Origin of the sequence: Pseudomonas sp. LS_2, from assembly GCF_042709235.1 — a bacterium.
Lineage (GTDB): Bacteria > Pseudomonadota > Gammaproteobacteria > Pseudomonadales > Pseudomonadaceae > Aquipseudomonas.
In genome coordinates, this window is sequence record NZ_JAVAYC010000004.1 from 113944 (window position 1) to 283112 (window position 169169).

The 169169-nt window shown below is 61.7% G+C and carries 166 protein-coding genes, 5 tRNA genes and 3 pseudogenes (1 of these 174 running past the window's edge); 98 read left to right on the forward strand and 76 right to left on the reverse strand.

Annotated features, from left to right (window positions below; translation table 11 throughout):
* From RAC97_RS05110 to RAC97_RS05140, 7 genes are all read right to left on the reverse strand, one after another.
* Window positions 1–46, reverse strand: the 5' end (the start) of a protein-coding gene (locus RAC97_RS05110) for a type 1 glutamine amidotransferase domain-containing protein (RefSeq protein WP_375097707.1). It extends 851 nt beyond the left edge of the window; the window shows 46 of its 897 coding nt (coding positions 1–46); the start codon lies at window positions 44–46; its stop codon lies beyond the left edge, outside the window.
* A gap of 50 nt (window positions 47–96) precedes the next feature.
* Window positions 97–1212, reverse strand: a complete 1116-nt coding sequence (locus RAC97_RS05115) for an NADH:flavin oxidoreductase/NADH oxidase (protein ID WP_375097708.1) — start codon at window positions 1210–1212, stop codon at window positions 97–99.
* 723 nt (window positions 1213–1935) lie between these two features.
* Window positions 1936–3219: an MFS transporter gene (locus tag RAC97_RS05120; RefSeq protein WP_375097709.1), complete on the reverse strand. Its 1284-nt coding sequence runs from the start codon at window positions 3217–3219 to the stop codon at window positions 1936–1938.
* Between the two features lie 55 nt (window positions 3220–3274).
* Window positions 3275–4513, reverse strand: coding sequence for an NAD(P)-dependent alcohol dehydrogenase (locus tag RAC97_RS05125; RefSeq protein ID WP_375097710.1), 1239 nt, complete (start codon window positions 4511–4513; stop codon window positions 3275–3277).
* 104 nt (window positions 4514–4617) lie between these two features.
* Entirely contained in the window at window positions 4618–5400 is a 783-nt protein-coding gene (locus tag RAC97_RS05130; protein ID WP_375097711.1) for an SDR family oxidoreductase, read from the reverse strand.
* Window positions 5401–5534: 134 nt separating this feature from the next.
* Window positions 5535–6479, reverse strand: a complete 945-nt coding sequence (locus RAC97_RS05135; protein ID WP_375097712.1) for a LysR family transcriptional regulator — start codon at window positions 6477–6479, stop codon at window positions 5535–5537.
* Between the two features lie 31 nt (window positions 6480–6510).
* Complete coding sequence (locus RAC97_RS05140; RefSeq protein ID WP_375097713.1) at window positions 6511–7395, reverse strand: LysR family transcriptional regulator; 885 nt, start codon at window positions 7393–7395, stop codon at window positions 6511–6513.
* Window positions 7396–7498: 103 nt separating this feature from the next.
* Here RAC97_RS05140 and RAC97_RS05145 point away from each other — a divergent pair, with 103 nt between their 5' ends.
* The 5 genes from RAC97_RS05145 to RAC97_RS05165 all read left to right on the forward strand — a co-directional run bounded on the left by RAC97_RS05145 (window position 7499) and on the right by RAC97_RS05165 (window position 17173).
* Window positions 7499–8269: an SDR family NAD(P)-dependent oxidoreductase gene (locus tag RAC97_RS05145; protein ID WP_375097714.1), complete on the forward strand. Its 771-nt coding sequence runs from the start codon at window positions 7499–7501 to the stop codon at window positions 8267–8269.
* Between the two features lie 719 nt (window positions 8270–8988).
* Window positions 8989–9894: a LysR family transcriptional regulator gene (locus tag RAC97_RS05150; RefSeq protein ID WP_375097715.1), complete on the forward strand. Its 906-nt coding sequence runs from the start codon at window positions 8989–8991 to the stop codon at window positions 9892–9894.
* A gap of 797 nt (window positions 9895–10691) precedes the next feature.
* Window positions 10692–11945 (forward strand): efflux RND transporter periplasmic adaptor subunit, encoded by a 1254-nt coding sequence (locus RAC97_RS05155; protein WP_375097716.1) that lies wholly within the window; start codon window positions 10692–10694, stop codon window positions 11943–11945.
* A 27-nt stretch (window positions 11946–11972) separates the two neighbouring features.
* Window positions 11973–15125, forward strand: coding sequence for an efflux RND transporter permease subunit (locus RAC97_RS05160; protein ID WP_375097717.1), 3153 nt, complete (start codon window positions 11973–11975; stop codon window positions 15123–15125).
* A gap of 434 nt (window positions 15126–15559) precedes the next feature.
* Window positions 15560–17173, forward strand: a complete 1614-nt coding sequence (locus RAC97_RS05165) for a PQQ-dependent sugar dehydrogenase (protein WP_375097718.1) — start codon at window positions 15560–15562, stop codon at window positions 17171–17173.
* 156 nt (window positions 17174–17329) lie between these two features.
* Here RAC97_RS05165 and RAC97_RS05170 read toward each other — a convergent pair whose 3' ends face one another.
* Window positions 17330–17749, reverse strand: a complete 420-nt coding sequence (locus RAC97_RS05170; protein WP_202883336.1) for a helix-turn-helix domain-containing protein — start codon at window positions 17747–17749, stop codon at window positions 17330–17332.
* Window positions 17750–17824: 75 nt separating this feature from the next.
* On the opposite strand from RAC97_RS05170, the gene RAC97_RS05175 reads away from it, so the two are divergent.
* The 3 genes and pseudogenes from RAC97_RS05175 (at window position 17825) to RAC97_RS05185 (ending at window position 20360) form a co-directional block, all read left to right on the forward strand.
* Window positions 17825–18427 (forward strand): NADPH-dependent FMN reductase, encoded by a 603-nt coding sequence (locus tag RAC97_RS05175; RefSeq protein ID WP_375097719.1) that lies wholly within the window; start codon window positions 17825–17827, stop codon window positions 18425–18427.
* Window positions 18424–19089, forward strand: a pseudogene (locus tag RAC97_RS05180) (DsbA family protein). Before RAC97_RS05175 ends, RAC97_RS05180 begins: the two are co-directional and overlap by 4 nt.
* Window positions 19090–19433: 344 nt before the next feature.
* Entirely contained in the window at window positions 19434–20360 is a 927-nt protein-coding gene (locus RAC97_RS05185; RefSeq protein WP_375097720.1) for a LysR family transcriptional regulator, read from the forward strand.
* Between the two features lie 390 nt (window positions 20361–20750).
* Here the strand turns inward: RAC97_RS05185 and RAC97_RS05190 are convergent, their stop codons facing one another.
* Entirely contained in the window at window positions 20751–21998 is a 1248-nt protein-coding gene (locus tag RAC97_RS05190; protein ID WP_044047250.1) for an integrase arm-type DNA-binding domain-containing protein, read from the reverse strand.
* 394 nt (window positions 21999–22392) lie between these two features.
* On the opposite strand from RAC97_RS05190, the pseudogene RAC97_RS05195 reads away from it, so the two are divergent.
* A pseudogene (locus RAC97_RS05195) lies at window positions 22393–22530 on the forward strand (quinone oxidoreductase); the annotation flags it as partial.
* 122 nt (window positions 22531–22652) lie between these two features.
* Here RAC97_RS05195 and RAC97_RS05200 read toward each other — a convergent pair.
* A complete protein-coding gene (locus RAC97_RS05200) occupies window positions 22653–23675 on the reverse strand; it encodes an alpha/beta fold hydrolase (protein ID WP_375097721.1) in 1023 nt (340 codons plus the stop codon).
* Between the two features lie 186 nt (window positions 23676–23861).
* Here RAC97_RS05200 and RAC97_RS05205 point away from each other — a divergent pair, with 186 nt between their 5' ends.
* The gene (locus tag RAC97_RS05205) at window positions 23862–24353 is read left to right on the forward strand and encodes a GNAT family N-acetyltransferase (RefSeq protein WP_375097722.1); all 492 of its coding nucleotides are present in this window, start codon (window positions 23862–23864) and stop codon (window positions 24351–24353) included.
* A gap of 494 nt (window positions 24354–24847) precedes the next feature.
* On the opposite strand, the gene RAC97_RS05210 is transcribed toward RAC97_RS05205, so the two are convergent.
* From RAC97_RS05210 to RAC97_RS05220, 3 genes are all read right to left on the reverse strand, one after another.
* Window positions 24848–26269 (reverse strand): diguanylate cyclase, encoded by a 1422-nt coding sequence (locus RAC97_RS05210; protein WP_375097723.1) that lies wholly within the window; start codon window positions 26267–26269, stop codon window positions 24848–24850.
* A gap of 148 nt (window positions 26270–26417) precedes the next feature.
* Window positions 26418–28247, reverse strand: a complete 1830-nt coding sequence (locus RAC97_RS05215; protein ID WP_375097724.1) for an SLC13 family permease — start codon at window positions 28245–28247, stop codon at window positions 26418–26420.
* Between the two features lie 140 nt (window positions 28248–28387).
* Window positions 28388–28771: a glycine zipper domain-containing protein gene (locus RAC97_RS05220; protein ID WP_375097725.1), complete on the reverse strand. Its 384-nt coding sequence runs from the start codon at window positions 28769–28771 to the stop codon at window positions 28388–28390.
* Window positions 28772–29000: 229 nt separating this feature from the next.
* Here RAC97_RS05220 and RAC97_RS05225 point away from each other — a divergent pair, with 229 nt between their 5' ends.
* Window positions 29001–30161, forward strand: coding sequence for a GGDEF domain-containing protein (locus RAC97_RS05225; RefSeq protein WP_375097726.1), 1161 nt, complete (start codon window positions 29001–29003; stop codon window positions 30159–30161).
* A gap of 21 nt (window positions 30162–30182) precedes the next feature.
* Here the strand turns inward: RAC97_RS05225 and RAC97_RS05230 are convergent, their stop codons facing one another.
* Window positions 30183–30473, reverse strand: a complete 291-nt coding sequence (locus RAC97_RS05230) for an RcnB family protein (protein WP_375097727.1) — start codon at window positions 30471–30473, stop codon at window positions 30183–30185.
* Between the two features lie 116 nt (window positions 30474–30589).
* Here RAC97_RS05230 and RAC97_RS05235 point away from each other — a divergent pair, with 116 nt between their 5' ends.
* Window positions 30590–30940: a hypothetical protein gene (locus RAC97_RS05235; RefSeq protein ID WP_375097728.1), complete on the forward strand. Its 351-nt coding sequence runs from the start codon at window positions 30590–30592 to the stop codon at window positions 30938–30940.
* Between the two features lies 1 nt (window position 30941).
* Here the strand turns inward: RAC97_RS05235 and RAC97_RS05240 are convergent, their stop codons facing one another.
* The gene (locus RAC97_RS05240) at window positions 30942–31640 is read right to left on the reverse strand and encodes a YoaK family protein (RefSeq protein WP_375097729.1); all 699 of its coding nucleotides are present in this window, start codon (window positions 31638–31640) and stop codon (window positions 30942–30944) included.
* Between the two features lie 170 nt (window positions 31641–31810).
* On the opposite strand from RAC97_RS05240, the gene RAC97_RS05245 reads away from it, so the two are divergent.
* Window positions 31811–33904: a TonB-dependent siderophore receptor gene (locus RAC97_RS05245; RefSeq protein ID WP_375097730.1), complete on the forward strand. Its 2094-nt coding sequence runs from the start codon at window positions 31811–31813 to the stop codon at window positions 33902–33904.
* A gap of 92 nt (window positions 33905–33996) precedes the next feature.
* On the opposite strand, the gene RAC97_RS05250 is transcribed toward RAC97_RS05245, so the two are convergent.
* From RAC97_RS05250 to RAC97_RS05265, 4 genes are all read right to left on the reverse strand, one after another.
* Window positions 33997–34764 carry an SDR family oxidoreductase gene (locus RAC97_RS05250; RefSeq protein ID WP_375097731.1) on the reverse strand — a complete coding sequence of 256 codons (768 nt, stop codon included), beginning with the start codon at window positions 34762–34764 and terminating at the stop codon, window positions 33997–33999.
* 35 nt (window positions 34765–34799) lie between these two features.
* Window positions 34800–35867, reverse strand: a complete 1068-nt coding sequence (locus RAC97_RS05255) for a phosphotransferase family protein (RefSeq protein ID WP_375097732.1) — start codon at window positions 35865–35867, stop codon at window positions 34800–34802.
* A 204-nt stretch (window positions 35868–36071) separates the two neighbouring features.
* A complete protein-coding gene (locus RAC97_RS05260; protein WP_375097733.1) occupies window positions 36072–36389 on the reverse strand; it encodes an SCP2 sterol-binding domain-containing protein in 318 nt (105 codons plus the stop codon).
* A gap of 51 nt (window positions 36390–36440) precedes the next feature.
* Window positions 36441–37154, reverse strand: a complete 714-nt coding sequence (locus tag RAC97_RS05265; protein ID WP_375097734.1) for a histidine phosphatase family protein — start codon at window positions 37152–37154, stop codon at window positions 36441–36443.
* Between the two features lie 198 nt (window positions 37155–37352).
* Between RAC97_RS05265 and sohB the strand changes: the two genes are divergently transcribed.
* The 4 genes from sohB to RAC97_RS05285 all read left to right on the forward strand — a co-directional run bounded on the left by sohB (window position 37353) and on the right by RAC97_RS05285 (window position 39836).
* Window positions 37353–38384 (forward strand): protease SohB, encoded by a 1032-nt coding sequence (gene sohB / locus RAC97_RS05270; protein WP_375097735.1) that lies wholly within the window; start codon window positions 37353–37355, stop codon window positions 38382–38384.
* A gap of 144 nt (window positions 38385–38528) precedes the next feature.
* Window positions 38529–38602: transfer RNA gene (locus RAC97_RS05275), tRNA-Cys, on the forward strand.
* 182 nt (window positions 38603–38784) lie between these two features.
* Window positions 38785–39141 (forward strand): DUF6713 family protein, encoded by a 357-nt coding sequence (locus RAC97_RS05280; protein ID WP_375097736.1) that lies wholly within the window; start codon window positions 38785–38787, stop codon window positions 39139–39141.
* 233 nt (window positions 39142–39374) lie between these two features.
* Window positions 39375–39836, forward strand: coding sequence for an anti-virulence regulator CigR family protein (locus RAC97_RS05285; protein WP_375097737.1), 462 nt, complete (start codon window positions 39375–39377; stop codon window positions 39834–39836).
* A gap of 241 nt (window positions 39837–40077) precedes the next feature.
* Here the strand turns inward: RAC97_RS05285 and RAC97_RS05290 are convergent, their stop codons facing one another.
* Window positions 40078–40752 (reverse strand): polysaccharide lyase family 7 protein, encoded by a 675-nt coding sequence (locus tag RAC97_RS05290; RefSeq protein WP_375097738.1) that lies wholly within the window; start codon window positions 40750–40752, stop codon window positions 40078–40080.
* Between the two features lie 263 nt (window positions 40753–41015).
* On the opposite strand from RAC97_RS05290, the gene RAC97_RS05295 reads away from it, so the two are divergent.
* On the forward strand, window positions 41016–41204 hold the full coding sequence (locus RAC97_RS05295) for a hypothetical protein (protein ID WP_375097739.1): 189 nt from the start codon (window positions 41016–41018) through the stop codon (window positions 41202–41204).
* Between the two features lie 3 nt (window positions 41205–41207).
* On the opposite strand, the gene RAC97_RS05300 is transcribed toward RAC97_RS05295, so the two are convergent.
* From RAC97_RS05300 to RAC97_RS05310, 3 genes are all read right to left on the reverse strand, one after another.
* Window positions 41208–41621 (reverse strand): DoxX family protein, encoded by a 414-nt coding sequence (locus RAC97_RS05300; protein WP_375097740.1) that lies wholly within the window; start codon window positions 41619–41621, stop codon window positions 41208–41210.
* 101 nt (window positions 41622–41722) lie between these two features.
* A tRNA-Leu gene (locus RAC97_RS05305) sits at window positions 41723–41807 on the reverse strand.
* A gap of 108 nt (window positions 41808–41915) precedes the next feature.
* A complete protein-coding gene (locus tag RAC97_RS05310) occupies window positions 41916–42128 on the reverse strand; it encodes a hypothetical protein (RefSeq protein WP_375097741.1) in 213 nt (70 codons plus the stop codon).
* 191 nt (window positions 42129–42319) lie between these two features.
* Between RAC97_RS05310 and RAC97_RS05315 the strand changes: the two genes are divergently transcribed.
* Genes RAC97_RS05315 through RAC97_RS05325 form a run of 3 tightly spaced genes read left to right on the forward strand, consistent with a single transcriptional unit; the run spans window position 42320 to window position 45299 of the window.
* Window positions 42320–43474, forward strand: coding sequence for a nitrogen regulation protein NR(II) (locus RAC97_RS05315; protein ID WP_375097742.1), 1155 nt, complete (start codon window positions 42320–42322; stop codon window positions 43472–43474).
* Between the two features lie 8 nt (window positions 43475–43482).
* A complete protein-coding gene (locus tag RAC97_RS05320) occupies window positions 43483–44928 on the forward strand; it encodes an ATPase domain-containing protein (protein ID WP_375097743.1) in 1446 nt (481 codons plus the stop codon).
* 11 nt (window positions 44929–44939) lie between these two features.
* A complete protein-coding gene (locus RAC97_RS05325) occupies window positions 44940–45299 on the forward strand; it encodes a response regulator (protein ID WP_375097744.1) in 360 nt (119 codons plus the stop codon).
* 64 nt (window positions 45300–45363) lie between these two features.
* On the opposite strand, the gene csrA is transcribed toward RAC97_RS05325, so the two are convergent.
* The 7 genes from csrA to RAC97_RS05360 all read right to left on the reverse strand — a co-directional run bounded on the left by csrA (window position 45364) and on the right by RAC97_RS05360 (window position 50088).
* Window positions 45364–45561, reverse strand: coding sequence for a carbon storage regulator CsrA (csrA, locus tag RAC97_RS05330; RefSeq protein WP_375097745.1), 198 nt, complete (start codon window positions 45559–45561; stop codon window positions 45364–45366).
* A 265-nt stretch (window positions 45562–45826) separates the two neighbouring features.
* Window positions 45827–46840, reverse strand: coding sequence for a DNA topoisomerase IB (locus RAC97_RS05335; RefSeq protein WP_375097746.1), 1014 nt, complete (start codon window positions 46838–46840; stop codon window positions 45827–45829).
* A gap of 55 nt (window positions 46841–46895) precedes the next feature.
* Window positions 46896–47987, reverse strand: a complete 1092-nt coding sequence (modC, locus tag RAC97_RS05340) for a molybdenum ABC transporter ATP-binding protein (RefSeq protein ID WP_375097747.1) — start codon at window positions 47985–47987, stop codon at window positions 46896–46898.
* Window position 47988: 1 nt separating this feature from the next.
* Complete coding sequence (gene modB / locus RAC97_RS05345) at window positions 47989–48669, reverse strand: molybdate ABC transporter permease subunit (RefSeq protein WP_375097748.1); 681 nt, start codon at window positions 48667–48669, stop codon at window positions 47989–47991.
* The gene (gene modA, locus RAC97_RS05350; protein ID WP_375097749.1) at window positions 48669–49427 is read right to left on the reverse strand and encodes a molybdate ABC transporter substrate-binding protein; all 759 of its coding nucleotides are present in this window, start codon (window positions 49425–49427) and stop codon (window positions 48669–48671) included. The genes modB and modA overlap by 1 nt, the downstream gene beginning before the upstream one ends.
* A 183-nt stretch (window positions 49428–49610) precedes the next feature.
* On the reverse strand, window positions 49611–49781 hold the full coding sequence (locus RAC97_RS05355) for a hypothetical protein (RefSeq protein ID WP_375097750.1): 171 nt from the start codon (window positions 49779–49781) through the stop codon (window positions 49611–49613).
* Window positions 49782–49785: 4 nt separating this feature from the next.
* A complete protein-coding gene (locus RAC97_RS05360) occupies window positions 49786–50088 on the reverse strand; it encodes a DUF1883 domain-containing protein (protein ID WP_375097751.1) in 303 nt (100 codons plus the stop codon).
* A gap of 159 nt (window positions 50089–50247) precedes the next feature.
* Here RAC97_RS05360 and RAC97_RS05365 point away from each other — a divergent pair, with 159 nt between their 5' ends.
* The 9 genes from RAC97_RS05365 to RAC97_RS05405 all read left to right on the forward strand — a co-directional run bounded on the left by RAC97_RS05365 (window position 50248) and on the right by RAC97_RS05405 (window position 58817).
* Window positions 50248–50607 (forward strand): hypothetical protein, encoded by a 360-nt coding sequence (locus tag RAC97_RS05365; protein WP_375097752.1) that lies wholly within the window; start codon window positions 50248–50250, stop codon window positions 50605–50607.
* Window positions 50608–50751: 144 nt separating this feature from the next.
* A complete protein-coding gene (locus tag RAC97_RS05370; RefSeq protein WP_375097753.1) occupies window positions 50752–51402 on the forward strand; it encodes a c-type cytochrome in 651 nt (216 codons plus the stop codon).
* Window positions 51399–52307: a c-type cytochrome gene (locus tag RAC97_RS05375; RefSeq protein WP_375097754.1), complete on the forward strand. Its 909-nt coding sequence runs from the start codon at window positions 51399–51401 to the stop codon at window positions 52305–52307. The genes RAC97_RS05370 and RAC97_RS05375 overlap by 4 nt, the downstream gene beginning before the upstream one ends.
* 80 nt (window positions 52308–52387) lie before the next feature.
* Window positions 52388–53749, forward strand: coding sequence for a UDP-glucose dehydrogenase family protein (locus tag RAC97_RS05380; protein WP_375097755.1), 1362 nt, complete (start codon window positions 52388–52390; stop codon window positions 53747–53749).
* Between the two features lie 48 nt (window positions 53750–53797).
* The gene (gene galU, locus RAC97_RS05385) at window positions 53798–54637 is read left to right on the forward strand and encodes a UTP--glucose-1-phosphate uridylyltransferase GalU (protein ID WP_375097756.1); all 840 of its coding nucleotides are present in this window, start codon (window positions 53798–53800) and stop codon (window positions 54635–54637) included.
* Between the two features lie 79 nt (window positions 54638–54716).
* On the forward strand, window positions 54717–56072 hold the full coding sequence (gene gorA, locus RAC97_RS05390) for a glutathione-disulfide reductase (protein ID WP_375097757.1): 1356 nt from the start codon (window positions 54717–54719) through the stop codon (window positions 56070–56072).
* A 188-nt stretch (window positions 56073–56260) separates the two neighbouring features.
* Window positions 56261–56824, forward strand: a complete 564-nt coding sequence (ahpC, locus tag RAC97_RS05395; RefSeq protein ID WP_375097758.1) for an alkyl hydroperoxide reductase subunit C — start codon at window positions 56261–56263, stop codon at window positions 56822–56824.
* A 124-nt stretch (window positions 56825–56948) separates the two neighbouring features.
* Window positions 56949–58511 (forward strand): alkyl hydroperoxide reductase subunit F, encoded by a 1563-nt coding sequence (gene ahpF, locus RAC97_RS05400; protein ID WP_375097759.1) that lies wholly within the window; start codon window positions 56949–56951, stop codon window positions 58509–58511.
* Window positions 58512–58631: 120 nt separating this feature from the next.
* The gene (locus RAC97_RS05405) at window positions 58632–58817 is read left to right on the forward strand and encodes a hypothetical protein (RefSeq protein WP_375097760.1); all 186 of its coding nucleotides are present in this window, start codon (window positions 58632–58634) and stop codon (window positions 58815–58817) included.
* Between the two features lie 6 nt (window positions 58818–58823).
* Here the strand turns inward: RAC97_RS05405 and RAC97_RS05410 are convergent, their stop codons facing one another.
* From RAC97_RS05410 to nhaR, 3 genes are all read right to left on the reverse strand, one after another.
* The gene (locus RAC97_RS05410) at window positions 58824–59465 is read right to left on the reverse strand and encodes a YceH family protein (protein ID WP_375097761.1); all 642 of its coding nucleotides are present in this window, start codon (window positions 59463–59465) and stop codon (window positions 58824–58826) included.
* Between the two features lie 91 nt (window positions 59466–59556).
* Window positions 59557–60768, reverse strand: coding sequence for a serine/threonine transporter SstT (sstT, locus tag RAC97_RS05415; RefSeq protein ID WP_375097762.1), 1212 nt, complete (start codon window positions 60766–60768; stop codon window positions 59557–59559).
* 170 nt (window positions 60769–60938) lie between these two features.
* Window positions 60939–61832, reverse strand: coding sequence for a transcriptional activator NhaR (gene nhaR, locus RAC97_RS05420; RefSeq protein WP_375097763.1), 894 nt, complete (start codon window positions 61830–61832; stop codon window positions 60939–60941).
* Between the two features lie 133 nt (window positions 61833–61965).
* Between nhaR and RAC97_RS05425 the strand changes: the two genes are divergently transcribed.
* The gene (locus tag RAC97_RS05425; protein ID WP_375097764.1) at window positions 61966–62205 is read left to right on the forward strand and encodes a hypothetical protein; all 240 of its coding nucleotides are present in this window, start codon (window positions 61966–61968) and stop codon (window positions 62203–62205) included.
* Window positions 62206–62220: 15 nt separating this feature from the next.
* Window positions 62221–62973 carry a TerC family protein gene (locus RAC97_RS05430; RefSeq protein WP_375097765.1) on the forward strand — a complete coding sequence of 251 codons (753 nt, stop codon included), beginning with the start codon at window positions 62221–62223 and terminating at the stop codon, window positions 62971–62973.
* 116 nt (window positions 62974–63089) lie between these two features.
* Here RAC97_RS05430 and RAC97_RS05435 read toward each other — a convergent pair whose 3' ends face one another.
* Window positions 63090–63269 (reverse strand): hypothetical protein, encoded by a 180-nt coding sequence (locus tag RAC97_RS05435; protein ID WP_375097766.1) that lies wholly within the window; start codon window positions 63267–63269, stop codon window positions 63090–63092.
* 157 nt (window positions 63270–63426) lie between these two features.
* Between RAC97_RS05435 and RAC97_RS05440 the strand changes: the two genes are divergently transcribed.
* Window positions 63427–64170, forward strand: a complete 744-nt coding sequence (locus RAC97_RS05440) for a peptidase C39 family protein (protein ID WP_375097872.1) — start codon at window positions 63427–63429, stop codon at window positions 64168–64170.
* Between the two features lie 71 nt (window positions 64171–64241).
* Here RAC97_RS05440 and RAC97_RS05445 read toward each other — a convergent pair whose 3' ends face one another.
* A complete protein-coding gene (locus RAC97_RS05445) occupies window positions 64242–65525 on the reverse strand; it encodes an NAD(P)/FAD-dependent oxidoreductase (RefSeq protein WP_375097767.1) in 1284 nt (427 codons plus the stop codon).
* Between the two features lie 202 nt (window positions 65526–65727).
* On the opposite strand from RAC97_RS05445, the gene RAC97_RS05450 reads away from it, so the two are divergent.
* The 4 genes from RAC97_RS05450 (at window position 65728) to RAC97_RS05465 (ending at window position 67257) form a co-directional block, all read left to right on the forward strand.
* A tRNA-Val gene (locus tag RAC97_RS05450) sits at window positions 65728–65804 on the forward strand.
* Window positions 65805–65953: 149 nt separating this feature from the next.
* Window positions 65954–66030: transfer RNA gene (locus tag RAC97_RS05455), tRNA-Val, on the forward strand.
* A 139-nt stretch (window positions 66031–66169) separates the two neighbouring features.
* Entirely contained in the window at window positions 66170–66739 is a 570-nt protein-coding gene (locus RAC97_RS05460; RefSeq protein ID WP_375097768.1) for an SPOR domain-containing protein, read from the forward strand.
* Window positions 66740–66831: 92 nt separating this feature from the next.
* Window positions 66832–67257: a GTP pyrophosphokinase gene (locus RAC97_RS05465; RefSeq protein ID WP_375097769.1), complete on the forward strand. Its 426-nt coding sequence runs from the start codon at window positions 66832–66834 to the stop codon at window positions 67255–67257.
* A gap of 12 nt (window positions 67258–67269) precedes the next feature.
* Here the strand turns inward: RAC97_RS05465 and RAC97_RS05470 are convergent, their stop codons facing one another.
* Window positions 67270–67716 carry a MarR family winged helix-turn-helix transcriptional regulator gene (locus RAC97_RS05470; protein WP_375097770.1) on the reverse strand — a complete coding sequence of 149 codons (447 nt, stop codon included), beginning with the start codon at window positions 67714–67716 and terminating at the stop codon, window positions 67270–67272.
* A 108-nt stretch (window positions 67717–67824) separates the two neighbouring features.
* On the opposite strand from RAC97_RS05470, the gene RAC97_RS05475 reads away from it, so the two are divergent.
* Window positions 67825–68787 carry an aldo/keto reductase gene (locus RAC97_RS05475; RefSeq protein ID WP_375097771.1) on the forward strand — a complete coding sequence of 321 codons (963 nt, stop codon included), beginning with the start codon at window positions 67825–67827 and terminating at the stop codon, window positions 68785–68787.
* 27 nt (window positions 68788–68814) lie between these two features.
* Here the strand turns inward: RAC97_RS05475 and RAC97_RS05480 are convergent, their stop codons facing one another.
* The 4 genes from RAC97_RS05480 to RAC97_RS05495 all read right to left on the reverse strand — a co-directional run bounded on the left by RAC97_RS05480 (window position 68815) and on the right by RAC97_RS05495 (window position 72230).
* Window positions 68815–69786, reverse strand: a complete 972-nt coding sequence (locus tag RAC97_RS05480; RefSeq protein ID WP_375097772.1) for an endonuclease — start codon at window positions 69784–69786, stop codon at window positions 68815–68817.
* Window positions 69787–69830: 44 nt separating this feature from the next.
* On the reverse strand, window positions 69831–70076 hold the full coding sequence (locus RAC97_RS05485; protein WP_375097773.1) for a DUF1654 domain-containing protein: 246 nt from the start codon (window positions 70074–70076) through the stop codon (window positions 69831–69833).
* Window positions 70077–70185: 109 nt separating this feature from the next.
* Entirely contained in the window at window positions 70186–71649 is a 1464-nt protein-coding gene (locus RAC97_RS05490) for an MFS transporter (RefSeq protein WP_375097774.1), read from the reverse strand.
* A gap of 107 nt (window positions 71650–71756) precedes the next feature.
* A complete protein-coding gene (locus RAC97_RS05495) occupies window positions 71757–72230 on the reverse strand; it encodes a nuclear transport factor 2 family protein (RefSeq protein ID WP_375097775.1) in 474 nt (157 codons plus the stop codon).
* Between the two features lie 128 nt (window positions 72231–72358).
* On the opposite strand from RAC97_RS05495, the gene RAC97_RS05500 reads away from it, so the two are divergent.
* The 8 genes from RAC97_RS05500 (at window position 72359) to RAC97_RS05535 (ending at window position 80356) form a co-directional block, all read left to right on the forward strand.
* Complete coding sequence (locus tag RAC97_RS05500; protein ID WP_375097776.1) at window positions 72359–73207, forward strand: LysR family transcriptional regulator; 849 nt, start codon at window positions 72359–72361, stop codon at window positions 73205–73207.
* 192 nt (window positions 73208–73399) lie between these two features.
* A complete protein-coding gene (locus RAC97_RS05505; RefSeq protein WP_375097777.1) occupies window positions 73400–74356 on the forward strand; it encodes a sugar ABC transporter substrate-binding protein in 957 nt (318 codons plus the stop codon).
* A 27-nt stretch (window positions 74357–74383) separates the two neighbouring features.
* A complete protein-coding gene (locus tag RAC97_RS05510) occupies window positions 74384–75937 on the forward strand; it encodes a sugar ABC transporter ATP-binding protein (protein ID WP_375097778.1) in 1554 nt (517 codons plus the stop codon).
* Window positions 75934–76929 carry an ABC transporter permease gene (locus tag RAC97_RS05515; RefSeq protein WP_375097779.1) on the forward strand — a complete coding sequence of 332 codons (996 nt, stop codon included), beginning with the start codon at window positions 75934–75936 and terminating at the stop codon, window positions 76927–76929. Before RAC97_RS05510 ends, RAC97_RS05515 begins: the two co-directional genes overlap by 4 nt.
* 4 nt (window positions 76930–76933) lie before the next feature.
* Window positions 76934–77956 (forward strand): LacI family DNA-binding transcriptional regulator, encoded by a 1023-nt coding sequence (locus RAC97_RS05520; RefSeq protein ID WP_375097780.1) that lies wholly within the window; start codon window positions 76934–76936, stop codon window positions 77954–77956.
* A gap of 9 nt (window positions 77957–77965) precedes the next feature.
* A complete protein-coding gene (rbsK, locus tag RAC97_RS05525; RefSeq protein ID WP_375097781.1) occupies window positions 77966–78874 on the forward strand; it encodes a ribokinase in 909 nt (302 codons plus the stop codon).
* Window positions 78871–79275 (forward strand): D-ribose pyranase, encoded by a 405-nt coding sequence (gene rbsD / locus RAC97_RS05530; protein ID WP_375097782.1) that lies wholly within the window; start codon window positions 78871–78873, stop codon window positions 79273–79275. Before rbsK ends, rbsD begins: the two co-directional genes overlap by 4 nt.
* Before the next feature lie 61 nt (window positions 79276–79336).
* Window positions 79337–80356 carry a nucleoside hydrolase gene (locus RAC97_RS05535; RefSeq protein WP_375097783.1) on the forward strand — a complete coding sequence of 340 codons (1020 nt, stop codon included), beginning with the start codon at window positions 79337–79339 and terminating at the stop codon, window positions 80354–80356.
* Here the strand turns inward: RAC97_RS05535 and RAC97_RS05540 are convergent.
* A complete protein-coding gene (locus tag RAC97_RS05540) occupies window positions 80328–80540 on the reverse strand; it encodes a hypothetical protein (protein ID WP_375097784.1) in 213 nt (70 codons plus the stop codon). The two genes, RAC97_RS05535 and RAC97_RS05540, sit on opposite strands and share 29 nt — an antisense overlap.
* A gap of 287 nt (window positions 80541–80827) precedes the next feature.
* Between RAC97_RS05540 and RAC97_RS05545 the strand changes: the two genes are divergently transcribed.
* Window positions 80828–81151, forward strand: coding sequence for an I78 family peptidase inhibitor (locus RAC97_RS05545; RefSeq protein WP_375097785.1), 324 nt, complete (start codon window positions 80828–80830; stop codon window positions 81149–81151).
* A 74-nt stretch (window positions 81152–81225) separates the two neighbouring features.
* On the opposite strand, the gene RAC97_RS05550 is transcribed toward RAC97_RS05545, so the two are convergent.
* Together RAC97_RS05550 and RAC97_RS05555 are read right to left on the reverse strand one after the other, a co-directional pair.
* A complete protein-coding gene (locus RAC97_RS05550; RefSeq protein ID WP_012313861.1) occupies window positions 81226–81438 on the reverse strand; it encodes a cold-shock protein in 213 nt (70 codons plus the stop codon).
* Window positions 81439–81599: 161 nt separating this feature from the next.
* Window positions 81600–81902, reverse strand: a complete 303-nt coding sequence (locus RAC97_RS05555; RefSeq protein ID WP_375097786.1) for a hypothetical protein — start codon at window positions 81900–81902, stop codon at window positions 81600–81602.
* A gap of 323 nt (window positions 81903–82225) precedes the next feature.
* Here RAC97_RS05555 and thrS point away from each other — a divergent pair, with 323 nt between their 5' ends.
* From thrS to RAC97_RS05605, 10 genes are all read left to right on the forward strand, one after another.
* Window positions 82226–84148 carry a threonine--tRNA ligase gene (thrS, locus tag RAC97_RS05560; RefSeq protein ID WP_375097787.1) on the forward strand — a complete coding sequence of 641 codons (1923 nt, stop codon included), beginning with the start codon at window positions 82226–82228 and terminating at the stop codon, window positions 84146–84148.
* Entirely contained in the window at window positions 84148–84699 is a 552-nt protein-coding gene (gene infC / locus RAC97_RS05565; RefSeq protein ID WP_375097788.1) for a translation initiation factor IF-3, read from the forward strand. The genes thrS and infC overlap by 1 nt, the downstream gene beginning before the upstream one ends.
* Window positions 84700–84760: 61 nt before the next feature.
* Window positions 84761–84955 carry a 50S ribosomal protein L35 gene (gene rpmI, locus RAC97_RS05570; protein ID WP_009394045.1) on the forward strand — a complete coding sequence of 65 codons (195 nt, stop codon included), beginning with the start codon at window positions 84761–84763 and terminating at the stop codon, window positions 84953–84955.
* Window positions 84956–84983: 28 nt separating this feature from the next.
* Window positions 84984–85340 carry a 50S ribosomal protein L20 gene (gene rplT, locus RAC97_RS05575; RefSeq protein WP_003250671.1) on the forward strand — a complete coding sequence of 119 codons (357 nt, stop codon included), beginning with the start codon at window positions 84984–84986 and terminating at the stop codon, window positions 85338–85340.
* Between the two features lie 109 nt (window positions 85341–85449).
* Window positions 85450–86466, forward strand: a complete 1017-nt coding sequence (gene pheS / locus RAC97_RS05580) for a phenylalanine--tRNA ligase subunit alpha (protein WP_375097789.1) — start codon at window positions 85450–85452, stop codon at window positions 86464–86466.
* Window positions 86467–86498: 32 nt separating this feature from the next.
* A complete protein-coding gene (gene pheT / locus RAC97_RS05585) occupies window positions 86499–88880 on the forward strand; it encodes a phenylalanine--tRNA ligase subunit beta (RefSeq protein WP_375097790.1) in 2382 nt (793 codons plus the stop codon).
* Window positions 88881–88884: 4 nt separating this feature from the next.
* A complete protein-coding gene (gene ihfA, locus RAC97_RS05590) occupies window positions 88885–89187 on the forward strand; it encodes an integration host factor subunit alpha (protein WP_009394049.1) in 303 nt (100 codons plus the stop codon).
* The gene (locus tag RAC97_RS05595; RefSeq protein ID WP_043213594.1) at window positions 89168–89524 is read left to right on the forward strand and encodes a MerR family transcriptional regulator; all 357 of its coding nucleotides are present in this window, start codon (window positions 89168–89170) and stop codon (window positions 89522–89524) included. Before ihfA ends, RAC97_RS05595 begins: the two co-directional genes overlap by 20 nt.
* Window positions 89525–89624: 100 nt before the next feature.
* Window positions 89625–89701, forward strand: a tRNA-Pro gene (locus tag RAC97_RS05600).
* 587 nt (window positions 89702–90288) lie between these two features.
* Window positions 90289–93288 carry a type III effector HrpK domain-containing protein gene (locus tag RAC97_RS05605; protein ID WP_375097791.1) on the forward strand — a complete coding sequence of 1000 codons (3000 nt, stop codon included), beginning with the start codon at window positions 90289–90291 and terminating at the stop codon, window positions 93286–93288.
* A gap of 69 nt (window positions 93289–93357) precedes the next feature.
* Here RAC97_RS05605 and RAC97_RS05610 read toward each other — a convergent pair whose 3' ends face one another.
* Entirely contained in the window at window positions 93358–94014 is a 657-nt protein-coding gene (locus tag RAC97_RS05610; RefSeq protein ID WP_375097792.1) for a TetR/AcrR family transcriptional regulator, read from the reverse strand.
* A 330-nt stretch (window positions 94015–94344) separates the two neighbouring features.
* Here RAC97_RS05610 and RAC97_RS05615 point away from each other — a divergent pair.
* Window positions 94345–95028, forward strand: a pseudogene (locus RAC97_RS05615) (cache domain-containing protein); the annotation flags it as partial.
* Between the two features lie 102 nt (window positions 95029–95130).
* Window positions 95131–95886, forward strand: coding sequence for a methyl-accepting chemotaxis protein (locus RAC97_RS05620; protein WP_375097873.1), 756 nt, complete (start codon window positions 95131–95133; stop codon window positions 95884–95886).
* 29 nt (window positions 95887–95915) lie between these two features.
* Here the strand turns inward: RAC97_RS05620 and RAC97_RS05625 are convergent, their stop codons facing one another.
* From RAC97_RS05625 to RAC97_RS05635, 3 genes are read right to left on the reverse strand one after another with little or no spacing between them, the layout of a single operon-like run.
* A complete protein-coding gene (locus RAC97_RS05625) occupies window positions 95916–96632 on the reverse strand; it encodes an HNH endonuclease (RefSeq protein WP_375097793.1) in 717 nt (238 codons plus the stop codon).
* Window positions 96629–98920 carry an AAA family ATPase gene (locus RAC97_RS05630; protein WP_375097794.1) on the reverse strand — a complete coding sequence of 764 codons (2292 nt, stop codon included), beginning with the start codon at window positions 98918–98920 and terminating at the stop codon, window positions 96629–96631. Before RAC97_RS05630 ends, RAC97_RS05625 begins: the two co-directional genes overlap by 4 nt.
* A gap of 52 nt (window positions 98921–98972) precedes the next feature.
* On the reverse strand, window positions 98973–99923 hold the full coding sequence (locus RAC97_RS05635) for a GlxA family transcriptional regulator (RefSeq protein WP_375097795.1): 951 nt from the start codon (window positions 99921–99923) through the stop codon (window positions 98973–98975).
* A 390-nt stretch (window positions 99924–100313) separates the two neighbouring features.
* Between RAC97_RS05635 and RAC97_RS05640 the strand changes: the two genes are divergently transcribed.
* Window positions 100314–100604, forward strand: a complete 291-nt coding sequence (locus RAC97_RS05640) for a DUF3077 domain-containing protein (RefSeq protein ID WP_375097796.1) — start codon at window positions 100314–100316, stop codon at window positions 100602–100604.
* Between the two features lie 104 nt (window positions 100605–100708).
* The gene (codA, locus tag RAC97_RS05645) at window positions 100709–101947 is read left to right on the forward strand and encodes a cytosine deaminase (RefSeq protein ID WP_375097797.1); all 1239 of its coding nucleotides are present in this window, start codon (window positions 100709–100711) and stop codon (window positions 101945–101947) included.
* A gap of 25 nt (window positions 101948–101972) precedes the next feature.
* Here codA and RAC97_RS05650 read toward each other — a convergent pair whose 3' ends face one another.
* Window positions 101973–102455 (reverse strand): Lrp/AsnC family transcriptional regulator, encoded by a 483-nt coding sequence (locus RAC97_RS05650; RefSeq protein ID WP_375097798.1) that lies wholly within the window; start codon window positions 102453–102455, stop codon window positions 101973–101975.
* A 144-nt stretch (window positions 102456–102599) separates the two neighbouring features.
* On the opposite strand from RAC97_RS05650, the gene RAC97_RS05655 reads away from it, so the two are divergent.
* From RAC97_RS05655 to RAC97_RS05665, 3 genes are all read left to right on the forward strand, one after another.
* On the forward strand, window positions 102600–103232 hold the full coding sequence (locus RAC97_RS05655; RefSeq protein ID WP_375097799.1) for a LysE family translocator: 633 nt from the start codon (window positions 102600–102602) through the stop codon (window positions 103230–103232).
* A gap of 49 nt (window positions 103233–103281) precedes the next feature.
* The gene (locus tag RAC97_RS05660) at window positions 103282–104025 is read left to right on the forward strand and encodes a sulfite exporter TauE/SafE family protein (RefSeq protein ID WP_375097800.1); all 744 of its coding nucleotides are present in this window, start codon (window positions 103282–103284) and stop codon (window positions 104023–104025) included.
* Between the two features lie 78 nt (window positions 104026–104103).
* Entirely contained in the window at window positions 104104–104826 is a 723-nt protein-coding gene (locus RAC97_RS05665; RefSeq protein ID WP_375097801.1) for a hypothetical protein, read from the forward strand.
* Between the two features lie 13 nt (window positions 104827–104839).
* Here the strand turns inward: RAC97_RS05665 and RAC97_RS05670 are convergent, their stop codons facing one another.
* The 3 genes from RAC97_RS05670 to RAC97_RS05680 form a co-directional block, all read right to left on the reverse strand.
* Window positions 104840–105775 carry a cyclase family protein gene (locus RAC97_RS05670; RefSeq protein WP_375097802.1) on the reverse strand — a complete coding sequence of 312 codons (936 nt, stop codon included), beginning with the start codon at window positions 105773–105775 and terminating at the stop codon, window positions 104840–104842.
* 270 nt (window positions 105776–106045) lie between these two features.
* The gene (locus RAC97_RS05675; RefSeq protein WP_375097803.1) at window positions 106046–106453 is read right to left on the reverse strand and encodes an SRPBCC family protein; all 408 of its coding nucleotides are present in this window, start codon (window positions 106451–106453) and stop codon (window positions 106046–106048) included.
* 74 nt (window positions 106454–106527) lie between these two features.
* Complete coding sequence (locus RAC97_RS05680) at window positions 106528–107958, reverse strand: PLP-dependent aminotransferase family protein (protein WP_375097804.1); 1431 nt, start codon at window positions 107956–107958, stop codon at window positions 106528–106530.
* A gap of 339 nt (window positions 107959–108297) precedes the next feature.
* On the opposite strand from RAC97_RS05680, the gene RAC97_RS05685 reads away from it, so the two are divergent.
* Window positions 108298–109710, forward strand: a complete 1413-nt coding sequence (locus RAC97_RS05685) for an amino acid permease (RefSeq protein WP_375097805.1) — start codon at window positions 108298–108300, stop codon at window positions 109708–109710.
* Between the two features lie 57 nt (window positions 109711–109767).
* Here the strand turns inward: RAC97_RS05685 and RAC97_RS05690 are convergent, their stop codons facing one another.
* A complete protein-coding gene (locus tag RAC97_RS05690; protein WP_375097806.1) occupies window positions 109768–110151 on the reverse strand; it encodes a tautomerase family protein in 384 nt (127 codons plus the stop codon).
* A 104-nt stretch (window positions 110152–110255) separates the two neighbouring features.
* Between RAC97_RS05690 and RAC97_RS05695 the strand changes: the two genes are divergently transcribed.
* On the forward strand, window positions 110256–110702 hold the full coding sequence (locus tag RAC97_RS05695; RefSeq protein ID WP_375097807.1) for a MaoC family dehydratase: 447 nt from the start codon (window positions 110256–110258) through the stop codon (window positions 110700–110702).
* Window positions 110703–110706: 4 nt separating this feature from the next.
* Entirely contained in the window at window positions 110707–111270 is a 564-nt protein-coding gene (locus RAC97_RS05700) for a TetR/AcrR family transcriptional regulator (protein WP_375097808.1), read from the forward strand.
* Between the two features lie 12 nt (window positions 111271–111282).
* Here the strand turns inward: RAC97_RS05700 and RAC97_RS05705 are convergent, their stop codons facing one another.
* The gene (locus RAC97_RS05705; protein WP_375097874.1) at window positions 111283–111744 is read right to left on the reverse strand and encodes a GNAT family N-acetyltransferase; all 462 of its coding nucleotides are present in this window, start codon (window positions 111742–111744) and stop codon (window positions 111283–111285) included.
* Between the two features lie 80 nt (window positions 111745–111824).
* Window positions 111825–111995 (reverse strand): hypothetical protein, encoded by a 171-nt coding sequence (locus RAC97_RS05710; RefSeq protein WP_375097809.1) that lies wholly within the window; start codon window positions 111993–111995, stop codon window positions 111825–111827.
* A 279-nt stretch (window positions 111996–112274) separates the two neighbouring features.
* On the opposite strand from RAC97_RS05710, the gene RAC97_RS05715 reads away from it, so the two are divergent.
* The gene (locus RAC97_RS05715; RefSeq protein ID WP_375097810.1) at window positions 112275–112490 is read left to right on the forward strand and encodes a 4-oxalocrotonate tautomerase family protein; all 216 of its coding nucleotides are present in this window, start codon (window positions 112275–112277) and stop codon (window positions 112488–112490) included.
* Here the strand turns inward: RAC97_RS05715 and RAC97_RS05720 are convergent.
* The 3 genes from RAC97_RS05720 to RAC97_RS05730 form a co-directional block, all read right to left on the reverse strand.
* Window positions 112485–113156 (reverse strand): phytanoyl-CoA dioxygenase family protein, encoded by a 672-nt coding sequence (locus RAC97_RS05720; protein WP_375097811.1) that lies wholly within the window; start codon window positions 113154–113156, stop codon window positions 112485–112487. The genes RAC97_RS05715 and RAC97_RS05720 overlap by 6 nt on opposite strands.
* 67 nt (window positions 113157–113223) lie before the next feature.
* Window positions 113224–113835 carry a hypothetical protein gene (locus RAC97_RS05725; RefSeq protein ID WP_375097812.1) on the reverse strand — a complete coding sequence of 204 codons (612 nt, stop codon included), beginning with the start codon at window positions 113833–113835 and terminating at the stop codon, window positions 113224–113226.
* A gap of 111 nt (window positions 113836–113946) precedes the next feature.
* A complete protein-coding gene (locus tag RAC97_RS05730) occupies window positions 113947–114954 on the reverse strand; it encodes a GlxA family transcriptional regulator (protein ID WP_375097813.1) in 1008 nt (335 codons plus the stop codon).
* A gap of 257 nt (window positions 114955–115211) precedes the next feature.
* Between RAC97_RS05730 and atzF the strand changes: the two genes are divergently transcribed.
* The 6 genes from atzF (at window position 115212) to RAC97_RS05760 (ending at window position 121857) form a co-directional block, all read left to right on the forward strand.
* Window positions 115212–117014, forward strand: a complete 1803-nt coding sequence (gene atzF / locus RAC97_RS05735) for an allophanate hydrolase (RefSeq protein WP_375097814.1) — start codon at window positions 115212–115214, stop codon at window positions 117012–117014.
* Window positions 117015–117058: 44 nt separating this feature from the next.
* Window positions 117059–117781 carry a GntR family transcriptional regulator gene (locus RAC97_RS05740; protein WP_375097815.1) on the forward strand — a complete coding sequence of 241 codons (723 nt, stop codon included), beginning with the start codon at window positions 117059–117061 and terminating at the stop codon, window positions 117779–117781.
* Window positions 117782–117854: 73 nt separating this feature from the next.
* Complete coding sequence (locus RAC97_RS05745) at window positions 117855–118067, forward strand: PLDc N-terminal domain-containing protein (protein WP_375097816.1); 213 nt, start codon at window positions 117855–117857, stop codon at window positions 118065–118067.
* A gap of 112 nt (window positions 118068–118179) precedes the next feature.
* Window positions 118180–118683: a GNAT family N-acetyltransferase gene (locus tag RAC97_RS05750; protein WP_375097817.1), complete on the forward strand. Its 504-nt coding sequence runs from the start codon at window positions 118180–118182 to the stop codon at window positions 118681–118683.
* A gap of 113 nt (window positions 118684–118796) precedes the next feature.
* Window positions 118797–120896 carry an EAL domain-containing protein gene (locus RAC97_RS05755; RefSeq protein ID WP_375097818.1) on the forward strand — a complete coding sequence of 700 codons (2100 nt, stop codon included), beginning with the start codon at window positions 118797–118799 and terminating at the stop codon, window positions 120894–120896.
* An 82-nt stretch (window positions 120897–120978) separates the two neighbouring features.
* On the forward strand, window positions 120979–121857 hold the full coding sequence (locus RAC97_RS05760) for a DMT family transporter (protein ID WP_375097819.1): 879 nt from the start codon (window positions 120979–120981) through the stop codon (window positions 121855–121857).
* A gap of 7 nt (window positions 121858–121864) precedes the next feature.
* Here RAC97_RS05760 and RAC97_RS05765 read toward each other — a convergent pair whose 3' ends face one another.
* Window positions 121865–122764 carry a LysR substrate-binding domain-containing protein gene (locus tag RAC97_RS05765; protein ID WP_375097820.1) on the reverse strand — a complete coding sequence of 300 codons (900 nt, stop codon included), beginning with the start codon at window positions 122762–122764 and terminating at the stop codon, window positions 121865–121867.
* Between the two features lie 170 nt (window positions 122765–122934).
* Between RAC97_RS05765 and RAC97_RS05770 the strand changes: the two genes are divergently transcribed.
* Window positions 122935–124200 carry a dicarboxylate/amino acid:cation symporter gene (locus RAC97_RS05770; RefSeq protein ID WP_375097821.1) on the forward strand — a complete coding sequence of 422 codons (1266 nt, stop codon included), beginning with the start codon at window positions 122935–122937 and terminating at the stop codon, window positions 124198–124200.
* Entirely contained in the window at window positions 124200–125750 is a 1551-nt protein-coding gene (locus RAC97_RS05775; RefSeq protein ID WP_375097822.1) for an amino acid racemase, read from the forward strand. The genes RAC97_RS05770 and RAC97_RS05775 overlap by 1 nt, the downstream gene beginning before the upstream one ends.
* Here RAC97_RS05775 and RAC97_RS05780 read toward each other — a convergent pair.
* Window positions 125692–125916 (reverse strand): hypothetical protein, encoded by a 225-nt coding sequence (locus RAC97_RS05780; protein WP_375097823.1) that lies wholly within the window; start codon window positions 125914–125916, stop codon window positions 125692–125694. The two genes, RAC97_RS05775 and RAC97_RS05780, sit on opposite strands and share 59 nt — an antisense overlap.
* Entirely contained in the window at window positions 125913–126671 is a 759-nt protein-coding gene (locus RAC97_RS05785; protein ID WP_375097824.1) for a VacJ family lipoprotein, read from the reverse strand. The genes RAC97_RS05780 and RAC97_RS05785 overlap by 4 nt, the downstream gene beginning before the upstream one ends.
* A 168-nt stretch (window positions 126672–126839) precedes the next feature.
* Between RAC97_RS05785 and RAC97_RS05790 the strand changes: the two genes are divergently transcribed.
* Window positions 126840–127550, forward strand: a complete 711-nt coding sequence (locus RAC97_RS05790; RefSeq protein WP_375097825.1) for a response regulator — start codon at window positions 126840–126842, stop codon at window positions 127548–127550.
* Window positions 127547–128902, forward strand: a complete 1356-nt coding sequence (locus tag RAC97_RS05795) for an ATP-binding protein (protein WP_375097826.1) — start codon at window positions 127547–127549, stop codon at window positions 128900–128902. The genes RAC97_RS05790 and RAC97_RS05795 overlap by 4 nt, the downstream gene beginning before the upstream one ends.
* A 33-nt stretch (window positions 128903–128935) precedes the next feature.
* Here the strand turns inward: RAC97_RS05795 and RAC97_RS05800 are convergent, their stop codons facing one another.
* Together RAC97_RS05800 and dkgB are read right to left on the reverse strand one after the other, a co-directional pair.
* Window positions 128936–129400 (reverse strand): DUF1348 family protein, encoded by a 465-nt coding sequence (locus tag RAC97_RS05800; protein WP_375097827.1) that lies wholly within the window; start codon window positions 129398–129400, stop codon window positions 128936–128938.
* 188 nt (window positions 129401–129588) lie between these two features.
* Window positions 129589–130392, reverse strand: coding sequence for a 2,5-didehydrogluconate reductase DkgB (gene dkgB, locus RAC97_RS05805; RefSeq protein WP_375097828.1), 804 nt, complete (start codon window positions 130390–130392; stop codon window positions 129589–129591).
* Window positions 130393–130630: 238 nt separating this feature from the next.
* Here dkgB and RAC97_RS05810 point away from each other — a divergent pair, with 238 nt between their 5' ends.
* From RAC97_RS05810 to RAC97_RS05820, 3 genes are all read left to right on the forward strand, one after another.
* The gene (locus RAC97_RS05810; RefSeq protein ID WP_375097829.1) at window positions 130631–131458 is read left to right on the forward strand and encodes a hypothetical protein; all 828 of its coding nucleotides are present in this window, start codon (window positions 130631–130633) and stop codon (window positions 131456–131458) included.
* A gap of 111 nt (window positions 131459–131569) precedes the next feature.
* Entirely contained in the window at window positions 131570–132535 is a 966-nt protein-coding gene (locus tag RAC97_RS05815) for an ABC transporter substrate-binding protein (RefSeq protein ID WP_375097830.1), read from the forward strand.
* A gap of 15 nt (window positions 132536–132550) precedes the next feature.
* Window positions 132551–133504 (forward strand): aliphatic sulfonate ABC transporter substrate-binding protein, encoded by a 954-nt coding sequence (locus RAC97_RS05820; protein WP_375097831.1) that lies wholly within the window; start codon window positions 132551–132553, stop codon window positions 133502–133504.
* Here RAC97_RS05820 and RAC97_RS05825 read toward each other — a convergent pair.
* Together RAC97_RS05825 and RAC97_RS05830 are read right to left on the reverse strand one after the other, a co-directional pair.
* A complete protein-coding gene (locus tag RAC97_RS05825; protein ID WP_375097832.1) occupies window positions 133501–135078 on the reverse strand; it encodes a hypothetical protein in 1578 nt (525 codons plus the stop codon). The genes RAC97_RS05820 and RAC97_RS05825 overlap by 4 nt on opposite strands.
* A 182-nt stretch (window positions 135079–135260) precedes the next feature.
* On the reverse strand, window positions 135261–135872 hold the full coding sequence (locus RAC97_RS05830) for a TetR/AcrR family transcriptional regulator (RefSeq protein WP_375097833.1): 612 nt from the start codon (window positions 135870–135872) through the stop codon (window positions 135261–135263).
* A 103-nt stretch (window positions 135873–135975) separates the two neighbouring features.
* On the opposite strand from RAC97_RS05830, the gene RAC97_RS05835 reads away from it, so the two are divergent.
* Complete coding sequence (locus tag RAC97_RS05835; RefSeq protein WP_375097834.1) at window positions 135976–136944, forward strand: SDR family oxidoreductase; 969 nt, start codon at window positions 135976–135978, stop codon at window positions 136942–136944.
* 101 nt (window positions 136945–137045) lie between these two features.
* Window positions 137046–137978 carry an alpha/beta hydrolase family protein gene (locus RAC97_RS05840; RefSeq protein WP_375097835.1) on the forward strand — a complete coding sequence of 311 codons (933 nt, stop codon included), beginning with the start codon at window positions 137046–137048 and terminating at the stop codon, window positions 137976–137978.
* A 3-nt stretch (window positions 137979–137981) separates the two neighbouring features.
* Here the strand turns inward: RAC97_RS05840 and RAC97_RS05845 are convergent, their stop codons facing one another.
* Together RAC97_RS05845 and RAC97_RS05850 are read right to left on the reverse strand one after the other, a co-directional pair.
* Window positions 137982–138476: a DUF934 domain-containing protein gene (locus RAC97_RS05845; RefSeq protein WP_375097836.1), complete on the reverse strand. Its 495-nt coding sequence runs from the start codon at window positions 138474–138476 to the stop codon at window positions 137982–137984.
* On the reverse strand, window positions 138460–140112 hold the full coding sequence (locus tag RAC97_RS05850) for a nitrite/sulfite reductase (RefSeq protein WP_375097837.1): 1653 nt from the start codon (window positions 140110–140112) through the stop codon (window positions 138460–138462). The genes RAC97_RS05845 and RAC97_RS05850 overlap by 17 nt, the downstream gene beginning before the upstream one ends.
* Before the next feature lie 217 nt (window positions 140113–140329).
* Between RAC97_RS05850 and RAC97_RS05855 the strand changes: the two genes are divergently transcribed.
* On the forward strand, window positions 140330–141400 hold the full coding sequence (locus RAC97_RS05855; RefSeq protein WP_375097838.1) for an ABC transporter substrate-binding protein: 1071 nt from the start codon (window positions 140330–140332) through the stop codon (window positions 141398–141400).
* Between the two features lie 278 nt (window positions 141401–141678).
* Here RAC97_RS05855 and RAC97_RS05860 read toward each other — a convergent pair whose 3' ends face one another.
* The gene (locus RAC97_RS05860; protein ID WP_375097839.1) at window positions 141679–141897 is read right to left on the reverse strand and encodes a DUF2970 domain-containing protein; all 219 of its coding nucleotides are present in this window, start codon (window positions 141895–141897) and stop codon (window positions 141679–141681) included.
* Between the two features lie 171 nt (window positions 141898–142068).
* Window positions 142069–145776, reverse strand: coding sequence for a methionine synthase (gene metH / locus RAC97_RS05865; protein ID WP_375097840.1), 3708 nt, complete (start codon window positions 145774–145776; stop codon window positions 142069–142071).
* Between the two features lie 163 nt (window positions 145777–145939).
* Between metH and RAC97_RS05870 the strand changes: the two genes are divergently transcribed.
* The 5 genes from RAC97_RS05870 (at window position 145940) to RAC97_RS05890 (ending at window position 151508) form a co-directional block, all read left to right on the forward strand.
* Window positions 145940–148240, forward strand: coding sequence for a fatty acid cis/trans isomerase (locus RAC97_RS05870; RefSeq protein ID WP_375097841.1), 2301 nt, complete (start codon window positions 145940–145942; stop codon window positions 148238–148240).
* Window positions 148241–148435: 195 nt separating this feature from the next.
* Window positions 148436–149470, forward strand: coding sequence for an acyltransferase family protein (locus RAC97_RS05875; protein WP_375097842.1), 1035 nt, complete (start codon window positions 148436–148438; stop codon window positions 149468–149470).
* A gap of 58 nt (window positions 149471–149528) precedes the next feature.
* Window positions 149529–150113 (forward strand): Fe-S biogenesis protein NfuA, encoded by a 585-nt coding sequence (gene nfuA, locus RAC97_RS05880; RefSeq protein ID WP_138217419.1) that lies wholly within the window; start codon window positions 149529–149531, stop codon window positions 150111–150113.
* 289 nt (window positions 150114–150402) lie between these two features.
* Complete coding sequence (locus RAC97_RS05885; RefSeq protein WP_375097843.1) at window positions 150403–151011, forward strand: SCO family protein; 609 nt, start codon at window positions 150403–150405, stop codon at window positions 151009–151011.
* A gap of 5 nt (window positions 151012–151016) precedes the next feature.
* Entirely contained in the window at window positions 151017–151508 is a 492-nt protein-coding gene (locus tag RAC97_RS05890) for a copper chaperone PCu(A)C (protein WP_375097875.1), read from the forward strand.
* Window positions 151509–151549: 41 nt separating this feature from the next.
* On the opposite strand, the gene RAC97_RS05895 is transcribed toward RAC97_RS05890, so the two are convergent.
* Window positions 151550–151777 carry a hypothetical protein gene (locus tag RAC97_RS05895; protein WP_375097844.1) on the reverse strand — a complete coding sequence of 76 codons (228 nt, stop codon included), beginning with the start codon at window positions 151775–151777 and terminating at the stop codon, window positions 151550–151552.
* A gap of 184 nt (window positions 151778–151961) precedes the next feature.
* Here RAC97_RS05895 and dinB point away from each other — a divergent pair, with 184 nt between their 5' ends.
* Window positions 151962–152822: a DNA polymerase IV gene (dinB, locus tag RAC97_RS05900; RefSeq protein WP_375097845.1), complete on the forward strand. Its 861-nt coding sequence runs from the start codon at window positions 151962–151964 to the stop codon at window positions 152820–152822.
* Here the strand turns inward: dinB and RAC97_RS05905 are convergent.
* The 7 genes from RAC97_RS05905 to RAC97_RS05935 all read right to left on the reverse strand — a co-directional run bounded on the left by RAC97_RS05905 (window position 152776) and on the right by RAC97_RS05935 (window position 158146).
* On the reverse strand, window positions 152776–153648 hold the full coding sequence (locus tag RAC97_RS05905) for an AraC family ligand binding domain-containing protein (protein WP_375097846.1): 873 nt from the start codon (window positions 153646–153648) through the stop codon (window positions 152776–152778). The two genes, dinB and RAC97_RS05905, sit on opposite strands and share 47 nt — an antisense overlap.
* Window positions 153645–153959 carry an AzlD domain-containing protein gene (locus RAC97_RS05910; protein WP_375097847.1) on the reverse strand — a complete coding sequence of 105 codons (315 nt, stop codon included), beginning with the start codon at window positions 153957–153959 and terminating at the stop codon, window positions 153645–153647. Before RAC97_RS05910 ends, RAC97_RS05905 begins: the two co-directional genes overlap by 4 nt.
* Entirely contained in the window at window positions 153956–154657 is a 702-nt protein-coding gene (locus RAC97_RS05915) for an AzlC family ABC transporter permease (protein ID WP_375097848.1), read from the reverse strand. Before RAC97_RS05915 ends, RAC97_RS05910 begins: the two co-directional genes overlap by 4 nt.
* Window positions 154658–154758: 101 nt before the next feature.
* Entirely contained in the window at window positions 154759–155454 is a 696-nt protein-coding gene (locus tag RAC97_RS05920) for a sel1 repeat family protein (protein ID WP_375097849.1), read from the reverse strand.
* A gap of 159 nt (window positions 155455–155613) precedes the next feature.
* A complete protein-coding gene (locus RAC97_RS05925) occupies window positions 155614–156705 on the reverse strand; it encodes a hypothetical protein (protein ID WP_375097850.1) in 1092 nt (363 codons plus the stop codon).
* 29 nt (window positions 156706–156734) lie between these two features.
* A complete protein-coding gene (locus RAC97_RS05930; protein WP_375097851.1) occupies window positions 156735–157367 on the reverse strand; it encodes a LysE family translocator in 633 nt (210 codons plus the stop codon).
* A gap of 2 nt (window positions 157368–157369) precedes the next feature.
* On the reverse strand, window positions 157370–158146 hold the full coding sequence (locus tag RAC97_RS05935) for a YqcI/YcgG family protein (RefSeq protein ID WP_375097852.1): 777 nt from the start codon (window positions 158144–158146) through the stop codon (window positions 157370–157372).
* A 160-nt stretch (window positions 158147–158306) separates the two neighbouring features.
* On the opposite strand from RAC97_RS05935, the gene RAC97_RS05940 reads away from it, so the two are divergent.
* From RAC97_RS05940 to RAC97_RS05975, 8 genes are all read left to right on the forward strand, one after another.
* On the forward strand, window positions 158307–159227 hold the full coding sequence (locus RAC97_RS05940) for a LysR substrate-binding domain-containing protein (RefSeq protein WP_375097853.1): 921 nt from the start codon (window positions 158307–158309) through the stop codon (window positions 159225–159227).
* A gap of 48 nt (window positions 159228–159275) precedes the next feature.
* Window positions 159276–161636: a DNA polymerase II gene (locus RAC97_RS05945; protein WP_375097854.1), complete on the forward strand. Its 2361-nt coding sequence runs from the start codon at window positions 159276–159278 to the stop codon at window positions 161634–161636.
* Window positions 161637–161719: 83 nt separating this feature from the next.
* The gene (locus RAC97_RS05950; protein WP_375097855.1) at window positions 161720–162985 is read left to right on the forward strand and encodes a dermonecrotic toxin domain-containing protein; all 1266 of its coding nucleotides are present in this window, start codon (window positions 161720–161722) and stop codon (window positions 162983–162985) included.
* Window positions 162943–166245 (forward strand): NEL-type E3 ubiquitin ligase domain-containing protein, encoded by a 3303-nt coding sequence (locus tag RAC97_RS05955; protein ID WP_375097856.1) that lies wholly within the window; start codon window positions 162943–162945, stop codon window positions 166243–166245. The genes RAC97_RS05950 and RAC97_RS05955 overlap by 43 nt, the downstream gene beginning before the upstream one ends.
* 199 nt (window positions 166246–166444) lie before the next feature.
* Window positions 166445–167002: a DUF4174 domain-containing protein gene (locus RAC97_RS05960; RefSeq protein WP_375097857.1), complete on the forward strand. Its 558-nt coding sequence runs from the start codon at window positions 166445–166447 to the stop codon at window positions 167000–167002.
* 164 nt (window positions 167003–167166) lie between these two features.
* On the forward strand, window positions 167167–167661 hold the full coding sequence (locus RAC97_RS05965) for an EF-hand domain-containing protein (RefSeq protein WP_375097858.1): 495 nt from the start codon (window positions 167167–167169) through the stop codon (window positions 167659–167661).
* A 101-nt stretch (window positions 167662–167762) separates the two neighbouring features.
* Entirely contained in the window at window positions 167763–168596 is an 834-nt protein-coding gene (locus RAC97_RS05970; protein ID WP_375097859.1) for a DUF692 domain-containing protein, read from the forward strand.
* Window positions 168589–169169: DUF2063 domain-containing protein (locus RAC97_RS05975; RefSeq protein ID WP_379671405.1), on the forward strand; the 581-nt coding region annotated here is incomplete at its 3' end. The genes RAC97_RS05970 and RAC97_RS05975, both read left to right, overlap by 8 nt.

Here is a 169169-nt window from a genome sequence, read left to right on the forward strand (position 1 = left end):
GAGCCAGAGCTAATCCAGTTGCCTTGATGACTTTGGTATTAATCACAGTATCATTCCTAAATGGTCTGGAGGTTAGAGGGTTTGCGGTAGATGTAATCAGCGACTATCGGTAGGCGCGCCCTTGAAAATATCCTGGTTATTTAATGGAGAGGAGCGCCAGTATTGTGGTGGTGCGTCAATCTGAGCCCCCAAATGAGCCGCTGCATGCCACGGCCAACGAGGGTTAAATAGTAGGCTGCGTCCGATAGCGACTAGATCGGCATCACCGCTTACTATGATGGATTCTGCTTGTTCAGGTTTAGTGATAAGTCCTACAGCAATTGTTGTTGCACCCGTTTCCATTTTAATCTTCTTCGCAAATGGTACCTGATAACCGGGGCCTAGCTTTACTACCTGCTCTCGAGATAGCCCGCCAGTTGAGACATCGACTGCTGCGCAGCCAAACTTTTGCAACTCTTTGATCAAGGCGATGGTTTGATCGAGACCCCAACCACTTTCTACCCAATCTGTAGCCGAAACTCGAACCCACACTGGTGTGGTGACCGGAACAGCAGCGCGTACTGCTTTAAAAACCTCAATTGGAAACCGCATTCGATTGCTGAGTGTGCCGCCATATTCGTCTTCGCGATGATTGGAAAGCGGGGAGAGAAATTCATGCAAAAGATAGCCGTGGGCCATATGGATCTCTATTCCATCAATACCAAGTCTAACTGCGCGCAGAGCGCTAGCTACGAAAGCATTCTTTATATTCGCCATGCCATTTATATCTAAAGGCATTGGGTTTTCTTCATTTTGGCCGTGTGCGATCGGGGATGGGGCAAGGGTCTGCCACCCACCGGGATCGTTAGTACGTACTTGTCGCCCGCCTTTCCAAGGCGGGTTGCTAGAGGCCTTTCTTCCAGCATGCGCAAGCTGTATGGCGAATTTTGTATTGGTATATTTTCGAACTTCTTTTAGCACGTTTGCTAATGATTCTTCATTTTCATCGCAGTATAGACCAAGATCACTGGACGTGATTCTTCCTTCGGCTGTTACAGCGGTTGCTTCAATAATTACTAAGCCAGCCCCTGATGTTGCCATTTGCCCCAGATGCATTAGGTGCCAAGAATTTGCATTTCCTTCATGGGCAGAGTATTGGCACATCGGAGACACTAAAATCCTATTGGAGATTGTGAGGTCTCCAATACTGAATTCTGAGAATATTTTCGCCATGATTATCCGACCTGGTTGCGCAAAAGGTTAGGGGGCTGTATTTCATATGGCTTGTATAGCCAGTTAAATTTTGGTTTCGCCAAATGTCAGGGTGAAAATTTTGGCAGTAGGCTATTCAGTCTGAGCTTGAAAACGGCGTATAGAATATCTTTTATCGTTCGGCTAAATCCCGGCTGGAGTTTGTCAAGGCAATTTTGACGGGCTTTATCGGTGCGGACCATCCTTTTAAATTCAATGCGGCGTTAAATTAAAGTCATCGATCGAGGTGTGGCAAGAAATTGCTAGTCAGACTACCAGTCTCAGAAAAAAATCCTCTACGCATAGGGATGGTTTCCGTTGTTGCGGTACTCAAATGCTGCTCGAAACAGGCCTTTACTCAACTTCCAAAACACCGCGCTCAACATAGGGGGCAAAAATTTTACCGGTGCCGGAAAGAGCGCTCGATGTTTTATATTTACGTTTTTTGCGAATGATTGAAGGTTCAATAGATTGCAGTCAGCCATTATTTGATAAGGGCTCCATAAGATCCAGCGCGGTCTCTGTGCTGGGAGCTCTGTTGTCGAACTTTACAGTAATCCGTCCGAGTTCGGTGAGCAGTGCGCAATACTTGAGTCTATACAGGTCGAGACGTAGGGCTCTTTTGCACCGGCGGGCTAGAGTTTTGGATAAAATTTCTCTACGCCCGAGGATTTACTTGTGAGCATGCTTACTGAACTACATCATCTAGTTAAGATTTATGGTTTTTGTACTATCATAGTCCGGCTTTTGTGTTGGTTGAGCGGTTGTCTCGAGGCACACTGCCCCAAAAAATATGAACAAGCCGAGCATCGCCAACCCAGCTCCGATATAGCCGGTTGCCTCCCACCCTAGCCCAAGAGCAATGCCCCAACCACCCAGTGTCGCCCCTAAGGCGTTGGAGATGTTGAAAGCGCAGTGATTGAGGGCTGCGGCGAGCGTCTGGGCCTCACCTGCGACATGCATCAGTCGTGCTTGCAAAGCCGGAACAAGGGCAAAACCGCACCCAATAAAGATTAGGGCTGTCAGGGTACCAGCTGGTGACTTGGACAGCATGGAGAAAGCACTCAACGAAAGCGCATTCCATGCCAGAATTCCAATTATGGCGAGGCGCGAGTTTTGATCTACTAGCCAGCCACCAACCAAGTTGCCTGCAATCATCCCCACTCCCATCAACGAAAGGACTAAGGGCACCTGCTGGGGGAGCATTCTTGTCACTTCAGTCAACGTAGGAGTTATGTAGCTATAAACACAAAACATACCGGCAAAACCAACTGACGCGACGGCTACAGTCATCCAGACCTGGCTACGCGTCATGGCCGACAACTCCCTTCGCGGGTTTGTATTGTGCTCTGGGCGTATTGTGGGTGTTAGCATGGCGACAGCGCACAGGGTGAGTAGTCCTCCAGCAGCGATGCTCCCAAAAGCGAATCTCCACCCCAGCGTTTGCCCGGCCCATGTTGCGACTGGGACGCCGATCGCGTTCGCAGCGGCAAGCCCAAGCATGACGTAGCTAGCAGCTTGGGCTTTCCTATTGGGGGCAACCATCGATGCGGCAACCAAAGATGCCAGGCCATAATAGGCACCGTGGGGCAGGCCCGAAACGAAGCGGGCGATGAACAATGTTTTATGGGATGTAGCCAGCGCACTTGCGCCATATCCCATGATAAATATAGCCATTAATATTTTAAGAGCGCGGCGGCGATCCCACTGCGCCAGGAGCACTGCGAGTATAGGTGCACCGACAACTACGCCAAGAGCATACGCGCTGACATATCCGCCTGCGACGGGGAGGCTCACCTCTGTTTCCGCAGCTAGCCAAGGCAACAGACTCATAGATGCGAACTCCCCGGTGCCGATGAAGAGGCCACCAAGTCCCAACGTTAAGAACGCCAGAAATAGTCCGCGGGGGGCGTGCACTACACTATTTGAAAGGAGTAATTGCGCTGAGCTAGTATTACTCATCTGCCCCTCTTTGGAATGCTTGTTCAAAGGTCTACCAAACGGGAAAACCCTCAGTGCATTTCATCTGCACTGGGCTTTCCCATTAGACGGTTGCTTGACTCATGTCGAGAACAGTTCGGTAGCGGACCTGCTTTGACTCGATTCTTTCTCGTGTACTATTCACTGCTTGAGGAGCGATAACTTCGACTTGCGCCCCAATGCCGTGCCTTCCGCAGAAATCGAGCATCTCCTGTGTTTCTTTGATGCCACCGCAATAAGAGCTTGAGATACTCCGATTCATGCTCCCCATCAGGCCGCCGCTGACGCCTTGCGGCATACGGGCCGCACCCACAGCACCTAGCACCCATACATGCCCGTCAAGAGCCGTCAGTTGCATTTGCGCATTGAGGTCGTGCGCTGCCGGAATGGTGTCAAGTAGCGTATCGATACTTCCTTTTGCTTTTTCCATGGCCGCTGCATCGGATGTCAGCACAACGGTGTTGGCACCAAGACGACGTGCATCTTCTTTCTTCCAGGCCGATGAGGTGAAGACGGTAACATCAGCCCCCATTGCTTTGGCAATCTGAGTTCCAACATGACCAAGACCACCAAACCCAGCGATGCCAACTCGATGACCAGGTCCAACCTTGCGTTGCATTAGTGGGGAGTAGGTGGTGATACCAGCGCACAGTAGCGGAGCCGCTGCTTGTAGGCTAATGGTTTCAGGAATCTTGAGGACGTAGTTTTCGTCTACCACCATTGCTGTTGAATAGCCTCCGAATGTCGGGTCACCGTTGGGGGTTATGGAACGGTGCTTGCGTTCTTGGCCGTTGTAGGTCCAGCTTGGATTGTTCTCGCAGTAAATCTCACGCCAGTTTCGGCAGGGACCACAGGTCCTGCAAGAATCCACATAATTTCCTACTCCTACTGTGTCGCCCACCTTGTATTTCGTAACTCGGCCACCGACCGCTACGACCCGACCTGCGATTTCGTGGCCAGGCACCATCGGGAAGCTTCCGCCTTGCCAATCTCCTGTCAGCCAGTGCCAGTCGGTATGGCATACTCCACAGTAGGCGACTTCGATATGTACATCATTCGCGCCGAGGGCACGTCGCCGTACTGGCAGTCTGGTTAACAGACCACCGGCTTTGCTTACGCCGAACGCAAGGGCCGGGATGGTACCGGGACCCGCTGCCCCCAAAACGCTCGGGGATGCGGCAACGGCATAACCCGGAATCGCTGAGAGCACAGCCAAACCAGCGGCAAACTCGGCCGCAGAGCCGATAAATTGTCGCCGCGTGTTACCGACAGGGACTAGCTTATCTTTATCAAAATCTGTCATGGAAGTGAGTCCAGTTTGAAGAGTGAGATCCGGATAGATGCCGCAGCCGCTATACGCAACAGCAGCACCAGCAAACCCGTCGCAGCGCCTGGTGGTGGTGGTGCTCAGATGCCCTGACGGGTTGGCATCACAACGACTTGCTGCAGGTTGACGTGTCGTGGCTGCGCCGCGAGGAAGGCAACGACTTCGGCCACGTCTTGGGGTTGCAGGAATTCGATAGTCTGGCTTGCGGACTCCAGCCAGTCCTTGGCTCCCTGGAAAGTGACATGCCCTTGGAGCTCGGTGGCAACGATGCCCGGTTCAATCATCGAAACACGGATATCTTTGGGGCCTAGTTCTAGGCGAAGATTGCGAGTCAGGTGACTCACATAGGCTTTCGTCGCGGTATAGACTGCAAAGTACGGGTACAGATACTGACCTGCGATTGACGATGTGTTGATGAGGTCGACGGTGTTGCCTGCAGCGACGGCTTGGGTTAACTGGGGAATAAAAGCATGGATAACCCGCATCACTCCGGTCACGTTTAGGTCAATCTGCTTTTCCCATTCAGGCAGATTCCGTTCTTCCACAGGGCCAGGTAGCATGATGCCAGCGTTGTTGAAGACAAGATCGGCCGGACCGAAGTGCGCTTCAACCTCAGTGGCAGCCTTGTCTACCGATATCTGGTTAGTAACATCCACCTCAACAGCGAAGGCCTCGCCTCCTGCTGCGACAATTTCTTCAACCAGTGTATCGAGCTTGTCCTTACGACGCGCCAGAACTGCGACTTTTGCGCCACGGGCTGACAGCACCTTAGCTGCGGCTTGACCGATGCCACTGGAAGCGCCTGTGATGACGGCAACGCGGCCTTCCAGATTGCGAGTGATTAGATTGGATATGTGAGCCATGATCTTTCCTAAATCCGGACACGACGGGCGTCCGCTGTGACAGCAACTTTAGGGCAGAGGCTTTGGCATATCGATCAGCTGCGAAGCGTTTTAGAGACAACCCCCAGTTGTCAATTAGGGCTCAAGAGCGCGTGTCAAATGCAACTAGCAAGATGCTTCAACTCCTGCTGTGGGAGGCAAAATTCCTTGCTTTCCAAGAGCTTCTCAATCGCGAAGTCAATGAAGGTGCGGATGCGCGCTGGCATATCTGCTCTTTGAGCATAATAGATGTACAGGCCCATGCGTTCACTGAGCGTATTCAGCATCACAGGGATTAGTTCGCCCGCTCGCAATGCAGCAGCAGCATTGATACTGTCAATTTGGCCGAGGACCTTACCGGATAGCACCGCATGCATCTCTGTTTCTGAATCGCTGCTAGTCAAAACCGGCGAGACATCAACGAATTTTTCTCCTCCTGCTGTTTTGAACTCCCATGCCATGGCGCGGCCATTTCCGCGTTGGCGATAGCCAGAGCAGCGGTGATTAGATAGGTCGATCAGATTTCTCGGAGCACCGTACGCCCGTAGGTACTCGGAGGTCGCGCAAACAATCAGTTGAATGTCGAAGAGCCTACGCGCAACGACCTGAGCATCTGGCTGGTTGCCGGCGCGGAAGCCTACGTCGATGCGTTCGGCGACAAGGTCGGTAAAGCCGTCGTCCACGATCAGGTCGAAATGCACTAGCGGATGCCGAGCCTGAAACTCCATTATCAAGGGCATAAGTACACGCCGCCCGACTGCGCCTGCTGCGCTCAGCCGAATAAGCCCCTCAACATCGCTCACAGCGTTGCGGGCCTGTGCTAGTGCATTACGTAACCCATCAAGGTTCGGCTTGGCGGATTTCAACAGACGTGCGCCTTCATCGGTCAGTGAGATCTTGCGGGTCGTACGATGGAAAAGACGCACCCCCAGTGTACGCTCAAGTTGTTGTACGGCCTTGCTGACTGCTTGTGGTGTCGATGACTGTGCTTCCGCTGCCGCACGGAAGCTCAGCAGCTCAGCCGCGAGGATAAAAGTGGAGATACTTTTGAACTCGTCCATGTGATTTGACCTAAGGAAAGTACGACATTGGCTAGGCGCGTAGCGCCGCGATGACTGCTTTGAGGCCGGCAGACAGGTGTCGTTGACTCGGATAATAAAGATACAAAGTGTCGTCCACGGAGCACCAGTCTTCGAGCACGCGAACCAGCGCGCCACTTTCGATGTACCGCAGCACTCGAAAATCCCAGACAAATGCCAACCCGCAATTTTGAAGGGCGGCTTTTACCATTAACTCCTGGTCGTCAAGAGTCAGTGAGCCCTGCACTTCAACATGGAGCTTTTCAGCGTTGCGCTGAAATTCCCAATTCAGCATGGCGCCGCTCGGAAAGCGGTATCGTATGCAGTTGTGGGCAGTCAAGTCTTTGGGCGTCATAGGGCGGGGGTGGCCCTTAAGATATTCGGGCGTACCTACAACTGCGAACCGCAGATTTGTCTTTATGCGGACGGCAACCATATCTTGGGAAAGCCTTTCTCCAAACCGGATACCCGCATCAAAGCCCTCCTGAACGATGTCAGTCAGGCGGTCTGTCGCAACGATGTCCAAGTGAAGGCCTGGATTCTCACTCAGGACCTTGCCCAATACCTCATCCAGGACGGCGGGTGCAACCGAGTTGGGTATGTTGAGCCGGACGGTGCCAAACGGGGTATCTCGATAGGAGTTCAGCCCTTCCAGTGCAGTCTTGATCTGACCGAAGGCTGGGCCTAGATCACTTTGAAATCGCTCGCCGGCTTCGGTTAGCGCAACGCTACGTGTCGTTCGATGGAAGAGCCGTACCCCAACACGCTGCTCTAAGCGGCGCACCGCGTAGCTCACTGCAGACGCGGCTACGCCTCGCTGCAAAGCAGCTTTGCTAAAGCTTTTGTGCTGGGCGACAGCGAGGAACATCTCCAGGTCTGCAAGCTCATAACCGTTCATTTGTATGTCCAATTCACAACCGATGTCGATATTTTACTCTTTATCCTATCTATGTGCTTACCCAAAATGTCCCCTCCGAACGTTCACCATCATAGGAACAGAAATGACTAGCAAACCGTTCAAGACCCTCGAGGGTAAAGTTGCATTGGTTACTGGGGCGAGCTCTGGCATCGGGCGAGCTACGGCAATTGAGCTCGCTCGTCGAGGTGCGAAAGTCGTTGCCAGTGCTCGAAGAAGCTCGGAGCTCGTGGCGTTGGTGGATGAGATCAAATTGGAGGGGTTTGAGGCGACCGCCGTTGTAGCGGATATCAACGTAGAGCAGGACGTCATTGACCTTGTAGATACTACGGTTTCGACTTATGGTCGCATTGACATAGCATTCAACAACGCTGGCACTGAAGGTGAGTTTACGCCGTTTATCGATCAAACGACCGAGATCTATGATCAAATTTTTAATGCAAACGTACGTGGCGTTTTTTGGTCGATGAAATATCAAGCAAAAATGATGCTTGCGCAGGGAAGCGGAACGATCATCAACAATGCCTCCATGGGGGGGGTAATAGGTTTTGCCAACGCAGGCTTGTATATTGCAAGCAAGCACGCAGTCTTGGGATTGACCAAGACTGCGTCAATCGAGCTGTTTAAGCAGGGTATTCGCGTAAATGCCGTGAATCCTGGAATTATCGATACCCCGTTCCAGGACCGTATCTGGCCAAGCAGTGAAGCAAAGGACGACTTTGCGGCATCCACAGTGCCGGGGCGTGCGGGTGTAGCGCGTGAAGTTGCGGCAACTGTTGCATTCCTGGCCTCAGACGATTCATCCTTTGTTTCTGGACATGGCCTGCTAATTGACGGGGGGTATTCTATCGCATAATTGAGCCCGGTGATTAATTAGCCGGCATGCCTTATAGCCGGATGGTATATAAGTAATGACTCCGGCTAACTAACCCGAAAAGTATCCGTTCGATTGTGAATCTCTAGTAGGGTTCGATAGTATGGGCACTACGCTATGATTGAAATTGAGAAAAATCTTGATTTTTACGCTCAGCGACCTTAGTGGTCTTATTATGGTTACTTGGAAGTAGCGAAAAGTTTGTGTCAAAGTAGGTGGAAAGATGTAGCAATTTATACTGCGCGAGCCTTTAGTACTGAGGTTTGCGTAACTGTCGAAAAGATGATCTTGACAATGTGCTTGTATTGAGTTAATCCTAGATGCCTGTGCCAAGGCAGTATAATTTTGGCATCGTGTACTGGTGCGTACATGGAAGAAATAGTTTTCGATATGGCTTATGAGTCCATCAGAGGAATATCATCTAGATGCATTGCTTAGCGATAGTGCGCTAAGCGCTGAATAAAATTACCATTTAAGCCGAATAAGGAATTTTTGAAATGATTCTAAACCTGGAGTTTCTTGACCTTAACAGACAGGCATTGCGTCACGATGCAGTCAGGCACAACCGAAGCAGTCCTAAAATCGTAATCACTATCGACTAAAATATAGAATATTGGGCGTGCATGTGATCTGTACGCTTGAGTTGATGAGGTGCGCGCAGGTGCAATAGCGGTAGGGCTCTTTATGTCGGATGGCTCAAAATGAAGTTTAATAGATCTGATTTCGCGGATCTCTCCTATTTTCTGACCGTGGCTCGGCACTTGAACTTTCGGCGTGCGGCCATAGAACTTGGAATTACTGCTTCAGCGGTGAGTCACTCTCTAAAGGGACTGGAAGAGCGGCTCAATCTCAGGTTGCTGAACCGTACCAGTCGTAGCGTCACGTTGACGGCTGCCGGCGAAGAGTTGCGGGATACTTTGAGTCCACACTTTCAAGCCATCTCGCAAGCAGTCGACGGCTTAACTCGTTTAAGTGAAACGCCCTCTGGTCATATTCGTCTAAATGTACCGGCTGGAGCTTCTGAAGCCATAATCGCTCCAGTGCTGCCGATTTTTTTTGACAGATACCCCAATATACTGGTGGATATAAGCGTTACCAATCGAATGATAGATGTCACCGCCCAAGGGTTCGACGCTGGGATTCGATATGGTGGGACTGTTCCAGAAGATATGGTCGCCCAACGGTTGTCACCAGATACTCGCTGGGTTGTTGCTGGAACTCCTGCCTACTTTGATCGATATGGCATACCCATGCGACCGGAAGATTTGATGCAGCATCGGTGTGTACAAATAAGGCTAGGTGACGAGCGCCTCTATCGATGGGAGTTTGAGAAGGCCGATGAGAAAATTGCGATCTCTGTTCCTGGCCCCGTTATAGTGGATGATGGTTCTCTCGCAATGAAGTTTGCGCTGAGTGATGCTGCACTCGTCTACATGAACGAATGGGATGTAAAGGCTCATGTGAAGGATGGATCGCTGAAGTTGGTTTTAGGCGATTGGTCACCCTTGGGTGAGGGATATCATATTTATTATTCGAGTAGACGCCAGGTTCCTATAGGGGTTGTGCTCTTGATTAAATTGATTAAAGAGCTTGGTCCGCTTGGATGATTTTGCGTTCGACTAGGTTTTTACACTTCGATTTCAGTTTTTTGTTTGGTGGGGCAGCGTTTAATTTTCACGGCACGTAAATTAAGCTACAGAGTTAAATCATTTAAGTTTTAAATTCCGCATTTGAGCTTCTCCTCCATAGTCGGCTGAAAAGTGTGGAGGGTCTACCAGTTCGCTAGTATTGTACGAAAGTCCGAAAAGTAGCTTGAGTTGAATCGGCGAGCTGCGACCTACCTAGCGAACCGATTCGGCGCTTGTTGTATGCCTGTATTTATGTTGGCTGCTGATAGTCATTCGAGTAGCGATATAGTCGAGTTTGCAGTCTGCTAGCTTTCAGTAGAGCTTACTCCCTGAATGATGTCATGGCAGTTTGTTTGCTTCTTGGGGTTTTTTAATAACTCTCACTTCAAGTATAGCTTCTTGGGTATTTCACGTCGGTGGGAGGCCCAGATGACACATGAAGGTTGTGCAGCGAGTGATCGATATTCTCGCGATTATCGTGTGCTAGCCTTTTTTCGCGTTTCAATTGAGAGAAATCGGACATATTGATGAGCTAAGCTCATTGCATCATCAAACTGTGCGATTCCTTCTGCTCGTCTCTTTCACTTAGACTAAAACCTCCTAGCTGTGCCGGCCAAATGGCACTTGGTGAGCGCTTGAAGCATTTTCGAGATGGCTCACAGTTTGGCTTTGGCCGGCTTATCGTTTAGATAGGTCGATCAATACAGATCGAAAAGTGGAGGGCGCTCCCTAACGCAGCTCTGCTGATACTGAATTCGATCGACTCCAAATCCTAAATGGCGTTTTTAGCAATTAAACGCCTCTCGATATTTTCATTCAGTATAAGGGCGAATAAATTGTTACGAAATATTCATTCCAGATTTATCATGATGTCGACTTTTCTTGCGTTGATTCTTGCTGGTTGTGGTGAGCAAGAAAAGAATGCACCTCAAGCGAGTATTCCTGAAGTGGGTGTGGTGACGGTGGCTGCAACACCAGTACCTGTCTTCTCATACCTTCCTGGACGGACGAGCCCTATGACAGTGTCTCAGGTCCGAGCGCGCGTCGACGGCATAGTATTGAAGCGAGAGTTCATTGAAGGGCAAAACGTTGAAAAGGGACAGACACTCTTCAAGATTGATCCCGCTCCATACGTAGTAGCTTTGGACAACGCTAAAGCTATTCTCGCAAGGGCACAAGCAAACCTCACTGCCCAGAATGCGGACGTTGCGAGATATCGCAACTTGCTTGAGGGCAACGCAGTGAGCAAACAAACCTACGAAAACGCGGTTGCGGCTCAAGGTCAGGCAGCTGCGGACGTCGCCGCTGGTCGCTCAGCGGTCGCACTGGCTCAAATCAATCTTGATCATACTCAAGTCGTGTCTCCGGTATCCGGGCGCATCGGTGTATCCGAAGTTACGGAGGGTGCTTTTGTGCGCGCAAGCGAAGCCACTCTCCTAGCGACAGTCCAGCAACTTGACCCAATTTATGTCGACCTCGTGCAATCAAGTTCCGAAGGTTTGCGATTTCGTACGGATATTTTAGAGGGGCGACTTGAGGTGGAAAGGGAGGGCTCGCCGAAAGTTGATCTTATGCTCGAAACAGGCAGGGCATACGATGAGAAAGGAGAACTACAATTCTCAGATATCAGCGTTGAACGAGGAACGGGAGCGGTAACATTGAGAGCAGTTTTCCCGAATAAAAATCATCTTCTCTTGCCAGGAATGTTTGTGCGTGCCCGTATTCAAGAGGGTGTGAACCATGCAGCGATGCTGGTCCCCCAGACTGGCATAACCCATGATCAAAGTGGCAGGCCAATAGCACTGGTCGTGGGAAATGACGAAAAAATCGCCCAAGCTGTGCTGACAACGGCAGGAACCCACGGTGCTGATTGGATTGTGACTGGGGGAGTCAAGCCTGGTGATCGAGTAGTCGTTCAGGGCGTTCAAAAAGTCAGACCAGGTGTTCAAGTTACTACTGTTGCAGCAACTGTGCCGCCTGCATTAACTGGTGATGCCTTCACGCTGAAGACTGCATCGCGTGAGCAATGATCACACTAAAAAGCGAATTATCACCGTATGTCTAATTTCTTTATTGATCGACCTATTTTTGCATGGGTATTGGCCATCCTGTTGATGTTGGCGGGTGTGGCGGCAATTTTTTCGCTGCCGGTTGCCCAATATCCAACGATTGCACCGCCGACCATTCAAATTCGCGCCGAGTACCCCGGGGCCTCTGCTAGCACCGCGGAGAACACAGTCACGCAGCTTATTGAGCAGCAAATGAATGGCCTTGATGGCCTTCTATATATGGCATCTGAGAGCGATGACTTTGGCAATACGCAGATAACCCTGACCTTTGCACCAGGAACTGATGCGGATATAGCGCAGGTTCAAGTGCAGAATAAGCTACAGCTGGCCACTCCACGACTGCCACCGACCGTGCAACAAAGTGGCATTAGGGTCACAAAATCAAGTAACAATACATTGCTTGCTATCTCATTTGTATCGCCAGATGGAAGTATGAATAGGGATCAACTATCTAATTACCTCGCTGCGAATGTGCAGGACCAACTTAGCCGAGTTGATGGTGTAGGGACTGTGCAGTTGTATGGTAGGCAATTTGCGATGCGTGTGTGGTTAGACGCGGCCAAGCTGACTAGTCATAGCATTAATGCCACGGATGTCACCGCTGCAATTGCAGCCCAGAATGTTCAGATCGCCGGTGGGACTTTGGGCGGTACGCCTGCTGTCCCAGGACAAATGGTTCAAGCCACTATTACGCAAGCAACATTATTAAGAACTCCCAAAGAGTTTGAGGATGTTCTTCTAAGAGTGGAGCCCGACGGTTCTCAGGTTCGAATTAAAGATGTTGCCCGGGTAGAGCTCGCTGGCGAGGATTACAACTATACCGTGGAGTACAACGGCCAGCCATCATCGGCCATGGGTATTCAATTAGCTCCAGGTGCTAATGCATTGAAGGTGGCCGCGGCGGTTAAAGACCGAATAAGCCAACTAGAGCCATTTTTTCCTCCAGGGATGGAGGTTCGTTATCCTCAAGATTCATCCCCTTTCGTGAAGGCATCGATCCAAGGGGTTGTAGAAACCTTGGTTGAAGGGATTGCGTTAGTCTTCCTTGTTATTTATCTATTCCTGCAAAATATTCGTGCCACTCTAATTCCAACAATTGCGGTTCCGGTTGTGTTGTCCGGAACTTTTGCGATAATGGCAGCCGCTGGATTTTCGATAAATACGCTCACTATGTTCGGCATGGTGCTTGCCATTGGCCTTCTTGTTGATGACGCTATTGTCGTGGTGGAAAACGTTGAGCGAGTAATGACGGAAGAGGGGCTTGGGCCTAAAGAAGCTACTCGCAAAGCCATGGGGCAAATTTCAGGTGCGTTGATAGGGATTGCTATTGTTATATCTGCCGTCTTCGTTCCGGTTGCATTTTCAAGCGGCTCGGTTGGTGCGATTTATCGGCAGTTTTCATTGACTATTGTAGTCGCTATGATTCTATCGGTGTTAACCGCACTGGTTCTTACTCCCGCTCTTTGCGCGACCTTGCTTAAGCCCGCTAAACATACAGTTAGTAATCGGGCAACAGGATTCTTTGCTTGGTTCAACCGCATTTTTGATCGAGGTCAGCAAGGTTATCAGCGTGGAGTTAAAGGTGTTATCCAGAAAAAAAACCGCTGGATGTCGTTGTACCTGATATTGATTGTTGTCGTTGGCTTTCTTTTCATGCGGCTGCCTACATCGTTCCTCCCGGAAGAGGATCAAGGGCAGATGTTTGTGATCATGCAGTTGCCTGCAGGCGCAACCCAACAACGCACGACTCAGGTCGTGGATGAGGTAAGTGCTTACTTGCGAAATGAAGAGTCGGACATAGTTGAATCGACTTGGGAAATCAATGGTTACAGCTTCTCCGGTCGAGGGCAGAACTCTGGTTTAATATTTGTTCAGATGAAAGACTATGCGCAGCGCGGAGAAGATAGTGAAACAGTTCAGGCGCTTGCCGCACGTATAAATGCGCGGTTTGCAGAATATAAAGACGCGATAATTATCGCTGGTACACCGCCATCTATTCCCGAAATGGGGAGCGCCTCGGGATTTGATTTATACCTCGTCGACCAGGGCGGAGTGGGGCATGAAGCGCTACTTGAAGCTCGCGACCAATTGATTGATAAGGCGAATGAGAGTCCAGCACTTAAACAAGTTCGTGCGAACGGTTTGGCCGGCACATCAAAGTTTAGAGTAAACGTCGATCGAGCAAAGGCCGGTGCGCTCGGTCTAACTGCTAGCGATATCGATCAAGCGTTTGCGATCGCGTGGGGCTCATCGTATGTGAATAACTTTTTGGACCTCGATAATCGTATTAAGCGGGTGTTTGTGCAGGGTGACGCTAAGTGGCGGATGACCCCCGAGAACCTCAATGATTGGTCACTGCGAAATCGCGATGGAGAGATGGTGCCCTTCAGTGCATTCACCAGTTTTGCCTGGAGCTTTGGCTCTCCGAAGTTAGAGCGGTATAACGGTCAATCAGCTGTTCAGATTCTCGGAAATCCATCCTTCGGTAGCTCTACAGGTGAGGCGATGGGAGCAATGGAGGCGCTAATGAAAGAGCTTCCGCCTGGTGTAGGCTATGAATGGACCGGTCTTTCATATCAAGAGAGACAATCTGGGGCACAGGCTCCCATTCTCTATGCGCTGTCTGTCCTTGTAGTCTTCCTTTGCTTAGCTGCCCTTTATGAAAGTTGGTCAATCCCTGCCTCAGTTATTATGGTTGTGCCACTGGGGGTTCTAGGTACAGTGCTGGCAGCTACATTAAAAGGTCTTGATAATGATGTATTCTTTCAGGTTGCATTATTGACTACGGTAGGGCTTTCCGCCAAAAACGCTGTGCTCATCGTCGAATTTGCACGTGAGCTCCAGTTGAAAGGTTTTGGTGTAGTTGAGGCTGCAGTTGAGGCCGCACGCATGCGTTTGCGTCCGATTATTATGACGTCTCTCGCGTTTATACTCGGTGTTCTTCCTCTTGTATTCAAAAATGGCGCAGGAGCTGCAAGCCAAAATGCGATCGGCACAGGAGTAATCGGCGGTATGCTGGGAGCGACTATCCTGGCAATCTTTATGACACCGCTATTCTTTGTGTTGGTCAGCAAGCTATCTACTAAAGCGGCCGCTGAGAGAAGCAGCTCTGGCTTTCCCCATGCTTCTGGTGAGCACTGATATGAAAAAAATGAATTAGCTTCAACTTCAATCCTTTTCGTTTAGGCTGCTTGGAGGATGCATCCTGCAACCTCCCTAGCAGTCTACTTCATGAACCTTTGGCCTGGAGACTCTCCTAGAATGTATTCAGATAAGTTCGCCATCCTTTATGGGCTCCACGTGAGAGGGCTATAAAAAGGCTGAGTTTGGTTTCGATGTTTGTGGCTGTAGGCCCTGGCGTGGGAAAGTAGGGTAGTGGTACTTTTAAATAGTAAAGCTGCATGTTATTCCGGCGATTTACTTCGGGCAAAGTATGGGGTTGAGAAGTTTATGGATTGTAATAAAAATAGCGTCTGTCATGCGGATATTGTAAGCAAGTCCAGTTGTTGAAAATCCAGGTCTAGTTGGTTCGTGCCGACGCGCTACTTCGTCGCTAATTACAGGGGCACACGATTATGAACTATTTTCTCCGCTCTGCGCTTGCGATTGGCATCGTCTCCATCCTTGCTGGTTTGCTCGGCAGCGTTGTTCAAACGCAGATTAATCTAAGTACCCTTGGTGGGTTGAATGTGCCCGTACCTGTACCTTTACGCATTCAGGTCTCACTAGAAGATCTTGCTCGATTTAGCCTTGTCATGAGTGCGATTGCCATGGGGGGGCTCACGCCGGCTCTAGTGGCTACACATTTACTGAGCCGTGCTTTCTCTATTAAGTGGTGGTCATGGCTTTATTCGGTCGCCGGTTTTTTTGGATTCTGGGCTTTCTTCTGGGCGATGAGTTTCATAACGCCCATGCCCAACTTAATCGTCGCAACCGAACATACTTCAGGGCGAATAGCCATGTGTCTGGTCGGCTTGTTGGCGGGATTAACGTACAGATACCTAAACTTCGGGGAGTACTGGATTCGTAATTCTCAGCGTCGTCTGATCCTACTGACTTATGCCATGATCGTTGTCGGGATTTTATCAGCGCTCGCATTTTGGTTTTTTGCGCCAAGAGCTAACGAGAAGGTTACAGTAACCAATGCCTCTGGATACATGCTTCAGACGGTAGTCGGTGGACTTCACCATCCCTGGTCACTCGCATTTTTGCCGGATGGCAGCACCTTAGTGACAGAGCGCGCGGGTCGCCTTATTTTAGTTCGACGCAATGGGCTAGTCAGTTATTTGTCCTTGGAGGGTTTGCCCGGTGTGCGCGTAGATCGAAGTCCGGGGCGCTTAATGGATGTGCTCGTCGATCCTGAATTCTCTTCGAACAACTACGTATATTTCACAATGGTTTATGCGGATAATGAATTGATGGGAACTCGACTTGTCAGGGCGAAGCTGGTTCTAGATAGATTGGAAGATTTTCATACACTGTTTAGCGGCAGTCTTAAATCCAATGATGGCAACAACGGAGGTGCACTGGCTTTTTTGCCCGATAGAACAATTTTGCTTACGATAGGAGATGGTGAGCTTAGGAGCGAAGCGCAGAATCAGCTCAGCTCTTTTGGAAAAATTGTTCGGATTAGGGCCGATGTTGATATTTTTACAGGAGATCCTTATCACAATCTATCCGATGGGTTACCTGAAATCTATAGCATGGGGCACCGGAATCCTCAGGGAATAACTGTGGCGCGCTCTGGCAAGGAGGTATTATCCGTTGAGCACGGCCCTCGTGGGGGAGATGAATTAAATATAATTGTGGCTGGAGGGAATTACGGCTGGCCGATAGTTTCTGCCGGTGTTGACTACTCATTCGCCAGGATTTCGCCTTTTTTTAGTTCTGCTGATTATCGAGCCCCCCTATTCGAATGGACGCCGTCTATTGCGCCCTCACGTCTCGTGATCTATGAGGAGCATCTCTTTGAAGAATGGCATAGTAATATTTTTGTTGCGACGCTGAAGGATAAAAGTGTTCGGCGAATTATTCGAAAAAATGGTCTGGTTATGAAAGAGGAACGGCTACTAGCGGAGCTCGGCGAGCGCTTTCGAGACATAAAAGTTGGACAAGATGGTGCGATCTATGTTCTCACAGATGGAGAAAATGCGAAATTGTTGCGTATGGTGCCTGCTACGATAAAATGAATCCGTTCCCGTTCGCTAAATTTATTTGAAAATCGACATTCGTCACAATCTACAGCAGCCGCGACTATTTTCTAGTGCCGCTGATGAAGGAAAGGTAACGACCATCAGTCAATAGCTTATGCATCTACTTGTTGGCAATTTACAAATGATTTCGACTCATCGCTCCACAAGAACCCTGCTCGTATGGGACGATTGGGTCTCAGCAGAAAGACGACGTTCGTGAAACGCGACTTTAGCGGCCTCCATGCGTTCGCTGTTGTCCAGAACCCATGTGGCTAATGCACGCACTGGGGGAACAAAGTCGAGGCCTAGGGCTGTCAGAGCATATTCAACTTGAGGTGGTGTGACTGGTGTGACCGTTCTTGAGACAAAACCGATTTCTTCGAGTCCGCGCAGTGTCGAGGCCAGTACCTTTTGGCTGATTGCACCCACATCCCGGCGAAGCGCATTGAATCGAAGCGGGCCGCTGTCTAATGCATGGATGACGAGTAGTGACCATTTGTCGCTTACTCGCCCAAGCATGCTAACGAAGTGCTCACAGCCTAAGGTTTCTTCTTGGTTACCTTGTGTCGACATGGTGCCTCCTTGTGGGATTTATAGGAACGATTTTAAATCTGGTTTCCCAAGGTAACCATCTTAAGTGAGTTCTTCATGAATCCCAAACCCCGCATTGCCCTCATCATCGGTTCCACTCGCCCCACGCGCTTCGCGGATGTCCCTGCACAGTGGATGCTGCGGCAAGCCCAGGCACGAGAAGATCTGGACGTCGAGGTCCTGGATCTCCGTGACTATCCACTGCCATTCTTCGACGAGGTAGCAACCAACCTGTTTATGCCAAGCCAGAATGCTGAGGTCGTGCGCTGGCAGCAAACCCTGCGAAGATTCGATGGTTTTATCTTCGTTGTGGCGGAATACAACTTCGCCATCCCTGCGGTTTTAAAGAATGCTCTTGATCAGGCCTACATCGAGTGGAATTACAAACCTTTTACCGCTATCGCCTATGGCGGAACTGGAGGCGTGCGAGCGGTCGAAAATTTGCGTACGATTTCAACGGCTCTTCAAATGGTGTCCACGCGACATACGGTCAACATCGGTGGGGCAGACTTCTTCTCCGTTCACCCAGCTTTTGGTGTACATGTATCAATTGAAGAGATCGAGAAAAGCCTTTTGTTGTCCGCAAAAAATTCGTTAGATGAACTCGTGTGGTGGTCCCGAGCAACGATGGCTGCCAGAGTGGATAAGGATAGCAAATGAGAAAGCTGGTAGAGATCGATATATGGTCGGATATCGCTTGCCCCTGGTGCTATATTGGCAAGCAGCGACTAGAACGGGCGCTTGTTAACTATGGCGCAAAAGTTCGGATGGAGTGTCATTCTTTTCAAATGGAAGTAGAAACCACAACGGATTACCACAACGGATTACTTAGGCCCTCAGGCTGAATTCCTTACTGAGTATAAATATTTCCCATTTCAGACGCTAAGGCCATGTTCTCCTATGTGACAAAGGTCGCAGCAGATGGAGGTCTAGTCTTTGATTACGAAGCGTTGCGCCCAGCGAACATGTTGCTCGCGCATCAGGCGCTTCATTTTGCCAAGACGTATGGGAGCCAAGTTGCAATGAGGGAAGCATTGCTTAAGGCCTATTTGGTACGAGGTCTTAACCCTAATGTCGTGGATGTAGTAGCTGATTTAGGTGGTGAGATGGGGCTTGACTCTAGTCAGTTGCTCGCAGCACTGCGAGACTGCATATATATCGGTGATGTACGTGTTGACCATGTCCGAGCCGTTGAGTCTGGTATAACTGGTGTTCCATTCTGCTTGTTCAATAAAAATTTAACTATCTCTGGAGTTCAGTTACCCGAAGTGTTTCAGGGAGCGTTACAATGTGCCGAGGCGCTACGCCTAGGGGCAAGTTGAACAGCCCACTATAAAACTCGCGCATAGTGCAGCCATCCTTGGTTTAAGTGGTGTCTGTACTATGCTAACGAATGTTGGTGGTTTTTCGGTGGGCTAATAATTTTGGCGATTGCCGAACTATGAGGTGCTTTATCTGAATAAATATCGCAGTTTGATTTTTGGGGGCTTAAGTTTTCGAGATGAGTCCGGTAAGGAGATTTAACCTGTTTCCGTGGTTTTTAGCAGCACTATTTAATAAAGGGTCTTCAATCCCATTCTGATTTGGACTTTCCTATCGTATTTGCTTGGGTGGTTTTCTTAGTGCTTTAGTCAGACTTTGGGGCCTTATCAACGAAGGAGGTATGATGGCTCGTCTATCCAAATTTACCTTGAGTCAGAGTCTGGCCAGAGCTGATCTTGCCGATTTGAATCTCTTTGTGACAGTTGAGAAAACACGCAATTTCTCTAAAGCTGCGCGTCAGCACGGGCTATCCCCCTCAGCTGTCAGTCATGCTATCACTAATCTTGAAGCACGACTTGGCATGAGATTGTTTAATCGAACCAGCAGATCCGTTGTACCTACTGAGGTGGGCGCAACTTTTGCTCTGCGTTTGAGAGCAGCGTTCCAAGAAATCACGGAGGCATTGTCAGATATCAACCAGCGCCGTGGACGGCCGATAGGAAAACTCCGATTAAATATATTGAGCGACAGTGCGCGGATAGTAATGGCTAAAGTCTTACCGGATTTTATTCAACGATATCCAGAAATGGCTGTGGAGGTTGAGGTATGTAATCGAGCTTTTGATATCGTTTCAGCCGGATTTGATGCCGGTGTTGGGTATGCTAACACAGCCCCTGAAAACTTTATAACCATCCATATCGGTCGTGGGCTACGCTGGATAGCTGTCGCTGCTCCAGACTATATTTCTGTACGGCCACCCATTGAGGTGCCGTCAGATCTGAGAGTTCACGAGTGCATTAAGATTAATATTGGGGCTGGCTCAACATGTAATTGGGAGTTTTGTAAGGGTGATGAGTCGGTGATCGTTGAGGTATCGGGAAGACTGTGTGTCAATGAAACAGCGCTTGGTGTGGAACTGGCGCTGACTGGTGTCGGTATTTTATATTGTTTGCAATTCCGGGTGGCTGAGTATTTGGCTAGCGGAAGTTTGGTGAATGTGCTTTCTGATTGGGCTTTAGATACGCCGCCGTTCCGGCTCTATTATCCTCGTGGTCGGCAAATGGCACCGGGGCTCGCAGAGTTGATCAGTATGTTAAAAGCTTTTCATTAGGAGCATGAATGAATTCTATCTATGTTTTATTTCACATCGGTGATTCGAAATTGACTCTCGATCTATGAGTTGGCAGTACTCTTCATCCACGATGGCCGCCGCACAGGATCGTGACCAGTGCCATTTTTTCGTGTGACGCAAGCCTTCGCAGGCTACGCTCCTCACTCCGGCATCGATACCAAGCGGTTGAATATGGTCAAGCCACGATCCGCTCTCTTGAGATCCTGCATCGTTTTTATCTACTGCTTGCCAGCGATGTAGGATGAGTCCAGAATTGAGGCTATTCCTGTTCAAGGAATAGCGGAAACTTTTTCTATTTCAATGGCTCGCAAGCCCGATGCGAGTCTCGTTTCCATCCCCTAATTCAATTCGGGCAGCACCTTGCCTTTGTCAGGTTTCTTTGCAACCTGACAGTGCATAGCGAGCCCATTCCTCCATAAGCTGTTTTCGTTTTTCTAGCAGATCGCCTCGTCGATACGCTGCTTCAGTCGCATTACTGATTTTGTGCGCCAAGGCCATTTCAGGAACGATGTTGGCGAAGTTAGTTGTCTCGGCGGCCCAGTCTCTGAAACTTGATCGAAAACCATGCATGGTGATGACTTCGCCAGCTTCGTTGCGCCAGCCTGGTCCGTCGTTGGCTAAGGATTTCTCATCCATACCGCGTATTTTTTGTAGCATTGCCATGTTCGAGAGCGGTCGACCAATGCTCCGACCTGGGAAAAGCAACCCGCTTTTGCTTTCAGCCTTCAGGCATCTGAGCGTATGAAGGGCGGCTTTAGATAACGGTACTCGATGCTGGCGCCCGGCTTTCATTCGGGAAGACGGAATAGTCCAAATTTCTTCGTCCAGGTCAACTTCTTCCCAATACCCACCTATCACTTCGCTTGTGCGTAAAGCGCACAGTACGGTTAACTTCACCGCAGTTGAACTAAGGTCCCTGGAATGCTCTAGTTCTGCCATGAAGGCTGGCAATTGCTCCCAGGGTAGAGCGGGATGATTACCACGGTCTGCCAGCCTTCTTCTAGGTAGAAGCTTGTCCAAGTGACCTCGCCAGCGAGCGGAGTTTTCACCCGTGCGCAGCCGGCGTGCTTTGGCTGCATCGAGAACAAGCTCTAGCCGGTTTCTGACCCTGGCCGCTGTCTCAGGCTTAGCGGTCCATATTGGATTCAGAATCTTCAAGATATCGTCTGTTTCAACTTCGTCGACTGGCTTTTCTCCGATAAAGGGGAATGCATAGGTAGTGAGTGTGTTGACCCACTGTTGCGCGTGTTTTGCGTTTTTCCAGCCAGCTCTATGGGCTTCGATGTAGTCCACTGCACAAGCGCGGAAGGTGTTTTCAAGATTCATCTCCCGAGCAACCCGCGCAGCCTCAGCCTGCTGGAGTGCATCAGCCTTGTGTGTCAGAGGGTCGATACCCTCACGAATCAATGCTCTGTGAGTGTCGGCGCGGGAGCGCGCCTCCTTCAATCCATAGTGAGGGTAAGGGCCCAAGCCGATTTCCTTGCGCTTGCCTGCAAGCTGGTAGCGCAGCACCCACGCTTTTCCAGACTTTCGAATGACAAGGCGCAGGCCATCGCCATCATCGTACTTGCCATAATCCTTGAGGTTTTCTATCAATTTCGCGGTGAGCTTGGGCATGGTGTTGACCTCCGATCTTTGAATCCGGTCCCCCATTTGGTCCCCCACTCGTAGCCTGGAAACAGGCGGAACTGGGCGGAAGCTAGAAGACTGCGGCAACATTTAAGCTACCCCAAATATGCCGTTCTAGAGCGCCCGGGCGTCGGGTTTTGGATGCCGGTGGTCGGGGGTGGAAACACACTTCGAATGACTACGCTTCCGCCATATTCAAAGCCCTGATTATTCAGGGCTTTTTGCGTTTCTGAACGCGCAAGAATAGCGCTCTTTTCTCTCCGCCTTTTCCGCCACTCACCCAAAACACTCCCGCAAGAACGCCACGAACGTCCCACCCGCAGCACGCCGATGCGGATCGCCAGGTCGATGTTCTCCAGCAGCAGGTCTTCGTTGTGGTCGCTCAGGCGCAGGACGTGAGCACCATGGTGAGATCCTGCGTGAAGCTGCCGTCCTGGACGAGGCCAACCAGGCCATGAGCCAGGTCGCCGAAGGCCGGGGCCAGGGCAAGACCGTCCTGCATATTGCTGGCCGCTCGTAGACGCTTCGGGCGAGAGCGGGAGTGGACAAAGCGCTTTCCCGGGCGGTTCCAGCGCGGCCTGTGGTGCCGCGCCAGCTTGGGTCCCGAGCGCTATGGTTGCTCCCATCACGATCGTGATGCCCTCAAAGGCGATCTGCGTCCACCACCGCCTTGACGAACGCCTTCGGCGCCTCATGCGGCGGGTTGTGCCCGATGCCGCCGGTGAACACTCGATGCTCGTACTTGCCGGTGAAGCGCTTGGCATAGGCCTCGGCCGGCGGGTGGGGGGCGCCGTTGGCGTCGCCTTCGATGGTGATGGTCGGCACGCTGATACTGGGGAAGGTGGCCAGCTTGGCTTCCAGCGCGTCGTACTTGGCCTCGCCCTGGGCCAGGCCCAGACGCCAGCGGTAGTTGTTGACGGTGATTGCCACTTGGTCGGGGTTGTCCAGGCCCTTGGCACTGCGCTCGAATGTGGCGTCGTCGAAGGCCCATTTGGGCGAGGCGAGCTGCCAGATCAACTTGGCGAACGCCTGGCGGTTCTGCTCGTAGCCAGCACGGCCACGCTCGGTGGCGAAGTAGTACTGGTACCACCATTGCAGCTCGGCACTCGGCGGCAGCGGCGCCTTGGCGGCCTCCTGGCTGCTGATGAGGTAGCCGCTGACGGCCACCAATGCCTTGACCCGCTCGGGCCACAAGGCGGCGACGATGTCCGCCGAACGCGCGCCCCAGTCGAAGCCTGCCAGCACGGCGCGTTGCACGTGCAGAGCGTCCATGAAGGCGATCACATCGCTGGCCAGTGCGGCGGGCTGGGCATTGCGTGGGGTTTGTTCGGAGAGGAAGCGGGTTTCGCCATAGCCGCGGATGGACGGCACCAGTACCCGGTAACCTTGCGCGGCCAGCAGCGGGGCGACTTCCTCGTAGCTGTGGATGTCGTATGGCCAGCCGTGCAGCAGGATCACCACCGGGCCATCGGCCGGGCCTTGCTCGACATAGGCGACGTTCAATTCACCGGCCTTGATGTGCTTGAGCGGGCCGAAGGTCGAGGCGGCGGCTACCTGAGCGGTTTTTTCCGGCGTGGTGGCCGCGCTGGTAACGCCACTGGCCAACAGGCCCAGCGGTACGAGCATGCAGGCGAGCAAGGCCGAGGGTTTGAAGAAGGGGTTCATCTGACGGTCTCCGGTAGGGCAATGGGGGTGGCGTCAGTAGAGTGGGTGGCTGTATCGCCAATGTGTCGGCTTGGCCGTGATGTGTTTTCCTGCGTGTCGGGCGAAGTTTCATACACACTGCGATACAAAAGCTGGCTGCAAGAAAATCCGCTAGCATGCCGCGTTCACTTTAACCACGGATTAACCATGAGCAGCCCAATCTTCCGCGCCGCCACTCCCCAGGACGCACAGCGTTGCTTCCAGATCGAAACCACGGCCTACGAAGGTGACGAAGCGGCCACCCAGGAAAAGATCGCCCTGCGCATCGCCCAGTACCCCGAGGGGTTCCTGGTGCTGGAGCTGGACGGACAGGTGATCGGCTTCATCAACAGTGGTTGCGCCCATGAGGTGGTGATGTCCGATGAAGCCTTCAAGGAGTTGGTCGGCCATGACGCCCAGGCGCCGAACGTGGTGATCATGTCGGTGGTGCTGGACCCCGCCTTCCAGGGCCAGGGCTACTCGACGCAGTTGATGACGCGCTTCGTGTCGCAGATGCGCGAGCGCGGCAAGGCAAGCATCCACCTGATGTGCAAGGACCGACACGTGGGCCTGTACGAGAAGATGGGCTACCGCTATGTGCGGCCTTCGGCGTCGGACCATGGCGGCATGGCCTGGCATGAGATGGTGATGGCGCTGTGAGGCCCACTGCGAACCCCATCTGATACGGTTTTTTATCGCCAACCTGAATCTGTAACCGTATCAGTGCGAGGCGGACAATGGCCCTGTACCGTCAACACATTGTGGAGGTTCCGATGGGCAAGCTCTCGCTGTTCCTGGGTGGTTTTCTGCTGGTGACATTGCTGGTTGGCCTGCTGGGCACTATCCCGCCGGGTTGATTGCAGCTTCCCTTTCTTACGCTTTACCCCAAGCCCGTCTACCTGCGAGACGGGCTCGAGGCGCTTGTGGCCATCACTGCGCATACCGGGTCAAAGGTTCGTGCGAGTGAGTGGTTGGACTTGGCCAGGTTGGCGGATGCTGCGCTGCGGAGTGTGAGATAAGTCGTTATCCGCACTGGGAAATCTGTCCACAAAAAACGTGGGTAGGTCTGTGGATAAAACGCTACAAGCCAAGTCTGTAGCGGCCTTTGTTAAATTGAGCAGAATTTGTACAGCATCCATGGGCAGCCCGCAGGCTCAAATGACCTGCCGCTGGCCCTTGGCCTGCTCCACGCGATTGCGCCCGTGGGCCTTGGCGCGGTAGAGCGCCTGGTCGGCATCGGCCAGCAGCGTGTCCAGGCTGCGCCTGGCCTGCGCGGCGCAACCGGCGACACCAATACTGACCGTGATGCGCAGCGGCTGTTCCTCGTGCATTACCTGCATGTCCTGCACGGCGCGGCGCAAGCGCTCGGCGGTGAACTCCGATTGCTCAACGGCCAGCCCCGGCAGCACGATGACGAACTCCTCGCCGCCGAGCCGGGCGAACAGCTCGCTTTCGTGCAGGTTCTCCTGCACCGTGCGGGCGAACTGGCGCAGCACCATGTCGCCGACGGCATGGCCATGCTGGTCGTTGATCGCCTTGAAATGGTCGATGTCGAGCATCATCAGGGTCAACGGTACGCTTGGCGCCAGGCGCTCGCGCCGGTCGAGCAGGGCGACGGCCTGTTGGGTGAAGGCACTGCGGGTCATGGCACCGGTGAGATGGTCGATGGTCGCCTGGCGTGCAAGGCGCGCCAGCAGGCTGCGGTTGGCGCTGTTGATGCAGGCCAGCACCAGCGGGCCGAGCACCAGCATGGCGATGCCCAAGCGCGCGGACATCAGCGCACTCACCCCGGCCTCGCTCTGCGGCACGCTGAAATGCATCAGGTTCTGCGCCACGGCGACGATCAGCGTGCTGCCCGCAGTGAGGGTCAGCAGCGACAGCAGGAACGGTGAATAGCTCAGCGCGCACCACAGCAGCGCCGACACCGGAAAGGCGATCGCCCCAGGGCCGCCGAAGAGCAGGCTCACCACCAGGGAGGCCAGCAACACCAGCAACGGGGCCAGGCGGAGGCGCTGACCGGAGCCGCGCATCCAGGCACGTGGCGACGGGGCGGTGAGCAGGATGGGCAGTACCAGCACGCTGGTGGAGAACTGTTCGCTGAACCAGGCCAGCCAGGTGGCCTGCAACGATTGGTCGAACCAGGGTGTGGCCACCACGCAGGCCAGGCTGGCGGCCACCGCGCCCGCCGCGGCGCAGGCTGCGAACAGGCGCAGTACGCCGTGGGGCGTGCGCAGGCGTCGGTGTTGGCGCGGCAGGCGGGCCAGGAGGCGCCAGATGGTGACGACGGCGCCCAGGTTGCAGAGGTTGAACCACAGCGCTGGCAGCCAGTCGCTGCCAGTAGCCAAGTCGGCGCTGACCATGGCCAGGTACATCAGGCCCAGGCCCGGCACGCTGGCCAGGCGCGGTTGACGCAGCAACAGGCCGGCGAGTACCGCATTGACCGGCCAGAACAACGAGAGCGACTCGATAGGCCGCGCAAGGATGCCGCCCAATGCCAGGGCCAACGTCAGGCCGAACAGCAGAAGCGGAGGGAACAGGCGCGATTGGGCTGGAAACACCATGAGCTCGACCGACAAGCGCAGAGGAAAACCAGGACGACAGCGGTAGGCACCTGGACCACAGTGGCGCCAGTGTGTTGCAGTCGGCTAATTGATGTCAATTAGATATTATTTGCGGCCGATCATCGCCAATACGGTGTTTTTGGCGCCATTTTCCTGTGTCGCCCTACAGCCCGAAGAACCAGGGCACCATCACCACGCTGACCACCATCACCAGCAGGGTGAAGGGCACGCCGATTTTCACGAAGTCGGCGAAGCGATACTGGCCTGGCCCCAATACCAGGGTATTGACCGGCGAGGACACTGGCGTCATGAACGCCGCCGATGCCGCCAGGGCCACGATCATGGCGAAGGGGTAGGGCGACATGCCCAGCTGTTGCGCGGTGCTGATCGCAACGGGCGCCATCAGCACTGCCGTGGCGGTATTGGAGATGAACAGGCCGATCAGCGCAGTGAGGGCGAACAGGCAGACCAGGATGGCGCTGGGGCCTGCTCCGCCCAGCAGGCTCACCAGGGCGTTCACTGCCAGGTCGATACCGCCGGTCTTCTGTAGCGCCAGGGCGAAGGGCAGCATGCCAACGATCAGTACCAGGCTTTGCCAGTGAATGGCACGGTAGGCGCTGTTCATGTCGATGCAGCGGCCAGCGCCCATCAGCAGACAGCCGATCAGTGCGGCGATGACATTGGGCACCGCGCCGCTGACCATCAACCCCACCATGACCGCCAGGCTGATCAAGGCATAGGGCGCGCGGGTGCGGGCCGGTGCCACTTGGTCTATTTCCGTCGGCAGGCTCAGCACCAGGAAATCGCGCGGCTGACTTTGCAGCTGGCGCACCGCCTTCCACGGGCCGACCACCAACAGGGTGTCGCCCAGGCGCAGCTTTTCTTCCACCAGTTGCTCCTCGATGGCCGCCTGCTCACGGCGCAGGCCTACCACGTTGAGGCCGTAGCGGCTGCGCAAGGCCAGCTCCAGGATGCTCTTGCCGATCAGTTGCGAGCCCGGTGGCAGGGAAATTTCCGCCATGCCCAATTCCTGGGACTGGTCGATGAAATAGGCGGCCTTGAAATGCAAGGGTTCGAGCTGCATGGTCTGGCACAGGCTGCGCAGGTCGTCGCGGTTGGCGAACAAATCGAGCAGCAGTACGTCGTCTTGCTGCAACACAGTGGCTGAATCAGCGGCGATCACCCGGGTGGTGAACTTGTGCTGGCGCTCGATACCGATCACGTTGGCGCCATGCCGGGTGCGCAACTCCAGCTCGCCCAGAGTATGGCCGATCAATGGCGAATGCGGGCGAATGCGCAGGCGCCGTTCGCGCCCCGCGAGCTTGTAGTCCAGCACCAGGTCGAGCAGGGTGCGGCGGCTTTCCACCCGGCCGTCCTTGCGCACCTCGCCGTTGAGCCAGTGGCGGGTCAACAGCATGTAGCCGATGCCCAGCACCAGCACCACCAGGCCGAACGGGGTGAAACTGAAAAAACCGAAACCTTCCAGACCGTGGCGCACCAACTCGCTGTGCACCACCACGTTGGGCGGCGTCGCCACCAGGCTGAGCATGCCGCTGATCAGGCCGGCGAAACTCAGCGGCATCATCAGCCGGCTGGGCGAAAGTTGCAGGCGCGCGGCAATGCTCAGCACCACCGGGATGAAGATCGCCACCACGCCGGTGGAACTCATCACCGAACCCAGCAGCGCCACCGAGACCATCAGCAGCACCAATAGGCGCGCCTCGCTGTTTCCCGCACGCTCACTCATCCATTCGCCGATGCGGTAGGCGATGCCGGTGCGCACCAGGCCTTCGCCGATCACGAACAGGGCAGCAATCAGCACCACATTGGGGTCGCTGAATCCGGCCAGGGCCTGTTCCACGGTGAGGATGCCCGACAGCGGCAGGAACAGGATCACCAGTAGGGCGACAACGTCCATGCGCGGGCGGTTGATGACGAAAAGGGTGATGACGACGGCCAGCAGGCCGAGGACCAGGAGCAGGTCGTGGGACATCGGGGAGGGTGATCCTTCACAGGGGCGACCGGGATAGTGTGGCAGCTCGAGAGGAAGGCGTCGTTGATGTGTTGCAGGGGTTTTGCAGTCTTTAGCTGGCCTCTTCGCGGGGTCTGGCGGCGAAGAGGCCGGTGCGAGGGTCAGTGACGACGGTGCTTCTTGCGGTCCTTGTCACCCAAGTGGTTGCCCAGCGCGCCACCTGCGGCGCCGCCCAGGCCTGCGCCGACGGTCGAGCCGGTGGAGCCACCGACCTTGCCACCGAGCAGCGAACCGCCCGCCGAGCCCAGGCCACCGCCGATCGCCGCTTCGGCGCGGTTGCCCTTGCGTGCGCCCACGGCACTGCCAGCCGCGCCACCCAGGCCCGCGCCGATGGCCGCGCCAGTGCTGCCGCCGATGACCTGCTTGCCGACGACATTGCCCAGGGCGCCGCCCAGGCCACCACCGATAGCAGCAGTGCCGTCACCGGCGAAGGCGCCTTGGCACAGCAGCAGGCCGAGGGCGAGGGAAGGCAGAGTCAGACGCATGATGTGATGAACCTCGAAAATGGGGACGCAGCGGTTTACGGGACACATGCTGAGACCGGAAAGGGTCGATTTGGTTTCTGAGTCACGCAAAATATTATTACGCCAGGGAAAACCGGCGTGCCTGCTGGCTGCTGTTCTGTCTCGCTCGGTCATGGTCGCGTGCGCGGCGGGAACCTAGACTGTCACCAGGCCGCAATCAAGATGGCTACCTGCCACACGGTGAATCAGCATGATCGCCCATACTCCGACACTGTTCGCTGCGGTTGCGCTGGTCGCGACCATCCTGGCCTTCTGCCTGTTGCTGGTAGGCCAGTTCAACCGCCGCGACAACCTTTTGCTGACCGGCTGTGGCCTGCTCGCGCATGCCCTGGCCTACGTCTGCTTCACCCTTTATGGCCATCTGTCGCTGTGGTTCAGCTACGCCCTGGGCAACAGCCTGTTGTCCCTGGCGCTGGCGTTTTATTCGGCCAGTCTGTTCCGGGTGCGCGAACAGCGGGTGCCGTGGCGGCGGATCTTCGTCATTCCCCTGTTCATGGTGGCGGGTCTGGTGCTGTTGCTCGATACCCTGGAACCGCGCATGTTGCTGGCGACCCTGGTGTTGATGGCGCAGTGTGCGTTGATCCTCTACTGGGCCCAGCGTCACACCGAGCGCCGGGGCCGGGCGCACCTGCTGCTGGTGATTGGCGCGGCTATCAGCCTGGTGGGCCTGGGTATGCGGGTGCTGGCAGTGGCGAGCGGTACTGCGGTGGAACTGCGCTACGACACCAGCAACCTCAAGCAGACCATCTCGGTCAGCATCGGCACGGCTACGGTGATGATGTATTCCATCGGCCTGGTGCTGATGGCCAAGGAGCGCAGCGAGTCACGCCTGCAGCACCTGGCCGGGCACGATGTGCTGACCGGCACCTGCAACCGCCGGGCGATTCTCGAGCGTTTCGCCGTGGAACTGGAGCGTGCCCGGATAGAGCAGACCAGCCTGGCGGTGGCAATGATCGACATCGACCACTTCAAGCGCATCAACGACCTGCACGGGCATTTGGCCGGCGACGAGGTGCTGTGCCATTGCGTGCGCCAGTTGCAGCAACGCCTGCGCCAGGAAGACAGCCTGGGGCGCTATGGGGGCGAGGAATTTCTGCTGGTATTGCCGCACACCGGCCGCGAGGGTGCCATGAAGGCCCTGCACGACCTGCGCGAAGCGATCGCGCGCAACCCCGCGCGGTATGCCGGTGCGGATATCGAACTGCGTTTCAGCGTGGGCCTGTGGTGCGGCGTGCCGGGGCCCGACGACAGCCCCGCCTGCCTGATCGCCCAGGCGGATGCTGCGCTCTATCAGGCCAAGGCCGAGGGGCGCAATGCCGTGCGCATGGCAGGTGAGCTCGGCCTGGCCTAGCGGTGTATCGAGAAGAATTTCTCAGGAGGCCGGCTGAATGGCCAGGATCACCCCATTGGTGATTTGCACCAGCACGTAATGCCTGCCCATTTTCACCCAGTGGCTCTCCTTCTCGGGTGCAGGCAAGCCTTTGGCGCGCCAGTCCCGGATCGCCAGTTCGTCACGCTTGTACTGGTCGGGCGCCTTGTCGCCCACCTGCACCTCGCGGTTGTGGGTTTCCGGCGCCTTGATGCTCTCGACACTCGACTCGGCCGCGTGGGCCGCCAGGGGCAGGGTGAACAGCAGGGCATACAGCATTGGGCGCAGTTTCATGCAGAAGTTTCCTCTTGAAGGGCGTGTAACTCATGCGACAGCGCCGACCGCGGGACAATTCACTCGGCTGGCGGCCAGTGCTAGAGTCGCTTCTTTTTTGCCCTTGAGGATGGAACATGCGAGCGATTCTGCCGATGGCCGCAGCGCTGATGCTGGTGGGTTGTGCGTCATCGAACATGGAGGCCGCCCGCAGCGGCGAGCCCGCCGCGCGCCTGGATTCGCAAAAGCCGGTGGAGCGGGTGGCCCAGTGCATCCAGTTCAGTTGGCAGGAAGAGTCGAGCTTTGGTGTCGATGCCAGCGGCTACCTCGAGTCGCGAAAGCAGGGCGGCTTTACCGTGTATACCCGCGAGGCTGAGTCCTTTGCCGACATCTATCCCCAGGGCGGCGGTACGCGTGTCGACTACTACGCGCAGAAGAACGACAGCATGGCCCTGCGCCGCAAGGCTTCCGCCGCCACCTGCCTGTGATTCAACGCGGCATGTAGCGCAACTGCCAGCGCCGCGGGATCTTCAGCGAAGCCAGTGCCAGCAGCAGCGCCAACAGCGCGCCGGCCAACAGGGCCGGGCGCCCGAGGTGCTGCTCGAGGAGCACCCCGGCCACCGCGCCAATGCACATGCCGCACCAGGGCACCAACTGCACGCGCCAGCCCAGGCGCTGCTGGCCCAGCACCGTGCGCCCAAGGCCACGGCCGAAGCGCGACAATGCACCGGTGACGTAGGTAAGCCCGATGGGCAGGCCGTTCACTTCCTCGACCACCGCATTGATCATGCCCATGGCGATCACCGCCGCCAGCAGCGCCGGCAATTGCCAGCCTTCCGGTAGCAGGCCGGCACAGGCCAGCGAGGCAGCGATCAGGCCGAGCAGCGGCCAGGGGCGGCGTCCGCTGCGGGCGGCGATGATCACGCCCAAGGCATTGCCCAGCACGAAGGCGACGATCACCAGCGTCAGGCGCAGCACCGGCCCCAGCTCGCCACTACCCAGCGACGCGGCCAGGCGAGTGGTGTTGCCACTCATGAACGAAACGAAATCACCGGTCGCCAGAAAACCGATGGCATCGGTCATGCCCGCCAGCACCGACAAGGCGGCGACGAAGTACAGGCCAACCGTGCCACGGCGCTGGATCAGCAGTTGCCGCTTGCCATTGCCCGACAGGCTTCCTGGTAGCATCGACGTCCCCTTGTGTGGATTCAGCACGCTCGGATGAGCGTTTGCGACAGCTGGAGTATATCCGTACGGATGCTGCGGGCTTGATGGTTGCGTAAGGTTTTTTCCTACTGAAGGTTCCGAAAATTACGCTTGATTTGTTATGTTATTACGTAAATTTCAGGAGCTGTTCGATGAATCACAACCCCTCCAGGCTCTGCCTGGGTTTTTCCCTCTCCCTGCTGGGCCTGCCAGGCAGCGCCGCAGAGCCGCTGCTGCTCGAAGCCGTCAACGTCACCGACAGCCGCCTGGAAGAACGTGCCGACGGCCCGGTGCAAGGCTATCGCGCCACACGCTCGAGCACTGCTACACGCACCGACACCGACCTGCGCGACACCCCGCAAAGCATTGCCGTGGTTCCCAGCCAAGTCCTCGAAGACCTCAACAGCACACGCATCGACCGTGCGCTGGACTTCGCTGGCGGGGTCACCCGGCAAAACAATTTCGGCGGCCTGACCTTCCTCAACTACAGCGTGCGCGGCTTCACCACCGGGGAGCTGTACAAGAACGGTTTCGCCATCAACCGCGGCAGCTACAGCGCCCCGGACACCTCCAGCATCGAACGTATCGAAGTGCTCAAGGGCCCGGCCGCGAGCCTCTATGGCCGTGGCGACCCAGGTGGTTTGGTGAACATCGTCAGCAAGCGCCCCCAGGCCGAGGCGTTCACCCGGCTGAAGGCCAGCGCCGGCACCTGGGACCGCTACCGTGGCAGCCTGGACGTCAACACCCCGCTGGACGAAGAAGGGCGGCTGCTGTCACGGGTCAACCTGGCGGTGGAAGATAACGGCAGCTTCCGGGATCACGTGGACAGCCGGCGCCAGATCGTCAGCCCCTCGCTGAGCTGGCAACTCGACCCAGACACGTTGCTGTCGCTCGATGCCGAGTTCTCCCGCACCGAGTCGGTGTTCGACCGGGGCATTCCCGCTGTCAACAACCAGCTTGGCTCGGTCAAGCGCTCGACCTTTCTCGGCGAGCCCAACGACGGCCATATCCGCAACGACAACCAGACCCTGGACCTGGCGCTGGAGCGCTACCTTAACGACAACTGGAAACTGCGCCTGGCCAACCACTACACCCAGGGCCACTTGCGCGGCAACAGCTCCGAGCCTTCGCGTTTGGTGGGCAACGTCATGAGCCGCTTCTACCGCGAGCGCAATTTCGAGTGGAACGACAACATCACCCAGGCCGAACTGCACGGCCAATTCCAGTGGCTGGGCTGGCAGCACCAGAGCCTGATCGGCTTGGAGTACGAGAACTACCGCAACAGCCAGAAATACCCGCAGAGCATCACTTCGACCGGCTACGGGCTGGATATCTACAACCCGGTGTACGGCCAGCCCAAGCCGCCGTTGGTCAACCCCAACGACCTCTTCGAACGCACCGAAAGCCAGGCTCTCAACCTGCAGGACCAGATCACCTTCAGCGAACGCTGGCGCGGGTTGCTGGGCGTGCGTCTGGAGCGAGTCGAGCAGACGGCGCAGAACCGCGCGACCGGGGTGAGCAACAGCCAGGCCAAGGATGTCGCCACGCCGCGTGTCGGCCTGTTGTACCAGTGGACGCCTGAAATCGGAGTGTTCGCCAACGCCTCGACCTCGTTCAGGCCCAACAGCATCGGTACCCAGGGACAGGTGTACAAGCCGGAGAAGGGCATGGGCTACGAGACGGGCCTGAAGCTCGACCTGTTCGACAGTCGCCTGGGCGCCACCATCGCGCTGTTCAGCATCGACAAGGAAAACGTCATCACCACCGATGCCTTCGGTGAAAGCGTCGCCGCCGGCGAGGCCCACAGCCAGGGCCTGGACATCCAGTTCAGCGGCCAGCTCAGCGACGCCGTGCGGGTGATCGGTGCCTATGCCTACATCGATGCCGAGGTCACCAAGGGCGATGCGGCCTTGCCCAAGGGCAGCGATCTGCTGGGCATTCCCCAGCACAGCGGCAGCCTGATGGCGGTGTATGAGTTCCAGGAGGGTTGGCTGCGAGGCTCCGATGTCGGCGCCTCGGCCAATTATGTGGGCGAGCGTTCGGGGCAAGCGGGGGGGCAGTTCCGGCTACCGGCCTACAGTACGCTCGACTTGCTGGCGCACTACAAGGCCAGCGAACAGCTGACCTTTGGTGTGAACCTGAACAACGTGTTCGACCGCAAGTACTACGAGCGCGGCTACAACGCGGCATGGAACATGCCGGGCGAGCCGCGCAACTTGAGCGTGAGCATGAGCTTGTCGTTGTAGGCCGGACCGCTGCGAACCAGGGCAAAGCCCTGGCCGTGCAGCGTGGTGGTTTCTTCGCGGGCAAGCCCACGCCTACAGGTGCCGCGCTGCGTTCAGGAGAGGAACCCCCCGTCGACATTGAGTGCGGTGCCGGTGGTGTAGCTGGAGGCATCGCTGGCCAGGTACAGTACCGCGCCGGCCATCTCGCTGGGGTCGGCCACGCGCTTGAGTGGAATCTGCTGCAACGCAGTCTTGAGGATGGCGTCGTTCTTTACCAGCGCCGAGGCGAATTTGGTGTCGGTCAGGCCCGGCAGCAGGGCGTTGCAGCGAATGCCGAATTGCGCGCATTCCTTGGCGAACACCTTGGTCATGTTGATGACCGCTGCCTTGGTCACCGAATAGATGCCCTGGAACAGCCCTGGCGACACGCCATTGATCGACGCCACGTTGATGATGCTGCCACCGCCGTGCTCGCGCATCAGCTTGCCGGCTTCGACCGACATGAAGAAATAGCCGCGGATATTCACCTCGACGGTCTTCTGGAAGGCGCTCAGGTCGGTGTCCAGCACGTTGCAGAACTGCGGGTTGGTGGCGGCGTTGTTGACCAGGATGTCGAGGCGCCCGAATTGCTCGCGAATGCCGGCGAACACCTGCTGGATCTGCTCCATCTCGCCAATGTGGCAAGCCACCGCCGTGGCCTTGCCACCGGCTGCCTGGATCGCTTCGGCAACCTGCTGGCAACCTTCGAGCTTGCGGCTGGAGACGATCACATGGGCACCTTGCTGGGCCAGCAGGTGGGCGATGGCCTCGCCGATGCCGCGGCTGGCGCCGGAGACGAAGGCGACTTTGCCGTCGAGGTCGAACAGGTGGGTCTTGGACATGCTGGGTTCCTTGTGGTCTGGGGCGGCGCGACGGGTTACAGGGGCGACTTGTCGATCACCTGCAGGGTCATGTGCTCGAGCAGCTTGTTCATGTGGATGAACTGGGCGAAGCGCTTGTCCTGGGTCTGGCCATGGTGGAAGCGGTAGTAGATCTGCTGGACGATACCGGCCAGGCGAAACAGCCCATAGGCATAGTAGAAGTCGTAGTTGTCCAGGCTGATACCCGCGCGCTCGGCGTAGTAGTCGACGAACTGGCGACGGGTGAGCATGCCCGGCGCATTGCTCGGCTGGCGACGCATCAGTTGCACCGGTGCCGGGTCGTCGGCCTCGATCCAGTAGGCCAGGCTGTTGCCCAGGTCCATCAGCGGGTCGCCGATGGTGGCCATCTCCCAGTCCAGCACGCCGATGATGCGCATCGGGTTGTCGGCATCGAGGATGACGTTGTCGAAGCGGTAGTCGTTGTGCACGATGCCTGGGCGCGGATGGTCGGCGGGCATCTTTTCGCGCAGCCAGGCGGTCACCCGCTCCCAGCGCGGGGCATCGGGGGTCAGGGCTTTTTCGTAACGGCTGCTCCAGCCTTCTATCTGGCGCTGCACGTAGCCTTCGGGCTTACCCAGGTCGGCCAGGCCGCAGGCGTTGTAGTCGACCTGGTGCAGCTCTACCAGGCGGTCGATGAAGCTTTTGCACAAGGCCTCGGTGTGCGTGGCGTCCAGGCCCAGGGCAGGGGGAATGTCCGAGCGCAGGATGACGCCTTTGACCCGCTCCATCACATAGAACTCGCCGCCGATCAGCGACTCGTCGGTGCAGTGCACATAGGCCTTGGGGCAGTACGGGAAGCCTTCGTTGAGCTGGTTGAGAATGCGGAACTCGCGGCCCATGTCGTGGGCCGACTTGACCTTGTGACCGAACGGCGGGCGACGCAGTACGAATTCGCGGTTGGGGTAGGCGACCAGGTAGGTCAGGTTCGAGGCACCGCCAGGGAACTGGCTGACGGTCGGGGTGCCCGCGAGGCCTGGAATGTGCGCCTTGAGGTAGGGGTCGATGACGGCTGCATCGAGTTCTTCGCCGGGGCGTACCTGGGTGGACTGGTCGGTGAGCGTCATGCGTATTCCTTATTCTCGGTCGCGAGGACTATTGGCTAATCTAATTTCCATAACACGTTGGGACAAGCGTCCCAGTCGCCATATTGGCGCGGGTGTTGCCGGCCAATCAATGCACCTGATAAGCATCCAAGCCAAGCGTTGCGCAGGCGAAAAAAAACCGAAGCACGCAGGCTTCGGTTTTCTTCACGGCGATGCTCGCAGGCCTCAGGCCGGGAACAGCTCGCTGAGCTTCATCGACAGCATCATGTCGCCTTCGACGCGCAGCTTGCCGCTCATGAAGGCCTGCATGCCATCGGTGTCGCCGCTGACGATGCCCTTGAGGGTTTCACTGTCCAGTACCAGGGTGCAGTTGGCGTCGGCGTTCTCGCCTTCCTGGATCTCGCAGGTGCCATCCTTGACGAGCAGGGCGTAGTGCTTGTTTTCGTCGGTGATGTTGAAGCCGAACACCAGGTCCAGGCCTTGGGCAGCGGCAGGGTTGAACTTGGCTTTCATCGCTTCGACTGCTTTAGCTACGTCGCTCATGGTGTATTCCTTGTTGGTAATGGTTGCGTGCAGAGGGCACAACAGGCCGGTTCATCGATAGGTGATGAGCTCCGGCATCCTCAACAGCTGCACATGGGCCTGGCTGTTGAAGGAGGTCAGGGCCACGTCGCGGCCACGGAACTTCAGGTGGCTGAGCGACGTGTTGATGATCTGCCAGTTCAGCGCGAACGCTTGGGCTGGGGTAACGCCGGTCACCAGGTGGAGCAAAGCGGCGATGGTGCCGCCAGAGGTGAAGATGGCGATATTGTCACGGTTGGAGGCTTGTGCCAGCACCCGCTGCAAGCCAGCAGCGACGCGGCCGGTGAAGGCTGTCCAGGTTTCCAGGCCATCGCTGGGCGGGTGGTCGCCGTCATGCCAGCGCTGCACCATCAAGGCGAACAGGCGCTGGAACTCGCTGCGGTGTTGTGCCGGGTTGCGCAGCACCTGCAGTGCTTCGGGTTCGTGGGGCAGCAGGTCGGGCACCAGCGCGCGGATCACGCCATCGGCGTCGAATTCGTTGAAAGCCGGGTCGGTTTCCAGCGGTGCGATGGCGCTGCCATTGGCGGCGAGGCACTCCAGGGCCAGGCGCGCCGTGTCCTGCTGACGGCGCAGGTCGCCGGCGATGCAGCGGTCCAGATTCAGACCCAGCTGCGCCAGGTGCTCACCCAGGGCCTGGCTCTGGCGCACACCGAGTGCAGACAGGACATCGTAGTCGTCGGCACCGAAGGAGGCTTGGCCATGTCGGATCAGGTAGATGTTGCCCACGGGGAAGTCCGGCCTGGGTTGAGGTTGCTGGGAGGTTAGGATGGCCCAGGGAGGCTGTCAATGAAAAAACATACAAGCGTTTGAAAAGCTTGTTTGAACTGTGTTGCCAGCGTTTTCCCCGGCTGGCAGCAGCCCAGGCGTGTCGGTATGCTTGGCACAATTTCGCGCCGTATGGTGCAGGTCCTACAAGGAGTCGCTGTGGAGTTTCTTGCCGAATACGCAAGCTTTCTCGCCAAAACCGCCACGTTGGTCATTGCCATCCTGGTGGTGCTTTCCGCCATCGCCGGCATGCGTGGCAAGGGGCGGCGCAAGCCGGGCGGGCAGTTGCAGGTCACCCGTCTGAACGAATTCTACAAAGAATTGCGCGAACGCCTGGAATCAGGCCTGTTCGACAAGGCGCAGCTCAAGGCCTTGCGCAAGCAGCAGGCCAAGACCGAGAAGCAGCAGAAAAAAGCCAAGGCCACTGCCAAGGGCGAAGAAAAAAGTCGGGTGTTCGTGCTCGATTTCGATGGCGATATCAAGGCCTCGGCCACCGAGAGCCTGCGCAACGAAATCACCGCGCTGCTGACCCTGGCCACCTCCCGTGATGAAGTAGTGCTGCGCCTGGAAAGCGGTGGCGGCCTTGTACACAGCTATGGCCTGGCAGCCTCGCAACTGGCCCGCATCCGCGAGGCGGGCATCCCGCTGACCGTGTGCATCGACAAGGTCGCCGCCAGCGGCGGCTACATGATGGCCTGCATCGGCGACAAGATCATCAGCGCTCCGTTCGCCGTGCTCGGCTCCATTGGCGTGGTCGCGCAGTTACCGAACGTCAACCGCCTGCTGAAGAAGCACGACATCGATTTCGAGGTGCTGACCGCAGGCGAGTACAAGCGCACCCTGACCGTGTTCGGGGAGAACACCGAGAAGGGCCGGGAGAAGTTCCAAGAAGACCTGGACATCACCCACCAGCTGTTCAAGGACTTCGTGGGCCGCTACCGCCCGCAGTTGCACATCGATGAAGTGGCCACCGGCGAAGTCTGGCTGGGCATTGCCGCGCTGAACCGCAACCTGGTCGATGAACTGCGCACCAGCGACGAGTACCTCAGCACCCGTGCCCGCGAGGCAAGCCTGTTCCACGTTCACTATGCCGAACGCAAATCGCTGCAGGAACGCATCGGCATGGCCGCCAGCGGCACGGTTGAAAACACTCTGGTGGGGCTGTGGAGCAAGCTCGGCCGTCTTCGCTAACACCTTGAACCCCTTGAAGAATTTTTTCTTCGAAGGGGTTGCAAGGGGCACGGAATGCCGACATAATGGCGTCCATCGAAACGCAGCTGGTTTGAAAAAGCCTAGCCGTTTCAAGGAGATAGCGAAAGCTGACTCCGACATTGAGGCCGAGTAGCAAAGTGGTTATGCTCCGGATTGCAAATCCGTCTACGCCGGTTCGATTCCGACCTCGGCCTCCACTATTCGAAAACCCCGCAGATTAACGTCTGCGGGGTTTTTCTTTTGGGAGAAAAAGCCGACCGTTTCCACATCAAGGCCTCACTTGGTAGGGAAGTGATGGGTAAGTTGTAGAGCGTTGCAGCTCATATCATCGTCTGCGCTCCATACACGGATGACTGCCGTTAGCTAAGGAATTGCTTAAATGGAAAGAAGCTACTTTGTGACGATGCTTGCATTGATCCTTCACCAAATTGATGCCGCGTATTGGCAGGAATGGGAAATGTTTTTCCTTCCTGGCGGGGTCCAGGGCTTCCTGCTGTTCAATATCCTGGCAATACCCCTATTACTGAATGGGTATCGGAGTGTTTTGCTCGGCACAGTGAATGCGGTGTTCTTCGCTAAAGTCTGTGCTGGCCTGGGCCTACTGACGTTCCTTATCCATGCCGGCTTTGGCTTGGCTGGCTTTCACCAGTTTCACCTGCCCGCTTCGATCTCCATACTCATTCTGTGCTTGGCCAGTGCTATATGGCTGATGGCAAGCATACGATCCTCATCTTGATAACGGCGTGCGCCGCGCCCTCATTGCATGAAGCTCACGGAGAAGCGCCGGCGCTTGATCCGCGGCTGCTGGAACCCGAGGGTAATGGGGGTTCACCCCTTGCCAACGGTGAGTTGTGCAGCGCCTGTATCGCTGACCGCCTGGCTAACACATTTCGAGGTAGCGCTGAGGAACTTATGCCTTTGGCATCGTCTACATTTGCATAGAGTCCTCCCCCGCAAAAGGAAGCAACCATGGCCAAGCCACGCGTTTTCATTGCAGCGTTCACATCATTGGCACTGGCGTTAGGGCCCTGTGTCTCATTTGCGGATCCTGGCAATGGCAAAGGGCAAGGGAACGGCAAAGGCCAGGCTTCACATTCCCAGGAGCATGGCAAGTCAGGTGGTGGCAAGGGTGGGAACGATCATGGTGGACGATACGGCGGCCCTTCCATAGACCGTGGCGATGTACTTGGGATCCTGGGCGGACATCGCAACTACTGGAGTCCAGCGCCCGCGCTGCCACCTGGCATTCAGAAGAACCTCGCTCGCGGCAAGCCGCTTCCTCCAGGTATCGCCAAGAAACTCGACGGTCGCCTGCTTGGCCAACTACCGCACTACGACGGCTACGAGTGGATGCGGGCCGGCGCAGATCTGATTCTGGTGGCTGTTGCGACCGGACTCATCTATGAGGTTTTGAACGGGGCCTTCGACTGACCCCGTATGCGCTGCGCCGACGACAACCTGCCGAACTTCTGGCTATTCCGGTGGTTTTCGTCCAGGCGACCGCCAGCTTCCCTTGCATGCGGGCGTGCTGCGAGCGCCCGTAGCCTGTAGACGCTACCTTGCGGAAAAAGAAAAACCCGCCATTAAGGCGGGTCCAAGGAACGTATCGAAGCCAGGTCAGTGTGCCTAGGCAAATGTCAGAATTTCGTGAACCTTATGTCCACAAACCATTCTATGCATGGCTCAATTCCAGGCGTGTGATAACGCACACCGAGCGGTCTTGCTCGGTGGTGGAAGCGGTGTAGTCCACCTGGTTGTATACCCCCCCATGAAAATTGAAGGTGCGCACATTCCAGCTCGCAGCCAGCTGCAGCAGCCCGGTGCTGGCACTGCGGCCATTGCAGGTCGCATTGATCTTGGCAGCGCCGCCGGCGGTTACTTCGAGGGTCACTTCGAACACGCTGCCCAACGGCACGTCGCTGAGCAGGGTACTGTTGGCCGGTGTCGGCTGGTCGAAATCCTGGCGGAACCCGAAGGTGATCTTGCCCTTGTTCCAAAACACCTTGATCGTCGGGCTGTCGTCGTCCTTTACGTGCATTTGCGAAATCACAACCTTCTGCGCCGAGTTCACCTGGTCGAGACGCATGGTTTGATGGTTGCGATGCAGGGTAGCGCTGGCCAGGCTCCAGTAGTTCGGCTCCTTCCACTCGCAACGGGTGCGATGGGTGCTCTTGCTGGAGGCGCCGAGAGTGGGGGCGACCATGCGCACCGAGCCGTCTGGCAGGCGGGCAATGATCTCCGGGAGCGTCGCCAGCGCCTGGGCGCCGGTGAGCTCCAGCGCTACAGGATTGGTCGCCGATTTAGGCACGGGAGTGGTAATGATCAGGCGGTCGATATTAACGGACATGGGACTTGCTCCTTGCGTGGTTAGAAACCTTCCTACTTTGTCCGAACCTCGATGACCCGCTCAGTTTCGTGGCCATTGGCCGCATTCCCGTGAATATTTTTTGGCAGGCAAAAAAAGCCCGCCATGTTCGGCGGGCAAGACGTTCTGAAGGGAGCTGTAAAAGACTAACGCGCAAGGGGTTAAGTCAACATTAACCGCCAGGATGATTGACCAGGCCTATCGATAAGCCTATACAGGCGTGCCTGAACGCCGCGGAGCCTGCGATGCACGACGAAGACGACCTGCCCGAACCCGAGCACGACCACCTGCTCGACCCTGAATTTCTCTACGACGACCTCGAACACGAAGCCGACGCGCAAGGTGCGGAAGATGAAATCGAGGAAGACGAGCAATGGGCCGACGACCTCGACGAGCAGGACCACCCCGCCTGGTACGACGACCCCGATGACTGAGGCTCAGCGACGGTCCAGCGAGAAGCGTCCTGCGCCGGTCACCGCCAGCAACAGCAGACCGCCGACGATGCTCATGTTCTTGTAGAAGTGGATCAGATTGGCGCTGCGCTCGGGGTCGACCATGCTCCAGTAAGGGTGGCCGATCAGCGCGGTACCGAACACGAACAGCGCAAGCAGGAACGCCAGTGGCCGGGTATAGAAGCCCAGGATCAGCAGGATGCCGACGAACAATTCCATCAGCACGGCGATGGCCGCCGCCAGGGTCGGCGCAGGGGCGCCCAGCGAGCCCAGGTAACCGACCGTGCCCTCGAAGCCGATCAGCTTGCCCCAGCCGGACATCACGAACAGGACCAGCAACAGGATACGGGCCAGCAGGATGATGACGTCGCGTTGGCCGTCGAACAGGGTGTGGCGCATGGTGGCGTTCCGATAGTGGTGACAAATTCCACTCTAGCAGGTGCGCGGGATATTTCCGGAAGGCATGAAAAAGGCGCCGCGAGGGCGCCTTCAGAAAGAGTTGGTGCGAGTGGCGGGACTCGAACCCGCAAGGCTTGCGCCGACAGATTTTAAGTCTGCTGTGTATACCAATTCCACCACACTCGCACGCTTGAAAGGGTCATGGCTGACCGGCGCGCTTCAGTGCAGAAGGGCCATGCAATCAAGCGCGCTTTATAACCCACCGTTATAGCGGCGTCAACTGTACCTCGTATTTTACGGAGTGAGCGTGCGGGCGATTTCGCGCATGTGCAGCGCTGAACCCTGCAACTCGAGGGCCTTGGCATTGACGTCCGGTACCTCGGCACGGTGTATCGAATGGTGCAGGTAGCGGGCATGGCCGGTGAGGCTCAGGCCAAGCTCGTCGAGTTGCTGCGCGGCGCGCAGCAAGTCGTCCTGGAGGGTCAGCAAACGAACGTTGGTCGGCATGTCGATTCCATGAATGTGCGCAAGGCGCGCTGCACTATAGGTCAATACGGTGATAGGTCAATAAAGCGATAGATCAATACAGCGCTTGCTGCCATCGGTCCATGTAGCGGACACTCACAAGTTGTTGTTCCGCACCGAGCCGTTTTGACTAAGCTCATTTATGTTTCTCCTGCTGTGCCTGTGGAGCTCGCATGGTTTCAGCCAATCGTCCCGACCCTTTCATGCCCGCCTACCGCTATGAACAACTGGTCCAGGCGGTGGTCGACTACGCCATCTACATGCTCGACCCCTCAGGCTACGTGGTGTCCTGGAACGCGGGCGCCGAGAGCATCAAGGGTTACCGCGCAGAAGAAGTGATCGGCCGGCATTTCTCGCTGTTCTTCACGCCCCAGGACTGTCTTGACGGGCGCCCTGAGCGGTTGTTGCGCCAGGCCCTGGACCACGGCGTGGCGCAGGATGAAGGCTGGCGTGTGCGCAAGGACGGCACGCAGTTCTGGGCGCTGGCGGCGTTGGATGTGATTCGCGACCACCACGGCCAGGTCATTGGCCTGGCCAAGATCACCCGCGACATCACCGACCGCCGCGACTCGGCCCTGCAGCTCGATGCCATGCGTGCCCAGCTGTTCCAGGCGCAGAAGCTCGAGGCGCTGGGGCAGTTGACCGGTGGCCTGGCCCATGACTTCAACAACCTGCTTACCATCATCCTCAGCTCTGCGCGCCTGGCCTTGGTCAGCAAGGATGCCGCGCGGGTAAACAACCTGCTCGAACACATCCTCGACGCCGGCCAGCGTGGCGCGCAACTTACCCGGCAGCTGCTGAGCTTCGCGCGCCACCAGCAATTCAATGTCACCCAGGTGAACCCGGTGGAACTGGTCGCATCGACCCGCAGTCTGCTCGAGCATGCGCTGCCCGATGACATCGAACTGCAGGAGCAGCTCGCGCCGGACCTGCCCTTGATCGAGGCCGATGCCGGACAGTTGCAGATGGTGCTGCTCAACCTGCTGTTCAATGCCCGCGATGCCATCGAAGGCGCAGGGCGCATTTGCCTGGAGGCCAGGATGGTGACCCTGGCGGGCGAAGTGGAAGGCTTGCAGGGGCAGTTCGTACGCTTCGATGTGCACGACACCGGCCAAGGCATCGCACCGCACGTGTTGCCGCGCATCTTCGAGCCCTTCTTCACCACCAAGCCCTTCGGTAAGGGCACGGGCCTGGGCCTGAGTCAGGTGTACGGTTTCGCCAAGCAGAGCAATGGCGCCATCTGCGTGGCCAGCAATGAAGGCCAGGGTACTTGCATGAGCCTGTACCTGCCCGCCCAGCAATACGACGACCTCGAACCCAACGGGTAGGAAGCGACATGGTAGAAACACTCACGCGGTTGGCGACGGGAATCGATGGGCTCGATGCCGTGCTCAAGGGCGGCCTGGTGGCCGGTGCTTCCTATATCGTCCAAGGGCCGCCGGGGGCGGGCAAGACCATCCTGGCCAACCAGCTCGCCTGCAACCACGTGCGTGACGGCGGGCGGGTGCTGGTGGCGACGCTGCTCAGCGAGTCCCACGAGCGCCTGTTCCAGTACCTCTCTACCCTGGCGTTCTTCGATCCGACATTGGTGGGTGACCCGATCCAGTTCGTCAGTGCCTTCGATACCCTGGAGCAGGAAGGCCTGGATGCGGTAGTGCGCCTGCTGCGCCAGGAAATTGCCCGTCAGCACGCCAGCCTGCTGATTGTCGATGGCCTGCTCAACGCCAGGGCGCGAGCGGAAACGCCACTGGACACCAAGAAATTCGTCTCTGAACTGCAGGGGCATGCGGCATTTGCCGGCTGCACCGTGCTGCTGTTGACCAGCGCTCGGCTGGAGGAGGGCAGCCCCGAGCACACCATGGTCGACGGCGTGATCGAGCTGGGCGAGCAGACGCTCGGCAGCCGTACCGTGCGGCATATCCAGTTACGCAAGACGCGAGGTAGTGGGGCGTTGGCAGGAAGGCACGAGTGCCTGATCAGCGAGGCTGGGCTTGAGGTCTACCCGCGACTCGAAGCACTCTACAGCCTGCCCAGTTACCTGGGTTCCGAAGTGCTGAAGCGGGTGTCCACCGGTGTCGTGGCACTGGACGAGATGCTCGACGGTGGCCTGGCCGAAGGTTCGGTCAGCCTGTTGATGGGGCCTTCGGGTGTCGGCAAGACATCGCTGGGCCTGGGTTTCCTGGCCGCTTCCAGCCCCGAGGCGCCGGGCTTGCACTTTGGTTTCTACGAGCCTCCCGCGCGCCTGCGCTTGAAGGCGGCGTCGCTGGGGCTCGATTTCGTCGCCCTGGAAAACCAGGGTGCCTTGCACCTGTGCTGGCAGCCCACCACGGAGGGTTTGCTGGATCAGGTGGGCGCTCGCCTGCTGGCGCGCGTAGAAGCGCATGGCATCAAACGTGTGGTCATCGACAGCCTGGGGGCGTTTGGGCGCCTGGCCACCGACCCCGCGCGGCTCAACAGTTTCTTTCGCGCCTTGACGGGTGAGTTGCGCGCACGTGACGTCAGCGTGCTGCTGACCTGGGAGATGCGCGACCTGTTCGGCTCGGAGATCACCGCGCCAGCGCCGGATCTGTCGAGCATCGTCGACAATCTGATGCTCATGCGCTTCGTCGAACTCGAGTCGCAACTGCGGCGCATGCTGTCGATCCTCAAGGCGCGCGACAGCCACCACGACCCAGCCCCGCACGAGCTGCTCATCGGGCCCCATGGCATTACCCTGAACAAGGCTTTCGAGGGCGCCAGAGGGGTGTTATCGGGTACCGCAGTGCCCCAAGGCAGTGGCTGACAGGTGCACCCATGAACACCATCCTGATCGTCGATGACGAATACCTGATCGCCGATATCCTGGGGTTCGCGCTCGAGGACGAGGGCTTCCTGGTGGAAAAAGCCAGCAACGGTCGCAAGGCACTGGATGCGCTGAAGGAAAAACGCGTGGAGTTGGTCATCACCGACTACATGATGCCGGTGCTCAATGGCGAGGAATTGGTGCGGGCGATTCGCCAGGAGCTTGAGCTGGCGGACCTGCCGGTGATTCTCATGAGTGGTGCGCAGGCCAGCGAGGGGCGCGTCAGCCCTGAGCTGTTCGCGGCGGTGTTCGACAAGCCCTTCGACATGGACCGGATGATCGCCAAGGTGCGTGAGTTGCTCGACGCTTGAGGCAGGCTCCCGCGTCGGCGGGCAGTTCGGTCAAGCGCATCCGTGCGGCTTGATGCGGTTGGGCTCAGTGGTGGTCGTCGGCTTTTTCCGGGGCTGGGCTGCCGGCCTGGATGCGTTTGAAAATCTCTTCACGATGAACCTGAACATCTTTCGGCGCGTCAATGCCGATTCTCACTTGCATCCCCTTGACGCCCAGGATGGTGACTTTGATGTCGTCGTTGATGACGATGCTTTCGCAAACCTTACGGGTGAGTATCAGCATGTAGTTCTCCTTAGTGATGAAATAAACCGCGAGGCCAGTTGCCACGGCGGCGGGAGCCTGTCCCTCTTCCTTCTCATTAAAGACGCTTTCGGGGGATATTAATTCCCCCTCAGATAAATTCTCTTGCCTGTCTTCAGTTGCAGGTGCCGATGGAAACCAGGGTAGCGTCGATCAGCGAAGGTGCTCGGTGGCAAGGATAGGGTGCTTCATCGCAGATGGGAAATTTCTCTGCTCTATGTGAGGCATAGTCTTTGGCAGCTGCCAGTTAAATTACCTCTAGAGCTTCCAGAAAGCGCAGCAAAGCCACTTCCTCCAGCTCCAGCCCCTTGCGTGCCCGTACCCGTGGCAAGTCCGCAAGGCGCCCAAGTTCGAAGTGTTCCAGCACCGCAGGGTGGATATAGCAGCGCCGGCACACCGCTGGTGTGTTGCCCAGGCGCGTGGCCACCTGCCTGACCGTGGCCGTCACCTGGCGCCGGGCTTCGCTCTGCGGCTCCCAGGCCAACGGGCGCAGCAGTTCCAGCGCGAGGGCGCTACCGGCCCAGGTGCGGTAGTCCTTGGCGGTGAAATCGGCGCCGGTGAGTTGCTGGAGGAACTGGTTCACCTCGCTGGAGCCCACGCTATGGCGCTCACCGTTTTCATCCAGGTACTGGAACAGCGCCTGCCCCGGCAGTTCCATGCAGCGCTTGACCAGCGCGGCCAGGCGGCGGTCGCGCAGGGTGACGTCATGCTCCACGCCGCGTTTGCCACGGAACTGGAAACGGATGGTGCTGCCGCGTACCTGCACATGGCGATTGCTGAGGGTGGTCAGGCCATAGGACTGGTTGTCGCGCAGGTACTCGCGGTTGCCGATGCGAATCAGCGTGCTGTCGAGCAGGCTGACCACCAGCGCCATTACTTTCTCCCGGTCCAGGCCCGGTCGCGCCAGGTGCAGGTCCAGTTGCTTGCGCAGGTTGGGCAGGGCCTGGGCGAAGGCCAGCATGCGCCCGTACTTGTGCTGGTCGCGCAGCACGCGCCACTCTGCGTGGTAGCGGTACTGCTTGCGCCCTCGGGCATCGCGTCCGGTGGCTTGCAGGTGGCCGTGGGGGTCGAGGCAGATCCACACATCGGTGTAGGCCGGCGGGATCACCAGCGCGGCGATACGCGCCAGGGTTTCGCTGTCGCGTACGCGCTCGCCCGCAGGGTCGAGGTAGATGAAACGGTCGCGCCAGCGGCGCCGGCTCAGTCCCGGTTGGCTGTCGTCGACGTAGTGCAGGGTTCGCGGCAGGCGGATCTCGGACATCGCGCACTCCATTGGCAGTCATCTGAGCAATGGACAACGCCTGTACGACGGTTGCTCAGCCCAACAGCGCTACCGACTTGATCTGTGCCCACAAGGCCTGCCCTGGGTGCAGCTCGAGTTGGTCGGCCGAGAAGCGCGTGATGCGCGCCAGCAGGGCATTGCCAGCGGCATCCAGGCTCACCAGCACATGTGCCGGGTTGTCGGCCGGGCGGCATTGGCGAACGATCACCGGCAGGCGGTTGAGAATGCTCGAGGTGCTGTCCTGGCTCAGGCTGAGGCTGACGTCACGCGCCTGTACCTTCACCCGCAAGCTGCTGCCCGGCGCTTGCGGCGGGTGGGCGATGCGCAGCAACGGGCCGGGTTCGCCGGGCAGGCGCAGGTCCAGCAATTCATAGTGCGGGTCATGCCCGCTGACCCGGCCTTCGAGCACCACGCCTGCGTCCTCGCCCTGGGCCAGCGACAGGTCCAGGCGCGCCAGGGTTTCGCCGATCGGGCCGCTGGCGGTTGCCTGGCCCTGCTCGAGCAGCACCAGGTGGTCGGCCAGGCGTGCCACTTCGTCCTGGGCGTGGCTGACGTACACCACCGGGATCTCCAGCTCGTCGTGAAGGCGTTCCAGGTACGGCAGGATCTCGCGTTTGCGAGGGCCATCCAGGGCTGCCAGCGGCTCGTCCATGAGCAACAAGCGCGGGCTGCTGAGCAGGGCGCGGGCGATACCGACCCGCTGCGCCTCGCCGCCGGACAGCGTGGCGGGCCGCCGCGCCAGCAGGTGACCGATACCCAGCAGTTGGCAGGCTTGCTCGAGGCTGACCTTGCGTTCGCTCGCCGCGATCCGGCGCCAACCGAACGCCAGGTTGCCGCGCACCGACAGATGCGGGAACAGGCTGGCCTCCTGGAACACATAGCCTACCGGGCGCTGATGCGGGGGGATGAACAGGCCACGGGAAGAGTCCTCCCAGACCTCGCCATTGACCTCTACATAGGCGACGCTGGCGCGCTCCAGGCCCGCCAGGCAGCGCAGGCAGGAGGTCTTGCCGGAGCCGGAATGGCCGAACAGCGCACTGATGCCGCGCCCTGGCAGGTGCAGGTCGACATCCAGGGTGAAAGCATCACGCGCAAGGTTCAGGCGTGCGTGTATCGATGCGCTCATTTCAGCTCCAGCCCGTCTTGCCACGGCGGCCAGCATAAAGCATCAGCAACACCAGGAAGGAGAACACCAGCATGGCCCCTGCCAGCCAGTGCGCTTGCGGATAGGCCATGGCCTCGACGTGATCGAAGATCTGCACCGAGACCACGCGGGTCTTGTCGGGAATATTGCCGCCGATCATCAGCACCACGCCGAACTCGCCCACGGTATGGGCAAAACCAAGGATGCTGGCGGTGACGAAGCCTGGGCGGGCCAGAGGCAGTACCACGTGAATGAACGTGTCCCAAGGGCTGGAGCGCAGCGTCGCGGCCACTTCCAGCGGGCGCTCGCCGATGGCGGCAAAGGCGTTCTGCAAGGGCTGCACCACGAACGGCATGGAGTACACCACCGAGCCTATCACCAGCCCCGCGAAGCTGAACACCACGGTGCCCAGCCCCAGGGCCTGGGTCGCCTGGCCGATCCAGCCGTGGGGGCCGAGGGCGATCAGCAGGTAGAAGCCGATCACCGTCGGCGGCAACACCAAGGGCAGCGCCACCACCGCGCCGATCGGGCCGCGCAGCCATGAGCGGGTGCGCGCCAGCCACCAGGCGATTGGCGTACCCACCAGCAACAGGATCACCGTGGTCAGGCTGGCCAGCTTGAAGGTCAGCCAGATCGCGCCGAAGTCACTGGCGTCGAGCGGCATCAGAGTGCATAGCCATAGGATTTGATCACCGCGGCGGCTTTCGGGCCCTTGAGGTATTCGACCAGTGCCTTGGCGGCTGGGTTGTCCTTGCCTTTGTTGAGGATGACCGCGTCCTGGCGGATCGGATCGTGCAGGTTGGCTGGCACGATCCAGGCCGAGCCGCTGCTGACCTTGCCGTCCTTGTAGATCTGCGAAAGCGCCACGAAGCCCAGCTCGGCGTTGCCGGTGGAGACGAACTGGAAGGCCTGGGTGATGTTCTGGCCTTCGACCAGCTTGCCCTTGGTGGCTTCGGTCAGCTTGAGCTTGTCTAGCACCTGGGTGGCAGCCAGGCCGTAGGGCGCGGTTTTCGGGTTGGCGATGGACAGGTGCTTGTACTCGTTTTTCTTCAGTACTTCGCCTTTGGCGTCGACATAGCCTTCCTTGGCCGACCACAGCGCCAGGGTGCCGATGGCGTAGGTGAAGCGTGAGCCTTCGACGATTTGCTTTTCCTGCTCGAGCTTGGCCGGGGTGCTGTCGTCGGCGGAGAAGAACACTTCGAACGGCGCGCCGTTCTTGATCTGGGCATAGAACTGGCCGGTAGCACCGAAGGAGGCGATCAGCTTGTGACCGGTGTCCTTCTCGAAGTCCTTGGCGATCGCCTGGATCGGCGCTGTAAAGTTGGCGGCGACCGCCACCTGGACTTCGTCGGCCCAAGCGCTGTTGACGACGATCAGGCTGGCTAGAGCGCTGGCGGCCAGGTGGGGCAGGCGAATACGCATGGGACGTTCCTTGAGGTGGGTTATCGTTATGGTGCCGACTATATAGCGATAGGCCAGCCATCGGGAAGGGCAGGGGGCTGAAAAAAACAGGGGGGTCAGGCCGCGCCGAGCTGCGTCGGCGCGTTGTCGGCGAAGGGGCGAATCAATGCCCTGGGTTCAGGGCGCAGGCGTGCAGCAGGGCGCTTAGAGCGCCTTGCTGACCTGGATGTCGCTGACCTTGTCGGCATCATCGCCGTGGATCTTGCGCAGCGCCTGCAAGGCTTGTTCGTGAGAGGCGTCGGGCATCAGGGCGAAATCCCAGCGACGTTGGCCATCGAGCTTGTACTTGATCACATACTTGGTGGTCTGGGTCATGGGGTTATCCGAGCTTGGACGAAGAGCGGCGAACGATCTTGATCTTGTGGGTGAAGGCCGGCTTGCGCGTTACCGAGATCGGGCGCGTGGTCACGGTGTCGAGGGTGATGTTCCAGAAGCCGGTGCTGGGCACGGTGATCCTGGCCGGGAAACGGTCGAAGGCGCCACCGTGGTAGGTATGCCGGCCGCCATTCTTGAAGCTGCGGAAGTTGGCGTCGTTCATCAGGCGGATGTTGCAGCGCTGGGAGCACTCGATGACGACGACATCGTCCTCGTTGAGGTGCTCGCGCTGGTGTACGAATTTCATGTGAGGCTCCGCAAGGTAGGGTTCTGCAAACGCGCAAGATACCATGATGTCGTGGTTGCCTGCCGCGTTCGACCATTGCGCAAGGATAAATCTGCCAGAGCAGGGAGCAAACTTGCCCCGCCGTTGTCAGACGCATTTTCAAGGTGGAGGTAGTGGAGCATGAAGTGGTTGATGGCGGCGTTCGCGGTGGCGCTGGGTGGCTGTGCAAGTGTCTCGGAGCTGGAACAGTCGCGTGAAACCATAGACGTGATTTCTGGCAAGACGCCCCGGGAGTACGCCGACTGCGTCAAAGGCAAGCTGGCCGACAGCCGCGACCCGTTGGTGGAAGAGGAGCGCGGCGATGGGCTGCGCCTGCTGGTGCCGCAAAAGCTCAGCGCCGGCGACGCCCCGGCAGCCTTGCTGGACATCGACAAGCGCGGCAGCGGCAGCGCGATCAAGGTGTATGAGCGGCTGAACAACTTCCCGTTGCGCCCCGGTGATGTGCGCACGGCGGCAACCGCGTGCATCTCTGGCTCTTGACCTGGCTCAACGAACCATGAATTAACCGGCCTCCAGCTTGCCCTTGGGCGGCTGAGTCGTTGTTTCGATCAACCTTGCAAGCCTAGTATCCATTTCTTATGTCTTTTAAGACTAAGCTTATAGCCAGAGAAATGGAGCTTCCTGATGAAACCGTTGAGTCGTGCCTTGGTCGGCAGTTTGCTGATCTTGGGCTGGCCGGCGGCGCATGCCGCCGATGGCCAGAAAATCTTCAACCAGGGCGGGCAGAACCCCGCCGCCATGGCTTGCCTGGGGTGCCATGGCGCGGACGGCAAGGGTATCGCCGCTGCGGGTTTTCCCCGGTTGGCCGGGTTGTCCGCTGGCTACCTGGCCAAGCAGCTGAGGGATTTTCGCAGTGGCACGCGCCGGCAGCCGGTAATGGAGCCGCTGGCCAAGGCAATGAGCGAAGATGAAATCCTCGCCGTCAGCCAGTACCTGGCGACGTTGCCCGCCGACCCTGCGCCCGAGCTGCGCCGCCAACAGATCGCCCCCGACCCCATCACCCGCCTGGCCTTGTATGGCGACTGGCAGCGCAACATCCCAGGTTGCGTGCAGTGCCACGGTCCCGGCGGCAGCGGCATCGGCGAGCACTTCCCGCCCTTGGCCGGACAACCCGCAGCCTACCTCGTCGCACAACTCGATGCCTGGCGCGCCGGCAGCCGCAGCAACGATCCTAACCAACTGATGGTTGGCGTGGCCAAGGCCATGACCGCCGATGAGGTCAAGGCCATCGCTGCGTTCTTCGCCCAGCCCGCTCGCCAGGAGGCCAAGCCATGAAAGCCTTGATTCCAGCCGCACTGCTGGTGGCCATTGGCGGCGCTCAGGCCGCGAACATCGCCATGGAAGACCAGTCACAGCTCAAGGTGCCCGCGCAGCAGGCGGCACCATTGTTCAGCCCGCCCGCGGAAAATACCCTGCCGGACAACGCCTTCGGCAAGATGGTGCGTGAGGGCCACGCATTGTTCGTCGACACCCGGCGGCTGATGCCCGAGGCCGTGGGCAATGGCATGAACTGCAGCAACTGCCACCTCGACCAGGGTCGCATGGCGCACTCTGCGCCGCTGTGGGGCGCCTACCCGATGTACCCCGCGTATCGCAAGAAGAACGACAAGGTCAACACCTATGCCGAGCGTATCCAGGGCTGCTTTCAGTTCAGCATGAACGGCACGCCACCCGCCGCCGATAGCCCGCAGATGACTGCCTTGAGCGTGTATTCCTACTGGCTGTCGACTCAGGCACCTACAGGCGTCGAGATCCCTGGACGGGGTTATCCGGAGGTCGCCCAGCCTGCCGATGGCTACGACTTCAAGCGCGGCGAGCAGGTGTACCGCGAGCAGTGTGCTATCTGCCATGGCGACAATGGGGAGGGCCAGAAAGTGGCGGGCGAGTACGTGATGCCGCCGCTGTGGGGCAAGGACGCATACAACTGGGGCGCTGGCATGCACCGGATCAACACGGCGGCCTCGTTCATCAAGCACAACATGCCGCTGGGCAGACCCGGCAGCCTCAGCGACCAGCAGGCGTGGGACGTGGCTGCGTGGATCAACCGCCACGAGCGGCCACAGGACCCTCGGCTGGTGGAGGGCTCGATCGAGAAGACGCGGGTGAAGTTCCATGCCAACGACGGGGTCAACCTGTATGGGCAGAAGGTTGATGGCGTGCTGGTCGGGCAGGGCTTGTAACCTCGGCGTCCCGCGACTGTCACCGCCCTGCAACCACCCTCGGGTAGCAATGGCCGTCATCTTCCTCAAGGAGTGCGGCCATGGAACTCTGTGTGATCGGGGCGGGGTATGTGGGGCTGGTTACAGCGGCGTGTTTCGCGCAAATGGGCAACCGTGTGGTGTGCCTGGAGCGCGACCAGGCGCGCCTCGCACAGCTGCGCCAGGGCCAGTGCCCGATCTACGAGCCCGGCTTGGCACCCCTGGTGCAGGAGGGGCTGCACAGCGGCCAACTGATCTTCACCGAGGGTTGGGAGCAGGCCTTGGCCCGCGCCGAGGTGGTGTTCATCGCCGTGGGCACGCCAAGCCAGGAGGATGGCTCGGCCGATCTGCAACATGTGCTGGCCGTGGCCGACAGCCTGGGCCGTCAACTGCGCCGTGCCTGCCTGGTGGTGAACAAGTCTACCGTGCCGGTCGGTACTGCCGAGCGTGTGGCCCGGCATATCGGCGTTGGCCTGCGCGCGCGTGGCGCGGGCATCCAGGTGGAGGTGGCGAGCAACCCGGAGTTCCTCAAGGAGGGCAGTGCGGTCGAGGACTTCATGCGCCCGGACCGCATCATCATCGGCACCGACAGCGAAGCCGCCAGCCAATGCCTGCAACGCCTCTACGCGCCGTTCGTGCGCAACCGCGAGCGGGTGCTGGTCATGACCCCGCGCGCCGCCGAGTTCAGCAAGTACGCGGCCAATGCCTTTCTGGCGACCAAGGTGTCATTCATCAACGAACTGGCGGGCCTGTGCGCTCACCTGGACGTTGACATCGAACAGGTACGCCGGGGCATCGGCAGTGACCGGCGCATTGGCAGCCACTTCATCTACGCCGGTTGCGGCTATGGTGGCTCGTGCTTTCCCAAGGATGTGCGGGCGCTGATCCACACTGCCGAACAGCAAGGCTACCGGCCGGCGATCCTGCAAGCGGTGCAGGCCCGCAATGCCGAGCAGAAAACCCTGCTGTTCCGCGCCTTGCAGCAGCATTTCGGCGGCTTCCTGCGTGGCCGTACCGTGGCCTTGTGGGGCCTGGCGTTCAAGCCCGGTACCGACGACTTGCGCGAGGCGCCGAGCCTGGTGCTGCTCGATGCCCTGCTGGCTGCCGGGGCCCGCGTGCAGGCCTGCGACCCGGCCGCGTTGGCGGGGGTAGCGGCGGCCTACCCAGAGGCGCTTGCCAGTGGCCAGTTGCGCTTGGGCGAAGACCCTTACACATGCGTGGACGGCGCCGATGCACTGGTGCTGGTGACCGAATGGAAGCAATTCCGCCAGCCGGATTTTCGCCGGGTTCGTGGCCTGATGCGTATGCCGGTGCTGTTCGATGGACGCAATATTTACGATCCGTTTGAACTTACCGCGCTGGGTTATCTCTATCATGGCATTGGTCGGCCACAGGTGGGGCATTGTAAGGTGACCGCCGCCTGATTAGACTGCGCCGAATATCACAGGCCCAGCCCTTGTTTAAGGATGTATATGATCAAGAAATGCTTGTTCCCGGCAGCCGGTTACGGCACCCGCTTCCTGCCCGCTACCAAAGCCATGCCCAAGGAAATGCTGCCGGTGGTGAACAAGCCACTGATCCAGTACGGCGTCGAAGAGGCCCTGGACGCCGGCCTGAGCGAAATCTCCATCGTTACCGGCCGCGGTAAGCGTGCGCTGGAAGACCACTTCGACATCAGCTATGAGCTGGAAAACCAGATCAAGGGCACCGACAAGGAAAAATACCTGGTCGGTATCCGCCGTCTGTTGGACGAGTGCTCGTTCTCCTACACCCGCCAGACCGAAATGAAAGGCCTGGGCCACGCCATCCTCACTGGCCGCCCGCTGATCGGCGACGAGCCGTTCGCCGTGGTACTGGCCGACGACCTGTGCGTAAACCCCGATGGCGACGGCGTACTGACCCAGATGGTCAAGCTGTACAAGCAGTTCCGCTGCTCGATCGTTGCCATCCAGGAAGTCGATCCGCAGGAGACCAACAAGTACGGCGTGATCGCCGGCGACATGATCCGCGACGACATCTTCCGCGTGACCAACATGGTCGAGAAGCCCAAGCCCGAAGACGCCCCGTCGAACCTGGCGATCATCGGCCGCTACATCCTGACCCCGGATATCTTCGACATCATCGAGAGCACCGAGCCGGGCAAGGGTGGCGAGATCCAGATCACCGACGCGCTGCTGCAACAAGCCAAGAACGGTTGCGTGATTGCCTACAAGTTCAAGGGCAAGCGCTTTGATTGCGGCGGTGCCGAGGGCTACATCGACGCCACCAACTTCTGCTTCGAGAACTACTACAAGACCGGCAAGGCCTACTAAGGCGCCGTTCGCGTACGGCGCTTGCAGCCGACCAGAAAAAGAGCCACCCTCGGGTGGCTTTTTTTGTGGAGTCTGGAAAGTGGCCTACGATTTTGATCTGTTCGTGATTGGTGCCGGTTCCGGCGGTGTGCGCGCCGCGCGTTTCGCTGCGGGCTTTGGTGCGAAAGTGGCGGTAGCCGAAAGCCGCTACCTGGGTGGCACTTGTGTCAACGTCGGCTGCGTGCCGAAGAAGCTGCTGGTGTATGGCGCCCATGTCGCCGATGAGCTCGAGCAGGCCGCAGGCTTCGGCTGGACCCTCGAGGAAGGGCATTTCGACTGGGGTACGCTGATCGCCAACAAGAACCGCGAAATCGAGCGCCTCAACGGCATCTACCGCAACCTGCTGGTCAACAGCGGCGTGACCCTGCTGCAGGGGCATGCGCGGATCACCGGCCCCAACCAGGTGGAAGTCGAGGGCCAGCGCTACAGCGCCGCCAATATCCTCATCGCCACCGGCGGCTGGCCGCAGGTACCGGACATTCCCGGTAAGGAACTGGCGATCACCTCCAACGAAGCGTTCTACCTCAAGGAGCTGCCGCGGCGCGTGCTGGTGGTCGGTGGTGGCTACATCGCCGTGGAGTTTGCCGGCATCTTCCAAGGCCTGGGCGCCGACACCCGCTTGCTGTACCGCGGCGACCTGTTCCTGCGCGGCTTCGACGGCTCGGTGCGCACCCACCTGAAGGAAGAGTTGGAAAAGCGCGGCCTGGACTTGCAGTTCAATGCCGATATCCAGCGCATCGACCAACAGGCCGACGGCAGCCTCAAGGCTACCCTCCTGGACGGCCGAGAGCTGGTTGCCGACTGCGTGTTCTATGCCACCGGGCGCCGTCCTATGCTCGACAACCTGGGCCTTGAGAACACCGGCGTAGAGCTCGACGAGCGCGGTTTCATCCGTGTCGACGAGCAGTACCGCACTACCGCACCTTCGGTGTATGCCCTCGGCGATGTGATCGGTCGTGTGCAGCTCACCCCGGTGGCGCTGGCCGAGGGAATGGCCGTGGCACGCCAGCTGTTCAAGCCTGAGCAGTACCGCCCGGTGGATTACCAGAACATCCCGACCGCGGTGTTCAGCCAGCCACCGATCGGCACCGTGGGCCTTACTGAAGAGGACGCGCTCAAAGCCGGGCACAAGGTGCAAATCTTCGAAAGCCGCTTCCGGGCGATGAAGCTGACCCTGACGGACATCCAGGAAAAGACCCTGATGAAGCTGGTGGTGGACGCCGACACCGACAAGGTGCTGGGCTGCCACATGGTCGGGCCGGATGCCGGCGAGATCATCCAGGGCCTGGGGATCGCCCTGAAGGCTGGCGCTACCAAACAGCAGTTCGACGAAACCATTGGCGTGCACCCGACGGCTGCCGAGGAATTCGTGACGATGCGTACAGCCACGCGCTGACCCACCGAGTCGGGGCCGCTTGCGCGGCCCCGCGCAATCCTTTGCTCAGCTCATTCCCTTCTATTAATAAACGCCGGTTATAGCCAAAACCAATCAATTGCATGAGGTTTGCCAATGAGCCTTTCACAGGCTCGTTGGTTAGGATTCTCTCCGTCAACGATTTCAAACCCCCTGAAGGAGAGTCTCCTGTGCCAATCATCAACAGCCAAGTCAAACCGTTCAACGCCACTGCCTACCACAAAGGCGAATTCGTTCAGGTGAGCGAAGCCGACCTGAAAGGCAAATGGTCCGTCGTATTCTTCTACCCAGCAGACTTCACTTTCGTCTGCCCGACCGAACTGGGCGACCTCGCTGACAACTACGCCGAGTTCCAGAAGCTGGGCGTTGAAATCTACGGCGTGTCCACCGACACCCACTTCACCCACAAAGCCTGGCACGACACCTCGGACACCATCGGCAAGATCCAGTACCCGCTGATCGGTGACCCGACCCACATCATCTCGCGTAACTTCGACGTGCTGATCGAAGAAGCTGGCCTGGCTGACCGCGGTACCTTCGTGATCAACCCGGAAGGCCAGATCAAGATCGTCGAACTGAACGACGGTGGTGTTGGCCGTGACGCCAGCGAGCTGCTGCGCAAGGTCAAGGCTGCCCAGTACGTCGCCGCCCACCCAGGCGAAGTCTGCCCGGCCAAGTGGAAAGAAGGCGAAGCCACCCTGGCCCCGTCCCTGGACCTGGTCGGCAAGATCTAAGACCGTGCGCCAGATCCGGGCGGTGAGCAACCGCCACGCTTGAGTTCTTCACCGCCCCGAAAAACGCCCGGGCGACCTCGCCTGGGCGTTTTTATTTACATGCTTGAAATAAGGAATCGCCCGTATGTTGGACGCCACGCTTAAATCGCAACTGAAAACCTACCTCGAGCGGGTCACCCAGCCTATCGAGATCGTCGCCTCCCTCGACGACGGTGCGAAGTCCCGCGAAATGCACGACTTGCTGGTGGAAATCGCCGGCCTGTCGAACCTCATTACCCTGAGCGCGGACGGTAGCGATGCCCGTCGCCCCTCGTTCTCGCTCAACCGCCCAGGGGGCGATATCAGCCTGCGCTTCGCCGGCATCCCCATGGGTCACGAATTCACCTCGCTGGTACTGGCGCTGCTGCAAGTTGGCGGTCACCCGTCCAAGGCCAGCGCGGAAGTGATCGAGCAGATCCAGGCGATCGACGGTGAGTTCCTGTTCGAGACCTACTTCTCGCTGTCCTGTCAAAACTGCCCGGACGTGGTCCAGGCGCTGAACCTGATGGCAGTGCTCAACCCCAACATCCGCCACGTCGCCATCGATGGCGCGCTGTTCCAGGATGAAGTGGAAAGCCGCAAGATCATGGCGGTACCGAGCATCTACCTGAACGGTGAAGTGTTCGGCCAGGGCCGCATGGGCCTGGAAGAGATCCTCGGCAAGATCGACACCAGCGCCGGGACTCGCCAGGCCGAGAAGATCAACGCCAAGGACGCCTTCGATGTGCTGGTGGTTGGCGGTGGCCCCGCTGGCGCCGCTGCTGCGATCTATGCAGCGCGCAAAGGCATTCGTACCGGCGTTGCCGCCGAGCGTTTCGGCGGCCAGGTGCTCGACACCCTGGCCATCGAGAACTTCATCTCGGTGCAGGAGACCGAAGGGCCGAAGCTGGCTACGGCCTTGGAAGAGCACGTCAAGCAGTACGAAGTCGACATCATGAACCTGCAGCGCGGCGAGTCGCTGGTTCCCGCCACCGATGGCGGCCTGCACGAAGTGCGTCTGGCCAGCGGTGCCTCGCTCAAGGCCAAGACCGTGATCCTCGCCACCGGTGCGCGCTGGCGCGAAATGAACGTGCCGGGCGAGCAGGAGTACCGCTCCCGTGGCGTGGCTTACTGTCCGCACTGCGATGGCCCGTTGTTCAAGGGCAAGCGCGTGGCGGTGATCGGTGGCGGCAACTCGGGTGTGGAAGCGGCCATCGACCTGGCGGGTATCGTCGCTCAGGTGACTCTGATCGAGTTCGACAGCCAACTGCGTGCCGACGCCGTGCTGCAACGCAAGCTGCACAGCCTGCCGAACGTCAAGGTGATCACCAGCGCGCTGACCACCGAGGTGCTGGGCAATGGCGAGAAGGTCAACGGCCTGCGCTACAAGGACCGCACGACCGATGAACTGCACACCGTGGAGCTTGAAGGTATCTTCGTGCAGATTGGCCTGTTGCCGAACACCGACTGGCTCAAGGGCACTGTCGAGTTGTCGCCGCGTGGCGAGATCATCGTCGATGCCAAGGGCCAGACCAATATCCCTGGCGTGTTCGCCGCCGGTGACGTGACCACGGTGCCTTACAAGCAGATCGTCATCGCGGTAGGCGAGGGCGCCAAGGCCTCGCTGGCGGCGTTCGACCACCTGATCCGTACCTCCGCACCGGCCTGAAGCTGATAGCGGGACAGAAAAACGCCGCCGTTTCGTGAGAAACGGCGGCGTTTTTTTTCGTGGAAGGTTCAGGCTCATCGGCTGTCTATCATTAAGCCCAGGCCTTTACGGAATACCGCCATGACCCTGATAAGCCGCGAACCCTGGTGGCTGGTGCCGCCCGAACCCGGTCAGCAGGAGCAGGACCTGCACTGGGGCTACCTGGAGATCTACGCCGACGGCCGCACCGTGTTCGTCGACCAACGCCCCAGCGACCGTGAGCTGGCCGAGCGCAAGAGCTGCCGCAATTTTCCCGAGCCGGAATAACCTGGCTCAGCCCTCCAGTTGTGCCAGGCGGGCTTCCAGGGCGGCGACTCGCGCTTCCAGTGCTTCGATCCGTTCATCCGAGGCGCCGCCGCTACGCTCGCCAGCACCTTGCTGGCGTGCCGCAAGAATCGTCTCGATTTCCGCCGGGTCGCCCAAGGCATGGGTGTAGCGGTCTTCTCGCTGTCCGGCCTGGCGTGGCAGGTGCAACGCCAGCTCGCGCGATACCAGGCGTTCGAGCTGATGCTGGAGCTGCTCGGCGTCCTCGAACTCATGCAGACGGTTGCTGCGGGTCAGCAGCTCGTTCACGGTTTGCGGCCCGCGCAGGAACATCAACCCCATCAGCACCAATTGCGCGGGCACCAGTTCCAGCGCCTTGTCCACCCGCTGCTCCCAGCGGTCGGCGCGGCTGCCCATCTGCAGACGGGTCATGCCCTGCGCCTCGAGGGCGCGAAGGGCCTGGCCGACCTGGCCGGGGGAGAGGTTCATCACCGGCTCCCGGCTGGTCTTCTGGTTACAGGCCAATACCAGGGCATTGAGGGTCAGCGGGTAGGTTTCCGGGTTGGTGGCCTGCTTCTCGATCAGCGCGCCAAGCACGCGAACCTCGATGCTGCTGAAGCGGCCTTCGCCTGCGGTTCTGTGTTCTGACATGGCCCTGTCTCATTGCGAGGAAAAAGGCCCCTAGCCTAGGCGTTGCATCGGGCTTAGGCAATCGTGGGGCTGCGTGGCAGCCCCGGTAAGTTCAAGCCGCGCGTCGTTCCATGGCTTGGCATGCGGCGGCGGTGAACAGCACGTCGGTGGAGGAGTTCAGTGCGGTTTCCGCCGAGTCCTGCAAAACACCGATGATGAAGCCGACCGCCACCACCTGCATGGCCACCTCGCTGGGAATGCCGAACAGGCTGCAGGCCAGCGGAATCAGCAGCAGCGAGCCACCGGCCACGCCCGAGGCGCCGCAGGCACACACCGCAGCCACGACGCTGAGCAGCACTGCGGTCGGAAGGTCGACAGCAATGCCCAGGGTGTGCACTGCGGCCAGGGTCAGTACGGTGATGGTGATGGCCGCCCCGGCCATGTTGATGGTCGCGCCCAGTGGGATCGACACCGAATAGGTGTCCTCATGCAGGCCCAGGCGTTGCGACAGCGCCAGGTTGACCGGAATGTTGGCTGCCGAGCTGCGGGTGAAGAAGGCCGTGATGCCGCTTTCGCGCAGGCACATCAGTACCAGCGGGTAGGGGTTGCGGCGGATCTTCCAGAATACGATCAGCGGGTTGACCACCAGGGCGACGAACAGCATGCAGCCTATCAGCACCACCAGCAGATGCAGGTAGCCGAGCAGGGCGTCCAGGCCCGATTGTGCGAGGGTCGCGCTGACCAGGCCGAAGATCCCCAGCGGAGCGAAGCGGATGACCACGCGTACGATCAGGGTCACACCGTTGGACAGGTCCTCGACCACCGTGCGGGTGGTGTCGTTGGCATGGCGCAGTGCAACGCCCAGACCGATGGCCCAGGTCAGGATACCGATGAAGTTGCCGTCCATCAGGGCGGTTATCGGGTTGGCTACGGCGCTGAGCGCAAGGTTCTGCAGCACCTCGCTGATACCACCTGGTGCGCTGAGGTGCGCGTCGCCGCTTTCCAGGACCAGCGTCGAGGGGAAGGCCATGCTGGCGACGACTGCAACCACCGCTGCAGCGAAGGTGCCCAGCAGGTACAGCCAGAGGATCGGGCGGATGTGGGTTTCCTGGCCATGGCGATGGTTGGCGATGGAGGCCATCACCAGGATGAACACCAGCACCGGGGCCACGGCCTTGAGGGCCGAGACGAACACTTTGCCGAGGAAGGCCAGGTCGAGGGCGATGGCAGGGGCAAGCAAGGCCAGTGCGATACCGGCCACCAGGCCGATGACGATCTGGGTCACCAGGCTGGTGCGGTTGAGCAGACGAAGGACGGGGGACATGTGGAACGTAATCTCGGGTTTGAACGAATCGGCGATCTTAACACAGGGATCTGTAGGCATTTTCCGCGTGGTTGCCCGGCAATCAGCGGTGGGTCCTTCGCGGGCAAGCCCACTCCTATATGATCTGTGCCGTACCTGTAGGGGGGGGGCCGCGAAGGGGGCACCACGGCTCACCAGTTGAACAACTCCCGCCGCGCCCCCTCGGTAATCGCCACGATGCCAGGGTGCTTGACCTTGCGTTCCACCGAAATGGCATAGAACGACTCGTGTACCGCCTCGGTCTGGCCGATCAACTGCACCCCGTACTGGCGACACACCTCGTCGGCGATCACGCTCGGGGCCACGAAGATGCCGCTGCCGGACTGGCCGAAGGCCTGCATCAAGGCGCTGTCATCGAACTCGCCGATGATGCGCGGCTGTACCTGCTGTTCGGCCAGCCAGCGCAGCAGTCGGCTGCGTACCACGGTCTCCTGGCCCGGCACCAGCAATGGCGCATCGTCCAGGCAAGCGGGGAAGGGGCGCGAATAGCGTTGGGCCAGGGCAGGGGTTGCGAAGAAACTCAGGCCGCATTCCCCCAGTTTCTGGCTATAGCCCTTGATATCCAGGTGGCTGGGCATGGGGCTGTCGGAGATCACCAGGTCCAGGCGCTGGATCGCCAGGTCGCCTAGCAGGCGCTCGAGTTTGTCTTCGCGGCAGTTGATACGCAAAGCCTCGTCCAATTCCATGGTCGGCGCCAGCAGCCGGTAGACAATGGATTTCGGCACCACGTCGGCAACCCCCACGCGAAACAGGATCTGCTCCTGCGGCCCTGCGCGCAGCAGCGCCTCCAGCTCGCTGCCGATCTGGAACATCTGTTCTGCATAGGCCAGCGTCTGGCGACCGGTTTCGGTCAGCTCCAGCTGGCGGCCTACGCGCTGGAACAATTCCAGGTTGTAGGTCTGTTCGAACAGGCTGATCTGACCGCTGATGGTTTGCGGGGTGAGATTCAGTTGCTCGCTGGCGCGGGTGATACTGCCGGTACGGGCGACCACCCAAAAGTAGTGCAGTTGGCGGTAGTTGAGCATCGTGACGGTTCGATTCGTAAAAACCGAAGTATAACCGCTGAAAATACGAATTTTCCTGAAGTATTGTGTTCTTTAGAATGCCCTCCCATCAGGCGTCCTGTGTGTCGCCGAGATATCGACAAGCGAGGACCCCATGCTACAACTGAAATCCATCGGCACTCCGCTGGTGCTGGCCTTGGCGCTGTTCGCCATGGCGGGCTGCGACCAAGCCGAGAAGTCCGCCCAGAAAATGCTCGATCAGGCCGCTGAATCGGCCAAGCAGGCGATCGACAAGACCAACGACGCCGCCCAGCAGGCCTTGAACGAGGCCATTGGCAGCGAAGGCAACAAGGCCCAGGACGGCGACGACAAGAAAGACACCCAGGACATCTGATCGAAGGAACACCCCATGGAATACTTGCTGGAACTCGCCGCGAGCCCGACCGCATGGATCGCATTGGCCACCCTGGTGGCGATGGAAGTCGTGCTGGGTATCGACAACCTGATCTTCATCTCGATCCTGACCAACAAGCTGCCCGAGGCCTACCGCTCGAAGGCGCGGCGCATCGGCATCAGCATGGCGTTGATCATGCGCCTGGCGCTGCTCAGCACCGTGGCCTGGATCGTCCAGTTGACCGACCCGGTCATCGAACTGTTTGGCAAGGCGTTCTCCTGGAAAGACATGATCCTGATCGCCGGTGGCCTGTTCCTGCTGTGGAAGGCGACCAAGGAGATCCACGAAAGCGTCGACCCGCATGGTGCCAAGGAAGAGTCCAAGGTCGGCTCTACCGTGACCCTGGGCTTCGCCGCGGCGATCTTCCAGATCCTGCTGCTGGACATCGTGTTCTCGGTCGACAGCATCATCACCGCCGTGGGCATGACCGAGCACCTGCCGATCATGATCATCGCCGTGGTCGCTGCCGTGATCGTGATGATGGTGGCCGCCGATCCGCTGGCCAATTTCATCAACGAGAACCCGACCGTGGTCATGCTGGCCCTGGGCTTCCTGATCATGATTGGCATGACCCTGATCGCCGAGGGCTTCGGTGCCCACGTACCGAAAGGCTACGTGTACGCAGCGATGGCGTTCTCGACGGCGATCGAGGTGCTGAACATCCTGGCGCGCCGTGCACGCTTGAAGCGTGAGGCTGCCGAAGGCTGATTTGCAGGTGAAACAAAGACGGGGCGCCATGCGCCCCGTTTGCATTTCTTCAGGCACGGGCGAGCCGTGCCGTTCGGCGCGGTGCCCGCGAAAGGTTCACTAAAAGATTCGAATCATCAATGTGCGTTGGCGTGTTGCCGTGCGCGTCGCACGTGCCGTTCGATGTGTTGCGCCTTTTGGGGCGAGTGATGAGGGTGGCTGTGGCGCTTGACGATGCGCAACACCCCCCAGAGCATGGCGGCCGCTACGCTAAGCCACATGCCGACCAGCATCAGAATTGCCATTGTCAGGCTCATGTGTGCCTCCTTCTCTCGGGCCAGCCCCAGGCTTTGCCCTCCAGACACTTCTTTAGTCTAGCCTTCCCCTCATGACGTTCCATTGACTAATGGTCTATCCCTTGGGCCGATTCGTTCCAAGCCCGCGCCGGGCTATACCTAGGCACTTCAGCGGCCTATCATCGGGGCCCTGTGCCGGGCGCTGTCTGCCTGGCGTCGAGACAAGCGAGTAGCCATGTCGCAAGAAGCCCTTCAAACGATGATCGCCGCGCCGCGTCGGCTATTGGCCGCCTGTCTGCTGGCCGCCAGCCTGGCGGGGTGCGCCAGTGCACCCCCTTCCAGCCTCGATGGTTTGGCGCAGAAGGTTGAAATCAGCAGCGTGCCGTTCTACCAGGGCAAGGCCAATTTCAGCGGATCCATGGCCCTGGCGGCCATGCTGTCCCAGCAAGGGGTGCGTATTACCCCGGGCTTGCTGGACAAACCGTTGGGCCTGCCGCAGGAAGCCGAGAAATTGCAGGCCGGTATTCCACGGGTAGCCCGTGAGTACGGCATGCTGGTGTACCCGCTGGAGCCGCGCCTCGATGCGCTGTTCACCCAGGTCGCCGCAGGCAACCCGGTGCTACTGCGCTACCAGGAGGGTTCGGCGTGGTGGGGCGAGCCGCGCTATGCGGTGATGGTTGGCTATGACCGCTACAAGAAGCGCGTGCTGCTGCGTTCGGGCATGCAGCGCCGACTGCTGGTGGACATGGATGAGTTCCAGTCGGCCTGGGAGAAAGAAGGACGCTGGGCAGTGCTGGTGCAGTCGCCTCGCCACCTGCCAGCGCAGGTCGACCGCCAGCGATGGTTGCAGGCGGCCGACGAACTGGCTCGTGCAGGCCAGGAAGTCGCCGCCAGGCAGGCCGTCGACAGGCTGGGTCGCTGAAAAGCACAGGAGGCAAGCCGGATCGCTCCGGCTTGCCTCCTGTGTGTGCGTCGATACCGCGCTGGGTTGGATCAGATTCCCAGACGGTCACGCAGGCTGTAGTACCAGGCGCCGAGGGCGCTGAACGGTACGCGCAGCATCTGACCACCCGGGAACGGGTAGTGCGGCAGGTCGGCGAAGGCGTCGAAACGCTCGGCCTGGCCGCGCAGGGCCTCGGCCAGCACCTTGCCCGCCAGGTGGGTGTAGGTCACGCCGTGGCCCGAGCAGCCCTGGGAGTAGTAGATGTTGTCGCCGATACGGCCCACTTGCGGCAGGCGCGACAGGGTCAGCAGGAAGTTGCCGGTCCAGGCGAAATCGATCTTCACGTCCTTGAGCTGTGGGAAGGCTTTGAGCATTTTGGGGCGAATAATGGCTTCGATGTTCGCCGGGTCGCGAGCGCCGTACACCACGCCGCCACCGAAGATCAGGCGCTTGTCGCCGGTCAGGCGGTAATAGTCGAGCAGGTAGTTGCAGTCCTCGACGCAGTAGTCCTGGGGCAGCAGCGTGCGGGCCAGTTCGTCGCCCAGCGGCTCGGTGGTGATTACCTGGGTACCGCAGGGCATGGATTTGGCAGCCAGCTCCGGCACCAGGTTGCCCAGGTAGGCGTTGCCAGCGACGATGATGAACTTGGCGCGCACCTTGCCTTGGGGCGTGTGCACCACCGGGTTGGCACCGCGCTCGATGCGGATGGCGGGGGTTTGCTCATAGATGATGCCGCCCAGCGACTCGACCGCGGCAGCTTCGCCCAAGGCCAGGTTGAGCGGGTGGATGTGGCCGCCGCTCATGTCCAGCATGCCGCCGACATAGTTGTCGCAGGCCACCACTTCGCGGATGCGCTTCTGGTCCATCAGTTCCAGCTGGGTATGGCCGAAGCGTTCCCACAGGCGCTTCTGCGATTCCAGGTGGCCCATCTGCTTGGACGTGAGGGCGGCGAACACGCCACCGTCCTTCAGGTCGCACTGAATGTTGTACTTGGCTACCCGTTCACGAATGATGCGCCCGCCCTCGAAGGCCATCTGGCCCAGCAGTTGTGCCTGCTTGGGGCCGACGGTGCGCTCGATCACGTCGATATCGCGGCTGTAGCTATTGACGATCTGGCCGCCGTTGCGGCCCGAGGCGCCGAAGCCGACCTTGGCCGCCTCGACGATGCTGACCTTGAAACCGTTCTCCAGCAGGAACAAGGCGCTGGAGAGACCGGTGTAGCCGGCGCCGATGATGCAGATATCGGTCTCTACCTCACCCTGCAGCGCCGGACGTGGCGGCACCGGGTTGGCCGAGGCGGCGTAGTAGGACTGGGGGTAGTGGGTAGTGGCCATGCTCGGGAAACCTCATGTGTTATATTTTTAACGAATGTAGCGATGCTATCAATAATAATAAACACCCGCTAGTCGTCCGGTGAAAATCCTTTACACGTTCGTGGACACTCGGTTTTCCGCAAATATTTTTAGAATCAGTAGCTTAGCCTTAAAAAAACAGTTGACAGCGATTTCGAAACGCGTAAAATGCGCCCACATCGACAGGCACATAGCTCAGTTGGTTAGAGCACCACCTTGACATGGTGGGGGTCGTTGGTTCGAGTCCAATTGTGCCTACCAAATCGAAAAAGGGGCGATCCGCAAGGGTCGCCCTTTTTGCATTGGGGCGCTTTGGAAGCGGCGCTCGAGGCCATCGCAAAGGTTTTGATTTTTTTGAAAAAAGCGCTTTACAGGTGTGCAGTGTCACCTTAATATGCGCGCCACACGACAGGCACATAGCTCAGTTGGTTAGAGCACCACCTTGACATGGTGGGGGTCGTTGGTTCGAGTCCAATTGTGCCTACCAAACCAGAAGAAGGGCGATCCGAAAGGGTCGCCCTTTTTCGTTTTGCCCGGAATTCTGTAACAGCCTGCGACAGCCTGGCCATCGGCGGCGTTGGGTCGCCATGTTAGAATTCGGCCCCTTCGAAACAGGAGATGGACGCGTGCGCAAACTGGCGGTGGTAATGGCGGTGCTGGCCCTGGCTGGCTGTGAGAACGAAGTCGAGGGCGTGCACAAGCAGGTGGCCGAGCACCTGGATAACTCCAAGACAGCCAAGTTCGCCAACGTGCGGATAGACACCCAGGGCACCATCTGCGGGCAGGTTCGTGACAAGGACGAGGCCGGCAAGTACACCCCTTATCGCAGCTACGTCGCCATCAAGCGCGACGGCCAGTACGAGATCCTGGTCGACGAAACCGGCAACAACCTGCGCATTCGCGAAATGTGCGGCGGTGCCGATCTGCAGCGCCGCGCCGAAGCCCTGGCCGACCAGCCCGCGCCGCAAGGCTGGGACGTGGAGGTGATCCAAGGTGCCAACATGGGTGCACTCAGCGACATGACCGCACGCCTGATCGAAAAGGGCATTCCCTCCTTCGTCGAGCATCGTGATGGCAAGCCGGTGGTGCTGATGGGGCCGTTCGCCACCAGGGCCGAGGCTGAAGCGCGCCGGGCCGATGTCATGGCGCGCCAGGGAACCGACTCGATCGTCATACAGCACGGCGTCCCGCGCTGACCTGCGAGTTCGGGAACAGACGCCTCGCGACACCTGTCCTACTGGTGTAAGCAGCTATGCTTGAACTGTGGACGATGGGCGAAGGGGGCGTCATGGCAACTCTGGAGCGGGCAATCGCTTTGGCAACCAAGGCCCATGCAGGGCAAATCGACAAGGGCGGGGCGGATTACATCCTGCACCCGCTTCGGGTAATGGGGCGCGTATGGACGCCTGAGCAGCGTATCGTCGCGGTGCTGCACGATGTGCTCGAGGATACCCCGGTAACCCTGTCGGACCTGGCTCGTGCCGGCTTCCCCTTGAAGATCCTTGCCGCGCTGCTGGCGCTGAGCCGCCGCGAAGGCGAGCGCTACGAGGACTTCGTAGTGCGCCTGGGCAGCGACCCGCTGGCGCGCAAGGTCAAGCTGGCAGATCTTGCCGACAACAGCGACCTTTCGCGCATTCCCTGCCCGGGCCCTGCCGACCTCGCCCGGCTCAATCGCTACCACCAGGCCAGCGCCTACCTCCAGGCACTGGCCTGATTCATTTGCGGCTCACTCCAGGTCCTGGTCGGCGTTCAGTGCCTGCATGCAGTCATCCATCAAGGCATGCAGGGCCAGCGTGCGCTCTTGCCCCAGCTCGGCGTGAAGGGCTTGCTGCGCTGCCTGCCAGGCCTCCCGCCCTTCCTGCTGTTTCAAACGACCTTCCTCGGTAATTGCAACGGCGCGGCTGCGTGCATCGCCACCCGCGCCGATGCTTAGCCAGCCGTGTGCCACCAGCGGCTGCATGTTGCGTGTCAAGGTCGAGGGCTCCATCTGCATGGCCTTGGCCAGCTCGCTCGGGCGCAGCGGGCCGAGGCGAAGCACATGGGACAACAGGGCGTACTGGGTATTCTTCAGGCCGATCGACGCCAACTGCTGGTCGTAGTGGCGAGTGATAGTGCGCGTCAATTGACGCAATTTCAGGTTAGTGCAGCCCAGTGGCTTGATGGGTGTGTTCATGTGGATTATTGTACCTACAACAGTTGTATATGCAACTATGTGGGCGGCACAGTCGAATCGTGAGCGTGACCACCCGTGAAAATTGGCTTCCCTTATTCAGGAGCAACTATGCATTACGCACCTTTCGGCAAGACCGGCGTCCAACTTTCGCAACTGGCCCTGGGTACCGGCAACTTCGGCACCGGTTGGGGCCACGGCGCTGAAGCCGATGTCAGCCAGGCCATGCTCGAGGCGTACCTTGAGGCAGGTGGCAATATCGTCGATACCGCCGATATGTACCAGTTCGGCGAGTCCGAAACGATCCTCGGCAAGCTGCTGGCCGGGCGTCGTGACGAAGTTTTCCTGGCCAGCAAGTTCGCCAAGGGTGCGTCACCTGCGCCGGGAGTGCTAGGCACCGGCAACAGTCGCAAGGCAATGGTGGCTTCGCTGGAAGGCAGCCTCAAGCGCCTGGATACCGACCGCATCGACCTGTACTGGGTGCATTTCCCGGATGACGTCACCCCCACCGAAGAGCTGGTGCGTGGCCTGGAAGACCTGTCGCGCTCGGGCAAGGTGCTGTATGTCGGCCTGTCCAACTTCCCGGCCTGGCGCATCGCCCATGCCGCCACCTACGCCGAATTGACCCGTGCCGTGCCCATTGCTGCTGCGCAGTTCGAGCACAGCCTGGTGCGCCGCGAGGCCGAGCTGGACCTGTTCCCGGCCTGCCAGTCCCTGGGTATCGGCATGATGACCTACTCGCCACTGGGTGGCGGCATGCTCACCGGCAAGTACCGCAAGGGTGAGGCCGGGCGGGCCCAGGGGCTGGGTGGCAAGGTGTTCCAGGCAGAGGATTCCGCGCAGCGCAGTGCCATCCTCGACACGCTGCTTGAGGTAGCCGAGGAACTGGCGGCGCCTGCCGACCAGGTGGCGATCGCCTGGGCTGCCACGCACCCATCCACGCCCTTGATCGGCCCGCGTTCGCTGGCGCAGTTGCAGTCGAACCTGGCGGCGCTGCAGTTGCAGTTGTCGGGTGACCAGGTCAAGCGCCTGGATGAGGTGAGCCAGGTGGTGTCGCTGCCGGTCGCCCGCTGAGCAGGCGAGCACCGGCAGCGTTTCGAGCTACCGGCAGTTGCCCGCCTTGCGATACCCGGCTGCCTGGGCCTCGGCTTCGGACTCGAACGTCACCTGGTTCTTGGCCGAAACCTGCGAATAGCCCGGGCAACCCTCTGACAGGTGATATACGCGGCTGTTCTGGTTGCCGATGATGCTGCCGCCCGCAGCATTGCCGGCCTTGGCCAGTGTCGCTTGCGGTGTCGGGCGCGGCGTGGGTTTGGCGATGGGGCTCAGCACACCATCGGCCACCGGCTTGTAGCCGGGTGTCCAGCGCCGCTCGCCTGTGACGAACGGGTTGGAGTGGCCCATGATGGCGGCGATGCGCCGGTCGCGCTCGCGCTCCCAGGGCGTCACCGGGTACTGCTTGTCCCAGGCCATCAACAGCTGTTGCTGCTGGCGCGACATGCTCAGGTTGTAACGATCGAACATGTAGAAGCTGGTGCGCGCCACCAGTCCCTTGACTTCATCGCGCGGCTCGGCGGCTTTCTGGTTGAAGTCGACCCGGGTCTTGCACTGGCCGTACTGCGGGCCGACGTTGCCGACCATGCCGAAGTTGAAGTTGCTGCGGTCGCCATTCACCTCGCCGACGGCGGGGTAGAGGTTGAACAGGTTGGCTTCCATGGCGCGGAATACCGGGTCGTCGTCGACGCAATTTTCCCGGCCGCCGTGCTTCCAGCATTGGCGCTGGTGGCCGAGTGTCCAGGCCGGCACGATATGTTCCCACTCGGTACGCTCGGCGCGGCTTTGCTGCTTGCGGGTTTCATAGCCGCAGGAGGCAGGGTCGATACGCCCGCCCGACTTGCCTACCCAGGTCCATTTGCAGCCGCAATACAGGTCGCCCAGGGCGCTGTTGGCCTGGTCGAGGTAGACCTTCTGCTTGGCCACGACCTTGGCTTCGGAAAAGGTGGCGGGGGGTGTCGAGAATGCAGGGGGAGCAAAGGCAAATGCCAGGGCAATGGCATACAACAGTCTTTTCATGGGCAAGCACAAGTCATTCGAAAGGTGAAGGGTGGGGGAGGTGCTCAGTCTTCCTTGGGCACGGTCCAGAAAATCTGCACGCCGCCGTCGTCGCGATAGGCGAGGGTCACGTTGTCGTTCTCGGCGATCTCTTCGAGCAGGGTTTCCCAGTCAGAGGGGGACTCGTGCTCAAGGCGGAAGATCAGTGCGGCGCGGCTGCGCTGTGCGGTAGGGCTGTTGATGATTTTCTGGATGCGCACGCCCAGTTGTTCGTAGTTGCTGGGCGCGCTGGTGGCGGAAGTGTTGGCCATAAGGCTTTTCCTTTTTTGCTGTATGCGCATACAGTATTTCACCGTAGGTTATTTCGCAACAGCGGGTAAGTCGGAAAGTGCATATGACCGTGTTTGTCGGATTTGTTCGCTAGGAACGAGCCGAAACCTTGATGCCTGGCCGGGCTTTCGGTGCCAAGGGTTGGCGTACCAGTGTCAGGCTCAGCAGCATGCCCGCAATGATGCACAAGGCGATGCAAGCAAGGGCGACCATGAATGCGAAGGTGATCGCGCCGCTGTCGCTGCGCATTCCAAGGGCGCTGTAAAACACTCCGCCAATCACCGCAACGCTCACCGCGGTACCCACCTGCAATGCCGAGCTGGCGATGCCGGCGATCATGCCTGAGTAGGCGGGGGCCACCCGCCCGGTAATTATCCGCATCAGGGTCGGCAGCCCGAGCCCTTGGCCGAAGCCAATGCTGAACAGCAGCATGGCCAACGCCACAGGGTTCGGATAGGCACCCTGCGCGGTGGTCATGATCAGGCCCAGCATGCCTAGCAGACCCAAGGCCTCCAGCCCCATCCCGAGCGGATTGACATAGGCCCCGAATGCGCGCCTGAACAATGGCGTCGACAACGGCCCAAGCAAAAACCCTACGCCGAAAGGCAGGAACACCAGGCCGGCGCCCAGCGCATCGACGTGCAGGGCGTTCTGCAGGTAGATCGAAAAAAGCAGAAAGAACGGCGCGATCGCGTAGAACAACAGTGCAATCACCAAGGCACGGACGAGCCCGGGTGCGTTGAGTGCCCGTGGGTCCAGCAGGGGAGCGCCGCCCCTGCGGCCCAGGCGGCTTTCGTAACGCCAGAACATCACCGCCAGCGGCGCTATTGCGGCCAGGGACGCCCAGGCCCAGAGTGGCCAGCCCGCTTCCCGGCCCTCGATAAGAGGGACGATCAGTGCGCCCAGGGTCAATATCGACAGTGCCATGCCTCGCAGGTCGAGTGTGTTGGCATGGCGTGCGCGGGTTTCCTTGAGCAGCGGGATGCCGAACAACAGCACCAGCGCGGCGATCGGCAGGTTCACCAGAAAGATGCTGCGCCAGCCCAGCCCCAGCAGGTCCAATGAGATCAGTGTGCCGCCCAATGCCTGGCCGACCACAGAAGCCAGCCCGAACACGGCACCATACAGGCTGAGTGCCAGAGGTTTCTCCGTGTCGGGGAAGATCGCCTGCACTGAAGCCAGTGCCTGTGGCGCCATGATCGCTGCCGTCACGCCTTGCAAGGCGCGCCCGGCAATCAGTGCCCAGGATGACAAGGCCAGGCCGCAGAGCACCGAGGCCGCTGCGAAGCCGATCAGGCCCAGGAAGAACATGCGCCCGCGGCCATAGAGGTCGCCCAGGCGGCCACCGGTAATCAAGGTCACGGCATAGAGCCCCGCATAGATGGAGATGACCAGCTGTTCGGTGGCGGCGGTTGCGGCCAGGTCATCCCTGATGGAGGGCAGCGCGACGTTGATGATGAAGAAGTCCAGCGGCGGCAGGAATGCGCCGACCAACAGGACCGCGAACATTGCCCAGCGGCGAAGGTTGGGTGGGGAAACGGCTTCCTGGGACATGGAGGGCCTCCATAGGCGACAAGGGGCGTCGTGAAGAACGTGGGGGTATCGATCAAGGTGCGCATCGCGCGCGGATAGCGTGCGATGCGCCAGGCGTGTCGGCGGGCTCAGTTGCGTTCGAATTTCTCCGGGCCAGCGGTGGGCTTCCAGTTAGCCAAGGGCGTCAGGAAGTGCAGCTCGAAGCGGCGCGAGGTGAATCGCCATTGCCCGTCGCGGCATTCGAAGCGGTCGTGATACAGGCCGCTGACCTGCACTGGGCCTTTTTCGATGTCATGGAACAGGCAGTCTGCCGCGACGGTGCCGGTGGCGATGTCGCCGTCGATGTGCAGCAGAGGATTGGCCATCCAGTGATGCATGTGCGGCAACTTTTCCCAGCTCCTCTGAGCCATCGCCAGTATTTCGCCAAGGTGGGTGCCGACACCGAAGTCGGGGAGGTCCAGGATCGCGTCTTCATGCCAGAGGGTTTGCAGCAGGTCGCTGTCCATCAGGTCGTAGGCGTTGGCATAGCTGGAAATCAGTGTTTCGATCGCCATCCGGCTTTCCAGGGCATGCAGGCGTGCGCTCAGGTTTTCGATGTTCATGGCAATGTCCTTCGGCAGGGTTCGCAGGTATGGGGGTGTTGCTTGCGGGGGCCATTCTGCGAGCCTCGTGCTTGCGGCGGGACTGCCATTGCTGCATCTTCGCCGTTCATTTTTGTACGAGGTGCGCCATGGAGTGGAATGACTTGCGGGTATTCCTGGCGATCGCGCGTGCCGGTTCGCTGGGCTCGGCGGCCAAGCTGTTGGGCGTCAGTCACCCGACCGTGGGGCGGCGCTTGCATGTGCTTGAACAGGCGAGCGGGCAGGTATTTTTCCGCCGGACCGCCTCCGGCCTGGTACTGACCGCCAGCGGCGAGCGAATCTTCGAGCTGGCCGAAGCCATGGAGCGCAATGCGTTGACTATCGAGCGGCGCCTGGCCGGTGATGATGGCCAGGTTGAAGGCCAGCTGCGCATTGCCTCGGCCGACTGGTTCGCCAGCTATGTGCTCGGCCCCGTGCTGGCCGAGCTGGTACGCCGCCACCCGCTGATCGTGCCCGAGATCATCGCCGGGCATCGTCTGTTCGACCTGACGCGTCGAGAGGCGGATATCGCCTTCCGGATCATCCCGTTCACCGAGCCGGACATCGTGCAGAAACGCCTCTGCACCCTGCCTTACTGGCTGTACGTCGCAGCGGGGACCCGCGTCGACCCGAGCGCGGGCGGCGAGGGTGTCGGACTGATCCTGATGAACACCGCGCAGGCACATTACCCCGATGTGATCTGGTTGCAGGAGCGCTACCCAGCGGCCAGGACGGTATTCACCAGTAGCAGTCGCACGGTGCAGGCGCGCATGTGTGCGCTCGGGTTGGGTGTCGCCGTGTTGCCATGTGCCCTGGGTGACCAGCTGCCGGAGCTCAGGCGGGTGGAGCTGGAGCAGGCGCCGCCAGGCCGCGATATCTGGATGGGCTACCACCAGGACATGCGGCACATGGACCGCCTGCGCGCCCTGGCCGACCTGGTTGCAGAAATGATCGACTGATCGGTCATTCGGAATCCCGAACAATTCTTACAAAGTTTGTTCGGTTTTCCGGATGATTATCGGCATAATCCTCGTGCGCTCGACCGGGCAAGCGCCACGGGTCGGATTTGACAAACACCGATCCTGTTCCCATAGTGACTTACCGCAAACGTTTGCGATCCGATAAAAACCACAAGATTCGGAGTTAATTTCATGAAAGTACCGTTCCCCGGTCGTCTCCTGGCTGTTGCCGTTCTCTCCACGCTTTCCTTCGCCCTGCCACTGTCCCAGGCCCATGCCGAGGACAAACCCAAGGTCGCGCTGGTCATGAAATCCCTGGCCAACGAGTTCTTCCGCACCATGGAAGATGGCGCCAAGGCCTATCAGAAAGAGCACCCCGACGATTTCGAACTGGTCGCCAACGGCATCAAGGACGAAACCGACACCAGCAACCAGATCCGCATCGTCGAGCAGATGATCGCCACCGGCGCCAAGGCCCTTGTCATCGCCCCGGCCGACTCCAAGGCGTTGGTGCCGGTGATCAAGAAGGCCATGGACGCAGGCGTCACCGTGGTCAACATCGACAACCGCCTCGACCCGGACGTGCTCAAGAGCAAGGGCATCAGCGTGCCCTTCGTAGGCCCCGACAACCGCAAGGGTGCACGCATGGTCGGTGACTATCTGGCCCAGCAGAAGCTCAAGGCCGGCGACCAGGTCGGCATCATCGAAGGCGTGCCGACCACCACCAACGCCCAGCAGCGTACCGCCGGCTTCAAGGATGCAATGGAAGCGGCGCAGATGAAGATCGTCTCGGTGCAATCGGGCAACTGGGAAATCGACAAGGGCAACGCGGTTGCCGCCTCGATGCTCAACGAATACCCCGACCTCAAGGCGCTGCTGGCCGGCAACGACAGCATGGCGCTGGGCGCGGTGTCGGCGGTGCGCGCCGCTGGCAAGACCGGCCAAGTGCAAGTGGTGGGCTACGACAACATCAATGCCATCAAGCCGATGCTCAAGGATGGCCGCGTGCTTGCCACCCTCGATCAGGCCGCCAGCCAGCAGGCGGTGTATGGCATCCAGGCGGCACTGAAGATGGTCAAGGGCGAAAAGCCTGATGTCGACGCCGACAACGTCATCCAGACGCCGGTCGAACTCATCACCAAGCCTTGATCCGCAACAGCAGCAGGAGTGACGGCCATGTCAGCGACGGCCAATGAAATCGTGCTCGCGGTCAGCGGGCTGGGCAAGACCTACGCCCAGCCGGTGCTTGGCGATGTCACACTGAGCCTGCGTGGCGGCGAGGTGCTGGCCCTGACCGGCGAGAATGGCGCGGGCAAGAGCACCTTGTCCAAGCTCATCAGTGGCCTGGAGGTGCCCACCACCGGGCAGATGAGCTACCGCGGCCAGGCCTACGCCCCCGGCAGCCGCAGCGAGGCCGAACGCCTGGGCGTGCGCATGGTGATGCAGGAGCTGAACCTGCTGCCGACCCTGACCGTGGCCGAGAACCTGTTCCTCGACAACCTGCCCAGCCGAGCCGGCTGGATAAGCCAGAAGCGTCTGCGCCAGCTGGCCACGGCGGCGATGGCGCAGGTTGGCCTGGACGCCATCGACCCGGACACCCCGGTGGGCGAGCTGGGCATCGGCCATCAGCAGATGGTGGAAATCGCCCGCAACCTGATCGGCGATTGCCATGTGCTGATCTTCGATGAACCCACCGCCATGCTCACCGCCCGCGAGGTGGAGCTGCTGTTCACTCAGATCGAGCGCCTGCGCCAGCGTGGCGTGGCGATCGTCTACATCTCCCACCGCCTGGAAGAGTTGCAGCGAGTGTCGCAGCGCATCGCCGTGCTGCGCGACGGCAAGCTGGTGTGCGTCGAGCCCATTGCGCGCTACGACAATAACCAGTTGGTCAGCCTGATGGTGGGCCGCGAGGTGGGCGAGCATATCGACCTGGGGCGCCGGGAAATCGGCGCACCGTTGCTCAAGGTCAACCAGCTCAGCCGCGGCGACAAGGTGCGTGATGTGTCGTTCGAGGTCAGGGCAGGGGAGATCTTTGGTATCTCCGGCCTGATTGGCGCCGGCCGTACCGAGCTGCTGCGCCTGATCTACGGTGCCGACCGCGCCGACAGCGGCGGTATCGAATTGGGTCGGCCGCTCAAGCCGGTGACCATCGACTCGCCCAAGGCCGCCGTGCGCGCAGGCATTGCGCTGATCACCGAGGACCGCAAGGGCGAAGGCCTGCTGCTGCCGCACTCGATCAGCGCCAACATCGTGCTCGGCAACCTTGGCGCCGTGTCCCGCGCCGGGGTGCTCGATGCCGATGCCGAGCAGGCCATGGCCGAGCGGCAGATCAACGCCATGCGCATTCGCAGTGCTGGCGCCAGCCAGGCGGTGGGCGAGCTATCGGGCGGCAACCAGCAAAAGGTGGTGATTGGCCGCTGGCTGGAACGCAACTGCCAGGTGCTGATGTTCGACGAGCCCACCCGTGGCATCGACGTGGGCGCCAAGTTCGATATCTATGGCTTGCTGGCCGAGCTGGCCCGCCAGGGCAAGGCCTTGCTGGTGGTCTCCAGCGACCTGCGCGAACTGATGCTGATCTGCGACCGCATCGCGGTGCTGTCTGCAGGCCGGCTGATCGACACCTTCGACCGCGACGCCTGGAGCCAGGACCAGATCCTCGCCGCCGCCTTCGCCGGTTACCAGAAACGTGACGCACTGCTGCACGAAGCAGCTCCCAGGATGGACGTATGAAAACCCCTTCCCTCGACACCGCCGGCAGCCGCCCGGCACGCCGCAGCGGCACCTACTACGGCTTGGGCACCTACCTTGGCCTGGCGGGGGCGCTGCTGGCGATGATCGTGCTGTTCTCGTTCCTGAGCAGCCACTTCTGGTCCTACAACACGTTCAGCACCCTGGCCAACCAGATCCCCGACCTGATGGTGCTGGCAGTGGGCATGACCTTTGTGCTGATCATCGGCGGCATTGACCTGTCGGTCGGCTCGGTGCTGGCCCTGGCGGCGTCCACCGTCAGCGTCGCGATTCTCGGCTGGGGCTGGAGCGTGCTACCCGCGGCGCTGCTGGGCATGGCCATCGCTGCGTTGGCCGGCAGCATCACCGGCAGCGTCACCGTGGCCTGGCGAATCCCGTCGTTCATCGTCTCGCTGGGGGTGCTGGAAATGGCCCGGGGGCTGGCCTACCAGTTCACCGACTCACGCACCGCCTACATCGGCGATGCCTTCGCCTGGTTCTCCAATCCCATCGCCTTTGGCATCTCGCCTGCGTTCATCATTGCCTTGCTGGTGATCGTCCTCGCCCAGCTGGTGCTGACGCGGACCGTGTTCGGTCGCTACCTGATCGGCATCGGCACCAACGAAGAGGCCGTGCGCCTGGCCGGCATCGACCCGCGCCCCTACAAGATAGGTGTGTTCGCCTTGATGGGCCTGCTCGCCGGCCTGGCCGCACTGTTCCAGATTTCGCGCCTGGAAGCGGCCGACCCCAACGCGGGCGCCGGCATGGAGCTGCAAGTGATCGCCGCGGTGGTGATCGGCGGCACCAGCCTGATGGGTGGACGGGGCTCGATCATCAGCACCTTCTTCGGCGTGCTGATCATTTCCGTGCTGGCCGCAGGCCTGGCGCAGATCGGCGCCTCCGAGCCGACCAAGCGCATCATCACCGGGGCGGTCATCGTCATCGCCGTGGTGCTCGACACCTACCGTAGCCGGCGCGCGAGCCGGCGGACCTGACATCATGGCTACCATCAAAGACGTCGCGGCACTCGCAGGCATTTCCTACACCACTGTTTCCCACGTGCTGAACAAGACCCGGCCGGTCAGCGAGCGGGTGCGTCAGAAAGTGGAGGCAGCCATCGCCGAACTGGACTACGTGCCCAGCGCCGTGGCCCGTTCGCTCAAGGCGCGCAGCACCGCAACCATCGGTCTGTTGGTGCCCAACAGCGTCAACCCGTACTTCGCCGAGCTGGCGCGGGGTATCGAGGATGGCTGCGAGCGCAATGGCTATTGCGTGATCCTGTGCAACTCCGACGACGACCCGAAGAAGCAGCGCAGCTACCTGCGCGTGCTGCTGGAAAAACGGGTCGACGGGCTGATCGTCGCTTCGGTGGGCGAAGACCGCGACCTGCTCGAAAGCCTGAGCAACGTGCGCACTCCCATGGTCATCGTCGACCGCGCCCTGGACGGCGTGGACGCGGACCTGGTGCGCATCGACCACCAACAGGGCGCCTATCTGGCCACCCACCACCTGCTCGAGCTGGGGCACCGCGATATCGCTTGCATCGGCGGGCCGATCGACACCGGCGTCAGCCAGTTGCGTGTGGCCGGTTTCCGCCGCGCCATGGCAGAAGCCGGCCTGACGGTGGCTAAGGATCGCGTGCTGCACAGCGACTTCACCAGCCCCGGCGGTCATGCTGCTGCGGCGCGTCTGCTCGAAGGCGAGCGGCGGCCTACGGCGATTTTCGCGGGCAACGACATGATCGGTTTTGGTGTGTTGCGCGCCGCCGCGGAGCGCAACATCGAGGTGCCTGGACAATTGTCGGTGATCGGCTTCGACGACATCGAGCTCAGTCGCTACATCTACCCGCCGCTGACCACGGTCGGGCAGTCCATTCGCGAGCTGGGCGAGAGCGCCGCGCAATTGCTGCTGTCGCGCATCGCCGCCCCCCTGGGCAGTACCGAGCAACGCGTCGTCGCGCCACGCATCGTGTTGCGCGAATCCACCGGGCCGTGCCCGGGCCTGTTCACTGATTACCGCTAAGGAATACCCATGCATGCCAAGGTCGTAGTGGTCGGTAGCCTCAACATGGACCTGGTGGCCCGTGCCGAGCGCTTGCCGCGAGGCGGCGAGACGCTTGCCGGCGACAGTTTCTTCACCGTGCCCGGCGGCAAGGGTGCCAACCAGGCTGTGGCCGCCGCGCGCCTGGGCGCCAGCGTGGCGATGGTCGGCAACGTCGGCGACGATGCCTATGGCCTGCAGTTGCGTCGCGCACTGGAAGTGGAAGGCATCGATTGCCAGGCGGTAACGGCCTGCCAGGGGGTGTCCAGCGGTGTGGCGCTGATCGTGGTGGATGCCGCCAGCCAGAATTCCATCGTCATCATTCCAGGGGGCAATGGCCTGCTTGCCCCTGACAGCGTGCAGCGTTTCGATGCCTTGTTGCAGAACGCCGAGGTGGTCATCTGCCAACTTGAAGTACCGCCCGCCACCGTGGCCTGGGTGCTGGCCCGAGGGCGCGAGCTGGGCAAGACGGTCATCCTCAACCCGGCGCCGGCCAGTGGCCCGCTTCCTGAAGACTGGTTCGCCAATATCGACTACCTGATCCCCAACGAAAGCGAGGCCGAGGCGCTTACCGGGCTGCCGGTGAGCGACCTCGAGAGCGCCCGCAAGGCAGCTGAGCAACTGCGCCAGCTGGGTGCCAGCAAGGTCATCGTGACCTTGGGTGCGCAAGGCGCGCTGTTCGTCGACGCGAGCGGCAGCCGGCATTTTCCGGCCACGCCCGTGAAGCCGCTGGACACCACTGCTGCCGGCGACACCTTCGTCGGTGGCTTTGCCGCCAGCCTGGCGCGCGGGCTGGAGGAGGGCGAGGCGATCATCTGCGGGCAGCGCGCCGCTGCCATTTCCGTTACCCGGGCTGGCGCCCAGCCCTCGATTCCCTACCTGGCGGAGTTGGCCGAATGAAGAAGACCGCACTGCTCAATATCGCCCTGTCGCGCACCATTGCCGGGCTTGGCCATGGCGACATCCTGGTGATCGGCGATGCCGGGCTGCCGGTGCCGCCGGGCGTCGAATTGATCGACCTGGCCGTGACGCCGGGTATTCCCGACTTCGCCAATGTGTTGCGTGTGGTACTGACCGAGATGCAGGTGGAGCGGCATGTGCTGGCCGAGGAAATATTCCAGGCCGAGCCGCCTGGGCTTGCCGCGGTCGAGGCCTTGCATGGCCAGGGCCTGCTGGGCCAGCGCCAGCGTTTGCGCCATACCGAGTTCAAGGTACTGAGCCAAAGGGCCAAGGCAGTGGTGCGCACGGGGGAATGCCAGCCGTATAGCAACATTGCGTTGGTGGCGGGCGTAACTTTCTAGGGGGCTGCTGCTGGCCTCTGATTCACCGCAATCCCAATCACAAGGCAACAAGGAGTGTTGAATGCTTATCCAGACCGTCAAACGCTTGCTGCAAGGAGTCGTCCTTATGTCCACCCTCGCAGCCACCGCCCTCTACGCTGCGCCCCGCGACCTTATCATCGATACCGACCCTGGTGCCGACGATGTGGTCGCGCTGTTCCTGGCCATGGCGTCCCCCGAAGAGCTGAAAATCCGCGCCATCACTACCGTGGCCGGCAACGTGCGTCTCGACAAGACCTCGCGCAACGCCCGCCTGGCGCGGGAATGGGCGGGTCGCGAGGATATTCCGGTGTACGCCGGTGCGGGCCGCCCGCTGGTGCGCACGCCCATCTATGCGGCCGACGTACACGGCGAAGAGGGCTTGACCGGCGTGCCGGTACACGAGCCCAAGCAAGGCTTGGCAAAGGGCAACGCCGTGCAATACCTGGTGGACACCCTCGCCAACGCCGAACCCCACAGCATCACCATTGCCATGCTCGGCCCGCAGACCAACCTGGCCTTGGCGCTGATCCAGCAGCCGGACATCGTCAAAGGCATCAAGGAAGTTGTGATCATGGGCGGCGCCCACTTCAACGGCGGCAATATCACCCCGGTCGCCGAGTTCAACCTGTATGCCGACCCGCACGCCGCCGAGGTGGTGCTGGGCAGCGGCGTCAAGCTCACCTACCTGCCGCTGGACGTGACCCACAAGGTCATCACCAGCGACGCGCGCCTGAAGCAGTTGGCCGCTGTTGGCAATGGTGCGAGCCAGAAGGTGGTGGACATCCTCAACGCCTACATCAAGTACGACATGGACAAGTACGGCATGCCCGGCGGTCCGGTGCACGACGCCACCGTCATCGCCTACCTGCTCAAGCCCGAGCTGTTCAGCGGCAAGCAGATCCATATGACTGTCGACAGCCGCGAAGGCCCGACTTTCGCCCAGACCGTGGCCGACTGGTACGGCGTGCTCAAGCAGCCGGCCAATGTGATGTGGATTGAAAACGGCGATGCCCAGGGCTTCTTCGACCTGCTCAGTACGCGCCTGGCTCGATTGAAGTAGCTTCGTGCGACGCGTAGCGCTCGAACACCTGGTCGATGAAGCTGCGCGCCGCCTCGCTGCCGCGGTCGCGTACCAAAAGGTCGATGGCGATCAGTAGCAACTCTTCAGGGGTGCCAGGGCTGTAGGCGCTCTGGCCTTCCGCCCACTTGACCTTGATGTCGGCGTCGATGCTGTGGTTGCTCATGGAGGGTACTCGCTGCGGGGCCGGCTGTCGGTCGAACACCGCTCCTGGCGTTCGCAGGGGAGGCGAGGCGCACTCCACTTCTTCGAAGTAAATCATGCCTTTGCGTCGGTTGCCCTGCGACTTAAGAATAAGCAGCGTCGGTGGCCTAACCATCAGTGCGGTGCAAAATTCCGACACGATTGCTTTTGGCCTCGGCTTGCCGGATCAGGCAGACTTGAGCGGTTTTGCAACAAACTGTTGGTGGAAAGGTCGGATACGACAGTTCCCGAAATCGATTAGGAGGATTCATGTTCCGTACCCGCGCTTCCCTGGCGACCCTGCTGGTGGCTGCTGTCCTGGCTGGTTGCAGCACTGGCGGCTCTTCAGGCGGCGATGAAACCGCCCCGCAAGCCCCGGTCGCCAATGATGGCCGCTGCAATGCCAGCGGCGCCGATTTCGCCATCGGCAAGCCGGGCACCCCGGAACTGCTGGAGCAGGCGCGCAAGGCCACGGGTGCGCAAATGGCGCGTATCCTCCATCCGCATGATGTCGTGACCCTGGAGTACCGCTCCGAGCGTTTGAACCTGAACGTCGACGAGCAGGGCAAGGTAAGTCGCGTCAACTGCGGTTGAGCCTGGCTGCCAGCGTCGAGCGTCCATAAAAAAACCCGCCGGTGAGGCGGGTTTTTTTTACAGCTTTATCCGAATTACTCCGGACGAACCTGTGCAGCCTGCATGCCCTTCTGGCCTTTTTCGGCTACGAAGGAAACAGTCTGGCCTTCTTTCAGGCTCTTGAAGCCGTCGGATTCGATGGCCTTGAAGTGTACGAACAGGTCGTCGCCGCCGCCTGCTGGGGTGATGAAGCCGTAGCCTTTTTCATCATTGAACCATTTGACGGTGCCTTGTTGGCGATTGGACATGGGGTGACTCTCCAGAAACGTTATTTATTCGAAGTGCGATGTCGCCGAAGCTTCGTGCACCGGCGACATCATAGTCTAATTCTGCGTATGTAGCGCTGTTTACCTTAGCCAGATACTGATCCAGGGCAAAGGAGGCGCCGGCGGTTAGGCTCAAAAGGTCATTATTTTGGCTTGCAAGCGGCCTGCACAGCGGCTTGCGCACGCTGCATCAGCTTGGCGTCGACGCCATCCCTGCTGTCCAGATCGAGGATCTCCTTATCGGTAAAATTCTTTTTGATGGCTTGCGCGCCGCAATCGCAGTGCTTCTTCGCGGTCGCAGCGTCCACACCCTGGCCGCTGGCTACCTGCGTGCATTGGTTCATATAGGCGGCTTCCTTCCCTGGGGGGAAGTTGCCCGCGTTCGCAGCCAGCGGCAGCAGCAGGGCCCCAGCAGCTGCCAGGGGCAGAAGAGACTGAAGTCGCATAACCAGACACTCCTTGGGTTAGGTCTCATCAAGAGTAGGATGCTTCAGGAGGTCTGATAGGAATTTTCTCGTACAAGTTCACCGCAACGGCATAATTTCCAAATATTTCTGCCTGCTGCACAACCCGCGTGCTAGCATGCTCGGCTTGCGGCTCACCCTTGCTGCCGCATCTTCCCAGTCACTCTGGTTCGTCCCTGCATGGCCGAAAGGCTTCTGCCACTGTGAGGCAGGCTTTCCTCCGCGAAAGGCAGGTCGGATCTTGTACTGGCTCATCCCAACCCACGTGACCTTTGGTAGGGGTCACCACTAGGAGAGGAGGCGCCATGCCCGTTATTACTCTTCCCGATGGCAGTCAACGTACGTTCGACCAGCCGGTATCCGTAGCCGAAGTCGCCGCCTCTATCGGCGCGGGCCTCGCCAAGGCCACCCTGGCCGGCAAGGTCGACGGCAAGCTCGTCGATGCCTGCGACAAGATCGACCACGACGCCACCCTGCAGATCATCACCCCTAAAGATGAAGAGGGACTGGAGATCATCCGTCACTCGTGCGCCCACCTGATCGGCCACGCCGTGAAGCAGCTGTACCCGACCGCCAAGATGGTGATCGGCCCGGTGATCGACGAAGGCTTCTATTACGACATCGCCTACGAACGTCCCTTCACCCCGGATGACCTCACCGCCATCGAGCAGCGCATGCAACAGCTGATCGAGAAGGACTACGACGTCATCAAGAAAATGACCCCGCGCGCCGAGGTCATCGACGTGTTCACTTCCCGTGGCGAAGACTACAAGCTGCGCCTGGTGGAGGACATGCCGAACGAGCAGGCCATGGGCCTGTACTATCACGAAGAATACGTCGACATGTGCCGCGGCCCGCACGTGCCGAACACTCGTTTCCTCAAGGCATTCAAGCTGACCAAGCTGTCCGGCGCCTACTGGCGCGGCGATGCCAAGAACGAGCAGCTGCAGCGCGTGTATGGCACCGCCTGGGCCGACAAGAAACAGCTGGCGGCCTACATCCAGCGCATCGAAGAAGCCGAGAAGCGCGACCACCGCAAGATCGGCAAGCAGCTCGACCTCTTCCACCTCCAGGAAGAAGCCCCGGGCATGGTGTTCTGGCACGCCAACGGCTGGACCATCTATCAGGTGCTCGAGCAGTACATGCGCAAGGTCCAGCGCGAAAACGGCTACCTCGAGATCAAGACCCCGCAGGTCGTCGACCGCATCCTCTGGGAGCGCTCCGGCCACTGGTCGAACTACGCCGAGAACATGTTCACCACCTCGTCGGAAAGCCGCGACTTCGCAGTGAAGCCGATGAACTGCCCATGCCACGTGCAGGTGTTCAACCAAGGCCTGAAGTCCTACCGCGACCTGCCGCTGCGCCTGGCCGAGTTCGGTGCCTGCCACCGCAACGAGCCCTCCGGCGCGCTGCACGGCATCATGCGCGTACGTGGCTTCGTGCAGGACGATGCGCACATCTTCTGCACCGAAGAGCAGGTGAAGAAAGAGGCCGCCGACTTCATCAAGCTGACCCTGGACGTTTACCGTGACTTCGGCTTCACCGACGTTGCCATGAAACTGTCCACCCGTCCGGCCAAGCGCGTCGGTTCCGAAGAGCTGTGGGATCGCGCCGAAGGCGCCCTGGCCGACGCCCTGAACGAGTCGGGCCTGGAGTGGGAATACCAGCCGGGCGAGGGCGCGTTCTACGGTCCGAAGATCGAGTTCACCCTGCGCGACTGCCTCGGCCGTAACTGGCAGTGCGGTACCCTGCAGTACGACCCGAACCTGCCAGAGCGGCTCGATGCCAGCTATATCGCCGAAGATAACAACCGTAAACGCCCGGTGATGCTGCACCGCGCCATCCTCGGTTCGTTCGAGCGCTTCATCGGCATGCTCATCGAGCATTACGCCGGCGTTTTCCCGGCTTGGCTCGCGCCGACCCAGGCGGTGATCATGAACATCACCGACAAACAGGCCGATTTCGCCCTCGAAGTGGAAAAATCCCTGAACGGTAGCGGTTTCCGTGCCAAGTCCGACTTGAGAAATGAGAAGATCGGCTTTAAAATCCGCGAGCATACTTTGCTGAGGGTCCCGTACCTTTTGGTTATAGGGGACCGCGAAGTCGAAACGCAGACCGTCGCTGTGCGCACTCGCGAAGGCGCAGACCTGGGCTCGATGCCCGTCGCGCAATTCGCTGAGCTCCTGTCACAAGCGGTTTCCCGGCGTGGTCGCCAAGAATCGGAGTAATGACTATTAAGCGTGAAATGAGAAACGATAAACGAACTGCCCCGAAGGCCCCGATCAACGAGAATATCTCGGCACGCGAGGTTCGTTTAATTGGCGCCGATGGCGAGCAGGTTGGCATCGTCTCGATTGATGAAGCGCTGCGAATCGCTGATGAAGCGAAGCTCGACCTGGTGGAAATCTCCGCTGACGCTGTCCCACCTGTCTGCAAGGTGATGGACTACGGCAAGCACCTCTTCGAGAAGAAGAAGCAGGCCAACGAAGCGAAGAAAAACCAGAAACAGATCCAGATCAAAGAAATCAAGTTTCGTCCAGGGACGGAAGAAGGGGATTACCAGGTAAAACTACGCAACCTGGTACGTTTCCTTAGCGATGGGGACAAGGCCAAGATCTCTCTGAGATTCCGCGGTCGCGAGATGGCCCACCAGGAGCTGGGGATGGAGTTGTTGAAGCGGGTCGAAACCGACCTCGCCGAATACGGCACCGTCGAACAGCATCCTAAGATGGAAGGACGCCAGCTTATGATGGTCATCGCTCCCAAAAAGAAGAAGTAATCTCCCGGGCACGGCAGGCCTGATGATTATTGTGTAATTTTATCGAATGCGGAGTTCCAACATGCCAAAAATGAAAACCAAGAGCGGTGCTGCGAAGCGTTTCCTGAAAACAGCTTCCGGCTTCAAGCACAAGCACGCTTTCAAGAGCCACATCCTGACCAAAATGTCGACCAAGCGTAAGCGTCAACTGCGTGGTAGCAGCCTGCTGCACCCGTCTGACGTTGCAAAAGTCGAGCGCATGCTGCGCGTACGTTAATTCTGGTCAAAGATAGAGGAAGTTACTCATGGCTCGTGTAAAGCGTGGCGTCATCGCTCGTAAGCGTCACAAGAAAATTCTGAAACTGGCTAAAGGCTACTACGGTGCGCGCTCGCGCGTATTCCGCGTTGCCAAGCAAGCGGTCATCAAGGCAGGCCAATACGCCTACCGCGACCGTCGCCAGAAGAAGCGTCAGTTCCGCGCTCTGTGGATCGCTCGTATCAACGCCGGTGCCCGCACCAACGGTCTGTCGTACAGCCGTCTGATTGCTGGCCTGAAAAAGGCGTCGATCGAAATCGACCGCAAGGTTCTGGCCGACCTGGCAGTGAACGAAAAAGCGGCGTTTGCTGCGATTGTCGAGAAAGCTAAAGCCGTCCTGGCTTAAGTACCCGCGACAATCATCCGGCGGCGCTCTGCGCCGTTGGGTGTAAAACGTCATCGATAGGGGAAGAGCCTTCAAAGCTCTTCCCCTATTTCGTATCTGGAGTCTGTACATGGAAAACCTGGACGCGCTGGTCTCCCAAGCCCTCGAGGCGGTGGAACGCGCTGAAGACATCACTACCCTGGAACAGATCCGGGTCCAATTCCTCGGCAAGAAAGGCGAGCTGACCCAGGTGATGAAGACCCTGGGCAACCTGCCAGCCGACGAGCGCCCCAAGGTCGGTGCGCTGATCAACGACGCCAAGGAACGCGTCACCGACGTGCTCAACGCACGCAAGGCGGCCTTTGAAGAGGCCGAGCTGAACGCTCGCCTGGCCGCCGAATGTATCGACGTGACCCTGCCCGGTCGCGGCCAGGCCACCGGTGGCCTGCACCCGATCACCCGTACCCTCGAGCGCATCGAGCAGTTCTTCACCCACATCGGCTACGGCATCGCCGAAGGCCCTGAGGTGGAAGACGACTACCACAACTTCGAAGCGCTCAACATCCCCGGCCACCACCCGGCCCGGGCGATGCACGACACCTTCTACTTCAATGCCAACATGCTGCTGCGCACCCACACCTCGCCGGTGCAGGTGCGGACCATGGAGTCCAGCCAGCCGCCGATTCGCATTGTCTGCCCGGGCCGCGTCTACCGCTGCGACTCGGATATCACCCACTCGCCGATGTTCCACCAGATCGAAGGCCTGCTGGTCGATCGCGACATCAACTTCGCCGACCTCAAGGGCACCATCGAGGAGTTCCTGCGGGTGTTCTTCGAGAAAGAACTGGCGGTGCGTTTCCGTCCCTCGTTCTTCCCCTTCACCGAGCCCTCGGCGGAAGTCGACATGGAGTGCGTGATGTGCTCCGGCAAAGGCTGCCGCGTGTGCAAGCAGACTGGCTGGCTGGAAGTGATGGGCTGCGGCATGGTGCACCCGAACGTGCTGCGCATGTCTGGCATCGACCCGGAAGAGTTCCAGGGCTTCGCCTTCGGCATGGGCGTCGAGCGCCTGGCCATGCTGCGCTATGGCGTGAATGATTTGCGTCTGTTCTTCGACAACGACCTGCGGTTCCTCGCGCAATTCCGCTAGGCCACGATCGACGCACTTTCTAGGAGAACAGCATGAAATTCAGTGAACAGTGGCTGCGCGGTTGGGTAAACCCGCAAGTCTCCCGTGACGACCTGGTCGCCCGCCTGTCCATGGCCGGCCTGGAAGTCGACAGCGTTACCCCTGCTGCCGGCCAGTTCAGCGGCATCGTGGTGGGCGAGATCCTCGCCACCGAGCAACACCCGGACGCCGACAAACTGCGCGTCTGCCAGGTCAGCAATGGCCAGGAAACCTTCCAGGTGGTCTGCGGCGCGCCGAATGCCCGCCCGGGGATCAAAATCCCGTTCGCCATGATCGGCGCCGAGCTGCCAGGCGACTTCAAGATCAAGAAGGCCAAGCTGCGCGGCGTCGAGTCCTTCGGCATGCTGTGCTCGGCTGCCGAGCTGCAGATCAGCGAAGAGAACGACGGCCTGCTGGAACTGGCGACCGACGCCCCGGTGGGTGAAGACATTCGCCAGTACCTGAACCTCGACGACGCCAGCATCGAGATCGGCCTGACCCCGAACCGCGGCGACTGCCTGTCCATCGCCGGCCTGGCCCGTGACGTCGGCGCCCTGTACGACGCCCCCGTCACCCGCCCGGTCGTATCTGCCGTGCCCGCCGCCCACGACGAAGTGCGCCCGGTCGAAGTCTCGGCCTCGGCCGCCTGCCCGCGTTACCTGGGCCGGGTGATCCGCAACGTCGACCTGAGCAAGCCGACCCCGCTGTGGATGGTCGAGCGCCTGCGCCGCAGCGACGTGCGCAGCATCGACGCCGCCGTCGACATCACCAACTACGTGATGCTCGAGCTCGGCCAGCCGATGCATGCCTTCGACCTTGCCGAAATCAACGGCGGCATCCGCGTACGCATGGCCGAGGAGGGCGAGAAGCTCGTCCTGCTGGACGGCCAGGAAGTGGCCTTGCGCAGCGATACCCTGGTGATCGCCGACCACACCCGAGCCCTGGCCATCGCTGGCGTGATGGGTGGCGAGCATAGCGGCGTGAACACCGAGAAAACCCGCGACCTGTTCCTGGAAAGCGCCTTCTTCGAGCCCGTTTCCGTTGCGGGTAAAGCCCGTTCCTACGGCCTGCACACCGATGCCTCGCACCGCTACGAGCGCGGTGTGGATTCGCAACTGGCCCGTGAAGCCATGGAGCGCGCCACCGCCCTGGTGCTGGAGATCGTCGGCGGCGAAGCCGGCCCGGTCATCGAAGCCGTGAGCGAAGCGCATCTGCCCAAGATCGCCCCGGTGACCCTGCGCGCCGAACGCATCACCCAGATGCTCGGCATGGAGATGGACGCCGCTCAGGTCGAGCAGCTGCTGAACGCCCTCGACCTGAACACCACGGCCAACGGGGCAGGGCAGTGGACCGTAGAGGTGCCAAGCCATCGCTTCGACATCAGTCTGGAAGTCGACCTGATCGAAGAACTGGCCCGCCTGTACGGTTATAACCGCCTGCCGGTGCGCTACCCGCAAGCGCGCCTGGCGCCGAAGGCCCGCCCGGAAGCCCGCGGCGAGCTGCCGACCCTGCGTCGCCTGCTGGTTGCCCGTGGCTACCAGGAAGCCATCACCTACAGCTTCATCGACCCGAAACTGTTCGAGCTGTTCAGCCCCGGCGTACAGCCGCTGCTGCTGGCCAACCCGATCTCCAGCGACATGGCCGCCATGCGCGTGTCCCTGTGGCCGGGCCTGGTCAAGGCGTTGCAACACAACCTCAACCGCCAGCAAGACCGCGTGCGCCTGTTCGAAAGCGGCCTGCGCTTCGTTGGTCAACTGGGCGACCTCAAGCAGCAGCCGATGATCGCCGGCGTGGTCACCGGCAGCCGCCTGCCTGAAGCCTGGGCCAACGGCCGCGACGCCGTCGATTTCTTCGACGTGAAGGCCGACGTGGAAGCCCTGCTGGGCTACTCCGGCGCCCTGGCCGAGTTCACCTTCACCGCAGGCCAACACCCCGCCCTGCACCCCGGCCAGACCGCCCGTATCGAGCGCGACGGCCAGGAAGTCGGTTACCTCGGCGCCCTGCACCCGGAGCTGGCCAAGGCCCTGGGCCTGGAGCGCCCGGTATACGTCTTCGAGCTGGTATTGGGTGAAGTGGTACAAGGCCGCCTGCCGAAATTCAGCGAACTGTCCAAGTTCCCGGAAACCAGGCGTGACTTGGCGTTGATCGCAGGTCGTGATGTAGCTTCTAGCTCGGTGCTTGAAGTAATTCGTGACAATGCAGGCGAATGGCTCACAGACCTCAGGCTGTTTGACGTCTACCAGGGTAAAGGCATTGATCCTGATAGAAAAAGCCTGGCCGTCGGCTTGACCTGGCAGCATCCATCGCGCACTCTTAACGACGATGAGGTGAACACTACCCTGCAAAATATCCTCACCTCGCTTGAACAAAGGTTGAACACCACGTTAAGGAAATAACGGTATGGGTGCTCTGACGAAAGCTGAGATGGCCGAAAGGCTGTACGAGGAGCTGGGGCTCAACAAGCGCGAGGCCAAGGAGCTGGTCGAGTTGTTTTTCGAAGAAATTCGACACGCGCTTGAAGATAACGAGCAGGTCAAGTTGTCCGGTTTCGGCAACTTCGACCTTCGCGACAAACGCCAGCGGCCGGGCCGCAACCCCAAGACAGGGGAAGAGATCCCGATCACCGCGCGCCGCGTCGTCACCTTTCGTCCAGGGCAGAAACTGAAAGCCCGGGTTGAGGCCTATGCTGGAACCAAGCCATAACGATGAGCTGCCCCCCATTCCGGGCAAACGCTACTTCACCATTGGCGAAGTGAGCGAGCTCTGCGCGGTGAAGCCGCACGTGTTGCGGTACTGGGAGCAGGAGTTCCCGCAGCTCAACCCCGTCAAGCGACGTGGGAACCGGCGGTATTACCAGCGCCAAGACGTGCTGATGATCCGCCAGATCCGCGCATTGTTGTACGACCAAGGCTTCACCATCGGCGGGGCACGGTTGCGGCTCTCCAGTGATGAGGCCAAGGATGACACCACCCAATACAAGCAGCTGATTCGGCAGATGATTGCGGAGTTGGAGGATGTGTTGGTGGTGTTGAAGAAGTGACCTGAGCCTGCGGACAATGGATTTTTTTGAAAAAAAGCTTTCATTATTCAAAAGGTTAGGGTAGATTCTTCACCGTTCTCAGCGGTAACGAGAATGATGTCGGGGCGTAGCGCAGCCCGGTAGCGCACTTGCATGGGGTGCAAGGGGTCGAGTGTTCGAATCACTCCGTCCCGACCAAAATACTCCAAGAAATCCAGTCACTTAGCGGTGACTGGATTTTTTTATGCCTGTACGGCTCTGGGAAAATCCTCCCTGCCTTGCATCGCTCGTTCTGCATCGCATTGTTCCGCATCCTGCGATCCCACGCGGTACCCTCTCTCTTGCACGTTTTTGGGCATGCCCGTCTTCCTCAAGCTCCCTCCACATCCTCGAAGACCTCCTGATGCAGCTCCCCGAACAGCGCCGAGCTCAATTGAACGGGGTTGTGGTTATTGCCAGTACTTTTGATACACGACCGGCTTGATGGGGCTGCTAGCTTTTCGCGCGCATTCCACCGCTCTTGAAACCAGCGGAGAAGTGTTCGGCCCGATTTGGCTTGGCTGACTTAAGAGGGGGCGCGCGCTAGAGGTCGCGCTTTTTTGAGCCTTTATTGCCTCCAGGCACGCTTTCACAACGTTTCACAAGCGGTGCCAGCCCAACAGCACCGCACCCTTCAGCCGCTACGCAGGGCAACTGCGGTTGCGCCTGTCATCGCTCGGTCATCTGCATCCTTTCCCCTGTAGGCCAATTCACTTCATCAGCGCTACACGCAGGGAGAGTCGCGTATGTCCACGTCCGTTTCCAACGCCCCCGAGGTCAAGTCTGCTGCCAGGAAGGATTCCCAGGCCGAATGGGGCAGCGCCGTCGACCGCGCCAAGGCCAGGGACGCGGGCATTGAGTGGCAGCGCCCTGGCGACGATAACCGCTCGGCCCAGCAGATCATCGACGACAACCCGCTCTTGAAGAACCTCGGCAACCAGAGCGGCGTGAAGGACAAGCTCAAGGAGCGGGTCGGCGACTTCGAGCGCGATGCCGACGCTGCCTACCGCGCCGTCCAGGTGCTGAACCATGTCGAGCGCTTCGACGAATCTGGCGCACGGCTGGTCGGTGACGATATCGGCAACGACAAGATCAATGGCTTCAGCAAGGGCGGCGATGCCTATCACGGCACCGAGGCCGGGCGCCTGCAGGACTTCGGCAAGTACGGCTGGGGCAACCTCAAGGGCGAACTCAAGCATGTGAGCGCGGTGAATGACGACTCCGCCGCCCGCGAGCAGGCCGAGGCGGCAGGTATCCAGTGGCAGCTTCCGGAGGGCGACAAGCGTTCTGCCAAGGACATCATCGAGGCCAACCCGTTGCTCAAGAACCTGGGCAACCAGAGCTTTGTCAAAGACATGCTCAAGGAGCGCGTCGGCGACTTCGAGCACGACGCCGACGCCGCGCACCGCGCCATCCAGGTGCTCGACCGGGTGGTGGGCTTCGATGGCGATGGCAAGGCGCGCAGCGGGGAGGGCGTGGCCAACTCCAGCATCGACGGCTTCACCAAAAGCGGCGAGGCCAAGCACGACACCGAGGCCGGGCGTTTGCAGGACTTAGGCAAGTACGGCTTCGAGTCATTGCCCAAGGCCCAGGCCCCAGACCAGCTCGAAGGCTACAAGAGCTACCTCAAGGCCAACCCCGACGCCGACGCGGGCTCCAAGCAGACGGCGCAGTATGCGGCGATCGTGCAGGCCAGGTTCGACTCCATCGCCGGCAAGACCGACGCTGGCAGCACGCTGACCCAGCAGAACATCAAGGACTATCTGCGCGACAACCCGCAACTGAGCAAGCAGGAAAAGCAAGCGCTGAACTTCTTCAGTCAGCCAGGCGCCTTCAAACTGCTCGACACCGCCGCCAAGCCGCTGGCTGGCAGCGCCGATGGCAAGGTCAGCAGCGAGGACGTGAACAGCTGGCTCAGCGCTTCGGCGCCCAACGACGCGCAGGGCCTGACCGACCTGCTCACAAGCGTTGCGGCGGGCAATGTCACTCGCAAGGTAGACACCAGCAAGCTGGGCGAGGACGTGTTCAAGAACCCAGGCAACTACAGCGCCGAGCAAAAGGCTGCGGTGCTGCTCGACTTGCAGCAAGCGCAGACGCTGGTGCTCGGTGGCGCCAAGGCGGGCATGTGGGGCGACGATTACGGCAAGGTGGCCATCGCCAACCGCTCCGGCGCGGTGTGGGAGCCAGAGAAACTGATGCAGGACATCAGCGAGCACATTTCCATCCTGCAGAACGACAAGCCCACCGCCGAGTACCTGAAGAAAGCGGGCGACGAGGCAATCAAGACCCTGTTCGAGGAAAGCCCGGGCCTGAAGGATGCGGTCACCAAGACCTATGAAGACCAGGTCAAGTCCGGCAAGACCCTGGACAAGGCCTGGGAGGGCGCCACGGCCGATGGCAAGACCGACCAGACCGCCGCGCTCACCCAGTTCTACGCCACCGCCTCGAGCCTGCAATCGATGCTGGGCATCGACGACCCGAAGGCGATCCAGACGGCGGTGGGCAAGTCTGCCCATGGCGATGAGTTCAAGGCCTTCTACAAAGACCAGCTGGCCAGCGGCGATCGCCTGCGCGAGCTGATGAAAGAGCACACCCCCGAGCAGGCGGTGTCGGCCTTCAGCATGGAAGCGGCGCTGTACAACGCGGCGCTGGACCCGGAATTCACCGCGCAGTATGACAAGCAGTTCAACGACAACTTCTCCACCATCGTCCAGGAAAACCTGTTCAAGGACGCCAGTTTCGACGACCTGAAAACCGCCTTCGGCAAGGATGGCAGCGGCGAGCTGGACGAGGACAAGGTGCGCGAACTGGTCGACCAGATGCGCAGCGAAAGCCCTGAGCTGTTGATGAACCAGGACGGCAGCGTGGCCACCACCGACCAGGTCGTGGCGGGGTTCCGCGGCAACTGGGACATGCTGCGCCAGGGCACCAAGGCGTTGGACAAGTTCGACAAGCTACAGAAGTTCGACCCCAATGGCTCGGCCAAGGGCGCATACGGCAGTGGGGTGATGCACGGGGTGAGCGGGCTTTTCCTGTCGGGGGTCACGATTGCGCGCGGGGTGCAGAACGGCAACAAGCTCACCGACCGAAATATCGTGGATATCGCCACAGGTTCGGTGCAGACCGCCACGGTGTTGATCGAAGGCGGTACCAAGGGTTACCAGACGCATCTCGAGAAGGCCATCAGCAATGGTGAGCAGTCGCTCAAGGACATCAAGGACGGCAAACTTCCGGGTGATTTGCTCGACCAGATCAAGGACAACGTCAAGGACAGCAAGAACGCCGCGCTGGTTGCGAACAAATTCGAAGAGGCGGCCAAGGGGATTGGCGGGTTGGCGGGGGTGGCTGCAGGAGCCTACGGGATCTTCGATGGGGTCGGGGCCATTCGCCGGGGCGATACCCTGACCGGGGGCTTCAGCATCACGGCCGGCTCCCTGGCCGTGCTGGCTGGCGGCGCCTCGGCCTTGGAAGGTGGGTTGGGGCTGCTGGGCGCGAACCTGCCGCGCTTCCTCCCGGCGTTGGCCGGCGCCGCCGGGGTGCTGGGCTTCCTCGGCGCAGGGGTGGCGGCGCTGGGGGCGTTCATTCCGGCGTTGGTCAAGGAGGGTCAGCAGCAGGAGAAGGCCAGCAAGTTCGGTGACGTGCTGGGCGATGCGATCGAGCGGTATGGCATCGATGGGGTCAAGGACGGGACCATCAGCGACATTCCGGTCGAGGACTGGCCGGGTGGCGAGGAGTGGACGTCCTGAGGGGGCGTTGAGTTATGGCCAGGGCTTCGCCCTGGATCGCGGGACAAGCCCGTGCCATACGCTGAAGTCTCAGTGCCGCGCCTGTGGCTGCTCTACGCCGGGCCAGGTCATCAGCACCTGGTCCACCACGGTATCGAGGGTCTTGCGGCTGGCACCGGATTTCGCCTGCACCCCCATGCCCTGGATCACTACCATCACGTACGCAGCCAATGCCGCGCAGTCGGTGTCCCCGGGCAGGTCGCCTTCGCGGCGGGCCTGCTCCAGTCGGTGACACAAACCCACCTGCATTACCGCCCGGCGCTCCACCAGCACCAGGCGTATGCGTTCGTTGTTGTCCGAGCAGGCCAGCGCGCCATTGAGCCCCAGGCAACCCAGGTGGTCGCGGTGCAGCGTTTGTACCCGGGCGCACTCGCGCAGAATGCGGGTTACCACGGCCAGCGAGGTCGGCTCGTCGAGCGCCTCCGTCATATAGCCGACATACTTGGTGCCATATAGGTCAAGGGCCTTGCGGAACAGGGCTTCCTTGTTGCCGAATGCCGTGTACAAACCTGGCCGAGCCACGCCCGTGGCCCTTGTCAAGTCTTCGAAGGATGTACCTTCGTAGCCTTTTTGCCAGAACACCTTTAGTGCAGCCTCCAAGGCGTCACGCTCATCGAATTGTCTGTGCCGTCCCACTACTAAAACTGCCCCGCAAAAACGCCTCAAGGCGCCCAGTATAAAAGGCATTGACGTCCAAGAAACGTGAAAGTACCGTGCGATACCGTAACGCCCGTTATTCTATTTTCGCCAGGATGGCGGTACGGCGGCACGGACCTCTCGCGCAGCCTGGTGATCCCAGGCGCGACGATGGCCAGGTAGGACGGTTTGCGACATGTACCCGCGGTCGAACCGGGCTCTAATAACAAGGAAACACACCCCATGCGCTTCACCCTCCGTACCAAGATCCTCCTGCTCAGCGTGATACCGGTGTTGCTGCTGGTGGCGCTGCTCAGTGGCCTGACCGTGGTGATCCTGCACAAGCTGGCCGACCAGCAAGCCCAGGAAACCCGCGACCGCATGTACCAGGACCGCCGCGCGGTGCTGGAAAACTACGTGCAGATCGCCAACGCCGCCATCGCCGGCATCTACCAGGCCTCGGCCCCCGGCGACCTGCGCGCGCGCGACGAGGCGGTGGCGCTGCTCAAGCGCATGAACTTCGGCAAGGGTGATTACTTCTTTGGCTACGATACCAAGAGCGTGCGGGTGTTCTGGTCGGACAAGGACGTGCGCATCGGCGAGAGCTTCCGCGATTTCCGCGATGCCAACGGGGTGCAGGTGATCAACGAGCTGGTGCGAGTCGCACGCGATGGCAGCCACTTCCTCGACTACGCCTTCCCGGTACCGGGCCAGGACGCCCCGGTGCCCAAGCTCGGCTACGCGCAGTACCTGGAGAAGTGGGACCTGGTGATCGGCACGGCGGTGAACCTCGACGACATCGCCGCCCAGGCGCAGGTGTCCGAGGAACAGATGGCCGCGCGCATCGACACCCTGGTGCTGGGCATGGTGGGCCTGGCGCTGGTATTGCTGCTGGTGGCCGGCGGCCTGGCGACCTGGATGGCGGGTGGCGTGGTGCGGCCACTGCAACATATCAAGGCCAACCTGGACGATATCGCCGCGGGCGAAGGCGACCTGACCCGGCGCCTGCCGGTCAATGGTAACGACGAGCTGGCGCAACTGGCCGGCTCGTTCAACCGCTTCGTCGAGAAAATCCACGGTCTGGTGCGCCAGATCGCCGAGATGACCGGCCAGCTCACCGAGCTGGTGGGCCAGGTATCGGCCCAGGCGCAGCGTTCCGAGCAGGCCATGCTGCAGCAGCGCCACGAGACCGACCAGGTGGCCACGGCGATCAACCAGATGTCCGCCGCTGCCCAGGAAGTGGCCAAGAGCGCGCAGAACGCCGCCCAGGCCGCGCAGCAGACCGACAGCGAAGGGCAGGCCGCCAAGGGTGTGGTGGATGGCAGCATCCAGCGCATTCATGCGCTGGTGGAGGACATCCGCAGCAGCGGCGTGTCGCTTGATAGCCTGCAGCAGGATGTACAGTCGATCGTCAGCGTGCTGGATGTGATCCGCTCGATCGCCGAGCAGACCAACCTGCTGGCGCTCAACGCCGCCATCGAGGCGGCCCGTGCCGGTGAGGCCGGGCGCGGCTTCGCGGTGGTGGCCGACGAGGTGCGCGCGCTGGCCAGCCGTACCCAGCAGAGCACCCAGGAAATCCAGGGCATGATCGACCGCCTGCAACAGGGCACCCAGGCTTCGGTGACCTCGATGCGCCGCTCCAGCGACGCGGGCGAGCTGACCAGCGAACAGGCCAACAAGGCCGGTGCGTCGCTGGATGCCATTGCCGAGTTGATTGCCACCATCAACGCGATGAACGCGCAGATCGCCAGCGCTGCCGAGGAACAGACCGCGGTCGCCGAGGAGATCAATCGCAGCGTGCACCAGATCGCCACGGCGGTCGACAGCGTGGCCAGCGAGACCGAGCAGGGCGCGCGAACGGCGCGCAACCTGGCGGGGTTGGGGGATCGGTTGGGGGCGTTGGTGCGGCAGTTCCGAATTTGATCGTCCAAGGGGGGCACTTTGCGTGCCCCTTACTTCTGTTCGGGCAAGGCCCACCAGGCTTGGGCCTTACCGCCGTCCTTCAGGCGTTCCCCCACTATCCCATCCAGTGCATTACGAAACGCCTCCAGTTCAGGGCGTGGGTTGGTTTCGGGCTGCGCCTCAAGCTCCTCGAGCGTGCGTAGCCACACCTTGAGCTTGGGGTAACTGCGCCACAGGCTGCGCTTGGCCACCACGCCGCTCAGCAACTCATTGCACAAGTGGCGACCCTGCGGCGTAAGGCCATGGTAGGTGACGAGCTCTTGGCGGTTGGTTTCCAGGCGAAGGAAGCGTATGTGCTCGTCGTACTTGTGGTAGCGCGGATGGAAGAACAGCATCGTTTCGGGGGATGGGTAGCGCTTGTGGGGCTTGGGGAATTTGCCCCAGTCCGCAGCTTTCTTAACCGCGTTGCAGTCGACACAGACAATTGCCAGGTTACGTACGCGTAGCGAGAAGCGCGGGTAAATGGCCCGCGGGAGCACATGCTCTATAGGCGCGGCACTGGCATGGTTGAGCAGCCAGCGTTTGCAGTAGCAACAACGGGGCTCCTGGCGGCGCTTGAGGCTTTTGCGCAGACGCGCCTTCACGTCCTTGTTGACTGCCTCGTCTTTGCTGAGCTCACCCCATACATCATCGGTTGTTTCCCTGGCCGTTTTGCGCAGCTTGAGCAGTAGGTCCAGGCGGTTGCGGCTTGTAATGGGCTTTTTCACGCGACGGCCTCTTCGCGAGCCAGGGTGAAGGTCTCGAGGATGGCGCGCTGGGCCTGTTCGATCAGGTCGAGATCCTGGCGGTAGCGGGCATCCTCGGTGATTCCCGAGTCGTCCATGATCGTCGCCATGCTCTTCAGCTCTCCAAGCAGAGCCTTCTGCATCTCGGCCAAGCTGTCGACCTCATCACGGTTGGTCGTTCTTATCGCCTGGGCTACCAACGCGGCACATCGCTCGGCTACTTCGCGGTTGTGCGGCGTGTAGGTTTCGAAGCCTTCGAGCAGGATCGTTTCCACGGAGTGGCGCTGGTCGGCTGAAATTCGCTCCAGAGCACCTTCCTTGGCGAGGAAGCAGTGGCTGAGGTTGTCCTGCGCGTTGGCGACCAGGGTGGGGGAGTGGGTGGCAATCAAGAGCTGGGTGTCGGTTAGTTCGGCGATGCGGCTGAACAGGCTGGGAAGCAGTTGCTGCCAATGGACGTGGAGACTTATTTCCGGTTCGTCGATCAATAGCATGCTTCCCGGGGCTGCGCTGGCAACGAGCTTACCCAGAAGCAGCAATACTTGCTGTTCGCCGGAGCTGAGTTGATTGAACGTCACCATTTGACCGCTATGTTGCCAGGACAGCGCAAGTGACATGCGCTCAAGCGTGCCATCAGAGTTCAATGCTTTCTCAAGAGGTTTCGCCAGGAGCTCGGCCTCCTTTGAGGGGAGCAGATCACCCAGCTCTGAGTGCGGAACCAGATATAGGCGGTGCTTCAAGCCAAGCGGTTCCAGCAGGCTTTCGAATAATGGCCCGTTCCCCTTTATTGCGTAGGCTTCAGTCAGCAGACTGAGCAGCTTCTGCTCGTTGGCTTTCGCCGAGGAGCCCTTGGAGGCTCGGTTACCCAGATAACGGTAATACTGGTTTTTCTTTTGCGCGGGAAAACGGTCGGCAGGCGTGCTCGCGATAGCGACGCATGCGTGCGACTGCTGCGGCAGGAGTGTCGCCATCGCGGCCAACAACAGGCTTTTACCTGCACCGTTGTTGCCGATGATGTATGCGCAGAGTGGGGCCTGGCCTTTTTGTTCGAGCAGTTCGAGCAGTGCGGTTTTGTCCAGCAGTGCAAGGTCGTCCACGGCGACAGCCGGGCGGGGTATCTGGCGACCAGCCGTTAATCCTCGCAGGGTTCTTTCCACGGACATGACCCTGCATAACCCGTCGACATCCTGATAGCCCTCTGAAAAGTGCTGGCTGAATAGCCCTCGAAGTGCGCCCAAGTGATCCTGGGGAAATTGTCCGATACGGAACTTATGGCGCGAGCCCCAGAGTTCGCTTACCGCCGATGCGAACCAGGCGAGTTGCTCATTGGAAACCGAACGGCTAGCCCTCGCAATATGGCGTGTATCGATGACCAGTGTCTGCCAGTCATGCAGCTTGGCGTGGTTGTTCAACAACCAACCGCAGAAGCGCACCGGCCTTCCGTTTGTGTCGTAGCTGGTGAAATTGAAAATGACCTCGAGCAGGTCGTCGTCGAGCAGCCGGGATATCACGTTGCGCGGGAGGTGCTTGGCGGTGTCTGCATTAGGTCTGAACACCACTAGTGTGCGATCGCTCAGGGTTGAATCCAGCAAGCGCTTGTGCAGCCTTTCGAACGAGCCTGCGCCAACACTCTTGAGTTCCAGGAGCGTCAGGCTGTCGTGCTCGAACTCCTGTCGCTTGTTATCGAGTTTTTGCAGTTCGATCTGACGTACTGCTAGCCGCAGGCGTAGCAGGTCATTCGTTCGAATAGTCTCTGGAGCACTGTAGAACTGGCGACCTTTGTCCAACTGGTCGTTGACCACAAAAGGCTCGCCGGTTTCGCCATACAAGTCGATCAAGCCATCCCTGCGTACCAGGCCATTGGCCAATGCTGCGGTGATCTGGGCATGGCGCCGATTTATTCCGATCGTTGAAAGAATTCGATAGAAGAGCGTGTCGAACACCGCGAGGCGCTCTTCATAGTTGAGTTCGCCGAGATGCTCGTCCAGAAGACGAGGCAGGCCGTCTGGGTCGAGACTGTTCCCGAGCTTCAACCTCTGGCTACGACCGCAGTAGTTCATAAGTATGCTGGCGCGTGCATCACCGCTCTTGGAGTCACGCCAGGGACTTTTTCCAACCACCTCGAGCCACCCCTCGCTTTTCCAGTCAATCAGACGAGTAGCGAGCCAGTACAACAGCAACTGCTGGAAGTCCGGAGCGGCCATGCCGGCGTCCAGCTGATGGGCAGATGCATCGCTGAGCAGCCTGTTCAATAGAAAAACGCTTTCGTCCATGAGGTGAGGAGTACCTGGCCAGTGGGAGGGAACGCATCATAGCCCAACGCTACTACTGTATGCCCCTAGCCGCCTCGAACAACGTATCCCTCATCTCCTGCGGCGGCTTGCCGTAGGCCCGCAGAAACGCCTGGCGCAGCCGCTCGCGGTCGCCGAACCCGCTCGCGCGCGCTACCACCTCGACCGGGTGGCGGCTGGTTTCCATCATTACCCGCGCCGCCTCTACCCGCAGGGTCTCGATGGCCTTGGCCGGAGTCTTGCCGGTTTCCTCGCGGAACACTCGGCTGAACTGCCGAGGGCTCAGGCGCGCCACGTCGGCCAGCGCCTCTACCGACAGGTCGCTGCTCAGGTTCTCGCGGGCGTAGGCCAGGGCCAGTTGCACGCGGTCGGATTTCGGGTCGATTTCCAGCAGCGCCGACAACTGCGAATGCTCGGCGCCGCGGCGTTGGGCGATCACCAGCTTGCGTGCGACCTGGCGCGCCAGGTCAGGACCCAGGTCGTTCTCGACCATCGCCAGGGCCAGGTCTACCCCGGCGCTCATACCAGCGCCTGTCCAGAACTGGCCGTCGACCACGAACAGACGGTCTTCTTCCAGCTGCACCTCGGGGTAGCGCTTGCGGAATTCCGGGGCATGCAGCCAGTGGGTGGCAGCGCGCCGGCCCGCCAGCAGGCCGGCTTCGGCCAGCACGAACAGGCCGGTGCACAGTGCGGCGACACGTCGCGACTGTTGGCTTGCCGTGCGCAGACACGTCAGCAGCCCGGGGCTGGGGTCGCCCAGGGCCAGATAGCCACTGACGATAATGGTGTCGTAGGCCGCGCTGCCGAGCGCCTCGGTATGCACTGCAAAGCCTTGCGAGGTCATCACGGCGCCGCCTTGCTCCGAGACCAGGCTGAAACCGTAGAGCGGTTCGCCACGCAGCAAATTGGCACATTCGAACACCGAGGCAACCGACAGGCTCAGGGACTGGAATTGTGGGTAGACCACCAAGGCGACCGTATGCATCGTTCGTGTCCTTCATTAATGTCAGCCGATTCTCACGGGCGGTGGCCGACAGTGCAATATCGTGCAGAGGTCGTGGCAGTAATCCTTGCGGATATGGCGGCGCTTGCGTGTATCGGTAAATAGGAAGCTGAGCTTTTCCTGTAGGAATACTCCCTGTTCTTCCGGTGAGGATGTAGGTTGTTTCCTAAAGGAAGATTTTCCACTGGGTAACCCGTTGTACCCATGGGCAGGTCACTCTAGTCTCCTTGTCGCTCGCCGACTCCATCATGATCGCCAACCGGCCCACGGGCAGAAACCTGCGTAGGGTTCGCGTGGGTTGGTCGGTTGGCCAAGACACTGAAAGGCGGCGGGCTTCTTTTTATCTCATACCCGTGCAGGCAAGGAGTGTGCATGAGCAAGGACGATCAGCCGAACAATACACCTGGCTTGAAAATAGTCAGCGTGGCAGGGCGTGCGCCCAAGGGGGCGCCGCGTAACTGGGTCCAAGCGACACCCGGGTTGCCGATGCGCGAGGTATTGCTGGAAACCTCGGTCATGCTGGGCTGCATCACGGCGCTTACCTGGCAGGCCATCGACCGGCCTGCGGATACCTCGGTCCTGCTACGTGCCACTCACTATATGAGCGGCATGGCCAAGGCGATGATCGAGGGGCAACTGGTTGAGCCAGGTAAGGGGGATTGAGCGCTCACCACATCTGAATCGGTGAACAGGGGTCTACTCGGCGAGCAGCGCAACCGGTGTGTATAGTTTCCTGGTGAGCAGTCCACAAGGCCAGGAGTAGACCCATGAATGTCATCAATGCGCGCTTGCGCGGCAAGGACGGCCTCTATCGCATCGTGCTGGGCGGCGGGCGCATTGCCGCCATCGACCCGCAACTCGGCCCCGTCATACCGGCTCGCGACGATATCGACGCCGGGCAGAACCTTGTCATTCCCCCCTTCATCGAGCCGCACATTCACCTGGATGCCACCCTCACTGCCGGCGAGCCGCGCTGGAACATGAGCGGTACGCTGTTCGAAGGCATCGAATGCTGGGCCGAGCGCAAGGCGCTGACCACCCATGAAGACATCAAGACCCGCGCGAAGAAGACCTTGGGCATGCTGGTCGATCATGGCATACAGTTCGTGCGCACCCATGTCGATGTCACCGAGCCAAACCTCACCGCGCTCAAGGCCATGATCGAGGTGCGCGACGAGGTGCGTCACCTGGTCGACTTGCAGATCGTCGCCTTCCCCCAGGAGGGCATCGAGTCGTACGCCAATGGCCGCGCGCTGATGAGCGAAGCTGTGGCCATCGGTGCCGATGTGGTCGGCGGCATTCCGCATTTCGAAAACACCCGCGAACAGGGCGTGGCGTCGGTGAAGTTCCTGATGGACCTCGCCGAGCGCAGTGGTTGCCTGGTGGATGTGCACTGCGACGAGACCGACGATGCGCAGTCGCGATTTCTCGAGAGTTTGGCCGAGGAGGCAAGGGCGCGTGGCATGGGCGCCAGGGTGACCGCCAGCCATACCGTGGCCATGGGTTCCTACGACAATGCCTACTGCTACAAGCTGTTCCGCTTGCTCAAGCTGGCGGATATCAACTTCGTCTCATGCCCGACCGAGAGCATTCACCTGCAAGGACGCTTCGACAACTTCCCCAAGCGACGTGGCGTGACCCGTGTGGCCGAACTCGATCGCGCTGGCTTGAACGTGTGCTTCGGCCAGGACTCGATCGTCGACCCCTGGTACCCGCTGGGCAATGGCAACATCCTGCGCATTCTCGAAGCGGGGTTGCACATTTGCCATATGCTCGGCTACGAGGATATCCGGCGTTCGCTGGACCTGGTCACCGTCAACAGTGCGCGCACGCTCAACCTGGGCGAGCGTTACGGCCTGGAGGTAGGGCGCCCGGCCAACCTGCTGGTGCTTTCGGCGCCGGACGACTACGAGATGATTCGCAGCCAAGGGCAGGCGCTGGTGTCGGTGCGCAGTGGCAAGGTGTTGATGCGTCGCACGCCGGCGCAGGTCGAACGCTTCGCTTGAAGCCCGCTGCCCGAGCCCTGGGGCTTCAGGTCGCGGCCTGCGGCAGGTGCCCCAGCGGCAGGCCGGTCTGTTCCTTAACCGCAGCGATCGCGAAGTTGCTGCGGATGTCGCTCACTCCGGGCACCTTCAGTAGCGACTCCATCAGGAACCGCTCATAGGCGCGCAGGTCCGGCACCACCACCTGCAGCAGGAAGTCCGACTCTCCCGACACCAAATGGCACGACACCACTTCGTTGAGCTCGATCACCGCCTGGCGAAAGGCGTTCGACGAGGCTTCGCTGTGCCGCTCCACCTTCACCCCGATGAACACCGTCAGCCCCAGCCCGATACCGTCGCGATCGAGCTGGGCGTGATAGCCGCGAATCAGCCCGGCTTCTTCGAGCAGGCGCACCCGGCGCAGGCAAGGGGAGGGCGACAGGCCCACTTCCTCGGCCAGCTGTACGTTGGTCAGGCGGCCGTCGCGTTGCAGCGCGGCGAGAATGCGGCGGTCGAGGTTGTCCAGTTTCATGATTGGCATAAACCTAGTTATCAATAATTCCCAGTGGCACGATATGCCAATAATGCTGATGTGTGTAGCGTAATACGCAACGCGTCATGTTTGGCTGCCGGGTAAGCTTTCTCCCTGGGAAAGTCACCCGACAGCGAGGCGAACATGGCAAACCTGGAGTTGTTTATCGGTGCGTTGGTGGTGGCGTACCTGGTGCCTGGGCCCGACATGATCCTGGTGTTGCAGGTTTCCAGCAGCCAGGGTCGGCGCTTCGCCGTGGCGACTGCAATCGGCCTGGGAATCGCCCGTGTAGCGCATGTCGCCTTGGCTGCGTTGGGCCTGGCGGTACTGTTGCAGAGTGTCGGCTGGGCGTTCGAGGTGGTGCGGGCGGTTGGCGTGGCCTACCTGGTGTGGCTGGGCGTCCGCATCGCCCGGGCGCCAAGCCTGGTGCCAGCGCTCGACGGGTCGCTGGCGGTGCCAAGGCGCGCTTACCAAGCGGCGCTCTGGCGCGGGCTGCTGACCAACATCAGCAACCCTAAGGCCTTGCTGTTCTGCTCGGTGCTGATGCCGCAGTTCATCGAAGCCGGCACGGGCGACGTTGCAGGGCAGTTCCTGCTGCTGGGAGTGGTATTGGTGCTGGTGGGCCTGGCGTTCGATATGTTCTACGCGATGGTCGGCGCAGCGCTGGGCTGCTGGATGGCACGTCGCCCACGGATGCAGGTGATGCAGCGCTGGACCTTCGCGACCTTGCTGATCGGCTTCGGGTTGCGCCTGGCGCTGATCGGTCGCCCCCAGTGACCCCGGCCTTGGTCTAGAATGCCGGTTCGCCTCGCTGCCTGGACCGCTAATGGACCCTCTCTACCTCATTGCCTTGGGCGCCGTCGTCGCCGGTTTCGTCCAGGGCCTTTCCGGTTTTGCCTTTGGCATGGTGGCCATGTCGTTCTGGGCCTGGGGCCTGGAGCCGCGTGTGGCTGCGGTGCTGACGGTGTTCGGCAGCCTGACCGGTCAGCTCATCGCGCTGTTCAGCGTACGCCGAGGGTTTCGCTGGGCCTTGCTGTGGCCCTTCGTGCTGGGTGGTTTGATGGGAATTCCGCTGGGCGTATGGGTATTGCCATACCTGGACATGCTCTGGTTCAAGGCCGTGTTCGGCACCTTGCTGGTACTGTGGTGCCCGCTGATGCTGGCGGCACCCCGTTTGCCGCGATTGCGCGGCGGGCGCCTGGCCGATGGCACGGTCGGGCTGGTGGGCGGTGCGCTGGGCGGCATCGGCGGCTTCACCGGTACCGTGCCGACGCTGTGGTGCACGCTGCGAGGGTTCGACCGCGATACCCAGCGCGCGGTGATCCAGAACTTCAACCTGTCGATGCTGCTGGTGACCATGCTCACCTACCTGGGCACGGGGCTGGTGACTGTCGAGCTGCTGCCGTCGTTCGCCGTGGTGGCCCTGGCGATGGCCGTGCCGACTCTGCTGGGCACGCGCGTGTACCTTGGCATCAGCGAGCAGGTCTTCCGCCGCGTGGTGCTGGGACTGCTTACCTTGTCCGGAGTAGCCATGCTGATGGCGTCACTGCCGGTACTGCTGACGCGCTGAGTGCTTGCCTGCGGCCTTTGAACTTGGCACGCTTGCCCCGGTCTGTGATCGCCCATGCAGAAACAAGGAACCTTCAAGGTGAGTTGGGAAAAAGTCGGGAAAGCCCTTGCGGGCGTGCTGGTCGTTGCGGTGGCCGCCGTGTCGCTGCATACGCTGTGGCGTGACGCGGGAAGGCTGCAGGCCAGCCTGTCCTACGAGTACCTGACCTACCCGAGCCAGTTCAACGAACGCATCAGCCAGGCCAACGACCAGCTCAAGTACGAGCGCCTGCAAGCCGGCATAGAGGCCATTGCCCAGGGCGCGCTGGCCCGTGAACAGGTCGAGCGACTGGTGGGCCTGGCCCAGGCGCCGTATATGCAACTGTTCGCCAAGCCCTTCGAGGCGGGCCTGGTGGACCACCGCACAGGGCTGGTCATCAGCCTGCACAACCATGGCGGCGAACCGGTGAAGGACGTGCACATCCGCCTGCCGGTCAAAGGGCTGGTGCAGGTCCGCGACGACGCCGGCAACGACACGATTCCCGAAGAGGCCACCACCTTGATCGACATTCCAGCCATCGCTCCGGGGGCATCGAGCAAGGTATGGGTGTATTTCGATGCGGACTATTCGCAGGTCAGGCAGGCCGGCATCAGCATCGTACATGCCGATGGCGCGGCCGATGTGCAGGTGATGCAGCAGGTCGCAGGGTTCCCGGCCTGGGTAGCGCGCCATGCACAGGTACTGGTTGGGCTGCTGGGCCTGTCACTATTGACCTTGTTGCTGATGGCCTGGCGCTGGCGTGGGCGAAGGGTAGCCCGCTAGCTTCTTCAGCGTTTCAGCGAATCGCCACCGGGTTGATGTTCACCTGGGTAGAGCCTTTGTAGAGCGGTTGGCCCAGCACGAACATGAATTCGAACGCCTTGTCGCGCACCAGCGCGCGGGTATCGATCAGCTCCAGGTTGTAGATGCCGCGCTTGGCCAGCATGAACTGGTTGACCGGGAACTCCTCGCCGCTGGGGTTGGGGTACACCTCCGAGGCCCAGGTATCGCCACCGAAGGCGACGATACCCTGCTCGGCCAGCCATTGGGCGGCGGGCAGGTCGATGCCGGGCTCGGTGGCGAGGAACTGCGCGTTGTCCTTGCCGATCAGCTCCAGCCAACCGGTGTTGAACAGCACCACGTCGCCCTTGCGCAGGCTCAGCCCCTGCCGCTTCAGCACTGCCTTGAGGTCGTCCACGCTGAACACGGTGCCGCCCGGCACGATGGCTTTGCCGTAGTGGGCGGTCATGTCCAGCACCACGCCACGGGTGACCATGGGCGGAACCTTCTCGATACCCAGCTTGTTTACGCCCTCGACTGTGACGAAGTCGGCGGCGTGGTTGCCGTTGTAGTAGACATTGTCGATACCGATATGGCCGATGCCGTTGAGCTGGGTGCCGACGCCGGTCCAGCCGTTGACCAGTTCATCGTTGAAGGTGAATTGGTTGCGGCCCAGGGTCTGCCCGGCCTGTTCGCCCGGCTGGACGTTGTACAGGTGGAAGCTGCGGTGGCGGAAGGCTGGCAGGTCCTTGCTCACCGGTACGGCCAGGGGGTAGGCCTTGCCGGTCTTGATCAGCTGAGCGGCCTGCTTGACCACGTCGGGGGTGAGCAGGTTGGCGGCGCCGATCTCGTCCTGGTTGCCGTACGGTGACTGCTGCCAGTCGGCGGCCAGGGCGGTGTGGGTGCTGGCGGTGAGGGCGGCGGCAAGCAGCAAGGGTTTGAAAGGGGTCATGGGTATCTCCTGGAGGTCGAAGGCTCCGGGGAGATTCTGAGCAGGGGGTCCCGCGGGAAAAAGGCGTCTGCCGGACAAACAGTTTTGCGCGGCAGGCAAGGGCCGTTTCGCAGGGCGGGCGTATCGCCTCAGGGCATGCGAGCCACCCACTTGCCGCTTCGCGCGACTTCCTTGAGCTGCCGCAGCGCCTGCGGCAACTCGTTGAAGTCGAACGCCGAACAGGCGGTTTCAGGCCAGGTGTGTTGATTGCAGATCAATAATGCGCGGCGCTTAGCCCAAGGCTTTGGCCAGCGTCTGCATACCGTCTTCGTAGACTCCCTGGAACAGCTCGTGCGCCTCGTCTTCGCTGATGCCCACCGCAGTGAACTCGCCAAACCACTCCACCAGGCTACCCTGGCCATCGGCACTGACGCGCACGGTGGCGAGGTAACTGCTGATCGGGAAGGGGCTCTGCTCGATCGAGTAGGTGCAGGTGCGTGCCTGCTCATCGAAGGTTTGCATGCGCTCGACGATGATATTGCCGTCGGCGGACTTCAAGGTGCGCAGCCGACCGCCTTCGCTGATGACGCTTTCGACGATGAAGGGCAGCCATTGGGGCAAGTTATCGAAACCACCGACCAGGGCCCAGACACGGTCAGGGCTGTGGGCGGTCTTCAGGGAGGCGTGGGCGCGGGCCATGGGGGAATTTCCTGGTGGATTGAGGTGCAGGCATCGTAGACGCGTTGGGCGTCGCGGTCGAGGTCTTCGCGGCTTCAGCCAGGCCCGCCACCACGCCGCACATGCTTGACCAGCACCTTCTCCAGCAACTCCCACATCGCCGGGTCCGCGCTGAATGCCACGTTGAAACGCATCCAACCGGTAGGCCGGGCATCGACCATGAACAGCTGCCCGGGCCCGAGCATGACGCCTTGTGCCAGGGCATCGTCGAGCAGCGCGGCGCTGTCCGGGATGGCCGGGTGGCGGGTCCAGATGTACATGCCTTCGTCCGACTCGATGAACAGCTCGAAGCCCAGTCGGTGCAAATGCCTGCCCACTTCCTGGTGGGCCTCGGCCAGGCGCTGGCGCAGGCGCTTGAGGTGCTTGCGCCAGCGGCCATCGATGACCGCCGAGTACACCACCCGCTCCATCACCTGGGAGGTGGTCAGGCCAGAGCGCATCTTCAGGTGCAGCAGCTGTTGCATCAGGCTCGGCTCGGCTGCCAGGTAGCCGACCCGCACATTCGGCGAAATGCTCTTCGAATAGCTGCCCACGTACACCACCTGTTGCCGGTGGTCGAGGCTGGCCAGGCACGGCTGCGGCTCGGCGATCATGTCGGCGTAGAGGTTGTTCTCCACCAGCCGGAAGCCGTGGCGCGAGGCCAGTTGCAACAGGCGGTGCAACTGCGCCAGCGGTGTGCGCGAGCAGGTCGGGCTGTGCAGGTGCGGCTGGGTGAAGAACAGCGTCGGGCGGTGGTGCTCCAGCAGGTGCTCGAGGTGGTCCAGGTCATAGCCGGCCGGGGTACGTGGCACACCCACCAGGGTTGCGCCCTGGAAACGCAGGATGCTCATCAGGTTGGGGTAGCCGGGGTCGTCCACCAGCACCACGTCGCCCGGTTTCACCAGGGTGCGTACCGCCAGGTCCAGGGCCTGGCTGGCGCCGTGGGTGAGCATCAGCTGCGCCGGGTTGGCGACGATCGACAACTCTTGCTGCAGGTTCTGCGCGGTCAGCGCACGCAGCTCGGGCAAGCCCATCGGGTCGCCGTAGCCCGACAATTCCAAGGGGCTGCTGGCCACCTGGCGCAGGCCGCGGCGCAGACCGTCTTCGTACATCCAGTCGTTGGGCAGCCAGCCGCAGCCGGGTTTGTACGGCAGCTGGCGGGTCTCGAAGATCTGCTGCAAGTACCACTCGGAATTGAACGAGGGGCGGGCGCTGTCGGCTTCCGGGCTGGGGCTGTCGAGCAGCTCGCCCAGCGCGCGGCTGACGAAGAAGCCGGCATTGCCGCGGCTGACCAGCAGCCCCTGGGCCACCAGGCGGTCGTAGGCCTCGACCACGGTGAAGGTACTGACCGAGTAGGTCGCGGCGAAGGCGCGGATCGAGGGCACCTTGGTGCCGGGCTTTAGGGTCTGGTTGTCGATGAGTTCGCGCAGCCCCTCGATGATCTGGTTGACCAGCGGGGTAGGCGCGTCGGGATGTAGTCGCAGCATGGGGGCCTTCAGGTGTGCGTAACGCCAAGCACCTGCGGGGTGTCTCGGGTGTATTGCATTGACGGCCTGTACAGTGCAGTGCGGATTTCACACCACTGTGCATGGCTCTCTGTGTCCGACATTTTTACATTAGGTGACATATACCGCCAGTTCAGTTCGCCCGAGCGGTCCGCCTCGGGCGCGTTCAGCAGGCCGCCATGGATGGCCTGCGTGTGTCTCGCACACCTCCTGCCCGCATAGCGCTGATGTAAAGGTGAGGCCGATGACTGCGCGTTGCCGCAGGACGTCGGGGTTTCACAGTTTTTCCTTGGATAAAAAGAAGCACGGGGTACACAACTGATGGACGCAACATCTACATCCACCACCGCCGCGAAAAGCGAGCCCGAGAGCCAGCTCAACGCTGCGCTCAAGTCGCGGCACCTGACGATGATGTCGATCGCCGGGGTCATCGGCGGCGCCTTGTTCGTCGGCTCCGGCAGCGTGATCCATAGCGCCGGCCCCGCAGCGGTGCTGGCGTACCTGGCCGGTGGCATCCTGGTGGTGCTGATCATGCGCATGCTCGGCGAAATGGCCACCTCCTCGCCGGACACCGGCTCCTTCTCCACCTACGCCGACCGCGCCATCGGCCGCTGGGCCGGTTTCACCATCGGCTGGTTGTACTGGTGGTACTGGGTCATCCTGATGGCGTGGGAAGCCTACGTGGCGGGCAAGATCCTGCATGGCTGGTTTCCCGGTGTGAGTGTCAACGTGTTCGTGTTGGCCACTACCTTGGTGCTGATAACGGTCAACTTCTTCAACGTCAAGCACTATGGCGAGTTCGAGTTCTGGTTCGCACTGATCAAGGTGGTGGCGATCGTCTGCTTCCTGATCGTGTGTACTGCGGCGGTGTTCAATATCTGGCAATTCGGCGAGGTGCGCGGCATCGGTCACCTGACGTCCGAGGGTTTCATGCCCAATGGCATCACCACGGTGGTCGGGGCCTTGCTCGGGGTGATGTTCGCCTTCCTCGGCGCCGAAATCGTCACCATCGCGGCTTCCGAGTCCAAGGACCCTGCCGGGCAGATCGTCAAGGCCACCAACTCGGTGGTATGGCGGGTATGCCTGTTCTACGTGGGTTCGATCTTCCTGATCGTCTGCCTGGTGCCGTGGAACGACCCGCACCTGGGTGAGTCCGGCTATGGCGCCTACCGCCGCACCCTGGAGCTGCTGGGCGTGCCCTATGCCGAGCTGCTGATGAACTTCGTGGTGCTGACTTCGGTGAGCAGTTGCCTGATCTCCGGGCACTACACCGCTTCGCGCATGCTGTTCTCCCTTGGCCAGCGCGGTGATGCGCCGTCGTTTTTCAAGATCACCCGCGCCGGTACCGGTGTGCCGGTGTACGCGATCATGGGTTCTTGCGCGGTGGCCATCTTCTGTGCGCTGATCAACTTCAGCGAGACCCTGCGCCCGAAAGACGTGCTCGAAACCCTGATGAACACCACCGGCATGATCGCCCTGCTGGTGTACCTGGTGATCGCCTTCTCGCAACTGCGCATGCGTCGCAAGCTGCTGGCCGAGGGCAAGGAAATCCGCCTGCAGATGTGGCTGTTCCCGTGGCTGACCTATCTGGTGATCGCCTTTATCGTGGTGTGCCTGGTGGTGATGGCGTTCATGCCTGACTACCAGATCCTGGTGATTTCCACCGGCATCGCCGCTGCCGTGGTGGTGGCGATGGGCGTTGTGCACCAGGCGCGTACCAGCAAGCAGCGCTGACCCCTTCATGGGCAAGCCCGCTCCTACAGTTAACGGACTGTAGGGCGGGCTTTTTCGTCATAGAGCGTACTGTGCGATGCCGTTGCCGAACGACCAGTTCTCTTTCTTCACTTCCACCAGGTTGATGAAGACATCCTCCGGCCTGACCTGCGCCTCGTTCGCCAGCCCTTCGGCGATGGTCTTGTACAGCAACTTCTTCTGATCGACCGTGCGCCCTTCGTTGAGGGTGATCTGGATGAACACCTGCCCGTCCGAGCGGGCAATACCCAGGTACTGCGGGTCGTAGACCAGGCGTTCGCCATCGTGCTCAGTCAGCACCTGGAAGTTGTCGTGCTCAGGCACGCCGATTGCGGTTCGCATGGCCGCATAGACCACCTTGCCGAGCACCTGCACATGGTTGGGGTTGGGGTGTCGCCGGATATCGATACGCACGAGAGGCATGACGGTCTCCTGGAGAGGGGGCAACGACAGGTTGCGAAAAATAAGATAGTGACCATAATCTATTTTGACAAGCGCACCCTTCACCTTGCCCAAGGAGCCGCAACATGGCCGATTCGCTCTACCTGGAGGACCTGTCGGTCGGCGATACCTTCGTCAGCGATAGCTACCCGCTGGATGCCCAGCAGATCATCCGTTTCGCCAGTGAGTACGACCCGCAGCCGTTCCATCTGGACGATGTGCAAGCCAAGGCTTCGTTTTTCCAGGGCCTGGCCGCCAGCGGCTGGCAGACCTCGGCGATCACCATGAAGCTGCTGGTCGGTTGCCTGCCGCTGGCCAGCGGCATCATTGGCGCCAACACCGAAGTGGCCTGGCCGCAACCGACCCGTCCCGGCGACATCCTGCAGGTCACCTGCACGGTGGTCGCGATCACCCCGTCGCGCTCACGGCCGGGTCGCGCCACGGTGCGGCTCGAGGCCGTTACCGCGAACCAGCGTGGGGAAACGTTGCAGAAGATGGCGACCAACATTCTGTGCTTCGGTCGGGAGGGCTAGCGAGGTGGGGCGCTCATCGCAGCACAAGGCCCGGGAAAACCGGGCGAAGATCGTCGAGACTGCCTGTGCGATGTTTCGCGAATCCGGGGTCGAGAATGTGTCGGTCGCGCAGGTGATGGCCGCCAATGGCATGACGGTGGGCGGCTTCTACAAGCAGTTCGAGTCCCGCGATGCATTGATCGCCGAGGCCTTTGCCTTGGCCTTCGAGCAGTCCGGGCAAACCTGGAAGAACGTTTTCGCCCGAGCCGATACCAAGGCCGAGCCCCGGGCCGCTACCCTGGTGCGCCAGTACCTGCGCAACAGCACGGCCAAGCAGCGTTGCCCGTTGCTGGCTTTCGCGGTGCCGGTGGCCACGGGGGCGGTGGACGGTACTTGTGCCGACGCTTACCGGGAGGGCTCGCAGGGGTTGTTCGAGGTGTTCGTCGAGCAGATGCCCGCCGGCCAGGAACAGCAGGCGAAAGTGCTGTTCGCCGCTATGCTGGGCGCGCGCCTGCTGGCGCAGGCAGCGGGCGATGCGCCATGGGTCAAGGCCGTGGAGGCGGCGGTGAACCAGGCCGCCAGCGCCTGACCCCGGCGCTCGTCACGCCACTTCTTCCTTGTACAGGCGCATGCCGCGTGCCTTGTAGTTGGCGAGCGCGGCAGGGTGGTCCAGCGAGCAGGTATGAACCCACACCCGTCGGGTACCCGGCCAGGCCCAGGCTTGGGTGATGGCCTGGCTGAGCAGCACGCCGCCGAAGCCCTGATCGATGAATTGCGGGGCCAGGCCGAAGTAGCGGATCTCCACATCGCTGCCATCGGGCCGGTACAGCTCGAAGTAACCGGCGATGGCTCCGCGGTGGTAGCCCACCCAGGTGCGATGCCCTTCCTGTTCGACCATGGCCTGCCATTGGGCATCGCTCCAGCGGTTGAGGTCGGTCCAGTTCCAGGTGGCGCCCACCAGTTGGTAGAGGAAGCGGTTGAGCTGCGGCTGGGGGATTTCGCACTCGACGATGTGCAGGTCGTCGCGCGGTGGCTTGGCCTTCAGGTCGTTGGCGGAGGTCATCTCCAGGTAGAACGTTGTTACTGGGGTGCTCAAGGGTGTTGCTCCTGAAGGCGTTGATCCATGGGGAGGGCGGGATTGCGTCAGGCGATGAACTTCGATGTTGGCGACGGCACTGGCGAGTCATCCTGACGAAGCTCATGCAGCACCGCCACGGTGCAGACCCCCACCAGGCCGACGCTGGCCAGCACGATGTCGCCCAATAGCATGCCGGCGACCAGCAGTAACAGGCTCAGGCGAGAGAACGTTTTCATGGGGGCCTCCGAGGCGACGCCGGTTTCCTTTATGGCATAGTGCCTCACGATGCAGGCTCTAGCCTAGAGGTCAGGGCGTGGAAGCCGTTCCGGCCTGGGCAAGCCCTTGCACCCACACGAAGAAAGAAATGGTGATGGTAGGTCGCTAACAAGCCAGATTCGTTACCTGGCGGTACAGATGAAGTGAGCGCCTGGGTGTTTATCGATGCCCGGCAACGTCCTAGAGTCTTCCCCAACCGCAGCCCGTCATTCCGACCGGCCGGGACTGGAGATATTTCCATGCCTTTCATCAGCGTGCGCATCACCCGCGACGGCGTTACCCAGGACCAGAAAGCCCAAGTCATCAAGGAAATCACCGAAACCATGGAGCGTGTGCTGCACAAGGACCCCAAGCTCACCCATATCGTTATCGAGGAAGTCGACACCGATAACTGGGGCTACGCTGGCATGACCACCACCGCCTACCGCAAGCAGTTGGCCGAGGGTCAGTCATAGGGCCGTTGAGCTTGGCGGGTCGAAGCGCTCGGACAGGTCCATGCGCACATGGCGCAGGCTTGCGGTCTGCACGTGCAGAGCATGCAGCTTCTCACCGCAATAGCTGACCAGCAGCGAGCGACGCCGTGCGCCGCTGGCGTTCAGGCTGGCGGCATGCACCAGGTCGGCGTCGAATACCAGGATGTCACCTGCCAGGCCGGACATGCACATCGACCGGGCTTCGTCGATGTCGGTGTCTGGCGTGCTGGCGTCATGTCGATGGCTGCCCGGCACCAGGCGGGTAGCGCCGTTGGCCGGGCCGTAGTCATCGAGAAAGATGATCGCCAGGGCCGTGTCGCCGGGGCGCTGCCCGCACAGGTCACGGTGCAGGGCCTGGTGGCCATGACCGGGAAGCGGTTCGCGGCCTTCCACCTGGGACAGGAAAAAGCGCTCGCCAATCAGTTCGCCCGCTGCCGCCAGCAGCGCGGGCAGGCGGCACAGCGCCTGCACTTGCGGGGCCAGGTCCAGCGCCGCATGACGCCAGCCCGCACCCCGTGGCACGGGCCATTGCGAATTGGCCAGCACCCCGTCATCGAACGCGCCGCGCAAGGCTGGCAGCCAGTCGCCTGGCGTCGCTTCACGCAGGAGGATGTAGCCGTCTCGGTGCAACAGGTGAGGGTCGTTCATGCTTGGCTCGCAGTCCGTGCGCAAGCGCTGATGGTGCCCCAGCCCAATCCGCGCGCCAAGGGGGTGCTCAGGACACCGGGCCTTTGAGCAGCGCCTTGAGCGAGGCATCGAACTGGCGCAGGGCATCGGCCTGGATCACTCGTTCCTCAGCCAGTTGGCGCAGCAGGTTGGCGTTGCCGACATCCTTGCGTGCCACGCCTTCGGCGCGGCCTATGTAGGTCAGCTGGTCGTCGAAGAAGCGTGCCACCACACTGGCCTGGATCGCCTGGTCTTCGGCACTTGCCAACTGGCTCTGGGCATCGAGCAGCACGATCACGTCGGGGCGGTCGGCCAGCAGGGTGTCGAGGTCTTCGTAGAAGGTCACCTCGGTGAATGCCTGGCCCAGCGAGCGTGCCAGCCAGTCATAGGCCTGGTTGCCGGACAGGGTCGTTACCGGAGTGCCTTGGCCCTCGGCAGCTGGCGCCTGGTCTCGGTGGCGTTGCAGGTAGTCGAGCGTGGCGGCGGCGTTGCGCCCGAGCAGTACCGCGACTTTCTGGCCCTGATCCAGGCTCACATTGGACAGTTCGGTCGCGCCGTAGAGGTGGCCAGCAGGTTGTGCACCGGCCGGGCTGGCTTGTGTCGCGCAGCCACCGAGTGCGGCAAGCAGGGCCATCAGGGCGGCGATCATGCCGGTTTTCATGGTGCAGGCCTCGAGCAGGATGGGGATGTGGCTATCTTCCTCGCGCCCGCAGTGCCGTGGAACTTGAAGCTGAACATGGTGGCTATTGATGGAATCAATGGGCCACGTAGCTCACTCGCCCAGCCGTTGCTCACGCGACGGCGGGTAGCCGAAATAAGCGGCGTAGCATTTGCTGAAGTGCGACACCGAGACGAAGCCGCAGGCCACCGCCACTTCCATCACCGACAGGTCCGAATACTGCAACAGGCGGCGGCTCTTGGTGATACGCAGCTCCATGTAGTAGCGCCGCGGCGAGGTACCCAACTGGGCCTGGAACAAGCGGTCGATCTGGCGCCGCGAGCGCCCGCTGTAGGCGGCCAGCTGGTCGAGGCTCAGGGTTTCCTCCAGGTTGTTCTCCATCAGCTCGACGATGGTGCGCAGTTGCAGGCTCATCGACTTTTTCGCTCCCGGCCCCACCTGACGGTAGCGTGCGCCGGAGAACGAGAGGATTTCCTCCACGCCTTCGGCCAGGGCATCGCCATGCAGGCGGCGCACCAGCCCTAGCATCAATTCCATCGCGCCATTGGGGCTGGCGGCACTGAGGCGGTCGCGGTCGAGGGTGAAGCTGGCGGGGGTGATGCGCGTCTGCGGGCTGCGTTCGGCCAGGCTGGCGCGCTGCTCGGGGTGGATGCTGCAACCATAGTCGCCCAGCACCCCGGCGCGCCCCAGGAACCAGGCGCCATTCCACAGCCCCCCCAAGGCCATGCCCTGGGCGGCGCAGTCGGCCAGCAGGCGGTCGAGCTCGGGGTATTTCAGCGGGGTGCGCAGGCCACCGCAGATCACCAGCAAGTCAGGTGCCTGGACGGCACCGAGGTCCAGCGGGGTGGCGAACAGCTCCAGGCCCAGGTCGCTCAGGACCCGGTCGCCGGCCAGCGACAGCGGGGTGGAGGCGAAACTCTCGGCACGCAGCAGGTTGGCGGTGACCAGCACGTCCATGGCCACGGTGAAGCTGGCCATCGAGAAGTGCTCCAGCAGCACGAAGTCAACCTGGTAGGGCGCTTGCGCCTGGCTGGCGCCGGGCTTGAGCCGCAGCATGTTGGTGGTGCTGGTCTTCTTGCTGAACTGACGTGGCGTGGGCACTGCGGACTCCGTTTCCTTCGCTGGCCGGTGGAGTGTGCTGTGAGTCATGGGGAAACACAATGCGGCTGACCGGGGAGGGTGGCCGAGCGCTGCACCGCGAAGGGGCCAATGCATCGGGCTGGCCCGAAAAGTGCGCATCCACGGGCTGCCCAGGCCTTGGCTCAAACCGTCATGTCCTTGAATCAAGGAAGAAAATGGAGCCTGGCATGGATCTTGTTGGTTGCATGTCAACTTGGATACAAGATGGAACTCACACCATGCACTCATTCCCTCTCACCCTGACAGGTTGGCTCGATGCGTACCGTAACGGTGCAGCACCCTCCGACCTGTTGGGCAACCTGCTGGCCAGCCTCGACGAGCAAGACACCGCCTGGATCAGCCGCGCCAGCGAAGCGCAGTTGCACGCCCAACTGGACCGCCTGGCCCAGGCGCTGGCTGAACACGGCGGCAACCTCGATGCCTTGCCTCTTTACGGCGTTCCGTTCGCCATCAAGGACAACATCGATGCCGCCGGTTGGCCGACCACCGCCGCCTGCCCAGCCTTCAGTCAGGTGGCCGATGCCAATGCCACGGTGGTGACGCGCTTGTGCGCAGCGGGGGCCGTGCTGGTAGGCAAGACCAACCTCGACCAGTTCGCCACCGGCCTGGTCGGCACCCGCTCGCCCTATGGCGCCGTGCCTAACAGCTTCGACCCGGCCTATGTCAGCGGTGGCTCGAGCTCTGGTTCGGCCAGCGTAGTCGCCCGCGGCCTGGTGGCGTTCTCGCTTGGCACCGACACTGCGGGTTCCGGCCGTGTACCGGCAGGCTTCAACAATATCGTCGGGCTCAAGCCGACCAAGGGCTGGCTGCCCAACACCGGCCTGGTGCCGGCGTGCCGTACCCTCGATTGCATCTCGATCTTCGCGTTGACCGTCGCCGATGCCCAGGCCGTGGCCCGCATTGCCGCAGGCTTCGATGCCGCCGACCCGTACTCGCGCCGCAACCCGCAGCGTGCCCCGGTGGCCATCGGCAATGCGCCGAAGCTGGCGGTGCCGGATGTGCTGGAGTTCTTCGGCGACCGGCAGAACCAGACGGTGTTCGAGCAAGCCGTGGCCACGTTGCGCGAGCAGGGCGCAAGCGTTACCGCGATCGACTTCAGCCCCTTCCGTGAGCTGGCCGAAGAGTTGTACTACGGCCCCTGGGTCGCCGAACGCACCGTGGCCACCGAAGGCGTGGCGGCCGAGGACATGGACCCGGTGGTGCGCGGCATTGTCGCCAACGGCCACCAATACAGCGCCTGCGATACCTTCAAGGCCGAATACCGCCGCGCCGCCCTGGCGCGTCGTATCGAGGCCGCCCTGGAGGGCTTCGATGCCCTGGTGGTGCCGACTTCCCCTACCCACCGCACCCAGGCCGAAATGGCCGAGGAGCCGGTGCTGTTCAACAGCCAGTTCGGCATCTACACAAACTTCACCAACCTTGCCGACCTCAGCGCCCTGGCGCTGCCGGCAGGCCTGCGTGCCGACGGCCTGCCCAGCGGCATCACACTGATTGCCCCGGCCTGGCACGACCAGGCGCTGGCCGACCTCGGCCAGCGCTGGCAACGCGCCGTGGCTCTGCCTCTGGGCGCCACCGGGCAACCCTGGGGCGCGGTCGCGCCAGCCGCGCAATCAGGCGACTGCGTACGAGTGGCGGTCGTCGGGGCACACCTGACCGGGATGCCGCTCAACCACCAGCTCATCAGCCGCGACGCGGTGCTGGTGGAGCAAACCTTCACCAGCACCGACTACCGTCTCTACGCCCTGGAAGGCACGGTGCCGCCCAAGCCGGGCCTGGCCCGCGCCCAGGATGGCAGCGCGATCATCGTCGAGGTGTGGGACATCCCCGTGGCGCGCTTCGGCGAGTTCGTCGCCGAGATCCCGCCGCCGCTGGGCATCGGCAACCTGCAACTGGCCGACGGGCGCTGGGTCAAAGGCTTCATCTGCGAACCGCTGGCCCTGGGCAATGCCCGCGATATCACCAGCTTCGGCGGCTGGCGCGCCTTCATCGCGGCGCAGGCCGCCCGTCCAACCCAGGCCTAACGCACGTTCAGCACCGCACGGGTTAGCGGTTGGAGGATGCCCGAATGCAAGTGATCGACCCCACGCGAGGCCCTAAGCCGCGCCCGGAAAACCTGGTGGAGCAGATCTATGCCCGGCTCAAGGAGGATATCTTCGAGTTCCGCCTGATTCCGGGGGATCGCTTCAGCGAGGGCGAGGTGGCCGAGCGCATGCAGGTCAGCCGCACTCCGGTGCGCCAGGCGCTGCATCGCCTGGAACGCGAGGGTTACCTGGACGTGCTGTTTCGCAGTGGCTGGCAGGTGCGGCCGTTCGACTTCAAGCATTTCGAGCAGTTGTACGACGTGCGCATCGTTTTCGAGATGGAGGCTGTGCGCCGCCTCTGCGAGCGCCCCGAGGGTGAGCTGCCGGTGCAATTGGCGGCGCTGCGCGAAGTCTGGCATGTGCCGGTGGAACAACGCCGGGAGGATGGCCGCGAAGTCTCACGGCTGGACGAGCATTTTCACTGCCAATTGGTGGAGGCGGCGGGCAATACCGAGATGGCCCGGCTGCACGCCCAGGTGAGTGAGCAGATCCGCATCATTCGTCGCCTGGACTTCACCCAGGCGCAACGGGTGCACCTGACCTACGAGGAACACGCCAGCATCCTCCAGGCGATTCTCGACCGACGCAGTGACGCCGCCCAACAGCAGTTGCGCGCGCACATCGAGGTGAGCAAGGCCCAGGTGCATACCATCACCCTGCACATGCTGCAAAGCACGCGGGAGCGGGCGACGGCGGGCGGCGCCTGAGCGGCCGCAACATCCAAATGAACCCTCATCGCCCAGCGCAGCCCAACCCAATACATGTCTACAGGAGAACGTCATGGAATTGGGTCTTTTCTGGATCGTCATCGCGGCTGTGGTCATTCTGCTGGAGATCCTCGCGATCTGGCACATCATCGGCAGCGACCGGCGTGCCGAGCGCAAGATGCTCTGGGTGGTGTTCGTGGTCTACGCACCTTTCCCTGGCCTGCTGTTCTGGGCCTGGCGTGGGCCGCGGGCAGTGAAGGGCAGGGCGGTACTGGAAGAGAAGTAAAAAGCGGGCGGGTGGCTAGCCGGATAGCGCTGCATGCCCTGTCGTCTGCCTGGCTCGGAAAAACCTTTCCGGGTAGGTAGAATCCCCGGCTTTCTCGCCCCGAGCCAAGCCGATGCCCGCCGCTAACCTGGAACTGCTGCCCGCCGACCTCGAGCACGCGGGCATCATCCGCAATCTCTACCAGTTCTATGCCTATGAGTCTTCGGACTGGGAGGCCGAGGACGTGGAGGTCGATGGGCGTTTCTACGTACACGACGCGCATATGGACCGCTACTGGCAAAGCCCCGGCTGGAGCGCCAGTTTGGTGCTGGTCGACGGCTTCATCGCGGGGTTCGTCCTGGTCGAGCGTAGCGAGCTGCCCGGCATCGACGGCTTGGAGCTGGCCGACCTGTTCATTCTCAAGCGTTACCGGCGCCAGGGCATCGGTCTTGCCGTTGCGCGCCAGTTGTTGTGCCGGGGCGAATGCGACTGGCTGCTGCGCTGCTATCGCGAAGACGGCCCTGCCGTGGCCTTCTGTCAAGCGCTGGTCGCCGACCTGCCGCGCTCTGTAAGTTCGATTGCACTGGACGACGACCCAGGGTTGCTGAACTTCCTGATTACCCCCGCACGTCACTGAATCGTTTGGGTAGGGTCCTGGACAAGTTTTTTTGTGACCCCTTTCACAAAAGCCCAAGCTAAACGGCATAATGCCATTATTCCGATTTGCTTCTGCAGGTTCAGGTAACCCCCATGTCGTTCGTCACCAACCCCGACATCATGTACCGGCTGTTGATCCAGAGCGTGGCGGACTACGCCATCTACATGCTCACCCCCGAAGGTATCGTCGCCAATTGGAACCCCGGCGCCGAGCGGGCCAAGGGCTATACGTCAGGGGAAATCGTTGGCCAGCACTATTCGTTGTTCTACAGCGAAATGGAGCGCAAGGCCGGGGTGCCGACGCAGAACCTGGAGCTGGCGCGCAACACGGGGCGTTTCGAGGAACAAGGCTGGCGCCTGCGCAAGGATGGGTCGGCGTTTCGCGCCCACGTGGTGATCGAGGCGGTCTACGACGAGGGCCGCCTGGTGGGCTTCGCCAAGGTCACCCGCGATATCTCCGAACGCCACCGCTACGAACTGGAGCTGTTGCAGGCCAAGGAGCTGGCCGAGCAATACAGCCAGGAAATGAGCACGCTGTCGCGCTTTCTCGACTCGGTGATCGCCAATATTCCCGCCTCGGTCATCGTCCAGGACCTCGATACCCAGCGCATCCTGCTGGCCAACCAGCACGCCGAGCGGCTGTTCGGTGGCGAGGGGGCGAGCATGATCGGTGCATTGCCAGCGCAATGCGTGGTGCCGTCGGCCGCCGAGTTCCTTGGCCAGCAGCTCACGCGTGGCGCGCGTTCGAGCAAGGGCTACATGGACGAGACCCGCGTCGACACCGCCTGCGGCCCGCGTACCCTGCGCAGCCGCGCGCTGCTCAGCCAGAACCGCGAAGGGCAGGCCGACTATGTGCTGTTCATCGCCGAAGACGCCACCGAGGAGCTGGCCGCCCACGCGCAGATCCACCACATGGCGCACCATGACGCGCTCACCGGTTTGCCCAACCGCACGCTGTTCCATGAGCGCCTCAAGCAGGCACTGGGCCGCGGCGCGGACACCGACAAGCTGACCGCCACCCTGTGCCTGGACCTGGACAACTTCAAGAACATCAACGACTCGCTGGGCCATGCCTTCGGCGACAAGCTGCTGCGCGCCCTGGGCAAGCGCCTGCGTCGCGAGCTGCGCGAGCACGACACCCTGGCCCGGCTTGGCGGTGACGAGTTCGCCGTGGTGCTGGGCGGCCTGGACAGCCGCGAGGCGGCCTGCAACACCGCCCAACGGTTGATCGATGCGGTCTGCCCGCCGTTCCACATCGAGGGGCACCAGTTCTCCGTCGGCGTGAGCATCGGCATTGCCTTTGCCCCCGAAGACCACGACCAGGCCGAACAACTGCTCGGCTATGCCGACATGGCGCTGTACGAAGCCAAGCGCAACGGACGCAATCGCTACGAATGCTTCAACGTCGAACTGGACGTCGCTGCGCGTCAGCGCCGCCTGGTGGAAACCGACCTGCGCACCGCCCTGCACATGGGCCAGTTGCAGTTGCACTACCAGCCGGTGGTGGACCAGCAGAGCAACAGCGTGACGGGCTACGAGGCCTTGCTGCGCTGGGAGCACCCGACCCGTGGCATGGTCATGCCGATGGATTTCATCCCCATCGCCGAGGAAACCGGGCTGATCCACGAGTTGGGTGCCCGCGCGCTGAACCTGGCGTGCCAGGAAGCGGCCAGTTGGGAAGGCGAGAAGACCGTTTCGGTGAACCTGTCACCGGTGCAGTTCAAGAATGCCGGGCTGGTCAACACCGTCGCCCTGGCGCTGTCCGATTCGGGGCTGGCGCCGCAGCGTCTGGAGCTGGAAATCACCGAGTCGGTGCTGCTGGGCAACAGCGACGAGAATGTGCGCACCTTGCGGGCGTTGAAAGACCTGGGCGTGTCGATTTCCCTGGATGACTTTGGTACCGGCTATTCGTCGCTGGGCTACCTGCGTTCGTTCCCCTTCGACCGTATCAAGATCGACAAGTCGTTCGTCCACGACATGTGCGACAGCCGCGAGGCGATGTCGATCATCCGCGCCATCACCGAGCTGTCCAACAGCCTGATGATCAAGACCACCGCCGAGGGCGTGGAGTCGGCCGAGCAGATGGAACGTCTGGCAGCCGAAGGCTGCTCGCACTTCCAGGGCTACCTGTATGGAAGGCCCGCACCGGCCAGCCAACGCTTGAAGGAAGTGACGGTCGCCCCGCGCGGGTGAATTGCAGCTATTGCCCTGGGCGGGTTTATCAACCCGCCCGAACTCTTCTAGAATCGGGTTTACCTGCCGACTCGAGAAGCCCATGACCTCCAGTACCCCGTTGTCCGGCGTCAACCAGCCTTTGCGGGGCATCGTCCTGGTGGTGCTGGCCACCTTCCTGTTCGCCAGCCACGACGCACTGTCGAAGTTCCTCGGCGGGTTGTACCCGGTGATCATGGTGGTGTGGGTGCGCTATGTGGTGCACACCGTGCTGATGGCCGGGATCTTCATGCCCAAGGCCGGGTTTGCCGTGTTGCGCACCCGCAAGCCGCTGTTGCAGACCTTGCGCGCCTTGAGCCTGCTCAGCACCAGCCTGCTGTTCACCGCTGGCCTGCAATATCTGCCGCTGGCCGAGGCCACGGCCGTCAACTTCCTTGCCCCGGTGCTGGTCACCGCCTTGTCGGCGCCGCTGCTCAAGGAACGTGTCAGCGTCGGGCAATGGGTGGCGGTGGTGATGGGCTTCATCGGCGTGTTGGTAGTGGTGCACCCGGGCGGGGCGATGTTCACCCCGCAGATCCTGTTCCCCTTCGGCTCGGCGTTGGGGTTCTGCTTCTACCAATTGCTGACCCGCGTGGTCGCGGCCTACGACAGCCCGACCACCAGCAACTTCTACGCCGGCCTGTGCAATACCCTGGTGATGACCGCGCTGGTGCCGTTCTTCTGGCAGACCCCGCAATGGGAGCACGTGCCGCTGATGCTGGCCTTGGGCGGCTGCGGCATGACTGCGCACCTGCTGCTGACCAAGGCCTTCCGCCACGCCGCACCGGCCTTGCTGGCGCCGTTCGGCTATTGCCAGATCGTCTTTGCCGGGTTGCTTGGGCTGCTGGTGTTCGGCCATGCGCCAGACACCATCAGCTTGCTGGGCATCGTGATCATCTGCCTGAGTGGCTTGGGCGCGGCCTGGATGCAGCGTGGCAAGTGAGGCTGGCTTATCGCTTGTCCCGTTCCAGCGACTTCCACAGTTCAAGCATGGTCTGGTTGCTGTTGCCCACCGAGCGAAATGACCAGATCTCCAACTCGGCACTCCACTGCGGGCCACCCGCGTGTACCAGCCGGCCCGCCGCCAATTCTTCTTCGACCGCCGATTCCGGCAGCCAGGCGACGCCATAGCCCTCGCGTGCCATGCGCATCAGGTGCATGGCCATGTCCGCTTCATGGCAGCGCTTGAGCGTGGTCCCCTGCGCCTGCAATGCCATGTCGGCCACGCGGCCCAGGAATGACGTGGCGGTGTAGGCCAGGTATGGGATGGGGGCATTGGCCGAGCCAGGCAGCGCGAACAGTGGCTTGCCCTCGGCATCCGGCGCCGACACTGGAAAGAACGCATCGCTGCCCAGGCGCAGGCCAATGAATTTGTCGGGGTCCAGGATGATCGGTGCGCGCGGGTGGCTGTAGCCGATCATCAGGTCGCAGCCACCCTCGGCCAGAGCGATCACCGCTTCTTGCACGTTGGCCGCCAGCACGCGCGCATTGAAGTAGCCATAGCGGCGCTGGAAGCCGGCAAACCACTTGGGCACGAAGGTCATCGACAAGGTATGTCCAGCCACCACCTGAATCGACCGCCCCGGCATGCGTTCGCCCCGGCGTAACGCCGAGCGCAGTTCCAGGAACACCGCCAGGGCATCGCGACCCTCGTCGCAAAAGGTCTGGCCGGCCTTGGTCAGTTGCACCGGATAGGTGCCACGGTCGACCAGCTCCACGCCGACCCAATCCTCCAGCGAGCGGATACGCCGTGACAACGCCGATTGAGTGATGCAGCGCAATTGCGCAGCGCGAGAGAAGTTCTTGGTCTGGGCGATCGCCAGCAGGTCATCGATCCATTTGGTTTGCATGCAAGGCTCGGCTGCGAAGGGAAGGGCGTCCCATCATGCCGGGCCGCGCCAGGAAAACTATGACGATTGTGCATGGAACTATGGCGCATCCTCATCAACTGTCTAGGCCCGTCGTCGTAGCCTTCCCACAAGCCCCGACTTGGGGTGGCACACGACAGAAAGGGGTCGCCATGAACAACAACAAACTACCGCGGTACATCGCCGTCGCCATCGTGCTCGGCATCGTCGTCGGCTGGGGTTGCAACACCTATGCCGGTTCGCCGCAGGCCGCCAAGGAGATCGCTGGCTACTTCAGCCTGGTCACCGATATTTTCCTGCGCATGATCAAGATGATCATCGCGCCACTGGTGTTCGCCACGCTGGTGGCAGGCATCAGCAGCCTCGGCAGCTCGGGGGCGGTGGGACGCATTGGCCTGCGCGCGATGCTCTGGTTCGCCAGCGCCTCGGTGTTCTCATTGGCCCTGGGCATGCTGCTGGTCAACATCTTCCAGCCTGGCGCCGACCTGCACCTGGGCGTTGCCCAGGTACAGTCGAGCAGTGCGGTGCCGGTCAATGCTGGTGACTTCAGCCTCAAGACTTTCATCAGCCATGTGTTCCCACGCAGCATCGCCGAGGCCATGGCTAACAACGAGATCCTGCAGATCGTGGTGTTCTCGCTGTTCTTCGGCCTGGCGCTGGCGTTCGTGCGCCAACAGGGCAACCCGCGCATTGGCGAGTTGGTCGACGAACTGGCCAAGGTGATGTTCCGCATCACCGACTACGTGATGCTGTTCGCGCCGATCGGCGTGTTCGCCGCCCTGGCGGCAGCGGTCACCACCCAAGGCATTGGCCTGTTGCTGGACTATGGCAAGCTGATCGGCCAGTTCTACATCGGCATCGTACTGCTGTGGTTGGTGCTGTTCACCGTGGGCTATGCGTTCCTCGGCCGCCCGGTGTTCACCTTGGGCCGGTTGATCCGCGAGCCGGTGCTGCTGGCGTTTTCTACAGCCAGTAGCGAGTCGGCCTACCCCAAGACCATCGATGCGCTGGAGAAATTCGGTGCCTCCAAGCGTGTGTCCAGCTTCGTCCTGCCGCTGGGCTACTCGTTCAACCTCGACGGCTCGATGATGTACCAGGCCTTCGCCATCCTGTTCATCGCCCAGGCCTATGGCATCGAGCTGAGCTTCACCCAGCAGGTGCTGATCCTGCTGACCTTGATGGTGACCAGCAAGGGGATGGCGGGTGTGGCGCGAGCCTCGGTCGTGGTGGTGGCGGCCACGCTGCCCATGTTCAACCTGCCCGAGGCCGGGTTGCTACTGATCCTGGCCATCGACCAGTTCCTCGACATGGGCCGCACTGCGACCAACGTGGTAGGCAACAGCATCGCCACGGCGGTGATCGCCAAGCTTGAGGGCCGCAGTACCGCGCAACCGCACGCTGCAGCGCAGGCCGCCTGATGAACGTACCTGTGACGGCTTCTCGTACCCTGGGTATCGTCGGTGGCCTGGGCGCACTGGCGGGCGGCGACCTGTTCCTGAAGTTGCTCAAGAGCGAGCCGTTGCTCGCCGAGCAGGGCCGCTATCACCTGCTGTTCGAGCAGCACCCCTTCAAGGACCTGGCCTTGCCGCTGGCGGCCGATGCCAACATGACCTCGCGCAAGCTCTATGTGTTCCAGGCCTGCCAGGGGTATGCGCGAGCCGGTGCCGATGCCGTGCTGGTGCCATGCTTCGCCAGTCACACCTTCCTCGAGGAGCTGCGCGCCGAGCTCGAGATTCCGGTCATCGACCTGATGGCGGCGTTGCAAGCGCGGGTGCATGAGCTGGTCGAGCCCGGTACGCGCCTGGGCGTGCTGGCATCGGACTACGTGCGTGCAAGCGGGCTGTTCGAGCGCTGCTTTGCCGACGCCTACCCGGTGGTATACCCCGCTTGCGAGCATCAGGCCGCGCTGATGGAGGCGGTGTACGGCAGTGCAGGCATAAAGGCCGGGCATCTCGATGGCCTGGCGTTGGAGCGGGTGCACCAGGCCTGCCTGGATCTCGAGCGTCAAGGCGCGCACCTGCTGCTGCCGGGCATGACCGAGTTGTCGTTGGTCGCTGGCGACCTGCACAGACGCGGGGTGCGCTGTCTCGATGCCAACCAGGTCTACGCCCAAAGCGCCACGCTTGCTGAGCCCACCACTGCTGCCGCACCCTTCAAACTGGGGATCGTCGGGGGTGTTGGCCCGGCGGCGACGGTTGATTTCATGGGCAAGGTGGTGAGGCACACGCCGGCTGGGCGTGATCAGGAGCACATCAAGATGGTGGTCGAGCACAACCCGCAGATCCCCGACCGCACCGCAAACCTGCTACGCAACGAGCGCGATCCGACGGTTGCCCTTTATGCGACCTGCAAACGGCTGGAGTGCGAAGGGGCAATGGCAATTGCTATTCCCTGCAACACGGCGCATGCCTATGTCGAGCGTATCCAGGAGCACCTGCAGGTGCCGATCGTCAACATGCTCAGCGAGACCGTCGCGTTTATCTGTCGCACGTATGGCTCTACCGCTTCGGTGGGGCTGCTGGCGACCTCCGGAACACTGGCCAGTGGCGTTTACCACGCGGCCGCTCGGCGCGCGGGCTTGTCTTTGTTGGTACCCGACGAGGCGGCACAGGCCTTGGTGATGCAGGCGATCTATGGTGAGCGAGGGGTGAAGGCCGGGTATACCGAAGGGCCGTGCCGAGAGGATCTGTTGGCGGCGGCTGCGCAATTGGTGCGGCAGGGAGCGAGGGTGTTGATTCTGGGCTGCACGGAATTGCCGTTGATCCTGGCCCAGGCCGACGACGTCGTCGTGGGCGATGCCAGCGTAGCGCTGGTGGACCCGACCCAGGTACTGGCTCAGCGCTGCGTGGCCCTGGCACTTCAAGGGCCAGGGCTGTCAATCGAGCCCAGGCCACAGCGGCGAGAAGGTCTCAGGCTCCCTCCTTGGCGATCCAGCGCAGTAACGCCGCAATCGGCACGCGGTGGCTGACCTCGCTTCGTGCGACAGGGCTGCCGGGCCGGTATTGCTCGCGATAGCGGCTGATCACCAGGCTATGGCCATCGTCCGATAGCCGGGCCTCCAGCTCGTGCACCCGCAAGGGTTGGCTTGGTGCGCTTTCGTGGCGCTGGAACAGCATCAGCCGGGCGTCGTTCATGGTTGACGCTCCTCGCTGCATTGGAGGGTGCCTGCTGCACCGGCCTTGCCCTCGGCCACCCGCTCGACGCGCCGTTGCGCCTGGGCATCGCGTAGCGCCTGGTAGTAATCCGGCAGTTGGCGCAGCGCATCGGTCAGTGGTAGCGCCTCGGCGCGGCCATCGACGACGCCACCGACGGTTGCCGCGGTACCCATCGCCTCGACCGTGTCGCTGCTGCCCAGTGGGTCGACGGCAAAGCTCAACGCCTGGCCCAGTGCGTCGCGGGTGTTGTGCGAGCCCAGCAGCGGCAGCTCGACGATCGGCCCGTCGGCAATGTTCCACACGCCGAAGGTCTGGCCGAAGTCGGACTCGTGGCGCTCCAGGCCCATGCGCCCGGAAACGTCCACCAGGCCAGCCACGCCGAGCGTGGTGTTGAAGATGAAGCGGGTCAGGGTGGTCAACGAGCGCTCGCCGTTACCTTGCAGCACGTCGTTGATAAATACCTTGGGCTCGCCGAAGTTGGCGGCGAAGTTGTGTACGCCCGCCTGTACGAACCCAGGCAGCGCGGTATAGCCACGGGCGACCGGTGCCAGTACGTAGTCGTCCAGGGTGCGGTTGAAGGCGAACACGCCGCGGTTTACCCGCTCGGCCGGGTCGCTTACCTGCACCACGCAGGACGAGGGCGGGCGCTGGCTGCAACCGCCGGCGGCAAGCAGAGAAAAGGCCAGGGCAGCAGCCCGGCGAGAGGGAAACGAGGCGAACAGGGAGGCGGGCATAGAACACTTCCAGAAGTAAGAACTGGCGCTGATGCTGCCGTGTGATTCTTGCTTGCGGATGTCCGGTTTATCTCGGTTTTGCAGCTTTGTTTCCCGGTTGAAATATATGACGGCGCAGGCGCGATGGTCTTAAATAGCCGCTCATGTTCCTGCCTGCGGTGCCCTGTTGTGAGCCATTTGCTGATTGTCGACGATGATGTCGAGGTGCTCGACCTGCTACAGAAATTCCTTTGCCAGCATGGCTACGAAGTCTCCGTGGCCAGCGACGGGGCAGGGCTGTGGCGGGCGCTCGAACAGCGCGTGCCGGACCTGGTGATCCTCGATGTCATGTTGCCCGGTGACAGCGGCCTGGTGCTGTGCCAGCGGCTGCTGGCTGAGCACAAGGTGGCGGTGATCATGCTCACTGCCATGGGCGAACTGAGCGACCGGGTGGTTGGCCTGGAGCTTGGCGCCGACGACTACCTGACCAAGCCCTTCGCCGCCCGCGAGCTGCTGGCCAGGGTGCGGGCGGTATTGCGCCGGGCCGGCGAGACGCCTGGGCCGGCCCAGGGCAACCCGCGCAGCACCCTGGTGTTCGCCGGCTGGCAGCTGGATGTGGTACGACGCGAACTGCGTTCGCCCGACCAGGTGATGATCCCGCTGACCAATGGCGAGTTCGAATTGCTGCTGGTGTTCGCCGAGCACCCGCGGCGGGTGCTCAGCCGCCAGCAGTTGCTCGACCTGGCCCGCGGCAAGGCGCACGAGGCCTATGACCGCAGCATCGATGTGCAGGTCAGCCGCCTGCGCCAGAAGCTCGAGCACGACAAGGGCGCCGAGCCGTTGATTCGCACGCTGCGCAATGTCGGTTACCTGTTCACCCCCACGGTGGTGAAGCGATGAGCGGGCTTGCCTGGGTGCGCCTGCGGCTGCGTCGACCGAGGATGACCATCGCCCGCTGGATCGCCCTGACCACCCTCAGCGCGATGCTGGTGCTGCTGGCGCTGAAGTGGGCCTCGAACCTGCTGGTAGGTACCTGGGCACAGCCGCCGTTGATGCAAAGTGGCCTGATCGAGCGGATGGCCAGCGTCACCCGGATGCTTGAAGCGGCGCCCGTGGCATTGCGCCCGGAACTGGCGCGCGCGGCGGGCGACCCTGCGTACACCGCGCAATGGTTCGCCAAGTGGGCGGACACCGGCATGCCGGCGCTCGATGAGCCTGAGTTTCGCGACGGCACGCCGCTGCTTCGCCGCCTGCTGAATCGACCGCAGGCCCAGGTACTGGCCTATGAGCCTGCCGACCTGCCGGAACAGGCCGCAGGCAGTGGCTACGCGCTGATGATCGAACTCTCGGACCGATCCTGGGTGTTGTTTCGCGCTTCATCGCGCAGCTGGGGCCTGGACGGTTGGGCGCGCACCTTGGTGGTATTCGCCCTGATGCTCGCCTCGAGCGTCGGCGTGGCATTGCTCGCGACCCGTTACCTGGCAAGGCCCCTTGAACGTTTCGCCGAGGGCGCGCGGCGCTTCGGCAAGGACTTCAACGCCCCCCCCATCCCAGTGGTCGGCCCCCACGACCTGCGCCAGGCGATCCTGGCGTTCAACGCCACACAGGCCCAGCTCAAGCATTTTCTCAACGACCGCACGCAGATGCTCGCGGCGATCTCCCACGACCTGCGCGCCCCGCTGACACGCTTGCGCCTGCGCGCCGAGTTCATCGATGACCCGCAATTGCAGGCCAAGCTGTTCAAGGACGTGGACGAGATGCAGGTGATGGTCAACGCCGCCCTGGAGTTCTTCCGCGATGACGCGCGCCTGGAGCAGACCACCGCGTTCGACCTGGGTGGCTTGCTGCACACCGTGGTGGACGACTTCAAGGATGCCGGCGCGTGCGTGGTCTTCAGCAACCCGCAGCGCTGTGTGTACGTGGGGCGGCCGGTGGGCATCCGGCGGGTGCTGGTGAACTTGATCGACAATGCGCTCAAGTATGCGGGTGAGGCGGTGGTGGAATTGCGGGTCCAGACCGACCAGGTGCAGATCCTTGTGCTGGACCGTGGTCCAGGTATTCCCCCGGCGTTGCAGGAGCAGGTATTCGCGCCGTTCTTTCGCATCGAAGGTTCGCGCAACCCGCAAACCGGTGGGGTGGGCCTGGGGTTGCCCGCTGCGCGGGCGATCGTGCTGGAGCAGGGCGGCAGCGTGACCTTGCGCAACCGTCGTGAAGGCGGGCTGGAGGCCCGGGTAGTGTTGCCGATGGGGTAAGGCCCTGCGCCGGAGCGCAGGGCCTGGGGCTTGTCAGAAGCCGAAGTCGCTCAGCCCTGGGTGGTCGTCAGGGCGGCGGCCCAGCGGCCAGCGGAACTTGCGGTCTTCTTCCTTGATCGGCATTTCGTTGATGCTGGCGTGGCGGTTCTGCATCAGGCCGTCGGCGGCGAACTCCCAGTTCTCGTTGCCGTAGGCGCGGAACCACTGGCCGCTGTCGTCGCGGTACTCGTAGGCATAGCGCACCGCGATGCGGTTCTCGGTAAAGGCCCAGAGTTCCTTGATCAGGCGATATTCGAGCTCGCGGTTCCATTTGCGGGTGAGAAAGGCCTGGGCCTCTTCGCGGTTTGTGGCGAAGTCGACACGGTTGCGCCAGCGGGTATCGGTGGTATAGGCCAGTGCGACTTTTGCGGCATCGCGGCTGTTCCAGCCATCCTCGGCCAGGCGTACTTTCTCGATGGCGGTTTCACGGGTGAACGGCGGCAGCGGGGGACGGGACATGCTCGGTACTCCTTGGGTATCGGCCCGGTTGCGGGCTGTGATCTGAAGGGGGTGTCGGTCGCGATCCGTGAGAAGAAGGTTAGCCGTGGGGGGATGGGTTGGGAATGCGCAAGAATGGCAGTTCATAATTGCGCGGCGAGAAATGCTGAGGTCAGGGGCCGTACCACCGCCGTCTGCTCACGAAGGGGTCAATCCCACGCCGGCGCCAGCCCCTTCGGACTGACTTCCCGTCCATTGCGCTCCAGCGTTTCGATCTGCGCCAGGTCCTCGTCATCCAGGCGCAAGCCCTGGGCGAGCAGGTTGCTGGCCAGGTTCTCGCGCTTGGTCGAGGAAGGGATCACCGCATAACCCAGCTGCATGGCCCAGGCCAGGGCCACCTGGGCCACGGTGGCCTTGTGCTTGGCCGCGATCTTGGCCAGCAACGGGTCGTTGAGCACCTTGCCGTAGGCCAGGGTCATGTAGGAGGTGACGGTAATGCCCTGCTGTTTGAGGAAATCCGCCAGCTTGCGGTTCTGCAGGTAAGGGCTCAGCTCGATCTGGTTGGTGGCGATCTCGCCCTGGCCGACCACGTCTATGGCCTGGCGGGTCAGTTCGATATTGAAGTTGGAGATGCCGATCTGGCGGGTCAGGCCGAGCTTTTTGGCATCAGCCAGGGCGCTCATGAATTCGCGCAGTTCGACGCCGTTACCGGGCGCCGGCCAGTGGATCAGGGTCAGGTCGACATAATCGGTGCGCAGCTTGGCCAGACTCTCGCGCAGGCTGGGCACGAGCTTGTCGGCGGCATAACTGTCGGTCCAGATCTTCGTGGTGATGAACAGATCCTTGCGCGGTACGCCGCTTTCGGCGATGGCCTGGCCGACTTCGGCCTCGTTCTTGTAGATCTGCGCGGTATCGATGGTCCGGTAACCCAGCGCCAGCGCCGATTTCACCGAATCAATGACGGTTTGGCCGGTGAGGCGGAAGGTGCCGAGGCCGAACAGGGGAATGCTCATGAAGTGTCTCCTGGTGAGGGTGGAAAAGAGGGATTCGATTTTTCGAGTGCCCAGCAGTGTGAAGGTTTCCAGCTCTGTGATTAAGGCGTGGCCGGGGCAAGGTCTTTTGCCTTGGCGTCAGGAATGGCAAGGGATTGCCCATGCCAGCGCAACGCAGGCCAATGCCGGGGCTGGCTGTTTGCTATGATGCGCCGCCCCGCACGGCACTCTGCGGGGTAGACCACGCCTGCAACCCTGGATGAACACCGTGTCGAACAAGTTCCTTCCCCTCGCCCTGGCCGCCCTGGTCATGGGCGGCTGCACCACCCAGCCGAAAACCACTCCGCTTACCCAGGACAAGACCCGCATCGTTGGTATCTGGGCAATGTTGCCGACCGGCAATGGCATCGCCAACGTCACCGAGTACCAGCCTGACGGCAAGGTGCGCCTGCATCCGTTCAACTGCGCCGAGCCTGGCGAGCGGGAAGTGGAGGTCTCGGACTACACCGTGGCCGCTGATGGCCAGTCGATTCATATCGCCGCGCCCAACCGCGCATTCGACCTCAAGGTGCTGGCGTTCACCGACCGGGTCATGGCACTGGGCATGCCGGTGGCCGATACCGAGCTGAAGTTCATGTACATGAAGGTCGACAAGGTCGAGCCGCTGTGCCGACTGTTCAGCCGCTCGCCCGAGGATGTCGCGCGCCAATCGCCCTACCGTCCGAGCGACTTCGTCGGAGCGCCAGGCATTCCGGCCCACGCCGGGATGCAGCGTTACATCGGCAATTGGGCGAACGACGAGGGCCAGGTGCAGATTCGAGTAGCGCGCGATGCCAGCGGCAACCCGTACCTGTTCATGCCCGACAGCGAGAACTGGCGTAGCCTGTATAACAACGTCCGCTGGCAGGGCGACCGCTTGCTGTTCAACAGCTATGCCTACTCGGAAAAGCCATCGCTCTACCGCCACCCCTATCACAAGTCGAACACGCCTATGAGCCTGGAGCCACAGGCCGACGGCAAGGTACTGCTCGGCTATACCATCGGTAGCAAGCACTTCGAACATTCGCTCAAACGTGTGGATGACTGAGCGATTTTTATTAAATTGCATATTAGGTTATTCCTAAAATCAATTTAATTTATTTGATTGGCCTCGGTAGAGTCTGCTCTTCCCATGTTCAGAGCAGACTCCGAGAAGCCCATGCCGACCCGATCACGATTGTTGCTGTTCGTCGCCAGCCTGCTGCTGGTGACCCAGGCGTTCGCCGCCGAGCGCCTGACCCTGCGCATTGGCGACCAGAAGGGCAACATGCGTGCTCAGTTGGAAGCTGCCGATGCCTTGCGCGACCTGCCCTACGACATTCACTGGGCCGAGTTCCCGGCAGCTGCGCCATTGGCCGAGGCGCTCAACGCCGGGGCGATCGATGCGGGCATCATCGGCGATGCGCCGCTGTTGTTCGTGCTGGCCTCCGGTGCGCCAGTGAAGGCTATCGCCGTAGACAAGTCCGACCCCTATGGCACTGCGTTGCTGGTGCGTCCGGACGCCTCTCTGCATAGCGCGACCGACCTCAAGGGCAAACGTATCGCCACCGGTCGCGGCTCGATCGGCCACCACCTGGCGCTCAAGGCGCTGGAGCAGGCCGGCTTGTCGGAGCAGGATGTGGAACTGCGTTTCCTCGGCCCGGTGGATGCCAAGATCGCCCTGGCCAATGGCTCGGTGGACGCTTGGGCGACCTGGGAGCCCTACACTGCGCTGGCCGAGTCGAGTGGACAGGGCAGGGTGCTGGTCAACGGTCGCGGCCTGTCCACTGGCAACAGCTTCCTGGCGGCCACCGACACGGCCCTGCAGGACCCGGCGCGCCGTGCGGCGTTGCAGGACTACCTCACACGCCTGGCCAGCGCGCAGGTGTGGGCGTACCAGCACCTGGACAGCTACTCCCGGACCCTGGCCGCGATCATCGGCTTCCCCGAGGCCGCCGCGCGCTTGCAGTTCGAACGCCGTCAACTGCGCTGGCAGGCGATCGACGAGCAGACCGTGGCCGAGCAACAGCAGACCGCCGACTTCTACCACGCCCATGGCCTGATGAGCCAACGCCTGGACGTCACCCCGACTTTCGCCAGCGGCTTCAGCGTGCCCACTGCCCCCGCCCTGGCCGCCAAGCCCTGACCTGGAGAACCTAGCATGATCGGATTAAAACACCTGCGCCTGGCCACCCTGGCGCTGCTGTTCGGTGCTGCGCTGCCGACCCTGGCCAGCGCCGAGCAGAACTTGCGCATCGGCTACCAGAAATCCTCGACCCTGCTGACCCTGCTCAAGGCCCGCGGCACCCTCGAGCAGCGCCTGCAAGCCCAGGGAATCCGGGTGAGCTGGCACGAGTTCCCCAGCGGCCTGCCGCTGCTGGAGGCGCTCAACCTGGGCAACGTCGACCTCTCGGCGGACGTCGCCGACACCGTGCCGGTATTCACCCAGGCCGCTGGTGCCCAGCTCACCTATTTCGCCCGCGAGGCGCCATCGCCCACGGCCCAGGCCATATTGGTGCCGGAGGGCTCGCCGTTGCAGTCGCTGGCCGACCTCAAGGGCAAGCGCGTGGCGGTGACAAAGGCTGCGGGTAGCCACTACTTGCTGATCCAGGCGTTGGCCAAGGCTGGCCTGAGCTTCAAGGATATCCAGCCGGCTTACCTGATTCCCGCCGACGGGCGTGCTGCATTCGAGAACGGCAAGGTCGATGCCTGGGTAACCTGGGACCCTTACGTTGCCAGCGCCCAGCGCCAGCAGAAGGCGCGGGTGCTGGTGGATGGCAGTGGCCTTGCCAACTACCAGCGCTACTACCTGGCCGGCAGCGACTACGCCAAGGCACACCCCAAGGTGCTGGAGGCGGTGTACCAGTCATTGCGCGAAATTGGCGCGTGGACCAAGGCCAACCCCGAGGCGGCCGCGCGGGTGCTTGGGCCGCTGTGGGGCAACCTGGACAGCGCAACGGTGCAGCAAGCCAATGGGCGGCGCAGCTATGACGTGCAGCCGGTCACCCAGGAGGATCTGGCCGAGCAGCAGAAAATTGCCGATGCGTTCTACCGCGAAGGCCTGCTGCCCAAGGCGGTGGACGCTCGGGCAGTGACCTTGTTCGAGGTGCGTTAGGCGGCGATCTTCGCGGTGTCGCCCTGCAACAACCAGAGGCTGCGCTGGTTGCGCAGGGCCGCGTCGAGGATCGAACCGCGGTTCTCACGCTGCGCAGCACGTTCCTCCTGGAACACCTGGTTGAGCAGGCTGCGCAGGTTGCGCGAACGAATCACCGAGGTGGGCGTGGTCATGTCTTCCTTGAGCTCGCCATCCACGTAGGTGCGAATACGTTCGCTCTGGGTGGCCTGCTGCGTGGCGCTGGCCTCGACCAAGGAGCCTTTGCTGTAGGCCAGGCGGGTACTGCTGCTGGCCTGGTCGCTAATCTCGTGGAAGCTGTAGTTCTGGGTCTTGCGGTCAAGGCCCAGGCGCAGATCCACCAACGGGTTCAGCCCCTTGTGGTAGGCGGCCTTGAGGCTGGACTGCGAATCTTGCTGCACCGAGCGGTTCAGTGGGCCATTGCCGGAGATGTTGGTCGATTGCGAGACCCTGTAGTCGAAGCGGTCGGCTTCTTCGGGGCGCATCGGGTTGGGATGGGTGCTGGACTGGCTGATCGAGGCGCTGAAGTCGAACAGGCCACTGAGCAGCGAGCGGTCGGTGTCGTTCAGGCCCGAGGCAAGCTCGAGGGTAGGCTTGCGCTTCTCGTCGACGTTGTTGAGCTGGGTGAAGGCGTCCTTGAGCAGGTCGGTGAGGTTCTGGTCACCCTTGCCACGTTGCTGGGCGGCGTCCAGCTGGCTCAGGTAGTTGTCGATCGCCGCCTGGCGTTGCGAGGCGCTGCCCAGCAGGGCGCTGTTGCGGGTGTCGAGGTTCAACTGCATGTTGCCGTTGGGGCCTTGCAGGCTAACGCTGCGCGCCTTGTCGTCCAGGCGCAGGTCGAAGGTTTGCTGCTGGCCCTGCACGTCGAACTTGGCGCTCATCGACAGCGAGGTGAACAAGGCCGGGTCGAGCTTGGCCAGTGCACCCAATTGCAGGCGTGGGGGCTGTTCAGTAAGGCCATTGATGGTCGACTGGAACGAATTGGCCAGTGCGCCCAGGCCCTTGAGCTCATCGTCGGTCAAGGTCCCGTCGCTGACCTCTGCACTTACCGCCAAGCCTTTGTCGTTGCTGGCCAAGGCCAGTTTGACGGTGGCGCCTGAGGCTGTGGTGAGGCTCAGGGTCACGCCGTTTTCCGGGTCCTGGCGCAGGCGCTGCTGTTGCAGCCTCAGCGCTTCTGGGCCGGGCTGGATGCCGTTGTTGGCGAAGGTGAACACCGATTGCGAGATATTCTGCCCGCCGTTGTTCGCCAACTGCGTCAGCAGCGCGGCGCCCAGCCCTTGGAAGCGCCCTGCGGGGTTCGAGGTCTGGATACCGCTCAACAATGCCAGGCTGACCTTGTCGTCGCTTTCCTGCTCCCACGCATAGCGCACCTGGCCGTCCAGCGAGCCGCGGGACGAATAGGTCTGCGAGTTGGGAATGCGCGTGTCCTGGCCCAGCGTGACGTTGCTGCTCGGCGTGCTGGCAGCTGCGATGAGCTGCCCGCCGCTGGGGGCCTGGGCAGCCGTCGATGGGGTGTAGGCCGGGGGGATGATGCGCAGTGCGGTGTTGATCGAGGTCATCACGGGCATCCATGCGAATGGGAGGGTATCCCGTGATATCGGCGTGGGTTCAGGAAACTTGAGCGCACCTGGTGCGTACCCATGGCAACCCGGCGAGGGCATGTGGCACGTAACTGCGCTTGGCGTTCGGTAGGCTCCGGCTCCGACATGGCAGGTGCCACGCCGTTTATTCGTTCAAGCGCTCAAAGCGCTGTTCGAAGGCTATCAAACGCGTCGCGCAAGAACTGGGTCGCCGGCTTGCGCTGGCCGTTCTGTTCTCTCCAGGCTTGCAGTGCCAGGCGCATGGCGCCTATCGAGATCATCGCCACCATCCGCAGTGCCGTTTGCCGTTCGGGTTGTCGCCAGACTTCGCGCAGGGCAAGAAAAAGCGCCTGCTCCTGCTTCGCATAGAAAGCCTGCTTGCGTGCGAGCAGCGATTCGCTCGACAGCATGAGGTTGTCTATGGCTGTCATCTGCTCGGTGGTGTAGCGCGCAATGCGCTTGACCATCACATCGCGGACTGCATCCAGCGGCGACGTGTCCGGGGATGCCTTGAGCACTTCGGCGATCAACTCGGCCGAATCGGCTTCCAGCCCGAAAAGGATGATGTCGTCCTTGGACTTGAAGTAGGAAAAGAAGGTACGGCGGGAGATTCCTGCCCCGGCCGCAATCGCATCCAGCGTCGTGCCGTCGTAGCCATCGGCAAGGAACAGCTGCAGCGCGACCTGGGCGATACGCTGGCGAGTCTCACGTTGCTTTCTCTCACGCAGGCCTTCCGATGGCGGGGCGCCTGCGGCGTTGAAAAATTCTGACATCTATGGGTCCATTGCAAATATGCACTTGGTGCAATAATGTTTGCACTCAGTGAATTCAAGTGTGCATCCAGTGTAACTTCACCCTCACCTTGCAGGCAAAACCATGACCTATTGGACCGCTTCCGATATTCCCTCCCAGCGCCGCCGTACGGCGGTCGTCACAGGCGCTGGCGGCCTGGGCTTCGAAGACGCACTGGCGTTGGCCCGCGCCGGTGCGCACGTGACCATCGCCGGACGAAACCCTTCCAAAGGGGCGGCAGCGGTAAACCAGATCCGCCAGCGAGTCCCTGGGGCGAAGGTGACATTCGGCCTGCTGGATCTAGCCAGCCTCGACTCCATCCGATCGTTCGTGCAGGGGCTGCGACGTTCGCACGACAGCCTGGACCTGTTGATCAACAACGCGGCGGTGATGGCCCCGCCCCGGCGCCAGGTGACTGCCGATGGCTTCGAGTTGCAGTTGGGTACGAACTACCTGGGGCACTTCGCCCTGACCGCTCAGCTTTTGCCCTTGCTGCGCAACGGCAAGCAGGCGCGCGTTGTCACGCTGTCGAGCGTGGCTGCCCGTGAAGGCGTGATCGACTTCGAAGACCTGCAAGCCCAGGGCGTCTACAAGCCGATGCGCGCTTATGGCCAATCGAAACTCGCCTGCCTGATGTTCGCGCTCGAGCTGCAACGCCGCAGCGATGTTGCAGGCTGGGGTATCGAGAGCATTGCGGCTCATCCCGGCATTTCGCGCACCGACCTGCTGCCCAATGGTGCCGGTGCCTGGAGCGTCGGAGGTTTCCTTCGGCGTTTCATGTGGTTCCTCTTCCAGCCGGCAGGCCAAGGCGCATTGCCCACGCTTTTCGCCGCGACTTCGCCGCAGGCACGCGGCGGCGCCTACTACGGGCCGGACAGGCTGTACGAGATGCGCGGCTACCCAAGCGTCGCCGCGATCCCCGTACAAGCGCTGGATGCAGCGGCGGCGGCGCGACTCTGGACGGTTTCCGAGAAACTGACCGGCACGCTCTTTTCCGACGGGCCAAAGCCTTCAGGGACACTTCTGAATTTCCGTGAACTGGGGGCGTTATGAGCGGTGGGTTATCAAAGAGGGCGCAGGGGATTTTGCTGGGGGCAGCGCTGGCGTTTGGCTGGTCGCAAACCTGGGCGCACAGCGTGGAGCCTGCGTACGAGGTGATCGACTACGATTGGATCGACGCTGAGCGGTCGCGCCCGGTGCCTGCGCGTCTGTACTGGCCGAAGGGGGCGACCGCCGAGGGCAGCGTGCCGCTCGTGGTGTTCTCCCATGGCATCGGTGGCTCGCGACAGGGCTACAGCTACCTTGGAAAGCACTGGTCGAGCCGTGGTGTCGCCAGCCTGCACGTCCAGCACGTCGGCAGTGACAACAGGTTATGGTCGGGCAACCCGTTCGCGGTGGTCAAACGCCTGCAGGCGGCCGCCCAGGAGCAGGAGGCCATTGCCCGTGCAGGCGATGTGCGTTTTGCGCTCGACCGCATGCTCTCGCGTGAGACAGGCAAGCGTGGGCGTGCGGTGAACCGGCAGCGGCTGATCGCGGCGGGTCATTCGTATGGCGCGAACACCACGCTGCTGACGCTAGGCGCGCAGGTCATCCGAAATGGCCAGGCGATCACCGGCCACGATCCGCGTTTTACCGCCGGGGTCATCATCTCTACCCCACCGTTCTACAACGAACCCGACCTGCCGGCCGTGCTGGGCAGGGTCGCCGTGCCGACCCTTCATGTGACCGCTACCGAGGATGTCATCTCCATTCCGGGCTACCGCTCGGGCGTGACGGATCGACTGGCCGTCTTCGAGGCCATTCCCCACGCGCACAAGCTGCTGGCGGTTTTTCGCGGCGGTTCCCACAGCATGTTCACCGACCGATCGCTCACCGGCGGCCCTGCGCTCAACCCCAAGGTCAAGCTCGCCACGGCGGATCTCGCCCTGGCGTTCTTCGATCAGGTGTTCAAGCACGATGGGGTGGCACTTGCACGCTGGCAAACGAACTGGGCGCCTATCCTTGCTCGAGCACCCTTGGATTACGCGCCCGCAAACGCAACGGCCCGCCATGAAGGCGGGCCGTTGGCTACAACCGTGCAGCAGTGACGATCAGCGGCGGCGGAACAGCGGCAGCGGTTCGTCGGTGGCGGCCTGGTAGGTCACCGAGAAGTCCTTCAGGCTTTGCAGGGCGTCTTCCGGGTCCTTGTCGGCGCGGATGGCGAACGCATCGAAACCGCAGCGGGCCATGTAGAACAGCTGGTCGCGCAGCACGTCGCCAATGGCGCGCAGTTCACCCTTGAACTGGTAGCGGTCACGCAGCAGGCGCGCGTTGGAGTAGCTGCGCCCGTCGGTGAACGCCGGGAAGTTCAGGGCGATGACCTGGAAATGGGCGACGTCCTCGCCGATTTCCTCGGCTTCCTCGTCGCTGTCCAGCCAAATGCCCAAGCCACCGTCGCGAGCCTTGAGCACATGGGAGTGGTCGCGCCACAGGTGCAGCGGGACGATGTAGTCGTCGCAGTTGGTCAGCTCGTCCAGGGACGTTTCCTTGGGCAGCAGGTGCCAGGTCTCGTCGACCAGCTGGTTGTGCTTAATGATTCGCTGCATAGACGCGTTCCTTGAATGGGTCGATGCCGATACGCTGGTAGGTGTCGATGAAGCGCTCGTCCTCGGTACGTCGCTCGACGTACACATCGATCAGCTTCTCGATCACATCGGCCATATCGTCCTGGGCGAACGATGGGCCAAGGATCTTGCCCAGGCTCGCATCCCGCGCGGCATTGCCGCCCAGCGACACCTGGTAGAACTCCTCGCCCTTCTTGTCCACCCCGAGGATGCCGATGTGGCCGACATGGTGGTGGCCGCAGGCGTTCATGCAACCGGAGATGTTCAGGTCGAGCTCGCCGATGTCGAACAGGTAGTCCAGGTCGTCGAAACGGCGCTGGATGGATTCGGCGATCGGGATCGACTTGGCGTTGGCCAACGAGCAGAAATCACCGCCAGGGCAGCAGATGATGTCGGTCAGCAGGCCGATGTTCGGCGTAGCGAAGCCTTGCTCGCGCAGTTCCAGCCACAGCGTGTGCAACTGGCGCTGCTCGACATCGGCGAGAATGATGTTCTGCTCGTGGGAGGTGCGCAGGAAGCCAAAGCTGTAGCGTTCGGCCAGGTCGGCGACGGCATCGAGCTGCTTGTCGGTCAGGTCGCCCGGCGCGACGCCGGTGGGCTTGAGCGACAGGGTCACGGCCACGTAGCCCGGGCGTTTGTGGGCACGCACATTGCGCGAGCGCCAGCGGGCGAAGCCTGGGTGCTCCTGGTCCAGTGCGGTGTAGTCGACGTTTTCCAGTGCCTGGTAATCGGGGTCGACGAAGTGGCGGGCCACACGCTCGACTTCCGCTTCGGTCAGGGTGGTGCTGCCGCCGCGCAGGTGGACCATTTCGGCCTCGACCTTCTCGGCGAACACTTCCGGGGTGAGCGCCTTGACCAGAATCTTGATGCGCGCCTTGTACTTGTTGTCACGGCGGCCGTAACGGTTGTACACCCGCAGGATCGCGTCCAGGTAGCTGAGCAGGTCCTGCCAGGGCAGGAACTCGTTGATGAACGCACCGATGACCGGGGTGCGGCCCAGGCCGCCACCGACCAGCACGCGAAAGCCCAGTTCGCCGGCCTCGTTGCGCACCGGCTCCAGGCCGATGTCGTGCACTTCGATGGCGGCGCGGTCGTCCTTCGAACCGTTCACGGCGATCTTGAACTTCCGCGGCAGGTAGGCGAATTCCGGGTGGAAAGTGGTCCACTGTCGGACGATTTCGCACCAGGGGCGTGGGTCGACCAGCTCGTCGGCAGCGACGCCGGCGAATTGGTCGGTGGTGACGTTGCGCAGGCAGTTGCCGCTGGTCTGGATCGCGTGCATCTGCACGGTGGCCAGCTCGGCCAGGATGTCGGGGACGTCTTCCAGTGCCGGCCAGTTGTATTGCACGTTCTGGCGGGTACTGATGTGCGCGTAGCCCTTGTCGTAGTCGCGGGCGATCTTCGCCAGCATGCGAACCTGCTTGGTGCTCAGCTGGCCATAGGGCACGGCCACGCGCAGCATCGGGGCGAAACGCTGGATGTAGAGGCCATTCTGCAGGCGCAGAGGGCGGAATTCTTCTTCGCTCAGCTCACCGGCCAGGTAGCGGCGGGTCTGATCACGGAACTGCTTGACGCGGTCCTCGATGATCCGCTGATCGTACTCGTCGTATACGTACATAAAAGTCCTGTCTCAGGCTGCATGCAGCTAATTGCGCGCACGGCCGCGCACTCCGTGGCGGAGCCGGAGCACGATAGCAGGTTGGATTTATGCGCTAAAGTGATGTTTTTGCATATGAAAAGAACCATTTGGACTAAGTGAGATTGACTGCCATTTGCCCGCCCCATCCAGGCGCCCGGCTATAATGGCCGGGTTTTGCTTCCCAAGGTGGATATGCATGTTCAAGGGCTTCTGGAGCCTGTGCCTGTGCCTGTCATGGGCGACCGGCGCGCAGGCCACGTCGGTGGTGTTTCTCAACCCGGGGTTTTCCCACGAGACGTTCTGGGCCAGTTATTCGCGCTTCATGCAGGCTGCCGCCGACGACCTGGGCATGGAGTTGCGTGTGACCTATGGCGAGCGCGACCCCGAGCGTCTGCTGGCACAGGCGCGTGACGCGCTGGCCCGCAAGCCCGATTACCTGGTGCTGGTGAACGAGCAGTACGTGGCCCCGGAAATAATCCGTCTGTCGCGTGACACCGGTGTGAAGCTGTTTCTGGTCAACAACGGCCTGACCGAGAGCCAGGCGCGGACCATCGAGGCGCACCCGCAAAGCTACGCCCCGGTGCTGGGCACCTTCGTCTCCAATGACGAAGAGGCCGGTTACCGCATGCTGCGCGAATTGGTGAAGCAACTGCCCCCGTCCAACGAGCCGGTGGAGTTGCTGGCCTTTGCCGGGTTTGCCACCACGCCCGCCTCGCAACTGCGTGAGCAGGGCATGCGCCGGGCCTTGGCCGATGCGCCCCAGGTGCGTTTGCGCCAGGTGGTATATGGCGGCTGGAGCCGCCAGCGGGCGTTCGAGCAGGCGCAGGTGTTGCTCAAGCGCTACCCGCAGGTGCAGTTGGTGTGGTCGGCCAATGACGAGATGGCCCTTGGCGCCATGCAGGCCTTCCAGGAGGCTGGGCGGGTGCCGGGGCGCGATGTGCTGTTCAGTGCCATCAACAGCTCCCCTGAGACCTTGCGGGCGCGCATCGAAGGCCGCCTGAGCGTGCTGATGGCCGGGCATTTCACCCTTGGTGGTTGGGCCATGGTGATGCTGCATGACGATGCCCTGGGCTTGCCTGCCAGCCGAGAAGGCCGGCAACTGCATCGATTGCCGCTCTTGCAGTTGATCGACCGTGAGAAAGCCCAGCGCTGGTTGATGTTGTCCGAGCAGGATGATGGCTACGGCGTCGATTTCGGGCGCTACAGCGCAGAGGGGCGCCCACCGGGGTACCGGTACCCGTTTCTCACGTCACCCGTCGAATATTGAAAGACCTTGCTTGAGCAAAGGGCATTGCTGAACTTAACTGCTGCGTGTGAAGTGCATTCCCATAACCACTACAAGAGGCAATGCAATGGGAAACCCGACCAAGCTGCGTAAGCCTGACAGCAGTGTCGATGCCTGGGCGATCTTGTGTCTGATCGTCCTGGTTGTCGTGACCGCCGTGTATTGGGTCAGCCACCAGTAACGTTCGTACCAGACCGTGTGATGCAACCAGGGCCGCCCGCGCAAGGGATTTGCGCGGGCGGGTTGCGTTTTGGGGCAGGTCAGCGGGCGGTGAGGTGCATCGCCAGTTGCACCAGCCCGATCAGCACCAGAATGAACACCAGGGTGAACAAGCTGCCCAGGGCGATGAAGTGGCTGGCTTTGCCATGGGTGAAGTCGCGTGCGCGGTTCTTGCCGCTCTGCACGCCGAAGGCGGCGGCAAGGATGCTGTGCAGCATCTGCCAGAAGGTGGGCGGTTTGCCTTGGTTGGAATCGTCCATGAGCGGCTCCTGAGGGTTTCAGAGGCGATCAGGGACAGTGTAGACAGTGGCAGTCTACCCAGGGGCCCGCTGTACCTGTGGGAGCGGGTTTACCCGCGAACCGGGGCGACGCCCCGGCCAGACACCGCAGTGGCTTCTTCGCGGGTAAACCCGCTCCCACAGGGCTCTGTATCAGCTTTCGTACCCGAGGTTCGGCGCCAACCAGCGCTCGGTCACGACAAGTTCCTGGCCCTTGCGCGCGCTGTATTGCTCGACCTGGTCCTTGTCCACCTTGCCCACCGCGAAGTACTGGGCCTGCGGGTGGGCAAAGTACCAGCCGCTGACCGCCGCTGCGGGGAACATGGCGAAGTGCTCGGTGAGGAACACGCCGCTTTGTCCGGTCTCGCCGATGGCGGTGCCATCGAGCAGGCGGAACAGCGTGGCTTTCTCGGTGTGGTCCGGGCAGGCCGGGTAGCCGGGGGCAGGGCGGATACCGCTGTACTGCTCCTTGATCAGGGCTTCGTTGTCCAACTGCTCGTCGCGGGCATAGCCCCAGTACTGCTTGCGCACCTGCTCGTGGAGCCATTCGGCGCAGGCCTCGGCCAGGCGGTCGGCCAGGGCCTTGACCATGATCGAGCTGTAGTCGTCGCCCTTGTCCTGGTAGGCCTTGGCCACTTCCTCGGCGCCGATGCCGGCGGTGGTGATGAAGCCGCCGACGTAGTCGGTCACGCCGCTGTCCTTCGGTGCGACGAAGTCGGCCAGCGACCAGTTCGGCTTGCCGTCGGGCTTGATGGTTTGCTGGCGCAGGTGATGCAGGGTAGCCAGGGTGTCGCCGTTGTCGCCATACACCTCGATGTCGTCGTGGGCCACCTGGTTGGCGGGCCAGAAGCCGAACACTGCGCGGGCGCTGATGAGCTTCTCGTTGATCAGCTTGTCGAGCATCTCGCAGGCGTCCTTGTACAGCGCCGTGGCGGCCTCGCCGACCACTTCGTCGGTGAGGATGCGCGGGAACTTGCCGGCCAGGTCCCAGGAAATGAAGAACGGCGTCCAGTCGATGTATTCGGCCAGCACGCGCAGGTCGATGTCCTCGAGCACCTTGACGCCAGTGAAGCTGGGCACCGCCGGGGTGTAACCCGCCCAGTCGTACTTCGGCTTGGCGGCGATGGCCTGGGCGTAGGTCAGGCGTTCGGTGCGGGCGCTGCGGTTGGCGGTGCGCTCGCGCACCTCCACGTACTCCTGGCGGGTCTTCTCGACGAAGCCTGGCTTGAGCTCCCTGGACAGCAACTGGGTCGCCACGCCCACCGCGCGGGAGGCGTCGGTGACGTAGACCACGGCGTCGTTGGAGTACTTGGGCTCGATCTTCACCGCCGTGTGCGCCTTGGAGGTGGTCGCGCCGCCGATCATCAGCGGCAGCTCGAAGCCCTGGCGCTGCATCTCGCGGGCGACGTGGACCATCTCGTCGAGCGACGGGGTAATCAGGCCCGACAGGCCGATGATGTCGCACTTTTCGTCACGGGCGGTCTGCAGGATCTTCTCTGCCGGTACCATCACGCCCATGTCGACAATGTCGTAGCCGTTGCAGCCGAGCACCACGCCGACGATGTTCTTGCCGATGTCGTGCACATCGCCCTTTACCGTGGCCATGAGGATCTTGCCCTTGGCCTCGGGCTTGTCGCCTTTTTCCGCTTCGATGAACGGAATCAGGTGGGCCACGGCCTGCTTCATCACGCGGGCCGATTTCACCACCTGGGGCAGGAACATCTTGCCAGCGCCGAAGAGGTCGCCGACCACGTTCATGCCGCTCATCAGTGGGCCTTCGATGACCTCGATGGGACGCGCGCACTGTTGGCGGCACTCCTCGGTGTCTTCGACGATGTGTGCGGTGATGCCCTTGACCAGGGCATGCTCCAGGCGCTTGGCCACCGGCATGGCGCGCCAGGCTTCGTCCTCGACTTCCTTGGTGGCGCCGCCGCCCTTGTACTCGTCGGCGATCGCCAGCAGCGCGTCGGTGCCTTCCGGGGTGCGGTTGAGCACCACGTCCTCCACCTTGTCGCGCAGCGCGGCAGGGATCTCGTCGTAGATCTCCAGCTGGCCGGCGTTGACGATACCCATGGTCAGGCCATTGCGGATGGCGTGGAACAGGAACACCGAGTGGATTGCCTCGCGCACCGGGTTGTTGCCGCGGAACGAGAACGACACGTTGGACACCCCGCCCGAGCTCAGGGCATGAGGCAGGTGGTCACGGATGTAGGCGCAGGCCTCGATGAAGTCGACGGCGTAGTTGTTGTGTTCCTCGATGCCGGTGGCGACGGCGAAGATGTTCGGGTCGAAGATGATGTCTTCCGGCGGGAAGCCCACTTCGTTGACCAGGATGTCGTAGCTGCGCTGGCAGATTTCCTTTTTGCGCGCGGCGGTATCGGCCTGGCCGACCTCGTCGAAGGCCATCACCACCACGGCGGCGCCATAGCGCTTGCACAGGCGGGCATGGTGCTTGAACTGCTCGACGCCCTCCTTCATGGAGATGGAGTTGACGATGCCCTTGCCCTGGATGCACTTGAGCCCCGCCTCGATCACTTCCCACTTGGAAGAGTCGATCATGATCGGCACCCGGGAAATGTCCGGCTCGCCAGCGATCAGGTTGAGGAACCGAACCATGGCCGCCTGGGAGTCGAGCATCCCTTCGTCCATGTTGATGTCGATCACCTGGGCACCAGCCTCGACCTGCTGCAACGCCACTTCCAGGGCTTCGGTGTAGTTCTCTTCGCGGATCAGGCGGGCGAACTTGGCGGAGCCGGTGATGTTGGTGCGCTCGCCCACGTTGACGAACAGCGACTGGCGGTCGATGGTGAACGGCTCCAGGCCCGACAGGCGGCAGGCCTTGGGAATGTCCGGGATGGCGCGTGGTTTGTACTTGGCCACGGCCTCGGCGATGGCCTGGATGTGCGGCGGGGTAGTGCCGCAGCAGCCGCCGATGATGTTGAGGAAGCCGCTGGCGGCGAACTCCTCCACCACCGCAGCCATTTCGGCTGGCGTTTCGTCGTATTCGCCGAAGGCGTTGGGCAGGCCTGCGTTGGGGTGCGCAGAAACGTGCGTATCGGCCTTGGTCGACAGCTCTTCCAGGTACGGGCGCAGGTCCTTGGCGCCCAGGGCGCAGTTCAGGCCGACCGAGATCGGCTTGGCGTGGCGCACCGAGTTCCAGAACGCCTCGGTGGTCTGGCCCGACAGGGTGCGGCCGGAGGCATCGGTGATGGTGCCGGAGATCATGATCGGCAGTTCGACGGCGTCTTCCTCGAACACCTGCTGCACGGCGAAGATCGCCGCCTTGGCGTTGAGCGTGTCGAAGATGGTCTCGATCAGGATCAGGTCGGCGCCGCCCTCGATCAGGCCGCGGGTGGCCTCGATGTAGTTTTCCACCAGCTCGTCGAAGGTGACGTTGCGGTAACCGGGGTCGTTGACGTCCGGGGAAATCGAGCAGGTGCGACTGGTCGGGCCGAGCACGCCGGCGACGAAGCGTGGCTTGTCGGGGGTTTCCAGGGTCTTGGCGTCTGCCACCTGGCGGGCGATGCGCGCCCCCTCGACGTTGAGCTCGTACACCAGCGACTCCATGCCATAGTCGGCCTGGGAAATCTGCGTGGCGTTGAAGGTGTTGGTTTCGAGAATATCGGCGCCGGCATCGAGGTAGGCTTTCTCGATGGCGGCGATTACCTCGGGCTGGGTGAGCAACAGCAGGTCGTTGTTGCCTTTCACGTCGCTTGGCCAATCAGCGAAGCGCGTGCCACGATAGTCGTCTTCCTCGAGACGGTAGCTCTGGATCATAGTGCCCATGCCGCCGTCGAGGATCAGGATGCGCTCCTTGAGGGCATGCTGGAGTGCTTGAAAACGAGCGCTGCGGTCGGACATAGGAACTACCTGGTCGGGCAAAAATCAGAAGGTGCGGAATAATAACAAAGCTGCGCGGATTTTAGACGTTTCGGCCAATACCATGAATTTCGTTCATGTTGCCGGGCGCCCAAGGACAGGTAGGCAAATCGTGACAGCTTTCAGGAACCAGGACATTCGGCACATGGTGCAGCGTTTATTTGCCGGCGCATTCGCGCTACTCATCAGTGGCGTGGCGTTCGCGCAGGCCCCCCCGGCGAGCCCGACGATTTCCTACACCCGGGACATCCAACCCATCTTCACCGAGAAGTGCGTGGCTTGCCACGCCTGCAACGACGCTGCCTGCCAGCTCAACCTGGGCAGCGCCGAGGGCGTCGAGCGCGGAGCCTCGAAGGTGCCGGTGTACCAGGGCGAGCGCAGCCAGGCGGTGCCTACCACGCGGCTGTTCCAGGACGCCCAGGGCGAGCAAGCCTGGCGCAGAAAGGGTTTCTATTCGGTGCTGGACACCCAGGGCGGCCAGGCCGCATTGATGGCGCGCATGCTCGAACTGGGCCACAAGACCCCGCTCACGCCCAATGCCAAGCTGCCTGGGGAGATCGTCCTGGGCTTGAACCGCAGCAACATGTGCCCCTTGCCCCAGGAATTCGAGGCCTACGCCGGTGCCCATCCCAAGGAGGGCATGCCACTGGCGGTCACCGGGCTGACCGACCAGCAGTACCAGACCCTGCAGCGCTGGCTGGCAGCCGGTGCGCCCTTGGATCATCAGGCGCTCCAGCCGAGCGCGGCAGAGGTCAGGCAGATCGCCGAATGGGAAGCGTTGCTCAACCGTCCAGGCTCTACCGAGGCGCTGGTCGGCCGCTGGCTGTATGAGCATCTGTTCCTGGCCCACATCTATTTCGTCGGTGGCGAGCAGGGGCACTTCTTCCAGTGGGTGCGCTCGCGTACGCCCAGCGGCCAGCCAGTGGATGTGATCGCCACGCGCCGCCCCAACGACCCGCCGGGCACCGATTTCTACTACCGACTGGTGCCGGTGCAGGGCGTGATCGTGCACAAGACCCACATCACCTACCCGATGGGGCCGCAGAAGCTCAAGCGGGTCAAGCAGTTGTTCTACAGCGGCGACTGGCACGCCACCGCGTTGCCGGGCTACGGCCCGCGCCACCGTTCCAATCCGTTCGAAACCTTCGAGGCGATCCCGGCCGTAGCGCGCTACCAGTTCATGCTGGATAACGCCGAGTATTTCGTGCGCACGTTCATTCGCGGCCCGGTGTGTCGTGGGCAGATCGCCACGGACGTGATCCGCGACAACTTCTGGGCCTTGTTCCAGGAGCCGGCGCACGATCGCTACGTCACAGATGCCCGCTACCGCAGCCAAGCCACGCCGCTGTTGGCGATGCCGGGGCAGATCGACGATGTTGGCAGCGTACTTGGCCTGTGGCATGCCTACCGCGACAAGCGCAACGAGTACGAAGAACTGCGCCGCGAAGCTTACGCCGAAATGCCCCCGCCAGACTGGTCGACGCTGTGGGCCGGCAACGACAACGCCTTGCTCAGCATCTTCCGCCACTTCGACAGCGCCTCGGTGACCAAGGGCCTGATCGGCGATGTACCGCTGACCACCTGGTTGTTCGACTACCCGTTGTTCGAACGCACCTATTATCAGCTGGCAGTGAACTTCGACGTGTTCGGCAACCTGTCGCACCAGTTGCAGACGCGCCTGTACTTCGACCTGATCCGCAATGGTGCCGAGGTCAACTTCCTGCGCCTGATGCCCGCCGACAAGCGTGGCGATATCCTCAGCGACTGGTACCAGAACAGCGGCAAGGTGAAGATGTGGCTCGACTACACCGACATCGACACCGATACCCCCAGCGGCCTGGTCCTGAGCGAGCACGACCCGCGTCGTGACTTCGGCCTGAAGCTGTTGCAGCGTACCGGCAGCCTCAACGCTGCGCCCGACCCGATCAACCGCTGTACGGGCGCCTACTGCTCGCGCCCGGAGACGCCGGCGCAGTTCCGTGAGGTCGAGCAGAGCCTGAGTCGGCTGGTCTCGCGCCCTGCGGCGGGGTTGAAGGTGATCGGGCAACTGCCCGAGGCGACCATGCTGCGTATCGAAGGGCAGGGCGGCCAGCGTCAGGTCTACAGCCTGCTGCGCAACCGCGCCCACAGCAACGTGGCGTTCCTGCTCGGCGAGGCCTACCGCTACCAGCCGGGTCTGGACACCTTGACCCTGGTACCGGGCGTGCTCAGCAGCTACCCGAACTTCATGTTCAACATTGCGGCGCACGACGTGCCGGAGTTCGTCGAGGACATGGAGGCCGCACGTGACGACACGGCGAAGTTCGAGCGCATCGTCGAGCGCTGGGGCGTACGCCGCAGCCACCCCGAGTTCTGGCGCTACTTCCATGACCTGAACAGCTACATCCAGGAAACCCAGCCGGTGGAGGCCGGGGTGCTGGACATGAACCGCTACGAAAACCTCTGATCGATTGCCGGGAAAGGCGCCTGACCTTTCCCGGCATCCTGCGGTCGGACCTGTGGGAGGCTCTGGGGCTATGTCGTGGTTTTTCGCGGGCAAGCCCGCCCCTAAAGGGGCTTTGCTGCCCGGTAGGCGCGGTCTTGACCGCGAAGGGGGCGACGCCTAGCCAGAGTCGAATGCACCAAGACCGCAGGACAACCCATGCTGTATTCGCTTCAAGCACTCCGGGCATTCGCTGCCTGGCTGGTGGTGTGCCACCATTTCATGCAGATCTTCTTCGACTTCAACGCCTCCGGCCCCATCGGCCGTCTGCTCTGCGACCGCGGCGCCGTCGGCGTCGACATCTTCTTCGTGATCAGCGGCCTGGTGATCTACCTCTCCACCCGCGACAAGGACATCGCCCCGCGCCAGTTCCTGCTCAACCGCGCGCTGCGCATCGTGCCGGCCTACTGGTTCTATACCCTGGCGATGGCCTTGCTGTTGCTGGTGGCCAGCCGCTGGATGCCGCACCAGGTGTTCGAGTGGCAGCACCTGCTGTTGTCGCTGCTGTTCGTGCCGGCGGAAAACCCCGGCGGCTATGGCCTGTATCCAACCCTCAACGTGGGCTGGACGCTGAATTTCGAGATGTTCTTCTACCTGCTGTTCGGCCTGGCCTTCCTGGTGCGCCAACGCCACCACCTGTTGCTGGTGACCGCCGCGCTGCTGCTGGTAAGCGAGGTGCTGGGGCGCCTGGGCGTGCTCAGCCGCTTCTACAACAACGGCATCATCTACGAGTTTCTGCTCGGTATCGGACTGGGCGTGCTGTACCGACGGGGCCTGGTGCGCGAGGGGCTGTGCTTGCCACTGGCACTGCTGGGGGCGGCAGGGTTCGCGCTGTATCACCTGGATGCCTCGCTGCGCCTGCTGCACTGGGGCCTGCCCAGCGCCATGGTGGTGCTGGCGTTCATCGCGCTGGAGCCGTATTTTCGCGGTAACCGGGTGCTCAAGGCCCTGGGCGACTGCTCCTATTCGGTGTACCTGATCCACGTGCTGGTGCTGTACGCCGGCTGGTTCCTCAGCCAGCGTCTGCAACTGAACCCCTACCTGGTGTTCGCCTTGTGCGTACCGTCGATCGGACTAATGTCGTGGTTCAGCTACCTGTGGCTCGAGCGTGGCCTGTACCGGCGCATGCAGGGCTGGCTGCAGGCGCGGGCGGAGCAGGGCAGGGGCATGGTTCTTTCCCGAGTCAAATACTAGGACTTTGTTCGAGGCCTGGCTTGGCGTACACTTGCCGACAAGTCTGTGAGGAACTTCCATGAGCGCTATAACCATTACCGATGCCGCCCATGATTACCTGGCCGATCTGCTCTCCAAGCAGAACACGCCTGGGATTGGCATCCGCATTTTCATCACCCAGCCGGGCACCCAGTACGCCGAGACCTGCATCGCCTACTGCAAGCCCGGTGAAGAAAAGCCCGACGACGAACCGGTCGGCCTGAAGAGCTTCACCGCGTACCTGGACGCCGTCAGCGTGCCGTTTCTCGAGGACGCGCTGGTCGACTACGCCACCGACCGCATGGGCGGCCAGCTGACCATCAAGGCACCCAACGCGAAGGTGCCGATGGTCAACGAAGACAGCCCGATCAACGAGCGCATCAACTACTACCTGCAAACCGAGATCAACCCGGGGCTGGCCAGCCACGGCGGCCAGGTGAGCCTGGTCGATGTGGTCGACGACGGCATCGCCGTACTGCAGTTCGGTGGCGGTTGCCAAGGTTGCGGACAGGCCGACGTGACCCTCAAGGACGGCATCGAGCGCACCCTGCTCGAGCGTATTCCGGAGCTCAAGGGCGTGCGTGATGTGACCGACCACACCCAGAAAGAAAACGCCTACTACTGAGTGGGTTCAGCGCGGGGCAAACCTGCTCCTGCCCGAACGTACGCCGTCCGTGAGCGTGCCTTCAGGGCAGGTGTGGGTTTGCCCCGCGTTGTGTTTGTAAGCATGGCCCATAGCAACAAAGTGTTACTGTTTCAAGGCCTGCGACAACAGGCCGCAGCCCGTAAATCAAGGGCTTGCGGCGGTTCACGCCTGGGTCGGGTGGATGGTCTTCGGGTGTCATGCCAGAATGCGCCGGTTTTTCGTTCGGCCCTGCCCGAGGGCCGGCACCTTCCCTGTAAAGGATGGTTCCATGACTGATCTACTGACCCGGCGCGCGGTCGTCGCCGGGATGGGCGTGCTAGGCCTTGGCCTGTTGGCTGGGTGCAACCCGGCCCGGGGGCTGGACTTCAAGCACGGCAAGAACATGAGCAACGAGATCCTTGGGCGTACCTTCCGCTTGAAGGACCCGCAAGGCAACGTGCGCACCCTCTCGAGCTTCTACGGTTCGATGCCGATGATCTTCTTCGGCTTTACCCAGTGCCCGGCCATCTGCCCGACAACCCTGGCGCGCGCGGCGCAGATCCGCAAGATGCTCAAGGGCCGTGACCGCGAGCTGTTCCAGGTGGTGTTCATTACTCTGGACCCTGAGCGCGACACTCCCGAAGTGCTCGACGCCTATGTCAAGGCCTTCGATCCCACGTTCGTCGCCCTCACCGGTACCCCGGAAGAAATCGACGAGGTGGCCCGTGAGTTCAAGGTGTTCTACGAGAAGGTGCCGACCGGCGACACCTATACCATCTCTCATTCGTCCACCAGCTACGTCTACGATACCCGCAGCACCCTGCGCTTGAGCCTGGGGCATTCGCTGAACGCCAAGGAATGCACCGAAGACCTGCTCACCCTGATGGAGATTTGCTAATGGCAATGTCGATGCAACCGATCAAGCGCGGCCTGGCCGCCCTGGCCGCCCTGGCACTGCTGGGCCTGGCCCTGCCGGCCCTGGCCGAGACTGCCGTGAGCGATGCCTGGGTGCGCGCCAGCGTGCCGCACCAGCAATCCACTGGGGCCTTCATGACCCTGACTGCCACCAGCGACAGCAAGCTGGTGGGCGTGGCTTCGCCAGTGGCCAAGACCGTGCAGGTGCACGAGATGACCATGAATGGCGATGTGATGGGCATGCGTGAGGTAAAGGCTGTCGAGCTGCCGGCGGGCAAGCCGGTGACCCTGGACCCGAACGGGTACCACGTGATGCTGATGGGCTTGCACGAGCAAGTGAAGGAAGGGCAGCAAGTGCCCCTGACCTTGACCATCGAAGATGCCAAGGGCCAGAAGCAGACGCTCGAGGTACAGGCGCCGGTCAAGCCGTTGACCGCCGAGATGGGTGGCGCGCACGACCACTCGCACATGAAGCACTGACCTGAACCACCCCTGGGGCCGCGAAAGCGGCCCCAGTCGTTTCAGCTACGGAAACGAGGCAGTGGCCGGTCGATAGTCAGCGAGGTCAGGGTCTTGCGCACCTGGGCATCTTCGGCCTCGAGGGCCTTGAGGCTCGCGCGGATCTTGCCTGCGGCGGGCACGTCGCCTTGCCGGTCGATCCAGTCGGCGATCTCTTTGCACGCGCTGCTGAGGCAGGCTTGGCGCTGGTTCATGAGTGAAATCAGGGTGGTGAGCTCTCGTTCGGACATGGCAAGGTCCTCCGTTCGACTCATTCAGTGTAGCAGCGCCCCGCAAATCCAGCGTTCCCGGCCAGGCGAGGATAGTCAGCCACTCGAATGGGTGGAAAGTGTTCAGGTAAATAGGCAATTGATAAAAGAGTTTTTAAGTTGTTTCCAAGTCGACCGAAAGTCCCGGTGTGTGGGCTTTTTATAAGTGTTTCTGAATTTATATGTTGCAGTGCGTTTCGAGCGCTACGAGGCGGTGACACGCAAGCTCGACGCCATTTTCCGGCGTTACACCAGCAAGGTCGAATTCCTGTCCTTGGACGAGGCAACGCTGGATGTGTCCGGCCAACCCCACTGCAATGGTTCAGCCACCTACATGGCCCGGCAGATCCGTGCGGCGATCGAGCAGGAGCTGCAATTGACCGCCTCGGCGGGCATCGCGCCGCTCAAGTATCTGGCCAAGATCGCCTCGGAGCTGAACAAACCCAACGGGCAGTTCGTGATTACCCCCGATCAGGTGCAGGCCTTTCTCTCGACCTTGGATATTCGCAGGATTCCTGGCATTGGCCCCAAGACCTGGGCGGTGCTCGAACGCTTGGGTTGCCGTGTGTGTGGCGATGTCTGCGAAGACAAGATTCCAGCTTTGCTACGCCACTTGGGCGTGCATGGGTTCTATGTCTGGGAGCGTTGCCAAGGCAAGGAAGAACACGAGGAAAAGACCACGGACCTGCGCTCGGTCGGGGTCGAGCACACCTTGCCAGCCGACTGCCACGACCTGAACGCTTGTACCGAGCAACTGGACACCTTGCTGGCGGAGCTACGCAGGCGCCTGGAAGACCTTGGCGAGGATGTCCATATCGTCAGGAACCAGGTCAAGCTCAAGTTCGCCGATTTTGCCATTGCCAGCACCGAAGCCCCGGCATTGGGATTGCAGCCGGAGGTGGTGCATGGCCTGTGCAGCGGCCTGTGGAACAGCAAGCGCCAGGGGCGGGCGGTGCGGCTGGTGGGGGTTTCAGTGAAAATCAGACGCAAGGAGTCTGACCGCCTGCAACTGGAACTGCCGTGGTGAGCTGGCAAGCCTGCCGGTAGGCACCCGGCGTCACGCCGTAAGCCTGCTTGAACTGCCGGTTCAGGTGGCTCTGGTCGGCGAAGCCCAGGCTGAAGGCCACTTCCAGGGCCGGCAGGCCACTTTTGAGCAGTTCGCGGGCGCGCACCAGGCGGCGTTGCTTGAGCCAGGCATGGGGCGGCAGCCCGGTGGCCTGGCGGAATACCCGGGCGAAGTGGAAGGGGGAGAGGTTCACGGCCGCCGCCAGGGCCTCCAGCGAAGGTGGTGCTGCCAGCTGGCTTTCCAGCAGTTCGCGGGCGCGGGCCACCGCCAGCGGTTCATTGCCCGGCGCACGGGCATCGCTGCCCTGGCCGTGGCGCTGTACCAAGGCAAGAATGGCGTGGCGCCAGGCGGTCTGCTGCTCCAGTGCGCTGGCGCCGCCTTCCGAGAGGCGGTGCAACTGGCTGAAGGTGGCGGCCAGGGCCGGGTCCTGGATCACGCTCTGGTTGAAGTACGGCAGGCCATTGCGCGTGAGCTCGAGCTCATCCAGCACCCCGGTGATGCGTTCATGGTCGGGGTAGAAGGCGCGGTAGCGCCAACCCGCCTCATGGGCGGTGGCGCCGGTGTGCAACTCGTCGGGGTTGATCATCACCATGCTGCCCACCGGCGCCAGGTGCTCGCTGCCACGATGCCAGAAACGCTGGGCGCCGGACTCGATCACCGTGAATACGTAGCCCTCGTGCACATGGGGGGCGAAGCGCTGCTGGATGTAGCGCGCATGGAGCATTTCCACGTCGCCCAGGGCGGGCGCCTGCCAAAGGTGGGCCTGTTCGCGCAGGGGCGTGTTCATGCCAGCCAGCTGCGCAGGAGGAAGAAGATCAACATGCTCGCCAGCATGCTCAGCAACACACTGCGGGTCAACAGCACCAGGCCGATGGCCACCAGCGAGGCGAGCAGGTAAGGGTTCAGTGGGTCCAGGTTGAGCTGGTGTTCGGGCAGGAAGATGATCGGCCCGCAGATCGCCGTGAGCATGCCCGGCACGGCAAAGCCCAGGAACCGCCGCGCGTCGGAGCTCAGGCGCAGGGGCAGGCGTGGCTCGATGAAGACATAGCGGTTAAGGAACACCACCAGACCCATGCCGATGATCACCAGCCAGATCATGCGCGGCCCCCAGCATGTTTCTGGCAGACGAAACCTGCTGCCATGCCCAGAAGGCCAGCAAGTACCAGCGCGGTTTCCCAGCGCCAGTAGCTGAACAGCACCGAGCAGAACAGCGACACCGCCACGCACACCAGGGTCGGCACGTTGCGCACCAGCGGGGTGATCAGCGCGATGAACGTAGCGACGATGGAGAAATCCAGGCCCAGTTGGTCCAGATGGGGGATGTTCTGCCCGAGCACGATGCCGACCAGGGTGAACAGGTTCCAGGCGACGTAGAACGTCAGTCCCACGCCCAGGGCATACCAGCGGTTGAAGCGCTGCTGGTCGTGGTGACTGGTCATGGCGAACAGCTCGTCGGTCAGCAAAAAGCCCAGGCCGAGCCGCCAGCGGGCCGGCAGGCTCGACAGTTGCGGCCGCATGGACAGGCCGTAGAGCAGGTGCTGGGAGGTCAGCAACAGCGTGGTCAGCAGGATCGAGAGCAGGCTGGCGCCGCCCTTGAGCATGCCGATGGCCACCAATTGCGCGGCACCGGCGAAGACGATGGCCGACAGCCCCTGGCCTTGCCAGGCGCTGAGGTTGGCTTCGATGGCCATGGAGCCGGCGAGCAGGCCCCAGGGGGCGACGGCCAGCGACAGAGGAAGGATTGCCAGGGTGCCTTGCAGGAAGGCGTGGCGGGCGAGGGGTGGGCGGCTGGACATGGCGGCTACGGCGAATCGACAGGGGCAGCCAGCATGCCAGAGCGGGTTGGTCGCTGGCTTGAACGATCTTGCTGCTTTGCCCTGCGCTGCACCGCCAGCGCTCAGCGGCTACTGGTCAGCCGTTGCTGGGCCGCCGCGCAGCCGTTGATTTCCACCGCCTTCTGCAACAGCGCCTGGCGTCGCTGCGGGTCGAGTTCGCTGAGCAGGCGATAGACCTCGGCCTGGTAGTCACGTTGGCGCCCCCATTGCATTTCCAGGCCTTGCGGCTGCGAGCGGTTGCAGGCCAGGCGCGTGGCCGGTTGTGGGTAGTAGGGCGCATACAGGGTGGCCATGCCTGGGAGCGCTTCCATCGCCTCACGGTACGCCGTGCTGGCGCTGTAGGTGGGGCACCAGTTGGCAATGGCCGTGGCCGGAGGCGCGAAGCCCTGCTTGAGGCTGGCTTCGAGCAGCGGGCAGGCGGCCTCGGCGATCTTCCCGGCGGGCAGGTAGGTCATGTAGTACAGCGCCAGGCGGTACTGGGCTACGGGGTGGCCAAGTGCTACTGATTTTTCCAGCAGCGCCACGGCGGTCGGCAGGGTGCGCGCCATCGCCTGGCCTTGGCGGCTCAGCTCAGGGTCGTTGTCGGCGGCAGTGCGCAGCGGGCTGGCGCTGTCGTCTTCTTTGTCGGCCTGCTCCAGCAGTGGCAGGGCCTGGCGGTAGAGCAGGTCGGCGTGAGGGTCGATCCGCACGTCCAGGGCCAGGGCGGCAATGGGCGTGAGGAGGGTGAGCAGGCCCGGCAGCAGGCAGGCAGGTTTCACAGGCGAGCCTCGCCGAACGGCCGGGCGAAGACTGCGGCCAAAAGCGCGTGGGCGGCTTGGATGTTCATGTCGGATACGCGGTGCCTCAAGCGGATCGAAAACGTCGAGGCGCTATTCTAGCCACCGATGGGCATATGTCGAAAGACCGTTGCTCGGATGTCAGACGAGCTTGATGGGCGTGACCTTGCGGCTGGCGTACTTTTCCTGGGCCAGGCCGAGCTTGGCGGTGATGACCTTGGCCAGTGCGTTGTTGCCCAGGTCGTTGAAATGCAGGCGGTCCATGAACAGGTCCTCGCCGAACACCGGCGAGCTGCTGAGCATGCCGTTCATGTCGTAGCAGGGTACGGCGTCCGCCTGGTGCTTGATGCGCCGGAAGAAGCTGGCATGCAACTGGCTGTCAAAGGTTCCGGCCAGCAGCGCATCGAAGTGCGAGGGTTGCTGCTCCAGTGCCGAGAGTATCGACAGTTCGCCCGCCGGCACCTGTTCCCGGCACCAAGGCAGCAAGGGTTGCAGAATGAAGGTCAAGGTGGTGTGGCTGTCGGCCAGGAAGCGCTCCCATTGGCACAGGGTGCGGCCGATCACGTCGGCGGCCTGCGCCATGCGTTTTTCCGCCGATGACAGCGTGATACTGCTTGGGCACGGCTCGAGGCGCCGAGGCGCCAGGGCCTGGCCAAGGCGCTGCCAGAGCGACGCGCGGCGTGGCTGGCAGTGCGGCTGCAAACCTTCGTTGAAACGATTGAGGTAATCCTGATAGGGCTTGGCCGATGCGTGCTGCTGGCCGCCGGTGAGGATCTCGTCGAGCGCTTCATGGGCCAGGGTATTGAGCCCGCTCAACACCACCACATGGCCGACCTGGCCCAGGCGGTGCTGGTGGCTGAGGTACATCAGCAGCTCCTGGGGCGCATTCAAGCCGCAACTGGCCAGCGACAGCCACACCTCACCGGTCAGCATCGACAGGTAGGAAGCGACGGTATGCTCGTCGGAACTGGCGCCGATGCCCATCGCGGTGGAACCGCCCACCAGTAGGTTGACCCGAGGTGCACCGTTGCGCTCACCAACCGAGAAGCGTTTGCCGGCCAGGTGGCTGTAGCGCAGGCCCAAGGTGTCGGTGTTGATGGTGCCCGAACGATAACCTCGCTCGTGCACATAGAGTGTCTGCGGCGCGCGGCGACTGCCCTGCGAAAGGAAACGCTGATAGTCCGCCGGCAAGGGAAGGGGGCTGCCCAGGAGGGTGTCGTCGATGGCTTTCATGGGCGCTCCTTGCGTGGTGCGGGGCTGGCTCAGGCAGCCAGCTCCCTGAAGTTGTAGGCCAGGCCCCCGAGGGCGATCAGCAACAGGGCAACCCCCGAAGCCAGGCTGATCAGGCGGTTGCTACGTTGCGAGGCGATCTTGCCGATGGCGAAGATGTAAAGGCTCAGTACGGCGAAATCGATGGCGATCCACAGCAGCGACAGCACCACCATGCTCTTTTCAAAGGATTCGGTGATCTGGATGAACTGCGGGAAAAAGGAAATGAAGAAGATGATGTCCTTCGGGTTGGAGATACCCACCATGAAGCCCTGCCACAGGCCTCCGCGGCTACCCTGGGGGGAGGCCGCCGGCGCATCGCTGGCGGCGGGCGCCGCTTGCAGGGCTTCGCGCAGGGTGCCCACGGCGATATAGCCGATGAACAGGCAGCCCAGCAGGCTCATGCCGCTGAGCCAGGCCTTGTCGATGGCGGCGCTGGTCATGATGATCCAGGCGGCCGCACCGATCAGGACCAAGGATGCCCAGTTGGTGCCGACGGCAGTGAACAGGGCCTTGCGCGAGCCAGAGGCAGCAGCGGTGTTGACGATCAGCGCAACCACCGGGCCGGGGGTGGCGATCAGCAGCAGGACGGTGAGGGCGTAGGTAGCGGTCAGGGCGGTGTTCACGTTCAGTTCTCGATCTGTTGTTCAGGCATTGCGTAGGTATGGAAGGGGCAGCGTGCGGGTTGCGGCTGGCCGGGCTCCTGCAGTTGGTATTGCTGCCATTCGAAATTGTCGTCTTGGCCGAAGAAGCCCAGGCTGTCGGGCATGACCCCATCGTTGTAGCGCGCCACCCGTTCACGGATGCGTGCGCGGATGCGCTGGCCGCTTTCGGTGCGGGCGCTGGCGACCTCCTCGAAGCTCTCCCGCGGGTTGATGACGAAGGTGATACTGCTGCCCAGGTTGCGGCTCTTCATGCGCCGGTGTGCGGGGAAGCTCATGTTGATGAACAGTGGCATACCGGCGAAGCAGAACGACCATTGGGTGTCGTGCGGGTCGCGCGGCACGTCCTGGGGCCAGGGTTGCGGGTCGCGGGCATGTACCTGTTGCAGGATCTTCCAGGCCAGTGCCTGCTGTTCGGCCAGTGCGCCGTCGGCGCCGCTTTCCAGAAACACCAGCAGCGGCGTACCAATACGTTGCTTGAGTGGAATGGGGCCAATCAGGCGGACATAGTCGGCCAGGCCCCGGGCGATGTCGTTGGCCGGCTGCTCGGCACGGGCGAAGACGATATGACAGGTAGTGGCCGCCACCGCCTTGCGTCCGAAGAGGCAAGGAAAACCCGGCTGGCCGACGATGGCCTTGAACTGTTGCAGTGTCTTGTAGGTCCAGTGCTGCCGGTTCTGGACATGTTCATCGGCCAGCTCTAGCGCATCCAGGCGATAGCAGTTTCCATACCCCGTAAACATGTATTTCCCCAGGTAATAGCAATTAAACTTTTCGCCATATATAAGCGAATCGGCTATATGTTTTTATTATTTACCGGCATTTTCTGAGAATGCCCGGGTGTTGTAAAACGCCTGGAACTATGAGCTACTATTAGTCTCACTCATGCTACGGAAAGCGGCGATGTCGGAACGGATTCAAGCACTGCACGCCCTGCGCGCCTTCGAAGTGGCTGCGCGCTATGGCTCCTTCACCCGCGCTGCGGAGGAACTGGCCCTCACTCAAGGTGCGGTGAGCCACCACATCAAGACCCTTGAAAGTATGTTCGGTTGCGACCTGTTCGAACGTCGCGGCCCGAAGTTGCGCCTGACCGAACACGGCCGTTTGCTGGCCCAGGAGCTGAAGGTCGGGTTCAAGATCATCGAGAATGCCTGCGCGTTGCTGCGCCAGGACCGTTACGGGCTGCGCCTGAAAGCCGCCTCGACCCTGGCGGTGCGCTGGCTGCTCAGGGCGCTGGACGGGTTCAAGAAAGTCGACGACAGCAGCAGTGTGCAGCTGTCGAGCGTGTGGATGGACATCGACACCGTGGACTTCTACTCCGAGCCCTACGACTGCGCCATCCTGCTCAGCAACGGCCACTTTCCCGCCGATATCGAAAGCCTGAAGCTGTTCGACGAGTGGCTGATCCCGGCGTGCCACCCAGACTACCTGCAAGCGTCCGAGCCGGACCTGGCAGTACTGCGCCGCTGCGAAATCATCCACCCATCACCCGACCGCCGTGACTGGCGGCGCTGGTTGGCGCGGGTCGATGCACTGGATATCAACATCGACCAGGGCCAGGTGTTCGATACCCTCGACCAGGGCATTTCGGCGGCGCAGCAGGGCATGGGCGTGTCGGTGGTCGACCTGGTGCTGGCCAGCGCCGACCTGGCTGCGGGGCGGCTGGTTACGCCGTTCAAGCAAGCCGTGGCGACCGGCGACGGTTACTACATGACCTGGCTCAAGGCCAGCCCCAAGGCGCGGCAGATGCACCGGCTGCGCGATTACCTGCTCGGCCAGGTGCCGCCGCTGTCTTACAAGGACATCAATTACCTGTACGACTGAGCCAAACAGGTAGAATCGCGTATCGCCGTTACAGCATCGAGGTTCCCCGTGGAGTTGCAGCAGGGCTTTGTCCTGACCCGTCACTGGCATGACACGCCCGAAGGTACCTGCGTCGAGTTCTGGCTGGCCACCGAGCAGGGGCCGCAGCGGGTACGCCTGCCTGCTCAACCCTCGGTGGCGTTCGTGCTCGCTGAGCAGGCCGAGCAGGTCCGTGTGCTGCTGGCCGACGAGCCGGGCGCCGAGTTGCGCCCGTTGGGCCTGCGCGATTTCCAGCAACGTCCGGTGATGGGCCTGTATTGCCGCCAGCATCGTCAGTTGATAGCCCTGGAAAAGCGCCTGCGCAGCGCTGGCCTGGAAGTCTACGAGGCCGATATTCGTCCGCCTGAGCGCTACCTGATGGAGCGCTTCATCACCGCGCCGGTGCTGTTCAGCGGACGCCTTGACCAGAGCGGTACGCTGTTCGACGCCCAGCTCAAGCCGCAGCAGGGCTACCGCCCGCACCTGCGCCTGGTGTCGCTGGACATCGAGACCAGCGAGCGTGGCGAGCTGTACAGCATCGCCCTTGAAGGCTGTGGCCAGCGCCAGGTCTATATGCTCGGCAGTGCCGCAGCCAACGACACGCCGGTGGATTTCGACCTGCACTACTGCGACGACCGCGCCCAACTGCTGGGTTGCCTGAACCAATGGCTGGCCCGCCACGACCCCGACGCGATCATCGGCTGGAACCTCATCCAGTTCGACCTGCGCCTGTTGCACCAGCACGCCAAGGCTCTGCAAGTGCCGCTGTCCCTGGGGCGCAATGGCGCGCCACTGACCCTGCGCGAGCACAGCAATGGCAACCACGTGTTTGCCGAGGCGCCGGGGCGCTTGTTGATCGACGGTATCGAGGCGCTGCGTTCGGCCACCTGGAGCTTTCCCTCGTTCAGCCTGGAAAACGTCGCCCAGACCCTGCTCGGCGAGGGCAAGGCGATCGACACGCCTTATCAGCGCATGGATGAGATCAACCGCATGTTCGCCGAGGACAAGCCGGCGCTGGCCCGCTACAACCTCAAGGACTGCGAGCTGGTGACGCGTATCTTCGCCCACGCCCGGCTGCTGGAGTTCCTGCTCGAACGCGCCACCGTCACCGGCTTGTCGGTGGACCGCAGCGGCGGGTCGGTGGCCGCGTTCTGCCACCTGTACATTGCGCCCATGCACCGCCTGGGTTTCGTCGCCCCCAACCTGGGCAGCCTGCCGGCGCAGGCCAGCCCCGGTGGCTTTGTGATGGACTCGCGGCCTGGGTTGTACGAGTCGGTGCTGGTGCTGGACTACAAGAGCCTGTACCCCTCGATCATCCGCACTTTCCTCATCGACCCGGTCGGCCTGGTCGAGGGCTTGCGCGCACCGGACGCTGCGCACGCGGTGGAAGGTTTTCTGGGCGCGCGTTTTTCCCGTTCCCGGCATGCCTTGCCGGCCATCGTCGAGCGGGTATGGCAAAACCGCGAGGCGGCGAAGAAGGAGGGCAACGCGCCATTGTCGCAAGCCCTGAAAATCATCATGAATGCCTTCTACGGCGTGCTCGGCTCCAGCGGCTGCCGATTCTTCGATCCGCGACTGGCCTCTTCGATCACGATGCGCGGACACCAGATCATGCGCCAGACACGCGCCTTGATCGAGGCCCAGGGGCTGGAGGTGATCTACGGCGACACCGACTCCACCTTCGTCTGGCTCAAGGGCGCTCACGACGAAGCCGACGCGGCGCGTATCGGCCGGGCATTGGTGGCCCAGGTCAACCAGTGGTGGCGCCAGCACCTGCGCGAGGAAATGGGCCTGGAAAGTGCCCTGGAATTGCAGTTCGAAACCCACTACCGACGCTTCCTGATGCCAACCATCCGGGGTGCCGACGAGGGCAGCAAGAAGCGTTACGCAGGCCTGGTACTCCGTGCCGATGGTCAGGACGAGGTGGTGTACAAGGGCCTGGAGTCGGTGCGCACCGATTGGTCGCCGCTGGCCCGGCAGTTCCAGCAGGAGCTGTACGGGCGGATCTTCCGCGGCCAGCCGTTTCGCGAGTATGTACGCGAGTACGTACGTCGCACCCTGGCCGGTGAGCAGGATGAACTGCTGGTCTATCGCAAACGCCTGCGCCGGCCGTTGGCCGACTACCAGCGCAACGTGCCGCCGCACGTGCGGGCCGCTCGCCTGGCCGATGAGCACAACGACCGTCTCGGCCGCCCGCGGCAATACCAGAAGGGCGGCTGGATCAGCTACCTGGTTACAACCAATGGTCCGGAGCCCCTGGAAAATCTGCTGTCGCCGATCGACCACGAACATTACCTGAGCCGTCAGTTGCAGCCGGTGGCCGACGCTATCCTGCCATTCGTGGGTGAAGACTTCCTGGCGCTGACCGACCGCCAATTGCTGTTGTTCTAGGCACGGGTGGCAGCCGCTTAGTACCCACAGCCGCGCCAGCCAACCCACGCTAGCCCTTTTTTTCGACCGCAGAGGGGCTCGCCATGCAAGACATTCATCGACAATCGACCGACACCCTGCACAAGGCCGCCCAGGCCTACCAGGACCAGGTCATCGGCAACCTGTTGCCCACCTGGCTACGCAGGGCTACGCCAGAGCAGCTTACGGCGCTGCAAGACGCGATGTCCTTGAGTATGTACTTCCACGAGCGGGTGGCCGAAGTGGTGGCCAGGCTGGAGGGTATCGATACCTTCGCCGAGCCATTGCTGGAAGAGGCGTTGCGGACGCGTACCGGTGCCAGGGTGAGGGTGCGCGAGCTGCGTTTTCGCCAAGGGCGACGTGAGCCGGTGATCACTTCGCAACCGATCGGTTACCCGGTAACCGAACTGACCTATGTACAGCTACCCGTGCTCGAGGCGGCGCTGCGCAACTTCAGTGCGGACGAGACCCTGAGCGCGGGGCAGTACCCTGGCAACCGGGTGTTGGGTGCCGATGGGCAACCGCTGGAGGGCCTGTCGGCGAAGCAGTTCGCCAGCTGCTGTCGCGAGCTGGATCTGGGCGGCCGCTACCGACGTCACCTGGACAGCGTGCTGAACCCCTATGCCCCCGATGAGCGGCATGCCGTGCATTCGCTGCTGGCCCGGGCGCGGCGCCATGCCATGCTGGCCGACGCCCATATCGCGCAGCTCAAGGGCGAGCTCACGGCGGACGAGCTGCGACTGCTGGAGCGAGTGTGTGGACTGCATACTCGCCTGCGTTTCGAAGGCCGCCCGGTTCAACTCAAGTACTTGCAGTTGCTGGGGTGCAACCTTGAGCAGATTGTCGTGGTGGACATCCGCGACGACAGCCTGGAACCACTGCGCAGCACCAGCTGGCGGGTGCTGGTGCATGTGCCGGATGACCCCGTGGCGCCCTGGCGCGCCTGCCAGAACCTGCGCCAGTTCGCCAATCAGCTCGGGCGCCAGTTGCGCACTGGCAGCTACCAGCGCTATTTCAGCCGCTTCGTGCGCCGACGCGATAGCCACGCATTCTTCAGCCAGGTCATCCAAGGCTATGCCGGGGTGTCGGAGCTGGCCAACATCGACCTGGGCGAGCACTCGCAATCTTGGCCGGGGCCACTGTTCGAGGGCCTGGCCCAGGCGCGTATCGCGCAGATCAAGGACGACGCCGCCATGATCGCGATGCCGGTAGCGATGCTCGACCGCGAGCTGCAGCGCCAGCACGATCAGCGGCTGGCCGCTGAAGGCTGGCCGCTGAAGGCTGGGCCTTGCTCAACCTGGCCGGGTTGTTCCTGCCGGGTATCGGCCTGACCTTGCTGGCGCTGAATGCCTGGCAGTTGCTGGGCGAGGTGTATCACGGTATCGAGGCCTGGCACGAAGGCGATACCAGTGATGCACTGAACCACCTGTTCAACGTGGCGGGTGACCTGGCGCAGGTCGCCGCTACTGCCGTGGGCGGCCAGGTACTGCTCAACGCCTGGCGCCGCGCCAGGCGGGTCGACGAACTGGTGGCGGCGACCCTGGAGGACGGCAGCACACGCCTGTGGAACCAAGACCTGAGTGCCTACCGCAGCGAAGCGCCGGCGGCTGCGGTGCGTGACGAACAGGGCGTACTGCGCCTGGGCGAGCTGGCCTGGGTCAGCATGGACGGCCATACCTATCCGGTCACCAAGGCCCCTGAAGGGGGATGGCGGCTGCGTACCCAGGCAGGCCTGGCGCCGCGCTTGCGACACAACGGCGCCGGGGCCTGGCGCCTATGGAGCGAGCAGCCGCAGGAGTGGGACGATGTGCAACGGATGTTTCGGCGCCTTGGCTACCCGTTCGACCAACTCGACGAACAGCAGGTGAGCCGCGTACTGCTTGGCCAGGGGCTGGATGCCACGCACCTGCGGGCGCTGCATGTGCATGGACTGGCAGCGGATGCGCAACTGTTCGACAACGTCGCCCGCTATCGCATCGACCAGCGTATTCGTGACCTGATGTGGGACCTGGGTGGAGGTGGCGAGGTGAACGACGGCGAGTTGCTGGAACATGCCCGCACCCTGCTGGGGCTGGACGCCACGGCGCCCGTGTCCATCGTGCAGGTGCGTGCCCAGCGTGCCGCGCTGTTCCAGCGCGTTTACGAGGCCGAGCAAGGCGAAGATGAAGCCTCGGTGGCGACGTTGCGCCGACAGTTCCCCTCGCTGCACAGCCGTGCGGCTCGTGAGTTGTTGCGCCAGGCCCGGGGTGACGAGCGCCAGCGCTTGCAACTGGAGGGACGCGTGTCATTGCGCCTGGCCCAGGCCGCCCGCCAGGTCACCCGCCGTATCCGCCTGAGCCGCGCCTGTGATGGCCTGTACCTGCACGCCCCGCAGGACGCCGACCTGGCTCGCGTGGCCATCGGCCTCAGCCCTGGCTTGTATGGCGCCCCGGCGACACTGGGGTGGCGCTTGTTCGAGGGTTCGACGCAAGGGCCGTTGCTGCACACCGCGGGCGTGCAGGGTGGGCCGGGTTGTTTCGACTTGGTGCATCAGAACGGCCAGTTCCTGTTGCTCGATGCTCAAGGGCTGCAAGTGAGCGGCCCGGGCGAGCTGTTCGAGACCCTGGCTGCGGCCTACGGCCCTGAGCAACGCCGGGCAATGCTGGGCCTGGAACCTTTTGGAGACGATTTGCGCGCACTACTGGGCGAGCGTGCCGCGAGCCAGGGCGAGGCGCTCGCCCAGTGGTTGCAGGAACCGCCAGCCATCGGCTGGTTCCGCCCGCCGCAGCGCCTGCTCGACGGTCGCCTAGGCTACCCCCTGAGCGGTCGCCGTGCCGGAAATGGCATGCCCCGGGCGATGCTGGCGCGTCTACGTGACCTCTACCCCTCATTCGACGACGCGCAGGTCGAGGCCTGGCTACAGGGCATACGCGACGCCGGACGCGAGTCGGGCGCCGAGCTGCAGCGTCTGGAAGGCGAATACCTGCGCCTGCACCGGCACTTGCTGGCCTGGTCCGAGGCGCCTGACACGCTGATGGAGCGCCTGGACCGGCGTGACTTCGCAGAGGCCTTGTGCAGCAGCTGGCAGCGACGTACCTCGCACCTGCACAACCAGATGAGAGAGCCGGTGGGCTATCGCTTGAGTGTCTGGGCAACGACCCTGCCCAGCCTGCCCGACCTTCCCGAGCAGGTCAGTTTTGCCCATGTTCGCGAACTGTCGCTGTTGAACATGGGCATCGAGCAGATTCCCGCAAGCTTCCTGCAACGCTTCACGGCGGTGGAGGTGCTCGAGTTGAGCCACAACCGCCTGACTCGGCTGCCTGCGGGGCTGGCCGAACTGCCTGCATTACGCGAACTCGACCTGTTCGCCAACGATATCGCGCTCGATGCCGACCAGGCCGAGCAGCTCAGTGGCTGCGTGGCGCTGGAATTCATCAACTTGTCGCTGAACCCGCTGCGCAGGACATTTGCGCTGGAACGCATGAGCAGTCTCTCCCGGATTCACCTGCGCGGTACGCAGATCGACCAGTTGCCCTCAGGCCTGCTTGGGCTGCAACGCCTGACCGTGGCCGATTTGCGCGGTAATCGCCTGCATGAACTACCCGAGGCGTTCTACCAGGCACCTGCGGACGTCAGCCGCAGGATCCTTCTGCAGGGAAACCCGTTTGCTCCCCGGACAGCCGCACGCTACAGCGGCTTCCGGGAATTGCATGGGCTACCCACGCCCGTCGAGGTCGAAGCCTCGCTCGCGCCCCGCGAGCGTTGGTTGGATGCAGCCGCCATCGACGCGCGTGCGCAATACGGGTCGTATTGGAACGGCCTGGAAGCCGAGGACGGCAGCGTCGACTTCTTCAACTTGCTTTCGCGGTTGCTGGAAACCTCCGACTACCAGAACCTTGCGCATCGACCGGGGTTGGCTACCCGCGTCTTTACCCTGATGCAGGCCATGTGCGAACACGCCGGCCTGCGTGAAGCAGTGTTCAGCGATGCCCAGGTCGCCCTGACGTGCCAGGACAGTGCGACCTTGCGCTTGAGCAACCTGGAGCTGCGTGCCCTGGTCTGGCGCGCCAGGGTGCAGGCTGGGGAGGGCGGCCAGGAAGCGGCCCTGCTGCACCTGGGGCGCCAGCTGTGGCGGCTGGACGAAGTCGACCGCATTGCCCTCGAGGACATCCAGGCCCGTCGTGAAGACGGCGCCGACCCTGACCAGATCGAGGTTGGCCTGGCCTACCGCCTGGCCCTGCGTGATGAGCTGGACTTGCCCGCGCAACCGCAGGACATGGCCTTCGCCGAGGTCGCCGGGCTCGACCAGGGGCGTATCGACCGGGCGCTTGCGCAGGTACGCACGGCGCAGACGCCCGAGCGTGTGGCGCTCTCGCTGGCCCAGCGCGATTTCTGGCAGGAGCATTTGCTCAACCAGCATGCCGAGCGTTTCGAAGCGCTGGACGCAGCGTTCTTCGAGCGCCAACAGGCGTTGATGGACGCGCCCGAGGCCCTGCCCGAGGGCGCTTACCTGGAGGCCATGAACCGTATCGGTGATGAACGACAAGCGGCCCGGCTCGCGTTGATGCGCACCTTGACCCGGCAGGCACTGGAGGGCACGCCTCAAGCATGAGGCGCACGGCGCGACGCGTGCTTTGGACTATCCTCAGGATCAGGCAGCGGCGTTTTCCGAAAGCGCTGTGGGCCTGGTCTGGAAATCGGAAGTTACCTTTGACTTGAGCGGCTTTCCGGCCCTGTGGTTTAGGCTCCCGGCTCGGATCTTTCTCCATGATTCGCAGTCATTGGTTTATCGAGAACACAAGGAGATGCACATGCTTGTCCGGTCATTGACCCTCGCCATCCTGTTCGCTGCCGCAGGCCCCGCGTTCGCTGCCGACAGCGACGCGCCTCTGGCCAAGGAGCTGGGCAAGGCACGGCCGTTGGTCGTAATCGCGCCCAGCAGCGCCGACCCCACCCTGCGTGGCCTGAACCAGGCCCTGGAGGACCCGGCCACCAAGGCCGGGTTCGCCGAACGCAGCCTGGTGCTGTACAGCGTGGCCAACATGATCGGCAAGCGCGAGGACAAGCACCTGGAACAGCAGACCACCATGGCGCTGATCCGCGAGCTCAAGCTGGGCGCCAGCAAGGGTACCAAGGTAATCCTGGTGGGCAAGGACGGCGAGCGGCACGTACTCAAGGACGACGACAGCGGCGAGAAGCTCGACCCCCAGGTCATCTTCAAGGCCGTTGACGCGCTGCCGGCCAGCGAGAAAACCGTGGCCGCCCCGGAGCCGGTGGCCGCCGCACCTGAAGCCGAACCCAAGGCCAAGGACACCAAACCGGCCAAACCTGCCAAGCCCGCGGCGCCGCCCAAACCGCTGGAAGACTGACCCATCCTCCCAGGCCGTGACGCCCCTCGGTCGCGGCCTGTATCTTCGTGTATCTGGTCGCCTCCCGGACCCACTTCCATACAAAACCCACCCCTGCGCGATACACCCACGACACACCACTGCGGCGAAATAGCCTCACTTCCCAACCACAGTGGAGCAGCACCATGACACATACACGCAAATCCCTGGGCCTGCTGGGCGTCGCGCTGATCGGCGGCATGGCCGTGGGCAACAGTGCCTTCGCGGTCGAACCCCTGTCCCAGGGCTACCAGCTGGCTTCGGCCAAGACCACCGGCGAAGGCAAATGCGGCGAAGGCAAGTGCGGTGCCGGCGAGAAAACCACCCAGGGCGAAGGCAAGTGCGGGGAGGGCAAGTGCGGTGCCAGTGAAAAGACCACCCAGGCCGAGGGCAAGTGTGGCGAGGGCAAGTGCGGCGATGCATCGTTCGCCAGCACCGACAGCAACCACGACGGCAAGGTATCGCGTGGGGAGTTCCTGGCCGTGGCCAAGGAGCGCGCCGCCGACTTCGACAAGATCGACAGCAACCACGATGGCTTCATCTCCGAGCAAGAGGCCCATGACTTCCTGGCCGCGACCTACAAGGCCAATGGCAAGCAGATGCCCGACGGGTTGTTCAGCCATCTGACCGGCAAGTCCTGACCTTTCCAGGCTGACTGCACGCGGGGCAAGTCTTCTCCCAACCAGCCGGTGGGGGCGGGCTTGCCCCGCGCGCGTTTGCCGTTTCCCGTGGAGACCTTCCCATGAAGCAACAACACCTGCTCACCGGCCTGGGCCTGCGGCGCGGCCTGTTGCCCGAATTGCTGGCCATGCACGAGGGCGCCGTGGATTTTCTCGAACTGGCGCCGGAAAACTGGATCAACGTCGGCGGCGCCTACGGCAAGGGCCTGGCCGAACTGGCCGAGCGCTTCGCTATCGCCTGCCATGGCTTGTCACTGTCGTTGGGCGCCAGCGCGCCGCTGGACCTGAACCTGCTCGACGCCACCCTTGGCTTGCTCGACCGTTACCAGGTGCGTCTGTACAGCGAGCACCTGAGCTATTGCAGCGACGATGGCCATCTCTACGACCTGATGCCGATTCCCTTCACCGACGAGGCGGTTCGCCATGTGGCCACGCGCATCCGTCAAGCCCAGGATCATCTGGGGCGGCGCATCGCGGTGGAGAACATCAGCTACTACGCCGCCCCGTACCAGGCCATGAGCGAATTGCAGTTCATCAATGCGGTGCTGGAGGAAGCCGATTGCGACCTGCTGCTGGACGTCAACAATGTGTTCGTCAATGCCTGCAACCACCGCTACGACGCCCAGGCATTCCTTGCCGGGCTGCCGGTGCAGCGAGTGGTGGGCATGCACGTGGCGGGTCACTATGACGAAGCGCCGGACCTTAAGGTCGACACCCACGGGGCGGCGGTGAAAGAGGACGTCTGGTCGCTGTTCGCCAGTGCCTGCCAGCGCTTCGGCGCCCAGCCCACGGTGCTGGAGCGCGACTTCAACTACCCACCGTTGGCCGAGCTGCTGCAGGAAACCGCACGTATTCGCGCGCTGCAGCAGGCGGCCGGGAGCCTTGTCCATGGCTGATACCTTGCGCGAACAACAATTCACCCTGGCACGTCACCTGCGCGACCCGGCGGCCAACCCGCCACCACCGGGCATCGAGGCACGGCGTCTGAAGGTTTACCGCGAACTGTTCTATGGCGCCATCGAAGGCCAGCTCGCCGGCGGCTTCCCGGTGCTGCGCCAGTGTCTGGGCGAGGCTCGCTGGCATGCGCGGGTGCGTGATTTCTACGCCAACTACCGCAGCCATACGCCGCTGTTCAGCGAAATCGGCGAGACCTTCGTCGACTACCTGCAAGGCATCGAGCCGGATGCACCCTGGCAGCTGGAGCTCGCGCACTACGAGTGGGTCGAGGCGCAGTTGTACCTGAGCGATGCCCAGGAGCCGCCACACGACCCGCACGGTGACCTGCTGGCGGGCGAGCCGTTGCTGTCGAGCGTGGCGCGGGTGTTGGCCTACCAGTGGCCGGTAGAGCGTATCGGTCCGGGTCATCTGCCCGAGCAGTTGCCCGAGGCGCCGACGCTGTTGCTGGTCTATCGCGATGCAGGCTTCAAGGTGCGGTTCGCGCGCCTGGCCCCCTTGGCCTACCAACTGCT

What these genes read in the sequence shown, in the direction of transcription:
- RAC97_RS05115 (WP_375097708.1), bottom strand. Translation starts at nt 1,212, where the DNA reads ATGGCGAAAATATTCTCAGAATTCAGTATTGGAGACCTCACAATCTCC.
- RAC97_RS05125 (WP_375097710.1), bottom strand. Translation starts at nt 4,513, where the DNA reads ATGACAGATTTTGATAAAGATAAGCTAGTCCCTGTCGGTAACACGCGG.
- RAC97_RS05130 (WP_375097711.1), bottom strand. Translation starts at nt 5,400, where the DNA reads ATGGCTCACATATCCAATCTAATCACTCGCAATCTGGAAGGCCGCGTT.
- RAC97_RS05135 (WP_375097712.1), bottom strand. Translation starts at nt 6,479, where the DNA reads ATGGACGAGTTCAAAAGTATCTCCACTTTTATCCTCGCGGCTGAGCTG.
- RAC97_RS05140 (WP_375097713.1), bottom strand. Translation starts at nt 7,395, where the DNA reads ATGAACGGTTATGAGCTTGCAGACCTGGAGATGTTCCTCGCTGTCGCC.
- RAC97_RS05145 (WP_375097714.1), top strand. Translation starts at nt 7,499, where the DNA reads ATGACTAGCAAACCGTTCAAGACCCTCGAGGGTAAAGTTGCATTGGTT.
- RAC97_RS05150 (WP_375097715.1), top strand. Translation starts at nt 8,989, where the DNA reads ATGAAGTTTAATAGATCTGATTTCGCGGATCTCTCCTATTTTCTGACC.
- RAC97_RS05155 (WP_375097716.1), top strand. Translation starts at nt 10,692, where the DNA reads ATGGCGTTTTTAGCAATTAAACGCCTCTCGATATTTTCATTCAGTATA.
- RAC97_RS05160 (WP_375097717.1), top strand. Translation starts at nt 11,973, where the DNA reads ATGTCTAATTTCTTTATTGATCGACCTATTTTTGCATGGGTATTGGCC.
- RAC97_RS05165 (WP_375097718.1), top strand. Translation starts at nt 15,560, where the DNA reads ATGAACTATTTTCTCCGCTCTGCGCTTGCGATTGGCATCGTCTCCATC.
- RAC97_RS05170 (WP_202883336.1), bottom strand. Translation starts at nt 17,749, where the DNA reads ATGTCGACACAAGGTAACCAAGAAGAAACCTTAGGCTGTGAGCACTTC.
- RAC97_RS05175 (WP_375097719.1), top strand. Translation starts at nt 17,825, where the DNA reads ATGAATCCCAAACCCCGCATTGCCCTCATCATCGGTTCCACTCGCCCC.
- RAC97_RS05185 (WP_375097720.1), top strand. Translation starts at nt 19,434, where the DNA reads ATGGCTCGTCTATCCAAATTTACCTTGAGTCAGAGTCTGGCCAGAGCT.
- RAC97_RS05190 (WP_044047250.1), bottom strand. Translation starts at nt 21,998, where the DNA reads ATGCCCAAGCTCACCGCGAAATTGATAGAAAACCTCAAGGATTATGGC.
- RAC97_RS05200 (WP_375097721.1), bottom strand. Translation starts at nt 23,675, where the DNA reads ATGAACCCCTTCTTCAAACCCTCGGCCTTGCTCGCCTGCATGCTCGTA.
- RAC97_RS05205 (WP_375097722.1), top strand. Translation starts at nt 23,862, where the DNA reads ATGAGCAGCCCAATCTTCCGCGCCGCCACTCCCCAGGACGCACAGCGT.
- RAC97_RS05215 (WP_375097724.1), bottom strand. Translation starts at nt 28,247, where the DNA reads ATGTCCCACGACCTGCTCCTGGTCCTCGGCCTGCTGGCCGTCGTCATC.
- RAC97_RS05220 (WP_375097725.1), bottom strand. Translation starts at nt 28,771, where the DNA reads ATGCGTCTGACTCTGCCTTCCCTCGCCCTCGGCCTGCTGCTGTGCCAA.
- RAC97_RS05225 (WP_375097726.1), top strand. Translation starts at nt 29,001, where the DNA reads ATGATCGCCCATACTCCGACACTGTTCGCTGCGGTTGCGCTGGTCGCG.
- RAC97_RS05230 (WP_375097727.1), bottom strand. Translation starts at nt 30,473, where the DNA reads ATGAAACTGCGCCCAATGCTGTATGCCCTGCTGTTCACCCTGCCCCTG.
- RAC97_RS05235 (WP_375097728.1), top strand. Translation starts at nt 30,590, where the DNA reads ATGCGAGCGATTCTGCCGATGGCCGCAGCGCTGATGCTGGTGGGTTGT.
- RAC97_RS05240 (WP_375097729.1), bottom strand. Translation starts at nt 31,640, where the DNA reads ATGCTACCAGGAAGCCTGTCGGGCAATGGCAAGCGGCAACTGCTGATC.
- RAC97_RS05245 (WP_375097730.1), top strand. Translation starts at nt 31,811, where the DNA reads ATGAATCACAACCCCTCCAGGCTCTGCCTGGGTTTTTCCCTCTCCCTG.
- RAC97_RS05250 (WP_375097731.1), bottom strand. Translation starts at nt 34,764, where the DNA reads ATGTCCAAGACCCACCTGTTCGACCTCGACGGCAAAGTCGCCTTCGTC.
- RAC97_RS05255 (WP_375097732.1), bottom strand. Translation starts at nt 35,867, where the DNA reads ATGACGCTCACCGACCAGTCCACCCAGGTACGCCCCGGCGAAGAACTC.
- RAC97_RS05260 (WP_375097733.1), bottom strand. Translation starts at nt 36,389, where the DNA reads ATGAGCGACGTAGCTAAAGCAGTCGAAGCGATGAAAGCCAAGTTCAAC.
- RAC97_RS05280 (WP_375097736.1), top strand. Translation starts at nt 38,785, where the DNA reads ATGGAAAGAAGCTACTTTGTGACGATGCTTGCATTGATCCTTCACCAA.
- RAC97_RS05285 (WP_375097737.1), top strand. Translation starts at nt 39,375, where the DNA reads ATGGCCAAGCCACGCGTTTTCATTGCAGCGTTCACATCATTGGCACTG.
- RAC97_RS05290 (WP_375097738.1), bottom strand. Translation starts at nt 40,752, where the DNA reads ATGTCCGTTAATATCGACCGCCTGATCATTACCACTCCCGTGCCTAAA.
- RAC97_RS05295 (WP_375097739.1), top strand. Translation starts at nt 41,016, where the DNA reads ATGCACGACGAAGACGACCTGCCCGAACCCGAGCACGACCACCTGCTC.
- RAC97_RS05300 (WP_375097740.1), bottom strand. Translation starts at nt 41,621, where the DNA reads ATGCGCCACACCCTGTTCGACGGCCAACGCGACGTCATCATCCTGCTG.
- RAC97_RS05310 (WP_375097741.1), bottom strand. Translation starts at nt 42,128, where the DNA reads ATGCCGACCAACGTTCGTTTGCTGACCCTCCAGGACGACTTGCTGCGC.
- RAC97_RS05315 (WP_375097742.1), top strand. Translation starts at nt 42,320, where the DNA reads ATGGTTTCAGCCAATCGTCCCGACCCTTTCATGCCCGCCTACCGCTAT.
- RAC97_RS05320 (WP_375097743.1), top strand. Translation starts at nt 43,483, where the DNA reads ATGGTAGAAACACTCACGCGGTTGGCGACGGGAATCGATGGGCTCGAT.
- RAC97_RS05325 (WP_375097744.1), top strand. Translation starts at nt 44,940, where the DNA reads ATGAACACCATCCTGATCGTCGATGACGAATACCTGATCGCCGATATC.
- csrA (WP_375097745.1), bottom strand. Translation starts at nt 45,561, where the DNA reads ATGCTGATACTCACCCGTAAGGTTTGCGAAAGCATCGTCATCAACGAC.
- RAC97_RS05335 (WP_375097746.1), bottom strand. Translation starts at nt 46,840, where the DNA reads ATGTCCGAGATCCGCCTGCCGCGAACCCTGCACTACGTCGACGACAGC.
- modC (WP_375097747.1), bottom strand. Translation starts at nt 47,987, where the DNA reads ATGAGCGCATCGATACACGCACGCCTGAACCTTGCGCGTGATGCTTTC.
- modB (WP_375097748.1), bottom strand. Translation starts at nt 48,669, where the DNA reads ATGCCGCTCGACGCCAGTGACTTCGGCGCGATCTGGCTGACCTTCAAG.
- modA (WP_375097749.1), bottom strand. Translation starts at nt 49,427, where the DNA reads ATGCGTATTCGCCTGCCCCACCTGGCCGCCAGCGCTCTAGCCAGCCTG.
- RAC97_RS05355 (WP_375097750.1), bottom strand. Translation starts at nt 49,781, where the DNA reads ATGACCCAGACCACCAAGTATGTGATCAAGTACAAGCTCGATGGCCAA.
- RAC97_RS05360 (WP_375097751.1), bottom strand. Translation starts at nt 50,088, where the DNA reads ATGAAATTCGTACACCAGCGCGAGCACCTCAACGAGGACGATGTCGTC.
- RAC97_RS05365 (WP_375097752.1), top strand. Translation starts at nt 50,248, where the DNA reads ATGAAGTGGTTGATGGCGGCGTTCGCGGTGGCGCTGGGTGGCTGTGCA.
- RAC97_RS05370 (WP_375097753.1), top strand. Translation starts at nt 50,752, where the DNA reads ATGAAACCGTTGAGTCGTGCCTTGGTCGGCAGTTTGCTGATCTTGGGC.
- RAC97_RS05375 (WP_375097754.1), top strand. Translation starts at nt 51,399, where the DNA reads ATGAAAGCCTTGATTCCAGCCGCACTGCTGGTGGCCATTGGCGGCGCT.
- RAC97_RS05380 (WP_375097755.1), top strand. Translation starts at nt 52,388, where the DNA reads ATGGAACTCTGTGTGATCGGGGCGGGGTATGTGGGGCTGGTTACAGCG.
- galU (WP_375097756.1), top strand. Translation starts at nt 53,798, where the DNA reads ATGATCAAGAAATGCTTGTTCCCGGCAGCCGGTTACGGCACCCGCTTC.
- ahpF (WP_375097759.1), top strand. Translation starts at nt 56,949, where the DNA reads ATGTTGGACGCCACGCTTAAATCGCAACTGAAAACCTACCTCGAGCGG.
- RAC97_RS05405 (WP_375097760.1), top strand. Translation starts at nt 58,632, where the DNA reads ATGACCCTGATAAGCCGCGAACCCTGGTGGCTGGTGCCGCCCGAACCC.
- RAC97_RS05410 (WP_375097761.1), bottom strand. Translation starts at nt 59,465, where the DNA reads ATGTCAGAACACAGAACCGCAGGCGAAGGCCGCTTCAGCAGCATCGAG.
- sstT (WP_375097762.1), bottom strand. Translation starts at nt 60,768, where the DNA reads ATGTCCCCCGTCCTTCGTCTGCTCAACCGCACCAGCCTGGTGACCCAG.
- nhaR (WP_375097763.1), bottom strand. Translation starts at nt 61,832, where the DNA reads ATGCTCAACTACCGCCAACTGCACTACTTTTGGGTGGTCGCCCGTACC.
- RAC97_RS05425 (WP_375097764.1), top strand. Translation starts at nt 61,966, where the DNA reads ATGCTACAACTGAAATCCATCGGCACTCCGCTGGTGCTGGCCTTGGCG.
- RAC97_RS05430 (WP_375097765.1), top strand. Translation starts at nt 62,221, where the DNA reads ATGGAATACTTGCTGGAACTCGCCGCGAGCCCGACCGCATGGATCGCA.
- RAC97_RS05435 (WP_375097766.1), bottom strand. Translation starts at nt 63,269, where the DNA reads ATGAGCCTGACAATGGCAATTCTGATGCTGGTCGGCATGTGGCTTAGC.
- RAC97_RS05445 (WP_375097767.1), bottom strand. Translation starts at nt 65,525, where the DNA reads ATGGCCACTACCCACTACCCCCAGTCCTACTACGCCGCCTCGGCCAAC.
- RAC97_RS05465 (WP_375097769.1), top strand. Translation starts at nt 66,832, where the DNA reads ATGGCAACTCTGGAGCGGGCAATCGCTTTGGCAACCAAGGCCCATGCA.
- RAC97_RS05470 (WP_375097770.1), bottom strand. Translation starts at nt 67,716, where the DNA reads ATGAACACACCCATCAAGCCACTGGGCTGCACTAACCTGAAATTGCGT.
- RAC97_RS05475 (WP_375097771.1), top strand. Translation starts at nt 67,825, where the DNA reads ATGCATTACGCACCTTTCGGCAAGACCGGCGTCCAACTTTCGCAACTG.
- RAC97_RS05480 (WP_375097772.1), bottom strand. Translation starts at nt 69,786, where the DNA reads ATGAAAAGACTGTTGTATGCCATTGCCCTGGCATTTGCCTTTGCTCCC.
- RAC97_RS05485 (WP_375097773.1), bottom strand. Translation starts at nt 70,076, where the DNA reads ATGGCCAACACTTCCGCCACCAGCGCGCCCAGCAACTACGAACAACTG.
- RAC97_RS05490 (WP_375097774.1), bottom strand. Translation starts at nt 71,649, where the DNA reads ATGTCCCAGGAAGCCGTTTCCCCACCCAACCTTCGCCGCTGGGCAATG.
- RAC97_RS05495 (WP_375097775.1), bottom strand. Translation starts at nt 72,230, where the DNA reads ATGAACATCGAAAACCTGAGCGCACGCCTGCATGCCCTGGAAAGCCGG.
- RAC97_RS05500 (WP_375097776.1), top strand. Translation starts at nt 72,359, where the DNA reads ATGGAGTGGAATGACTTGCGGGTATTCCTGGCGATCGCGCGTGCCGGT.
- RAC97_RS05505 (WP_375097777.1), top strand. Translation starts at nt 73,400, where the DNA reads ATGAAAGTACCGTTCCCCGGTCGTCTCCTGGCTGTTGCCGTTCTCTCC.
- RAC97_RS05510 (WP_375097778.1), top strand. Translation starts at nt 74,384, where the DNA reads ATGTCAGCGACGGCCAATGAAATCGTGCTCGCGGTCAGCGGGCTGGGC.
- RAC97_RS05515 (WP_375097779.1), top strand. Translation starts at nt 75,934, where the DNA reads ATGAAAACCCCTTCCCTCGACACCGCCGGCAGCCGCCCGGCACGCCGC.
- RAC97_RS05520 (WP_375097780.1), top strand. Translation starts at nt 76,934, where the DNA reads ATGGCTACCATCAAAGACGTCGCGGCACTCGCAGGCATTTCCTACACC.
- rbsK (WP_375097781.1), top strand. Translation starts at nt 77,966, where the DNA reads ATGCATGCCAAGGTCGTAGTGGTCGGTAGCCTCAACATGGACCTGGTG.
- rbsD (WP_375097782.1), top strand. Translation starts at nt 78,871, where the DNA reads ATGAAGAAGACCGCACTGCTCAATATCGCCCTGTCGCGCACCATTGCC.
- RAC97_RS05535 (WP_375097783.1), top strand. Translation starts at nt 79,337, where the DNA reads ATGCTTATCCAGACCGTCAAACGCTTGCTGCAAGGAGTCGTCCTTATG.
- RAC97_RS05540 (WP_375097784.1), bottom strand. Translation starts at nt 80,540, where the DNA reads ATGAGCAACCACAGCATCGACGCCGACATCAAGGTCAAGTGGGCGGAA.
- RAC97_RS05545 (WP_375097785.1), top strand. Translation starts at nt 80,828, where the DNA reads ATGTTCCGTACCCGCGCTTCCCTGGCGACCCTGCTGGTGGCTGCTGTC.
- RAC97_RS05550 (WP_012313861.1), bottom strand. Translation starts at nt 81,438, where the DNA reads ATGTCCAATCGCCAACAAGGCACCGTCAAATGGTTCAATGATGAAAAA.
- RAC97_RS05555 (WP_375097786.1), bottom strand. Translation starts at nt 81,902, where the DNA reads ATGCGACTTCAGTCTCTTCTGCCCCTGGCAGCTGCTGGGGCCCTGCTG.
- thrS (WP_375097787.1), top strand. Translation starts at nt 82,226, where the DNA reads ATGCCCGTTATTACTCTTCCCGATGGCAGTCAACGTACGTTCGACCAG.
- infC (WP_375097788.1), top strand. Translation starts at nt 84,148, where the DNA reads ATGACTATTAAGCGTGAAATGAGAAACGATAAACGAACTGCCCCGAAG.
- rpmI (WP_009394045.1), top strand. Translation starts at nt 84,761, where the DNA reads ATGCCAAAAATGAAAACCAAGAGCGGTGCTGCGAAGCGTTTCCTGAAA.
- rplT (WP_003250671.1), top strand. Translation starts at nt 84,984, where the DNA reads ATGGCTCGTGTAAAGCGTGGCGTCATCGCTCGTAAGCGTCACAAGAAA.
- pheS (WP_375097789.1), top strand. Translation starts at nt 85,450, where the DNA reads ATGGAAAACCTGGACGCGCTGGTCTCCCAAGCCCTCGAGGCGGTGGAA.
- pheT (WP_375097790.1), top strand. Translation starts at nt 86,499, where the DNA reads ATGAAATTCAGTGAACAGTGGCTGCGCGGTTGGGTAAACCCGCAAGTC.
- ihfA (WP_009394049.1), top strand. Translation starts at nt 88,885, where the DNA reads ATGGGTGCTCTGACGAAAGCTGAGATGGCCGAAAGGCTGTACGAGGAG.
- RAC97_RS05595 (WP_043213594.1), top strand. Translation starts at nt 89,168, where the DNA reads ATGCTGGAACCAAGCCATAACGATGAGCTGCCCCCCATTCCGGGCAAA.
- RAC97_RS05605 (WP_375097791.1), top strand. Translation starts at nt 90,289, where the DNA reads ATGTCCACGTCCGTTTCCAACGCCCCCGAGGTCAAGTCTGCTGCCAGG.
- RAC97_RS05610 (WP_375097792.1), bottom strand. Translation starts at nt 94,014, where the DNA reads ATGCCTTTTATACTGGGCGCCTTGAGGCGTTTTTGCGGGGCAGTTTTA.
- RAC97_RS05620 (WP_375097873.1), top strand. Translation starts at nt 95,131, where the DNA reads ATGCTGCAGCAGCGCCACGAGACCGACCAGGTGGCCACGGCGATCAAC.
- RAC97_RS05630 (WP_375097794.1), bottom strand. Translation starts at nt 98,920, where the DNA reads ATGGACGAAAGCGTTTTTCTATTGAACAGGCTGCTCAGCGATGCATCT.
- RAC97_RS05635 (WP_375097795.1), bottom strand. Translation starts at nt 99,923, where the DNA reads ATGCATACGGTCGCCTTGGTGGTCTACCCACAATTCCAGTCCCTGAGC.
- RAC97_RS05640 (WP_375097796.1), top strand. Translation starts at nt 100,314, where the DNA reads ATGAGCAAGGACGATCAGCCGAACAATACACCTGGCTTGAAAATAGTC.
- codA (WP_375097797.1), top strand. Translation starts at nt 100,709, where the DNA reads ATGAATGTCATCAATGCGCGCTTGCGCGGCAAGGACGGCCTCTATCGC.
- RAC97_RS05650 (WP_375097798.1), bottom strand. Translation starts at nt 102,455, where the DNA reads ATGAAACTGGACAACCTCGACCGCCGCATTCTCGCCGCGCTGCAACGC.
- RAC97_RS05655 (WP_375097799.1), top strand. Translation starts at nt 102,600, where the DNA reads ATGGCAAACCTGGAGTTGTTTATCGGTGCGTTGGTGGTGGCGTACCTG.
- RAC97_RS05660 (WP_375097800.1), top strand. Translation starts at nt 103,282, where the DNA reads ATGGACCCTCTCTACCTCATTGCCTTGGGCGCCGTCGTCGCCGGTTTC.
- RAC97_RS05670 (WP_375097802.1), bottom strand. Translation starts at nt 105,775, where the DNA reads ATGACCCCTTTCAAACCCTTGCTGCTTGCCGCCGCCCTCACCGCCAGC.
- RAC97_RS05675 (WP_375097803.1), bottom strand. Translation starts at nt 106,453, where the DNA reads ATGGCCCGCGCCCACGCCTCCCTGAAGACCGCCCACAGCCCTGACCGT.
- RAC97_RS05680 (WP_375097804.1), bottom strand. Translation starts at nt 107,958, where the DNA reads ATGCTGCGACTACATCCCGACGCGCCTACCCCGCTGGTCAACCAGATC.
- RAC97_RS05685 (WP_375097805.1), top strand. Translation starts at nt 108,298, where the DNA reads ATGGACGCAACATCTACATCCACCACCGCCGCGAAAAGCGAGCCCGAG.
- RAC97_RS05690 (WP_375097806.1), bottom strand. Translation starts at nt 110,151, where the DNA reads ATGCCTCTCGTGCGTATCGATATCCGGCGACACCCCAACCCCAACCAT.
- RAC97_RS05695 (WP_375097807.1), top strand. Translation starts at nt 110,256, where the DNA reads ATGGCCGATTCGCTCTACCTGGAGGACCTGTCGGTCGGCGATACCTTC.
- RAC97_RS05705 (WP_375097874.1), bottom strand. Translation starts at nt 111,744, where the DNA reads ATGACCTCCGCCAACGACCTGAAGGCCAAGCCACCGCGCGACGACCTG.
- RAC97_RS05710 (WP_375097809.1), bottom strand. Translation starts at nt 111,995, where the DNA reads ATGAAAACGTTCTCTCGCCTGAGCCTGTTACTGCTGGTCGCCGGCATG.
- RAC97_RS05715 (WP_375097810.1), top strand. Translation starts at nt 112,275, where the DNA reads ATGCCTTTCATCAGCGTGCGCATCACCCGCGACGGCGTTACCCAGGAC.
- RAC97_RS05720 (WP_375097811.1), bottom strand. Translation starts at nt 113,156, where the DNA reads ATGAACGACCCTCACCTGTTGCACCGAGACGGCTACATCCTCCTGCGT.
- RAC97_RS05725 (WP_375097812.1), bottom strand. Translation starts at nt 113,835, where the DNA reads ATGAAAACCGGCATGATCGCCGCCCTGATGGCCCTGCTTGCCGCACTC.
- atzF (WP_375097814.1), top strand. Translation starts at nt 115,212, where the DNA reads ATGCACTCATTCCCTCTCACCCTGACAGGTTGGCTCGATGCGTACCGT.
- RAC97_RS05740 (WP_375097815.1), top strand. Translation starts at nt 117,059, where the DNA reads ATGCAAGTGATCGACCCCACGCGAGGCCCTAAGCCGCGCCCGGAAAAC.
- RAC97_RS05745 (WP_375097816.1), top strand. Translation starts at nt 117,855, where the DNA reads ATGGAATTGGGTCTTTTCTGGATCGTCATCGCGGCTGTGGTCATTCTG.
- RAC97_RS05750 (WP_375097817.1), top strand. Translation starts at nt 118,180, where the DNA reads ATGCCCGCCGCTAACCTGGAACTGCTGCCCGCCGACCTCGAGCACGCG.
- RAC97_RS05755 (WP_375097818.1), top strand. Translation starts at nt 118,797, where the DNA reads ATGTCGTTCGTCACCAACCCCGACATCATGTACCGGCTGTTGATCCAG.
- RAC97_RS05760 (WP_375097819.1), top strand. Translation starts at nt 120,979, where the DNA reads ATGACCTCCAGTACCCCGTTGTCCGGCGTCAACCAGCCTTTGCGGGGC.
- RAC97_RS05765 (WP_375097820.1), bottom strand. Translation starts at nt 122,764, where the DNA reads ATGCAAACCAAATGGATCGATGACCTGCTGGCGATCGCCCAGACCAAG.
- RAC97_RS05770 (WP_375097821.1), top strand. Translation starts at nt 122,935, where the DNA reads ATGAACAACAACAAACTACCGCGGTACATCGCCGTCGCCATCGTGCTC.
- RAC97_RS05775 (WP_375097822.1), top strand. Translation starts at nt 124,200, where the DNA reads ATGAACGTACCTGTGACGGCTTCTCGTACCCTGGGTATCGTCGGTGGC.
- RAC97_RS05780 (WP_375097823.1), bottom strand. Translation starts at nt 125,916, where the DNA reads ATGAACGACGCCCGGCTGATGCTGTTCCAGCGCCACGAAAGCGCACCA.
- RAC97_RS05785 (WP_375097824.1), bottom strand. Translation starts at nt 126,671, where the DNA reads ATGCCCGCCTCCCTGTTCGCCTCGTTTCCCTCTCGCCGGGCTGCTGCC.
- RAC97_RS05795 (WP_375097826.1), top strand. Translation starts at nt 127,547, where the DNA reads ATGAGCGGGCTTGCCTGGGTGCGCCTGCGGCTGCGTCGACCGAGGATG.
- RAC97_RS05800 (WP_375097827.1), bottom strand. Translation starts at nt 129,400, where the DNA reads ATGTCCCGTCCCCCGCTGCCGCCGTTCACCCGTGAAACCGCCATCGAG.
- dkgB (WP_375097828.1), bottom strand. Translation starts at nt 130,392, where the DNA reads ATGAGCATTCCCCTGTTCGGCCTCGGCACCTTCCGCCTCACCGGCCAA.
- RAC97_RS05810 (WP_375097829.1), top strand. Translation starts at nt 130,631, where the DNA reads ATGAACACCGTGTCGAACAAGTTCCTTCCCCTCGCCCTGGCCGCCCTG.
- RAC97_RS05815 (WP_375097830.1), top strand. Translation starts at nt 131,570, where the DNA reads ATGCCGACCCGATCACGATTGTTGCTGTTCGTCGCCAGCCTGCTGCTG.
- RAC97_RS05820 (WP_375097831.1), top strand. Translation starts at nt 132,551, where the DNA reads ATGATCGGATTAAAACACCTGCGCCTGGCCACCCTGGCGCTGCTGTTC.
- RAC97_RS05825 (WP_375097832.1), bottom strand. Translation starts at nt 135,078, where the DNA reads ATGACCTCGATCAACACCGCACTGCGCATCATCCCCCCGGCCTACACC.
- RAC97_RS05830 (WP_375097833.1), bottom strand. Translation starts at nt 135,872, where the DNA reads ATGTCAGAATTTTTCAACGCCGCAGGCGCCCCGCCATCGGAAGGCCTG.
- RAC97_RS05835 (WP_375097834.1), top strand. Translation starts at nt 135,976, where the DNA reads ATGACCTATTGGACCGCTTCCGATATTCCCTCCCAGCGCCGCCGTACG.
- RAC97_RS05845 (WP_375097836.1), bottom strand. Translation starts at nt 138,476, where the DNA reads ATGCAGCGAATCATTAAGCACAACCAGCTGGTCGACGAGACCTGGCAC.
- RAC97_RS05850 (WP_375097837.1), bottom strand. Translation starts at nt 140,112, where the DNA reads ATGTACGTATACGACGAGTACGATCAGCGGATCATCGAGGACCGCGTC.
- RAC97_RS05855 (WP_375097838.1), top strand. Translation starts at nt 140,330, where the DNA reads ATGTTCAAGGGCTTCTGGAGCCTGTGCCTGTGCCTGTCATGGGCGACC.
- RAC97_RS05860 (WP_375097839.1), bottom strand. Translation starts at nt 141,897, where the DNA reads ATGGACGATTCCAACCAAGGCAAACCGCCCACCTTCTGGCAGATGCTG.
- metH (WP_375097840.1), bottom strand. Translation starts at nt 145,776, where the DNA reads ATGTCCGACCGCAGCGCTCGTTTTCAAGCACTCCAGCATGCCCTCAAG.
- RAC97_RS05870 (WP_375097841.1), top strand. Translation starts at nt 145,940, where the DNA reads ATGGTGCAGCGTTTATTTGCCGGCGCATTCGCGCTACTCATCAGTGGC.
- RAC97_RS05875 (WP_375097842.1), top strand. Translation starts at nt 148,436, where the DNA reads ATGCTGTATTCGCTTCAAGCACTCCGGGCATTCGCTGCCTGGCTGGTG.
- nfuA (WP_138217419.1), top strand. Translation starts at nt 149,529, where the DNA reads ATGAGCGCTATAACCATTACCGATGCCGCCCATGATTACCTGGCCGAT.
- RAC97_RS05885 (WP_375097843.1), top strand. Translation starts at nt 150,403, where the DNA reads ATGACTGATCTACTGACCCGGCGCGCGGTCGTCGCCGGGATGGGCGTG.
- RAC97_RS05890 (WP_375097875.1), top strand. Translation starts at nt 151,017, where the DNA reads ATGTCGATGCAACCGATCAAGCGCGGCCTGGCCGCCCTGGCCGCCCTG.
- RAC97_RS05895 (WP_375097844.1), bottom strand. Translation starts at nt 151,777, where the DNA reads ATGTCCGAACGAGAGCTCACCACCCTGATTTCACTCATGAACCAGCGC.
- RAC97_RS05905 (WP_375097846.1), bottom strand. Translation starts at nt 153,648, where the DNA reads ATGAACACGCCCCTGCGCGAACAGGCCCACCTTTGGCAGGCGCCCGCC.
- RAC97_RS05910 (WP_375097847.1), bottom strand. Translation starts at nt 153,959, where the DNA reads ATGATCTGGCTGGTGATCATCGGCATGGGTCTGGTGGTGTTCCTTAAC.
- RAC97_RS05915 (WP_375097848.1), bottom strand. Translation starts at nt 154,657, where the DNA reads ATGTCCAGCCGCCCACCCCTCGCCCGCCACGCCTTCCTGCAAGGCACC.
- RAC97_RS05925 (WP_375097850.1), bottom strand. Translation starts at nt 156,705, where the DNA reads ATGAAAGCCATCGACGACACCCTCCTGGGCAGCCCCCTTCCCTTGCCG.
- RAC97_RS05935 (WP_375097852.1), bottom strand. Translation starts at nt 158,146, where the DNA reads ATGTTTACGGGGTATGGAAACTGCTATCGCCTGGATGCGCTAGAGCTG.
- RAC97_RS05940 (WP_375097853.1), top strand. Translation starts at nt 158,307, where the DNA reads ATGTCGGAACGGATTCAAGCACTGCACGCCCTGCGCGCCTTCGAAGTG.
- RAC97_RS05950 (WP_375097855.1), top strand. Translation starts at nt 161,720, where the DNA reads ATGCAAGACATTCATCGACAATCGACCGACACCCTGCACAAGGCCGCC.
- RAC97_RS05960 (WP_375097857.1), top strand. Translation starts at nt 166,445, where the DNA reads ATGCTTGTCCGGTCATTGACCCTCGCCATCCTGTTCGCTGCCGCAGGC.
- RAC97_RS05965 (WP_375097858.1), top strand. Translation starts at nt 167,167, where the DNA reads ATGACACATACACGCAAATCCCTGGGCCTGCTGGGCGTCGCGCTGATC.
- RAC97_RS05970 (WP_375097859.1), top strand. Translation starts at nt 167,763, where the DNA reads ATGAAGCAACAACACCTGCTCACCGGCCTGGGCCTGCGGCGCGGCCTG.